This is a genomic window from Microbacterium sp. LWO12-1.2, from assembly GCF_040675875.1.
Lineage (GTDB): Bacteria > Actinomycetota > Actinomycetes > Actinomycetales > Microbacteriaceae > Microbacterium.
Map to the genome: position 1 here is coordinate 1744982 of NZ_JBEGII010000001.1, position 229310 is coordinate 1974291.

Sequence of the window (229310 nt, forward strand, 5' to 3'; positions counted from 1 at the left end):
GCGATTCGAAGCGCTGGTTCTGGCCGTGCTTGCCGGGGAGACGCTCGACGCCGTCGTTTCCATTCCGGATGGTCTCGGCCACCACACGGCGGGCTCCGGGTGCGGTCGGCTCACGCAGCGCGTCGGAGACCTCGCGCAGATCGGCGGCGAGGGAATCGAGGATCTCCACGACAGGGCCCGCGTTGGCGCCGAGGATCTGCACCCAGAGTTCGGGAGCGGATGCGGCGATGCGGGTGGTGTCACGCACGCCCTGCCCTGACAGGCGCAGCGCGCCCTCCTCGGCCTCGGCGAGTCGACCGGCCAGCAGGCTGGCTACGACCTGCGGCACGTGCGAGGTGAGCGCGACCGAGCGGTCGTGCTCCTCCGGGGTCATCTCGAGCGGCATCGCACCGACGTCGAGGGCGAGTGCTTCCACGAGAGCGAGATCGGATGCCGTGGTGTCGCCGTCGCGGCACACCACCCACGGGCGGCCGATGAACAGGTCGGCGCGGGCCGAGATCGCTCCCCCGCGCTCACGACCGGCGAGCGGGTGCGAACCGATGTACCGGGCGAGGTCGACGCCGCGTGACTGCAGCTCGCGGAACGGCTCCAGCTTCACGCTCGCGACGTCGGTGACGACAGCCTCGGGGAATCGGGCGAGCTCGGCTTCGATCACGTCGGCGGTCACGTCGGGCGGAACGGCCACAACGACCAACGACGGACGATCGTCATCTGCTGCGGCACGCCCGGCGCCGTAGTCGATCGCGAGACGCAGCTGCGCAGGCGAGGCATCCGTGAGCACGACGTCCACACCCTTGGCACGCAGCGCATGGCCGATGCTGGCACCGAGCAGACCCGCGCCGACGACGCGGACGGTGCCGGAGAGTCGCGGCGCGACAGACACCCCCTGCCGCCCGGTGGGCATGCTCGTATCAGTCACTCGTTCTCCTGCTCGCCTGGCGCCTCGGCGACACCGGAATCACGGCGCGACAAGGTGAGAAGCGCGCCGAGTTCGATTTTACTCAGTTCCCGGGTCTTTCCCGCCGGGAGCGTTCCCAGGTGCAGCGGACCGAACTGCCGACGGACCAGTTCCGAGACCGGATGACCGACGGCGGCGAGCATCCGACGCACGATGCGGTTGCGGCCGGAGTGCAGTGTCAGCTCCACCAGGCTGGAGTCACGGGAGGTGTCGAGGAGCCGCGCCTTGTCTGCCGCGATCTCGCCGTCCTCGAGCTCGATGCCCTTGGTCAGCTTCGCGATCGTCTGCGCGGTGACGATGCCTTCGACCTTCGCGATGTAGACCTTGGTGACTCCGAACGACGGGTGGGCGAGCACGTGCGCGAGCTCGCCGTCGTTGGTGAGGATGAGCAGTCCGCTCGTCTCCGCATCCAGGCGGCCCACGTTGTAGAGGCGCTCTTCGTAGTCCTCGGTGAAGCGGCGCAGGTCCGGACGGTCGTTCTCGTCGCGCATGCTGCTGACGACACCCGTCGGCTTGTTCAGCATCACGTACCTCTTGGAGACGTCGAGCTGGATCGCGGTGCCATCGACGTCGACCTTGTCGGTCTCGGGGTCGATGCGGCGTCCGAGTTCCGTCACGGTCTGCCCGTTGACACGGATGCGCCCTTCCACGATGTACTGCTCGACCACACGTCGCGAGGCGACACCGGCCGCAGCCAGCACCTTCTGGAGGCGGATGCCTTCGGGAGCGTCGGAGTTCTCGGGAGCGTCGGGGGTTTCGGAGTCGTTCATCGGGTGGGTCCCTTCATGGAAACCGGTCATCGGATGGTGCCCTCGTCGAAGCCGTCGGCGCCATCGTCGAGCAGAGGAGAGATCGGGGGGAGCTCGTCGAGCGAGTTGATGCCGAGGTGCTGCAGCAGCGCATCGGTCGTGCCGTAGTTGATCGCGCCGGTCTCGGAGTCGGCGAAGAGCTCGGTGATGAGGCCGCGGGCGAGGAGCGTGCGCACGACCGAGTCCACATTCACGGCGCGGATGGACGCGACCTGGCTGCGGGTGACCGGCTGCTTGTACGCGATGACCGCAAGGGTCTCGAGCGCCGCCTGGGACAGCCGAGCAGGAGCCTGACCGCCGACGAACTCGGCCACCAGGTCGTCGTGGTCGTCGCGGACGTACAGCCGCCACCCGCCGCCGACCTCGCGCAGCTCGAACCCGCGTCGCGGACCGTGCCCGCGCCCGTCGTAGTCCTCGACGAGCGTCTCGATCGTCTGCCGAACGGCAGGCACGGGAGAACCGACGGCCGCGGCCAGGGCGACCAGTCCGATGGGCTCGTCGATGATCAGCAGGATCGCCTCGATGCGCTCGGCGAGCGGGGTCTCGCGGACGGTGTCTTCGTTCACGCCCTCTGCGGTCACGGAGCCGCCGTCTGCGGTCACTGAGCCTGTCGAAGTGTCATCGGTCATAGTCGGCTCCCAGGCTCGCCAGTGTCTCGTCCGACCAGGTGTCGGCGGCCCAGCGGAGCGTCAGCTCGCCGAGCGGTTCCAGTTGTTCGAAGGACAGCGCCGCATGACGGTACAGCTCCAGCACCGAGATGAAGCGGGCGACGACGATCCCCGGCTCGCTCACGCCGGCGACGAGCTCGCGGAAGCTCACGGATTCGGCGCTGCGCAGCAGCGTGACCACGATCGCCGCCTGTTCACGGATGCTGACCAGCGGCGCGTGCAGATGGTCGAGGCCGACGTGCGGAAGCTCCTTGGGGGCGAACGCGAGCAGCGCGAGGGCGGCGAAGTCCTCGACGCTCAGCGACCACACCAGCTCCGGAGTCTTGCGACGGTGCTTCTCGTCGAGCCGCACGGCGCGCACGTGTCGGCGATCCTCGCGCTGCAGGCACCGGGCGAACCACGCCGACACCTCCTTGAACGCACGGTACTGCAGCAGTCGGGCGAACAGCAGATCGCGTGCTTCGAGCAGTGCGACGGCTTCGGCATCCACCAGCTCGCCCTGCGGCAGGAGACCGGCGACCTTCATGTCGAGCAGCGTCGCGGCGACCACCAGGAACTCGGACGCCTGGTCCAGCTCCTCGTCGTCGTCGAGCTCCTTGAGGTACGCGATGAACTCGTTCGTGACGGCGCTGAGCGACACCTCGGTGATGTCCATCTCGTGCTTGGAGATGAGGTTCAGCAGCAGATCGAAAGGGCCGTCGAAGTTCGACAGGGACACGCGGAATCCATCGACGGGCGGCTCCGGCGTCTCTTCGACAGGAGCGACGGGTGCGACGGCCGTGTCGGCCTCAGGGGTGATCTCGTCAGGCGACGGCGCCACGGGCGACCAGCTCCCGCGCCAGCCGCAGGTAAGCCTGGGCGGCGGCGTGCTCCGGTGCGAACTCGGTGATGGGCACGCCCGATACCGAGGCGTCCGGGAACTTCACCGTGCGGCCGATCACGGTCTCGAGCACGTCGTCGCCGAATGCCTCGACCACGCGCTCGAGCACCTCGCGCGAGTGCAGCGTGCGCGGGTCGTACATGGTCGCCAGCAGGCCGTCCATCGTGATGGAGGGGTTGAGACGGTCACGCACCTTGTCGATCGTCTCGATCAGCAGCGCGACGCCGCGCAGCGCGAAGAACTCGCACTCGAGGGGAATGATCACGCCGTGCGCCGCGGTGAGCGCGTTCACCGTGAGGATGCCGAGCGAGGGCTGGCAGTCGATCAGGATGACGTCGTACTCCCCCGCGACCTGGCGGAGCACCCGGGCGAGGATCGTCTCGCGGGCGACCTCGTTCACGAGGTGCACCTCGGCAGCGGAGAGGTCGATGTTCGCGGGCATGACGTCGAGACCCTCGACGCCGGAGTGCACGATCGCGTCATGCGCGTCACGCTTGGTGTCGAGCAAGAGATCGTAGATCGTCGGCACGTCGTGCGTGGGGATGCCCAGGCCAGCAGACAGCGCGCCCTGCGGGTCGAAGTCCACCGCGAGGACCTTGCGCCCGTACTCTGCGAGGGCCGCGGCGAGGTTGATGGAGGTCGTCGTCTTGCCGACGCCGCCCTTCTGGTTGCACAGGGCGATGATGCGCGCCGGGCCGTGTGACTTCAGCGGCGGGGGCGTCGCGAACCCGTGATAGGGACGACCGGTCGGTCCGAGGGGTGTCTCGTCGGCCTTCTGTGCCTTCACCCTGGACTTTGCCGCTTTCTCAGCCACCGATTCTCCTGCTCCTTCGTGCTTGATCGATTGTAGCGGCCGCCTCTGCTCGAGTCTTTCCGGCGCGCGGCAGGTCACCGCCTCCCGGGCGCGGCGTGCCGGGTTCAGCGGGCGCGGGGATGCGAGGTGGCGTAGATGTCGCGCAGCGTGTCGACCGACACGTGCGTGTAGATCTGCGTGGTCGCGACGGAGGCGTGCCCGAGGAGCTCCTGCACCACGCGCACGTCGGCACCGCCCTGCAGGAGGTGCGTCGCGAAGGAGTGCCGGAGCGTGTGCGGCGACACCTCCGCCGTGATCTGCGCGCGCTCGGCGGCGGCGCGGATGATGAGCCACGCGCTCTGCCGCGAGAGAGGCGCCCCGCGCGCCCCCAGGAACAGGCGCGCCGACGAGTGACCGGCTGCCGCGAGCTGTGGACGCACCCTGGTCAGGTAGGCATCGACGGCCTTACGGGCGAAAGAGCCGATCGGCACGATGCGCTCCTTCGAGCCCTTTCCGCGCAGTCGGAGCACGTCTCCGTGGGCGAGGTCGTCGACGTCGAGTCCCACCGCCTCGGATACTCGTGCACCCGTCGCGTACAGCAGTTCGAGCAGTGCCCGGTCGCGGATGCCGAGCGGCTCCTCGGGGGACGGTGCGGACAGGAGACGTTCGACCTGGTCGATGGTCAGCGCCTTCGGCAGTCGCCGCGGCGCCTTGGGCGGACGCAGACGACCGCTCGGGTCGTCATCCTCGATGCCCTCACGCGCCAGGAAGCGATGCCACCCCCGCACGGAGGACTGCAGGCGAGCCAGGCTCGACGCCGCAGGTCGCGGTTCTGCACCGGCGCGCTCCGCGATGAAGCGTCCGACGATCGCCGGCGTCACCTCGGCGGTGTCCGCCACGCCTTCCGCGCCCAGCCACTCCACGTACGCGCCGAGGTCACGGCGATAGGCCGAGACGGTGTGTACGCTCAGCCCTCGCTCGATCGTGACATGCCGCAGGTACGAGTCGAGGGCGCGTTCGAGCTGCATCCTCAGCTCCGGTCGCGCAGCCTCAGCGACGTCGCGAGCACTCCGAGAGACAGGATGCCGTTGCGCATCCGGCCGGCGAGCACCGCGTCGACGGCGGCATCCAGCGGCACCCATTCCACACGGATGTCGGCTTCCTCGTCCTCGCGGGCGTGGGCGGCGGGCGCCGCGCTGACACCGGTGGCGAGGAAGACGTGGATCAGCTCGTCGTTGCCCCCCGGCGTCGTCCAGGACGACACCAGAGGCTCCCAGTGCGCGGCGACCAGATCGGCCTCCTCTGCGAGCTCTCGTCGGGCGGCCGCCAGCGGCTCCTCCCCCGCGATGTCGAGCAGCCCTGCGGGCAGCTCCCAGTCGCGGTGACGGATCGGATGCCGGTACTGCTGGATGAGCAGCACGCGTTCCTGCTCATCGAGCGCGACGATCGCGACGGCACCGGTGTGCGCGACGTACTGGCGACGGATCTCGCCATCCCCGTAGCGCACGCGGTCGTCGCGCACGTCCCACACCGCGCCCTGGAAGACCAGGTCGGAACTCAGGACCTCGGGCGCGAACGGCTCGTCGCGCAGCTCGTCGAACGGCGAGGACTCAGGCATCGGCGCTGACGTCGAACAGCTCGCTCGCGCGGTGCCGCTCGATCGCCGCACCGACGAGTCCACGGAACAGCGGGTGCGGATCGGTCGGACGCGAACGCAGCTCGGGGTGCGCCTGGGTAGCGATGTAGTACGGGTGCACGTCGCGCGGCAGCTCGACGTACTCGACCAGGTCGAGCTCGGGGTTCAGCCCCGAGAACACCAGGCCGGCCTCGGAGAGACGGTCGCGGTAGGTGTTGTTGACCTCGTAGCGGTGACGGTGACGCTCGGATGCCTCGGCGGAGCCATACAGCTCGCGGGCCAACGATCCCTCGGCGAGAGCCGCCTGGTAGAGGCCGAGGCGCATGGTGCCGCCCAGGTCGCCTCCGTCGAGGATCTCGACCTGCTCCGCCATAGTGGCGATGACGGGCTCAGCCGTCTCGGGGTCGAACTCCGTCGACGACGCTCCGGCGATGCCGGCCACATCGCGGGCGTACTCGATCACCATGCACTGCAGGCCCAGGCAGAGTCCGAGCGTCGGGATGCCCTGCTCGCGCGCGAACTTCAGCGCGCCGAGCTTGCCCTCGATGCCGCGGATGCCGAATCCGCCGGGCACGCAGATGCCGTCGAGCTCGGAGAGCTGCTCCTGCGCTCCTTCGGGTGTCTCGCACAGGTCGGACGGGATCCAGCGGATGTTGACCTTGGTCTCCTGCGCGAAACCACCGGCCTTGAGCGCCTCGGTCACCGACAGGTAGGCGTCGGGCAGGTCGATGTACTTGCCGACCAGGCCGATCGTCACCTCGTGCTTGGGGTTGTGGACCGCGTGCAGCACCTTGCTCCATCGCGTCCAGTCGACCTCGGCCGCGGCCTTCTGGTCGAGCCCCAGGCGGCGGACGATGTACGAGTCGAGGCCCTGATCGTTGAGCGTCGAGGGGATGTCGTAGATGCTCGGCAGGTCGACCGTGTTGATGACGCCCTCGACGTCGACGTCGCACATGAGCGCGATCTTGTTGCGGTTGCTCTCGCTCACAGGGCGGTCGCTGCGCAGCACCAGGGCATCCGGCTGGATGCCGACCTGGCGGAGAGCGGCGACCGAGTGCTGGGTCGGCTTGGTCTTCTGCTCGCCGGAGGCGCCCATGAACGGCACGAGTGACACGTGCACGAAGAACACGCTGTCGCGGCCGAGCTCGTGGCGCAGCTGACGGGCGGATTCGAGGAACGGCTGCGACTCGATGTCGCCGACGGTGCCGCCGACCTCGGTGATGATGACGTCGGGGCGCGGCTCCTCGGAGGCCTGCAGCCGCATGCGGCGCTTGATCTCGTCGGTGATGTGCGGGATGACCTGCACGGTGTCGCCGAGGTACTCGCCACGGCGCTCGCGCGCGATGACCTGCGAGTAGATCTGGCCCGTCGTGACATTCGCGGCCTCGGACAGGTTGATGTCGAGGAATCGCTCGTAGTGACCGATGTCGAGGTCGGTCTCGGCCCCGTCATCCGTGACGAAGACCTCGCCGTGCTGGAACGGGTTCATCGTGCCGGGATCGACGTTCAGGTACGGATCGAGCTTCTGCATCACGACGCGCAGGCCGCGGGCAGTGAGAAGGTTGCCCAGGCTGGCCGCAGTCAGTCCCTTGCCCAAAGACGAGACGACACCACCGGTGACGAAGATGTGCTTCGTCGTGAAATCGCGTTGCGTGGTGTCGTTCTTGGGTCCCGCTGCAGAAGAGTTCATCACGGGCTTCAATCCTAACAGTTCGCGGAGGCGCCGAGACTGAGAAGTTCTCGGGCGTGGGTGAGGGCGGCATCCGAATCGGTCAATCCGGACAGCAGGCGGGCCATCTCCGCCTCGCGCTCGGAGCCCGCCAGACGGCGGACGCTCGAGGCGGTGACCGCTCCATCGTTGGCTTTCACGACGGAGAGATGGTTCGTGGCGAATGCGGCGACCTGGGCGAGATGCGTGACCGCGATGACTTGGGACTTCTCGGCAAGCCGGGCGAGTCGCCGTCCGACCTCGATTGCCGCAGCGCCGCCGATGCCGGCGTCGACTTCGTCGAACACGAAAGTCGGAACGGGGTCGGTTCCGGCGATGACGACCTCGATCGCCAGCATCACCCGAGAGAGCTCTCCCCCGGATGCGCCCTTCGCGACGGACCGCGGTTCGGCGCCAGGATGCGGCGCGAGCAGGATCGAGACGTCGTCCCGTCCATGCGCGCTCTCGGCGCCTTCGGCGACGGCGACCTCGAGACGCGCGTCGGGCATCGCGAGGGCGTGCAGTTCCTCGCTCACCTCGGCGCCCAGTTTCGCGGCTGCCGAGGTGCGAGCGTCGGTCAGGATCTGTGCGTGGCGGTCGAGCTCGGTGCGCACGGCGTCGCGCTCCGCGATCAGGCGATCGACACGGTCATCGTCATCGTCGAGTTCCGCGAGGCGAGCGGAGCCCGACTCCCACAGCGCGATCGCTTCATCGAGCGACCCGTGCGCACGGATCAGCACGCTCAGTGCGGCCCGTCGTTCCTCGACCGTGGCGAGCTCGTGCGGACCGCTCTCGTCGAGGTCGGCGAGGTAGGCAGAGAGCTGCCCCGCCGCATCGGCGATACGGTAGCCGATGTCGGCCAGCACGGCGGCGACCTCGGTGAGTGTTGCATCGGAGGAGCGCTCCAGCACACGCCGCGCCTCGGCGATCGCACCGGTCGCATCCGGTTCGCCCTCTTCGTTCGAGAGTGCATCGTGCGCCTGGGAGGCGGCGAGACGGAGCTCCTCAGCGTTCGCGAGTCGTTCCGCACGAACCGCGAGCTCCTCGTCCTCCCCGGCTTCGGGTGCCGTCGCCTCGATCAGGGCGAGCGCTTCTCGAAGCCGCGAGGCTTCTTCGGCCCGGCGGTCTCGATTCCCGGTGATCTCGGCGATCTCGGAATCGAGTTCCTTCCAGCGCGCAAAGGACTCCGAGTAGCTGGCGAGAGCCGAAGCGATGGGGGCCCCTCCGAACCGGTCGAGCGCGTCACGCTGCGCGACCGCCGAGCGCAGACGGAGTTGCTCCGACTGACCGTGCACCACGACGAGCTCCTCAGCAAGAGCGGACAGCACGCCCGCGGGTGCCGCACGCCCACCGACGCTGGCTCTGCTTCTTCCTTCTGCGCTCAGTGTGCGCGAGACGTAGAGCTCCGCGTTCCCGGAGCCTGCCGGCTCGAGCTCTCCCCCGGCATCAGTCACGATGTCGGCGACGTCGCCGGTCTCGGGAACGATCCAGACACCGGCGACCGATGCCTGTGTGGCACCAGCGCGCACGGCGCCTGAGTCCGCACGTTGCCCGAGCAGCAGACCGAGGCCGGTGACGACCATCGTCTTGCCCGCGCCGGTCTCTCCGGTGATGGCGGTGAACCCCGGACCGAGGGGAAGCACGGCGTCGGCGATCACACCGAGGCCCTGCAGCCGCATCTCCTCGATCATGGCTGCTTCCCCGGTTCCTGCCCTCGCCAGCCCTCGACAGGCAGCTGGAACTTACGCACGAGACGGTCGGTGAAGGCGGTGGGGTGCAGGCGTGCCAGTCGCACCGGGCGTGATGACCGGCGGGCGACGACGCGCGCGCCGGGAGGGAGATCGTGTGAGCGCCGACCGTCGCACCAGAGGATGCCGGACCCGTCGGTGCGCTCGAGCATCTCGATCGCGACAGAGGCCTCGGGGCTGACGACCAGTGGCTTCGCGAACAGTGCGTGCGCCGACAGCGGCACCACGGCGATCGCTTCGACGCTGGGCCAGATCACCGGCCCGCCGGCGGAGAAGTTGTAGGCGGTGGAGCCCGTCGGCGTCGAGATGACCATGCCGTCGCATCCGAAGCTCGACAACGGACGACCGTCGATCTCCAGGACGATCTCGATCATGCGTTCGCGGCTGGCCTTCTCGACCGTGGCCTCGTTCAACGCCCAGGTCTCGTATACGACCGCGCCATCGGCATCCTTGACGCGCACAGAGAGCGCGAGCCGCTCTTCGACCTCGTAGTCGCGCGCGATGACGCGGCGCACCGCGTCATCCATGTCGTCGCGATCGATCTCGGCGAGGAAGCCGACATGACCCATGTTGATGCCGAGCACCGGGGCTCCGGTGTCGCGCACCAGCTCCGCCGCGCGCAGGATGGTGCCGTCGCCGCCCAGGACGATCGCGAGCTCCAGGTCGGCGGGATCCACGGTCGCGCCCAACACGTCGACATCGGCGAACGCCGCATCGACCGCGGCGAGCTCGGTGCGATCATCGGCGGCCAGAACGGGACGCGCACCGGCTCCGCGCAGCGCATCGACGACGCGACGGGCGGCTTCGACGGTATCGACACGGCCGGCGTGCGCGACGACCAGGATGTTCCGCTCGTTCATCGTCCTCCTGCCAACGCGTTGATGCGATCCAACCATTCTGTCGGATTGCTGCCGCGGCCCGGCGCGAGATGCACCAGATACTCGGCGTTGCCATGCGTGCCCAGGATCGGGGAGGGGAGGATGCCGAGCATGCCCAATCCCGCGTCCCAGGCGCTCCAGACGGTGCGGGCGACGGCGTCGGCGCGGGTGGCAGGGTCGGTGACCAATCCCCCGCGTACGGCGGTGCGGCCCACCTCGAACTGCGGCTTGACCAGGAGCACGATGTCGACCTCCGCGTCGGCGGCAGACGCCACAGCGCCGATGGCAGGAAGAACGTGCTCCAAGGAGATGAACGAGAGGTCGCCGACGATGAGGTCGGGAGCGAGGGGTTCGCCGGTGACGCCCGTCAGGTTCTCGGGAGTCATGTACCGGACGTTGTAGCCCTCGACGGAGACGACGCCAGGGTCGGCGGCGATGACCTCAGCCAGCTGGCCGTGACCGACATCGACGGCGAGCACACGGCGGGCGCCGCGCTCGCGGAGAACCTGTGTGAAGCCACCGGTCGATGCGCCCATGTCGAGTGCCAGGCGGTCCGCGGCGGAGATGCCGAACCCGTCGAGCGCGGCGATCAGCTTGTGCGCCGCACGGCCGACATAGTGATCGGCACCCGCGACGGTGATCTCCGCGTCGTCGGACACGGCTGTGGAGGCCTTCACGACCTGCCGGCCGTTCACGCTGACGAGGCCTTCGGCGATGAGAGTGGCGGCGTGGGTACGTGAGCGGGCGATGCCTCGCGCGGCGAGGGCGGCGTCGAGTCGCGTCATCGGTGCGCCGGAGTCTCGCGCTGATCGAGCTTGGCGCCGCTGTCGAGGCGACGGGACAGCTCATCGTGCAGCGCGGAGTACGCATCGGCACGCGCGGGCAGCGGTTGTCCTTCGATCAGACGCAGACGACTCCACAGGCCGTCGGTCGGCGCACTCGTCTCTTCACTCACGCTTCTACTGTACGCGGAGCCTCGGACAGGCGACGGCGCCACGTCGAACCGGGCTCAGGGCGCAGATGGGGGCGCCGTTCAGGGGCGATGGAACGGATCGTCGTAAAGACGCTCCGGCACACGCAGGACGAACACAGGAGTTCCCGATGCCCAGATCGCGGCGGCGCCGGCACGGAGCAGATCGATCTGCGAGCCGGACTCCGAGATGATCTCGACATCGGCTCCAGTGACGCGCACAGCGGCCCCGTTCACCGAGAAGATGCCGTCCTTCTCCACTGCCTCCGGGTAGGGACGGTGAAGGTCGCGCAGGTCGGCGAGGATGTAGGTGGGACGCGACCCCTCGGGCGCGGCCAGCACGTGCTTCGGACGATCGATCCCCGTCAGCACGAGCGCGGACTCGATGCCCACACGGCACGCCCCCATGATGTCGGTGTCGAGGCGGTCACCGATGAACAGCGCTTTGGTCGCACCGAATCGAGCGAGCGCCTCTTCGAAGATCGGCGCCTCCGGCTTTCCGGCGACGGTGGCCAAGCGGCCGATGGCCGTGTGCACAGCGGACACGAGCGTGCCGTTACCGGGCGCCACTCCCCGCTCGCGCGGAATGGTCCAGTCGGTGTTCGTGGCGATCCACGGGATGCCGCCTTCGTCTTCCGGCAGCTTCAGGGCAAACGCGGCCTCGGCCAGATCGGTCCAGGCCACTTCAGGCGCGAACCCCTGTACGACCGCACTCGGCGCATCCTCCGCGCTGCGGGTGACCGTGTAGCCGGCCTTCTCGACCTCGTCGACCAGACCATCCCCGCCCACCACGAGAATCGTCGCCGGTGCGGGAAGGATGCCGGTCAACAGCCGCATGGCCGCCTGTGGGCTGGTCACCACGTCAGACGCGGTCACCTCGAGCCCCAGGCTGCTCAGGTGCTCGGCGACAGACGCGTCAGTGCGCGCCGCGTTGTTGGTGATGTAACCGAGACGGGCAGACTTTCCCGCCTCGTTGAGGCTGTCGACCGCGAAGGGCAGAGCTCCCGGGCCGGCATAGACCACCCCGTCCAGGTCCGCGAGGACCGTGTCCACCCCGGCGAGCGGCGTGGACGGCGTGGAAGAGGCGGGCCGAGCCCGGGAGAACAGCCCCATTACGCGTCCCGCTCCGTGGCCTCGGTCTCGGTCGCGGAGTCGAGGGCATCAGCAGCGGATGCATCTGCGTCGTCGTCGGTCTCGCCCAGGAGCTCGCGCACCTCGTCCTCGACCGTAGGCTCTGCGTCTGCCTCCGCCACTGCGTCTGCGTCTGCGTCTGCGTCTGCGTCTGCGTCTGCGTCTGCATCGTCCGAAATCACGTCCTCGTCGTCGGACGGTTCGGATGCAGCGGCGGAACCGCCTTCTGCAGGCTCGTCGTCGAGGTACTCGTCTTCGATCAGACCGTCTTCGACGATGAGCTCCTCATCACCGGCTTCGTCGACACCGAGCGCCTCGGCAGCGACCTCGGCGCGATGAGCCCAGAAGGCAGCCTCGTCGTCGCGTCCGAGGTCTTCGAGAACCGCGGCGCGCGCCGCGAAGAGCGCAGGGCTCCACTCGAAGGCCCGGTCCGGATCGAGCTCGGGGATCTCGAGCTCGCCGAGCGCGAGCTCCAGGTCGCCCTGGTCGAGGCGGGCCCCGGACATGGCGATCGCGAGAGAAACACGGACCGGAGTGGGCAGCGCGGAGCGATCGACAGCACGACCGGTCTCGAGCGCGCGATCCGGGCGTCCGATACCGCGTTCGCTGTCGACCATGAGGGCGATCTGGTCGTCCTTGCCGGAGATGCGACGGTAGGTGCGCAGCTCGCGCAATGCGAGAGCGAAGTCCTCATTCGCGTAGGCCGTGATGCCGAGGGTCTCGCGCACGATGGCGATACGGCCGGCACGACGCGACGCGGCCAACGCGTGCTCGTGAGCGAGCGCGGGCTCCTCGTCGATCAGACGCGATGCCATGGCGAGGTGCTGCGCCACGACTTCGGCGTTCTCCTTGCTCAGCGTCTTGAGCTCGTTGCGAGCGGACGTGTGCAGATCGCGGGCAGTGACATCGTCGGGGATAAGAGGGTCATTCGAGCGCGGACGCTCGTTGGTGGCCTGCACCGGACGCTCGCGGCCCGCTCCCCCGCGCTGCGGGAAGGAACGCGCGCGGTCGCGGTCACCGCCCTCACGACGAGGAGCGGAGTCGCGGTTGTAGCTGCCGCCCTCACGGCGGGGTGCGGAATCGCGGTTGTACCCGCCACCCTCACGCCGGGGCGCGGAGTCGCGGTTGTAGCTGCCACCCTCACGGCGCGGTGCCGAGTCGCGGTTGTACCCGCCGGAGCGGTTGTCGTCGCGGCGGGGAGCGGAGTCGCGGTTGTAGCTGCCGCCCTCACGACGAGGAGCGGAGTCGCGGTTGTACCCGCCGGAGCGGTTGTCGTCACGGCGGGGTGCGGAGTCGCGGTTGTAGCTGCCGCCCTCACGACGGGGAGCGGAGTCACGGTTGTAGCCACCGCCCTCACGACGGGGCGCGGAGTCACGGTTGTAGCCACCGCCCTCACGACGGGGCGCGGAGTCACGGTTGTAGGTCCCGCCCTCACGGCGCGGTGCGGAGTCGCGGTTGTACCCGCCAGAGCGGTTATCGTCACGGCGCGGGGCGGAGTCGCGGTTGTAGCTGCCACCCTCACGACGGGGAGCGGAGTCACGGTTGTACCCGCCGGAGCGGTTGTCGTCGCGACGCGGCGCGGAGTCGCGGTTATAACCGCCACCCTCACGACGAGGTGCAGCGTCACGGTTGTACCCGCCGGAGCGGTTATCGTCACGGCGCGGCGCGGAGTCGCGGTTGTAGCTGCCACCCTCACGGCGCGGCGCGGAATCGCGGTTGTACCCGCCACCCTCACGGCGCGGCGCGGAATCGCGGTTGTACCCGGCGCCACCCTCACGACGAGGTGCAGCGTCACGGTTGTACCCGCCAGAGCGATTGTCGTCGCGCCGGGGCGCGGAGTCGCGGTTGTAGCTGCCACCCTCACGACGCGGTGCCGAGTCGCGGTTGTACCCGCCGGAGCGATTGTCGTCCCGACGCGGCGCGGAGTCGCGGCTGTAGCCACCGCCCTCACGGCGCGGGGCCGAATCGCGGTTGTAACCGCCACCCTCACGACGCGGGGCCGAGTCACGGCTGTACCCGCCGGAGCGATTGTCATCCCGACGCGGCGCAGAATCGCGGTTGTAACCGCCACCCTCACGACGAGGAGCGCCGTCACGGTTCGATGCGGGACGACCACCGGAAGGGCGCTGATTGCGCGATCCACTGTCGTCGTTGCGACGCGGACGGCGCTCTTCCTCTTCCGGCATGATGCTCCCTGTTGTATTTCGTGTAAACGCAAAATGGCCACCCATCGATGGGTGGCCATTTGCTTAAAAGAAGTCCGGCGGTGTCCTACTCTCCCACAGGGTCCCCCCTGCAGTACCATCGGCGCTGTGAGGCTTAGCTTCCGGGTTCGGAATGTAACCGGGCGTTTCCCTCACGCTATGGCCGCCGAAACACTATTGATGTTTCAATCAAACACATAACAAAGTCATTGTTGTTATGCGGTTCTCGACCGTACATCGAGAACCACTCAGTGGACGCGTAGCACCAACAAACGGTGTGTTATCAAGTCATCGGCTTATTAGTACCAGTCAGCTGCATGCATTGCTGCACTTCCACATCTGGCCTATCAACCCAGTAGTCTGGCTGGGAGCCTCTCACCCGAAGGTATGGAAATCTCATCTTGAGGCCGGCTTCCCGCTTAGATGCTTTCAGCGGTTATCCATCCCGAACGTAGCTAATCAGCGGTGCTCCTGGCGGAACAACTGACACACCAGAGGTTCGTCCAACCCGGTCCTCTCGTACTAGGGTCAGATCCTCTCAAATTTCCTACGCGCGCAGCGGATAGGGACCGAACTGTCTCACGACGTTCTAAACCCAGCTCGCGTACCGCTTTAATGGGCGAACAGCCCAACCCTTGGGACCTACTCCAGCCCCAGGATGCGACGAGCCGACATCGAGGTGCCAAACCATGCCGTCGATATGGACTCTTGGGCAAGATCAGCCTGTTATCCCCGAGGTACCTTTTATCCGTTGAGCGACAGCGCTTCCACAAGCCACTGCCGGATCACTAGTCCCGACTTTCGTCCCTGCTCGACCTGTCAGTCTCACAGTCAAGCTCCCTTGTGCACTTACACTCGACACCTGATTGCCAACCAGGTTGAGGGAACCTTTGGGCGCCTCCGTTACTTTTTGGGAGGCAACCGCCCCAGTTAAACTACCCACCAGGCACTGTCCCTGAACCGGATTACGGTTCGAAGTTAGATATCCAGAGTGACCAGAGTGGTATTTCAACAATGACTCCACACGAACTGGCGTCCATGCTTCAAAGTCTCCCACCTATCCTACACAAGCCACACCGAACACCAATACCAAGCTGTAGTAAAGGTCACGGGGTCTTTCCGTCCTGCTGCGCGTAACGAGCATCTTTACTCGTAATGCAATTTCGCCGAGTTCGCGGTTGAGACAGTTGGGAAGTCGTTACGCCATTCGTGCAGGTCGGAACTTACCCGACAAGGAATTTCGCTACCTTAGGATGGTTATAGTTACCACCGCCGTTTACTGGGGCTTAAATTCTCAGCTTCGCCTTGCGGCTAACCGGTCCTCTTAACCTTCCAGCACCGGGCAGGCGTCAGTCCGTATACATCGTCTTGCGACTTGGCACGGACCTGTGTTTTTAGTAAACAGTCGCTACCCACTAGTCTCTGCGGCCTCCAAACGCTTTCGGGAGTAAATCCCTATACGCCGAAGGCCCCCCTTCTCCCGAAGTTACGGGGGCATTTTGCCGAGTTCCTTAACCACGATTCTCTCGATCTCCTTGGTATTCTCTACCTGACCACCTGAGTCGGTTTGGGGTACGGGCGGCTAGAACCTCGCGTCGATGCTTTTCTTGGCAGCATAGGATCACCCACTTTTTATCCGCATCGTGTCTCAGCCTATGTGAGAGACGGATTTGCCTATCTCTCGGCCTACGCACTTGCACCAGGACAACCATCGCCTGGCTTGGGCTACCTTCCTGCGTCACACCTGTTAATACGCTAACCGCACCAGAATGGGGTCGTGCGCTAGGCCCAGAGCGTCACCCCGAAGGGATCAGTCACTGGGATTCAGACACTTAGCACTACTGGATTAGCTTGGGCGGTTCTTCGCCGGTACGGGAATATCAACCCGTTGTCCATCGACTACGCCTGTCGGCCTCGCCTTAGGTCCCGACTTACCCAGGGAAGATTAGCTTGACCCTGGAACCCTTGGTCTTTCGGAGGACGTGTTTCTCACACGTCATTCGCTACTCATGCCTGCATTCTCACTCGTGTAGCCTCCACGGCTGGTTTACACCGCCGCTTCGCTGGCCACACGACGCTCTCCTACCCATCAATACGGCTGGACCACGAAGGCCTACCAAAAATATCAATGCCACAACTTCGGTGGCGTGCTTGAGCCCCGTTACATTGTCGGCGCGGAATCACTTGACCAGTGAGCTATTACGCACTCTTTCAAGGGTGGCTGCTTCTAAGCCAACCTCCTGGTTGTCAAAGCAACTCCACATCCTTTCCCACTTAGCACGCGCTTTGGGACCTTAGTTGGTGGTCTGGGTTGTTTCCCTCTCGACTATGAAGCTTATCCCCACAGTCTCACTGCTGCGCTCTCACTTACCGGCATTCGGAGTTTGGCTGACGTCAGTAACCTTGTAGGGCCCATCGGCCATCCAGTAGCTCTACCTCCGGCAAGAAACACGCAACGCTGCACCTAAATGCATTTCGGAGAGAACCAGCTATCACGAAGTTTGATTGGCCTTTCACCCCTATCCACAGCTCATCCCCTCAGTTTTCAACCTAAGTGGGTTCGGTCCTCCACGACGTCTTACCGTCGCTTCAACCTGGCCATGGATAGATCACTTCGCTTCGGGTCTAGGACATGCGACTGAATCGCCCTATTCAGACTCGCTTTCGCTACGGCTACCCCACACGGGTTAACCTCGCCACATATCGCTAACTCGCAGGCTCATTCTTCAAAAGGCACGCTGTCACCCCTACTAAGGAGGCTCCAACGGTTTGTAAGCAAACGGTTTCAGGTACTATTTCACTCCCCTCCCGGGGTACTTTTCACCTTTCCCTCACGGTACTTGTCCGCTATCGGTCATCTGGGAGTATTTAGGCTTATCAGGTGGTCCTGACAGATTCACACGGGATTTCACGGGCCCCGTGCTACTTGGGATACTCTTCGCGCCAAGAGAGGCATTTCGACTACGGGGTTGGCACCCTCTATGACCGGCCTTTCAAGACCGTTCGTCTATACCTTCTTGTAACGCCGCCATCTCGGCAGAGATGACTGAAAAGTCCCACAACCCCCAACGTGCAACGCCTGCCGGCTATCACACACGCTAGGTTTAGCCTGTTCCGGTTTCGCTCGCCACTACTAACGGAATCGCGGTTGCTTTCTCTTCCTGTGGGTACTGAGATGTTTCACTTCCCCACGTTCCCTCTACCCGCCCTATATATTCAGGCGGGAGTCACTAGGTCGGCACGCCGCCCAGCGGGGTTTCCCCATTCGGACACCCTCGGATCAAAACTTGCTTATCAGTTCCCCGAGGCTTATCGCAGATTGCTACGTCCTTCTTCGGCTCCAGATGCCAAGGCATCCACCGTTTGCTCTTAAAGACTTGAAATCACATGAGTTTGAATCAGAATCGACACCAGACCCCGAAAGGTCCGGCATGAAATTGACTAATGATCTTTAAGATCATCTTGTGCAACAACCCGAAGGCTGTTGCAAGATGCTCGCGTCCACTGTGTAGTTCTCAAAGTACGGGCGGTACCCCAACCAGCACCCAGACAAAAGCCCAGAAACCAGAAGAGGTCCAGAGGTACAGACTCGAATCCCGAAAGATCCGCATCCGGTCCCTCAGGACCCAACAGCGTGCAGACACCGACCCCCTCACCCAGAACCTTCCAACCGCAAGCGGCGTACTAGTTCCGAGATCAGATCTCGATGCCATGTCAAATGTTCCACCCATGAGCTCCCAGCGAAGAACGTATGCCTTCGATCTGGGTTCTGGACTCCGAAGAGTCAGATGCTCCTTAGAAAGGAGGTGATCCAGCCGCACCTTCCGGTACGGCTACCTTGTTACGACTTAGTCCTAATTACCGATCCCACCTTCGACGGCTCCCTCCACAAGGGTTAGGCCACCGGCTTCAGGTGTTACCGACTTTCATGACTTGACGGGCGGTGTGTACAAGACCCGGGAACGTATTCACCGCAGCGTTGCTGATCTGCGATTACTAGCGACTCCGACTTCATGAGGTCGAGTTGCAGACCTCAATCCGAACTGGGACCGGCTTTTTGGGATTCGCTCCACCTCGCGGTATTGCAGCCCTTTGTACCGGCCATTGTAGCATGCGTGAAGCCCAAGACATAAGGGGCATGATGATTTGACGTCATCCCCACCTTCCTCCGAGTTGACCCCGGCAGTATCCCATGAGTTCCCACCATTACGTGCTGGCAACATAGAACGAGGGTTGCGCTCGTTGCGGGACTTAACCCAACATCTCACGACACGAGCTGACGACAACCATGCACCACCTGTTTACGAGTGTCCAAAGAGTTGACCATTTCTGGCCCGTTCTCGTATATGTCAAGCCTTGGTAAGGTTCTTCGCGTTGCATCGAATTAATCCGCATGCTCCGCCGCTTGTGCGGGTCCCCGTCAATTCCTTTGAGTTTTAGCCTTGCGGCCGTACTCCCCAGGCGGGGAACTTAATGCGTTAGCTGCGTCACGGAATCCGTGGAATGGACCCCACAACTAGTTCCCAACGTTTACGGGGTGGACTACCAGGGTATCTAAGCCTGTTTGCTCCCCACCCTTTCGCTCCTCAGCGTCAGTTACGGCCCAGAGATCTGCCTTCGCCATCGGTGTTCCTCCTGATATCTGCGCATTCCACCGCTACACCAGGAATTCCAATCTCCCCTACCGCACTCTAGTCTGCCCGTACCCACTGCAGGCCGGAGGTTGAGCCTCCGGATTTCACAGCAGACGCGACAAACCGCCTACGAGCTCTTTACGCCCAATAATTCCGGATAACGCTTGCGCCCTACGTATTACCGCGGCTGCTGGCACGTAGTTAGCCGGCGCTTTTTCTGCAGGTACCGTCACTTTCGCTTCTTCCCTGCTAAAAGAGGTTTACAACCCGAAGGCCGTCATCCCTCACGCGGCGTTGCTGCATCAGGCTTGCGCCCATTGTGCAATATTCCCCACTGCTGCCTCCCGTAGGAGTCTGGGCCGTGTCTCAGTCCCAGTGTGGCCGGTCACCCTCTCAGGCCGGCTACCCGTCGACGCCTTGGTGAGCCATTACCTCACCAACAAGCTGATAGGCCGCGAGCCCATCCCCAACCGAAATTCTTTCCAGACGCAGACCATGCGGTCACGTCACATATCCAGTATTAGACGCCGTTTCCAGCGCTTATCCCAGAGTCAGGGGCAGGTTGCTCACGTGTTACTCACCCGTTCGCCACTGATCCCACAGAGCAAGCTCCGTGTTCACCGTTCGACTTGCATGTGTTAAGCACGCCGCCAGCGTTCATCCTGAGCCAGGATCAAACTCTCCGTAAAAAAGAAATGCATACCCCACCGGGAAAACGGTGACGCAGCGAGTTTGATGCTGACCAAAGAGACAAATTCATTGCTGACTTCATCCATTGCCAACCCCCCGGAAGGGATTGGTCTTTGATCCAAAGGAATTCTCACCCAGCCGAAGCTAGACGAGGATAATTTGGCATTTGACAAGTGCACGCTGTTGAGTTCTCAAGGATCGGATGCTCCCACGACCCAGTCATCACAACCAGGCCCGAAGGGCAACTTCTCTATCTTACCCACCCGGCCCCGCAAGTCAAATCGACGCGCCGTCCGGATCTTCAGATCCGATGCGCAGTCAGAACGACCGCAGAAGGGGTGGACCTCCCATTCTAGACGCAAGCGTCAAACCTCTCAAGAGAGGATCTGAATCGGGAGTGGCTCTGCCACTTGAGGGGGGTGAGGCTCTCGGCCTCTCCGCTTCCCTGTGGGGCGAACAAGTAATAAGTTACGCGGATCCCGGGGTTCTGGCAAATCGGGGCACACCCCCCGGGCGTGTCGAGGCGGCTGTCAGGACGGTTTCCCCGGATCAGCGTCGATTTTCCGTCAGATCGCCGCCAGGAGTACGATCGCGCCATGCTCAAGCTCCCCGACCAGCTCCTTGATCCTCGGGACGCTTCGTGTCTCGCCGAGGTCCGCTACGGGCGTGCGCTCTGCGCCGCGAGTCTCCGCGCGATGAGCGGCCGATGAACGCGGGGCGCCGCCTTCTCTCCCGTATCTGGAGAGACCTGGGCGCAGAACCAGGACTGATCGATCACGCGCTTCCCTCCGGCGTCCCCGTACCGCTTCCGTCCCGACTCGCGACCGGTGATCTCGCGTGGGCGAGTGTGGCGGCAGCGGCCTGTGCAACAGGCGGCGATGCCATGGCGCTGGACCCCCATCGCATCGCGGCCGCGTTCCGGAGCGATCGCGTGCTCACGATCGACGGCGCCACTCCCCCGGTGTGGTCTCCCTTCTCCGGCTTCTGGCGCACGCGCGACGGGTGGGTGCGCACACACGGCAACTACCCGCATCACGCCACCCGGCTCCGCTTGGCCCTGCGCCTCGCAGAGACAGCCGGCGCGGATCAGGTCCGCGATGCCCTCGCAGATCGCACCTCGATGGATGCCGCCACCGCGATCACGGCGGCAGGTGGGCTCGCCGTCCCCGTCCGTGTTGAGGATCCCGCCGCCGATGCGGCCCTCCGCTCCCATCCGCTCCTCGACGTCCGAAGGCTCGAGAATCCGAAGGCTTCCTCGCACCGCACACCCATCTCGACGGATCGCCCTCTCGAGGGCATCCGCGTGTTGGATCTCACCCGCGTGATCGCCGGCCCCGTGTGCACGCGCACCCTGGCGCTGCTGGGCGCCGATGTGCTGCGCATCGACCCGCCTCATCTGGCGGAACCGGAGTGGCAGCATCTCGACACGGGGCATGGCAAGCGCACGGCGCTCCTGGATGCACGCTCCACCCAGATGCACGAGTTGCTCGCCGCCGCGGATGTCGCGGTGCTCGGGTACCGGCCGGAGGCGCTCGACCGACTCGGCCTCGCACCGGGCGATCTGACCGAGAGGTACCCCGGGCTGCTGGTCGCGCGACTGAGCGCGTGGGGCGCCGAGCATCCACTGCGCGCGGGCTTCGACAGCCTGGTGCAGGCGGAGTCGGGGATCGCGTGGATCGAATCACCCGATGGCGACCGTCCTGGCGCACTGCCTGCTCAAGCGCTGGACCACAGCGCCGGCTATCTTCTGGCCGCCGCCCTGATCTCGCTGCTCCGACGCCGCGCCGAGGAGGGCGGGTCGTGGCAGGTGCAGACCTCACTTCGACGTGTGGCCGCCGAGTTGCTCGGGATGCCTCGCCGATCGGAGCCCGCGGAGGAGATCGCACTCGACCCTGAACTCCACACCACCCGCTTCGAGGTGGCCGGGCATGCGTTGATCACAGCTGCTCCGGCGATCCCCGGCTTCGAGTTCGCCGCCCCGCGTCCGTGGGGCGAGGATCAACCGCGCTGGTGAGGGCGCGATGACAGCGAGAGGATCACGCACATCACGAGCGTGATCGCTCCCCACAGTGCACACGCGGGTGGGAGCACCCGATACGCGAGGTGCTGCAGGGTGAACGCGTCGGTCAGCGGGCCGTATACCGCGAGTCCGATGAGCCACGCCGCGACGAGGATCACCGGAAGCGACACCCACCACACGACCCGGACCACGTTCGGCACGCGTTGCGCGGCGTCGGGACGCACGACGCTGCGCCGCAATCGGAGCACCGCCCAGAGACCGATACCCGCGAGGCCCAGGACACTGGATCCGTACTGCAGCCACTTGTACCCGAGCAGCGGTCCCCACATCTCGTCGAGCGCCGGGAATATCTCCACCCCCCAGCGTCCCTCATGCGTGAAGAGATCCCACAGGATGTGCGACAGCACTCCGAGGATCAGCGAGACCACCAGCAGCACCGGATACACACGCCGCTGCCCGACGCCGACCGCGCGCCCTGCCGCCACCACGCCGGAGTCGCTCCACTCCGCAGGCAGCCGCCGGGCGAGCCAGAACGGCGTGAGCTCGGGAACCGCGGGACGCAGCACGACACGCCAGAGCAGGAAGAGCACGAACGTCAGCAGCGCCGTCCACACGACGTTGCCCGGGGTGTGGGTGAACGTGTAGTTCAGGCCCACACCCCGGACGAACAGCGGCAGGTCCGGTGTCATCGCTCCGATCGCGATCGCCGCCGGCACCAGAGGCGTACGGATGAAAGGCAACGCGACGATCGCATGACTCGGAGTGAACGGCATCCGCTCTCCTCAGGGGTCGTCGCGCCTCAGCGCACGGGAACAGCTAGGCGGAAAATGCGGCTCAGGCGAGGAAGACGCCGGCGAGGGTCTTCTTGCCGCGCCGCAGCACCGAGACACCACCCGGAAGAGTCCCCTGCACGGTCGCCGCCTCGTCTTCCACGCGCACGCCGTCGAGGGAGACGCCGCCCTGGGCGATCGCGCGACGCGCCTCCGAGAGGCTCGAGACGAGAGTGGTCGCGACGAGCGCCTCGACCACGGGTGTCCCCGTAGCGACCGTGGCGTTCGGCAGCTCCTCCAGCGCCGTTCGCAGCGTCGCGGCGTCGAGCGCGGTCAGGTCTCCCTGCCCGAACAGCGCTTCGGATGCCGCGATCACGGCGGCCGTCGCGTCGACACCGTGCACCGTGACGCACACCTCGAGCGCGAGACGCTTCTGCGCCGCGCGCCGGAACGGTTCGGACTCGACCAGCGCCGCGTACTCCTCGATCTCGGCACGACTGAGGAACGTGAAGACCTTGAGGCGGTCGATCACGTCGGCATCCGTCGTGCTGAGCCAGAACTGGTACATGCGGTACGGGCTGCACATCTCGGCGTCGAGCCAGATCGCGTTGCCCTCGCTCTTGCCGAACTTCGTGCCGTCGCTGTTCGTGATCAGCGGTGTGCCGATCGCGTGCGCCGAAACACCCTCGGCACGACGGATGAGGTCGGTACCGCTGGTCAGGTTGCCCCACTGATCGGAGCCACCGGTCTGGAGCACGCAGTCGTACTGACGGTACAGCTCGAGGAAGTCCATACCCTGCAGGATCTGGTAGCTGAACTCGGTGTAGCTGATGCCTTCGTCGGAGTTCAGTCGCGCAGCGACCGCATCCTTCTTCAGCATCGTGCCCACGCGGTAGTGCTTGCCGATCTCCCGCAGGAAGTCGATCGCCGACATCGGCGCGGTCCAGTCGAGGTTGTTCACGATGCGCGCCGCGTTGTCACCGTCGAAGCTCAGGTAGCGCTCGACCTGCGCGCGCAGTCGACCGACCCACTCCTCGACGGTCTCGCGCGTGTTCAGCGTGCGCTCCGCGGTCGGACGCGGATCGCCGATGAGACCGGTCGAGCCGCCGACGAGCCCGAGGGGCTTGTGTCCTGCGAGCTGGATACGACGGAGCGTCAGCAGCTGGACCAGGTTGCCCAGGTGCAGGCTCGGCGCCGTCGGATCGAACCCGCAGTAATACGTGATGGGGTCTCCCGCGAGCAGGGCGCGCAGCGCCTCCTGGTCGGTGGACACGTGGACGAGCCCGCGCCACAGCAGTTCGTCCCACACGTTCTCGAACGTGGGGTCGATCGCCGGTGCAGCGGTCGTCAATGGGGTTTCAGACACGCGCTCCAGGCTATCAGCGCGCGGCGGCTCAGCTGTGCGCCGACCACCAGACGAGGAAGGCCGCACCGAGTGCGATCACCCAGCTCACGAGGCTGCCGACGAGGAAGTACTCGGCACGTGCGCCCGTCTCACCGTCGCGGGAGATCTCCGGGAACCGGACGATGCCCTTGGCCGCCAGCATCGCCGCGAGGATCGGGTAGGCGGCCGCGAGCGTGAGGATCAGCACGAGCATCCGCTCGAGCGGCCCGATCAGGCGTCCGCCCTTGAACCCGGCACGCGGATCGGGAGCATTCACCGTCGGCTCCGCGATGTGCTGGACCAGGGTCGGCGTATCGGCCGCCTCCTCGACGGGCGCTGCTGCCGGGTCGGTCACGGGAGCAGTCGCTGCTGCGGGGTCGGTCACGGGAGCAGTCGCTACTGCGGCCGCTTCGCGCGCCGAGTCGATCGGCCGCCAGGTGTGCTCTCCGTCGAGGGCGGCACGTACCACGAGATTCGCGGATTCGAGGAGGAAGGCGGCGAGCCCCAGCACCAGCATCGCCAGATCGAACGAGACCTCCCCGAACGGGGAGCGCAGGTGCCAGATCTGCCCGATCAGACCGGCATCTGCTCGCTCGCCTGTCCAGATGACCGCGCCGACGACGATGAGGGCCAGCAGGACAGCCGGCCAGAATCCCGCCGGTGATGGACGGTCGTCCGGCATGCACCAGACCCAGACCGCGCCGGCGATCAGCGCCGCGATCATCGGAAGCAGCGCATCGCTCACGCTGCCGAGAAGCAGGAGCACGACGGTGGTCGCCAGGTAGCCGATCCAGCGGCGCGGCGCGAACTGCCGAACCAAGTCGGCCGCCCCGATCGCCAGCAGGATGAATCCGGCGATGATCATGACGTCTCCCCCCGCAGCGCGGCCAGTCCCTCGATCAATGCTGCGGAGCCGGCACTGCGCAAGGACTTCGAGACGCTCGGCTGCGTGATGCCCTCCTGCTCGGCGAGTTCGCGCTGGGAGGCACCGGTCAGCCGCCCGTAGGTGAGTCGCCGCTCGCGCTCGTTCATCGAGCCGACCAGCTCATCGCGCACGAGGAGATAGGCGTTGGATGCTCCGATCGTGCTGCTCATGACCTCATCCTGCCCGGGGGCTCCGACAATCCATGAGCGGGTGCGCGGGACGGCGCGAGGTTCCCGCGCGTGCACGGTCTCGATCGCCTCGCGTGCCGCCCACCACCCCGGCCCGTCGGTCAGCGCCCCGTGCGCGGAATCGACTGCGCGGATGGCGCCGACGCCGATCCCGAACCGGAAGGCGATGCCGTCCGGGAGCGCCAGCTGGATCATGAGGAGTCCTGTCATGGCATCCTCGAGGTTCGAGTACACGCCCTGCTGCTCATCCCCCACCGTCGGGGTCAGCGGTTGCGAAGCCAGAGGAGTCTCGCGCTCGACGCGGCTGATCGTGTCATCCAGCACCCGCTGCGCGGCGGCGCGATCGTCGAGCTTGCGGGAACCCACGATGTCGGCGATCACGGCGATGACCATGACATAACCGTATCACGACTACTTCTGGATTAATGCCTCATTTGGCTATAGTCTGTGATCATGCCTGAATCGCACATCATCCCCTGGTCCGAGGGAGCGTGGACCCACGCCCCACAGCACACCATCGAAACCACGGACGCGCATCTCGACGTCACCGCCGTCGAAGGCAGCGACGCCTGGCGGCACACGGCCTACGGTTTCGTGCACGACACCGAACACGCCCTGCTCGCCCCGCTCGCGGTCGGCGAGGCGGTCGACGTCTCGTTCCGCGCCCCCTGGGACGGTCAGTTCGACCAGGCCGGCGTCTTCATCCGCATCGATGACGAGCACTGGGTCAAGACAGGAGTCGAGTTCGCCGACGGTCATCTCGGTCTCGGCGCAGTGGTCACCGACATCCGCTCGGACTGGTCGGTCGGATACGTCGATGACTGGCTCGAGAGCGAGATCACGGTGCGCGTCAGCCGGTGGGCCGATGCCCTGATCATCCGCGCGAAGGCAGATGACGGCCCCTGGCGACTGGTACGCGTGGCACCGTTCTCCGGCGAGGCAGCCGCAGCGGCCGGACCGTTCCTGGCAGCGCCCATGCGCGGCGATCTCACCGTGCGCTTCACCCGGTGGGAGCGCTCGGCCGCTGACGCCGACCTGCACTGAGCACGGCCGGTTGCCCGACGGATCACGGGGAAGATGACAGATCACGGAGGGTGTCCCGACATTCGCTCCGCGATCCGTCGGGACCTCCGTGATCCGTCGGCACCACCCGTCCTCCACACCGCGGCTTAAGAAGGACCTGTCCCCCGGTCGCGGGTTCAGCCCGCCGCTCATCGTCACCTCGCAGGCAGAGTGGAGCGTATGCTCTCCGCCCACGACACCATCCGCGACCTCGGCGGGATCGCCCGCGGGACGCACCTCCAGACGCTCGGCTTCACCCGGCAGCACCTCGCCGACCAGGTGCAGCACGGCACGATCGAGCGTGTGCGACCTGGCGTCTTCGCGATCGCCCCGCTCTCCGAGGATGTCCGTGCGGCGGTCGCCCACGGCGGCGCCCTCAGCTGCATGAGCGTGCTGCGTTCGTACGGGATCTGGGTACTCCCCGATGAGACCGGGCCGCACGTCTGGCTCGGCCCGCATCAACACCCCCTCGCGCACCCGCACTGTCGCTGCATATCGCACTACTACGGAGGAACGCCGGCGCCGGGGTCGGCGAGCATCGAGCGTGCGCTGCTGCATCTGCGACGGTGTGCCGGCGATGAGGCCTTCTTCGCCGCCTATGAGTCCGCATGGCGCATGGGAAAGCTCTCTCGTGCCGCACGCGTTCGGATTCGCGCAGCGCTGCCGCAGATCGCCCGGTGGCTGATCGATCTCGCTCGCCCCGACGCGGACAGCGGTCTCGAATCGCTCCTCCGGCTGCGACTGCACCTGCTCGGCATCCGACTCGATTGTCAGGTGAAGATCGACGGCGTCGGCAGAGTCGACTTCGTCATCGCCCACAGGATCATCCTCGAAGCCGACGGTGAGGAGAACCACGGATCATCGGACAAACGCCATCGCGACCGGATGCGGGATGCCGTCGCGTCCCGCCTCGGCTACGAGACTCTCCGGTTCGACTACGCGCAGATCGTCCATGACTGGCCCACCGTGCAGGCGGCCATCCTCGGTGCGATGCGACGCGTCAAGGGAACTCCCGCACCGGAATGACGGATTCGCACAGTGGCGTGACGGACCCCACCGTCGCATGGCGGATCTCCACAGCGGCATGACGGATCACGGAGAGGATGACGGATCTCGGAGGGTTTCGCGGAGATCCTTCCTCGGATCGTCATTTCCTCCGTGATCCGTCAGCCGTGAAACACCACGTCCCAGCCGTGAACCACCACGTCCCCGCCGGGCTACGAACCGCCCCGGCTACAGTCCGAGGGCGTGCGCCGCAGCCTGGGCCCGAGCCACGAGTTCGGCGCGCTGCTCGGCGACACGCACCGGAGCGGTTCCGCCGGCACCGGTGCGGGAGGCGACGGATCCCTCGATCGTCAGCACCTCGCGCACCGCGGGGACCAGATGCGGTGACACCGAGAGCAGCAGCTCGTCGGAGGCATCCTCCAGTCCGATCCCGTGCTCCTCGCAGGCCCGCACGAGCGCGCCGGAGATCTCGTGCGCGTCGCGGAACGGCACCCGCTGCTTCACGAGCCACTCAGCGACATCCGTCGCGAGCGAGAAACCCTGCGGGGCGAGCTCGGCCATGCGCGCGGTGTCGAAGCGCAGCGTCGCGATCATGCCGGCGAATGCGGGCAGCACGACCTCGAGCGTCTGCACCGAGTCGAAGACCGGCTCCTTGTCCTCCTGCAGGTCGCGGTTGTACGCGAGCGGGAGTCCCTTGAGCGTGGCCAGCAGACCGGACAGGTTCCCGATCAGTCGACCGGACTTGCCGCGCGCGAGCTCGGCGATGTCGGGGTTCTTCTTCTGCGGCATGATGCTCGACCCGGTCGAGTAGCCGTCGTCGAGGGTCACGAACCCGAACTCGCGCGTGTTCCAGAGGATGATCTCCTCCGACAAGCGCGACAGGTCGATGCCGGTCATCGCCGTGATGAACGCGAACTCCGCGACCACATCGCGCGCCGAGGTGCCGTCTAGCGAGTTCTCGGCCGGACGGTCGAGGCCCAGCTCCGTCGCCACGAGCGCAGGATCGAGGCCCAGCGTCGAACCGGCCAGCGCTCCCCCGCCGTACGGCGAGACGCCGGCGCGACGGCGCCAGTCGACGAGGCGCTCGAGCTCACGCACCAGCGGCCAACCGTGCGCCTGCAGGTGGTGGGCGAGCAGCACCGGCTGCGCATGCTGCAGGTGCGTGCGTCCGGGGAGGATCGCGGCGGGGTGCGCTTCGGCCTGGGCCACGAGCGCGTCGATCACCCGCAGGATGTCGCGGGCGATCACCCGCGCGTGGTCGATCAGATACATGCGCACGAGCGTGGCGATCTGGTCGTTGCGACTGCGGCCGGCACGCAGGCGGCCGCCCAGCTCCGGTCCCAGCTCCACGATCAGCGCCTGCTCCAGCGCGCCGTGGACGTCTTCATCGGTCGGCGCAGGCAGCAGGGTGCCGTCGGCGACCTTGCGGGCGACGGCGTCCAGTCCCTCGTGCATGCGCTGCGCCTCGTCGGGCTCCAGGTAGCCGGCGGCGGCCAGTGCCGTCGCGTGGGCGTGGGAGCCGGCGATGTCGTAGGGGGCGAGGATCCAGTCGAAGTGGGTGGAGCGGCTGAGCTCCACCAGCTCCGGGGAGGGGCCGGTCGCGAACCGGGCACCCCAGAGCGCGCCCTCGTTGGTTCCTTCGTGCGTGGCGTCGGCCATCAGTCGTCCTTCTTGCCGAGCAGCCAGACCAGCAGCGCTTTCTGGGCGTGCAGGCGGTTCTCCGCCTCGTCCCAGACCACGCTCTGCGGGCCGTCGATCACGCTGGAATCCACCTCGTACCCGCGGTCGGCGGGGAGGCAGTGGATGAAGATCGCTTCGGAGTCGGCCAAAGCCATGGTCTCCGGGGTGACCTTGTAGGAGCCGAGGTCGCGGATCCGTGCGAGCTTCTCCTCCTCCTTGCCCATCGACACCCAGGTGTCGGTGACGATGACGTCGGCGCCGGCCGCCGCCTCGACCGGGTCGGTGTAGAGCGTGATCGAACCGCCGGTCTCGGCGGCGCGGCGGTCGGCGTCCTCGATCACGTCGGCGCGCGGTGCGTAGTCGGCCGGTGAGGCGATACGCACGTGCATACCGGCGGTGACACCGGCGAGCGCGTACGAGTGCGCCATGTTGCTCTGACCATCGCCGAGGAACGTGAGGGTCAGCCCCTTCAGCTCGCCCTTGTGCTCGCGGATCGTCAGCAGATCAGCGAGCAGCTGGCATGGGTGGAAGTCATCGGAGAGGGCGTTGATGACCGGCACCCGGGTGCCGCGGGCCATCTCCTCGAGCCCGGACTGCGCATACGTGCGCCACACGATCGCCGCGACCTGACGCTCGAGCACACGCGCGGTGTCGGAGGGGGTCTCCTTGCCGCCGAGCTGGCTGTTGGCCGTCGAGATGATCAGCGGCGAACCGCCCAGATCGGCGATGCCGACTGCGAACGAGACGCGAGTGCGGGTGGAGGACTTGTCGAAGATGACCGCGACGGTCTGGGGGCCGGCGAGGCTCTTGTCCGCCCACCGGTCCTTCTTCAGCTCCAGCGCGAGCTCGATGATCTCCGCCTGCTCGGCGGGAGTCAGGTCGTCATCGCGCAGCAGGTGACGGGTCATGCGGAAACCTTTCCGGGGAGGGATGCCTGGACGTCGGCGAGCACGGCCGTGAACAGCTCACGGAACTCGCTCAGCTCGGCGTCGCCGATGGTGAGAGCCGGTGCGATGCGCACGGTCTCGGGGTTCGCAGCGTTCACGATCAGACCGCGCTCCTGCGCCGCGGCGACCACGGCACCGGCGACCGGCTCCGACAGTGCCACGCCGATCAGCAGCCCGCGACCGCGCACCGCGGTGATCAGCGGAGAATCGATGCCGAGGATGATGTCGCGCAGCTCGATCCCGCGCTTCGCGGCGTTCTCGACCAGACCCGCATCCTCGATCTCGGCGAGGACCGCATCGGCGACCGCCGTCGCCAGCGGGTTGCCGCCGAAGGTCGAACCGTGGGATCCCGGCGTGAACAGCGCACTCGCCGACCCGTAGGTCACGAGCGCACCGATCGGGAAGCCGCCGCCGATGCCCTTGGCGAGGGTGATCGCGTCGGGGGTGATGCCCTCGTGGCTGAAGCCGAACCAGGCACCGGTGCGACCGGCTCCGGTCTGGATCTCATCCACGATCAGCAGTGCGCCGTGCTTCAGCGTCAGCGACCGGGCGGCCGCGAGGTACCCCTCCGGAAGCTCGACGACGCCGGCCTCCCCCTGGATGGGCTCGACGATCACGGCAGCCACGCGGCCGTCCATCGCGACTTCGAGCGCCTCGACCGTCGCCGGGATGTGCTCGACGCCACCGGGCATCGGCTCGAACGGCGCGCGCATCGACTCCTTCGCCGTGAGCGCGAGCGATCCCATGGTGCGGCCGTGGAAGCCGTTCTCCAGTGCGATGATGCGGGGGCGTTCAGTGCCGCCATGCAGACGGGCCAGCTTGAACGCGGCCTCGTTGGCCTCGGCGCCGGAGTTGGAGAAGAACACCCGGCCGTCGATGCCGGCACCGGCGAGCCGCTTCAGCCGTGCGGCGAGCGCGAGCTGCGAAGGAGTCGCGAAGTAGTTCGAGACGTGCGCGAGCGTGGCCGCCTGCCGAGACACCGCTTCCACGAACACCGGGTGCGCGTGGCCGAGCGAGGTCACCGCGATGCCGGCGAGGAAGTCGAGGTGGCGTCGCCCTTCCGAGTCCCAGAGGTAGGAGCCCTCACCGCGCGTGAGCAGCGCGAGGCGCGGCCCCGCGTTGAGCACCAGATCGCGGTCTGCGTCGTCCTGCCAGATGGTCATCCTGCCACCACTTCCGTTCCGATTCCTTTGTTGGTGAAGAGTTCCACGAGCACCGAGTGCGGCACCCGTCCGTCGATGATGGCCGCGGCATCCACGCCGCTCTCGACGGCCTCGAGGCACGCGCGCATCTTCGGGATCATGCCCGACTCGAGGCTCGGCAGCATCTCGATGAGAGCTGTGGAGGTGAGGTGCGACACGAGCGAGTCGCGGTTGGGCCAGTCCGCGTACAGGCCGGGCACATCCGTGAGGATCACGAGCTTGCGGGCGTTCAGCGCCACTGCCAGAGCGGATGCCGCGGCATCCGCGTTCACGTTCAACGAGTGCCCAGGGTGGTCGAGATCCGGCGCGATGCTGGAGACGACGGGGATGCGGCCGGCCGCCAGATGGTCGAGGACCGGGGTGGGGTCCACCTCCACCACGTCGCCGACGCGGCCGAGGTCGACCTCTTCCCCGTCGATCATGACGCCACGGCGACGCCCGCCGAACAGACCGGCGTCCTCACCGCTGAGCCCGGTGGCGATGGGGCCGTGGGAGTTGATCTTGGTGACGAGCTGCGGGTTGACCTGACCGGTGAGCACCATGCGCACCACGCTGATCGCCTCGGTGTTGGTGACCCGGTAGCCGCCCTTGAACTCGCTGGGGATGTCGAGGCGCTGCAGCATGTCGGAGATCTGCGGGCCGCCGCCGTGCACGACCACCGGCTGCACACCGACGTACCGGAGGTAGGCGATGTCCTGCGCGAATGCGTCCTGCAGCTCTTCCGAGACCATGGCGTTGCCGCCGTACTTGACCACCACGATCTGATCGCGGAACTTCTTCAGCCACGGCAGCGACTCGATGAGGGTCGTGGCCTTCTGCGCGGCGACCTCGGCAGGAGTGTCCTGGATGTCCGTCATGAGGCGTACGCGCTGTTCTCGTGCACGTAGTCGTGCGTGAGGTCGTTCGTGAGGATCGTCGCGGTGGCCTCACCGATGCGCAGGTCGATCAGCAGATGCGTGGCGCGCGGGGTGAGGTCGACCTCTTCGCGCGGACGGTCAGGACCGCCGGCGGTGCAGACGCGCACGCCGTTCATCCAGACGTCGACGTCGTAGGGGTCGAACTGCGCTCCGGTGGTGCCGATGGCCGCGAGCACGCGTCCCCAGTTCGGGTCGTTGCCGAAGATCGCGGCCTTGAACAGGTTGTTCCGTGCGACCGAACGACCGACCTCCACGGCATCCTTCTCGGAGACCGCATGACGGACCTCGATCGTGATGTCGTGGCTCGCACCCTCCGCATCGCCCTGCAGCTTGACTGCGAGCTCCTGCGAGAGCTCGACCAGCGCCGCCGTGAACTCCTCGATGTCGGGTTTCACACCACTCGCACCGTTCGCGAGCAGGGTGACCTGGTCGTTGGTCGACATGCAGCCGTCGGAGTCGAGACGGTCGAACGTGCGACCCGTCGCGGCACGCAGGGCGGAGTCCGCTTCGAGCGCCTCGAGGTCGGCGTCGGTCGTGATCACGACGAGCATGGTCGCGAGCCCAGGGGCGAGCATGCCCGCGCCCTTCGCCATGCCCCCGATGCTCCAGCCGTCGCGACTGACGACCGCGGTCTTGGCCACGGTGTCGGTGGTCATGATCGCCTGTGCCGCGAGGTCTCCCCCGTCGGCGCTGAGTGCGGCGATCGCCTGCGCCGTGCCGTCGAGCACCTTGGCGCGGAAGACGTCGTCGCCGGTGCCGATCAGTCCGGTCGAGCACACCAGCACGTCACCCGCGCTGACGCCCAGGAGCTCTGCGGCCTTCTCGGCGGTCTGGTGCGTGGTCTGGAAGCCGAAGCTCCCGGTGAAGCAGTTCGCCCCGCCGGAGTTGAGCACCACGGCCTCGACGACCCGGTCGGCGATCACCTGCTGCGACCAGATGATCGGGTTCGCCTTGGCGCGGTTGCTCGTGAACACCGCGGCGCCGATCTTGCGCGGGCCGCGGTTGACGACGACGGCGACGTCGGGTTTACCTGTCGACTTGAGTCCTGCGACGACTCCGGCCGCTTCGAACCCGGCCGGTGCGGTGACGCTCACAGCGACACCTCGATGATGAGTGCCTCGATGGTCATGGTGCGACTCCGTTGATTGAGAGGGCGCGGTCCTCGGGAAGCCCGAGCGCGATGTTCATGGATTGGATGGCGGCGCCGGCGGTGCCCTTGACGAGGTTGTCGACAGCCGTGACGACCGTGACGCGGTTCGCGGCCCGGTCGATCGCGAGACCGATCAACGCCGTGTTGGCGCCGAGCACATCGGCCGTGCGCGGGAAGCTGCCTTCGGGGAGCAGGTGCACGAAGGGCTCGCCGTCGTATGCGCTCTCCCAGGCCTCGCGGATCTCGGCGTCGGTGACGCCCGCGACGATCGGCGCGGTGGAGGTGGCGAGGATGCCGCGCGACATCGGCACGAGCACCGGGGTGAAGGAGATGCGGATGCCGTCAGGGGCTGCCCCAGTGGATGCGGCGAGCGCCTGCCGGATCTCAGGGATGTGCCGGTGCGTACCGCCGACCGCGTAGGGGTTGGCGGTGCCGAGGATCTCGCTGGCGAGCAGGTTCGACTTCAGACTCTTGCCTGCGCCCGATGGGCCCACCGCGAGCACCGAGACGATGTCGCCCGGATCGATCACCCCGGCCGCGACGCCGGGCACCAGGCTCAGGCTGACCGTGGACGCATTGCACCCGGGGGCCGCGATCCTGGTCGCGCCACGAAGAGCTTCGCGCTGCTTCGTCCCGCCGACGAGCAGCTCGGGCACACCGTAGGACCACGGCTCATGGAAGGCTCCGCCGTAGAACGCGTCCCAGGCGTCCTGCGAGGTCAGCCGGTGGTCGGCACCCGCATCGATCACGAGCGGGGTGTCGCCGAGCGCGTCGGTGTACTGGCCAGACTGCCCGTGCGGCAGGGCCAGGAACACGATGTCGTGCCCGGCCAGGATCTCTGGGGTGGTGTCCTGCAGCGTCAGGCCCGCGAGCGAGCGCAGGTGCGGCTGATGCTGGATCAGCGGCTGCCCCGCGTTCGAATGTGCGGTGACGGTGCGGATCTCGATGTCGGGATGACCGGCGAGGAGGCGCAGAATCTCGCCGCCTGCGTAGCCGGATGCGCCGGAGACGGCGACGGAATACGTCATGCTTCTACCTTAACGGTCGGGCCCCTTCGACAAGGGCTCAGGAGAGTGGCCGAGGCGGCGACACCGGCACTCGACCGCCGGCTGGCAGGAGCGCAGGGGTCGCCTAAAGTCGGCGGTCGCCCCGGCGTCGGCGCACCACAACGACACTCGGAACGAGCGTCAGAGAAGCGGATACGGCCGAAGGCATGCCGCGACGATAGCGCGCCTCCGACAGCATCCGCAAATCTGGCACGTCATGTGGCGTCGCGTAGCCTGCCAGGCGCGGCGAAGAATTCCCGCTCATGTGCGCTGGACAGCGCGAAGGCGCGCCGCATGCGGGCGCGCGTCTCGACGTCCGCCTGCGCCGCAGCCTCGGTGACGTACGCGACCGCCTGGGCCGTCGCCTCCGCGAAAGCCGGGTCGGCGTAGGTCGCGAGCCAGGAGGCGTACGGATGGTCAGAATCCTGCGGACGGCTGCCGAACGCCCCGGCGTGCAGCCGCTCCCCGAGGTCGGTGTAGAGCCAGAAGCAGGGCAGGATCGCGGCGATCAGCTCGGGGTACCGACCGTCGAACGCCGTGGCGCGCAGATGGTCGAGGTACGCCACCGTGTCGTGCGCCGGCTCCGCCGCGAACGTGGCCGCGGTGACTCCCTGCGCCGGAGTGAGCCAGGAGGCGTGCAGCTCGAGCTCCCCGACGATCGAGCCATAGGCGGACTGCGCCCAGAACGCCTGCTCCGCAGAGGTGGGGGCACGCCGCGCGGCCTCCGCCAGCACGCGGGCGTACTCGCGCAGGTAGAGCGCATCCTGCGCGAGGTAGAAGACGAACGGCTCCCGCTGCAGCGTGCCGTCGGCGAGCGCGCGGATGAACGGCAGGGCGTCGATCTCGGCCCTGATATCCGCGATGCCGTCCCACCACTCGGCGGCCACGTCCGCAGCCGTCGGGCGGGTGCTCAGACCCCCGCGGGTCCAGAGTCCCGCGAAATGGTGGATGGGGCCATGCCCGCCACCCACGTCGAGTGCGCTGCTCTCGCGGAGCGACTCCCGCAGCCAGGCGCGCGCGTGCGAGACCGCAGCGACGGGATCCTGCCCCCGGGCGAGCAGCGTCGCGATCGCGGACGACAGGGAGCATCCGGTTCCGTGGGTGTTCGCGGTGTCGATGCGCGTACCCGTGAAGTGCTGCCGGCCCCCTGTCGCTGCGTCGATGAGGGCATCCGGCGCCTCCGCACCCTCGAGATGGCCACCCTTCACGAGCACTGCCGCTCCGATCTGCGCCGAGAGTGCTTCAGCTGCGGCGAGCGCATCGGACCAGCCGGTGATCTCCCGTCCCACCAGCACCGCGAGCTCCGCGAGGTTCGGCGTCACGACATCCGCGCGCTCGAGCAGTTCCCGGAGCGCCGATTCCGCTGCGGTGTCGAGGAGCCGGTCTCCGCTGGTGGCGACCATGACGGGGTCGACCACCACGATCGATGGACGGACGGCGTCGAGCCAAGCGATCACGGTGCGGACGGCCTCGGCATCCGCGAGCATCCCGATCTTGACCGCGTCGATGACGATGTCATCCGACAGCGCGTCGAGCTGCTGCCGCAGGAAGTCGGACGGCGGGACGTGGATCGCCCGCACGCCGCGGGTGTTCTGCACGGTCAACGCGGCGATCGCGGCCATGCCGTATCCCCCGTTGGCCGCGATCGACTTGAGATCCGCCTGGATGCCCGCCCCTCCGGAGGGGTCGCTGCCGGCGATCGTGAGCACGCGCGGCACCGAGACCGCCTGCCAGCGCCCACGGAACTCCTTCGCCGCCGCAGCCGGATCCTCGGCAGCGCAGAGCGCCGATACCACCGCGATCCCGACAGCGCCTGCGGCACGCAACGGCTCGATGTCATCGATCCCGACCCCGCCGATCGCCACGCACGGCAGCGGGCTCTCGGCCGCGAACTGCCGGAATCCCTCGATACCGAGGGCCGGCGGGTGGTCCGCCTTGGTGAGCGTCGGGCGGATGACACCGACCCCGAGGTAGTCGACCGTGCCCGGCGGAAGCGCGCGGACTGCGTCGAGGTGCTCCGGCGCATTCGCGGTGAGTCCGATCAGGGCATCGGGCCCGAGCTCCTGGCGCGCCCGCAGCACTGAGGCGTCACCCTGGCCGAGGTGGACACCGTCGACCCTGGCTCCGCGACGCCGCGCCTCGAGCGCCGCGTCCAGGCGGTCGTTGACGACGAGCAGCGCGCGACCGTCGATCGCTGCCGACAGGTCGAGCAGCTGCTCCACGACCTCACCGTCCGACGCGTGCTTCTCGCGGAGCTGCACGAGGCGCACTCCGCCGTCGACCGCGTGGCGGACGGTCTCGATCACGCCGCGTTCGCCGCACAGGGCCGCGTCGGTGACCAGGTAGAGCGACAGGTCGGCGCTCATCGGGCGCTCTCCTCGACGCGGGCAGCGACCAGGAGGTCATCCGGCTGCACGCCGGCGAGGGCATCGAGCAGGGCGACGGCGAAGCTGCCGGGCCCTGAGGAAACCACGGCGGCGCGCTCTGCGGCGATCGTATAGACGAGCGTGGCAGCCGCAATCGCGCTGAGCGCGGAGATGTCGGTCCCACGCGCGGCACCGAGGAATGCCGCCATCACGGCACCGAGAGCGCAGCCGCCGCCTGTGACGAGAGTGAGCAGCGGGTCGCCGTTCGCGATGCGGATCACGCGCTCCCCGTCGGTGAGCAGGTCGACCGGACCGGAGACCGCGACCACGCTGCCGTACCGGTGGGCCAGGGAGGTAGCCGCGTCGGCGGCCTCGTCCGTGCTGTCGGTGGCGTCCACACCGCGGCCGCCTCCGCTGAGTCCGGCGAGCGCGAGGATCTCCGAGGCATTGCCACGAACTGCCGTGGGGCGCAGCGCCACGAGTTCCTGCGCCAATGCTGTGCGCACCGGGAGCGCGCCGATGGCGACCGGGTCGAGCACCCAGGGCGTCCCGGCGGTCGAGGCTCCCTCTGCGGCCTCCAGGCTCGCGGCCTGCTGTTCCGGCGTGGGAGTGCCGAGGTTGATCAGCACCCCGGAGGCGATGCCGGCGAACATGCCGCTCTCCCCCGCGATGTCTACCATCGCGGGGGCAGCGCCCGTGGCGAGGAGCACATTCGCGGTGAAGCCGGTGACGACCGCGTTGGTGATGCAGTGCGTCAGGGGCGGAGTGGCTCGCAGTCTCGCGAGCAGCACCACCGCCTCGGACACCACGGTGGATTCGGACGATGGACGCAGACGATCGCTCAATGCGACATCCCTTCGCTAGTACGAACTAGATCAGGTTCGACGGGTCTGTTCTCAGCCGCGGTTGCGGCACCCCGTGTCACTGATCGCAGTCTAGCGAAGCGAGGTGCCGCTCAGAGGAGCTCGGCCAGCAGCGCGCGTTCGTCTTCTCGCGCGAGGCCCGCGCGCCGCTCGCGGTCGACGCCGCGCGCGATCTCATCGGCGACGACGCGGGCGATCGTGTCGTCGATCGCCCGCAGCGCTCCGCCTGTTCGATGGAACGCCGCGTTGGAGCGCGTCATGAACCCGGTCATGTCGGCGGGCAGCCACAGCGGCAGCGACCTCTCTCCCGACCAGTACGCGACGCCATGGTCTGCGAGCCAGTCTTCGTCGGCGATGACGGTCTCACCGCGGTGGCCGACAGCATCCTGGATCCGCAGGAGCACATCCTGCAGCGGATGCCGATCGCCGATCGCGTTCACCGCACCGCTGACGCCTGCTGCCGATGCCGTGATCACGTAGGCGGCGAGGTCGTCGACGTCGATCACCTGCGTCACACGGCCCTCCAGCGGCGGGAGCAGCACCGAGTCGCCCCTGGCGCGGGCGAACGCCGCTGCCCAGTAGCCGAACCGATCGCTGGGGTCGCCGTCGCCGACGATCAACCCGGGGCGCACGATCAGCGCCCGGTCGCCCAGCGCGCGCACCTGCTGCTCGGCGGCGACCTTCTCTGCCGCATAGTCGTATTCGTCGCCCGGCCTGGCCGCCTCATGCACCGGCGCGGACTCGTCGGCGCACACGGTCGCATCGTCGGCGTAGACCGACATCGACGAGATGTAAGACCATCGCTGCGCATGTGCCCCGAGCGCGGCCACGGCGGCTGCCACATGATCGGCCCGCGAGGAGATGTCGACCACGTGATCCCAGCCGCGGGCAAGCCCGTCGTAGGCGTCGGGCTGATCACGGTCGCCGCGTACGAGCGTCACGCCCGCCGGAGCAGGCCGCGCGCCGCGGGCGAGGCACGTCACCGCCGCTCCGTCATCCGCCCATCGGCGGGCGATCCGCCCGGAGAGCCAGCCGGTTCCGCCCAGGATCAGCACTTCCGTCATGACCCCATGTCACCAGCATCCGGAGCCACAGGGAAGAACTTCCGCTCAGAGCAGAGGCGTCGTCAGCGGGCGGAGAGGTCGTCGAGGCCTGCCAGCTGCGGGATCGTCCAGGTCGGATCCGGCCGCCAGTCGCGCCACTCGGCGTCGAACGGCCAGTCCCCCTCGCGGAACGACACGATGGCCGCATCCGCATGGCGCTCGATCTGCGCGGCCTGTTCTGCGCTGAGGCGCCCCTGTTCGATCGCGGCGATGACCTCGTCCTCGTCCTTCAGATGGATGCCGCCGGCCGCGTCGATCTCCACATCGAGGATATGGTCGGACGTGTACGTGTCGTGATCGGTACGCAGGTGCGCGTTCTCGAGGTTCACATACCACCCGGCGAACTCCCACTCCGGACCGGTCACGTCGCTCCAGAACAGCCACACCGACCACGCGGCGCCCGCAGGGGCGATCCGCAGGATGCCGTTGCCCCACCACTCCTCGACGATGCGCGTGCGCGGTTCGATCCAGCGGCGATCGAGCGGCACGCTGCGTACCCGCTGACCGTCCGGCGCGCCCTGACCCTCCTGGAGGGTGCCCGCAGCCAGCCACGCGACGAGGCCGCGTTCGTCGTCGCGCACCACCCGCGTCGGAGTGATCGTCGACGGCTCCCCCGGCTGCCAGCCCGGCTTGCGGTAGTGCCAGTCGATCTGCGCGCCGGGGGCGAGGAACGGTCCCTCGCCCAACGGGCGCACGCCCTCGGGCACGGCCGCCGGGGTGCTCTGCGGAAGGATGCTCATCCCGTCACGCTACCCCGGACAGACCGCGCCGTCGGTGTGAAACCCTGTCTGCGTGGGTGCTGCTCAGTCCCGCAGTGCCGCGCCGAAACGCTCTGCCGCGACAGCGACACCGGCGAGCTTCGCCTCGGTGGCCTCCGCTGCCGTCAGCGTGCGGTCGTCGGCACGGAAGCGCAGGGCGAACGTCAGGCTCTTGGAGCCGTCGGGAACGCCCTCGCCGCGGTAGTCGTCGACCAGACGCACGGACTCGAGCAGGGCACCGGCACCTTCTGCCAGTGCCGCGCGCACGTCACCGGCAGCCACATCGGCAGGAAGCGTCAGAGACACGTCCTGCGTGGCCGCGGTGAACGTCGACAGCGACTCGGCGACGACCCGCCGTCCTGCCAGCGACAGGATGAGGTCGAGGTCGAGCTCGAGCACGACAGCCCGTCCGGGAAGATCCGCGTCATCCGAGACCACGGGGTGCAGCTCACCGACGTAGCCGACCTCGGCACCGTCGACCTGCAGCGTGCCCGTGCGTCCGGGGTGCAGAGCGGCCCGCTGAGACTGCACGACGTCGATCTCGACACCGGCGGCGCTCGCGATGACCCGTGCGGCATCGAGCGCCTCGGACAGGCCCGCGGGCTCGGCCGGACGACCGGGCTGACGCGACACGATGTTGCCGGTGAGCAGCAGCGCGAGGTGGCGGTGCTGCGGCGGGATCGAGGCGTTCAGTGCGGCAAGCGTCTCGTCAGAGGGGCGCACGCCCAGCGGCGGGACCTCGTCGGTGCCGTAGGTCACGCCGGGCTCCGGGAGGAACACCGCGCCGGTTTCGAAGATCGCCAGATCGGTGAGCCCGCGCGCGATGTTGCGATGCGCGGTCTGCAGCAGACCGGGCACCAGCGAGCGACGCAGGAACGGCGCCTGACCGTCGAGCGGGTTCGCCAGACGGATGCTGGGCAGGTGCTCACCGGATGCGGAGCCGTGCAGGTCGTTCTGCGCCTCGGTCGTGAACGGGAACGCCGGGGTCTCGACGAAGCCGGCGGCAGCGAGCGCGTCGGCGACGCGACGGCGGCCCTGCTGCAGCGGCGTGAGGCCACGGCCGGACGGCGGCGTCGGCAGCACCGAGGGGATGCGGTCGAGTCCGTGGATGCGCGCGACCTCTTCGGCCAGCGTCCACTTGTCGGTCAGATCCGGGCGCCAGGTGGGCGGGATGACCGTCCACCCAAGGGTCCTTGAGCCTCCGTCCTGGGTCCCTGAGCCTCCGTCCTGGGTCCCTGAGCCTCCGTCCTGGGTCCCTGAGCCTCCGTCCTGGGTCCCTGAGCTTGTCGAAGGGTCGGCAACCGCCACCTCGGCGCCGATCGTGGTCAGCGCGCCGGTGATCTCGTCGTCGGTGTAGTCGACGCCGATGAGCCCCTGCACGAAGCCGGCAGGCAGCTCGATCTCGGCGACGAAGACCTCGGCGAACAGCGCGCCTCCCTCTTCCGTGAGCGTGCCGCCGGCCAGATCGACCATGAGGTCGGCGGCACGTCGCGCGGCCACGAACGGGATCAACGGGTCGACACCGCGCTCGAAGCGCTTGGACGCCTCACTGGGCAGCTTGTGCCGACGGGCCGTGCGCGCGATCGTGATGGGGTCGAAGGTCGCGGCCTCGATCAGCACGTTCTTCGTGGTCTCGCTCATCTCGGTCGTGCCGCCGCCCATGACGCCGGCCAGACCGATCGGACCGGAGCCGTCGGTGATGAGCAGGTCCTCGACGTGGAGCGCGCGGTCCTGGCCGTCGAGCGTGGTCATCTTCTCGCCCGGCGTCGCACGGCGCACCGTGATGCCGCCGTCGAGCTTGTCGAGGTCGTAGCCGTGCAGGGGCTGCCCCAGCTCGAGCATGACGTAGTTCGTGATGTCGATCAGCACGCCCAGCGAGCGCATGCCCGCCAGCGTCAACCGGGCGATCATCCACGGCGGGGTCGGACGCGAAGGGTCGACGCCGCGCACCACGCGAGTGACGAACTCGCTCGCACCGACACGGCCGCGCACCGGCGCGACGTCGTCGACGACGGTCGTGTGTCCGCTGCCCGGCTGCAGCTCCGCGAAGTCTCGGTCGGCGGGGTCGCGGAACGTCGCTCCGGTCGCGTGCGAGTACTCGCGGGCGACACCGCGCAACGAGAACGCGTAGCCGCGGTCGGGCGTGACGTTGATCTCGACAGCGACGTCGTCGAGCCCCAGCAGCGCGATCGCATCGGTGCCGACGGGTGCGTCGATGCCGAGGTCGGAGAGCACGACGATGCCGTTGTGCTCATCCCCCAGGCCGAGCTCCCGCGCCGACGCGATCATGCCGTCGGACACGTGGCCGTAGGTCTTGCGCGCGGCGATCGGGAACGGCCCTGGGAGCACAGCGCCGGGCAGGGTGACGATGACCTTGTCGCCGGCGACGAAGTTGTGCGCGCCGCAGACGATGCCACGGATACCGCCGTGTTCCTCGCCCACGTCGACCTGGCACCAGTTGATGGTCTTGCCGTTGGACTGCGGCTCGCCCTCCAGCGAGACGACCTGCCCGACGACGACGGGACCGGAGATCTCGAAGCGGTGCACGTCCTCCTCTTCGAAGCCGACCGTCACCAACGCCGCGAGGACATCCTCCGGCGCGGCATCCGCTGCCACATCGACGTACTCACGCAACCACGAAAGCGGGACGCGCATCACACCACCATCCCGTACTGCTCGCTGAAACGGACATCGCCCTCGGCCATGTCGCGCATGTCCTGCACATCGCTGCGGAACATGAGTCCCCGCTCGATGCCCATTCCGAACGCGAAGCCGCTGTACACCTCGGGGTCGATCCCTGCCGCGCGCAGCACGTTCGGGTTGACCATGCCGCAGCCGCCCCACTCGATCCAGCGCGCGCCGCCCTTGAAGGTCGGGTGCCACAGGTCGAGCTCGGCGGAGGGCTCGGTGAAGGGGAAGTAGTTGGTGCGGAAACGCGTCTTGGCCTCGGCGCCGAAGAGCTGCTTCGCGAAGTGATCCAGGGTGCCCTTGAGGTGCGCCATCGTGATGCCCTTGTCGATCACGAGGCCCTCGAACTGGGTGAAGACAGGGAGGTGCGTGGCGTCGAACTCATCGGTCCGGTAGACGCGGCCGGGGCACAGCACGTAGATCGGCACCTCACGGTCGAGCATCGAGCGCACCTGCACGGGGCTCGTGTGCGTGCGCATCACGAGGTGACGCGAGGTCGGGTCGACGTAGAACGTGTCCTGCTCCTGGCGCGCAGGGTGATCCACGTCGAAGTTGAGCGCGTCGAAGTTGAACCACTCGTGCTCGAGCTCCGGTCCCTCCGCGATCTCCCAGCCCATGCCGACGAAGATGTCGCACACCTGGTCCTGCAGGAGCGTGAGCGGATGCCGGGCGCCGACACGAGTGCGCGATGGCACGGCCGTGATGTCGATGCGCTCGGCCTCGAGGCGCGCGGTGACCTCGGCCGCCGCGAGTTCGGCTTCCTTCGCCGCCAGCGCCTGCGTGACCTGACCGCGGCCCTGGCCGACGAGCTTGCCGAACGCGGCCTTGTTCTCCGGCGCGACCTGACGCATCGACGCGTTCAGGACCGCGAGAGGCGATCCTTCGGCGACGTGCGCGGCACGGACGGCTTTGAGCTCGGCGGTGTCGGCGGCAGCACCGATCGCGGCGAGCGCTGCGGCGACGGCCGCTTCGACGGCTTCTGGGGTGATCTCGGGAGACTCAGACACGAGATAGGAGTCTACCGGCGCGGGGCGACGGGGTCAGACGGCGCCCGGCCCGTTGCCCATGTCGAACTTCCCCGCTCCGCGCTGCATCGCGATGACTTCGGTCAGTGTCGACTCGTCGTCCGCCGCGGGGTTTCCTCCGCCGACGATCGCCGAGACCTTCGGCGAGCGCCGCGTGCGGATCTCGACCCAGCGCGCGATGCCCGAGAGGATCAGGCACATGATGATGTAGATGCCGCCGATGACGAACGCGGACTGCAGGATCGGACGCCCCTGCTGCGAGGTCAGCTGCTTGGCGTAGTACAGCAGCTCGGGGTACGTGATGATGAACCCGAGAGCGGTGTCCTTCATCGTGACGACCAGCTGGGCGACGATGACAGGGAGCATGGCCCTGATGGCCTGCGGGAGCAGGATCAGACGCATCACGCCGCTCTTGCGGAGTCCGATCGCGTAGCCGGCTTCCTTCTGTCCACGCGGGAGGGATTCGATGCCGGCGCGCAGCACCTCGGCGAGCACCGAGCCGTTGTAGGCCATGAGCGCGATGACGACGGCCCAGTACGGGTCCATCTTCACCCCCACCACGGGGAGGCCGTAGTAGAGCAGCATCATGAAGACCAGCACCGGCACCGCGCGGAACAGCTCGGTGATCGCGGTCACGGGGATGCGCACCCACGCGTGCTCCGAGAGCCGACCGATCGCGAGCGTGAATCCGAGGATGATGCTGAGCACGGCGGCCAGCGCGAAGGCGGCCAACGTGTTGCCCAGCGCCTTGAGGATGCCCATCCACACGTTCGAGAAGGTGAAGACGTACCACTTCTCCGAGGAGAACTGCCCGGTCTCGAACATCCGCAGGATCACGAAGCCGACGATGGCGAGCACGACGGCGATCGTGACGATGGCGAGGATGCGGTTGCGGGCGATCGCCCGGGGGCCGGGGACGTCGTACAGTACGGAGCTCATCGCGCGATCCTCCATCGGTTCTCGAGATGGCGTTGCAGCCAGCTCATCAGCAGGACCAGCACCACGAACACCACGGCGACCCAGAGCAGGACCTCCATGGGGTTCCCAGGGCGGTCGGCGGAGTCGTTGATCGTGGAGCGGAGGGCCGCGAGTTCGGCGATCGAGAAGCCGGCCGCAACGGTGGTGTTCTTGAGGAGCGCGATGAACACGCTCATCATCGGGGGCACCACCGAGCGGAAAGCCTGGGGCAGGATGACCAGCGTCATCACCTGCCCGAACGGCAGCCCGATGGCGCGGGCGGCTTCGGCCTGACCCACCGGGACGGTGTTGATGCCGGCGCGCAGCACCTCGGCGACGTAGGTGGCCGTGTAGATGCCGATCGCGAGGATGCCGAGCACGGTGTTCGACAGGTCCGGCAGCCCGAGCTGCGGATAGCCGAACACGAAGAAGAAGAAGACGAGGGTCAGTGGAGTGTTGCGCACGATGTTGACGTACAGCGTGCCCACGCCCCGGGCGATCGGGATCGGAGAGACGCGCATGGCGCCGACGATCATGCCGAGCACCAACGCGATGATGCCGCCGATGAAGAAGACGAGCAGCGTGTTGCCGATCGCCTTGCCCCACAGGTCGAGGTTGCCGAAGATGACGTCCACGCCACCCTCCCTTCTTCAGGCTGGGTGGGGCGGCCTCTGTGGAGGCCGCCCCGTGTCAGATCAGTACGCGTCGACCGCGGGCTGCTCGACCTCGATGCCGGAGGAACCGAGGTTCTTGTCGAAGATGGCCTGCCAGATGTCGCCGCCGTCGGTGAACAGCTCGTTGATGTGCGCGCGCAGCACGTCATCGCCCTTGGCGAGTCCGACACCGTAGTTCTCCTCGGTGAACAGTCCACCGGTGACCTTGACGTCGTCCGGGTACTGGGCCGCGTAGCCGATGAGGATCGCCTGGTCGGTGGTGACCGCGTCGACCTTGCCGTCGATCAGGTCCTGGACGCAGGCGGAGTACAGGTCGTACTCCTGCGTCTTGATGTCGGGGAAGTTCGCCTTGATGTTCTGGATCGGCGTGGAGCCGGTCGCCGAGCAGACGGTCTTGCCGTTGAAGTCCTCGAGCGCCTCGGCATCGTCCGCGTCCGCCGCGACCAGGAGTCCCTGACCGGTGACGAAGTAGGGACCGGCGAAGTCGATGAGTTCCTTGCGCTTGTCGTTGATCGAGTAGGTGCCGACGTAGTAGTCGATGTCGCCGTTCACGATGGCCTGCTCGCGGTTCGCCGAGGCGATCGGCTTGAACTCGATCTTGTCCTCGTCGTAGCCGAGCGATGCGGCGATCCAGCGGGCGATGTCGACATCGAAACCGGTGCGCTCCCCCGAGGTCACATCGAGGTAGCCGAGACCGGGCTGGTCCTCCTTCACGCCGACGACGACCTTGTCGCGCTCCTTGATGGCGTCGAACGTGGGGCTGCCTTCGAGCTGCACGTCCGTGGCGACCTCGAACCAGGTGCTCTCCTCGCCGCCTTCCTCACCGCCGGTGCCTGCTCCGGGGCTGGACGGCGTGCCGCTGTTGCAGGCCGTGAGTGCCAGCAGCGCCGTGGCTGCGATGCCGATGCCTGCCAGTGTCCGTGTGCGTCGCATGTGCGTCTCCTTCGTGTGCTGTGTGTGCAGGGTCTGGGGTGCGATCAGTGCGTGAGGAGCTTCGAGAGGAAGTCCTTGGCGCGATCGCTCTTCGGGTTCGTGAAGAACTCCTCCGGAGTGGCCTCTTCCACGATCCGGCCGTCTGCCATGAAGACGACCCGGTCGGCGGCCTTGCGGGCGAAGCCCATCTCGTGGGTGACGACGATCATCGTCATGCCGTCGTGCGCGAGGTCGACCATCACGTCGAGGACCTCGTTGATCATCTCGGGGTCGAGCGCGCTGGTCGGCTCGTCGAACAGCATCACCTTGGGCTGCATCGCCAGCGCGCGGGCGATCGCCACACGCTGCTGCTGACCGCCGGAGAGCTGGGCCGGGAGCTTGGAAGCCTGCTTGGCGATGCCCACACGTTCGAGGAGCACCATGGCCTCCTTCTCGGCATCCGCCTTCTTCATGCCACGGACCTTGATCGGACCGAGCGTCACGTTCTCGAGGATCGTGAGGTGCGCGAAGAGGTTGAACGACTGGAACACCATGCCGACATCGGCACGGAGGTTCGCGAGCCCTTTGCCTTCGGCGGGGAGCTCCTTGCCGTCGATGCGGATCGAGCCGCTGGTGATCGTCTCGAGCCGATTGATCGTGCGGCAGAGCGTCGACTTGCCGGAACCGGACGGGCCGATCACGACCACGACCTCACCGGAGTTCACCGTGAGATCGATGTCGGTCAGTGCCTGGAAATCGCCATAGTGCTTCTGGACGTTCTCTACCACGACGAGGGCCGTACCTGAGGTCATCATTTCTCCAAACTAGCCACGCGGTGGTGCTCGCTCCACACAAACGGGGCGAGATTTACACGTTCGTAATGCCGAGGACGCCGGTGATCGACGTGCGGGCACAGGTGTCCCGCGGACCGTCCCTCACGGGCCGCGGGACCCCCGCAGCTGGTGCGATCGTCCCCCTGGCGTCGCAGTCCAGCGTGCGCCCGAACGGGCGCGAACACGTCGGATCCGAGGGAGGGAGAACGCCTCTGCCTTGATGTGCGGCACGAACTCAGTGGCATCGGGATTCTCCGTCGAATCGAGGTGATCGACATCAGAGTGACAGAGCCCGAGTGCTCTGTGAGAGTTCTTGAGTATTTCTTGAGGAGCGGGTGCGCGCTCTCAGCGCCGGGTCTCGCGGTAGTACTCCACCGCGCCGGGGTGAAGATCGACAGGGGCCGTGAAGATCGCCTGTCGGCGGTTCAGCAGCGCGGCGGCTGGCACCTCCACCGCAATGCGCGAACGGGCGTCGAACAGCGTCCTCAGCACATCGCGCACCACCGCGTCCGGCGTGGACTCCGCCGTGACGAGGTAGTTCGGCACGGCCATCGTGGGCGCCGGTGCCGTGAGCCCGTAGGTGCCGGCCGGGAAGTCCGCCGTGCGATAGACATCGGAGTAGCGGTCGTTGACCGCGTTGACCCACTCCTGCTCGACCGGGAGCAATCGCACCGGCAGATCGGATGCGAGGTCCTGGATACCGGGGGTCGGCAGACCGCCCACCCAGAAGAAACCGTCGATGTCCGACTCCTCCATCGCGCGGATCGACTCCTGCAGGTCCAGCTGCGGGTTCCGCACCGACGCCACGTCGACCCCGGCTGCGTCGAGCACGCGACGGGCGATCACGTTCACCCCCGAGCTCTCCGCCCCCAGCGACACGGTCTTTCCCGCGAGATCCGGGATGCCCTCGACATCCGAATCCGCACGCACCACGATGTGCACGTACTCGTCATACAGCCGCGCCACCGTCCGCACCGGAAGCGGATCGTGGAACGCTCCGACGCCGGCGACCGCATCCGCCGCCGCGTCGCCCTGCGCGAAGCCGAGCAGCGCTTCACCGCTGCCCACCTGCAGCAGGTTCTCGACGGAGCCGTCGGTCTCCTCGACTGCCGCGCGGACGCCGAGCGCGTCCGAGAGCTCGGCGGCGAGGTGGCTCCCGTAATCGAAGTAGACGCCGGTCGAGCCCCCGCCGGCGATCACGGCGGTGTCATCTCCCCATTCGCTCGCCCGCGGCGTGCACGCGCTCAGGGCCGCGACCAGCACCGCAGCCGTGATGACTGCCAGGACCCGCCTCCCTGCGGCGCTCATGCGATCACCCCTTCCGGCACTCGCAGCGCGACCATCAACCCGCCGCCTTCGGGCGATGAGACCGACAGCTCCGCACCGATCGACGAGAGGAGGTCGGTGGCGATCGCGAGCCCCAACCCCGAGCCCGGTGTATCGCCGCTGTCGGCGCTGCGCCAGAATCGGTCGGTCGCGGAACCGACCTGGTCCTCGGGAAGTCCGGGACCGTGGTCGCGCACGGTGATCACGGCCGTGTCGGCCTCACGGTGCGCGCCGACCTCGATCGTGCCCTCATCCGGCGAGAACTTGACGGCGTTGTCGATCACCGCGTCCAGGGCACTCTCCACGATCGTGCGATCCGTCACGCTCACGACCGCGTTCTCGCCGACGGCGCGGAACGCGATGCCGCGCTGAGCGGCGACCTCGCGCCACGCGTCGGCGCGCCGGGCTGCCACGACCGCCAGATCGACGGCGGAGAACATCGAGTCCGCCTGCCCTCGACGTGCGAGCCCGAGCAGCGTCTCGAGGATGCGGGCCATCCGCCGCCCCTCTTCTCGGGTCTCCTCCACATCACCCTGCCACTCGGGACCGAGCCCGGTCGAGAGGTGTTCGACGCGCAGCAGCAGGGCGTTGAGAGGGTTCCGCAGTTCATGGGAGGCGTTCAGCGCGAACTCCTGTTGCCGCGCCAGCACACGTTCGATCTCTTCGGCCATGCCGTTGAAGACACGGGTCATCCGTCGCAGCTCCGGAGGGCCGGTGTCCTCCGAGACCCGCGCGTGCATCTCGCCGCGCTCGATCGCGATCATCGCCTCATCCAGACGGCGCACCGGCGAGAGCACCCAGCGCGCCAGCTGGAACACGAGCAGCACGCCCAAGACGATCGACACGACCGCGATCGCCCCGAGCACCAGCATCTGCTGCAGGATGGCGGCACGTGGCGCCTCGACGTCGGCCGTGATCATGACAGCACCGATCACATCGCCGTCGTCGAACACCGGTTCCACCATGCCCGTGTCGGGGATCACCCAGGGGAACGCCGGTTCCGGTGCCTCCGCCCTTCGCCCCGAGAGCGCCAGGCGCACGCGCTCGGCCTCATCATCGGCCAGGACCTCGAGGCCGGGATCGCTCATCGCCCACGCAGCGCCCGTGAGGTCGAACACGACCACCTCGATCCCGTACACGTCCTGGAAGCGTCGGGCCTCCCCCTCGATCACGGTCGCACTCCCCGAGCTGAGCGCCTGCCGTGCGCTGGTCACGAAGTAGCCGAGGTCGCCCAGCTGCTCGGTGTAGAGCGCCTGCTGGATGCTGCGCGCCGCGCTGAGCCCTGTAGCCCCGCCGAGCGAGAGCAGGATGGCGATCAACGGCACGAGGAAGACGATGACGAGTCGGGTGCGCATCGCTCAGGCGCCCGCCAGCCGGTATCCGACTCCCCGTACGGTCTCGATCAGCGTGCGTTCTCCGGTCTTGCGACGGATCGCGCCGACATGCACCTCGAGCGAGTGCCCGAAGCCGCGCCAGTCGGTGTTCCACACCTCGCGGATGAGCCGTTCCTTGGGCACGGCGACACCGGGATAGCGTGCCAGCACCGCGACGATGTCGAACTCCTTGCGGGTGAGCTCGACCGGCACCTCGTCGATGAGGAGCTGCCGGGCGACGAAGTCGATCTGCACCTCCCCGTCGTGCACCACGATCCGCGCATCGGAGTCCGGTCGCACCGCACGTGAGCGCCGCGTGACCGCTTCGATGCGGGCCAGCAGCTCATGCACGTCGTAGGGTTTCACGACGAAGTCGTCGGCGCCGGCGCGGAGGCCCTTGATGCGCTCGGTGACCTGGCTCCTCGCCGTGACGACCACGATCGGCACGTCGGAGCGACCGCGGATCCGCCGGCACAGATCGATGCCGTCGACATCGGGCAGGCCCAGATCCAGCAGCACCACCTCGGTGTCGGCATCGAGGAGATCCAGGGCCTGAGCGCCGTCCGCAGCGCGAACGGTCGCATAGCCGGAGCGTGCGAGGAAGGCATCGAGAGCAGCGGCGACGCGTTCGTCGTCCTCCACGATCAGAATCCTCATCGATCCTGTCTCTCGTCGCGCAGCTCAGCCCGCAGCAGCGCGCTGGGCGAAAGCACTCTCATACAGGCAGACGCTGGCGGCGGTCGCCAGGTTCAGGGATTCCGCGCGACCGAAGATCGGCAGCTTCAGCACGCGGTCCGCGAGCTCCAAGGCCGTGTCCTCCAAGCCTCGGGCCTCGTTGCCGAACAGCCAGGCGGTGGGCTCCGCCAGCACACCGTCGGCACGCGCCGCGAGCAGGTCATCGCCCTTGACATCGGCCGCGAGGATGTTGAGCCCTGCCGCGTGGGCACGGTCGACGACATCAGCCAGATCAGCGGCGACGGAGACCGGCAAGTGGAACAGCGAGCCTGTCGTCGCGCGCACCACCTTGGGGTTGTAAGGGTCGACGGTGCGACCGGTCAGCACGACGGCGTCCGCCCCTGCCGCATCGGCCGCGCGGATGATCGTTCCGAGGTTGCCCGGATCACGCACCTCCTCGCAGATCGCGACGAGTCGAGGGCGTGCGGCGAACACGTCGCGCACGGATGTCGGCATCTGTCGGACGACCGCGATCAGCCCCTGCGGGGTGACCGTGTCTGCCATCGCGTTCAGGACGTACTCGGTGACGTACTCGACGTCGATGTCGGCATCCGCAGCGTTTGCACGGATGTCCGCATGCTTCTCCCAACCTGTCGGCGTCGCGAACAGCTCGACGATCGACTCAGGGCGGTAGGTGAGCGCTTCGCGCACGGCCTGCGGACCTTCGAGAAGGAACAGACCTGTCTCGGTACGCGCGCTGCGCTTGGTCAGCTTCGCGACAGCACGGACTCGGGGGGACCGGGGGTTCTCCAGCACGTGTCACAGTCTAAGAGGCGCGAGGCGCCCGAAACGCCAATCCGCGCTCGACGCGGCACGGGGACGACGAAGGGCGCCCTCCCGAAGGAGAGCGCCCTGAGCAGCGTCTGATGCTTACGCAGCCGACTTCGGCGCGTTGACGTCGGAAGGCAGAGCCTTCTTGGCCGTCTCGACCAACGTCGCGAACGTGGCTGCATCGTTGACCGCGAGGTCGGCGAGCATGCGACGGTCGACCGTGACACCCGCGAGGCCGAGGCCCTGGATGAAGCGGTTGTAGGTCATGCCGTTCAGGCGAGCCGCAGCGTTGATGCGCTGGATCCACAGACGGCGGAAGTCGCCCTTGCGCTTGCGACGGTCACGGTACGAGTAGACCAGCGAGTGGATGACCTGCTCTTTGGCCTTGCGGTAGAGGCGCGAACGCTGACCGCGGTAACCCTTGGCGCGCTCGAGGATGACCCGGCGCTTCTTGTGGGCGTTTACTGCCCGCTTGACTCTTGCCATTTTCCTATGTTCCTATTCGTGCGTCGGGCGCGTCAGCGGCCGAGAAGCTTCTTGGCGACCTTGGTGTCAGCCTTCGACAGCACCTGGTCCTGGTTCAGACGACGGGTGCGACGGCTCGACTTGTGCTCGAGGTTGTGGCGCATCCCGGCCTGCTGCTTCTTCAGCTTGCCGCTGCCGGTGATCTTGAAGCGCTTCTTAGCACCCGAGTGGGTCTTCTGCTTCGGCATCTTCTCTTCCTTCGTCATGCGCCTTCTCAGGCGACGTTGTCAACCCGCGGTGCGGGAGTCTGGGGGCGGGAGTTACTCCGCGGGAGCCTCAGCCGGAACATCCGACTCGCTCTTGGCGTCACGGGCAGCCTGCTTGTTCGCAGCGCGCTGTGCGTCACGCACGGCGTTCTGCTCCTGCTTGGCCTCGGACTTGCTCTTCAGCGGAGCCACGACCATGACCATGTTGCGGCCGTCGATGGTCGGGTTCGACTCGACGGTTCCGAACTCGGCGACGTCCTCGGCGAACTTGCGCAGCAGACGAACACCCTGCTCTGGACGCGACTGCTCACGACCGCGGAACAGGATCATGGCCTTGACCTTGTCGCCGGCCTTGAGGAAGCCCTCGGCGCGCTTGAGCTTGGTCGTGTAGTCGTGCGCCTCGATCTTCAGACGGAAACGGACCTCTTTGAGGATCGTGTTCGCCTGGTTGCGACGCGCTTCCTTTTCCTTCTGGGCGGCCTCGTACTTGAACTTGCCGTAATCCATGATCTTGACCACGGGCGGCTTCGAGTTGGGGGCGACCTCTACGAGGTCGAGGTCGGCTTCCTGCGCAAGGCGCAGCGCCGCCTCGATGCGGACGACGCCGATCTGCTCACCCGCGGGGCCGACGAGGCGGACCTCGGGGACGCGGATGCGCTCATTGGTGCGGGGATCGCTGATGCGGAACTCCTTAGACGATGTGTTTCGGCCACCGTGACGCTGTCTGCATCACGGGCGAAATCGGAATCGTCCCCACCCACCGGCATTCAGACGCCGGCTCTGCACCCTGCCTGCCGGTTCCCTCGTACGAGCGGAGCCGGTGGAGTACAAGACCCGGTAGCCTTGAACGGCAAGCGCGGGTGGGAAGTGAATCCTCTTTCGGTCCAGAGCATAACGCTCCGGAGCCCGGCAAAGTCTAACAGAAAGCAAGGCGAAGTGACGACTCAGGGCCACGAGGCAGACCGCGAGCGGGAAGAGCGCTGGGCACGGCAGGAGGAAGCAGCGGCATCCGCCACCCGTGACATCGCCGATGTTCCGGCCGTCGAGGTGATCACCACCGCCGCCGTGCACCTCATGAGTGCCGCAGCCGTGAAGCTCGGCCTCGCCGACGAACCCGATGCGGCGGCGCAGCTCGACCTCGATGAGGCGCGCAAGCTCATCAACGCGCTTGCCGGCCTCATCACCGCCGGTGCTCCGGAGATCAGCGACATGCACGCGCGGTCGCTGCGCGATGGCCTGCGGTCCCTGCAGCTCGCTTTCCGCGAAGCCTCTGTCATCCCCGACCCGATCGGCAAGGGTCCGGGCGAGAAGTGGACCGGGCCGGTCAACTAGGTACGTCGGGTTGCGCGGGCCGGGACGCCGCTTCCCTCGCAGAACGGGGACCCTCCCGCTTCGCGGGCCCCTCCCGATGCTCGCTCCCGCGACGTCCCGACCCGCTCCGCGGTCGCCCTCGTTGAGGCCGGTGGGAGCAGCAGAGGGCTTCTATGCGCTGCGGCGGAGCTTGACGGTGAGCGAATCGGCCAGGACGGCGATACGGTCATCGGCGGCCCAGCGCTGCGCCAGGCGGGACAGCACGGCGTCGAGCACCTCGCGCTCCAAGCCGTCGACCAGTTCCAGGATCACGACGAGCTCGGGGCCGCGGAGGCGGGCATCCGGATCCCCCGAGGCGACCGCCACATCGATCACGGCGAGCTCGTGCGCGACGCTCTCCTGGAGCGCGGTGTACACCTCGGCGGAGAGGAAGCTCGGCTCCCAGGTATGCCCCTGGGCGATCGCCCAGACCGCAGGTCGCCGGAAGACGAACTCGGTGTCGGATGTCGGATCGAGCACGATGAGGTCGGTGTCCTCCGCGGACGCCGCCAGGGCAGCCCGAAGCGCCTCGACCGGGATCGGTCGTGCCGCGGGATCCCACTTCTGCATCGCCTCGACGGAGGAGAACACCGGCTGCACGCGACGCCCGTCCGGGGCTGCGACGGTCACGATCGACAGTTCCTGCGTCTTGTCGACAGCCAGACCGCTCGGCGCGATGCCCTCCTCGCCCTTCTCGGCGATCAGCGGGATCAGCACCCGTGCGGAACGGAAGGCATCGACGACCTCGACCTGACTGCCCTCGCCTGCACGGAAGCGCAGGAGGGCGGCGAGCAGTGCGGGGTCGGCGGAGCCGTCATCCTCCGCATGCGGGTTCGACTCGAAGCTGCGCCCCTCCCAGGGGACGCCCGCGGAGTCCCCGCGGTTCGCGGCAGCGTGCCCGTGGTCACCGTGACCGCAGGCGTCGTCAGTCCCCTGCGACATCCAGCGCCTCGGCCAGCGTGAACGCACCGGCGTAGAGAGCCTTGCCGACGATCGCGCCCTCGATGCCGAGCGGCACGAGCTCGCGCAGCGCCGCGATGTCGTCCAGATTCGAGATTCCCCCGGAAGCCACGACCGGCTTCGGGGTGCGCGATGCGACCTCGCGCAGCAGTTCGAGGTTCGGTCCGCGCAGCGTGCCGTCCTTGGTGACATCGGTGACGACGTAACGGCTGCATCCGGCGTCCTCGAGGCGGTCGAGGACCTCCCAGAGGTCACCACCCTCCTTGGTCCAGCCGCGTGCTGCCAGAGTCGTGCCTCGCACGTCGAGACCCACGGCGATCGCCTCGCCGTAGCGTCCGATCACGTCGGCGGCCCACTCGGGGTTCTCGAGAGCCGCGGTTCCGAGGTTGATGCGGGTCGCGCCGCTCTCGAGCGCCGCTTCGAGGGTCGCATCGTCGCGGATGCCACCGGACAGCTCGATGTTGACACCGCGGTACTGCTTGATGACCTTGCGCAGGATGGGGGCGTTGCTGCCGCGACCGAACGCAGCGTCGAGGTCGACGAGATGGATCCACTTCGCCCCCTGCGACACCCACTCCCCTGCGGCATCCAGCGGGTCGCCGTAGTTGGTCTCGGTGCCGGCCTCGCCCTGCGTGAGGCGAACGGCCTTTCCACCGGCGACGTCGACGGCCGGGAGAAGCGTGAGTGAGGGAGACTGCGCGAAGTCGTTCATGGGTTCCTAAGGTGAGGATTCAGATCAGCGGTCCGAGCACACCCGTCACGGACGCACGAGAACCGAGAGTATCGCGACCCTGGTCACCCTCCAAATGCAGGGGAAACGTGACGGAAACGCACGGGATAGGCTGAGTCATCATGTCCGGACCCCACGAAGAAGCCACACCGGGTACCGGCGCGCGTCGACGCGACGATCAGCCCCCGCTCGTCGAGTCTGTCCCGCTCTTCTCGACCGACGCCCCCGCGGTTCCTCCGCGGCCGGCGACGGCACCCACGCCACCGGCTCAGCCGCCGTACCGCCGTACCCGTGCAGAGGCCCGCGAAGACCGCGCCCCGCAGCCATCCGCACCTCCGCGCCCGCTGCCGCCGGCGCCGGTGACGCCGCCCACGGGGACGTCACCGGCATCCCAGGTCGCCGTGCCGGCCACGGCCCCCACCGACACCGTCCCCCGCCGCCCGCTCGCGCCCGGCCCCGCGGGTGCATCGACCTCACCGACGGCCGTGCCCCGGATGCCCGCGGCCCCGACGCCGGGGCTTCAGGCACCCACGCCAGGGATTCAGACACCGACGCCGCCTGTCGTCCCGGCCTCATCCAGATCCGCGCCACCCGCACCTGCACCCTCGGTGCCGGCGTCCTCGGCGCCTGGGCCTGTGCCGTCGACCCCGGCACACATCGAGGCGGAATCACGTCGTGAGCAGCGGGTGCGCGAACGGGACTCGTTCCTGCAGACCGAGCGCCCCGAGGAGCCGGCCCGTGAGGGCGCCCGCGGCGCGCTCAACCGCCTCGGCCTGCGCATCCGTCCTTCGGCGGACGAGCAGTCGGCTCGTGACGACGAGCTCGCGGTGAGTCAGCACTGGCCAGGACCGCGCACGATAGCGGTCGTGAACGGCAAAGGGGGCGCCGGGAAGACCCCGACGACCATCCTGCTCTCCGCCGTGTTCGCCCGCTACGGCGGCGCCGGAGTGCTCGCGTGGGACAACAACCAGACGCGTGGCACGCTGGGCTGGCGCACCGACACGGGAGCGCACGATCGCACGCTCCTCGAGCTGCTCCCGGAGTCTCAGCGACTGCTGGGCACCGGAGCGCAGTCCGCTGATCTTGCGCATTTCATGCACCATCAGCCCCGCGAGAAGTACGACGTGCTGCGCTCGAAGCCGATCAGGCTCGCTCACGAGAACCGGCTGAGTCCGACGGACGTCGACGCGATCCACTCCGTCGCGGCGAAGTTCTACCGACTGATCGTGATCGATTCCGGCAACGACGAGTCGGACCCGATGTGGTTGCGGATGATCGACCATGCAGACCAGCTCGTGATCGCGACCACGACGCGCGCGGATCACGCCGAAGCCGGAGCCCTGCTCATCGAGGCACTCGAGGAACGAGACGAGAGGTCCGCGCGGCTGGCGCGTCAGTCCGTCGCCGTGGTCTCCCAGGCCGATCCGAAAGCGACGGCTGCCGAGCTCGATCACGTCACCAACGGCTACCGCTCCCTGTCACGGGAGGTCGTGAGCATCCCGTTCGATCACGAGATGGTCGACGGCCCGCTTCGCTACGGCGCATTGCACAAGCGCACCCAGCGGGCGTGGCTGTCTGCAGCAGCAGCCGTCGCCCGCGGTTTCTGAGCCGTCGAACTCCTCAGGCTCAGCGGAGGCTGCCGACCCAGTTCCGCAGGAGCTGGATGCCGGCCTCCCCCGACTTCTCCGGGTGGAACTGCGTGGCCGAGAGCGGCCCGTTCTCCACGGCGGCGAGGAACGGATCGCCGTACGTGGTCCACGTCAGCACCGGCTGCGGGAACGGCGGGATGACGTCGAGCTCCCAGGACTGCGCGCCGTAGGAGTGCACGAAGTAGAAGCGCTCCTCCTCGATGCCCTTGAAAAGCACGCTGTTCTCGCCAGGGCTGACCGTGTTCCACCCCATGTGCGGGAGCACGGGCGCGTTGAGCTCGGTCACGGCGCCCGGCCATTCACCGAGGCCCTCCGAGTCGACGCCGCGCTCGACGCCGTGCGCGAAGAGCACCTGCATGCCGACGCAGATCCCGAGCACCGGGCGTCCGCCGGCGAGACGACGGTCGATGATCTCGTCGCCCCCGTGCGCGTGCAACGCATCCCGCACCGCCGCGAACGCTCCCACGCCGGGCACGACAAGGCCGTCGGCCTCGAGCGCCTCTGTGCGGTTGCGCGTCAGCACCGCGTCGGCCCCGGCGGCGGCGAGGGCCTTGACGGCGGAATGCACGTTCCCCGACTCGTAGTCGAAGACCGCGACCTTCGGGGCGCGCGTCACAGCGCGCCCTTGGTCGACGGAATGCCCTCGACGAGGGGGTCGAGCGCCTTGGCCTGACGGAATGCGCGCGCGAACGCCTTGTACTCCGCCTCGGCGATGTGATGCGGGTCCCGGCCTCCGAGCACGCGCACGTGCACGGTGAGACCGGCATTGAAGGCGATGGCCTCGAACGAGTGGCGCACGAGCGATCCGGTGAAGTGACCGCCGATGAGGTGGTGCTCGAACCCGACCGGCTCCCCCTCGTGCACCAGATAGGGACGGCCGGAGATGTCGACGACGGCCTGCGCGAGCGCCTCGTCGAGCGGCACCAGGGCGTCGCCGTAGCGGGAGATGCCGGACTTGTCTCCCAGCGCCTCGAGGATCGCCTGCCCGAGCACGATCGACACGTCCTCCACCGTGTGGTGGGCGTCGATGTGGGTGTCGCCGGACGCCCGCACTGTGAGGTCGGTCAGCGAGTGCTTCGCGAAGGCGGTGAGCATGTGGTCGAAGAACGGCACCGAGGTGTCGATGCGGCTCGCGCCGGTTCCATCGAGGTTCAGGTCGAGTTCGACGGTGGACTCCGACGTGCCGCGCACGCGGCTCGCGGTGCGCGGGGTCAGGGCGAGGCTGCTCATGATGCCGAGTCTATCGAGGCGAGCGCTTCGAGGAACGCCGTGGTCTCCGCCTCGGTGCCCGCCGTGACGCGCAGGTGGCCGGGGATGCCGACGTCGCGGATCAGTACGCCCTGGTCGTAGAGCTTCTGCCATGTCGCCTTCGGGTCGGCCACTCCGCCGAACAGCACGAAGTTGCTCCAGGATTCGTGCGGCGTGTAGCCGAGTGCCTCGAGGGTCGCGGTGATCCGGTCACGCTGCTCGACGATCTCGTCGACCATGCCGAGCATGACATCGGCGTTGCGCAGCGCGGCGACCGCAGCCGCCTGGGTCAGTGCGCTCAGGTGATACGGCAACCGGACGAGCCGGAGCGCATCGATGAAGCCGGGGTCTGCCGCGAGATAGCCGACCCGCGCACCGGCGAAGGCGAACGCCTTGCTCATCGTGCGCGAGACCGCCAGGCGCGGACGCCCCGCGAGCAGCGACAGCGCCGAAGGAGCGTCGCGCGGGGCAAACTCCTGGTACGCCTCATCGACCACCACGACGCCGCGCGCAACCTCGTACACCGCTTCGATGACATCGAGGCCGAGGGGCGTACCGGTCGGGTTGTTCGGCGAGCAGAGCAGCACGACGTCGGGATCGACGGCCCGCACCTGGGCGGCGGCCTCGTCCGGCGTGATGGTGTAGTCGGGTTGGCGAGTGCCGCCGACCCAGCGCGCTCCTGTGCCCTGCGCGATCAGCGGATACATCGAGTACGTGGGCGCGAACCCGAAGGCGGTGCGCCCCGGACCGCCGAAGGCCTGCAGGATGTGCTGCAGCACCTCGTTCGATCCGTTGCCCGCCCAGATGCCGTCCGCCTCGAGACCGTGCCCGAGGTAGTCAGCGAAACCCTCACGGAGGGTCGTGAACTCACGGTCGGGGTAGCGATTCACGTCACGGATGGCGACAGCGATCTCATCGAGGATGTCGCTGGCCACCTCGTCGGGAATCGGATGGGTGTTCTCGTTCACGTTGAGGGCGATCGGCAGCGGCGCCTGCGGGGCACCGTACGGGGTCAGCCCGCGGAGGTCGTCGCGAAGCGGCAGGTCATCGAGGGAAGCGGTCACCCTACCCATGCTAGAACGCTCGGCGGGACGCCGAGAGCGTTCTGGCAGAGGGGCAGTGACGCTCGAGTGCGTCAGCTCGTGTACTGCGCGGGAATCGACAGCGACTGGCCGATCTGCAGCTCGCCGGTCTGCAGGAGGTTCAGGCGGGTGATCTCGCCGATGACCTCGCGCGGGTCGGCGGTCGGCGCGATCTCGCTGGCGATCGACCACAGCGTATCGCCGGGGAGAACCGTGACCGTCTCGAAGCTGACCGTTCCAGTGCTCTCGTTCGATGCGAGGGCGCTACCGCCGCTGATCGCGGCGAAGGCGATACCCGCAGCGAGTGGCAGGGCAGCGAGAGCGAGCAGCACGCGGCGACCGCGAACCGTCAGCCGAAGACGCGTCGCCGGACGAGCCGGGATGACTGCTGCGGTGCTGAAGGTGATGGTGCTCATGGTGTGCTCCTCTGCGTCGCCCCGTTACCGGGAGGATCAGCCACCTGCCGCACGGGCCGGTGGAAGTTGGCGTAGCGTTCGCATTCTGCACTCGGCCGGGAGGGCTGAATGCGAAGCTACGTTCCGAAGATATCTTCGAGTTCGAACATCTGTCAAGCTTTCTTCGAAACCGCAGCCGCCAATCCGCCGACACGCTCGAACAGATCTTCCAGATCCGCATGATTCTCGGATACGGTTTCGATAGGAACACCCCACCACGGGCCTCCGACATTCGAAGAGCGGCGTCGGAAACGCGTACCGAAGGAGCATGATGAGCGAGAACTCAGCCCCCGAGCCAGAGGCACCGCGCACGCGCCGTCGGAAGAGCCTGAGCCCCAAGCAGATGGCGATCCTCGAGGTCATCCAGGCCTCTATCGCCCAGCAGGGCTATCCGCCGAGCATGCGCGAGATCGGCGACGCGGTCGGACTCAAGTCGCTCTCCAGCGTGACGCACCAGCTCGGGCAGCTGGAGTTGAGCGGCTACCTCCGCCGCGACCCCGGCAAGACCAGGGCGATGGAGGTGCTGATCGATCTTCCCGGTTCCAGCACCGAGAACCCGGCTGATGTGGCGACGCCGGTCGGTGACGCCGCGCTCGTGCCGCTCGTGGGTCGCATCGCCGCCGGTGTGCCGATCACCGCGGAGCAGCAGGTCGAGGAGATCTTCCCCCTCCCCCGTCAGCTCGTGGGAAAGGGCGACCTCTTCATGCTCAAGGTGTCTGGTGAGTCGATGATCGACGCCGCGATCTGCGATGGCGACTGGGTCGTCATCCGCTCGCAGAACAGCGCAGAGAACGGTGAGATCGTCGCAGCGATGCTCGACGACGAGGCGACGGTCAAGACTTTCCGCCGACGTGACGGTCACACCTGGCTGCTGCCCCGCAACTCGGCGTTCGAACCGATCCTCGGTGATGAGGCCACGGTGCTGGGTAAGGTCGTCGCCGTGCTCCGCGCCGTCTGATCGCCTGGCGCGCATCGGCAGTGCAGCGCGCATAGGCTCGAGGCATGACTTCGCCCCACGGGTCCTGGCCCTCCCCCTTCTCGGCGGCATCGGTCGCCGTCTCGTCACCCCGCTTCGACGGAGCACGGTTCGTGGGAGAAGAGATCTGGTGGGGCGAGTCCGTGCCGACCGAGGGCGGTCGAGTGACCGTGCGGTCATCGACGGGACGAGAGGTCCTGCAGGGCCCCTGGAGCGCGCGTTCGCGAGTGCATGAGTACGGCGGAGGGGCGTGGACGGCTGATCCCGACGGCATCCTGTACTTCGTCGACGCCAGGGATCAGCGCGTCTACCGTCGCTCCGGCGACGGCGACATCACGCCGCTGACGCCCGAAGGCCCCGCGCACGGCGGTCTGCGGTGGCAGCATGGCCACCTGCTCGCAGTACGCGAGGATCTGACCTCCTCGCCCCATAGACGAGCGATCGTGGGCATCCCCCGGGACGGTTCCGCATCCGACGATGCGACCGCGATCCAGGTGTTCGCCGAAGGTCCCTCCTTCTTCGCGCATCCGGCCCTCTCCCCCGACGGCTCGCGGATCGCCTGGGTCGAGTGGAGCGGCGAGCGGATGCCGTGGGATGCCGCCGCGCTCCGGATCGCGACCGTGGACGGCCGCGAGGCAGCGTCACTCCCCGCTCAGGCGGCATTGCAACCCGAGTGGATCGCCGACGACGCGCTGCTCTACGCCGATGACCCCTCCGGGCGCTGGCTCCTGCATCGCATCCAGCTGGACGGGATTACCGCACGCGGCCCCGCCGAGATCATCGCCCCCGCGGATGCCGATACCGGCTATGGACTGTGGGTGCTGGGCAACCGGTGGTTCCTGCCGCTCGCCGACGGGCGGATCGTCGCGGTGCGCACGAACGGACGCGACCGCATCGTCGTGATCGATGCCGATGGCGATGTCCGTGAGCTGGACGTGCCCTGCGACGGGCATGTGAGTGTGGACGATGTCAGCGGCAGCCGCGTGCTGCTCTCCGGCAACGGCTCGCGCGTGAGCCCTGGCGTGTGGTGCGTGGACCTGGACTCCGGCGAGGTGACGGCGGTGCGTGGTGGCGAGAGCGTGGATCCCGCGTGGATGCCCGCCGCGCAACTGATCGACATCGAAGGCGCGCACGGTCCGGTGCATGCATACGCCTACGCGCCGGCGAACCCGGACGTCTCCGCCCCCGCCGACGAGCTGCCGCCCTATGTCGTGCTCGTGCACGGCGGACCGACCGCGCACGTGACCGGAGCCGCATCCGCCGCTGTCGCGTTCTACACGAGCCGCGGCATCGGTGTGCTCGACGTGAACTACGGCGGTTCGACCGGGTACGGCCGCGCCTACCGTGAGCGGCTGCGCGGTCAGTGGGGCGTGGTCGACGTCGACGACGTGATCGCCGCCGCACGAGGACTCGCCGACGTCGGGCTGGCCGATCCCGCGCGGATCGCGATCCGCGGCGGCTCCGCCGGGGGCTGGACAGTTCTCTCCGCCCTCGTGCGCGGTGGCGCGTTCGGGGCAGGCATCAGTCGCTACGGCGTCTCCGACCTACGGATGCTCGCGGAGGACTCGCACGACTTCGAAGCGCACTACATCGAGAGCCTGGTCGGTCCGCTGCCCGAGGCGGAACAGCTGTACATCGACCGCTCCCCGCTCTCCTCCGCGGCACGCATCGAGGTGCCCGTGCTCCTGCTGCAGGGAGAGGACGACCGCGTCGTTCCGCCCTCGCAGTCCGCGGCGATCCGTGACGCATTGGCCGCGCGCGAGATCGACCACGAGTACGTTCTCTACCCCGGAGAGGGGCACGGCTTCCGCCGGGCAGAGACCGTCGTCGACGCCCTGGAGAGGGAGCTGACGTTCCTCGGTCGCGTCTTCGGATTCCGTCCCCAGCTCTGATCCCGGGGTCGGCGGACTATTCTCCGACGCGATTGCGGAGCCGCATGGCCCGATCGGCCTCGCGGGTGTCCTGGCGCTCGCGCAGGGTCTGACGCTTGTCGTACTCGCGCTTTCCCTTCGCCAGAGCGATCTCGACCTTGGCCCGACCGTCGGAGAAGTAGAGCTTGAGCGGGATCAGCGTGTATCCACCCGCCGAGACGGCGTGCGCCAGCTTCGCGATCTCCTCACGGTGCAGCAGCAGCTTGCGCACGCGCTTGGCGGTGTGGTTCGTCCAATGCCCCTGGGAGTACTCCGGGATGTGCACCGAGTCGAGGAAGACCTCGTTGCCCTTGATGAACGCGTACCCGTCGCTGAGGTTGGCACGCCCCTGGCGCAACGACTTCACTTCGGTGCCCGTGAGCACCATCCCCGCCTCGTACGACTTCTCGATGTTGTAGTCGTGACGTGCGCGACGATTGGTCGCGATGACCTTCTCCCCGCGTTCCCTGGGCATGATGCTCTCCTGTGTGTCGATGAGCTCAGCGACATGGAACGGCTGAGCAGCCTTTCAGTCTATACCGAGCCTGGCGCCTGCACCCGACCGGGGCCGGGTCAGGTACGCAGCCAGCGTCTGATCGCGAACCCGGCTGACAGGGCGGCCAGCACGACGCCGATGCCGATCAGCACGGGCACCACGAGTGTGGCTTCCTGCAACGTGATCCAGGTCGTGATGAACGGCACCCGCCCGCGGAGATATCCGTTGACGCCGAAGTGCACACCGGCGACGACGGCCGCACTCGCGAGCGCGGATCCTAGGAAGGCCGCGAACACGCCTTCGAGCACGAAGGGGGTCTGGATGAACCTGTTCGAGGCGCCGACCAGACGCATGATGCCGATTTCCTTGCGTCTCGCATAGGCGGACAGCCGGATCGTGGTCGCGATCAGCAGCGTCGCCGCGATCAGCATCAGCACCGCGATACCCACCGCGATGTAGGTCGCGACCGTGAGCGCGGAGAAGAGGGGTTCCAGATACTGGAGTTGGTCCTTGACCTGCTCCACGCCCGCCTGGCCGCTGAAGGCTTCGGCGAGCACCGGAGACTGCCCCGGATCCTTCATCGTCACGAAGAACACCTCGAAGGCCTGGTCCGGCGTGAGCACGCTGGCCTGGTCGGCACCGAGCTGCTCGACCAGCTTGGCGTAGGTGTCCTCCTTGGTGTCGAAGGTCATCGAGCTGATGAGCGGTGAGAGCGCGTCGCCTTCGAGCTGCGCCCTGACGGCTTCCACCTGCTCGTCGCTGGCGGCCCCGTCGACGCAGGTGTCGGACTCCGAGACCGCGGAGCACATGTAGACCGCCACCTGGGCACGCTCGGCCCAGTAGCCGCGCATGACGCCGATCTGGCTCTGCATCAGGATCGCCGCGCCCACGAAGGTGAGCGAGACGAAGGTCACCAGCACGACGGAGATGACCATCGAGATGTTGCGGCGGAGGCCGCCGAGGGCTTCAGCCAGGATCAGACCGATTCTCATGAGGTCGGCCCCACTTCTTCATCGTCGCCGTCGGAGAGTCCCAGACGGTCGGCGACGCCGAGTTCGGCGACATCGACCTGCGGCAGGACGATGGGATGCGTGCGCGGACCGACCGTGGCCGGAGGCTCGACGGGCGTCGGGCTCTGCGCCGCGACCTGCTCCGGCGGCACCACGGCTTCTGCGGGCATGGTCTCGGCGACAGGGGCGGGAGCCGCGGCGGGGGTGGGAGCCGCGGCGGGCTCCGGAGCCGGAGCGGCGGCTGCGGCCTTGCGCTGCTCACTCAGCTCCTCGGCGAGCGCGGCGCGGACCATGGAGAGGTCGGCCGTCTGACGCTGCACCTCCTGCACCGCAGTGAGTGCGGCGACCGCAGCGGCACCGCGCACCTCGGCCGGAACGAGTCGCGGGATGTTCGAGGTGTCGCCGTATCCGCCGTGCACCTCGTCGCGCACCATCTCGCCGTCGCTGAGCTCGATGACTCGACGCTGCATCTGGTCGACGAAAGCGGCCTCGTGCGTCGCCATCAGCACGGTCGTGCCACCCGCGTTGATCCGGGCGAGCAGCTGCATGATGTCGACCGAGGTCGCGGGGTCCAGGTTGCCCGTCGGCTCATCGGCGAGGAGCACCTGCGGGCGGTTGACGAGCGCACGGGCGATGGCGACGCGCTGCTGCTCGCCACCGGAGAGCTCGTGGGGCATCCGCTTCTGCTTGCCGTCGAGCCCGACCAGCGCGAGCGCCTCCGGGACGGCCTGCTGGATGAAGCCGCGCGAAGAACCCGTCACCTGCAGGGTGAAAGCGACGTTCTGGTACACGGTCTTCGACGGGAGCAGCCGGAAGTCCTGGAACACCGAGCCGATGTGGCGCCGGAAGTAGGGCACCTTGCGGTTGGCGAGCGAGCGCAGGTCTCTGCCGAGCACCGCGACCCTCCCCGAGGTGGGGACGTCCTCGCGCAGGATGAGCCGCAGGCAGGACGATTTGCCGGAACCTGAGGCTCCGACCAGGAAGACGAACTCCCCGCGCTGCACCTCGAAGTCGACTCCGGACAGAGCGGGCTTCGACGTCCCGCGGTAGCGTTTCGTGACGTTCTCGAACCGAATCATGGCGCTACGAGCCTAAGCGTGCCTCTTCGGCTGGCCGCGAGCGACACCCCGCGCGCTGCGTCCGTCTCCGCATCCGATGGGTATTGCTCCCCATAGGAAACCCCCTGCCATGTCACAGCCCCCTGTTAACATGAGGGTGCCGGTGACGCAGTCGCGCCCGGCCCATTGCTTCTAGGGGGAATCATGACGACACCTGCAGGTTGGTACGACGACGGATCGGGACGTCAGCGTTGGTGGGACGGCCAGCAGTGGACCGAGCACTTCGCTCCGGAGGCCGCGGCTCCAGTCGAAGCTGAGGCCGCAGCGGCGGAAGTCCCGGCTGCCGAGGACGCTCCGGCGTACGAGACACCGGCTTACGAGGAGCCGTCGATCGACGACACCGTGATCCGCCCGACCGAAGAGACCGTCATCACGCCGGAGGCGCAGGACTCGTCCGTGCCGCCGACGACTCCGGCCGAGTCGTCCGACCCGAGCGCGTTCGCCGGACAGCAAGCGACCGCGTCGACGACGCCGCTCGACGACGCCAGCGCGGCCTACGCCGCCCCCGCAGCGCCGGCATACCCGGCTGCCGCGCCGGGCCAGCCCGCCGCGGGCTATCCGGGATCCGCACCGGTGTACCCGGGTGCCTACTCCGCCGCGCCGACCGGCTACCCGGCCGCCGCCCCCTACGCGCAGGCCGCCCCCGAAGGGCCGAAGAAGGTCTCGGTCCTGGGACTGGTCGGGCTCGGACTGGGCGTGCTGGGCACGATCCTGGTCTTCATCCCCGTCATCGGGTTCATCGGGTTCATCCTGCTCGCCGCCGGCTTCATCGTCTCGCTCATCTCGCTCTTCCTGAAGGGCAAGAAGTGGCCGGGCATCACGGGTCTGATCCTCGCCGTGGTCGGCACGATCATCGGCATCGTGATGTCGTTCGTGTACCTCTTCGCCCTCGCGCAGGGTGTGAGCAGCGAGATCGACAACCTCCCCACCTCTTCGCCCTCTATCGAGGCGACCGAGCCCAGCGAAACCGATGGCGGCACGACCGGCACCGGTCGGCCGACCGCTGAGGAGGTCGCCGTCGGGATCGCGGCCATCGTCGCATCGACCGGAGCCGAGGGGTATACCGACGAGCACATCGCCTGCTTCGCGGACGAGTTCGTCGCTTCGGACCTCGACGACGAGACGCTGCGCCTGATCGCCTCCGCAGAATCTGCGACGTTCACCGACCCTGACGTGATCCTTGCGTTCACCGATACCTTCACGGATGCGCTGCCGGTGTGCCTCGTCCCCTGACACGCGCATGACGATGAGGAAGGCCCCGGGAGCGCACTGTTCCCGGGGCCTTCCTCATCGTGTCGGTGGACATCGCGCCCGACCCGCCGCTACCGTCATCCTGAACGACGAATTCTGTAAACTCGCCCCCGCCGCGATTGATTCCTCGTCACGCAGATCACGACCGAGGACAGACGACGGAGACGCTCGATGACAACACCTGCCGGATGGTACGACGACGGCTCTGGCAACCGGCGTTGGTGGGACGGAATCCAGTGGACAGCGCATGTCGTGGCGACGCCGCAACCGGCCGCTGAACTCCCGTCCGCTGCCTCTGTCCCGGCCCCGGTATCGACCTCCGACGCCGACACGGCGATCGCGCCGTTCGCACCGCCGTTCGTGCTTCCCGCGTCGAACGCGTACCCCGGCGGGCTCCCCGACGCCGCCCAGCCCGCCTCCATGGCGCAGGCTGTGGCGCCCCCATCGTCCACACCGTCGCTGCCGCCGCGAAGGATGTCCGTTCTCGGACTCATCGGGCTGATCCTCGCCACCGCCGGCGCCGTGCTCGCCTGCGTTCCCGCACTGGCCCTCATCGGATGGGTCGTCCTCGGACTCGCCCTCACGGTCAGCCTCGTCTCGCTGTTCTTCCGTCAGGCGAAGTGGCCGGGGATCGCGGGCATCTCCGTGACCGTGATCGGTGCGGTCCTCGCTGTCGCCGTCTCACTCGTGTCACTGGGGCTCACCCCGTCACCGCAGGCCGGCGATGTCCCGAGCGCTCCGTCGTCGCCGGATTCCGATTCCTCCGCCCGGGGCGACGAGGGCGATCAGGGCGAGGACCCCGCCGATATCGAGGGCGCCCAGATGGTCTCCTTCGATGAGCTCGCAGTGGGTGACTGCATCCCCCTGTTCGACTACGACGAGGACGAGATCTCCGAGCTGCCCGTCGTCCCGTGCGACCAGCCCCATACCGATGAGGTCTACTTCATCTACCAGGCCGAGGACGGGGAGTTTCCCGGTGATGACGCACTCCTCGACAGCGCCTGGAACGGTTGCGTCGCGGAGTTCGAGGCGTTCGTCGGAGTTCCCTACGAAGAGTCCGTGCTCGACATCTACAGCTACCAGCCGACCAAGACGTCCTGGATGCGGTGGAGCGACCGCACCGTCCATTGCATCGTCTTCAGCTATGACGAGGTGACGGGCACCCTCGAAGACTCCGCCTACTGAGCCGACGAGTTGAAGAAGGCCCCGGACGGATCCGGGGCCTTCTTCCTGTCTCGATGCTCAGTCGTCGCTGGGACGCTTGCGCCAGCGGATGCCGGCCGAGATGAAGTCGTCGAGGTCTCCGTCGAACACGGCTGCTGGGTTGCCCGATTCCTGGCCGGTGCGGAGGTCCTTCACCAACTGCTGCCCGTAGAGGAAGTACGAGCGCATCTGGTCGCCCCAGCTCGCGGTGATGTTTCCCGCAAGCTCCTTCTTCTTCGCCGCTTCCTGCTCCTTCTGGAGCAGCAGGAGGCGGGTCTGCAGCACGCGCATCGCGGCCGCACGGTTCTGGATCTGCGACTTCTCGTTCTGCATCGACACCACGATGCCGGTCGGAAGGTGGGTGAGGCGCACGGCGGAGTCGGTCGTGTTGACCGACTGCCCACCAGGACCGGAGGAGCGGAAGACGTCCACACGGATGTCGTTCTCCGGGATGTCGACCTCGGTGGCCTCTTCCATGAGCGGGATGACCTCGACCGCGGCGAACGACGTCTGACGCTTGTCGGCAGACCCGAACGGGCTGATGCGCGCGAGACGGTGCGTGCCGGCCTCGACGGAGATCGTGCCGAACGCGTAGGGCGCATCGATCTCGAAGGTGGCGGACTTGATGCCCGCGCCCTCGGCGTACGAGGTGTCCATGACCTTGACGGGGTACTTGTGACGCTCAGCCCAGCGCAGGTACATGCGCATGAGCATCTCGGCGAAGTCGGTGGCGTCGTCGCCGCCGGCACCCGAGCGGATCGTGATGATCGCAGAGCGGTCGTCGTACTCGCCGTCGAGCAGCGTCTGCACCTCGAGCTGGTTGATCAGGTCGGTGAGGGCGGCGAGTTCGACCCGCGCCTCCTGGGCGGAGTCCTCGTCACCCATCTCGTTCGCCAGGCCGACGAGCACCTCGAGGTCGTCGAGTCGCTGGGCGATGCCGGTGATGCGGGCGAGCTCGGACTGCCGGTGGCTGAGGGCGCTGGTCACCTTCTGAGCATTCTCGGTGTCGTCCCAGAGGTCGGGCGCGCCGGCCTCCTCACTGAGCCGAGCGATTTCGTCGCGAAGACGGGAGACATCGACGACCTCGCTGATGTCGCCGAAGGTGTGCCTGAGCGCCTGGATGTCGGCGGAGAGATCGAGTTCGAGCATGATAAACGAGCCTATCCTGATGCCGGCTTCCGCGCCGCCGGTTCGCGAACAGCCGTTCACCGGACGGAGAGTTCGAGGCGAAGATGCTCCTCCCCCGTGTCGATCACGATGCTCAGCTCCTCCACCGCCCGCGCACCCGACGAGATCACCACCGAGCCTTCCTCGACACCGGCGAGCACTGCGGCCACTTCCCTGGCCGTACGATCGCTGATCCGCGGCGCATCCGGCACGTGGTTCGCGAGTATCGCGACCCGCACTCCTCGCCTGCGCGCCACGGCGGCGGCATCGGCGATGGCGGGATGGTGCAGGCGCGGTGAGCGGATGCGATCCCTGATCGTGCCCTCCCGCGCGGTCAGCTCGGTGAGGAAGTCATCATCGATCCCTTCGGCATCCCGCAGCCGCTCCAACACAGCCTCCACCTCTCGCGTGATCGCACCGAGCTCCGCACGGTACTGTTCCGCGGCCGCGCGCGCGGCGGCTCCTCTACGGGCGCTCTCGGCCGCCTCGGAACGATGCGCTCGTTCGCGCGCGACCATGTGGCGCAACGTCAGCCGCCAGATCACTCCGACGATGCCCGACATGATCGGAATGCTCACCATGGCGCCGATGCCCGCTGCTGACTGGCCGGTGAGGGCTCCCCATCCGACGACGAGCGCGAGCTGAGCGACGACACCGATCCCACCGATCACCGTGTTGCCGCGTCCGATCTGCAGTGCGACGAGGTAGGAGGCGAAGTCGATGACCCACGTCGCATCCGCCTGGCTGGTGACCGTCAACATCAGTGCCGTCGTGGTCAGCGTCGCCGCCGGCACCGCCCAGGCCCGCAGCCCGCGCAGCGGCTCGTCGCTGCGATACGTCAGCACGATCGCGCCCAGCACGGCGACGAGCAGCGCGGCGAGGTACGCCGGAGCCGGTGGCGCGAACCGCCCCTCGATCACGCCCTGCGCGATGCCGCAGCACCACACCGCGATCATCGCCCAGCGCGCGCCCCTCGTGGCGAGGCCGGCCGCACCCGTACCGCTCGATGTCACCGTGTCCATGTCAGCGACACCTCCGTACCCGCGCCTGGAGCGGACACGATCCGCACACTGCCCCCGACTTCCTCGATGCGGCGGATGATGCTGTCGCGCACCCCGAGACGCTCGGCGGGAACCGTCGCCAGGTCGAAGCCGGCACCGTCGTCGCGCACGACCACGCTGATGCGGTCGTGGGAGAACAACGCATCGACGACCACACGTTCCGCACCGGAGTGACGTCGCGCATTGCGGATCGCCTCGGATGCGGCTGCCGAGACCTCCTGCACGACGTCGGCCGGCAGGGAGCCTCCGCGATCATCGATGCGCAGTTCCACCGAAGAGAAACGCGCCGCGCGCAGGCGGATCTCCTCCGCCGCCTCCGCGGCAGCGATGACAGCCCCCGGGTCGGCGTCACCATCCGAGTCGACCGAGTCTCTGAGCACCAGGAGCGCATGCGCCGCCTCGTCCTGCAGTTCGCGAGGCGCGGCACCCCGGAACAGGGCCGCAGCGGCGAGCACCGAGAGCACCTCGTCGTGCACGAGACGCTGCAGTTCTGCGTTGCGTTCCGTCTCGGCTTCCTGACGCGCCTGGCGCTCCGCCGCGAGGCGCGCGTCCTCCTCCAGGCGACGCAGCTGCGTCATACGTCCACGGATGCCGATGAAGATCACCACGAACCCGATGTTGCTGACGTGGATCGGGGTCGCCGCAGCGATCACCTCGGGCACGGCGCCGGTGAAGATCCACGCGGAGAGAGCGACCGTCACCCCGGAGAAGACGGTGAGCGCGACGGCGACGAGCGGCCGGAAGAGCAACACGAGCAGGGTCACCGAACCGGGCTCGATCATCCACACCCAGGGCACGACGCCCTCCTCCGGGCCCGTGTAGGCGAGGAAAGACAGCAACTGCAGAGAGAACACGCACGTCGGGATCAGTACCCAGAGCACCCGGAGCACCCTCATCGGCAGCACTCGACCGCCGACCGCGATCACGACGAACAATCCGATGCACATCCACGAGGCGACCTGCCACCAGGGTTCGAACAACCCCGCCTGCACGAACGAGAGCGGCGCGGCCTGCGCGAATGCTCCGACCATCGACCCCAGCGCGATCAGCCACCCGACCTGTCTGTCGGTGCGCGGGTCCGCGACCCGCTGCTCTGAAAGCCGAGTCCCCATCGGCAGCCTCCTGTAATCCCCCCGCTCAGTGTCGTGCATCCGCCCGCCCGCAACCAATATGCAATCCGCGCGTGGGACTTCTCTCCGCGTGCACGACCGGGTACGCGGCACGGATGCGGCTGACGTGCGGAGTAGCCTCGGACTGTGAGCGGCGCATCGACGATCCTGAGACAGTTCGGGCCGATGGTGTATCTGCCGACCGTGCTCTTCTCCCTCGGCGAGGGCGCCGTGATCCCGCTGATCCCCGTGATCGCCGCACGGATGGGCGCGGATGTCGCCTTCGCCGCGCTTGTGGCATCCGCACTCGTGGTCGGGCAGCTGTGCGGCAATCTGCCCGCCGGCTGGGCCGTCGCCCGCATCGGCGAGCGCTTCACGATGGTGATCGCGGGACTGGTGTCGATGGTCGCCGCGGCCGGCATGATCTTCGCGCCGTCGATCGGTGTGCTCGCAGCGTCCGTCTTCTTGCTCGGGTTCTGCGCTGCGGCTTTCGGGCTCGCCCGCCACGCGTTCATGACCACTCGGGTGCCGGTGGCGTTCCGGGCCAGAGCGCTGTCGCTGCTCGGCGGCAGCTTCCGCCTCGGCATCTTCATCGGCCCGTTCGTGGCCGCAGGGCTCCTGCAGCTCTTCGACGCGGAGTCGGCGGCGATCTGGTTCTTCGTGGGCTGCCTCGTGCTGATGGTGCTGCTGGTGCTGTTCGGGCCTGATCCGGAGAAGGACATCCCGCCGATCACCCGCCCGTCCGCGCGGTCGTTCGTGGAGGACTCCGGGGAGCCGGTGAGCGGTTCGATCCCGACGGTCGAACGCGTGGGCATCTTCCGCACGATGTGGCGGCAGCGTGCCGTTCTCGGCAGGCTCGGACTCGCGGCGGCGTCGCTCTCGGCCGTGCGGTCGGCCCGTCAGGTCGTGCTTCCACTGTGGGGTCTGTCGCTCGGACTCGACGCATCCACGATCGCCCTGGTGGTCGGCGTCTCCGGCGCGATCGACTTCGCCCTGTTCTACGCGAGCGGGCAGGTGATGGACCGCTTCGGACGTCTCTGGGCGGCGATGCCGGCGATGGTGCTGATGGCCGCCGCCTTCCTCGCCCTCTCGTTCACACACGACGGAGATGCCGCTGTGCTCTGGTACGGCATGTTCGCGGCGATGCTCGGCGTGGGCAACGGACTCTCCAGCGGCATCCTGCTCACGCTCGGCGCCGATGTCGCTCCCAAGCGCAACCCCGCACCGTTCCTGGGATCGTGGCGCACGCTGACGGACGCCGGCGGCGCGATCGCCCCGCTGCTGATCTCGGGCATCACCGCGGTCGCCTCGCTGCCGATCGCCGCCGCCGCGATGGGTGTCGTCGGGCTGCTCGGAGCCGCGGGGTTCCTGCGGTGGATCCCGCGGTTCGTCCCGCGGCCGAAGCCCGGCACCGACGCGGGCTGAGCGCGCGCCACTACGACGACGACGTTGCGATGACATCGCCCGGCTGGGAGAGTGGCTGTTCAAGGAGGCCGACCATGGAGCCACACCAGCAGGAGTTCAGTCAGATGCCCGGCATCAATGACAATCCGCTCGGCGCCTCCTTCCGCCAACTCTCGGAAGAGGACACGAAGCCGCGCGCGATGCTCTGGTCGTCGATCAGCGTGGGGCTTCTCGTCGTCGCGGTCGGCGTCTACTTCCTCGGGGATTGGCTCGGCTGGTTCTGAGCGGAGCGCGTGCCCCGGAGCGCCATACTGGTGCTGTGAGTATCGATCCACAAGGACGTTTCGGACCACTCGGCAAGTACGGAGCTTACGGTCGGGTCGGCTCCGCGATCAATCTGGTCTTCAGCATCGGGCTCTTCATCGCCGGCACCATCATGATGATCACACGCGGCTTCCCGAGTGGGATGCCTGTGTGGTTCGCGGTTGCCTGGTGGGGCATCGGCGCGTTCATCATCTGGCGCTGCGCACGCGTCTTCCGATCAGTTCGCCGTCGAGAACGTGAGAACGCGGAGGACCTCCGATTGGCGGAGATGGTGGCCGGCGAGACGCACACCTCATCCCCCAATCAGCGACCGGGCAAGCCCTTGCGATCGTGGCGTGAGGAGACTTGGGAACGAGAGCACAACGCACGAGCCGTGCTCAAGTTCTCTGAAGCAACGGACGCTGTGCGGAAGCTGATCGCGGGCGAGAGCCTCACGACGGAAGACATCGTGTCTCTCGGACGACTGAACTCTTTCTGCGTCGCCCAGTGGTACGAACCTCTCGTGGAGCTGATGAGAGAACCGTTCATCGATCCGGATGTCGCCGATTTCTTCGGCCCACTGGTGAAGACGACGTAGTCTATGTGATTCCTCTCCCGCTCTGACGCCCGTCACCGCAGCGCCGTGCGACTCGTCGCGGTGGACTCCAACGGCACCCCGTCGGGGACGAAGGGCGCGAACAGCGGCGGATGCCACGGCACGGCCATCGTCACCCGGGCGGAGACGCCGTCCGGGGTGTCTGCGGCGACGAGACTCGCATCGCCTGGCAACACGGCGATCAGCGCCACGGCCTGCTCTCGCACCCCGGCGTCGGTCAGCTCGGCCCGCACGCTCTCCCCCTCGACCACCAGGGTGAAGCCGTCGGCTCCGGCGAGCGCGGCCGCATCGGCGAGGGCATCCAGTCTCTTCTGCGCGATGTAGAGGTCGGTGGCGCAGACGCACACGAACAGGAGCGAAAGGGCGAGTAGCACGTACCCGAGCGTGAGCAGGAGCACGCTGCCCTCCTCTCCCCCGAGCTCACCCTTCCCGGCTCGAAAACTCGTCACTGCGCACCCCACAGCCGCGACACCTTCTGCACCGCCGATGCTTCCACCGGGATCGACAGGGCACGGTCCAATCCGAACGCGGCGGGGATGAACGGGAGCCGCACGCGGGCACTGATCATCACGGTGACCGTGGCGCCCGACGATGGGCAGTCCACGCCGGCCGGCACACACGCCACCGAGACCTGGAGAGCATCCGGGTCGAGTCCGTACTCCTCCGCTACCCCTTCCAGCACCGCATCCCCACGCGCGGCCGCAGCCTCAGCATCCGACGCCAGTGCGATCACCCGCGCGGTGTGGCGTGCGGCAGCCTCCGCCCCGAGCGACTGCTCCTGGATCACACCGAGCACGATCACCAGATAGACCAGCGGCACGAGCAGGATCACTCCCACCGTGATGAACTCCAGCGCGGCGGAACCGTCGTCATTCGTCGCCCAGGCTCTCTTCCGGTGCATGTGCTTCGACCTCCAATCCATAGGGAATGCCGAGCAGCCCGATCACCGGCAGGGTCGTGCGCACGCGCACATCGATCGTGGCTTGGCCCTGCGCATCTGAGCGCTGAACGCTGATCTCCTCCGCATACTCCGCTCCGACAGCGCGCCTGATCGCGATCCGGGTCCGCTCCGCTCCCTCCGCAAGAGTCGTATCGGCGAGCGCCGCGTAGTACGCGCCCTCGACGGCGGAGTCATGCACGACGTTGCGCACATAGACCGCGAGCGCAAGCTGCAGCACCGCAAGCGTGAGCACGGTGAGCAGTGTCCCGACGAGGAGGAACTCCACAGGACTCGACCCCCGGTCGTCCGAGAACGCGCGACGCACACACACCTCAGAGCCCGGACACTCGTTGGATCGCCTGCTCGAACAGCGCCGACAGCGCCGGCCCGGCCACCGCCCAGATCAGCACCACGAGCCCCGCAGTCATCAGAGTCACCAACACCCACCCGGGTACATCGCCACGCTCGTCGTCGACGAGGTCACGCAGCCGGGTCATCACATCCGTCCTCCAGCGTCGAAGGGTCGTCATGGTCTTCCTTTCTCGGGGCGGTCAGCTGATGCCGAGCCGCAAGATGAACAGGCCGGGGTAGATGGCGAACAGGACGGACAACGGCAAGATCAGGAACACGAGCGGGAGCAGCATCAGGATCTCCTTACGACCTGCCTGCTCGATGAGTGTCCGCTTCGCGTCCTCCCGCGCGTCTCCGGCCTGGGCATGCAGCACCCCGGCCAGCGGCGCTCCGCGCTCGAGAGCAGCGATCACCTGATCAACGGCTCGCGTCAATCCCGGAAGCTGCAGCCGCGCAGCCATCGCAGCGAGCGCCTCGGCGAGCGGCGAGCCGGTGTTCACGGCGAGCACCACCTGGCGCAGTTCGCCGGTCAGCTCCCCAGATCCGACTGTCGTCACCCGTCGCAACGAGTCGAGGAAACCCTCGCCCGCGGAGAGGCAGAGCGAGAGGAATTCCAGCATCGTCGGCAGCTCTTCTGTGAGCCGCGCACGACGCGATGCGACGCGTGCGGAGAGCTGCATGTCGTAGCCGACACCCGCGAGTGCACCGGCGAGCAGTGGCATCACCGCGACCGGAGCAGTCATCCGGTCGATGAGCACCAGGCCGATCAGCACGATCGCTCCCACCCCGATACCCGCCAGCATCCATCCGAGTTGGCGACCACGGAATGCAGAGGCCTCCATACGAGAGCCGGCCTGAGCGAGCCGCTGGCGAAGAGCTTCACCGCCGCCCACCAGACGCTCGAATGCTCCTTGCGTTCGTTGCCAGGGCGTCCTGCCGCCGGCCGGCAGCACGCCGGAGGTGGGGAGGATGCCGCGCGGCAGGTCCTCGTCCGCGACGACGTCACGGACATACGGAGCGATACGCACGGCGAGCGAAGGTGCCCGCCAACGCGGCAGCGCCGAGAGAAGAGCCAGCACTCCGGCACCGAAAGCCCCGCCGAGCAGCACCGCGTTCGCAATCGTCGTGATCCCGTTCATCCGAACCACCGCCGTGGCTCGGCCAGCCGGCCGATGCGGATCATGATGCGGAAGGCGACCACCGAGACGACGGCTCCGATGCAGATCACGAGCACTCCTTCCGGCGTGCCGTACGCAGATGCACCCTCAGGGCGCATCACGAGCAGCCCCAGGATGACCCACGGTGCCACCGCTCCCAGCACGGCGGCTCCACGGATCCACGACTGTCGCGCTTCCACTTCACCGCGCAGTGCCGCATCGGCGCGCACCGACGCGGACAGCGCCCGCAGCACGTTCGTGAGTTCCGTCCCTCCGACCTGACGCGCCATCCGCAAGGTCTCGACGATGCGGTCGCCGATCGGATCCGCGAGAGCGACCTTCAGTCGATCGAGGCTCGCCTCGAAGCGCCCCGTGGCCTGCAGGTCGTGGGCGAACACCGCGAAGGCCGGTCGCAGCATCACAGGTGCCGAGCTGCCGAGCCCTGCCACGGCGTCGGGTAATGACAGCCCCACCCGGATGGAGGCGACGAGCAGATCGCAGACATCGGGCCACAGCTGTCGCCGGAGCCGCCGCAGGCGAACGCGACGAGCACGCAGGAACAGCACCGGCGCCAGGGCACCCGCGACACCCGCGAGCAGAGCGAGTACCGGCATCGCTGTCAGCAACCACGCCACGGACGCGGCGACCATGGCCGCAGCCACGATCGCGCTCACCACGGTGCGCTGGCCGAGCGCCCCCAGTCCCGCCTCTTCCTGCAGGCGCATGAGCCGACCACGCCGCACGGTCGGCTCCTTCTTCTCCCTCGGCGGCCACATCCACGGCGAGATACTCAACAGCACGCCGGCGGCGAGAACTGCGCCGAGCAGCAGCGTCACGACACGACCTCGGAACGCCGTCGCGCAGCGAGAGGCGTCTCGGCAGCTCTCCCGAACCGAGCGGCCGAGTAGACCGACCGGGTGAGGATGCGACCGTCTCTGACCTCGCCGGTAGGCGCGATCACCTCCTGCACACGGCGATGGCCGACCGCGTCACGCTCGCAATGCACCACGAGCCCGACCGCCGCGGCGAGCGCAGGGGCGACGAATGCGCGGTCGATGTTGCGTCCGGCCAACAGCGGCAGGATCGCCAGCTTCTCGAGCGCTTCGGTCGCAGAGTTCGCGTGCACGGTCCCCGCACCAGGCACGCCCGTGTTCAGCGCGAGGACAAGATCGAGGGCTTCCGCATCGCGCACCTCTCCCACCACCAAGCGGTCGGGACGCATGCGCAGAGCTTCCTTCACCAAGCGGCGCAGGGTGATCTCGCCTTTGCCTTCCAGGCTCGCCTGCCTCCCCTGCAACGCGACCACATCCGGGCCGGTGACGGCGAGCTCGAAGGTCTCCTCGACGGTGATGATGCGCTGCCGTTCTGCACATGAATCCAGGAGCGCACCGAGCAGCGTGGTCTTGCCGGCATGTGTCGCGCCGGACACGATCACGCTCACCCGGTCGCGCATCGCCGTACGCAGCAGCGTCGCCAACGTCTCCGGCATCGCTCCCTGCGCCGTGAGCGCCTCCAGAGAGCGGTACTTCGGCAGGAACTTCCTGATGTTCACCGCCCAGGACCCCCGCACCACGTCGGCGATCGCCACGTGCAGGCGCGACCCGTCCGGGAGCGAGGCGTCGACGAACGGCTGACTGATGTCGACGCGGCGCCCGGTGGACTGCAGCATCCGCTCCACGAGGTCGCGCATCGTCGCCTCCGTCAGACGCAGATCGATCCGTTCGGCGACCCCACCGCGAGCGACATGCACGTGCGTGGGACCGTTCAGCCAGATCTCCTCGATCTCCGGATCGTCGAGCAACGGCTGCAGCACACCGAAACCGCTCACGGCTGCCAGCACATCGCGTACGCACGCGGCTTCGTCGTCGATCAGCTGCTCGCCGCGGGAGAGCGCCACATCGTTGTGTCGTCGCACTTCCGACACGGCGACACGGCGCAGTGCCTCGGGGTCGATGGACGGGTCGCTGCTCTCCGCACGCAACCGCAGTCGCACGCGCTCAGCGACGACGGCAGAGAGGTGATTCACCCGTGCATCCTCGCAAGAATCCCGCACCCGGCTCCGAAGTTATCCACAGCGCGGCAGATGACGCGCAACTGCGGGCTGATCCCCAGAATCTCGTTTCCTGCGATCAGTAGACTGATTCCACCGCGCGGGAGTGGTGAAATTGGCAGACACGCAGGATTTAGGTTCCTGTGCCCTAGGGCGTGTGGGTTCAAGTCCCACCTTCCGCACTGATCGATCGCACCGTTCGCGCTCGGCCTCTTGACCGCCGCACACATCTCTACGACGGGAAACCCATGCATCACGCCGCTCTCATCCCCTGGCTCGACCCCGCGATGATCATCGGCAGCGCCGGGCCTTGGGCACTGCTCGTGGTGTGCTTCATCGTGTTCGCCGAGACGGGCCTGCTGGTCGGGTTCCTGCTGCCGGGTGACACGCTGCTCGTGATCGCCGGTCTGCTGTCGCACCCGATCGCCGGTTCGGAGCACGGCGTCTTCGGCATCAACGTGTGGTTCGTCGCCCTGCTGATCGGCCTCTCGGCGTTCATCGGTGGCGAGGTCGGCTACGTGATCGGCCACAAGGGCGGCCCTGCGGTCTTCGAGCGCAAGGAATCCGGGGTGTTCAGCAAGAAGAACGTCGAGCGCACGAACGCGTTCTTCGAGCGCTTCGGCGGCATCACGGTCATCCTGGCCCGCTTCGTGCCGATCGTGCGCACTTTCGCCCCCGTCGCCGCGGGTGTCGGTCACATGCCGTGGCGCCGGTACACGCTCTACAACCTGATCGGTGCGATCCTCTGGGGCTTCGGTCTGACGATGTTCGGCTACGCCATCGGGTTCATCCCCCCGGTCGCCCACTTCGTCGAGAGCTACATCGACCTGATCCTGCTCGCCGCGGTCGGCGGCACCGCACTGGTCACCCTCTGGCACTACCTGTCGGAGCGGCACAAGGCCAAGAAGGCCGCTGCCGCCGGTGAGGATGTCGTCACCGACGCCGCCGAGGCAGAAGAGCTCGTGCTCGACACCGAGGTGTTCGACCGCGCGCCCGACCTCGACGGCGACGGCAAGCACTGATCGTCACCCGGCTCTCGCCCACGCGAGGGCCGGGGATCAGCCGGCGTTCTGTGCCCGCTGCTCCTTCGACTTCGCCACGCTCGCGCGCAGTGCTTCCATGAGGTCGATGACCTCGCCGCTCTGGGCGTTCGATTCCTTCTCACCGAAGGTCTCGGAGACATCGAAGGTGTCACCCGCCTCGATCTTGGCGTCGATGAGCGTGCGCAGCTCCTTCTGATACTCGTCGACGAACTCCTCGGCATCGAAGTCCGCCGAGTAGCTCTCCACGAGGGATGCCGACAGCTCCAATTCCTTCTTCGAGATGCGGACGTCCTCATCCAATGCCGGGAACTCCGCCTCGCGCACCTCGTCGGCCCACAGCAGCGTCTGCAGCACCAGCACCTTGCCGCGCACACGCAGCGCGGCCAGGCGGGTCTTCTGCCGCAGCGTGAACCGCACGATCGCGGTGCGGTCGGTCTGTTCGAGCGTCTTGCGCAGCAGCACGTAGGCCTTGGGCGACTTCGAGTCGGGCTCGAGGTAGTACGGCTTGTCGAGCGTGAGCAGATCGACCTGGTCCGACGGGACGAACTCGACCACGTCGATCTCCCGACTCTTCTCCGCCGGCAGTGCGGCGAGATCGTCCTTGGTGAGCACGACGGTCTGACCTTCGTCGACATAGGCCTTGTCGATGTCGGCGAAAGCCACGGTCTCCCCGCACACCTCGCAGGTGCGTTGATAGCGGATGCGCCCGCCATCCTTCTCGTGCACCTGATGCAGCGACACATCGTGGTCCTCGGTGGCGGAATACACCTTCACCGGCACATTGACGAGCCCGAATGTCAGCGCGCCCTTCCAGATCGTCCTCATGTGACCAGTAGACACCAGCCGCGCCTACGGCGGCTAGCCCCGCCGACGCTCCGCGCCGCTAGCCTGGCGTCATGGCGACCGACGGGCAGATCGTGCAGATCGGCGGCCGCCGCCTGCGCGTCACCAACCTCGACAAGATCGTCTATCCCGAGACCGGTACGACCAAGGGCGAGATCATCGCCTACTACTCCACGATCGCCCCACAGCTCCTGCCCCTGCTCGCCGGACGCCCTGTCACACGCAAGCGCTGGGTGGAGGGTGTGGGCACCACGGATGCTCCGGCCGACGCGTTCTTCACGAAGCAGCTCGAACGCGGTGCTCCGGAGTGGATCCCCCGCCAGGAGATCCAGCACTCCGACGGCGCCAAGGAGTATCCGCTCGTGCAGGACGTGCCGACGCTGGTGTGGCTGGCTCAGGTCGCCGCGATCGAGCTGCACGTGCCGCAATGGAGATTCACCGCCGACGGGCTGCCAGGCACGCCCGACCGGCTCGTGCTCGACCTCGACCCGGGACCCGGCGTCGATCTGGCACAGTGCGCCGCTGTCGCCCGCATCGCCCGCGGCATCCTCACCGGGATGGGACTCGACCCGCTCCCGGTGACGAGCGGGTCCAAGGGCATCCACCTCTACGCCGCGCTGCCCGGCGAGCAGACCAGCGACGAGATCTCCGCCGTCGTGAAGGAGCTCGCCCGACTCATCGAGAGCGAGCATCCCGATCTCGCGACCGCCACGATGGCGAAGGCGGTGCGCGGCGGCCGGGTGTTCCTGGACTGGAGCCAGAACAACGGCAAGAAGACGACGATCTCGCCCTACTCCCTGCGGGGCCGCGCGCAGCCCTGGGTCGCCGCTCCCCGCACCTGGGAGGAGCTCGAGGATCCCGATCTCGCGCAGCTCGACCTCGACGCCGTGCTCGCGCGCGCCGAGGCCGGCATCGATCCGCTGGCCGGCCTGCGCGGCGAGGCCCCCGCCTCCGCGCCGCCCGTCGCGCCCCGTCATCCGCACCGCTACCCGCGCGCCTCAGCAGCAACGGCATCCGATGCACAGAAACCCACGCTGGCGCCGATGCTCGCAGAGAACGGCACCCCGGCACTCGCCCGCAGCCTCAGCACCCCGTCCTGGGTGGAGGTGAAGTGGGACGGCATCCGCGCTGTCGGCACCTGGTCGAACGGCCGGATGCTGCTGCATGCCCGTAGCGGCATCGACATCACGGCACGCTATCCCGAACTCACCGCCGACGGCGCGCCGTTCCTTCCCGCGTCGGATGCGGTCGTCGACGGCGAGATCGTGGCCTTCGACCCCCAGGGACGGCCGAGCTTCTCACTCCTGCAGAACCGGATGCACCTGACGCGTCCGCGGGAGATCGAGCGGGAGGTCGTGCGCACGCCGATCGTCTACCTGCTCTTCGATCTGCTCCGTCTCGACGGCCATGATCTCACCGACATGCCGCTCCGACAGCGGCGCACTCTGCTCCACGACCTGGCCGAAGGGCTCGACGCCCCCGTGCAGATCCCGCCGGTGTTCGACGACGTCGACGCCGCCCTCGCCGCGAGTCGGGAGTTCGGCCTGGAAGGCGTGGTCGCCAAGGACCCGTCGTCGCGCTACCGGCCAGGGCAGCGCTCCCCGTCGTGGCTCAAGCTCAAGCACACCCTCATGCAGGAGGCGGTGATCGTCGGCATCCGCCCCGGCAAGGGTGACCGCGAGAGCACACTCGGCTCCCTCCTCCTCGCCGTCCCCGATGTGGCAGGAGGGGCGCTGCGCTACGTGGGGCGGGTGGGCACCGGCTTCACCGAACGCTCGCTGCGCGACCTGTTGGCTCGTCTGGAGCCGCTGCGGGTCGATGCCGCTCCGCTGGAGGGAGTCCCGGCGCTCGACGCCTCGGATGCGCTCTGGGTGCGGCCGGAACTGGTGGGCGAGGTCGAGTTCGCGAACTGGACACCCGACGGCGTGCTGCGGCACGCGCGATGGCGAGGACTCCGGCCCGACAAGTCGCCCGCCGAGGTGGTGCGCGAGTCCTGAGCGTGGTCAGGCGTGATGTGGTTCGCAGTCCGACTGCTCGGCCGGCTCGATCTGGAAGGTGGAGTGCTCCACGTCGAAGTGCTCGGCCAGGCAGGACTGCAGGTCGGAGAGCAGTATCGCCGATCGCCCGTCCGCCAGATACGCCGGATCGACGCTGACGTGCGCGCTGAACACGGGCGCGCCGCGCGTGAGCTGCCACACATGCACGTCGTGCACACCCGTCACGCCCTCATAGTCCAGCAGGTGCTGACGGATGTCGCTCACCGCCGTCCCCTTCGGCGCAGACTCCGAGAGCACCGAGAACACCTCGCGCAGCAGCGAGATCGCCCGCGGGATGATCATCACCGCGATGAACATCGAGGCGATGGCATCCGCCGGCATCCATCCCGTCGCGACGATCACGATGGCCGCGACGATCACGGCCGCCGAACCGATCAGATCCCCCATGACCTCCAGGTACGCGCCGCGCACGTTGATGCTGTCGCGCTGCGCACGGCTCAGCAGCCACATCGAGACGCCGTTCGCGAGGAGTCCGATCACGGCGACCGCGAGCATCAGGGGACCGGCGACCTCCACATCACTCGGGTTCAGCAGCCGACCGACGGCTTCGACCCCGACCCAGCCGGCGAGGAGGATCAGGATCACGGCGTTGATCAACGCCCCGAACACCTCGGCGCGCTGGTATCCGAAGGTGCGGCGGTCGTCGGCCGGACGCGCCGCGACGGCCGCAGCGATGAGGGCGATCACGAGAGCGGACGCGTCGGTGAACATGTGCGCGGCATCGGCCAACAGCGCCAGCGAGCCGGTCAGGATCGCTCCGACCACCTGCACGACCATGATCGTCGCGGTCAGGCAGAGTGAGATCGTGAGCAGGCGGCGATGGCCTGCCGAACGGATGCCGCCGGCAGCGGGAGCGTGATCGTGCATGTCTTCAGGCTAGACCGGGAATCCCTGTCCGCAGGGCGATTCCGCCTAGTCGGGAAGGGTAACGAGAACCACTCTCAGCAGCAGCGGAAACTGCCCGGTGATTCGGCCCGAAGTTGACCTCAGTTGGTAGAGCGGACAGGGTGGGCGGATGAGCAACTTCAGCGATGACCTCAAGAGTTGGGCCGCCCGCCATGCTTCCGCGTCAGCGGACGAGCAGGTGTTGCACGCCTACGCGGCGGAGAATCCTGCACCGGAAGGCCAGGAGTGGTTCATCGCGGGACAGACCACGAAAGGCGACGAACCGACCTATCAGTTCGACCTCCGTCCTGTCACGGGCGCGAGTAGCTGAGCACCACGCACCCGTTGTCGAAGGAGCGGACGTCCTCCAGCGTGAACAGCGTCGGCGTGAAGCCGTGGCGGGTCATAGGGATGCCGGAACCGGCGATGACCGGATACTTCTTCACGATCAGACGATCGACCTCGTCGAGCAGCACACCGGCGAGCCCTGCGCCGCCGGCGAGATAGATCCCGAGGCCGTCCTCCGCCTTGAGCTTCCGCACGCGCCCGATCGGATCCGTGCGGACGATCTCCACGTTCGGCTCACCGGGATCGGCGAGAGTCGCGCTGCACACGAGCGTGCGCAGCTGCGCATACGGATCCGTGATGCCGTACCGCAGCGCCGGCTCGTAGGTGCGTCGCCCCATGATCACGGTGTCGAATCTCGTGACCGGAGCGTCCGCTCGTCCGCGCGCCGCCCGGACGTGCGCGGGCTGGATGTCGGCGAGCTCGGTGCCGAGCGTCTCTTCGAACGCCGGCGTGAGGGGGAAGAAGTCGACCTCGTCGTCGGGGCCGGCGATGAAGCCGTCGAGGGTGACGCCGATGTAGTAGGTGAGTTCGCGCATGCCACACACGATAACCACTACGCATGAAGTACGTCAAGCGTAGTGGTTATCGTGCGATAGTCAGAGCTTCTCGAGAAGTGGCACGAGCTGTGTGAACGCACGGGCACGATGCGACTGCGACTGCTTCTCCTCGGCGGTGAAGTCGCCGACCGTGCGTTCGGCTCCTTCGTCCTGGCCGTCCGGGATGAAGATGGGGTCGTACCCGAACCCGCCGCCTCCGGACGGCGCGTGCGCGAGGCGCCCCGGCCAGTTGCCGACGACCACGTGCTCCCGGCCGTCGGGCGTGACCAGAGCGATCGTCGAGTTGAAGTGCGCCGTGCGATGCGGGTCGGCGATGTCGTGCAGCTGGTCGAGCAGCAGTGCGAGATTCGCCGCCGCGTCCTTGCGCTGCCCCGCCCAGTATGCCGAGAAGACCCCGGGCGAACCGCCGAGCACATCGACGCAGATCCCGGAGTCGTCGGCCAGCGCCGCCAGGCCCGTGTGCGCCGATGCGGCCCGCGCCTTCAGGAGGGCGTTGTCCGCGAAGGTCACGCCGTCCTCGACCGGCTCCGGACCGTCGTAGGCGACGATCTCCAGATCAGGACGCGTCTGCGCCACGATCTGCTGGAACTCCGCGACCTTGTGCGGATTGTGGGTCGCCAGGACGACCTTCATCACTCGCCTGCCAGCGCCGCCGTCTGCAGGTCCTTCAGCGTCGCGCAGCCGGCGACACCGAGGTCGAGCAGGGCATCCAGCTCGCGCTTGTCGAACGGCGCTCCCTCGGCCGTCCCCTGCACCTCGACGAACAGGCCGCGGCCCGTCACGACGATGTTCATGTCGGTCTCCGCGCGCACGTCCTCGACGTATGCGAGATCGAGCATGGGCTCGCCGTCGATGATGCCCACCGAGACCGCAGCGACCGAGTCGAGCAGCGGAGTGGAGTTCTTGCCGATGAACTTCTTCGCACGACCCCACTCGATGGCGTCGGCGAGCGCGACGTACGCTCCGGTGATCGCCGCCGTGCGCGTGCCGCCGTCGGCCTGCAGCACGTCGCAGTCGATGACGATGGTGTTCTCGCCCAGGGCCTTGGTGTCGACGACGGCGCGCAGGGCACGGCCGATCAGGCGCGAGATCTCGTGCGTGCGACCGCCGATGCGGCCTTTGACGCTCTCGCGGTCGTTGCGGCTGTTCGTCGCGCGCGGGAGCATGGCGTACTCGGCGGTCACCCATCCCTTGCCCTTGCCCGTCAGCCAGCGCGGAACGCCGTTGGTGAAGGATGCCGTGCACAGCACCTTCGTGCCGCCGAAGCTGATCAGAGCCGAACCCTCGGCCTGCGCGCTCCATCCGCGCTCGATGGTGATCTCGCGGAGCTGATCGGTGGAACGGCCGTCGGCGCGGACGATATCGGTCATGTGCTTCTTTCGGGTAGGGGGATCCGGCCGCGTCAATACGGCTCGGAGAGGGATTCGGGAAGGGTGATGACGCCGGTCTGAACGAGTTGCACGTCGCGGACCTCGCGGCCCATCAGGCGGTTGGCGAGTGCGGTGAACTCTGTGGCGGAGTCGCCCGTCGCCTCGTACACGTAGGTCGCTGTCGCGTCGGGCGGGGCGAGGAGATCGCCGCGGACCAGTTGGCGGTACACGTCACCTGCGGTCTCGTCATCGCTGGAGACGAGAGTCACGCCCTCCCCCATCACGTAGCTGATCGCGCCGCGCAGGAACGGATAGTGCGTGCAACCGAGCACGAGAGTGTCGACCCCGGCATCACGCAGCGGAGCCAGATACTCCTCGGCGACCGCCAGAACTTCGGGCGTGCCGGTGATCCCGGCCTCGACGAACTCGACGAAGCGCGGGCAGGCAGCAGTGAAGACCTGGAGCCGCTCGTTCACCTCGAGCATGTCCTGGTACGCGCGCGATCCGATGGTGCCGATCGTGCCGATCACGCCCACTCGTCCGTTGCGGGTCGTCGAGACGGCGCGACGCACAGCCGGTCCGATGACCTCCACCACGGGGATGTCGTAGCGCTCCCTGGCATCGCGCAGCATCGCGGACGACGCCGTGTTGCAGGCGATCACGAGCATCTTCACACCCTGATCGACCAGGGTGTCGAGCACCTCGAGCGAGTAGCGACGCACATCGGCGATCGGCTTCGGCCCGTATGGAGAATGAGCGGTGTCGCCGATGTAGACGAACGATTCGCGGGGCAGCTGGGCGCGGATGGCACGTGCCACCGTGAGCCCGCCGACACCGGAGTCGAAGATCCCGATCGGCGCGTCGTTCATGACTCCCCAGCCTACCTGCGTCGAAGCCGCCGCGCGCGTCACCGCGCTCACTAAGCTGAGCGCATGACCTCGTCGACGGCGCTGCTCACCGACCGCTATGAGCTCACGATGCTCGCTGCCTCGCTCCGCGACGGGACGGCTTTCCGCCCCAGCGTGTTCGAGCTGTTCTCACGACGCCTGTCCGGGGGTCGCCGATTCGGCGTCGTCGCAGGCACCGGGCGCCTGCTCAGCCTCGTGCGGGACTTCCGCTTCGGTGACGATGAGCTCCGCTTCCTCCGCGACAACCAGATCGTGGATGCACCCGCGGTGAAGTACCTCGAGGACTATCGGTTCACCGGGTCGATCCGCGGCTACCGGGAGGGCGAGCTGTACTTCCCCGGCTCCCCCATCCTCACCGTCGAGGGCACGTTCGCAGACGCGGTGGTCCTGGAGACGCTGGCGCTGAGCGTACTCAACCATGACTCCGCCGTCGCCACCGCCGCATCGCGCATGAGCATCGCGGCGGGTGAGCGTCCGCTCGCGGAGATGGGTTCACGTCGCGCGGCCGAGCACTCGGCCGTGGCGGCCGCCCGCGCCGCTTACATCGCCGGCTTCAGCGCGACCAGCAATCTCGAGGCCGGACGACGCTGGGGCATCCCGACGATGGGCACGGCAGCGCACTCCTGGACCCTGCTGCACGACACGGAGGAGCAGGCGTTCCGCGCGCAGGTCGACAGCCTCGGCGCCGGTACGACGCTGCTGGTCGACACCTACGACATCCGGACCGGAGTCGAGACCGCGATCCGCGTGGCGGGGACCGAGCTCGGCGGCGTGCGCATCGACTCGGGCGACCTGCCGATCGTGGCGGCCGAGGTGCGCGCCCAACTCGACGAGCTCGGCGCGACCGGCACGCGCATCACCGTGACCAGCGATCTCGACGAGTACGCCATCGCCGCTCTCGCCGCCTCCCCCGTGGACTCCTACGGCGTCGGCACCTCCGTGGTGACCGGTTCCGGCTATCCGACGGCGAGCATGGTCTACAAGCTCGTCGCACGCCAGGACTCCGACGGCTCCTGGGTCGGCGTCGCGAAAGCATCGGCGGACAAGGCATCGCACGGCGGACGCAAGGCGGCCTTCCGCACGATGGAGGATGGTGTGGCGGTAGGCGAGACCGTGGTCGTCGCCGACGGATTCGAGGAGCTCGAGTCGCCGGCCGGTCGCAGCGAAGGTCGCGCGCTGCAGGTCACGTTCGCCGAGGGTGGAGAGATCGACGCGACCCACGAAGGCCCAGAGGGCACTTCGGCAGCGCGCGCTCATCATCTACGGGTGCGCGAGGAACTTCCGGTCAGGGCGCTCGCGCTCAGCAAGTCGGATCCCGCGATCCCTACGATCTACGTCGACGTCGCCTGACGGCGCATCGACGCGAGGTGCCGATGGCACGTGACGGGCGAACCCGTCAGCGGACCATGGACTCGTAGATCTCCTTGCACGTCGGGCAGATCGGGAACTTCTCAGGGTCGCGCCCCGGAGTCCACTTCTTCCCGCAGAGTGCGCGCACCGGCTTGCCGGTGATCGCGGACTCGAGGATCTTGTCCTTCTTCACATAATGCGAGAAGCGCTCATGGTCGCCCGGTTCGAGGTTCTCCTCGCGGAGGAGCTCTTCCAGTTCGCGATCAAGCGTTGCCACGCCGCCCTGATCGGGGCTGTCCAGCGGAGTACTCATCCCGTGAGTCTAGCCGCGTCAGGCTCGGCGTGGGCGGCCGGTCATGCGGTCTCGACGAACTCCATGAGTCGCTCACCGCTGCGCTCGAAGATGCGACCGCCGACCGTCGCCCCGACGGCGAGCACGACGATGCCGCTCGCGATGCCGACCCAGAAGGTCGCCGGCGCGTAGACCACGTCATCGGCGATCGTCGCGACGAACAACCAGATCGTCGGCGCGCTGCACACGATCGCTCCGATGAACGCCGCAGCCGGGCCGTACGCACCGCGCGACGTCGGTCGCTGCGGCTGCTGGAACGGACTGTCGCCCGGACGCGACACCGCATAGGGTGCCACGACCGAGACGATGCTCGAGATGCCGAGCGCGGAGAACAGCAGGCTCGCCGCGAGCCCGATCAAGGGCAGGATCAGCCGCAGGTCTCCGATGAAGACCAATGAGAGCGGAATGGCGACGGCGAGTACCGGCACCGCCACGAGAACGACGGGCACGAGACGACCGAGGCGGTCGGGGATGCCGCGCACACCGCTGGCGACGTGCGTCCACAAGGCGGTCGAGTCGTAGGCGACGTCGTTGTGCGGGAGCCAGCCGAAGAAGAGCGCCATCACCGGAACGGGGAGCAGTGCTGCGATCTCCAGCGGGACGCCTGCCACCAGGAGCGGGAACACCGTCAGCACACCCGCGACAGGAACGACGATGATGTTCATGATGTAGCGACGGTCGCGCAGCCAGTAGACGAGGCTGCGCGCGGCGATCGCGCCGAAGGCGTTGGACGGCAGCAGACCGAACCATCCGAGACCGCTGCGCTCGCGGGCGGCTGCCGGCCGCTCGGTGGTCGTGAGCAGACGCCGGACCAACCACGCCCAGAGACCCCACAGCGCCGCAACCGTGACCACCGCGACGATTCCGCCGATCCATGCCACGGTGGTGTCGCCGGCCGCGATCGCGAAGAGGAAGCCGGGAGACGCTCCGAACGGGGTGAATCCGAAGACCGCGGTGAGTGTCTCGAGAGATGCGGGAACAAGTCCGTCCCAGCGCATCGAGGCGAAGAAGACCGCGACCGGGAACGCGATGATGATCAGTGCCAGCGCGAACAGGGCCGTGAGCTCACGAGAACGTCGCTCAGGCAGGAGCAGGGCGTTGATCGCCATGCCGATGCGTGCGGTCAGCACGGTGCTCAGCAGCCCCACGATCGTCATGAGCACGGCGAGCGGCCAGGGCGCGCCGAGTGTGATGGCGACGGCGCAGACGCTCGCGTACACCGCGAGCAGCGCCAGGCTCGGCACGCTCACGAAGGCGGCGACCGTGAGCACCCACGGCATCCGGCGCTCGTCGACGCCGAAGACCGCGAACCGGCGCGGATCGAGCTGGTCCACGGCCCCCACCAGGATCGGCCCCACGAGGAAACCGATGATGATCGCGACGCCGCCGAGCACGGTGACCGTGCGGGCGACGGGAACAGGTGCCCCTGCGAGAGTGTGCACGGCGATGCAGACCGCGACGGTCACGGCGATGAGAACAGCCAGAGTGACGAGCGTTCGTCCTCGACGATCCCCGCGCAGCGATCCGATCAGGAGCGCGAGTCTCAGTCGGAGAACATGTGCAACCACTCGAGACCCTCCACTTCTCCGATACCGCCCGAGAGCTCGACGAATCGGGCCTCGAGAGTCTGGCCGGCCCGCACCTCGTCGATGGTCCCCTCTGCGAGGACCTCACCCCCGACGATGATCGCGACCCGCGAGCACACGCGCTCGACCAGGTCCATGCCGTGGCTGGACAGGATCACCGTGCCCCCATGGGCGACGTAGGCGCGAAGGATGTCGAGGATCACCGCGGATGACACCGGGTCGACCGACTCGAAGGGCTCATCGAGCACGAGGACACGGGGCGAGTGGATCATCGCTCCCGCGAGCATGAGCTTCTTGGTCATTCCCGCCGAGTAGTCCGAGACGACGCGGCTGAGCGCCTCCTGCAGGTCGAACGCCCGCGCCAGGTCAGCGGTACGCTTCTCGATCACACTCGGAGCGAGGCCGCGCAGCAAGCCGTAGTAGTAGAGCAGCTGCCGCCCGGTGAGACGATCGAAGGTGCGCAGGCGATCGGGAAGCACACCCATCACGCGCTTCGCGGCGAGCGGCTGCGAAGCCTGATCGATGCCGCAGATCGCCACCGTTCCCTCGTCCGCGCGCAGGAGACCCGCGACGATCGACAGCGTCGTGGTCTTTCCTGCACCGTTCGGGCCGACGATTCCATAGAAAGAACCGGCCGGAACAGTCAGATCGATCCCGTCGACCGCACGGTTGTCACCGAAGTGCTTCACGAGACCGCGGATGCTGATCGCGGCGGTGCCGGAGACGTCATGCACCTCGGAGACGACGCGCTCGGTGGCGCTCGCTCCGGTGTCGGTCATCTCGCGCGGCGCGTCCGCGGGGAGATCGACGGTCGGCTCATCGGCCACGTCATCCTGGACGCTCGTCCCGGATGCGGGCGCCTCAGCTCCCGAGGCGGCGTCGGCCGTCGTGTCCTCAGCCTCGATCGCGGGCTCGACAGCGGGTGCAGGTGCGGGTGCGCTCACCGTCTCGACGGGGGCGTCCAGCACCTCCACGGGCGCGACCACCGTCTCCGCGTCATCCGCAGCCTTGGCCGCCGCGGCCTTGGACGCAGCGCTCTTCGCTGCAGCGGTTCTCGCAGCCGCCGTCTTCGCCGAAGCGGTGCGTGCAGCCGCAGTGCGGGCCGTCGACTTCGTCTCCGCAGCCTTCGCTGCCGCCGCTTTTGCGGCCGCGGTCTTCGCTGCGGTGGATTTCGCAGCAGTGGTCTTCGCAGCGGTGGATTTCGCAGCAGTGGTCTTCGCAGCGGTGGTCTTCGCAGCCACTGTCCTCGCCGTCGTCGACTTCGCCGCGGCAGGGCGGGACGTCGAGCTCTGACCCCCTGCGGTCTTCGCACGCGGAGACGCGGGGGTGGTCGCTCCCGAGCGTGCCGCGGTGTTCCTCGCAGCCGCAGTACGCGCCGTCGCCGCCGTCTTCTTCACAGGTGCTGTCGTCGTCTCAGACCGCCCGGCATCAGCGTGCGTCGACGTCACGGGCTCGATCACGACCTCTGCGCTCGCGGCGGCCTTCTCGGCCGCCGATTTCGCATTCGTGCGAGCGGTGGGCGCAGTGGACGGCTTCTTCGCGGCTGCCGGCTTCTTCGTGGCGGTCGTCCGCGCCGCGGATTTTCCCGCTGCGGGAGCGCGCTTCACTGGCGGCTTCTTCGCAGCAGCAGCTCCCGTCCGGGCGGTCGTTCGCTTCGCAGTCGCCTTCGCGGGCGGGGTCTCGGGGTCGTCCACCTGGTCGGTGCGGTCGTCAGGGGAGGAAGTCACTGTTCTACGGTATCAATGAGCTGTCGCGAGCCTGTGGTTCCGCGCAACATTTCGCGGAATCGGAGAAGACTGCTCCCGAAATCAGCGTCAGCGTGCGAGTCTGTGTGTTGAGTGTGTACTCGGTCACGAAATGGCAACGGGGGCCTTCTGCCCCGTGGGTTCCCAGACTGAATCGCTAGCATGATTCTCGGCACGAAGAAGTGTCCGATCGGTGAATCGATCCTTAACACACCTTCTTTTAGGAGCACTCGTGACTCTTCAGACCGTCATCCTCGCAGCCGGCATGGGCTCGCGCCTCGGCCGCGCGCTGCCGAAGCCGCTCACCGAGCTGAGCGACGGGCGCACGATCATGCGCCAGCAGCACGACAACATCACCGCCGCCTTCGGCTCCGATGCACGCATCACCACGGTCGTCGGCTACCGCGCCGAGACCATCATCGACGCCTTCCCTACCGCGAACTACGTGCACAACGAGCGCTACGACGAGACCAACACGTCGAAGAGCCTGCTGCGCGCCCTCGGCGCGACCGGCAAGGGCGGAGTGCTCTGGATGAACGGCGACGTGGTCTTCGACCCGATGATCCTCGGCCGCGCGGTCTCGTTCATCGAGCGCGACCAGTCGTTCGTCACTGTCAACACCTCCAAGGTGAGCGATGAAGAGGTGAAGTACACGGTCACGGCCGAGGGCTTCATCAACGAGCTCTCGAAGACCGTCAAGGGCGGGCTCGGCGAAGCCGTGGGCATCAACTACATCTCGGCGGCGCACAAGAAGGCGTTCATGCGTCAGCTGCAGCGCGTCGAGGACCAGGACTACTTCGAGCGCGGTCTCGAGCTCGCGATCGCCGAAGACGGTCTGCTGCTCGAGCCGATGGACGTCTCCGACCTGTACGCGGTCGAGGTCGACTTCGCGGAAGACCTGGAGCGCGCGAACCTCTTCGTCTGAGCCGCGTGATTTCGGGAGCCGCACCCTTTCGAGGGTGCGGCTCCCTGCGTTTTCGCGGTCTGACTTCATAGGATCAGGGCATGGGCCCCAAGGTGCACAAGATCCACTCCCTCCCGGATGACTCTCCGTGGGACAAGGGGGTGCCACCCACGGGTTCTCCCGAGCATCCGATGATGGTGCGCGGCCTCGACCGGGTGCTGTCGATCCAACGCCCGCTCGTGCTCGCACACATCCGCAGCATCCGGTTGCGCAACCCGCAGGCCAGCCCCGCGGAGATCGTTCGCATCCTGGAACGTCGCTACCTCGCAGCTGTGACCACGGGAGGCGCGGCCGTCGGCGCGACCGCCGTCGTCCCCGGCATCGGCACGGGCATCACACTGGCGCTCTCCGGCGTCGAGACCGTGGGCTTCGTGGAATCCACCGCGCTCTTCGCACAGTCCGTCGCCGAGGTGCACGGCATCGCGATCGCGAACCCCGATCGCGCACGCGCGCTCGTGATGACGCTGATGCTCGGCAAGGAGGGCGTCGACCTCGTCGGCCAGCTCGCCGGTCAGGTCGCCGGTCGCGGCGGCAGCCGCTCCACCTACTGGGGCGAGCTCGTCACCAAGTCGCTCCCCCGCGCGGCGGTCGGACCGCTCGTCGACCAGCTCAAGAGCATGTTCGTCAAGCAGTTCGCCACGCGTGGCGGTGCGTCGTTCCTCGGCAAGGCCCTCCCGTTCGGAGTGGGGGCGGCGATCGGTGGTGCGGGCAACCACATCCTCGGACGTCGAGTCCTCACCACCTCGCATCGCGCCTTCGGCGCGGCGCCCATCGATCTGCCGCTCGAGCTGGAACCCGTGCCCGGCGCCGAGAAGGTCGAGATGCGCATGCTGCGCGGCGCACGCTTCGCCGGAAGCGCCGTGGCCGGTGCGGCGGGCACCGCGGCCCGAGGGATCGGGTGGGCCGGTCACAAGGTCGGCGAGCTGGCTACCCGACGCGGCAGAGACGCCGACATCGGACTCGCGGAGCGCCGCGACGACCTGAATGGCGATCACGAGCTCCCCGCCGGCATCGGAACCGACACCTCCATCGACGACTCCCGCTGATTCGCCCCGTGCGGGTCGCCAAAGGATCAGGCGACCCGTTGTGCCGAGCATCCAACAGACGGCGCCGATGCGGCGCTAGGGTGGAATCCGTGACGGACAAGCCCGACCTCTTTACCACCGCCGGCAAGATCGCGGATCTGCGCGCTCGCTATACCGAGGCCGTCGTCGACGCCGAGGAGAAGGCGAAGGCGAAGCAGCACGCCAAGGGCAAGATGACCGCCCGAGAGCGCATCGAACTCCTCGTCGACCCCGGCAGTTTCGTCGAGTTCGACGAGTACGTGCGCCACCGCACCACCGCGTTCGGCATGGATCGCTCCCGCCCCTACGGCGACTCGGTCGTCACCGGTGTCGGCACGATCCACGGACGCACGGTCGCCGTGTACTCGCAGGACTTCTCCACCTTCGGCGGCTCGCTCGGCGAGGTCGCCGGCGAGAAGATCATCAAGGTCATGGAGTTCGCCCTCGACGGCGGCATGCCCTGCATCGGCATCCTGGACTCGGGCGGAGCCCGCATCCAGGAGGGCGTCGTCGCGCTCGGCAAGTATGGCGAGATCTTCCGCCTGAACACCCGCGCATCCGGAGTGATCCCCCAGATCTCGATCATCATGGGCCCGGCAGCGGGAGGAGCGGTGTACTCCCCCGCGCTCACCGACTTCGTCATCATGGTCGACAAGACCAGTCAGATGTTCGTGACCGGCCCTGACGTCATCAAGACGGTCACCGGTGAGGACGTCGGCATGGAGGAGCTCGGCGGCGCGTACACGCACAACACGCGCTCCGGTGTCGCCCATTACCTCGCTGAGGATGAAGACGACGCGATCGACTACGCGCGCACCCTCCTCGGCTTCCTGCCGGACAACAACATGGCGGAGCTGCCCTCCTACGAGAGCGCCTTCGAGTTCGAGACGACGGATGCCGATCGCACGCTCAACACGATCATTCCCGACTCGGCGAACCAGCCCTACGACATCCACACCGTCATCGAGCACGTCGTCGACGACGGCGACTTCCTCGAGGTGCAGCCGCTGTTCGCTCCGAACATCGTGATCGGCTTCGGGCGCGTCGAGGGCCGCTCGGTGGGCATCATCGCCAACCAGCCCTCGCAGATGGCGGGAACCCTGAACATCGAGGCCGGCGAGAAGGCCAGCCGGTTCGTGCGATTCTGCGACGCCTTCTCAATTCCGATCGTCACGCTCGTCGACGTCCCCGGCTACCTGCCTGGCACGGATCAGGAGTGGACCGGCGTCATCCGCCGCGGCGCCAAGCTGCTGTACGCGTATGCCGAAGCCACCGTGCCGCTCGTGACGGTCATCCTGCGCAAGGCCTACGGCGGCGCGTACATCGTGATGGGCTCGAAGCAGCTCGGCGCCGATGTCAACCTCGCCTGGCCCACCGCCGAGATCGCCGTGATGGGCGGCCAGGGCGCGGTCAACATCCTCTACCGCGGTGAGATCAAGAAGGCCGAGGAGGCCGGCGAAGACGTCGCCGCCGTCCGCACCCGCCTGGCGAACGAGTACACGTACAACGTGGCCTCTCCGTTCCTCGCCGCCGAGCGCGGTGAGCTGGACGGGATCATCGAGCCCGCCAACACGCGCGTCTCGATCGCCAAGGCGCTGCGCGCACTCCGAGGCAAGCGCTCCTCGCTGCCCCCGAAGAAGCACGGGAACATCCCACTGTGAGCGCCCCTCTCGACGAGCAGCCCCCGGCGCTCCAGATCACGCGCGGAACCGCCACCGAGGAGGAGCTCGCGGCCCTCATCGCGGTCGTCACCGATGCGTACTCGCACGAGTCGGAGGATGCGGTGGCAGAAGAGCCGCACGTCTCGGCTTGGACGCGCACGCAGCGGTCGCTCCGCACGCCGCTGCGACGTGACATCCCCTGGGGGCGCTTCTCCGGCTGAGGACTGGCGTCAGAGCCGCGGCGCGGTGAAGCGCAGGGTCACCAGCTGGAAGGCACGCAGATCCAGCCGGGTCTCGCCCACCGTGGTGTGGTCCAATGCCGTGGCCGAGACCTCTCGCTCGATCAGATCGGTCTCGATGACCGTATCGAACGAGAACGACGGCGTCACGGTGGCCGAGGCCTTCCCGCCGTGCGCTTCGTAGAGCCGCACGATCACGTCGCCACTGCGGTCTTCCGCGAGCTTCACCGCCTCGATCACGACGGCGTCCGACGACACCTCGATCAATGGAGCGATCGGTCCCGCTCCCGTGATCTCGCGCAACGGCAGGTTGAGGCGATAGCCGTCCTGTACGGCATCGGCGATCGAGGCGCCGGGGCGCACGCTCACACGGAACGTGTGCTCGCCCTGGTCGGCCTCGGGGTCCGGATACAGCGGCGCCCGCAGCAACGAGAGCCGCACCGTCGTCGCGGTGCCTCCTCCGGAACGCGGCGTGCGCGTGATGTCGTGCCCGTAGGTCGAGTCGTTCGCGATCGATACCCCGAACCCCGGCTCCCCCACATGCACCCACCGATGCGCCACGGTCTCGAATCGCGCCATGTCCCACGAAGTGTTGGCGTGGGTCGGGCGATGCACGTGGCCGAACTGGATCTCGGACGTCGCCCGTTCCGTGTGCACGTCGAGCGGGAATGCCAGCTTGAGGAGCTTCTGGCGCTCGTGCCAGTCGACGGTCGTCTCGATGTCGAGCGCATTGCCCTCGGCCGTCAGCGTCAGAGCCTGCGTGATCCGCGAACCCCCCAGCTCGCGGACCACGCAGACGATCGCCGCCGACGCGTGCGGGACGATGTCGATCGAGACCACGTCCGTCACGTCGATGACGTGACGTCGATAATGCTCGTCGATGTCCCAGGCATCCCACCGCGTCGGCGTATCGCGATGCAGCTGCAAGAGGTTCCCCCGCTCTCCCGCCGCGATCGCCTGCCTCCCGGTCGCGCGGACGACGAGTGCCGTCACCAGGCCTGCGTTGTCGATCGAGACCGTGAGGTGCTCGTTCTCCAACACGAAGCCGTCCGTCGTCCGCGTGACCTCCGCAGAGACCCCAGTCCTCTGCACGGTGGCGATCCCCATCGCCACCGCTCCCTCCCTTGCGTAGGGTCCCGCGTTGGCGACGAGCTCGGAGTCTCCCGGACCCGCCACGGCCGCCAAGGACCCTGCGATGATGCGCTCCGTCGAGGCGAGCACCTCGGCGTAGCGACGTTCTGCCTCCCGGTGCACCCAGCCGATCGAGCTGCCGGGGAGGATGTCGTGGAACTGCTGCAGCAGCACGGTCTCCCACGCCGCCTGCAGCTCCTCGTAGGGGTACGGCGCCCCGCGGAGCGCTGCCGCCGTCGCCCAGAGCTCAGCCTCCCTGAGCGCATGCTCGCTGCGGCGGTTGCCGCGCTTGGTGCGCGCCTGAGAGGTATAGGTACCGCGATGGAACTCGAGGTACATCTCACCCGTCCACACCGGCGGATCGCTGTACTCGGCCTCCGCAGCCTCGAAGAAACCACGGGGCGACGACAGCGTGACCGTCGGCGAGCCCTCCAGCGAGCGCAGGCGGGATGCCGCCGCCAGCATCTCCCTGTTGGGTCCGCCCCCGCCGTCGCCGTAGCCGAAGGGGACCAGCGAGGTGTTCGCCGCGCCCTTCTCGGCGTACTGGCGCTCCGCCCTGGCCAGTTCTGCGGAGGTGAGCTGCGCGTTGTAGGTGTCGACCGGCGGGAAATGCGTGAAGATCCGCGTACCGTCCATCCCTTCCCATTGGAAGGTGTGGTGGGGCATGACGTTCGTCTCATTCCACGACATCTTCTGCGTCAGCATCCATCGGGATCCTGCTGCTCTGGCGATCTGCGGAAGCGCCGCCGAGTATCCGAACGAGTCAGGCAGCCACACATCGAGAGGTTCGACGCCGAACTCCTCGAGGAAGAAGAGCTTGCCCCGCAGGAACTGTCGAGCGAGCGCCTCACCACCGGGCATGTTGGTGTCGGACTCCACCCACATCCCCCCGGCCGGGTGGAAGCGCCCGGCGGCGACCGCGGCGCGGATCCGGTCGAAGAGCTCGGGCTGGAACCGCTTCATCCAGGCGTACTGCTGCGCCGACGAGGCGGCGAAGGAGAACTCGGCGTCCTCCTGCTGCAGCGAGAGCACGTTGGAGAAGGTGCGGGCGACCTTGCGCTGGGTCTCGCGGACCGGCCACAGCCACGCGGAATCGATGTGGGCATGCCCCACGGCGTGCACCGCATGGGCGGATCCGGATGCCGGTCGCGCCAGCACGTCGGCCAGAACGTCCCGTGCGTCCTGCGCTGTACCCGCGATGTCATCGGGATCGGCGACATCGACCATGCGCTCGAGCGCACGGAGGATCTCGGCATGGCGGGGGGACGAGGGCGACAACTCCCCCAGCAGTCCTCGCAGCACGGCGACATCCTGGACGAGCTCCCAGACCGTCAGGTCCCGCACCACGGCGTCAGCGCGTCGGAAGACGTAGAGCGGCTCTTCGCCTGCGGTGTCCCACTCGCCCAGCGGCGTCGGGCGGAAGTCGCGGAAGCCCTCTGCCACATCGGGGTTGGCTGCGGCCTCGAGGTAGAGCTCGATCGGATCGCCCGGCGCCCCGTCCAACGGCACATGGGCGTTGCGCGGCTCGACGGCCTTCACGATGCTTCCGTCTGGCCGGTACACGGTGCCCTCGGACTGGAACCCCGGCTCCGCAGCGCCGAACCCCAGGTCGAAGACGAGTTCGGCGCGCTGGCCGGGCTCGGCCTCCGGCACGGTCCCGCGGACGCGCACCCACATCGTGCTCCATGCCCGTCCCCAGCGGGTGCCCACGGCGAAGGGAGCGAACTCCTGTGCCACCGCGTCACTGAACGGCACCGGTTCCCCGGGCACGACCCAGGCCGCGAGCTCCAGCGCGATCGAACGGGGGTACACCGCCGGCAGCAGTCGCTCATGTTCGAAGCGGCGAATGCGCGCCTGTACGAGTTCGGAGTTGTCGTGCATCACACGCTTCCGGTCGGCGAGAGGGGATGAGAAATAATACATCGATTGGACTTATCGATGTCAAGACTTTTCTCGACCGCGTCCGCCCTCCGGCCGAAGTGTCACCGCGCGATCAGGTCTCCAAGAGCAGGTCGGATGTGCGCGGCGACAGCACAGAGTCCAGGACCACGCACGCGGCTCCCACTGCCCCGACATCGTCGCCCACCACGCTGCCGTCGACCGGCAGCGTGTGCACGGCGCGCGTCGCACTCAGCCGCTCCAGCTTCGCCGGGATCTCCTGCAGATACACGGGCGCCAACCGGGACCAGAAGGGCCCGCCCAGCACGACCCTGTCGACATCGAGCATGTTGGTCAGCGCCGCGACGAGCACCGTCATGTGCGCCGCAGCCTGCCGCAGCACCCGTTGCGCTGCCACGTCGCCCGAGGCCGCGCGATCGCACAGCAGGGTGAACCGCGTGTCGACGGCCTCGGCGTCATTGACCTCCCGATCATCCGGGAAGACGCCGGCGGCCTCGGCCTGCTCCACGATCGCCTGCGGGGTGCAGACCACCTCCACGCAGCCCCGGTAGCCGCACGTGCACGCCGGGCCGTCGGGGTCGACGATGATGTGGCCGACCTCGCCGAGGTTCCGCGAACTCCCTCGGACGACTTCACCGTCGCGGGCCAGAGCTGCGCCGATCCCTGTACCGAGGTAGATCAGCACGAACGAGTCGTCCGGAGGGGCGTGTCCTGTCCACAGCTCGCCCACTGCGGCAGCCGTCGTGTCCTTCTCGAGCGTGACCTCGAACCCCGTGGCCTCGGCGAGCACCGCCCGCAGCGGCACGCGGTGCCACCCCGGCAGCTTGGGGGGATCGATCACCGTGCCCTTCTCGGCGTCGAGGGGGCCAGGAGCCGCGACACCGACGCCCGCGATCAGATTCCGATCGACCCCTGACGCATCGATGAGGGAACCGATCGTCGCCGCCATGGCATCGACGATCTGACGCGGGTCAGCCGCAGGAGTCCGCGTCGTGACGCGCCGCACCACGGCACCGGTGAGATCGAGCAGCACGAAGGTCATCACGGCGGGATCGAGGTGGACACCGACCGAGTAGCGGCTCTCCGCGATCATGCGCAACGTGACGCGGGGCTTTCCCGGGCCGTTGATGGTTCGTCCGGCCTCGGCGATGAGACCGTCGCCGAGGAGACGACGAGTGATGTTCGTGACCGTCTGCGCCGACAGCCGCGTGGCCTCGACGAGCTCGGTTCTGCTCAGTCCGGTGCCGGACTGACGTATGGCTTCCAGGATCACCGACTGATTGAAGTCGCCCATCCGTGGAAGGTTGGTCCCGCGACGCATTCCCATCGTCCAATCCTCCCTCATCAGGGCCCGAAACGTGTCCCCCAAAATACCTACAGACAACCTTTGATCGACCGAGGAGACTAATGGGGACGCTTCGCGTTCGGCTGTTCTCTCTATCCCAGGGTAGATAGACGTAGAACGGCCACCAGCGGTCGGTTTTCGGGTAACTGACCGCATGGCGAGGGGTGGGCGGCTTCGCCGCCCCTCGCCCACTCTGCATCCTCGACTCCGACCTCCTCCCCCGGCCGGAGCCGAGGTGGGCGCGCCGTCAGTCGGCCGCGACCTCGCGCGAGATCTCGTGCCACAGGTCGACCGCGTCATCATCGCGCGATGATCCGGAGCTTGCGCGCCCGACCACCGTCACCGCGACCCGCGGATCGTTCGACGAGCGGATGATCAGCCTTCCCGCCTGTGCCTTGCGCAGCACCACGGCGAGCTCGTCCCTGATCTCAGCACGACGATCCTCCTCGACGCCGTCGAGGCCTCCCTCGTCGAAGACCGTCACGATCACGCCGCGTCGCCGCGCATCCTCGATCGCATCACGCACCGCATCGTTGAGCAGATCCGCGCCGCGCAGTTCATCGCGCAACCGCCCTTCGGCGAGACGCGCCTCCAAGCGCTCGTCGACCGTCAGGCTGCCGCGGGAGGCCACGACACGGCTCAGCACCGGCCCGGCGACGGCCAGGGCGAACTGTGTGCGCAGCCGCCTCTCGCGCTGGCGCACCAGTTGGGTCGCGTGCCACGCGGAGACCGCTTGCTGGATCTCCGCCAGCCGCGCGGTGTCGCGGATCGCCTTGTCCCAGAACAGCACGAGCAGCTGAGCGACCACGACCCACATGATCGAGCCGACCAACCCCAGGTTCAGCGCCACGCCGAATCCCAGATACCCCGCGGATGTGGCCACGAGGACGGCGACCGTCAGCCATCCGATCAGGAAGCGGCGCCGCACGACGCAGACGATGCCGAACAGACCGAGTGCGCCGATGTACCAGGTCGCGAACGGCGCTGTGCGGGCCCCCTCGTCCAGCGAGAGTGTGACCAGAGGCGGGATGAAGAGGCACGCCAGCAGGGACAGCAACGCCGCCCACAGCGGCATCCGCACCGACACCGCAGAGTCCCAGAGGATCGCGATGAGGACCACGGCCAGGTAGATGGCGATCGCTGACACCATCAGCAGCGGGGCCGTCGGCTGCACCGTCCACCAGATGGAGCGCGCGACGAAGTAGAGGGCGAACCCCACGGCGAGTGAGGTCGCGACGCTGCGCACGGTGCGGTTCATGAGCGCTCCCAGCCGAGCGTGACCGTGGTTCCCTGCGCGCCGGAGACGATGTCGGCTGTACCTGCGACACCCGCCATACGCGCGAAGATCGACGCGCTGATGCCCAGACGATCCGGACCGATCGTGTCGATGTCGAACCCTGGACCTGTGTCGGAGATCGCCACGATGATCCCCTCGTCACCCCGACCCGTTGCGACGATGTGGAGCCCGCGACCCTGCGCGTGCGCCACCGCGTTCCCGATCGCCTGTCGTGCCGCCAGCACGAGGGCGCGCGCCACCCGTCCGGGGATCAGGCCGATGCCACCGCGCTCCTCCACGATCGCGTCGGCGCCGAGCTCCGAGAGCGCACGGCGCAGCTCGATCACGATCTGCGAGATGCCGACGGGCTCGTCGCTGCCCTCCTGCGCCACCGCAGCCTCGGTGTTGGCCAGCCGGGTCAGCGCCTCGCGTGCCATCGCGACCGCGAGCTCACGGGCGCGTTCGCTCTCTGCCCGCTCCGCGGCGATGAGCGCGGCCAGGACGCTGTCGTGCATCAGCGCGGACATCGCCACGCGCTCCTCCTCCGCCGCGGCGGCCGCGGCAGCAGAGGCATAGGAAGCGACGGCACGCCCGCGCGCATCGTCGACGCCGGCCGCGACGGATCGGAACATCCATCCGAGCGCGACGATGACGACGCCGAGGATCAGCGTGAACGAGACGTCGAAGGCGGTCGTGATCCAGAAGTCGCGGGAGAAACTTCCCTGCACCAGCCGCACATACCCGTAGATGAACGGCAGCCCGGCCGCCCACGTGATCTGGAGGCGGATCGGGAAGGCGAGCATGGCCGCGACGACGCAGACGTTGACCAGGAAGAAGATCCAGGGCTGGTCGCCGGCTCCGCCCGGTGGGACGACGATCGGCCAGGCGACGAGTGCGAGCACGTAGGAGACCGCGAAGGACCCCGCCGCGATGGCGACCCACCGCCCGAGAATGCAGGCCACGAGCATCGCGGCCAGGGGGATGAAGACGACGAGGAGCACGATGATCTGCGGCACATCGCCGCGAGAGAACGATCCGACCGCTGCGACGAACGCCTGCGCGCCGAGAGTCGCAGATCCGATCGCGACCACCGTCGCGAGGATGCGCTCCATCCGCTTGCCGGTGAAGCGCTCGAACTCGGTCTCCGCGGTGCCAGGAGAAGGAATCTTGCTCCAGGCTTCGCGGATGTCGAGAGCGTCAGTGGCCACTCGGATCTCCGTCGGTCTCGACGATCCCGTCCTCCATCGCGCGACGCAGCAGGTCGACCTTGGTCGGGGCGGGGCGCCCCACATCGACGTACTTCACGCGGATGCGGGTGATGTTCTCCTTGGCAGTGGAGTAGGCGACACCGAGCCGCTCGGCCACCGCCTTGAGCGGGAGCCCGGTGGCGTACAGGCGCAGAACCTCGCGCTCACGGGTCGACAGCTGAGCGTCGCCGAAGTCACGGTCGCCGTCGACGGCGCTCGCCCACTCGACGTTGTTCAACGCTTCTCCCTGCGCCACCGTGCGGATCGCATCGAGCACGTCGTCGAGTGCCGACGACTTGCTGACCACCCCGGCAGCGCCGGCGGAAAGGGCTTCTCTGACGGCAGCAGGACGGTCTGCGACGCTGTGGATCACGACGCTCGCGCCGTCGGCGACCAGTGAGGTGACGTTCTCGGTCACAGTGGTGCCATCGCCGAGCGTGAGGTCGAGCACCACGACCTCCGCAGGTGCCGCACCCGAACTCTTGCGCCAGTCCAGATAGGAGCTGACGGAGCTTCCGGAGAAGACGACGGTCTGCGAGTCGCGCGCGAACGCGGCCTCAAGGCCGAGACGAACGGACTCGTGATCATCGATGAGGGCGACCGTACTCATCCACCCAGCCTAGTGAGTCGACAGAGCCGGGCGAGGATCCCGGTCGCCGCGCGTCACCGGGTGAGCAGGGCGACGACCTCGAAGTGGTGCGAATGCGGGAACAGGTCGAAGGAGCGCAGCGTCGTCACCTTCCATCCCAGACCGCGGAAGGTGCCAAGGTCGCGCGCGAGGGCGACGGGATCGCAGGCGACGTAGGCGATGGCCTCGGGCTCGAGTGCATGCACGCCCTCGACGACCGCGCGCCCCGCACCGGCACGAGGCGGATCGAGGACCACGGCCCCTGCTCCCGTACGGCCGGCGGCGCTCTGCAGGAAACGGTCGACGCGAGCGGTCACCGCGGTGGCCTGCAGCGGCGCGAGGTTCGCCGCCGCGTGCTGGGTCGCGCGTTTGCTGGACTCGACAGTGACGACATCCGTGGCCCCGAGATCTGCCAGGGTCGCCGCGAACAGGCCGACGCCGCCGTAGAGGTCGTAGTGGGTGCGATCCGGATCGACATGTCCGTCGAGCACGCCGTAGACCGCGCCGTCGAGGACGGAGGCCGCGCGCGGGTGGACCTGCCAGAACCCGTTCACATCCACCTGGAACCGTCGGTCGCCGACCTGCTCGTACACGACCTCGGGCTCGGGGCGGCGCCCTCCGCGGTGCACCGGGCGTGCACCGTCCTCATGGCGGATGACACGCACCTCGCCGTCGGCGGGCTCCACGAGATCGATCCGTCCCGCAGCTCCGCCCCTCAGCGCGAGAGCCGCTTCCGCCACTGCGGGACGGGCGAGCGGGTGCGAACGGACGGGGATGACGCGATGACTCCGGGCAGCGAAGGGGCCGACGCGTCCGGCATCGTCCACGTGCAGCGTGACGCGCGTGCGCCACCCCATCCCGTCACCGGATTCGACGGCTTCGACCTCTGGGGCCTCCAGACCGCCCCCCGCGAAGCGGTCGAACGCCTCCGAGAGCACCTGGCGCTTGAGGGTGCGCTGATGCGCGAGATCGATGTGTCCCAGGTCGGCACCTCCCGGACGCTCGGCGGGATCGCGCGAGATGTCCGCCTCTGGCCAGATGTGCGCACGGCGATGCGGCGAGGCATCGAGGATCTCGATCGCCTCCGCCCGCCAGAAGCTGCGACTGTCCGCCGCGTCGTCCTTCGGGTCGATCAGCCGAGCGCGGACGCGCTCGCCCGGGATGGCGTCGGAGACGAACACGACGCGTCCCTCATGGCGGGCGACGAAGGTCCCACCGTGCGCGATCCCGGTGATGTCGAGTTCGAGCACGTCGGCAGAGGAAGAAGTCATTCTTCGAGGATACGGTGGTGCACATGCGCGTCTGCCTCGCCTCCACCTCTCCCGCCCGCCTGATGCTGCTGCGACAGGCGGGGATCGAGCCCCTGACCACATCGCCGGACGTGGATGAGGACGCGGTCGCGGCGGCCGCTGCCGAGTCAGCGGGCGCCGAGCTGCCCCCGGCAGAGCTGGTGCTGCTGCTCGCGCGGGCCAAGGCGGCCGATGTGGCGCGCCGCATCGCCGCGGAGGACCCGGCGTTCGACGGCATCGTCATCGGTGGCGACTCGATGTTCGCGCTGAACGGGCGCGTATACGGCAAGCCGCACACCGCGGCGGAGGCCACGCGCCGCTGGCAGGAGATGCGGGGGGCGACAGGGATCCTGCACTCCGGCCACTCGGTCTTCCGGATCACTCCGGGCGCGGCTCCCGTCGAGGCGACGGCGACCGCCGAGGCCGCCGTGACCTTCGCCGACGACATCAGCGACGCGGAGATCGCAGCCTACGTCGCGTCGGGCGAACCCCTCTATGTCGCGGGAGCGTTCACGGTCGACAGTCTCGGCGGTGCGTTCATCACGCGTGTCGACGGCGATCCATCCACCGTGGTCGGCATGTCGTTGTCCACGATCCGCCGCCTGGCCGCAGAGCTCGGCGTGACATGGACCGCGCTCTGGAACATCCCGCAGGCCGACTGACTCGTAGACTCTGCGCGACGTTTCGACGTCTTTCTTGTGGAGAGTCGTCAATTGGTTCGGTGGCCTTCTCGCTAGGCTGGCAATCATGCCTGCTATCGCCAAGGTGCTCATCGCCAACCGCGGCGAGATCGCCGTACGCATCATCCGTGCCGCTCGTGACTCCGGAATCGCTTCCGTCGCCGTCTACGCCGACCAAGACCGCGACGCGCTGCACACGCGGCTCGCCGACGAGGCATACGCCCTCGGAGGGGCCACCAGCGCCGAGACCTACCTCCAGATCGACAAGATCCTCTCCGTCGCCCGCCGCGCCGGAGCCGACGCCGTGCACCCCGGCTACGGATTCCTCGCCGAGAACGCCGAGTTCGCTCGCGCGATCATCGGCGCAGGGATGACGTGGATCGGGCCGTCGCCCGAGGCCATCGAGGCGCTGGGCGACAAGGTGACCGCGCGTCATGTTGCCGAGAAGGTCGGCGCGCCCCTCGCCCCCGGCACCCCCGGACCTGTGTCGGGCGCCGATGAGGTCGTGGCATTCGCCGAGGAGTTCGGTCTCCCGATCGCGATCAAGGCCGCCTACGGCGGCGGCGGTCGTGGTCTCAAGGTGGCGCGGGAGCTCGATGAGGTCGCCGAGCTCTTCGAGTCCGCCACCCGTGAAGCCGTCACGGCGTTCGGTCGCGGCGAGTGCTTCGTGGAGAAGTACCTCGACAAGCCGCGTCACGTCGAGACGCAGTGCCTCGCGGATGCCGCCGGCAACGTCGTCGTGATCTCGACGCGAGACTGCTCGCTGCAGCGCCGTCACCAGAAGCTCGTGGAGGAGGCGCCGGCGCCGTTCCTCACGGACGAGCAGAACAGCCTGCTCTACTCGGCGTCCAAGGCCATCCTCAAGGAGGTCGGCTACGTGGGCGCCGGCACCTGCGAGTTCCTGATCGGCGCCGACGGCACCGTCTCCTTCCTCGAGGTGAACACGCGCCTCCAGGTCGAGCACCCGGTCTCCGAAGAAGTCACCGGCATCGACCTGGTCCGTGAGCAGTTCCGCATCGCGGCGGGCGGCACGATCGACTACACCGACCCGGAGCCCCAGGGCCACTCGATCGAGTTCCGCATCAACGGCGAGGACCCCGGCCGCGGATTCCTCCCCCAGCCCGGACCGGTGAACGTCTTCAAGACCTTCGGCGGCCCCGGCATCCGTCTCGACTCCGGCGTCACCGCCGGCGACGCGGTCTCCGGCGCGTTCGACTCGCTGCTGGCCAAGATCATCGTCACGGGCAAGAACCGCGAGGAGGCGCTGGAGCGGTCACGTCGGGCACTCGACGAGTTCGAGGTGGCCGGGCTTCCCACTGTCCTCCCCTTCCACCGCAAGGTCGTCCGCGACCCCGCATTCACGGCGGAGGACGGCAACTTCGGCATCTTCACCCGCTGGATCGAGACCGAGTTCGACAATGACATCCCCGCGTGGGACGGTGAGCTCGAGCCCACCTCCGTCGCGGACGGACGCCACACGGTCGTCGTCGAGGTCGCCGGCAAGCGACTCGAGGTCAGTCTTCCCGACCGCGTGGCCGTTGCCGCCGGCACGGCAGGGCGCCCGGCTGTCGTGCCGCCCTCGCGTCGCAGCCATGCGACAACCGCGAATGCCGGCGCATCGGGCGATGCCGTGAAGTCGCCGATGCAGGCCACCGTCGTCAAGATCGCTGTCGAGGACGGGCAACAGGTCGTCAAGGGCGATCTGGTCGTGGTCCTCGAGGCGATGAAGATGGAGCAGCCCCTGCAGGCCCACAAGGACGGCGTCGTCGGCAACATCAACGCGGAAGCCGGCGGCACGGTATCCGCAGGGCATCAGCTGCTCACGATCAGCTGACCCTTCGACAGGCTCAGGGACCCAGACGGCTCAGGGACCCAGACGGCCCAGGGACCCAGACGGCTCAGGCTCAGGGACTCAGACGACAGAAAAGGCGCCCCACCTCGGTGGGGCGCCTTTCTCATCGTCGGTGTACCTCAGGAGATGTACCCCAGGTGCATCGCGCGGCTGGCATCGGTGATGCTGCTCGACAGCGACGGGTAGGCGGCGAAGACGCGCGAGACCTGGTCGACCGTGAGTCGTCGCTCGACCGCGACCGCGATCGGGTAGATCAGCTCGGAGGCCTTCGGGGCGACGATCACGCCGCCGATCACTGTGCCCGATCCCTTGCGCGCGATGATCTTGACGAAGCCGTCCTTGATCCCCATCATCTTCGCGCGCGGGTTGGCCGCCAGCGGCAGCTTGTAGACGAGCCCGTCGGCGACGCCGTCCTCGACGTCCTTCTCGGAGTAGCCGACCGTGGCGATCTCGGGGGCGGTGAAGATGTTCGAGGTGATCTTGATCAGCTCGAGCGGGATCACGATGTCGCCGAGTGCGTGGAACACCGCCGTGCGTCCCTGCATGGATGCGACCGATGCCAGGGGGAAGAAGTTCGTGCAGTCGCCGACCGCGTAGACGTTGGGAACCGAGGTGCGCGCCACCTTGTTCACGCGGACGTGACCCGACTCATCGAGCTCGACGCCGGCATCCTCGAGACCGATGCCCGCGGTGTTGGGGATCGAGCCGACCGCCATCAGACAGTGGCTGCCCTCGACCGTGCGGCCATCCGACAGCGTCACGACGACTCCGTCCTTGTCGGCCTTCACTTCGTCGGCGCGGGACTTCGACAGCACCTGCATGCCTCCGCGCTTGAACACCTTCTCGAGGACGCTCGCCGCATCCTTGTCCTCGCCGGGGAGCACCTGCTCGCGGCTGGAGATCAGCGTCACCTTCGCGCCGAGGTTCATGTACGCCGAGGCGAACTCGGCACCCGTGACGCCGGAGCCGACCACGATCAGATGCTCGGGGAGCGCCTTCATGTCGTACAGCTGCGTCCAGGTGAGGATGCGCTTGCCGTCGGGCTTGGCCGAATCGAGCTCGCGGGGTGAGGCGCCGACGGCCACGATGATCGTGTCGGCCTCGATGCGGTCAAAGTCGGTGCCGCCCTGGCCGGTGGACACCACGATCGCCGTCGGTCCCTCGAGACGGCCGTGGCCGGAGAGGATCCGCACGCCCGCTTCGAGCAGCGTCGCACGCATGTCCTCGGACTGCTGACCGGCGAGCGCGACCAGGCGCTTGTTCACCGCAGCGAGGTTGATCGCGATCTCAGGCTTGAGCGGCTTGCCGTTCTCACCCTTGGCGTAGAAGTTGACGCCGAGGTCGCTCGCCTCGGAGATCGCGACGGCGGCGTCCGCCGTGGCGATCAGACTCTTGGACGGCACCACGTCGGTGAGGACGGCGGATCCACCGACACCGACACGCTCGACCAGGGTCACCTCGGCTCCGAGCTGAGCGGCCGCCAGGGCCGCCTCGTAACCGCCGGGACCGCCGCCGAGGACGGCGACGCGCTGAGTGCGCTCGAAAGTGGTGGAAGACATGGAAACCATTCTCGCGCAATCCTGGCACCGGAGCCTGCCACTTCCTAGAGTGGATCCATGCCCGAGACATACAGCAACCCCCTCGATGACCCGTCTGCCAACCCGTTCGAGGTCGCAGCCACCGCTGCCGCCGACATCGCCCGGCTGACCGGCGTCGAGAAGCACGACATCGCCCTCACGCTCGGAAGCGGCTGGGGCAAGGCCGCCGACATCATCGGCGAGACCGTGGCGACGATCCCGGCGACCGAGGTCACCGGCTTCTCGAAGCCGGCACTCGAAGGGCACGTGGGAACCCTCCGCAGCATCCGCACGCCCGACGGCAAGAACGTGCTCGTCATCGGCGCGCGCACCCACTACTACGAGGACCACGGTGTGCGCCGCGTCGTGCACAGCGTCCGCACCGCCGCCGCGACCGGGGCGAAGATCATGGTGCTCACCAACGGCGCCGGCGGCATCCGCGAGACCTGGACGCCCGGTCAGCCGGTGCTGATCAGCGACCACATCAACCTCACGGCCGACTCCCCGCTCGAGGGCGCCACCTTCATCGACCTGACCGACCTGTACTCCTCGCGTCTGCGTGATGTCGCCCGCAGCGTCGACCCCTCTCTCGACGAGGGCGTGTACACGCAGTTCCGGGGCCCGCACTACGAGACCCCGGCAGAGGTGCAGATGGCGAAGATCATCGGTGGCCACATCGTCGGCATGTCGACCGCGCTCGAGGCCATCGCCGCCCGCGAAGCCGGTATGGAGGTGCTGGGCTTCTCGCTCATCACGAACCTCGCCGCCGGCATCCAGAAGACGCCACTGAGCCATGCAGAGGTGATCGAAGCCGGACGTGAAGCCGAACCGGTGATCTCCGCCCTGCTGGCCCGAGTGGTCGAGGCGCTGTGAGCGAGGAGAGGCTCGCGCAGGCGCGAGCGTGGCTGCGGCAGGACCCCGACCACGAGACCCGTGACGAGCTCGCGGGGCTCATCACGCGCGCCGCAGGCGGCGACGAAGCGGCGAGTGCCGAACTCGATGACCGTTTCGGAGCACGTCTCGCTTTCGGAACCGCCGGTCTGCGCGGAGAGCTCGGCGCCGGCAGCAACCGGATGAACCGGGTCCTGGTCGCGCAGGCCGCCGCAGGCTTCGCCGCGTACCTCCGCGAGCGCGCTCACGGCGCCACCCCGACGGTCGTGATCGGATACGACGGCCGGCGCAACTCGCGTGTCTTCGCGACAGACTCCGCCGAGATCTTCGCAGGTGCCGGCCTGCGAGCGATCCTGCTCCCCCGACTGCTGCCGACTCCGGTCCTGGCGTTCGCAGTTCGGCGCCTCGGCGCTGACGCGGGCGTGATGGTGACCGCCAGCCACAACCCGCCGAACGACAACGGCTACAAGGTCTACCTCGGCGGCGACGATCAGGGTTCGCAGATCGTCGCTCCGGCCGATGCCGAGATCGCCGCGCAGATCCAGCGGGTCGCCGACACCGTGCGGGTCCCCGCTCTCCCCCGGTCCACCGACTACGAGATCGCGCCGGAAGGCGTCATCGACGCGTATGTCGCCGCGACAGCGGCCGTCGCTCCTGCTCCAGCGGGCGCGGATGGCCTGCGCTGGGTCTACACGGCCATGCACGGCGTCGGATGGGAGACGCTGTCGCGCATCCTGAAGACGGCGGGTTATCCCCAGCCGGCGGTCGTGGATCAGCAGCTTCGGCCGGACGCCCGGTTCCGCACCGTCTCGTTCCCGAACCCCGAGGAGCCGGGAGCGATGGACCTCGCGTTCACGCGAGCGCGACGCGCGAAGGCCGACTTCATCCTGGCCAACGACCCGGATGCGGATCGTCTCGCGGTCGCGATCCCCGACGAGTCCGCCGCAGACGGCTGGCGTCGACTGACCGGCAACGAGGTGGGACTGCTGCTCGGTGCCCGTGCCGCACGAGCCGCGGAGGGCACCCCCGGGGCCTCGCTCGCCTGTTCCCTGGTCTCCTCTCCCGGTCTCAGCGCAGTCGCCGCGCACCACGGACTGGACTTCCACGAGACCCTCACGGGCTTCAAGTGGATCTCCCGCGCCCCGGGCATCGTCTTCGGCTTCGAGGAGGCCCTGGGCTACCTGGTGAACCCCGAGACCGTGCGTGACAAGGACGGCATCTCCGCGGCGGTCGCGATCCTCGGCCTCGCCGCCGAGGCCCGCGACCGCGGCCTCGGACTGGCCGACCTGCTCGCCGAGCTCGGTGACACCTACGGCCACTTCGCGAGCGGGCAGGTCTCGGTGCGCGTCGAGGATCTCTCGATCATCGGCACCGTGATGCTGTCGCTGCGATCGCTGCCACCCACGCACATCGGCACCCACGCGATCGCTGCGGCGGAGGACCTGCTGCAGGCGGCACCCGGTCAGCCGTCAGGCGACGTGCTGCGCTACCGCCTGTCCGACGGATCGCGCGTGATCGTGCGCCCGAGCGGTACCGAGCCGAAACTGAAGGTGTACATCGATGCGAAGGCGGACTCCGCCGAGAACGCCATCGAGGTCGTGGCCGCACTCGAGGCCGGCGTCCGCGTCCTCCTCGAAGAGCGCTCCTGACGCCTAGCCGTGGTCCGCTGGCACTCGCCGGCGGACCACGGCTAGCATCGGAGCATGTTGAGCCGTCATGTCACCATCACCGCGCACAACGGCGTGCATGCGCGACCGGTCGCCGAGCTGGTGCGCGTCGTACAGGCGCACGGTGACGCGGTGACCCTGCGCACCGCTGACGGCGTGGTCGTCGACCTGAGCAGCGTGCTGGCGGTGATGGACCTGGCGCTGGCGCCGGGCGATGCCGTCACGCTCGAGACGCGGGAGTCCTCGGATGCCGCGGCCGTGCTCGACACGTTGAGCGAAGTCCTCGCACCACGACACTGACGGCGATCAGCCGTCGATCACCGCGACGAGCTCGTCGAGGAAGGTCTCGAAGCTCGCGGCCCTGCGCACGATCCGCTGCACGCTCTCGCGCTCGCTGAAGACCTCCACGAGCTGCTCGAACACGGTCTGGAACGCGGCGCGATCACTCTCGCTGAACGCGGCGAGCGCGACGACCTGCACGCGGCCGTCGCCCCAGGCGGCCGAGCCGTCGGCGACACCGATCGCGATGGCGGTCCTGGTCGCCGTCATCTGCAGCGCATGGGGGACGGCGAGCGAGTCGGTGAACGCGGTCGATGACATCTGCTCGCGCGCGATCGTGTTCTCGATGTAGTCCTCGCCGATCAAGCCGGTGCGGACCAGGAGACCGCCCAGGCGCCGGATGATCGCCTCCTCCCCCTCATCGGGAAGCGGCGATACATAGGCGTCGGCGTGGAAGTAGCGTGCCAGCTCTCCGCGCAGGCGCGTCAGGCGGCGTCCCCGGCGCACCCGGCCGGCCGCCGACTGGATGCGGTCGACGTCGGAGTCGGTCAGGAAGGGCTGGATGCGCACGAAACGGTCGCCGGATGCCCCCGGCTCGATCGTGCTGAGCACGAGGTCGGTGTCGAAGGATGTCCAGTCGGGGTCGACGTTGGTGATCACGCTGGTCACCTCGATCGCCGATCCGAGCGAGCGGTCGACACTGGAGCGCAGCAGTTCGTGGAGCTCGTAGTATCCGGGGCAGACGATGGTCGCGGTGAGGATCGATTCGGCTTTGCGGCTCCGCTCGAGACGCCCACCGACGTGCATCGCGATGTACGCGATCTCGTCGTCATGGATGGGTGCGCCCAGGCGGTCGTGCAAGCCGCTGGCGATGGAGACGGCGACCTCGAAGATCATCGGGTAGGAGGTCTTGAGCGACCGGGTGAGCGGGTTCCTGGTGAGTGCGCTCTCTTCGGCCCGACGCAACAGGTTCTGCACGTGCAGCGCGAGCCGGAGCTGGAAGGTCTCGTCGACGAGGTCGACCTGGTAGTCGTCGGCCGCGCGCTGCACCTCGGCGCGGACGGCGGCCTCGACCTCCGGGTCCACGCCGCTGCGGGCGACGTCGCCTGCTGCGTCTTCTCCCGGAGCGACGATGCGGGTCAGCACCAGGGAGGCGAGATGATCGCTGTCCCCCTCGCCGAGTGCCACGGCGAAATGCTCGCCGGCCAGACGCGCGATCACGGCGCCGACCTGAGGGATCTCGGCACGAGCGCCCGACGGCGCGGACTCCAACGCGTGTCCCGCAGCCACCCGCTCGGCGGCGATGGCGATGTGCAGCAGCACATCCGAGATGGCGAGCTCGTTCACGTAGTAACCGAGCTCACCGAGCTCCCGCACCAGTGCCGACTTGAACGGCGCGACGGCGTGCGCGGCGACGGCATTGCCCGCGAGCGCGCGTCGGAACGTCTCCGGGTGGAAAGATGCCGCGTCCATCTCGTCGTGCGCGAGCCTGCTGAGCAGTCGTCGTTGCGCCGTCTCGTTGCCCCGGAGTCGCACGATCTCCCTGTCCCGTTCGAGCGTGAGGTCGGTGCCGTCGATGAGCGCGCGCACACGGGCGAGGTCCGCTTCCAGCGTCGCCTCGCTCACGTGCAGTTGATCGGCTGTCTCGAAGACGTCGATGCCGGCGGGGGTGTCGAGCAGGGTGCGCACGAGACCGTGCAGGCGATCGCGGGGCGCCGACTCGCCGGTCTGACGTATGCGGAGCGCGGCTCGCGCACCGGAGCCCGCGCGATACCCGGCCGAACCGGACTCGACAGCGTCCCCGTCGGGTGTCCGCGCGTTCAAGGCGGCGACGTAGGAGCGCACGCTGCGCGGGGTGACTCCGAGCAGATCGGCGAGGCTGCCCGCCGTCGCCCATGATCCTTGGCGGAGGAGGGTCGAGAGCAGCTGGTCCTGGCGCTGACGCGACATGATCCCTCCGACTCCTCCACGTGCTGACTGCACTGTCCTGACGTGTCTCCATGATGTCAGTTCGCCGAGGGGCATGCGCGGAAACCGAGGTTCCGCAGGGGCGGAAAGGAACGTGGTGGTGACGCACCTCGTCCTTTCACAGACTGTTCTCAGGAAGGTGGCATCGATGAGGATCCTCGTAGTGTGCGGCGCCGGCGCGTCCAGCACGTTCGTCGCTCAGCGACTCCGTCGCGCGGCCGCTGAAGTCGGTCTCGACTGGGACGCCTCCGCAGGCATGGAGAGCTCTGTCATCGACGGCGCGCACGACCTCGTGCTCGTCGGTCCGCACCTCGCCGACCGGCTCGCGGCCATCCGGAGCGCGGTGCACAGCCCGGTCGCGCTCCTTCCACCCGATGTCTTCGCGGACCGCACAGGCGAGCGCACACTCGCCATCGCGCGCGGTCTTCTCCCCGATGTCAGCAGCACCCCGAAAGGAACATCATGACCACCTCTCGCACCGTTCGCATCGGCTCATCGCACGGGCTGCACGCCCGCCCGGCGAAGCTGTTCGCGCAGGCGGCGAAGGATGCCGGCGTGCCCGTCACGATCGCCAAGGATTCCGGCAAACCCGTCAATGCGGCCAGCATCCTGGGCGTCATCGCCCTCGCGATCGAGTACGGCGACTACGTCACCCTCACCGTCGACGGCGACGGCGCCGAAGCCGAGAACGTGATCGACACCCTCACCGAGCTGCTCACGACCGACCACGACCAGGACGCCGCCGGATGAGCACTCTCCGTGGAGTCGGAATCGGTCTCGGCGTCGCCCAGGGCACCGTCATCAGGATGACCGAGGCGCTGCCGGCGCCCGATCAGACACCGAGCACCCGCGGGGCCGACGCAGAGCGGGTCCGGGTGCGGGATGCCGTGGCCGTGGTCGCCAGGGAGCTGAACGAACGTGGTGCCGCCGCCGGCGGATCCGCCCAGGACGTGCTCGAGGCGCAGGCGATGATCGCCGAAGACCCGACCCTCCAGGACGAGGTCGACACCCGCCTCGACGCCGGCGCCACGGCCGAGTGGGCCGTGCACGACGCCTTCGCCGGTTTCCGCGCCACGCTGGAGGCGGTCGGCGGCTACCTCGGCGAGCGTGCCGCCGACCTCGACGACATCGCCCAGCGCGTGCTCGCGCACCTGCGCGGAGTGGACGCCCCCGGCATCCCGAACCCCGGGCATCCGTTCGTCCTCGTCGCCAGGGACCTGGCTCCCGCCGACACCGCGCTGCTCGACCTCGAGCAGGTGCTCGCGCTGATCACGACAGACGGCGGCCCGACATCGCACACGGCGATCCTCGCCAGAGAGAAGGGCATCGTCGCGATCGTCGGTGCGGTCGAGGCCACGGCGCTGGCCAACGGTCAGACGGTCATCGTCGATGCCGCGGCCGGGCTCGTCACCGCTGATCCCTCCCCGGAGGAGTTGGATCGCGCCGCGCAGCGCGCCGCCGAGCGGCGCTCTGCGGATGCGGCACCCCTGACCCCCGGCGCCCTCGCCGACGGCACGCCGATCGCGCTGCTGGCGAATCTGGGGAAACCTGCAGACGCGTCCGACGCCGTCGAACGCGGGGCCGAGGGCGTCGGGCTTTTCCGCACCGAGTTCCTGTTCCTCTCCGCCACGCAGGCCCCGACGATCGCGCAGCAGCGCGAGTCGTACCGCGAACTGCTGGCGGCGTTCCCCGGCAAGAAGGTCGTCGTACGGATGCTCGATGCCGGCGCCGACAAGCCGCTGGCGTTCCTCAACGACGCGCACGAGGAGAACCCCGCGCTGGGGCTCCGCGGGCTGCGAGCACTGCGCGCCAGCGAGGATATCCTCCGGGAGCAGCTCACGGCGCTCGCGGAGGCGGACGCGCTGACCGAGGCCGACCTCTGGGTCATGGCTCCGATGGTCACGACGGTCGAGGAGACCGCCTACTTCACCGCTCTCGCCCGCGAGTACGGGCTGAAGACCGCGGGCGTCATGGTCGAGGTCCCGGCGAGCGCCCTGCTCGCCGACCGGGTGCTCGCGCACGCCGACTTCGCCTCGATCGGCACGAACGACCTGACGCAGTACACGATGGCAGCCGACCGGCTGCTCGGCTCGGTCGCCGGGTTCCAGGATCCGTGGCACCCTGCGGTGCTGCGCCTGGTGCGTGAGGTCGGCGATGCCGGCGCACGCCTCGGCAAGCCGATCGGGATCTGCGGCGAGGCCGCCGCGGACCCGCTGCTGGCTGTCGTGCTCGTCGGCCTGGGCGCGACGAGCCTGTCGATGGCGCCGTCCGCTCTGGCTGACGTGCGCCACACCCTCTCCGAACGCACCCTCGACGAGGCCCGCACGCTCGCCGAGATCGCACTGGCGGCGGATGACGCCGCCGGTGCACGCAACGCGGTGGCGCAAGCCACTGCGTCCTTCCCCTCACATCAGAAAGAGACGACATCATGACGACGACGTCACCAGCCGCCCGGAAGCCGGGCGGGGTCCGAACGGGAGTGCAGCGGTTCGGCACGTTCCTGTCCGGCATGATCATGCCCAACATCGCGGCATTCATCGCGTGGGGCTTCATCACCATGCTGTTCATCCCGAAGGGGTTCTTCGGCGCGGAGACCCCGTTCACGGGCTGGCACTGGGCCGGTGTCGCCGAGATCATCGGCGGTGGCGGCGACTCGGCCATCATCGGCTGGCAGGGCGCCATGACGACGGTGGCGGAGACCGCTGACGGCAACATCCTCGCCTACGTCGGCCTGGTCGGTCCGATGGTCACCTACCTGCTGCCGCTGCTGATCGCCAACACGGCCGGCCGCATGGTCTACGGAGAGCGCGGCGGTGTCGTGGCGACGATCGCCACGGTCGGTGTGATCGTCGGCACGAACATCCCGATGTTCCTCGGCGCGATGATCATGGGGCCGCTGGCCGCCTGGATCACGAAGCAGATGGACAAGCTGTGGGAGGGCAAGATCCGTCCCGGCTTCGAGATGCTGGTGAACAACTTCTCCGCCGGAATCCTGGGCATGCTCCTCGCCATCGCGGGCTTCTTCGCCTTCGGTCCTGTCATGCTCGGAATCAGCGCGGTGCTGGGTTCGGCCGTGGACTGGCTGGTGTCGCTGCAGCTGCTCCCCGTCGTGTCGATCATCGTCGAACCCGCGAAGGTCCTGTTCCTGAACAACGCCATCAACCACGGCGTGTTCACCCCGCTCGGCATCGAGCAGGCCACCGAGACCGGCAAGTCGATCCTGTTCCTCATCGAAGCGAACCCCGGCCCGGGCCTCGGCCTGCTCCTCGCGTTCACGTTCTTCGGCGTCGGAGCGGCGAAGGCATCCGCTCCGGGCGCGGCGATCATCCAGTTCCTGGGTGGTATCCACGAGATCTACTTCCCGTACGCGCTGAGCAAGCCGACCACGATCCTCGCGCTGATCGCGGGTGGCGCTGCCGGTGTGACGACGAACATGGTCCTCGGTGGCGGTCTGGCATTCCCCGCCGCACCGGGAAGCATCATCGCCGTGACCGCGGCCGCGATCGGCCCTGGCGTCGGCAACCTGCTGACCGTCTACCTGTCGGTCGTCATCGCCGCCGTCGTGACGTTCCTCATCACGGGCGTCATCCTGCGGGCCTCGCGCAAGCGTGACCTCGAAGCCGAGGGCGATGCCTTCGGCGCAGCGATCGCGCAGACCGAGGCGAACAAGGGCAAGTCCTCGGCAGCCATGGACGCGCTGCGCACCTCCTCCGGCGCCGCCGCGACGGGTGCTGCGGGAAGCGTGGTCACCGACCGTCGCATCACGAACATCGTGTTCGCCTGCGACGCCGGCATGGGCTCCTCCGCCATGGGCGCGAGCGTGCTGAGGAACAAGTTCAAGAAGGCCGAGATCGACGGGGTCACGGTCATCAACCAGGCGATCGCGAACCTCGACGGCACCGCCGACCTCGTGATCACACAGCAGCAGCTGACGGATCGGGCGAAGGCGCAGTCGCCCAACTCGATCCACGTGTCGGTCGACAACTTCATGAACTCTCCGAAGTACGAAGAGGTCGTCGAGATGGTGCGCACTCAGCGCGACTCCGACGCGTGACAGACCAGGCGGGGCGGGTGCCACGGCATCCGCCCCGCCTCATCATTCCCAGAAAGGCAACACACCATGAGCGTTCTCACCCTCGGCCAGGTCCGCATCCACGCGGGCAGCGCCACCCAGGATCAGGCCCTGCAGGAGGCCACAGACATCCTGATCTCGGCCGGGGCGGTCACCCCCGCCTACGTCGACGCGATGCGCCAGCGCGAGGAGACCGTGTCGACCTACATGGGCAACGGCCTGGCCATCCCCCACGGCACGAACGAGACCAAGGACGCGATCCTCGCCTCCGCTCTCTCGGTCGTCCGCTACGACGGCGGCGTGGACTGGGCGGGCGAGCCCGCGACCTTCGTTATCGGCATCGCCGGACGCGGAGACGAGCACCTCGAGATCCTCTCGCAGATCGCGATCCTGTTCTCGGATGACGACGATGTCGCGACGCTCAACGCCGCGCAGACGCCGGAAGAGCTGTTCGCCCTGCTGTCGGCGGTGAACGACTGATGAAGGCGGTCCACTTCGGCGCCGGCAACATCGGGCGCGGCTTCGTCGGCCTGCTGCTGCACGAGGGCGGCTACGAGGTCGTCTTCTCCGACGTCGCCGACGCTCTGGTGGATGCCATCAACGAGGCCGACTCCTACACCGTGCACGAAGCGGGTCCCGGTGGCGTCGACCACGTGGTGACTGGCTTCCGCGCGGTCAACAGCCGCACCGATCCCGAGTCCGTGGCCACGGAGATCGCGACGGCCGATGTCGTGACGACCGCGGTCGGACCGACCGTGCTGCGGTTCGTCGCACCTGCCATCGTCGCCGGACTCGCCCGACGCCCCGCCGGCGCGGCCCCGCTGCAGGTCATGGCATGCGAGAACGCGATCGGCGCGACTGATCTGCTGCGCGCCGAGATCGAGGCCGCGGCGGGCGTCGACGCCGAGGAGCTCCTGGCACGAGCGGTGTTCGCGAACACCGCGGTCGATCGGATCGTGCCGGCACAGGTGCCCGGCGCCGGGGTCGACGTCACAGTCGAGCCGTACTTCGAGTGGGCGATCGAGTCCGGCGTGTTCGGCGGCGCGCTGCCGAACATCCCCGGCGCGCACTTCGTCGAGAACCTGGCCCCCTACATCGAGCGCAAACTCTTCACCGTGAACACCGGACATGCGGCGGCGGCGTACTTCGGCGCGCAGCGCGGGATCGAGCGGATCTCGGACGCCCTCGCCGACGATACGATCGCCGGGCACGTCACTGCAGCACTGGAGGAGACCTCCGCCGTGCTGGTCGCGGCACACGGCCTCGACCCCGCGGAGCTGGCCGAGTATCGTGCCACGATCCTGGAGCGTTTCCGCAACCCGGCGCTCGTCGACACGGTACAGCGCGTCGGGCGCCAGCCATTGCGCAAGATCTCCCGCCACGAGCGCTTCGTCGGCCCTGCCGCGATGGCGGCGGAGCACGGTCTCTCCGCGCGCGCGCTGGTGGCGGCGATCGCTGCAGCTCTCGCGTTCGACGATGTCGAGGACGAGCAGTCGGTGGAACTGCAGGAACTGCTGCGCACGGACGACGCCGTGACCTTCACCACCCGCACGACCGGGCTCGACCCCGAGCATCCGCTCTTCCCATCGATCCGCGACGCCGTGCAGGCACGTCAGGAGCACATCGGCGTCGGCTGATCTCCGGACTCCGCAGCGCCCCCGCCCACCCGATACGATCGGTGGGCGGGGGCGCTTCTGTCGAGGCGCTGGCGATATTTCGAGCACAGCGACGTGCGGGAGCAGCATGAACACATACGCCGTCATCGGCGCGGGCCCTTCGGGTCTCGCCGCGGCCAGGGCCCTTCAGAAGCGCGGTATCGGTGTGGAGGGCTACGAGGCTTCGCACGACGTCGGCGGGCTCTGGGACATCTCGAACCCGCGCAGCACGATGTACGAGTCCGCGCATCTGATCTCCTCGCGCACGACGACCGAGTTCACGGACTTCCCGATGCGCTCCACGGTCGACTATCCCGGGCATCGGGTGCTGCACGAGTACTTCCGCGACTACGCCGAGCACTTCGCGCTGCGGCCGCTCTTCCGGTTCGACACCCGCGTGAGCCGGCTCGAGCCGCGGGACGGGGGCTGGGATCTCACGGCAGTCGGCCCCGACGGCGAGCAGACGCGCTGGTACGCCGGCGTCGTGCTCGCGAACGGCACGCTCGCCGAGCCGAACATCCCGTCGTTCCCCGGCACCTTCACCGGCGACCTCCTGCACACCAGCGCCTACAAGTCTCCTTCCCAGCTGACCGGCAAGCGCGTGCTGCTGATCGGCGCAGGCAACTCCGGCTGCGACATCGCCGTCGATGCCGTGCACCATGCCGCCTCGATCGACATGAGTGTGCGCCGCGGCTACTACTTCGTGCCCCGCTATCTGTTCGGCAAGCCCAGCGACACCCTGAACCAGGGCAAGCCCCTGCCCGCCCGTGTCAAGCAGGCTCTGGACAGCCGCGTCCTCCGCGCCTTCACCGGCGATCCGGTGCGGTTCGGCTTCCCGAAGCCCGACTATCGGATCTACGAATCCCACCCGATCGTGAACACCTTGATCCTCAACCACCTGGGCCAGGGCGATCTGCGCATCCGCGCCGACGTCGAGCGGTTCGAGGGTGACACGGTGCACTTCCGCGACGGCACCTCAGACGACTACGACCTGGTGCTGCTCGCCACCGGATACACCCTCGACTACCCGTTCGTCGACCGGGCTCACCTGCAGTGGAGGGGGGCCGCGCCCCGCCTGTTCCTGAACATGTTCCCCGCCTCCTTCAACGGCCTCTATGTGATGGGCATGATCGAAGCATCGGGAATCGGATGGCAGGGCCGCTACGAGCAGGCGGACCTGCTGGCCTCCTACCTGAACGCCGTCGAGCGGGACCCGGCGTCCGCCCAGCGCTTCCGCACGCGCGTGACCGGTGCCCCCTGGCCGGACCTCAGCGGCGGCTACCACTACCTCGGGCTCGATCGCATGGCCTACTACGTGAACAAGGATGCCTACCGCGGCGCGGTCAGACGTGAGAAGCAGGAGCTGGAGGCGGGCGGATGAACGTCGACGACGTCGTGCTCAGCTTCACGCCGGGCACGCTCACGATCCTGAACGTGGTGCTGGGCCTGATCATGTTCGGCATCGCGCTGGACACCTCGCCGTCGGACTTCAAGGTCGTCGCGAAGCATCCGAAGCCGTTCGTGATCGCGATCCTCGCGCAGCTGCTGCTTCTTCCGATCGCCACCTTCCTGCTCACCCTGGTGCTGCCCGTCTCCGCCTCGATGGCCCTCGGCATGATCCTCGTGGCCTGCTGCCCGCCGGGCAACATCTCGCAGGTGCTCACACACCGTTCCGGCGGCAACGTCGCGCTGTCCGTCTCGCTGACCGCTGTGGGCAACCTGGTCTACATCGTCGCGATGCCCCTGAGCATCACGTTCTGGGGCTCGCTGCATCCGACGGCGCGCGAGCTGCTGCGCGAAGTCGCGCTGGATCCATGGAAGATGCTGCTGGAGATCCTGCTCATCGTCGGACTCCCGTTCGCGCTCGGCCTGGTGATCCGTGCGAAGCTGCCCGCGCTCACGCGCCGCGTGCAGCCGTTCGTGAAGTGGTTCAGCCTGATCGCACTGCTCGCCTTCATCCTCGCGGCGCTGATCGGCAACTGGGCCGTGTTCATCCAGGTGCTCGGCATCATCGTGCTCGTCGTGACCGTGCACGATGCCGTCGCGCTCGCGCTCGGCTACGGCACGGCGGTGGTCGGCGGCCTGGGCACGCGCGAACGCAAGGCCATGACGTTCGAGGTCGGCATCCGCAACGCCGGTCTCGGTCTCGGTCTCGTGTTCCTGTTCTTCGACGGTCTCGGTGGCATGGCGATCGTCGCCGGCTGGTGGGGCATCTGGGACATCGTGGCCGGCCTCATCCTCGCCGGGCTCTGGGCGCGGCACACCCGCAGGCGCACCGGATCCGCATCCGGTGACGCCACCGGACGCACCACGATGGAGACCGTGCCGTGACCAGGGTGCTGATCACCGGCGGTGGCGGCTTCCTCGGCACACACGTCGCCGCCGCCCTGACTGCTCGCGGCGACGTCGAGCTGATCGTCTCGGCCGACCTGCGCAGCGGGCAGCCGCGCCTGGGAGTCATCGATGCCCTTCTCGACGTGACCGATCCGGACGCACTCGCTCCCCTGCTGCGCACCCACCGCATCGACACGGTCGTGCACCTCGCGGCGATCGTCAACCCGGGGCACGATGTCGATCTGGAGTACCGGGTGGACGTCACCGGCACCGCCCACGTGCTCGCGGCGTGCATCGAGACCGGGGTGCGCAGGATCGTGGTCTCCAGCTCGGGAGCCGCCTACGGCTACCACCGGGACAACCCGGAGTGGATCGACGAGGATCAGCCGTTGCGTGGCAACGATGCCTTCCCCTACTCCCGGCACAAGCGGCTCGTCGAGGAGATGCTGGCCGAGTACCGCGAGTCGCATCCGGCCCTGGAGCAGGTGATCTTCCGCATCGGCACGATCCTCGGCCCCACCGTCCAGAACCAGATCACCGCGCTGTGGGACGGCAGGCGCATTCTGCGCATCAGCGGTTCCGACTCCCCGTTCGTGTTCGTCTGGGTCGACGACGTGGCCGCGGCGATGGCTCGTGCCGCGGCAGACGGCCCGGCGGGGATCTTCAACATCGCAGGCGACGGGCGGATGACCGTCACCGAGATCGCCCGCAGACTCGGCAAATCGACGCTCACGATCCCTGCCGGTGTGCTGGCCGCGGCACTCCGGATCGGTCGGGCGCTCCGACTGACCGTCCACGGCCCCGAGAAGGTCCCGTTCCTGCGCTACCGACCGGTGCTTGCGAACAGTCGGTTGAAGGCGCGGTTCGGCTACACGCCGGCGTTGACCAGCCGGCAAGCGTTCGAGGCGTACCTGGCCGCGCACCCCCACGTCGCAGAACACCGCACCGCGTAACCTGGGGGCATGCAGAAGAAGCGCCGCCGCCGAGTACTCCGCTGGATTCTCGGGAGCATCGCGGCCGTGCTGGTGCTCGGCATCGGCGGCATCCTCGTGTGTAGCCAGGTCGGCGTGATGGCCGCGGAGTCGGAACCGCTCGCCACCGTGCGAGAGAACCCCGACATCACCGTCACCGATGCCCCCGAGGGCATCGTGCTCGCTCCCGCCGACGGCGACTCCGAGATCGGTGTCGTGTTCATCCCCGGCGCGAAGGTCGACCCGTGGGCATACGCAGCGATCCTGCAGGGCCTCGCCGAAGACGGGATGACCGTGGTGATCACACGCCCCTGGCTGAACCTCGCGTTCTTCGACCTGCGTGGCCTCGATTCGTTCACCTCCACCGCACCCGACATCGACACCTGGGCCGTCGGAGGACATTCCCTCGGCGGCGTGCGCGCATGCCAGCTCGCCGGCGATGCCGACGCCCTCCTTCTGTTCGGCTCGTACTGTGCCACGGATGTCTCCGACACGGATCTCCCCGTGCTCAGCATCGCCGGGTCCGAAGACGGACTGTCGACACCGGAGAAGATCGCCGCCGCCCGCCCGCTGCTCCCCGCTGATGCCGAGCTCGTCGAGATCCCCGGCGCCTCGCACGCCTCATTCGGTGACTACGGGCCGCAGGCCGGCGACGGCACACCCACGATCTCCGACGAGGAGATGCATCAGACCGTGACCGCGCTGGTCGGCGCCTTCGCCCAGGAGTCCCTCGTCGGTCGCTGACGCGTCTCAGCCTGGAACTCTCCGTCAGCGCCGAACCGCCCGTCTGCCGAGAACCGCCCCTCAGCCGAGATGCGGATCGAGCAGCGGGTGCAGGTGGCGGCTGCGGAGCACGGCCGATGCGGCCCATGCACCGGCCGCGAGCGATTCCGGGACCGGATGCCCCGCCAGCCGCGCATCGAGCACGCCGGCGAAGAACGCGTCTCCCGCGCCGTTGGCGTCGACGACCTCCACGGGGACGGCGGCGACCCGATGCTCGACCCCGTGCGCGTCCACCGCGACCGCGCCCTCCGCTCCGAGGGTGCAGACCGCGAGAGACGCCCCCGCGGCGATGCAGCCGTGCAGGAAGGCGAGCGGATCATCGAGCCGGTCGGCGTTGCAGAAGACGACGTCCGCCGCGGCGAGGAAGGGACGGTGGAACTCCGCCGTCCCGTCGTAGTCGTGCACGTCCACCCAGATCGAGCGCCCCGTCGCAGTCGCGAGGGGCAGGAGTCGTTGCGGCTCGGCAGCCAGGTCCAACACGATCACCTCGGACGCCTTCATCGCCGCTTGGAGCGCCGCGTCGTCCCGGTCCGACTGCGCCGCCGGTGACGAGAGATAGAGCGAGACACGGGCACCCCGCCGGGTCATCAGGTTGAGGTGACGCTCGGTCTCCGCGCTGCGGGCCCAGTGCACAGGGACATCGGCCGTCTCCAGCGCCGCGCGCACCTGCCTGCCCGCGTCGTCATCGCCCGCTGCGGCGTAGAGAAGTAGCGTCCGTCCGAGCCCGCGAAGACTCAGCGCCTTGCCCGCACTCGTCCCGCCGAGCGTCTCCCACGACTCCTCCGCGAACTGCATGTGGGGCACGGGGTCGGGAAGCCGATCGAGGAGCACGATCTGGTTCCACGATGCGGGGCCAGCGATGAACACGGAGGCGTCGGACATGAACACCATCCTGCCGCGTCCGGTGGCCTCAGCCGATGCGGGAGATCAGCGCGTCCAGGCCCATGCCGTAGTCGATGCGCACGACAGGGAGCGCGAGCTTGTCCGTGCCGATCCCGACGTACCCCGGCTCGATCGTGCGCGCCATCTCGAAGCCGGCCAGCGCGACCCCCTGCTTGGCGGTGTCGTTGTAGTGCCCGAACGGATACGCGATGACCTCACGCACACCGAGTGCGTCTCCGGAGAGATTCAGGTCCTCGGCGATCTGCTCGGCCGTCCAGTTGACCATCCGCCCCTTCCCGTTGTCACCCGCCTGGTGCATGTCGTGCGTGTGGGAGCGACGCAGCACGTAGATGGACGGCGGCGGATCCTGACGGTAGGCGGTGATCATGAAGGATGTCGCCAGCAGCTGGTGCTTCTCGACGACAGGGGCGGCCAGGTCGAACCACGTCTGGTCCGCATCATCGTCGGTGATGATCACCGAACGGGCGGGCAGGAAGAGGCGGCCGTCGATGAACGCACTGAGCTCGTCCCAGGTCGGCAGATAGAAGCCGGTCGTGGCGATGTGCGCCATCTGCGCCTCGAAGTCGCCGATGTACGCGTAGTTGCCGCGCAGCCAGCCCTTCTCTCCATCCGGGTTCGCGGTGAACTGGTGGTACATCAGGATCGGGACCTTCGTCCCCTCTGCGAGATTCTCCTCGGGAGTCTTCCACGCACCGAAGAGCTCGATCTGCTGATCCGTGCACACGACCGGATCAGCGCCGTTCACCCGAGAAGCAGGGTCGGCAGCGGCCGCGCTCTCCGCGGTCGGGTACCACCCGGCGAACACCAGCCCGTCCTGGGCAGGGATCGGGAGCGCCTGGTAGAGCGCGTTCTGCCACTGCAGCATCGGCTCCTCGACGATGCCATCGCCGGAGAACGACGCCGCGCACGCCAGAGGGTCGTCGGCGTCGACGATCAGCTGCTGCGCCGGCGTCAGCACCCGCTCGATCGGCTGGGCGACGTTCTTGGGCGTCGGATCAGCCGGCGCCCTGTTCATCCAGGCGAACCCCGCTGCCCCCGCGCCGAGCAGCACGACGGCCGCGCTGATGCCGATCACGACGCCCGTGCGCCGCCTTCTCCCCCGAGGCATCGTGCCGTCAGTCCGCGAAGCCCTCGGCGATCATCTCGACGAGCTCTTCCCGCTCCTCGACCGGGAGGAACGCAGCCGATGCCGCATTGAACTGGAACGCCTCGAGGTCGTCGAGGTCGTACTCGAAGGTCTCGACCAGCAGCGCCAGCTCACGCGTCAGGGAGGTGCCGCTCATGGTGCGATTGTCGACGTTCACCGTGACCGAGAAACCGAGCTGGTAGAGCAGATCGAAGGGGTGGTCGGCCAGGGTCTTTCCCCAGGCCGCGACCGCGCCGGTCTGCAGATTCGACGACGGCGAGAGCTCGAGCGGGATCTCCCGATCGCGCACCCATCGAGCGAGGTCGCCGAACTGCACCTGCACCTCGTCGCCCTCTTCCGTGACGACCTGCAGGTCCTCGGCGATCCGCACGCCGTGCCCCAGGCGCAGCGCCCGCCCATCGATGAGCGCGGAGCGGATCGACGCGAGGCCGGCCGCCTCGCCGGCATGGACGGTGACGGGGAAGAAGTTCTCGGCGAGATAGTCGAAGGCGGCCCGGTGGTTCGAGGGCGGGAATCCGTCTTCGGGTCCCGCGATGTCGAAGCCCACGACGCCACGACCACGGAAGGCGACGGCCAGCTCGGCGATCTCCCGCGCGCGGTCGGTCTGCCGCATGGCGGTGATCAGCTGGCCGACGCGGATGCTGTGGCCGTCGCGATCGGCAGCTTCTTCGCCTTCCTCAATGCCCTGCTGCACTGCCGCGACCGTCTGCTCCAGCGTCAGGCCGCGCGTGAGGTGCTGCTCCGGGGCCCAACGGACCTCGCCGTAGATCACGCCGTCGGCGGCCAGGTCCTGCACGAACTCGCGGGCGACACGGGTCAGGCCGGCCGCCGTCTGCATCACACCGATCGTCACGTCGAAGGTCTTGAGATAGTCGGCCAGGGAGCCCGAGTCGCTCTGGCTGGTGAACCAGCGTCCGAGCGAGGCAGCATCCTTCGCGGGAACCGCCAGCCCCTCCGCATCCGCGAGCTCGAGGATCGTCGCCGGTCGCAGGGCTCCGTCGAGGTGGTCGTGCAGCGACACCTTCGGCAGGCTTCGCAGGGACACGCCCTGGATCGTGACGTCGCCGTTCGGATCGATCGACATGGTGGTCCTCTCAGAAGTGGTGCAGGATCGGCAGCCTCAGCCTAGGCCGTGATGCGCTCACGCACGATGGGACCGGCCGCTGGCGCCTCGGAACCGATCTGCCATGCCCCTTCGAGAGCCTCGAGCGCACGAGGGAAGCGCGCCTCGTCGGCGGCCGACAGCGTGAACAGCGGCTGGCCGGCGACCACACGGTCTCCCGGCTTGGCGTGCAGGTCGATGCCAGCCTCGAAGATCACCGGATCCTCAGCGCGTGCCCGGCCGGCGCCGAGACGCCAGGCAGCGACACCGAACGGGAGGGCGTCGAGGCGCGATACCACCCCGTCGGAGGGCGCGGTGACGACGTGGGTCTCCCTGGCCGTCGGCAGCGCCGCATCGGGATCGCCGTCCTGCGCACGGATCATGGCCTTCCAGCCGTCCATGGCGCGACCGTCATCGAGCGCGGCCTCCACATCGGCATCCGGCTGTCCTGCGAGGGTGAGCATCTCCCTGGCGAGGGCGATCGTGAGTTCGCGGACATCGGCGGGGCCGCCGCCGGCGAGGATCTCGACCGACTCGCGCACCTCGTTCGCGTTGCCGATCGCGCGTCCCAGGGGCACGTTCATGTCGGTCAGCAGCGCCGTCGTGGCGACGCCGGAGTCCGTGCCGAGGGCGACCATGGTGCGGGCGAGCTCGCGCGCACGGTCGATGTCCTGCATGAAGGCGCCGGAGCCGAACTTCACGTCGAGCACCAGAGCGTCGGTGCCTTCGGCGATCTTCTTCGACATGATGCTGGACGCGATCAGCGGGATCGCCTCCACGGTGCCGGTGACGTCGCGCAGCGCGTACAGCTTCTTGTCTGCGGGAGCGAGGCCCGAGCCCGCAGCGCAGATGACCGCGCCGACATCGCCCTGCATCTGCGCGAACATCTCCTCGTTGCTCAGGGCGGCGCGCCAGCCGGGAATCGACTCGAGCTTGTCGAGCGTGCCGCCGGTGTGGCCCAGGCCGCGGCCGCTGAGCTGCGGCACCGCGACGCCGAACACCGCGACGAGCGGGGCCAGTGGCAGCGTGATCTTGTCGCCGACGCCGCCGGTGGAGTGCTTGTCGACGGTCTTCTTGCCGAGGGACGCGAAGCTCATCCGCTCTCCCGACGCGATCATCGCGTCGGTGAGCACGCGGATCTCATCGCGCTCCATCCCGCGCTGGAAGATCGCCATCGCGAACGAGGCCATCTGCGCATCCGAGACGTATCCCCGCGTGTAAGCGTCGACCATCCACCGCAGAGCAGGTTCGGCGACGACGCCGCCATCGCGCTTGGAGCGGATGACGTCCACCGCGTCGTAGGGTTCAACGGTCATCGTGCATCCTCCAGGTCGCGCGGCCCGAACGCATCGGGAAGCACCTCGTCGATCGTGCGGATACCGGAGACGGTCTCCAGCAGCATTCCGGGCATCGCGTGCTCGAAGAGCAGCTGACGGCACCGGCCGCACGGCATGATCGTCTGTCCGTCGTTGTTGACGCACACGAACGCGACGAGCTGCCCGCCTCCCGACATGTGCAGGTCCCCCACGAGGGCGCACTCGGCGCACAGCGTGACACCGTACGAGGCGTTCTCGACGTTGCATCCGGCCACGATGCGGCCGTCACCGACGAGGGCTGCGGCTCCGACCTTGTAGCGCGAGTACGGCGCGTACGCCTTGGCCATCGCCTCGGTCGCGACCTGGCGGAGCTCGTCCCAGTCGATATCAGTCATTGCGATCGTTCTCTCTTCTCGACAGGCCTAGGACTTGATGTACGGCTTGCCGTCTGCGGCAGGTGCTTTGATCTGTCCGGCGAATCCGGCGACGGCGAGAAGGGTGACCAGGTACGGCAACATGAGCATGAACTCGCCGGGGATCGGCGTCTTCAGGATCGAGAGCAGGTTCTGGAGGTTCGTCGCGAACCCGAAGAGCAGCGCGGCGAGCGTCGCGCGAATCGGGTCCCACCGACCGAAGATCACCGCGGCGAGGGCGATGAAACCGAGGCCGGCGGTCATGTCCTTGCCGAACTGCGGCACGGAGACGAGCGTGAAGTACGCCCCGCCCATCCCGGCGATCGCACCGGCGAGCAGCACGTTCCAGAACCGGGTCGGGTTCACCTTGATGCCCACGGTGTCTGCCGCCTGCGGGTGCTCACCCACGGCGCGCAGCCGCAGGCCCCAGCGGGTGCGGTACAGGCCCCACGCGACGACGGCGACAGTGATGAACATCAGATAGCCGATGAACGTCTGGTTGAAGAGCACCGGTCCGATGATCGGGATGTCGCTCAACAGCGGGATCTCGACGCGCGGGAAGCGCACGGGCGTGTTCAGCGTCGCCTCGTTCGGCGCGAGCAGCGCGCCGTAGAGGAATCCGGTGAGACCGGTGACCAGCACGTTGAGCACCACACCGACGATGACCTGCTCTACGAGGTACTTGATCGCGAACGCGGCGAGCACGCTCGCCACCAGGACGCCGCCGATCATCGCGCCGACCAGACCGACGAACGGGTTGCCGGTGATGCTGGAGAGCAGCGCGGCGGAGAAGGCGCCGAGGAGCAGCTGGCCCTCGATCGCGACGTTCACGACACCGGCACGCTCGCCGATGACACCGCCGAGCGCACCGAACACCAGCGGCACCGACAGCGACACCGCGCCGAACAGCAGGCTCGTGACGGGAACGAGGCCCCCGGCGGCCGCCCACACGAGGAACGCGAAGACGGCGAGGGCGCCGTAGGCCACGACCAACCAGAGCGACGGCTTGCGGTAGGTCCAGGCGCGGAGGAATGCTCCGACCGTGAGCACCACCAGGATTCCGAACACGACCCAGAAGGTCGACGCGGTCGGCAGCGCGACGTCGGGAAGCGCGAGCGCGGACGACTGGTCAGACAGACGGAAGGTGCTGATGCCGTCACGCGGCACGAGCAGGAACAGCAAGGCGAGGAGCACGGTGGCACCCGCCAGGACGATCGGCGCCTTGAGGTGCCGCTGCTTCACGGTCGCGAGCTGCACCGTGCCGTCAGCGGCCTGGGTCTGCACGAGGGACATCATGCCGCCACCGCCTTCTTCGCGGCCTTGGCTCTGAGCCTTGCAGCCTTCTCGATATCGGTCTTCGGGAGGAAGAACACCGTCCGCAGCAACGGCGGCGCCGCGATGAACAGCACCACGAGGGACTGCACCACGAGCACGATGTCGACCGGGATGTCCTGCGCCTGCATCGAGAACGAACCGGCCTTGAGAGCGCCGAACAGGATGCCGGCGGCGAACGTGCCCCACGCGCGGCTGCGCCCGAGGAGCGCGACAGTGATCGCGTCGAAGCCGATGCCGGCATCGATCGTCTCGGTGACACCGGTCGTGACGGCGCCCTGGAGCTGGTTCATGCCGGCGAGACCCGCGAGGCCTCCGGCGAACAGCATCGCGTACACGTAGATGCGCTGCACGCTGATCCCGGCTGCCCGCGCGGCGTGCGGGTTCTCGCCCACCGCGCGCATGCGCATTCCGAGCGCTGAACGCTCGATGAGCCACCAGACGAACAGAGTCGCGACGATGACGACGACGAAACCGAAGTCGAGCAGCGGGAACTGCGGTCCCAGCAGCGTCGGGAACTGCGCGCTCTCCGGGGTGGCCGAACCGAGGGCCTGATTCGTGCCCGGCTTCTGCAGCAGGCCGGGGGTGCGGATCATCCACAGCAGCAGGTAGTACGCGATGTAGTTGAGCATGATCGTGAGGATCACCTCGTGCGCACCGGTGCGCGCCTTGATGAGTCCGGCGATCGCACCCCAGAGCGCACCGCCCGCGATGCCGGCGATCAGCGTCACCGGGATGTGCAGCCAGATCGGCAGGTCGAGCGAGAACGTCAGCAGCGCCGCGACCGCGACACCGATGAGCATCTGTCCACGTGCACCGATGTTGAACAGGCCGACGCGGAACGCCAGCGCGACACCGAGACCGGCTGCGATCAGCGGCGCGGCGAACCCGAGCGTGTTGGTCAGCGGGCGGATCTGCGCCGCGAAGTCCGCGCCACGGGCGTTGAAGATCGCACCGCGGAACAGTGCCTCATAGCCGTTGTACACCGCGTTCCATGCCGCGACGAACGTGTCTCCCGGCTGCGCGAAGAAGTAGCCGGATGCGGCCTGCACGTCCTCGTTCGTCAGTGCGATGAGGATGCCGCCCACGATCAGTGCCAGCACGATCGCGAGGACGGTCGTCACCGCGTTGCCACGGAGGATCTCCTTGAGGACCACGTTGCCGCGCGGAGGCGGCGGCACATCGGACGAGTCACGGGGAACCGTGCCGGTGCTCGTGGACAGCTGCTCCGGCGGCAGCCCCTTGGTCACGTCTCCCGCGCCGGGTGTCGCTCCGCTCACGCGGCCACCTCCCCTTCGGCCGCTCCGGCCATCATGAGTCCGAGTGTCTCTCTGGGTGTGTCGCCGGGCACGACGCCGACGATCGCGCCGCGGTACATGACAGCGATCCGATCTGCGAGAGCCGCGACCTCGTCGAGCTCGGTGGACACGACGATCACCGGGATGCCGGAATCGCGCGTCTCGATGATGCGCTTGTGGATGAACTCGATCGAGCCGACATCCACACCACGGGTCGGCTGCGCGGCCACCAGCAGTCGCAGATCACGGCTCATCTCGCGCGCGATCACGACCTTCTGCTGGTTGCCGCCCGAGAGCGTCCCTGCGGGCGTGTGCGGTCCCTGGGTACGGATGTCGTACTCGCGGATGCGCTCACGCGCGAACTCCTCGAGCGCGGAGCGGCGCAGCGTGCCGGCGCGGCTGAAAGCGGGGTCATCCGAACGGTCCAGGATGAGGTTCTCGGCCACGGAGAATCCCGCCACCAGTCCGTCCTCTGTGCGGTCCTCCGGCACGAAGCCGACTCCGGCGTCGAGGATCGCCCGCACGCTCTTGCCGACGAGTTCATTGCCGTCGAGCACGATCGATCCCTCGACACGGGCGGCGAGACCGACGATGGCCTCGACGAGCTCCGTCTGTCCGTTGCCCTGCACACCGGCGATGGCGAGGACCTCGCCGGGGCGAACGGCGAAATCGATACCGTCGACGACGATCGCTCCGGTGGGGGTGAGGACGCGCAGGCCCTTCACCTCGAGGCCGCCCTCGCCGATGCGCGGGGCTTCCTTGTGCACGGTGAGTTCGACGGCCCTGCCGACCATGAGCGATGCAAGCTCGGCGTTGGTGGCGGTCGGCGATGCTTCGCCCACGACACGTCCGAGCCGGATGATGGTGATCTTGTCGGCGACTTCGCGCACCTCGCGCAGCTTGTGCGTGATGAACACGATCGCGGTGCCTTCGTCGCGCAGCTGGCGCATGATGGCCATCAGCTCGTCGGTCTCCTGCGGCGTGAGCACGGCTGTGGGCTCGTCGAACACGAGCACCTTCGCGTCGCGCGAGAGGGCTTTGATGATCTCGACGCGCTGCTGGACCCCGACGGGGAGATCCCCGACGAGAGCATCCGGATCGATGTCGAAGCCGAACCGGGCCGCGACCGACCGCACGTGCTCTCGCGCCTTCGCGATGTCGAGCGTGCCGAGGGCCTTGGTCTGCTCATGTCCGAGCATGACGTTCTCGGCCACGGTGAACACCGGGACGAGCATGAAGTGTTGGTGGACCATACCGATCCCTGCAGCCATCGCGTCACCGGGACCGCGGAAATGCTGCACCTCGTCATCGAGGAGGATCTCACCCTCATCCGCCTGATACAGGCCGTAGAGGACGTTCATCAGCGTGGACTTGCCCGCGCCGTTCTCGCCGAGGAGCGCGTGGATCTCCCCCGGCTCGACCACCAGATCGATGTGGTCGTTGGCCACGAGGCTACCGAATCGCTTGGTGATGCCGCGAAGTTCGAGCTTCATATCTGCACCTTATCCAGAAGAGTCATCCAGGAGAATCATCGCCCGTCCACGGCACGGGGCGAGTGGCAGAATTGCTCACCACTCGCCCCGCGCTTGGACCTGCGTCAGATCACGGCGAGTTCTTCGACTCCACCGTGATGTCGCCGGCGATGATCTGCTTCTGCAGCTCGGCGATCTCGTCGAGCAGCCCATCGGGGAGCTGCGATTCGAAGCCGCCGAAGCCGGAGAGCTTCACGCCCTCGTTCTCGAGCGTGCCGATGTACGGCGCCGGGTCGAACTCGCCCGCGGCGGCGGAGATGGTCGCGTCGTGGACAGCCACGTCGATCGCCTTCATGATCGAGACCAGCGTGACGTCGGCCACGCTCGGGTCTGCCACGGCGAGGTCGCTGTCGACACCGAGCATCAGGGTGTCCTTGCCGCTGTCGGCGATCGCCGCAGCCGCGCTCTGGTACACCGGTCCACCGACCGGGAGGATCACGTCGACGCCCTGGTCGAGCACGCCCTGCGCGGTCTGCTTGGCGGTGTCGTTCGCGTCGAAGCCACCCGTGAAGGAGCCCTTCTGCGTCGCTGCGTCCCAACCGAAGACCTCGACCGATGCCGACTTGTCCTCGTTGTACTTCTCGACACCGAGCTGGTAGCCGTCCATGAACACGGCGACCGACGGGATCTGCATTCCGCCGAAGGTGCCGACCTTGTTCACACCGCTCTGCGCGGACCACGCCGCGGCGGCGTAGCCACCGAGGTAGGCAGCCTGAGCCGTGTCGAAGACGAGGGGCTTGACGTTCGGGGCGTCGACGTTGCCGTCGAAGTCGTTGTCGGCCCAGTCATCGATGATCGCGTAGTCGATCTCGGGGTTAGCCAGTGCCGACTCGACGGTCGCGGCGGACAGCTTGAATCCGACCGAGACGATGAGCGAGCAGCCCTCGGAGACCGCGGTCTCGAGGTTCGGCGCGTAGTCGTTGTCGTTCGCCGACTCGAACTCGAGGGGCTTGATGTCCAGCTCCTTCGCGGCGCTGTCCATACCTTCCTTGGCCGACTGGTTGAACGACTTGTCGTTCCAGCCGCCGGCGTCGGAGACGAGGCAGGGAAGGAAGTCGGAGTCGACAGGCTTCTCGGAGCCCTCGGGCTCAGCGGTCGGCGCCTGGCCACAGCCGGCGAGTGCGAAGACGACGCCCGCGGCGATTGTCGCGCCGAGCAGCTTCTTGGTGGTGGAGATGGTCAACTCATGCCTCCCTCAACGAAACCGCGGCCATCGCGGATCGATCAAAGTTACCTACTGTTTCAGCGTTTGCGCACACCGGCGACCCGTGTGCGAACGAATGGTTACCAAGCTGAAATCAACCCAGCCGATGAGCGCGAGGCCGTGCTCATCAGAGCACGTCTCCCTGGCCGGTCAGCTTGAGGGACTCCACGACACCCTTCACGCGCTGCGCGTGCTGAACCGTCGTGACCAGAAGCGCGTCGGGGGTGTCCACCACCACGATGTCCTGCACACCGACCAGGCTGATCACGCGCGTGGTCTGGCTCACCAGGATTCCGCTGGCGGCATCCGACAGCACACGGGCGTTCGGACCGAGCACGGCGAGGTCGTTCTTGCGTCCATGCGTGATGAGTTTGGTGAGCGAGGCGAAATCGCCGACGTCATCCCAGTCGAAGTGGCCGGGGATGACCGCCAGGCGCCCCCGCTCCGCTGCCGGCTCCGCAACGGCGTAGTCGATCGCGATCTTCTTCAGCTTCGGCCAGATCCGGTCGACGGCCGGCCCTCTGAGCTCGCGGTCGTCCCAGGCCTCGGCGAGTTCCGACAGCCCCGCGTGCAACTCGGGCTCGTTGGCAGCCAGCTCTTCGAGGAGGACGCTCGCCTTCGCGATGAACATGCCGGCGTTCCACAGGTAGCTGCGGTCCGCGACGTACTCCTTCGCGGTCTCAAGATCGGGCTTCTCCACGAAACGCTCGACCAGGGCCGCTTCGGGAGCGCCCGCCACGACCAACTCCCCTGCCTTGCGGATGTACCCGAAGCCCACGGACGGCTCGGTGGGCGGAATACCGATCGTGCAGATGTAGCCCTCGCGCGCGACCTGCACGGCCTGCTGCACGGCCCACTCGAACACCTGTGTGCCGCGGATGACGTGATCGGCGCTGAACGAGCCGATGATCACGTCGGGATCGCGGCGATGCAGGATCGCCGCGGCGAGCCCGATCGCGGCGGCCGACTCGCGCGGCTCCGACTCCAGGAAGACGTTCATGTCGTCGATGCCGGGCAGCTCTGCCTCGACGGCGGCGCGGTGCGCGCGACCGGTGACGACGGCGATGCGATCGGGACCTGTCAGCGGCTCCAGACGATCCCAGGTGTCCCGGAGCAGGGAGTGCCCCGAGCCGGTGAGGTCATGCAGGAACTTCGGGGCGTCCGCACGAGAGAGCGGCCAGAGCCTGCTTCCGATGCCGCCCGCGGGGATCACAGCGTAGAAGTCCTCTATATGTTGCGTCACCTCGCCAGCGTAGCCCGCGACGTTTCACCCCGCTGTCGCGCGCGTGCGGGAGCGGCACTTAGGCTCCCCTTCGTCGCTCCCCGTGTTCTGACAGGAATAGGATGGAAGACGATCGGGCATGCCTGACTTTCGACAGGATCACTCTTGGACGAGCGCAGCGCACGCGACCGACGCTCATCGATCCAGGGAGGACGACCGTGTCCACAAGCGCTCGCTTGACACCGTCGATTTCGGAAACCACGTCCAAGACCCCCCGCGGCACCCTTTACCGGGGACGCGAAGGCATGTGGTCGTGGGTGCTTCATCGCATCACCGGAGTCGCCATCTTCTTCTTCCTGTTGGTGCATGTGCTCGACACAGCGCTGATCAGGGTCTCGCCCGAGGCGTACAACGCCGTCATCGGCACGTACAAGAACCCGATCATGGCGCTCGGCGAGGTCGTGCTCGTCGCCGGCATCGTGTTCCACGCCATGAACGGCCTGCGCATCATCGCGGTCGACTTCTGGTCGAAGGGCGCCAAGTACCAGCGCCAGCTGTTCTGGGGCGTGCTCGCGGTGTGGGTCGTCATCATGGCCGGCTTCGTGCCCCGCCACCTCATGCTCGCGTTCGCCGGATTCGGAGGGGGTCACTGATGACCGCGCAGACCGTCGCCGCTCCCATCCGCCGTCAGCGTGGATTCAACCTCGAGAAGTGGGGGTGGATCTTCATGCGCGCCTCGGGTGTCGTGCTCGTCGTGCTGATCTTCGGCCACCTCTTCATCAACCTGATGGTCGGCGAGGGCATCCACGCCCTCGACTTCGCCTTCATCGCCGGCAAGTTCGCCACGCCATTCTGGCAGTGGTGGGACGTGCTGATGCTCTGGCTCGCACTGATCCACGGCGCCAACGGCATGCGCACCATCGTGAACGACTACGTCACGAACGAGAAGGCGCGCAAGGCGCTGGTCTGGGCACTCGGCCTCGCCGCCGGTCTCCTGATCCTGCTCGGCACCCTCGTGGTGTTCACGTTCGACCCGTGCCTGGGCGTGACGGAGGATAGCGTCCTCTGGACCGAATGCGCCGCACTGGTCGGGAACTGAGAAGAAGGCTAAAGAAGAAGTGACTACCCAGACGCAGGATTCCGTCGTCCGTGACGGCGTGCACTACCACCAGTTCGACATCGTGATCGTGGGTGCCGGCGGCGCCGGCATGCGCGCCGCGATCGAGGCCGGTCCCGGCGCGAAGACCGCCGTGATCTCCAAGCTGTACCCCACGCGTTCCCACACCGGAGCGGCGCAGGGCGGCATGGCGGCGGCACTCGCGAACGTCGAGGAGGACTCCTGGGAGTGGCACACCTTCGACACGGTCAAGGGTGGCGACTACCTCGTCGACCAGGATGCGGCGGAGATCCTCGCGAAGGAGGCCATCGACGCGGTCATCGACCTCGAGAACATGGGCCTCCCCTTCAACCGCACTCCCGAGGGCAAGATCGACCAGCGTCGCTTCGGCGGCCACACGGCAGAGCATGGCAAGACCCCCGTCCGCCGCGCGTGCTACGCCGCCGACCGCACCGGTCACATGATCCTGCAGACGCTGTTCCAGAACTGCGTCAAGCTCGGTATCAACTTCTTCAACGAGTTCTACGTGCTCGACCTGCTGACCGTGAAGGATGCGGATGGCAAGACCCAGGTCTCCGGTGTCGTCGCCTACGACCTGTCCACCGGCGAACTGCACGTCTTCCAGGCCAAGGCCGTGATCTTCGCGACCGGCGGCTTCGGCAAGATCTTCAAGACCACCTCCAACGCACACACCCTCACGGGTGACGGCGTCGGCATCGTCTGGCGCAAGGGACTCCCCCTCGAGGACCTGGAGTTCTTCCAGTTCCACCCGACAGGGCTGGCCGGCCTCGGCATCCTCCTCACCGAAGGTGCACGAGGTGAGGGCGCGATCCTGCGCAACGCCTCGGGCGAGCGCTTCATGGAGCGCTACGCCCCCACGATCAAGGACCTCGCTCCGCGTGACATCGTCGCGCGCTGCATGGTGCAGGAGGTCCTCGACGGTCGCGGCGCAGGCCCCCACAAGGACTACGTGCTGCTCGACTGCACACACCTGGGCGCCGAGGTCCTCGAGACCAAGCTCCCCGACATCACCGAGTTCGCCCGCACGTATCTGGGCGTCGACCCGGTCGTCGAGCCGGTGCCCGTGATGCCGACCGCGCACTACGCCATGGGCGGCATCCCGACCAACAACGACGGCGAGGTCCTCGCGGACAACACCACTGTCGTCCCCGGCCTCTACGCCGCCGGCGAGTGCGCGTGCGTCTCGGTGCACGGCGCGAACCGCCTCGGCACCAACTCGCTCCTCGACATCAACGTGTTCGGCAAGCGCGCCGGTCGCAACGCGGTGAAGTACGTCCAGACGGCCGACTTCGTTCCGCTCCCCGAGAACCCGGCCGCCTTCGTGTCCGACATGCTCGAGGGCCTGCGCAACAACCAGGGCACCGAGCGCATCGCCGTGCTGCGCAAGACGCTGCAGGACGAGATGGACAAGGGCGCGCAGGTGTTCCGCACGCACGACTCCCTCCAGCACGTGCTCGGCGTCATCGCCGAACTGCGCGAGCGCTACAAGAACGTGCACGTCGACGACAAGGGTCAGCGGTTCAACACCGACCTGCTCGAGGCTGTCGAGCTGGGCTTCCTCCTCGACATCGCCGAGGTCGTCGTCTACGCCGCGCAGAACCGCGAGGAGAGCCGTGGCGGCCACATGCGCGACGACTTCCCGAAGCGCAACGACGAGAAGTACATGCAGCACACCATGGCGTACCTGACCGGCGACGCGCACTCGTCCGACCCTGGCGATCACATCAAGCTCGACTGGAAGCCGGTCGTGTTCACGAAGAACGAGCAGGGCGAGTTCAACTACCCGCCGATGGAGAGGAAGTACTGAGCATGTCCACCGCCATCGCAGAAGCACCTGCCGACACGACGCAAGAGGCTGCGATCCAGTCCTTCATCGTGACCTTCAACATCCGCCGGTTCGACCCCGAGGTCGACGCCGAGCCGCACTGGGTCGACTACGACGTGGAGCTGTACTCCACCGACCGCGTGCTCGACGCGCTGCACAAGATCAAGTGGGAGGTCGACGGATCGCTGACCTTCCGCCGCTCCTGCGCACACGGCATCTGCGGCTCGGATGCGATGCGCATCAACGGCCGCAACCGCCTCGCGTGCAAGACGCTGATCAAGGACCTGGACATCTCCAAGCCGATCTACGTCGAAGCCATCAAGGGCCTCCCCCTCGAGAAGGACCTCGTCGTCGACATGGAGCCGTTCTTCGCCTCCTACCGCGAGGTCCAGCCGTTCCTCGTCGCGAACTCCGTGCCGGAGAAGGGCAAGGAGCGCGTCCAGACGATCGCCGACCGCGAGATCTTCGACGACACCACCAAGTGCATCCTGTGCGCCGCGTGCACCTCGTCCTGCCCCGTGTTCTGGACCGACGGACAGTACTTCGGTCCGGCCGCGATCGTGAACGCTCACCGCTTCATCTTCGACTCGCGCGACGACAACGCCGCCGTGCGCCTCGACATCCTCAACGACAAGGAAGGCGTCTGGCGCTGCCGCACGACCTTCAACTGCTCCGAGGCATGCCCGCGCGGCATCGAGGTCACCAAGGCCATCGCCGAGGTCAAGCAGGCGGTCCTGCGCGGCCGTCGCTGAGCGCTTCCCGCTGTCCGACACGCCTCCGCCCTTGGATAGGGTGGAGGCGTGTCTGATTCCGGTGGCGCCGCGCCCGAAGCCGGTCGCCTCGATGTGGCCGTCGAGCGCGCCACCGCGCTGACCCAGAGGACGCTCGGCCTGTTCCCCGTGCGGGTCTGGCGGCACTTCCTGCAGCACAACGGCTTCCTGTTGGCCGCCGGCGTCAGCTATCAGGCGCTGTTCGCGATCTTCGCCGCGATCTACCTCGCCTTCGCGATCGCAGGCCTGTGGCTCGGTGGCAGCGAAGCGGCCGTCAACGGCCTGATCGAGATGATCAACAACTACATCCCCAATCTGATCGTCCCCGAGGGCGGACTCGTCACCCCTGATCAGGTGCGGAAGATCGCCGCGGGCACGACGAGCCTCCTGAGCATCACCGGCTCGATCGCCCTCGGCACCGTGATATGGACCGCGATCGGCTGGGTGACCTTCTCGCGGCGCGCGACCAGGGACATCTTCGGTCTTCCACCCGACCGGCGCAGCTACCTGCTCCTGAAGGCCCGCGACCTGTTGGCGGCGCTGATCTTCGGCGTCTCGCTGATCGTCGGTTCGCTGCTCAGCTCTGCGAGCGCTGCGGTGCTGAGTTGGGTGCTGTCTCAGCTGGGGTGGGATTCCGGGTCCGACGGCCTGAACACCAGCATCCGCATCGGCACCGTCCTGGTCTCGTTCGCATTGTTGTCCTGCGCCCTCGCTGCGATGGTGCGTTTCCTCACCGGCACCTCGCTGCGCTGGCGGATCATCTGGCCCGGCGCGCTCCTCGGCGGCGGCGCGATGACGGTCCTCCAGTTCGGTGCGGGTTTCCTGCTGAGCTACACGCCGTCCAACCCGCTGCTCGCCACGTTCGCGATCTTCATCGGTCTGCTCCTGTGGTTCCGCATCAACGGCGTCGTGATGCTCGTCGCCTCCTCCTGGATCGCCGTCGCCGCGAAGGACCGCGACGTCCCGCTGCTCCATCAGACCGAGGCGGAGCGTCGCATGGCGGAGTATCAGGCGCTCCTGACCGCGGCGCGCATCCGGGTACGAGAGGCCCATGCCGCCCGCGACGCTGCGCCGTGGCATCGCGCGTGGGCAGCGGGACGAGCCGTGCGCGCGGCCGAGGCCGAGCTCGCCGATCTGGAGGCGACGCCGCCACCACCCGCCGATTCCGGCACTCCCCTCGCTCAGCGCCTGCTGTCTGAACTGAACCGCCCGTCTCGGGATGCCGGCTCCGCACGTGATGCCAGCGGCGATCGGGATGTCGGAGGCGCTCGTTAGGCTTGTCCTCATGCCTCATCTGCGTATCGCCTCGGTCAATGTCAACGGAATCCGGGCGGCAGCCCGCAACGGGATGAGCGGGTGGCTCGATGCCGCCGACGTCGACATCCTGACGATGCAGGAGGTCCGCGGACAGGACGAGCACCTCGAGGCGGCCCTCCCCGGCTGGACCTTCGTGCATGACGAGGCCACGGCCAAGGGCCGCGCCGGCGTCGCAATCGCGAGCCGCGTACCGGCCATCGCCTCTCGCACCGACTTCGGCGACCCCGACTTCGACTCGAAGGGGCGGTGGATCGAGGCCGACTTCCTGATCGGCGACCGGCCTCTCACCGTCGTCAGCGCCTACGTGCACTCCGGTGAGGCCGACACCCCGAAGCAGGACGAGAAGTGGAAGTTCCTCGACGCATTCGGGCCGCGCCTCGCCGAGCTCGGCGCCGACGATGCGCTCGCGCTCGTCACGGGCGACCTGAACGTGGGGCACCGCGAGCTCGACATCAAGAACTGGCGCGGAAACCGCAAGAAGGCCGGCTTCCTGCCGCGTGAGCGGGCGTACTTCGACCGCTTCCTCGGCCCCGCCGGCACCGAGGTCACCGGCGTCGACGGCACCGTGGGCACGGGGCTGGGATGGGTCGACATCGGACGTCGCTTCCACGGAGAGGTCGACGGTCCGTACACCTGGTGGTCCATGCGCGGTCAGGCGTTCGACAACGACGCCGGATGGCGGATCGACTACCACCTGGCCACGCCGGCTCTCGCGGAGCGCGCCACCGCATACCACGTCGCGCGCGCAGCAGCCTATGACCAGCGCTGGAGCGATCACGCTCCCGTGGTCGTCGACTACACCTACTGAGGCGTCGAGCGACCAGGAGCACGGCCGGGGCCGTCCTCCTGGTCGAGGTACCGATACCACCCGCGGTACTCGAGGACCGTGCCGAGCACAGGGTTCGTCGCGCGCATCCTGATCGTGCGACGACTGCGACTCTCATCCCACCCGTCCTCGAGGTCGACATCGACACCGAAGATCCCGCCGAGCGGGATACGCCGTCCGGCGACACGCAGCGCGACGCGGCGTGTGCGCATGCGCAGGGCGCCGTCGTCCGTGACGCTGCAATGCTCGAGCATCTCCACGCGGCCCCGGGCACCCAACACGTTGTGCACGATGCCGGGACGGGAGGTCGTGGTCAGTCGGTCCGCGATGTACTGCGTCGATCCGGGAAATCGGAACTCCCGTATCGACTCGAGCGACGCGTGGCCCGACGCGGTCACCCCGCAGCTCACGGTGAGCGTGAAGGGCACATCGCGTCCGAAACGGGTGACCAGCATCCTCGGTCCCACGAACGGCCGACCGAGCGCGGACAGCCGTCCGAAACGGCTGCCGGCGACCTCGAAGACCCCTTCGGCGCGGTCGTCCTCCGGCGCAGCAGCGCGCATCTGCGCCAGGATCTGCGGATGCAGCCGCTCGGCATCCGCACCCAGAGCCCGAAGGAACGCCTCTCCCCTGGCCGTCACTCGCGTGCCTCCTCGCGATACGGCTTGACGGTCGCCGGCGCTGCTCCATCGGTCGGGAACTCGCACTCGAAGGCGCCGTGATATCCGAACAGGAAGCCGAGCAGGTCGTTGCGCACTTCGAGGTCGATCACGAAGCATCCTCGCTCGTCATCGAATCGCTCGATCAGGTGCGCCCGCCCGCTGAACAGCATCGGGAAGCGGAACGCGATCGGGCCCTCGTAGAAGCGCTGCGCTCCGGAGGTCAGCCGCAGACCGCCGTCGTCGGTCACTGCGAGCTCCAGGTCGACCGCGAGGTGCTGATGCGTGCCGAGATAGTCGACGATCCTTCCCCGAGCCTCGCTGTAGATCATCGTCGCGTCGAAGCGGCGCCGGCGGCCTGGGCGCACCGTCATGGTGCGCACGAACGTCACGGTCTCGCGGCCGAGACTGTCGATGTACGCATGGTTGTCGATCTGGAACGGGATGTCGGTGCCGCGTTCGGGGAACATGATGTTGCGCATCGTCCCGATCGCGAGGAACGGCAGCGTCCACCACGGACCGCGTCGCACCTCCGACATGACCCCGCGCCCCACGCAGCTGTACCCCGCGGCCACGCCGACACCGAAGCGACGCTGAAGCTGCGGGTGCAGGCGCGTGAAATCGGCCCCGAGGGCGCGCGCGAACACGCCGTCTTCTGTTGTCATGAACTGATCACCTCGAGAGAATCCGGAGCGTCCTGCATGATCGTGCGCGCCCCACGGTGCGGCGGGCGCGAGAGGCAGCGACGTGCCCGTGGCCCTCCCCGGCGGAGCGCGCGCCATCCGCTGACCCGTTCCGGAGCAATGTCGTCCTCCGCCCAGATCCTGAGGCGATCGAAGCTGCGCGCGGTGAGCCACCACACGAAGCGCCTGGTCACCAGCCGGTCGATGATCCCGCCGAGCCGACCCCACCCCGGCTCGTAGTCGTACCCGGTGATGAAGCGAACGCCCGCATCGGTCGGGATGTAGCGCCAGTATCCGCGGCCGGCCTGCAACGGCGACACCCGATCGTCCGAGTCGAAGACCAGCGCCGAGGTGCGCTCGCCCCGAGGGCTCTCGCGCGTGCCGAGCGAGACCCCGGTTCCGCGGATCGTGTGCACGAGCAGATCGAGTTCGTACTCGAACTCCTGAGCGCCGTCCGGCCGTAGCCGCACGGGCCGGATGTCGGTGAAACGCGCGTCCCAGCGCACGTGCGATGCGGGGTCCTGCGTGAGGCTCCACACCGTCTCGAGCGGTGCGCTGATGAGGATCTCCACATACAGCGCACGATCCCGGCGAGCGGGTGCGGGGCCTTCGTGGCGGGACGGAGCCGACATCCCGTCAGCCTAGACGAAGCCGGTCGCCGGCCCCGTGAGGAGCGGCCGCGCGGATGACCATAGGATTGACCTCGTGACCAAGCCTCGCCTCTACTCCGGAATGCAGCCCTCAGCCGATTCTCTCCAGATCGGCAACTACATCGGCGCGCTCCTGCAGTGGCGAGACCTCCAGAGCTCGTACGACGCGTACTTCTCCGTGGTCGACCTGCACGCCCTCACCGTCGCTCAGGACCCGGCCGTGCTCCGCGAGAAGACGCGTCGGACCGCCGCGCAGTACATCGCCGCGGGGATCGAGCCGTCGCTGTCGACCCTCTACGTGCAGTCGCACGTGCGGGCGCACGCCGAACTCGCGTGGATCCTCAGCACGATCACGGGATTCGGTGAAGCCGGTCGCATGACCCAGTTCAAGGACAAGTCCTCGCGCTACGGCCAGGACGGCACCAGCGTGGGGCTCTTCACCTACCCGGTGTTGATGGCGGCCGACATCCTGCTCTACCAGACCGATGTGGTGCCGGTCGGCGACGACCAGAAGCAGCACGTCGAGCTCACCCGCACCCTCGCCGAGCGATTCAACTCGCGCTTCGGTGAGACGTTCACGGTGCCGATGCCGGTGATCCAGAAGGAGACCGCCCGGATCTACGACCTGCAGAACCCGACGTCGAAGATGTCGAAGTCCGCAGAGAGCGACGCCGGCGTGATCTGGATGCTCGACGACCCTGCGAAGTCCGCGAAGAAGATCATGCGGGCCGTGACCGACAACGAGGGCTCCGTGCGCTTCGACCGGGAGAACAAGCCGGGCGTCTCCAATCTGCTCACGATCTACGCGGCCCTCAGCGGCCAGCAGGTCTCCTCGATCGAGAACGAGTACACAGGCCGCGGCTACGGGGACTTCAAGAAGGGTCTCGCCGAGATCGTCGTGAACGAGTTCGAGCCGGTGCGTGCGCGCGCGCTGGAGCTGCTGGACGACCCTGCAGAGCTCGATCGCATCCTGGCGGAGAACGCCGGGAAGGCGGATGCCGTCGCCGACGCGACGCTGTTCGATGTCTACGACCGGGTCGGCCTGCTCCGTCGCGTCTAGAGCAGCGCCCCTAGGATGGGGTCGTGACCGATCCGCAGCTGCCCCCACCGTCCGGCGCCGTTCCTCCCGTTCCTCCTGCGCCCTCCGGTGCGATTCCGCCGCCCCCGATCGCGCCGCCGTACCCGACGCCTCCGAGTGGCCCCGCGTATGCGACGCCTCCCGCTGCGGTCGCGCCGACGGCGTACTCGGCTCCTCCTGGGGCCTACCAGGTGCCGGTCGGCGGCTACGCGCAACCGGCCGGAGGCTACGTCGTACCGGACACCGCTCCGCGCAAGTCAGGGCTGCTCGGCGTTCTCTCGCTGCTCTTCTCGCTGGTCGCGGCCGTGGTCACGCCCATCGTCGTCGGTGTCGCCTCATACGAGATCGGTCGTCGGATCCCCGAGGCCGCCACGCGCGTCGACGACTTCGATTCCCTGGCGTGGCTCTCTCCCGCGCGCGATCAAGTGCTCTGGGCTGAACTGTCGTTCTGGACCGGGACGATCCTCGGCATCGTGGCGATCGTCATCGGCATCCTCGCCATCGTCCGCAAGCAGGGTCGCGGACAGGGCATTGCGGCTCTGATCATCTCCGCGGTCGGCCCGGTGATCTTCTTCCTGGTGGTGCTGGTGGCGCTCACGCTCGGTGGCGCGGCGGGAGCGGCCGGACTCTACAGCTGATCCACACGCACCACGTGGCGCGCTCAGCGCGGCGCGTGGTGCTTCTGCTGTGCGGCGACCAGTCCCTCGGCGACGAGGAGCTCCACCGCATCCGCGGCATCGTCGACCAGGATAGGCAGGTTCGCACGCTCGTCCTTGCCGAACGGCGAGAGCACCCAGTCGGCGGGATCCTGGCGTCCGACCGGGCGGCCGATGCCGACGCGCACTCGCGGGAAGTCCGGGGTGGCGATGGCACGGGCGACGTCGCGCACGCCATTGTGACCGCCGTGGCCTCCCCCGATCTTGAGCTTGACCGTGTCGAACGGGATGTCGAGTTCGTCGTGCACGACGACGATCTGCTCCGGCGGCACGGAGTAGAAGCGCGCGAGTGCGGCGACCGGGGTGCCCGACACGTTCATGAAGGTGTTGGGCTTGGCCAGCACGAGCTTGTCGGCGCCGGGCCGCAACCAGGTCTCGACGACCCGCGCGCCTCCCTTGTGCTCACGAAAGCTCTCGCCACGGCGCGCGGCGAGCTCGTCCACGACCATCTGGCCGATGTTGTGACGCGTCGCCTCATAGCGGGGCCCTGGGTTGCCGAGCCCGACCACGAGCCAGGTCGATGTCATGTTGTCCTCGTCCTCTCGCTCCGGGCCAGCTGTGCGACCCGGTCAGGATACGACAGAGGGGACGCGATCGGATCGCGTCCCCTCTGCGGTGAAACTGTCGGAGATCACTCCGCGGCGGCCTCCTCGGCTGCCTCTTCGCCTGCGGCGGCTTCGCCCTCTTCGCCGAGGTCCTGCTCGGCAGGGATCGAGATCGCGACGACGAGCACGTCGGCGTCGGTCAGCAGCGACGAGCCCTTGGGCAGAACGACGTCGGCAGCGGTGATGTGCGCGCCGTCTTCGAGACCCTCGACCGAGACCTCGATGTTCTGCGGGATGTGGGTCGCCTCAGCCTCGATCGAGATCGTGTTGGCGTCCTGGTTGACGGTCGTGCCGGCAGCCGGCTCGCCCACGACGATGATCGGCACGTCGATGGCGACCTTCTCGCCCTTCTTCACGACGAGCAGGTCGATGTGCTCGATGATCTGGTGCACGGGGTCCTTCTGGACGTCCTTGACCAGTGCGAGCTGCGGGGTGCCCTCGATGTCGAGCTCGAGCAGCGCGTTGGCGCGGCGCAGGAGCAGCGAGACCTGGTGACCAGGCAGTGCGACGTGCACGGGCTCGGTGCCGTGGCCGTAGATGACTGCGGGGATCTTGCCGGCAGCGCGCAGGCGACGGGCGAAGCCCTTGCCGAAGCTCTCGCGGAGCTCGGCGTGGACCTTGGTGTCTTCAGACATGAGGTTCTCCTTCGGGACACGCAGCGAAGACGCCGCGTGGTGGTCTGTGGATAGTGATCTCGAACGCAGACGCGTGAGGAAAGCCACCGGGCTCGCTTCGCCGCGTCGATAACGGATGACAGTGCACGCACTGAAGCATCCCTCGCCGAGGTACAGGCTCAATGGTACCGGATGACCCGATAGGCTGAGAACACCGTTCCCTTCTGCAGATCACGGAGACCTCATGCTCGACGGCGCCTTCCTCTCGCACGTACTCCTCTGGGTCATCGGAGCCATGACGGTGTGCGCCGCGGTGACGTCGTTCATCGCGCTCTTCTCGCTCGGCCGCTCGGGCTACCGCAAGGACTGAATCCGCCGAGGCATCACGCCCGGCCGCGCATCACGCGGTGCGTGCCTCCGTGGCCTCGCTGATGATCGAGGTCGCTTCTTCGACGTCCGCCGACTCGTCGACGCTGATGCCGAGCTCGTCGGCCTGCAGCGGCTCCCACGTCTGCAGCTGCGACTCGACCAGCGACGCCGGCATGAAGTGGTCGCCTCTCGAACGGACCCGGGCCTCGAGGGCCGCACGACTGACCGAGAGCTCGGCGAAGAACGCATCCGGCGCCTGCGCACGGATCGCGTCACGATAGCTGCGCCGGAGCGCTGAGCAGGCGATCACGATGTGGTCGGCATCGCTGAGCGCTGTGCCGACGACGGCGAGCCACGGCATCCGATCCGCGTCGTCGAGCGGGATCCCGGCTGCCATCTTCTCGACGTTGGTGAGCGGATGCAGGTCGTCGGCATCGATGAATCGTGCACCGATGCGCTCGGCGAGCGAGCGCCCGACCGTGGACTTTCCCGAGCCGCTCGGGCCCATCACGACGATCCGCACTGTCACTCCTCCATTACTCGACGGTTCACACCAGCGGCGTGACCAGCTCCATTCTCGCAACCCGCACGGTGACCGTCTGACCGTGACTCACCGGAGTCTGCGCACGAGGGGCTCCCGTCATGACGACGTCGCCGGGGCCGAGCGGCGACCAGGAGGCGACATAGGCCAGGCATTCACGGATCGACATCGGCAGCTCACGACTGCCCGTCGCGCACACCAATACATCGTCGACCAGCAGCTCCAGCTCGACGTCGTCGATGCCGGCATCCGTGTCGATCCACGGCCCGAGGGGCGTGTACCCGTCGCCCGACTTCGATTCGAAGTTGCGCGGATCCCACTCCCCTCGATCGGGACTGGAGAGGTCGTTGACGGCTGTGACGCCGAGCACGAACTCGTGCGCATTCTCGGCGGTGAGTCCGATCGTGGGCCGTGCGATCACGACGGCGATCTCCCCCTCTGCGACCGGGGTCCCTGCGTCTCGACGGACCACCACCTCGGCGCCGGTGCCGACGACCGTGCGCGGGCTCTTCAGCCAGGCCTGGACCGGCGAGCGATGCCCCGGACCGTTCTGCGCGATGCCCACGACCACGACGGGCTCGACTGGGGCGATGATCGCACCGGAGACGGCATCCCCCGCGTCGGACGGTGTGCGCCCCTCGACAGCAGCCAGGAACGGATCCTCGATGGGGACGAAACCCGAGTCTCCGAGTCTGGCGAAACGCGGGCCGGCAGACGTCGCCACTCGCACGATGCGCATCAGATCACCGCCGTCGTGACCGGAGGCAGCAGCGCGGCGCTCATCGACCGACCGACGTGATCGACACGGTAGTGGCGAACACGTCGTCTCCGCCCTCGCCGCGAGAGACCTTGATCGCGTCGTCGATGCGGGTGAGGTCGCGGCGCAGGGTCTCGGGAGCGAGGAACGTGGACGCGGTGGTGATCAGCGCGAGCACCGCCATGTAGATCGCCAGCAGCACCCAGTTGCCGCCGGTGACGGCGATCAGGTACGCGCCGAGCACTCCGGCGAGGCCACCGGCGAGCACCGCGGAGATCTCGCGGGCCATCGCGACGCCGAGGTAGCGGTGACGGTTGCCGAACAGTTCGGGGAGCATGGCGCACTGCGGTCCGAGCATGCTGTTCACCGCGACGCCGATGCCGATCGCGATCACGCCGATGGCGATCGCGTGGTTGCCGAGCGACAGCAGCCACCACGCGGGGAACGTGTAGATCAGCATGAACACCGCACCGAAGCGGTACACAGTGCGACGGCCGAACCGATCGGACAGGTGGCCGCTGAGCGGCACCGAGAAGATGCCGATGAGCGAGCCGAGAGTGACGCCCCAGGTGAGCAGGCTCTTGTCGGCGGTGTCGCCGGCGACGGCCACGAAGAACGCGAGGCCCAGCGTGTTGAACATGTAGGAGCCTCCGTTCTCGGCCATCCGCAGGCCGATGCCGACGATGACTCCGGGCAGGCCGTGCGTGAAGATGTCACGGACGGGCCGTTCGGCGATCTGCTCGTGCTTCTCGAGCTCCACGAAGGTCGGCGTCTCACGCAGGCGCATGCGGATGAAGAGGGCGAGGAGGATCAGCACGAACGACGCCAGGAACGGCACTCGCCAGCCCCAGCTCAGCAGCTGGTCCTCGGGGAGCAGCGTGATCAGGCTGAACACCACGGCTGCGAGCAGGGTCCCGGCCTGGATGCCGATGAACGGCAGCGAGGAGAAGAAGCCGCGGCGCTTGACCGGTGCGTACTCGGCCATCAGCACGGTCGCGCCCGCCTGCTCGGCACCGGCTCCGAAGCCCTGCAGGAGTCGCATGAGCACCAGCAGGACCGGCGCCCAGAGCCCGATCGCCTCGTAGGTGGGCAGCAGGCCGATGGCGGTCGACGCCCCTCCCATCAGGAGGATGGTGGCGACCAGCACCCACTTGCGTCCGAGCTTGTCGCCGAGGACCCCGAAGAACAGGCCACCGAACGGGCGCGCAAGGAAGCCGACGCCGAACGTCGCGAACGCCGCGACGGTCGCCATGGCCGGGTCGCCCTGCGGGAAGAACAGGACGTTGAAGATCAGGGCCGTCGACAGCCCGTACAGGGCGAAGTCGAAGTATTCGAGCGCGCTGCCGATGCTCGAGGCGAGTGTCGCCCTGCGCAGATTCGCCGCGTACTCCGGGTCGTCCTGCACTGCTCCGGCGGGTGTGCTGGTCTCGGTCACTGCCATCTCCTTCGATCGGCTTCGCCAACGGCGTGAGGATGACGATATCAGCCCGTTGGATGCAGTTCAACCCTTTGGACGAATGTAGGGAACACGAAGATCGTGGATGCACGCCGGAGCGCTCAGACGCAGCCGCGGCTCAGCGTCGGGCCGCGGCGCTGAACGGGTTCGTGAGGACGGCGGCCGCCTCGCGCAGAGCGCCGCCGACACGCTCGATGCGCTCGTAGTCCGCCTCACCTGCCCTGATCGCCACACCGAGGGCGAGTGGCGGATCGGACGGCGCCCAAGCGCTCAACGGCACGGCCACGCCGACGACACCGCGCAGCGACTCCTCTGCATCGATGGACCAGCCGCGGCGACGCGCCGCCTCGAGCACCTCCAGCAGGGCACTCATGGTGGTCGTGCTGCGCTCGGTGAGTGCGGGGAAGACCGCATCCTCACCCAGCAGCGCCGTGACCTCGGCATCCGTCATCGCCGACAGCAGCGCGCGCCCTGTCGCCGACAACGGAGCCGGCAGGCGCGAGCCGAGCGGGGTGCCGAGCCGCAGCGACTGCGAGCCCTCATGACGGGCGAGGTACAGGGCGTCCGAGCCGTCGAGCATGGCGACCTGGACCAGCTCGGTGTGCAACACCGGGGACGCTTCGCAGACGCTGTAGAACTCGCGCACCTGATTGAACTGCGCGGCGAAGGCACCACCCAGTTCCGCCGTGCGGAGCCCGAGTCGATAGCCCTGCGGCGTCCGCTCGACCATGCCGCCACCCTCGAGGGCGAGACAGAGGTTCGCGGTCGACGATTTCGCCAGCCCGAGATCACCTGCGAGCTCGGTGAGCGTGCGGGGGCCTCCCGCTTCGGCGAGGAGTCCGAGCAGACGGATGCTGCGCGTCACCGCCGGTGCGGGGTCGCGTCCCTCACGACTGTCGTCATCCATGCGCCGGCCTTTCTCGTGGTCAGTAGAACTCGACCGTATCGACGACAGCGCGCAGCGGCTCGCCATCCAGCAGGCGCGCCGCGTTCTCGGCGAAGCGGCGTGCGATCCGCTCCTCCTCCTTCGAGTTGAGCGCTGCCGTGTGCGGGCTGACCAGAACGCGCGGGTGCGCCCACAGCGGCGACGACCCGTCGAGCGGCTCCTGCTCGAAGACATCCAGTGCCGCGAACGAGATCCGCTCGTCGTCGAGTGCCGCCAACAGCGCCTCCTCATCGATGACGGTGCCGCGTCCGACGCTGGCGATGATCGCGCCGGGCTTCACTGCGGCGAGGACCTCCGCGTCGATCAGATGGTGCGTCTGCGCAGTGCCCGGAAGCGTGACGACGATCGCATCGACGTTCGCGACAGCGTCGACGAGCTGGTCGAGCGGCACGAGCCGTTCGACGTGATCGACCGGCTCGCCGGAGCGCGTCGTACCCCAGACCCTCGCGCCGAGCGCGGCGAAACGGCGAGCGCACTCCGCCCCGATCCCGCCGAGACCCACGACCAGCACGGTCATCTCGTCGACCTGACGCATCTCCCAGCGATCCGGCCACGTGCGGGTGGACTGATCAGCCAGGAGGCGAGGCAGCCCCTTGGCCCCGGCGATCACGCCGAACACCGCGAACTCCGCCAGTGGGCCGCCATGCACGCCCGCGCTCGTGGTGAAGACGACACGATCGAGCGCCCCGCGGTCGAGGCCGGCAGCCTTCACAGTGCCGCCACCGCCGGCGGCCGTCGTCATCACCCAGCGCAGACCCGGGTTCGCCTCGACAGTGCGCGCCAGCGCTGATGCCGTGACATCGGGGATGCCGAAGAGCGCATCCGCCGAATCGACCAGCGCGTCGAACGCCTCCTGCTGCTCGGGGGTGCGAACGAACTCGGGGTCGCCCGACCAGTCGGCCGGGCCCCGCATCGGGGGCAGCAACGCGTGATCGCGGACGAGCTCGATCCGCGGCTCGAGCTCCTCGATCAGTCGGCAGAGCTCCTCGCGCAGCGGCACTGCCACGACGACGCGCAAGCGGCTATCAGTTCCGGCCATGATGATCCCTTCCTCGGGAAGTCGATGGGTGCCACTCTAACGCAGATCCATCTGGCTGAACCCTGTTCCCCAGGTTGGATCTTTGCTACCGTGACATCATGAATGCCTCAACCGCCGACGTCGGCGTCATCGGTCTCGGCGTCATGGGTCGCCCCATGGCCGATCACCTCCTGGCCGCTCGCGGTCACCTCGTGATCCACGCGCGCCGCCCCCAACCGGAACTCCTTGCAGCAGGAGCGACCTGGGCGGAGACACCGCGTGAGCTCGCCTCCAGCGTAGACGTCCTGCTGGTCATGCTCCCGGATCTCCCCCAGCTCGAGGAGGTGCTCGACGGGGCGGAGGGCCTGCTCGCGGGCTCCGGCGACCTGCTGATCCTGATCGGCTCCACGTCCTCCGCACCTGCCGTGCGGGAACTGGCCGAACGCCTGCACGCGCAGACAGAGGGTCGCGTCCGCGTCGTGGACTGCCCGGTGTCCGGCGGGGAGGATGGCGCGGCCTCCGGAACACTGTCGATCATGCTCGGCGGTACCGACGACGACGCCGCGATCGCCGCCGAGGTGCTCGCACCGTGCGGCTCTCCCGTGCACCTCGGCCCGCTGGGCGCCGGCGAGGTCGCCAAGGCGTGCAACCAGCTCGTGGTGTCGGCGACGATCCTGGCACTCGGCGAGGCCACCGTGCTCGCCGAGCGTTCCGGACTCGACCTCGACGCGCTCTGGTCGCTGCTCGGCGGCGGATACGCCGGCTCCCGCCTGCTCGAATCACGCAGGGAGAAGCTCGTCTCGGGCGACGACTCCCCGAGCGGGATCGCGCAGTACATGGTCAAGGACCTCGGGTTCGCCGCGGACATCGCTGACGCCACCGGCACCGCGGCGATCCTGCTGCCGACCCTCCGCGCGGCCTTCGACGAGATCGTCGCGGACGGCCTGGGCGACCGCGACATCAGCGTCACGCGCCGCTTCATCGCGAACCGTGACACAGCGGCACCCTGAGCCCGCACACAGCGATACCCTGAAACCACCACCTTCTTCACGATCGAGGAGCCATCTGTGCCCGAAGCATCAGCGAACATCGGAGTCGTCGGACTCGCCGTCATGGGGTCGAACCTCGCCCGCAACCTCGCCAGCCGCGAGGGGAACACGGTGGCGATCTTCAACCGCAGCTACGAGAAGACGCAGACGCTTCTCGATGCGCACCCTGAAGCGGGGTTCATCCCGGCCCAGACGTACCAGGAGTTCGCCGACAGCCTGCAGAAGCCGCGCACCGCGATCATCATGGTCAAGGCCGGCGGACCGACGGATGCCGTGATCGACTCGCTCGTCGAGGTCTTCGAGCCGGGCGACATCATCGTCGACGGCGGCAACGCCTACTTCCCCGACACCATCCGTCGCGAGAAGGCCGTGCGCGAGACCGGCATCAACTTCGTCGGCGCCGGCATCTCCGGCGGCGAGGAGGGCGCGCTGCTCGGACCGTCGATCATGCCCGGCGGTTCCGACGAGTCGTGGATCACGCTCGGCCCGATCCTGAAGTCGATCGCCGCGATCGCCGAGGGTGAGCCGTGCGTCACGCACGTCGGCCATGACGGCGCCGGCCACTTCGTGAAGATGGTCCACAACGGCATCGAGTACGCCGACATGCAGCTCATCGCCGAGGCGTACGATCTGATCCGTCGCGGCACCGGCAAGACCCCCGCCGAGATCGCGGAGATCTTCGCCGAGTGGAACCGTGGCGAGCTGGAGTCGTACCTGATCGAGATCACCGCCGAGGTGCTCCGCCAGATCGACGCATCCACCGGCGAGCCGCTCGTCGATGTGATCCTCGACCAAGCCGGTGCCAAGGGGACGGGCGCCTGGACCGTGCAGACCGCGCTCTCGCTCGGTGTACCCGTCTCCGGCATCGCCGAGGCGACCTTCGCCCGCTCGCTGTCGTCCCACCCCGAGCAGCGCGCCGTGTCGCGCGACCTGCCCGGCCCCGAGGAGGAGTTCTCGGTCGAGGACACCGAGGCGTTCATCGAAGACGTCCGCCTCGCGCTCTACGCCTCGAAGATCGTCGCCTACTCGCAGGGCTTCGACGAGATCCGCGCCGGTGCCGCCGAGTACAACTGGAACATCGACCTCGGCGCGATCTCGAAGATCTGGCGCGGCGGCTGCATCATCCGCGCCCAGTTCCTCAACCGCATCGCCGATGCCTACGCCGAGACCCCGGACCTGCCCGTGCTGCTCACCGCGCCGTACTTCACCGAGGCCATCACCCGCGCCCAGGCGCCGTGGCGCCGCGTCGTGATCGCGGCGGCCGAGGCCGGCATCCCCGCCCCCGCGTTCTCGTCCTCGCTGTCGTACTACGACGGCATCCGCGCCGACCGGCTGCCCGCCGCGCTCGTGCAGGGACAGCGCGACTTCTTCGGTGCACACACCTACAAGCGCATCGACAAGCCGGGCACTTTCCACACCCAGTGGTCCGGCGACCGCACCGAGATCGAAGCAGAAGACACCCACTGACGCCGTCACGGACAGCACGAAGGGGGCCCGGCTGATGCCGGGCCCCCTTTTCGTCCGATGCGCTCATCATCACCGAGTGATGTCCTGCACCGTCCCCTTCGAGAGGCGGAGGCGCCGCGTGGCCCGGCGAGCGACCGCCGAGTCGTGCGTGACCACGATCATGGTGATGCCCTCCGCGCACAGCGACTGGAGCAGCGCGAGGATCTCGTCGCGCATGCTCTCGTCGAGGTTCCCCGTCGGTTCATCGGCGAGCAGCACGCGCGGACGCTTCACGATCGCCCGTGCGATCGCCACACGCTGCTGCTGACCGCCCGAGAGCTCGGTGGGCAGGTGGTCACCGCGGTCATCGAGTCCGACGTGCGCGAGCGCCTCGGACACACGCCGCGAGCGTTCCGCCTTGGCGAGCTTCATCGGCTCCAACGCCATGTTCACGTTCTCCGCCGCAGTGAGCGTGGGGATCAGGTTGAACCCCTGGAACACGAAGCCGATCTCCTCGGCCCGGATGCGTCCGAGCTCCTGCGCCGACGCGGTCGCGAGCTCCTTGCCGTTCAGCAGGAGCGAGCCCGTCGACGGTGAATCGAGGGCACCGAGCAACTGCAGCAGTGTCGACTTCCCTCCCCCGGTCGGACCCTGGATCGTCACGAACTCCCCGGGCATGATCTCCAGATCCACGCCGGTCAGGGCTTTCACGGTGCGCCCCTTCTGCGCGTAGGTGCGCGTCACGCCCTTCGCGCGGTACAGCGGCCGGTTCTGTTCTGTCATCGGCGCCGTGGGCGCCAGGTCTGCGATGGTCATGTCTGTCTCCTTGGAATCGAATGTCTGAGGTGTCGAGAGTCGTCCGCGGCGCTCAGGCCACCGACCGGAGCGCCTCGGCCGGGCTGAGTCGCGCCGCACGCCACCCGCCGAACGCACCGGCGATCAGTCCGCCGAGCACGGCGAGCCCGACGGCCGCGACCAGCACCCACGGGGTGAACGGTGCCTGCAGAACGATGTCCGCGGCCTGCTGCGTGGCCTGGAACATCGGGCCCCCTGCCCCTCCGCCGGTGGGACCACCGCCCATTCCTCCCGGGCCGGCCTGCCCCGTACTCGCGGTGGACGCCGCCACGGTCGGGCGGATGATGTTGATCGCCACGATGCCCGCGATGCCGAGCACCAGTCCGACGGCGCCGCCGATCAGGCCCTGCACCATCGATTCGCCGGCCACCTGACGCACGACGCGGCCGTTCGACCAGCCGATCGCCTTGAGCGTTCCGAACTCCCGAGTTCGTCGTCCGACGCCGGAGAGCGTGAGCAGCACCGACAGGAGCACGGCGACCGCGAGAACGATGATCGAGAGCCAGGTACCGAGGTTCGTGATGAGCGAGGTGGCACTGGAGAGCGACCCGGAGACGGTGGATGCGAGTTCCGCCTGGGACGTGACGGACGCATCCGGGAGCTCATCGGCGAGCGCTGCCTGAACGGAATCGATCGAGGCGGCCGAGTCCGCCTGCACGTAGACCGTGGAGATGACGTCGTCGACACCGGCGAGCTGCTGCGCCGTGTCGAGAGGGAGATAGACGTTCGCCGCGGTGTCGGCGGCATCCGACGTCGATGTGAGGATGCCGACGACCTCGACATCGGAGCCGGCGACATCGATGGTGCCGCCGACCGCGATCTCGTTGGTCGTGGCGTAGGTGCTGTCGACGAGAGCGACGAGAGCGCCGCTGTCATCGCCGTCGAATGCGCGGCCGTCGCTGACCTCGACGGACGCGAGCGGGCCGACGGCCGTCGCCGCGGGGTCGATGCCGAGCACCGAGAAGGAGTCGACGTCGAAGGCGCCTCCGCCGGCACCGTCCGCTCCGCCGGCGGGCGGCGCCTGGCCTTCTGCCGGCATGCTGCCCTCCGCGCCATCTTGGGGGCCGAAGCCACCGCTGGGAAGCTCACCGGAGAACGTGGAGTTCGTGAGGCTCAACGCACCGCTCGCCGCTGCCACCCCGTCGGTCGAGGCGACGGTGTCGAGCACGGAGGCGTCGAGTGTGCCCCGCGTGAAGTCGGTGCTGAGCCTCGACTGGTTCAGCGTCGTGGTGTCGCCATCGGTCTCTCCGGAGTCCGCGTCGAACTCGAATCGCGGGCCTCCTCCCTCACCCGGTTCGGTGGCGGCGCCGGTGACGGTGAGGTCGGTGCCGACGCCGTACACGGATTCCAGTGCCTGCGCCTGGGCATCTCGCACACCGGCGGTGAGCGCGTTCACGATGATCACGAGGGCGATCGCGATCGCCAATCCGATCTCGACGATCATGGTCTGCTTCTTGCGGCCGGCGAGTTCGCGCCGCAGATATGTTCCGTACATCTCTCTCCTTCTGCCGCGGGCATCGCGGGGCGAGATCGACGTTAAGGAGCACTGCTATGCGGATTCGAGGGGCGCCTGATGAGGAGACTATGGACCGAGGAGGTGCCGCTCAGTCGGCGCGCACCGCGTCGATGAAGGAGTGCGCTCGTGCGGCCAGCGCGACGAGATCTCCCCCCGGTGATGTCGCATCGCCGACGAGCGGACCGCCCACGCCGATACCGAAGGCTCCGGCCGCGAGGTACTCACCGACAGTCGCGGCCGTCACTCCCCCGACCGGGATGATCCGCGCATCGGGGAAGGGATCGCGCACGGCGCGGATGAACCCGGGCCCGAGGGTCGCCGCCGGGAAGAGCTTGACTGCGGCGCTGCCGAGGTCGAGTCCGCGCTGGATCTCGGTGGGCGTGTAGACCCCTGGCAGGATGCCGATGCGCTGCGCCACGGCGTAGGCGACGGAGTCGTTGAGCGTGGGCGTCACCAGGAACTGCGCGCCCGCGGACACGGCCCGATCGACGTCGCGCTCGTCGAGCACCGTACCCGCGCCGATCAGCGCGTCGGAGGGGGCGTCGTGCACCAGCTGAGCGATCGCCTCCTCGGCGTCACGGAGGGTGAGGGTGATCTCGAGCGTGAGGATGCCGGCATCCAGAAGCGTGCGTGCGGCGGCCACCGTCGCATCGACATCCGTGCCGCGCAGGATGGCGACGATCCTGCTCGACTGCACTCGGCGCTGGAGCTGTGCGTTGTCGACCGTGCTCATCGCGTCACCTCGCCGACCGTCGCAGGCCGGGCCGCAACCGCGGGGGGAGGCGAACCGGCCCAGGGCAGGGCCGGAGATCCGCCGACCTCGACCTCCACACCGAGCAGAGCCCCGTCCGCGTCCGTGGGCTGCGCGAGCCCGACGCTCGCCGTCGTGATGACCAGCAGACGGTCGACGAGGGCGACCGCCGTCGGCCGGGTCGCCGGGAGCGCGATGGTCTCGACGAGGGTGCCTTCCGGGGAGTATCGGCGCACCTCCGCAGCATCCCAGACGGCCACCCAGAGCATCCCCTCGTGGTCGATCGTCATACCGTCGGGGTTGCCACCGTCGACGCGGCACACCGTGCGGCGGTTCGAGAGCGTTCCGTCGGGTGCGACGTCGAAGGCCTCGATGCTCCGGTGCGGCAGCGTGTCGATGTAGTACAGGGTGGATCCGCTGCGATCGAAGGAGAGGCCGTTGGAGACGGTCACGCCGCTCAGCCGCTCGGTCGGCCCTCCTCGGGAGTCGAAGCTCCACAGCGAGCAGTGCGGATCCCGAGGCATCGCCTGACTGCCCACCCAGAAGCGACCGAACGGGTCAGCGCCACCGTCGTTCATGTAGTCGCCGGCCCGCGCCACATCGGTCGCGAGCGGTGAGACGACGCCGTCGTCGCTCACATGCACGAGACCCTGATCGACAGCGACCGCCCATCCCGCGCCCGCCGCGGCGAGCGGCACCGGAGCCCCGATCTGCGCACCGACGAGCACGGACGTCTCGGGGATGACTCTCCCCTGTTCGATACGCCCGCGGTGGAACGCGCCCGACGCCATGTCGATCCATGCCAGGGTGCCGTCGCGTCCGTCCCAGCGTGGCGATTCCGCCTGGACGTAACGCGCGTCGGAGAGGATCTCGACCGTGCGTGAGAGCGAGGAACGCGACATCGTTGACAGCTTTCAGTGGTAGCGGATAACCGTTATGTGGCAGACTATCTCACAATATGCATAACACTTGCGAAAAGTGCGAACCGACAATGCGGAAGCAGGGAAAGTAGCCCATGGCTCTGAAACTCCACGGCCTGATGCCGATTCTGGCAACCCCGTTCGACAGTACGGGTGCCCTCGATCGCGCGGGACTTCGCCGACTGGTGGAGTTCGAGCTCGCCTCCGGCGTGGACGGCGTGGCCGTCTTCGGGATGGCGAGCGAGGGTTTCGCCCTCACCACCGAGGAGCGCAGGACGATCCTCGACGACGTGGTACAGGTGGTCGATGGCCGCGTTCCCGTCATCGCCGGCGTCAACGGCACCTCGACGGCCACATCGATCGAGCAGGCGCAGCTCGCGCAGGACGGCGGCGCGGACGCGCTCATGGTCCTCCCCCCGTTCATGGTGAAGCCACCGGCCGCTTCACTCATCGACTTCTACGGCGACGTCGCCGATGCCACCTCGCTGTCGGTGATGGTCCAGGACGCTCCCGGCGTCACGGGCGTCGCCATGACACCCGCGCTCATCGCCGAGCTCGCCCTCCTCGACGGCGTCGACTCGGTCAAGGTCGAGTCCCCACCCACGGCCCCGAAGGTCGGCGCCGTGGTCGACGCGATCACCGACCCCGCCTTCGCCGTGCTCGGGGGCCAGAACGCGCAGTTCTGCCTGGAGGAGTACGCACGGGGCGCCGTGGGCACCATGCCCGCCTGCGAGTTCCCCGATCTACTCGCACCCGTGCTCGCGGACTTCGTCGCGGGGCGCGTCGACGAGGCGCGCGCCGCGTTCCGTCGTATGCTCCCTCTCGTGCTGATCGGACTGCAGGGCGGCATCGCATGGGCGGTGCACAAGGAGATCCTGGTCGCGCGCGGCATCATCGAGCACGCCACCGTCCGCTACCCCGCGGCCCGCCTCGACGCCGGCAGCCGTGCCGCCGTGCATGTGGTCCTCGAGGAACTCGCCCTCCCGCCGCTCCCGATCGCGGTGCGCGTGTGACCGGCCGCGGCGTTCTGCTCATCGGCGGCAGCTCCGACATCGGCATCGCGATCGCGCGCGCCTTCGTCGACGCCGGCGACTCCGTCATCGGCGTCGGGATCGAGGAGTGCACCGACCCGGTCTTCACGCAGTACATCACCGCCGACTGCAGCCTGCCCGAGACCGCAGAGCGCACCGTGGCGGACGCGCGGCAGTCGCTCGGCGGCATCGACGTGGTCGTCCTCGCGGCGGGTCGCATGCCGATCGCTCGGGCCGACGCGACCAGCGACGACGAGTGGCGCGGTGCCCTCGGCGCCACGCTGGACTCGGCATTCTTCGTCGCACGTGCGGCATTGCCCCACCTCGCCGCCGGATCCTCGATCGTCGCAGTCACCTCGGTCAACGCCACGCTCGCCGCCCCGGCCCTCGCCGCCTACGCGGCTGCGAAGGCGGGCGTGGAAGGCCTCGTGCGGCAGCTCGCGCTCGACTACGGGCCCCGCGGCATCCGCGTGAACGCGGTGCAGCCTGGCAGCATCTCAGCGACCGACACGGGCGAGACCGAAGGCTACCCCCTCGGCAGGATCGGACGTCCCGAAGAGGTCGCCGCGGTCGTGGCATTCCTCGCCTCGGATGCCGCCTCGTTCGTCACCGGCACCTCGCTCGCAGTGGACGGCGGCCTGTCGATCTCCTCGCCCGCCGCATGGCTCAAGCCGGTGCTGCGCGAGCGCTGGCTCTGACCGCATCCCCGTGCACACGAAGAAGGCCGCGTCCTGAGGACGCGGCCTTCTTCGTTGCTCCGGCGACTCAGGTGTTCGAGTCGAGCAGTCCCTGCACTTCCTTCTTCAGCGCGTTGAGCCCCGTCTGCACATCGACCTGACCGGCGAGGATCGTGGCGACACCGCCACCGATCGCGGCGTCGATCTGCGCCGTGACAGCCACACGGTCCCACGCGGCTCCCCTGGCGTGCTCCGACACCTCGGTGCGGAAGGCCTGCTGGAACTTGTCCGCTGCCAGTGCGGGGATCTGATCGGCCACGCTCTTGGCCGCCGGCGCCACGGCCGAGTTCTCGTAGAGAGCCGTCGCGGCCTCGACGTTGGTCGCCGCGTAGAGGATGAAGTCGCGACTCGTGAGCTCCCCCTCGCCGGCACTCGCGAACAGTCCACTGCCCCAGGCCCGGTTGAACGAGTCCTTGCCACCCGAGGTGGGCCGCGAGATCGCACCGATGTTGTCGATGATGTTCTGCGCTGCACCGTTCGTCTTCACGAAGGTCGATGCGAGAGGCGCATCGTCGTAGATCGCCGCCCGCCCGCTCGCGAACAGGATGCGGGCGTCGCTGCGGGCGACGTTCGTCTGCGTCAGCCCGGCGTCCTGCAGCGACTTGTACCAGGTGATGGCCTTGACGCTCTCCGCGTCGCCGATGGTGCAGGTGAAGTCATCCGTGACGACGTCGCTGCCGAAGCCCCACATCCAGTGCACGGCGTCCTTGAGGTCGGGGTTCTTGGTGACCGCGGCGTACGGGATCAACGAGGAGTCCTGCTTCTTGATCTTCTCGAGCGCCGTGGCGAACTTCTCCACGCTCATGCCCGAGGTGATGCCGACGCTCTGGGCGATCTCACCGTTCGTGATCATGCCGATACCCGCCGCCGTCAGCGGGAGCACCAGCAGCTTGCCGTCCATCGTGTACGAGTCGAGAACACCCTGCGGGATGCCCAGACCCTTCGCGAGGTCGGTGAGGTCGGCCAGGACGTTCATGGGCGTGAGCACCTGCCATCCGCCGGACTGTCCGACCCCGAGGAGCTTGCCCGAGCGCCCGGTGAGGGCGAGCTGGGTGGCGGCCTGATCGTAGGGGTAGATCACCGGGGCGACCTTCACCCCTGCTTCCTTCGAGAATCCGTCGAGGATTCCCTGCCAGGCCGACTTCAGCGCCTCCTCGCCGAGCGAGTTGCCGTAGAAGTTGATGGTCTTGGCCGTGGTCGCGGCGTTCGCACCGGCGCCGGTGCCGACGCCGGTCGCGGTCGGCGTGGCACAGCCGGTGAGGGCGAGCAGGCCGAACGCGGCCAGTGCGCTGCCGCCGCCGAGGAAGGCCCGGCGACTCAGCTGCGAGTTCGAGAGGTTCATGGAGACTGCTCCTTCGTGATGTGGGGTACGTGCATTCGAGCGGCGCATCGCTACCCCTTGACGGCTCCGGCGGCGAGACCGGAGACGAAGTAGCGCTGCAGGAGGATGAAGATGATGACCAGCGGCAGGGACGTGATCAGCGAGGCCGCCATCAGCGCCGGCCAGTCGGCTGTGCCTTCGCGGATGAACGCCTGGGTGAGGCCGGCCGGAAGCGTCTGCTTGTCGGGCCCGGCCAGCGTCAGCGCAAAGAGCAGATCGCTCCAGCCGCGCATGAAGGCGAACATCCCCGCGGTGATAAGACCGGGAACTACGAGGGGGAAGACGATGCGGAACATGGTTCCGGTGCGCGAGAGGCCGTCGACCTTCGCCGCCTCGAGGATGTCATCGGGAAGGGCGTCGATGATGCCCTTCAGCAGGAACACCGCGAGCGGCAGTGTGAACGTCGTGAACGAGATGATCAGCGCCGTGTAGGTGTACAGCAGGCCCGCAGAGCTCAGCATCAGGTACAGGGAGATGAGCAGCAGCGCGCCGGGGATCAGCTGGCCGATCAGGAACATGAACATGATCGCGTTGCGTCCGCGGTAGCGGAACTTCGACAGCGAGTACGCCATCAGCCCGCCGACCAGGACCGCGAGGACGGCCGTGCCGGTGGAGACGATGACGCTGTTCAGGAGGTTCTTCAGCAGCAGGTCGTTCTGGAAGAACCCGACGAAGTTCTCGATGGTCGGGTCGACAGGGAAGAACGGGCGGTCCAGGGCGAAGACGTCCTCCTTCTTGGTGAAGGCGGTGGCGGTCAGCCAGTAGATGGGGAGCAGACCGAACAGCGCGAGCAGCAGGAGCAGGATTCGGCCGGGGATGGACAGATGGGGGCGGATGATCGACTCGCCGATGTCGCGACTACGGCGCATCACTTCTCCAGTCGTCGGTTGAGGAGCAGGTAACCGCTCGAGATGATCGCGAGCAGGACGAGCCACAGGGCACCCATCGCGGAGGCCTTGCCGAGCTCGTAGCTGCCGAACGCGAGGTGGTAGAGGCTGACCGCGAGAGTGGTGGTCGAGTTACCGGGCCCTCCTCCGGTCATGACGAAGATCGTGTCGAAGTTGCCGAAGTTGTAGATGAACTCGAGCACCGCCACGAGCGTGACCGGGCCGGCGATATGCGGCAGGGAGATGTAGCGGAAGCGCTGGACCCTGGTCGCCCCGTCGATGGTCGCCGCTTCGATCTGCTCGCTGGGGAGCGTTTGGAGCACCGCGAGCGCCACGACCATGATCCAGGGGAACGAGTGCCACGTCTTGGCGATGACGACGGCCGCCATGGCACCGACGGGCTGCCCCAGCATGCTGACCTCGGGGAGCCCGAAGGTCGAGAGCACGTGGTTGACGACGCCGTAGCTGTCGTTGAAGATCCACGCCCACAGGAACGAGACGACGACGCCGGGCAGCAACCAGGGCAGCATCAGCGCGCCGCGCAGGATGTTGCGGCCGCGCATCCGTGCATTCAGCAGGAGGGCGAGAGCGACGCCGAGCACGAGCGGGAAGACCGTGGAGAGCGAGGCGAAGATGAGGGTGGTGCCGAGGCGCGCGAAGAACTCGTCCCAGATCGCCACGTAGTTGTCGAGGCCGACGAAGGTGCGCTCGGGGCGCAGGAGCGATTGGTCGTAGAGGCTCGTTCCGATGCTCGACACGAGGGGGAAGATCGCGATCACGAGGAACAAGAGGACCGCGGGGAGTGCGATCATGAATCCGAAGGTGCGATCCTTCGCACCCAGCGTGGAGCGGCGCCCGGAGCGTTGCTCGACCTGCTCGCGACTCGCAGGCCGCTCGAGGGTGGCTTGTGGCATTGCATTCACTTTCCGAGTAAGGGAAGACCCCGCACGGGGCCCTGCACGTCGTCGTCGCAGTCGTCGGCGGTGACGTGCGCTTAGTCAACCACAATGCGGATGCGAAATCCACAAAATGCATAAGACACCCACATTTGTGTTGCTCGGCATCATTTCTCTCATTAGGATGACTGGCAGCGGCGACGAGCCGCAGCGTCGCACGAGCGGCGGCAGAGTGGAGGAGCAGACACGATGGCATCGGAATCCGTGGGCGGCACCCAGACGGTCGAACGGGCGATGTCCTTGCTCGCCTGCTTCACCGAGGAATCGGGCGAACTCCGGGTCTCGGAGCTGTGCACCCTGACCGGCCTCGGCCAGTCCACGGTCTCCCGCATGATGTCGGCACTCGACCGCATGAAGTTCGTGGTGCAGGACGGTCGCACCGGCCTCTACCGCCTCGGCCCCGCCGCCGTCTCGTTGGGCACGATCGCCATCAACGGGTCGCCGATCTTCCGTGCCTCCCGTCAGATCGCCCAGAACCTCGCGCGCAAGATCGAGATCGGCGTCAATGTCGCCGAACTCAGCGGGTTCACCTTCACCTACCTCTGCAACTTCGAGGGCGCCCTGGCGCCGAAGTCCTTCGCGATGGCCGGCCGCACCGGCCCTCTGCACGCCACGGGCCTCGGCAAGGCGCTGCTGTCCGGCATGCCCAGCGCCACGGTCGACGAGTACTTCGCACAGACGCCCCAGCGGTTCACCCCGCATACGATCGTCGACCGCGACGCCATGGAGGTCGCGCTGGAGGAGACCCGCAGCCGCGGCTACGCGACCGAGATCGAAGAACTCGCCTTCGGCCGCGCCTGCATCGCGGCGCCGATCCACAACCGCGCCGGCGAGATCGTCGCGGGCCTGTCGGCGAGCGGCCCGCTCTCGGTGCTCGACCTGCACGCCCCCCACCAGGAGCTCGCCCTGCAGCTGATCGAGGCGGCAGACGAGATCTCCGTCGCCCTCGGCTACAGCCCCTCCCGCACCGCGAACTCGTTCGCGGCCCTCTGAGCCCCCTGCCGCGGCGCACGCGGCAGCTCGACCACACTGCGGCGGCACCGGCCGTCGGCAGCTCGCCCCGCTCTGCCTTTGGAGACCCTTGTGAGAATCGCGCGCGTACAGACCTTCCCGCTCTACCTCTCGAAGGAGGACGCCGACAACTCCTACGCCGGCGACACCGCCGTCGAGCACCGCGGCTACGTCATCCGACCGCCATGGCGCAGCCTGTACTCCCCCGGCTACGAGACGCTGCTGGTGAAGATCGAGACCGACGACGGCCTCGTCGGCTGGGGTGAGGCCCTCGCCCCCGTCGCCCCGGTGGTCGCCGCCGCCATCGTCGACAACCTGCTCACCCCGCTGATCCTCGGCGAGGACCCCCGCTCCGTGCGCACCCTCTGGCACCGGATGTCGGAGTCGATGCGCGAGCGCGGACACCTCACCGGTCACCAGGCCGATGCCATGGCCGCTGTCGACATCGCGCTGTGGGACCTGTGGGGCCACGCGACCGGGCTCTCGGTCTCCGAACTGGCGGGTGGGCGCTTCACCGAGGTCCTGCCCACCTACGTCTCCGGCATCCGCGGTGTCGACGATGCCGAGCGCGCCGACAAGGCGGCGGAGCTGGTCGAGGCCGGCGTGCGCCGCATCAAACTGCACCTCGGCGTGGACATCCGCACCGACCTCGCGACGTACGATGCGATCCGCGCGGTGCACCCCGACCTGGACCTCGCTCTCGATGCGCATTGGACGTACCGTCTGGGCGAGGCGAAGACCCTCGGCCGGGAGCTCGATGACCGTCACGCGTGGTTCTTCGAGGCGCCGCTCGCACCGGAAGATGTCGAGGGCCACCGCGACCTCGCCGCCTCGCTCTCCACGCCCGTCGCGATCGGCGAGGCGATGCGGAGCCGCTTCGAGTTCACCGACTGGCTCACGCGTCGCGCCGTCGGCCTCACACAGCCCGACATCGGACGCACGGGCATCACGGAAGGACTCGCGATCGCCGCCGTGTCCGATGCCTTCCACGTGCCCGTTGCCCCGCATCACTCGGCGGCCTTCGGCATCGCGATGGCAGCAGGTGTGCATGTCGCGGCGAGCGCCACCTCGCTCCTCGCCTTCGAGTACCAGCCCTTCACGCTGCCGGTCGCCAACCGTCTGCTCACCACCCCGCTCGAGGTGCAGCCCGACGGCGGCTTCCTCGTGCCGACCGGCCCTGGCTTGGGCGTGACGGTCGACGAGACCGCCATCCAGGAGTACGTGCGGCACTGAGTCTCTCCCCTCGCCTCTCGATCACGAACGGGTGGGTGGGTCCGGATCCGATCCGGCCACACCCACCCGTTCTGTCGTCCGCCCCGATGAGCGGGTCAGTCGCCGACGCGCACGAACTGCGCGGCACTCACCCGATGGATGCTGGTGTTGCGCACCTCGAGCCGCACGCTGCCGACCGCGTCGGCGTCGTAACGATAGGTCCCGAGCGACCGCCAGGCGGCGGCGCCCTCCGTCTGGTTCACGATCACCTCGGAGTCTCCGTCCTTGTGCGTGACGATGTACGCGGCCGAGGTCGTCGTCGTGGCATTCGTCGGATACCAGACCGAGACGCGATACAACCCCGCCTGTGGGAGGTCGGCGTTCCAGGTCACGGTGCTGCCGACGGAGTCGTTGTCGCTGTACCGCGTACGTGTGCCGTTCCAGCCCGACAGCCCGCTGGGATACCAGTTCCCCGCCTCGAGATAGCCCGGCCAGGGCGACTGCGTGTGGGTGATCACGCCCTCGTCGGCGATGCGGACCAGCACGCCTCGGCGCAGCGTCTGGTCCAGTCTCGCTTCGAAGCGCGTCGACGAACCGGGCGCGACACCGGAACCGGCCGTCACCGTCCAGGTGTGGGTCAGATCGGATCTCGGCGGCACGGTGATGGTCGCGCTCTGCGGTCCGACACTCCACCCTGTGGTGCCGTAGAGGGCGAGCGTGCCCTGCAGCGGAGTGACACCGGTGTTGATGACGACAGCGGTCAGCTTCGCGGTGGCACCGGGGCCACTGACGATCGCGGTATCGGTCGACAGCGACACCAGCCGGCGCCGGTCGATCACCTCGATCGTCGCCGCTCTGAGCGCGACGGCGGACTCCCCGGGAATCGCGAGCGAACCCTTCACCTCGACCTCGCCGAGCGTCGCGTTCGCGGCGATCACGACCGCCGCTTCCACTCTGCTCGACTCCCCTGCAGCAACGGAGACGGCCGGCACGGAACCCTCCAGCTGCCATCCGCTGGGCAGGGTGAGGGTCACCGTCCCCGCGATCGTCTCGTCCGTGGCGTTGCGCACCTCGATCGCCAAGGGCACACGGTCGCCCGCCGTGCCCGTCGCCTGGGCCACCACGTCGCCCACGACCGCGCTGTTCTGTCCGCTGATCCGCGGGGGCACCCGCAGCGTGACCTCCGAGGTCGCCGTCCCCCCGGCGGTGATGGTGTACCGGAACGTCTTGGTCAGGTCATCCACCGGGATCGTCCACTCGTAGGGATAGCCCTTCGCCGGTGCCTGCTGCACGGCCTGGTCGCCGATCCGGTAGCTGAGCGTGGCCGTCTCCTCCGTGTCGATCTGCACGTAGGCGTCGTAGCCGTCCCCGCCGGGACGCACCAGCAGCATTCCCCGCGCGAGGCCGTAGTCGGTCGCCGGGTCGGTGTCGACCTCGTGGAACGTGTCCCGCCCATGATCGACGATGTCATCCGATGGCAGCGCCGGCTTCTGCACCTCGACGTCGCGCACGACCAACGCGAGCAGCCCGCGCGCCGGCACACTGACAGTGATCCGGCCGTTGTGCGCGGCCTGCGTGGAGCGGCTGCCATCGGCGGCGACCACCTCGACGGCCGGCGCCGCGGTGCGGGGCAGCCCGGTCAGGTCGCTGGAGAGATCCACCACCACCTGCTGCGCGCTCCCGGCGGAGTTTGTGAGGCTGATGTAGAGCGAGTCGTTCCCTGTTCCGGCCAGCCAGTTGATCAGAGGGTTGTCGAGGGCGATCAGTCCGGCCGGGAAGTACGGCCACACGCCGTCCTCGCCGAAGAACGTGCCTGGGGCGTGGCCGTAGGCGAAGAACTTGAAGTACGCGAAGTCCGCTTCGAACACGTGGGGGAAGTCGATACTGCCCGCGCTCCGGTAGAAGCTCTCGCTGATCAGGTAGTCCATCGCGAGACCGAGCTGAGCGGGAGCGTGGTGGAAGTAGTACCCGGTGATCCCGACCGGCCCGCTCGTGGCGAAGCCCGGCTTCATGTGCGCGACCTGGAACTGACGCCCGTAGTACCCGGGGTACGTCGTGAAGCGCCCGATCACCATGTTGTGCGCGACATCGGCGATCAGCGCGTCGCCGGTGTGATGCGCCAGGCGCAACAGCGCCCCCGCCCAGCACGGATTGAACACGTATCCGCCGCCGGGGTTCGCGAGCGTGCTGAGCCCGAGCTTGAAGGAGGACAGCGCCTCGAAGGTGAGTCCGGACGGCGACACGTACCAGGCCGGCACGGTCTCGGTGGGGACGCTCGTGGTGGGATAGCTGGGCAGCGAGCTGCGAGACTCCCAGTCGTACTGTTGCGTGATCACGGGACCGGAGGGCACCGTGACGTTCTGATCCGGCACCGGCCTGACCGTGGTCTGCGTGAGGAAGCGCTGCACCTCGCGATACGCGCCCTCGAGGAACTCGTCCTCGCCGGTGACCTCGAACAGTTCCAGCAGGTCGACCCAGTACTTCGAGAAGCTGTACGCGAATCCGCCGGGGGGCTGCCCGTTGCTGCGGTACGGGGTCAGTATCTGTTCCTGCACATAGCGCGAGCCGATGAGCTTCGCCTCGGCGAGGTAGGCGGGGTCACCCGTGGCACGATACGTCGCCAGGGCGTTCGCGAACGGGGCCCTGCTCTGCCCGACCGTCCCCGCCTTGGTCGCCTGCACGGCGAGACGCTGGATGCCGGCGTTCCGGCCATGCGTGAGCTGATACAGGGCCGTCAGGTTCACCGCATCCGTGGGTATCCGTCCGATGCGGTACTGCGTGGTGTCGTTGTAGACGGGACTCCCGATCACGGGCGAGTGCCCGATACCCTTCCGCGACAGTTGGTACTCGATGAGCGGACGGGCGCGGCGGTCGTACAGCGTGCTGTCCGCCGTGCCGGTGAGGTAGTGCGCTGAGAGCACCACCCCGCTCGCCGCGGCACGCACCGCATCCTCGTTCTCGACGTCGACGAATCCCTTGGCCCGATTCCACCACCCGGAATACGAGGGGATGTAGTCGACGGAATCGTCACCGTCCGGCTCGACGGCGATGAGTTCGGTCATGGCATGCACGGCGTCGGTCAGCGAGCGGTCGTAGACGTTGTGACGATAGGCCGTCAGCCCGTACTCCCCGCGGCACAGCTGCGAGTACGTGCCGTAGAGCGTGTCTGCGCGGGCCGCCAGCCCGAAGGCGAAGCCGCGCTGCTGTCCGACCGTCATCGCGGTGCGCAGACCCGGTTGCGGGGCGTACATGCAGGGCACGATGTCGAGGCTGTCGCTACGCAGGCTCATCCCGTAGGGCTGCCGATCCGCCATCAGCTGACGCTCGTGCACGAACTCCGCGACCTCGGCCGGCAGATACACGCCGGAGGTGACGGGGACGTTGCCCACGGCGTACTGCGTCAGCGCCATCGGAGCGAAGAGTTCCCACGCGCCGAGCGGCGCCGAGCCATCGAGCACGGAGAGCGCATGCTGGTACGAACCGCACAGGACCTCGTCGAGGTCGTCGAGCGCCTTGGAGTCCTGGCTCTGATAACCGACGATGTAGTCGCCCGCCGTCTTGGCGGTGAGCACGTAGTGCGCTTCCGGATTCGCGCCTTCCAGTCGCCACCGGACCACGAGGTCGATGTCGTCCGTGCTCGTTCGCAACTCGATCGCCTGCGTGCCGAGCACCTGATGCGAGGTGAAGCCCAGCCAGCTCGGCTGCAGGGGCCCGTAGAGCTCCGGCGCGCTGCCGGCGGGGAGCGTGCCCTCGAAGACGATCCACTGCTCGTCGAAGCGGTGAGCAGGATCGGTCAGCAGCAACCATCCGCCGTCGTGGGCGACCTCGAGATCGCGGACGATGGTCTCCCCGCCGTCCCACTGCGCCCGGTAGAAGGTCATCCGATGGTTCTGCCCCACGAGCTGCGCGATCTGTGACAGCGCCAGGTTGGGTTTGGCGAGTCGGCGCAGAGCGTCGGGATACGCCCCCGGGGTCGTGGTGGTCGCCGACGCGGGCGCCGCGGCGCCGAGCGGCGCCCCCACCACGGGAGGGAGGACACCGGCGATCACGAGCATCCGCAACACCGACCGACGGCTCCACAGCAACGAACCGTCATCAGGCTCCGCATTCATCTTTGAATCCATGATGCACATAATGCAATCTATATGCGAGCATGTCAATGGATCGACGACCACCGCGCGCGCCCGGCGGTAGCGTCGTCAGGCAGGCACCCCGCAGCGAAGGACGTCGCACGATGACTCACGATCGACCCGAGGAGATGACCGAGTACTCTCTCGGCGCCCTGATGACGGCACCCCCCGCACCGGAGGGCCCCGCGGACTTCGACGCCTTCTGGCACGCCACCTTCAGCGAGTTCGGCACCGGAGCCGTCTCGTGGCGCCACACCCGCGACCTCACAGCCACCGACACGCATCGCGTCAGTGAGATCCGCTTCGACTCATCGGCCGCGGAGCACGCGGTCGCCTACCTCCTCGTCCCGCACTCACCCTCATCGGCGCGACGGGGACTCGTCGTCGGACATGGCTACGGAGGACGCAGCGCCCCCGACCTCGACCGCGTCCCTGCCGACACCGCGGCCATCTTCCCCTGCGCTCCCGGCACGCACGCAGGGACGCACAGCCGGTTCCCGTCATCTCCCGACGAGCACGTCCTCGCCGGCATCACACACCGCGACACCTACTCGCACCGGTTCGCGGCCGCGGACATCTGGCGAGCCGCCACGGTTCTCCTCGAGATCGCCCCCTCGGTCACCGACGCCCTCGATTTCAGCGGCGGGAGCTTCGGCGGAGGGATCGGCGCGATGGCCCTCCCCTGGGATACCCGGTTCCGCCGCGCCGTGCTCGACGTGCCGAGCTTCGGCAACCACTCGATCCGACTCACCCGGCACTGCACCGGAAGCGGCGAGGCCGTGCGGCAGCATCTTCGCGCTCACCCGGACGCCCGCGCCGTCGTGGACTACTTCGACGCAGCGACCGCCGCCCGGCGCGTGCACATTCCCGCGCTGGTCATCGCCGCCGTCCTCGACCCCGCGGTCGACCCGCGCGGACAGTTCTCGGTCTATCACGCGCTCTCCGGGCCGCGACGACTCAGCGTGCGCGCCGCCGGGCACCTCGATGGGCCCACCGGGGTCCTGTCGGATCAACTGGCACTGCAGCACGGTATCGACTTCCTCGCGCTACCGGACGAACGCCTCGCCTGACCCTCACCCGCGACGTTCGGTCGTCTCGCGCGACCGGACTCACAGACAAGACATAGCGTTCTCCATAGAAATCACATAGGAGATTCCGCAGAATGGTCACATGAGCAACGACCTCCCCGAACTGCGCCGCCCCGACGGTTCCCCCCTGCGCATCCTCGCGGTCGACGACGAGCAGATGCTCACCGACCTTCTCGCGATGGCACTGCGGATGGAAGGGTGGGAGGTGCGCACGGCATCCTCCGGCCTCGAAGCGCTCCAGGTCGCGCGGGAGTTCGAACCCGACGCACTGGTGCTCGACATCATGATGCCGGACCTCGACGGCATGGCCGTGCTCAAGCGGCTCCGCGAGTCCGGCAACCTCGTGCCCGTGCTGTTCCTGACGGCGAAGGATGCCGTCGGCGAACGCGTCGCTGGCCTGACAGCGGGCGGTGACGACTACGTCACCAAGCCCTTCAGTCTGGAAGAGGTGATCGCGCGACTCCGCGCCATCATCCGTCGTACCGGACACGCCACCGCCGATGACGGTCAGTCGATCCTCCGCGTCGCCGACCTCACCCTCAACGAAGACAGCCACGAGGTCATGCGCGACGGCACCGAGATCGACCTCACGGCGACCGAGTTCGAACTGCTCCGCTACCTGATGCGCAACGAGCGCCGCGTGCTGTCGAAGGCGCAGATCCTCGACCGCGTGTGGAGCTACGACTTCGGCGGCAAGTCATCCGTCGTCGAGCTCTACATCTCGTACCTGCGCAAGAAGATCGACGCGGGACGCACCCCGCTGCTGCACACCGTTCGCGGCGTCGGCTACATGATCAAGGCGCCTCAGTGAGCACGACGGGGATGATGCGACGGCCGATGAGCCTGCAGACACGGCTCATGACCGCCGTGATCGGGTTCGTCTCGCTCATCCTCGTCATCGTCGCCGTCATCACCAGCGCGACGCTGAGCCGGACGCTCGAGGACCAGCTGGATCAGAAGCTGATCGCCAATGCCCGCGCGCTCACCTCATGGGTGGAGCGGGTATCGCCGACCCAGGCAACAGTGGACAACGTTCTCCGCGGCGAGGTGCCCCAGTCACCGGGCCTCCTCTTCGTGGTCTTCAGCCAGGTGACCGGTGCAAGCGGAGTGATCGTCTCCAGCGCCGAGGACGAGCTCAGCGGAACCATGACGGCCCTGAGCACTGTGCAGCTCACGCAGATCGCCGCTGCGCTCGGCACCGACCACGTCGCAAATGTCACGATCGATGACGTCGGCTCCTACCGCGTGGCCATCACCTCGACTCAGAGCGGAATCGCCGTCGTCACCGGACTACCCCGTGCCGACATCCAGAACCAGCTCGCGACCCTCCTCACGGTGATCGCACTGGCGACGCTCGGCGGCCTCATCCTGCTTGCCCTCACCACGGCGGTCACCATCCGTGTCAGCCTCCGGCCGCTGCGTGCAGTCGCTGCGACGGCGATGCGTGTCGCGAATCAACCGCTCGACCGCGGCGAGGTGACCATCACGGAGCGCATCCCGGCATCCGAGGCCGATCCCCGCACCGAGACCGGGCTCGTCGGCGCCTCGCTGAACACGCTTCTCGATCACGTGAACACCTCGCTCGCAGCACGCCAGAAGAACGAGGAGCGGATGCGGCGCTTCGTCGCCGACGCCAGCCATGAGCTGCGCACGCCACTGGCCTCCATCCGCGGATACTCCGAGCTCTCGCTCCGCGCGCTGAGCAAGCAGTCGCCGGAGGAGGCGATCGAAGGCACCACCTCGTCGCTCGAGCGCATCCAGGCGCAGTCGCTGCGGATGACCCGCCTCGTCGAGGATCTGCTGCTGCTCGCACGCCTCGACGAAGGACGAGAGCTCGTCTACGGCACCGTCGACCTGGCCCAGCTCGCCCTCGAGGGCCTCTCCGACGCCCGCCCCACGGCGATCGATCACGAGTGGAGCATCGAGGTCCCCGAAGAGCCTGTCGTGATCGTCGGCGACGCCGGGCGCATGCACCAGGTCGTCGCGAATCTGCTGGCCAACGCGCGGACGCACACGCCCGCCGGCACCGTGATCACCCTCAGCGTCTCCCAGGAGGACGACGAGGCGGTGCTGCGCGTGCACGACAACGGACCGGGCATCGACCCCGGTGTGCGCGATGAGCTGTTCGCACGCTTCGCCCGCGCCGACACCTCCCGCGCCAGGCAGACGGGGGGCACCGGACTCGGGCTCGCCATCGCGAAGGCGATCGTGGAGGGCCACGGCGGTCACATCACCGTCGCCAGCGAGCCCGGCGACACGACCTTCACGGTGCGGATCCCGCTGAACCCCGCCCGCAGTGCGGCGACCGGCTCCGCTTCCTGACCTGGCGTTCGCGCGGTGGTCGCTGCCGCGACCGCGACTGCGACCGCGACGTGCAGGATCATCGGCGACATGCAGGAGGATGTCCCAGGAGTTCCTCCTGCACGTCGCGAATCGTCCTGCAGGTCGGTACCGGCCGACGGTCAAACCGCCTCGACGCGGACGCGCACGCGTCCGAGCGCGGCGAGGATCGCCGACTCGACGAGGGGCCACTCGTGAATGACCAGGGCGTAGTCGAACCGGAGGGTCTCCAGCCCCTGTACGGACGCCCAGGCGTCCCGACGCAGATCCTTGTGCCGGAGTGACGGACCATCGTGGTTCTCGACCCCGTCGACCTCGAGAAGCAGCAGACCGTCGATGACGAAGTCGACCCGCCCGACATCACCGATGCTCTTCTGGCAGGCGACCAGGATACCGATGCGGTGAAGACGCAGACGGACGATGGACTCCAGGCCGCTGTCCGCATCGTTCCGGGCGAAATCCACGAGCCATCGCGCATACGTCGGCAGCCGACGGCGGATGCGCGCCCGGGCCGATGCACTGATCCTGCGCTGCCGCAGCCCCGATTCCAGTGCCGCGAAGAACGCCTCCTCACCCCGGCACTGATGCACATGGATGAGCACCTCTTCGAGCGGAGCCAGGCCGAGCACCGTGCGTCCGGTTGCGAAGTGACTCACACATCCGCAGTCCCGGTGATGCACGCGCCCGTGCGCCCCCATCCAGACGTGCGGGGCGAGGTCGGTCTCAAGCGACCAGATCCCGTGCAGACGCAGCGCCCGTGAGCAGGTCAGCGCGCCGCCATGCTCGGTTGCCGTCACGACATCCGCATCCGCCCCTCGCACAGCGAAGACGCCCTGCCGGACTCGGAGGATGCTGCCGTCGCGAACGGCGCTTTCGAGCACACGCCGGTCGATTCCGAACTGGTGGAGAAGGGTCCCTCGCGCCACCCCGCCGTGGTGTGTGAGGACGTGGTCGAGTGTCAGCATCCGTCGATCATGGCGCTCGTGCGCCACCGACGATGTCTCGGGTGCGAGGAAATGTGGACATCGCGCGACCAGCCGGTTCGGTGCAGGACGGGTCCGCCCGCTCAGGCTACCAGCGGCGTGCGGGAGATCTCGCCGGATGCAGGAGGATCCGTGGGGAGTTCGTCCTGCAGGTCGCCAAACCTCCTGCAGTCGGCGAGGCGGCAGGTCGCCAAATCTCCTGCAGTCGGCGAGGCGGCAGGTCGGCGGCGAGGCTGCGGCGGCGCGTCAGTAGCCGGCGAAGGCGTCGGTCGTGAGACTGTGGGCCTTCTGCAGTGCCGGCGCCAGGTCGGCGATCAGCCGCGGTGGACCCGAGATGAAGGCGTGGCGTGCGGCGAGGTCGCCGACGGTGCGCTCGAGTCCTTCTGCATCCAGACGAGCACCCTGCGCCCAGGTCCAGTGCGCGGGCAGATCGGCGGGTTCGTCCTTCGTGAACACGACCGTGCGCACACCGGTCGCGGCGAGCTCGTCGCGGAATGCCAGCTCCGCCGCCTCGGCCGCGACATACACCAGCACCACGTCGCGCCTCTGCCCCGTCGCCTGCAGCTGCCGCAGCTGCGAGACGAACGGCGTGACACCGATCCCGGCCGCGAGCATGAGCACCGGTGTCTCACCGCGCGGCAGGATGAAGTCGCCCCAGGTTCCCGTGACGGCGAGCACGGCACCGGGCTCCGCCTCCGCGAGCGCCCGCTTGTAGCTGGACGGATGCTTCTGATCGCCGTTCTTGTAGGCGATTCGCAGCGTGGGCAGGTCGGCCGGCGCAGACACGATGCTGAACTCGCGACGGGTGCCGCGGGCATCGGGCCGGTGGTGCGGCACATCCAGTTCGAGGTACTGACCGGGCAGGAAGGCCAGCTTGCCCTTCGCGCGGAAGGTCAGCTCCTGTGCCGTGGGGGTGATGAACGCACGTCGTTCGAGAACCAGTCGCACCGAGCCACGCAGTGCGAACGCGAACGCGAGCAGGTTGCCGATCAGCAGCGCGCGCTCCTGGCCGAGCGTGAACAGTCCGGCGACGGAGATCGGCCATCCCGCGAGTAGACCGACGAGCACGGCGACGGAGAACTGCTGCCACCGGCGGGGCGGCAGCGTCAGCGGCTCGGAGAGCATGAAGGCACCGAGGAAAAGGAACGGCGACTGGAGCAGCGCGAACTGCAACGCGGTCGAGAAGTCGAAGGCGAGGTCGAACTGCTGCGCCTGCACGACCTGTCGCACGAGCGAGGTCACGAGTGCCACGACGAGGAAGAGCAGCACCACGCGCACCTTCTCGGTGCGCCACAGCACAGCGAGCCCGAGGAGCGCCACCGGGAGCGCGAGCGACGGCGTGCCGACCCACCACGACGCCGACGTCCCCAACCACTCGAAGGCGCCGAACGAGCCCACGATCGATACGACGGCCGCACCGAACGCCGCCGGGTTCAGGATGTGCCGGCCGCGCCAGGCGATCAGATATTTCGACAGGCTCGCGAGCGCTCCCGCGACGGCGAGCCCCAGCAGCGTGGTCGGTTCGAGACCGGGGCGGAGGACGAACAGCAGGATCAGTGCCGTGACGAGAGACGACTCGATCCGCCAGGGAAGGCGGAGGATGCGCTGCACCACGGCGTCCACCACGGAGATGACCACGGCGAGCACCACGAAGGACGCGAGCATCTCGAGGGGCGTGGGCGAGACGATCACCCCCACCAGTGAGAGCAGGAAGGCGATCACCGCCAGAGCCACCAGGGCGAACAGCACCAGTCGGTACATCGACAGGGCACCCAGCAGAGCGAGAACGCGCTGTCGGGCTGCGGTGAATGAGGTGATCACGGGGTCCACTCTTCCCTAGTTCTGTGGTGCAGGGGCATCCGTGACGCCCGCGAGGAACAGTTCGGCGTCGCATCCGGGTGAGCGCTCCACGCGGCCGTCGGTGCTCATGCGCACCCACTCCACACCCCACGCCGCAGCGAGCTCCGGACCGCCGTCGAAGAACAGCGCGGTGGCGACGGCATCCGCTCTCATCGCGTCGGGCGCGAGCGCCCAGGTCGCCGCCCAGGTGCGCACGGGGAGGCCGGTTCGCGCGTCGAGCACGTGGTGCAGTCCGTCACCCCAGGCGCGTCGATTGATCGCCGAGGCGCACAGCGCCCCGTCAGCGAGGGTCACGACGCCGATCGCCTTGGTCGAATCGTAGGGATGCTCCAGCGCGACGCGGGTCTGCGCACCGCGCGCTCGCATGTCGCCACCGGCATCGACGACCAGAGCGCCGGGGACGGATGCGAGCGCCGCCACGACGAGATCGACCAGGCGTCCCTTCCCGAGCGCGCCCACATCGAGGAGCGCCGGAGCGGGGGCCTGGACGATGCGGTCGGTCCAGCTGATCCGCTCCTCCCACACCTCGGGTGCCGGTCGGGGCGCTCCGGCCACCAGCGAGTACTCCGCGTCGTACCCGAGCGCGTCGAGGCTCCGGGCGACCAGCGGGTTGACCGCGCCGCCGGTCGCACGCGACAGTTCGCGGTAGGCGTCGAGCATGGCACCGGCATCCGCCGAAGCGAGCGCGCCGCCGTCCGCTCCGAGCCGGGTCACATCGGAGTCGCTACGGAAACGAGACCACTCGCGGTCGAACCGCTCGATCTCGGCGGACACCGCCGCCCGCGATTCCGCCGTCAGCTCCGCGGTCGTCTCGATCTCCCAGCGGGTGCCGATCGCGTCGAACTGCCAGATCGCCATGAGGGGGCGCCGATCACCGGGTCAGGCTGCTGCCTGCTCCTTGATGGACTCCACGGCGTCGTTGAAGCCGCCGCTGGTGAGCGAGGATCCGGCGACGCGGCTGACATTCAGCTCGTCGATCGACTTGCCCTCGACCTCGGCGGCGATGCCGTCGATGAAGGCGCCCTGGTACTGCTCGGTCTCGCGCGCCTGCGGGTCGCCCGTGACCTCGACGTCTGTCACGACGCCGTCGGCGAGCGTGAGCGTCACCGAGATCTTCTCGACGGTCTCGGGCGTCTGGTACGAGCCGTCTGCGGTGTACGTGCCGTCGGCGTACGTGCCGGAGGCGCTGTCGGAGCCGGTGCTGGAGCTGGAGCTGGAGGGCGCCGAGCTGCTCTCACCGGAGTTCGAGGTGTCGTCTGCAGCGGGGGTGCCGGAGCAGCCTGCCAAGACGAAGAGCCCTGCGATTCCGACGAGGGCGGAACCCTTGCGGACAGAGGTCGGTACGGTCGTGCGGATCATGAGGGTCCTCCCGGCTCGATGAGAGACAACTGTATGCCTGTGAATCGACCGTAGGGAGTCGGCCTATGCGCGGGCTGTGGGAGGACTATGCGGGTGCTAGGCGTCGCCGCCGAACATGCTCGTCACCGAGCCGTCCTCGAAGACCTCGTGGATCGCGCGCGCCAGCAGTGGCGCGATCGGGAGGATCGTGAGGCCGTCCCAGCGACGTGACTCGGTCAGCGGGATCGTGTCGGTGATGACGACCTCGTCGATGGACGAGTCCTGCAGACGCTCGGATGCCGGGTCGCTGAAGATCGCGTGCGTCGCCGCGACGATGACCCGGTGGGCCCCTGCTGCCTTGAGCGCCTGCGCGGCCTTGACGATCGTTCCACCGGTGTCGATCATGTCGTCGACGAGCAGGCAGGTGCGTCCTTCGACCGTTCCCACGATCTCGTGCACCGAGACCTGGTTCGCGACCTTCGGGTCACGGCGCTTGTGGATGATGGCCAGAGGCGCACCGAGGCTGTCCGACCAGGTGTCGGCCACGCGGACGCGGCCCATGTCCGGCGAGACGACGGTGAGGATCTCGCGGTCAGCGGGGCTCAGCGTGCGCTTGAAGTAGTCCAGCAGCACGGGCTTGGCGAACAGGTGGTCGACGGGGCCGTCGAAGAAGCCCTGGATCTGCGCGGCATGCAGGTCCACGCTCATGACGCGGTCGGCGCCGGCGGTCTTCAGCAGGTCGGCGACGAGGCGGGCGCTGATCGGCTCACGACCGCGACCCTTCTTGTCCTGGCGCGAATACGGATAGTAGGGCGCGACGACGGTGATGCGCTTGGCCGATGCGCGCTTGGCGGCATCGATCATGATCAGCGTCTCCATGAGCCACTCGTTGACAGGCTCGCCGAAGGTCTGGATCAGGAACAGATCGCAGCCGCGGATCGAGACCTCGAAGCGCGCGTAGATCTCGCCCGACGCGAAAGTGCGGTGCTCGGTCGGAGCGATCTCGGTGCCGAGCGACGCGGCGACATCGGCGAGAAGCTGCGGATGCGAGCGCCCTCCGGCGACCACCAGCCGCTTCTTGGTCTTGGCGACCAGTCCCGGCGCGATGCCGTTGTCGCGATCCAGTTCGACCGTCTTCTTCTTGCGCGCCATGTTCGCCTATTCCGCCGATCGTTCTCGGGCCGCGGCGTCCGCCGCACCCGTGCCTGCCCTGTTCTTCTCGACCCAGCCGTCGATGTTGCGCTGAGGCGCGACGGTCATGGCCAGAGCTCCGGCGGGGACGTCCTTGCGGACGACGGCACCGGCGCCGGTCTTCGCGCCAGCTCCCAGCCTAACGGGCGCGACGAGCACCGTGTGCGAGCCGGTGTGAACCTCGTCCTCGATCACCGTGCGGTGCTTGTTCACGTCGTCGTAGTTGGCCGTGATCGTGCTCGCCCCGAGGTTGACCCCGCGTCCGATCGTCGCGTCTCCGACGTACGAGAGGTGCGGAACCTTGCTGCCCTCACCGATCTCGGCGTTCTTGGTCTCGACGTAGGCGCCGATCTTGCCCTTCGCGCCCAGCACCGTGCCGGCACGCAGATACGAGAACGGTCCGACGGTGGCACCGGCACCGATCACCGAGAGCGTGGCGTCCGTGCGACGCACGCTCGCGTCCTCGCCCACCTCGCACGCGACGAGAGTGGTGTCCGGTCCGATGATCGCCCCGGCGCCGACGATCGTGGCGCGCAGGACGTGGGTGTTCGGGAGGATGGTGACGTCGGGGGCGAGCGTCACATCATCGTCGATCCACGTGGTCGCCGGATCGATGACGGTCACGCCCTCGCGCTGCCACTTGCGCACGATGCGGTCGTTGAGCACCCGGCCGGCCTCGGCGAGTTGGACGCGGTCGTTGATCCCGAAGGTCGACGCGGTGTCGATCGCGATCTCGGCGGCGACGCGGTGCTCGGCACCGCGGAGCAGCTCGATCACGGTCGTCAGGTACATCTCCCCCTGCGCGTTGTCCTGCCCGACCTGAGCGAGGTAGGTGCGCAGCTCGGGCGCCCGGAACACGTAGACGCCCGCATTGATCTCGGTGACCGCGGCCTCTTCAGGCGTGGCATCCTTCTGCTCGACGATGCGCTGCACGGTGCCGTCGGCATCGCGGATCACGCGGCCGTAGCCGCTCGGGTCATCGAGTCGGGCGCTCAGCAGGGTGGCGGCGGCCGCGGCGGCCCGGTGGCCGGCGACAAGGGCCTGGAGCGTGCTCGCCTCGAGCAGCGGAACGTCGCCCGAGAGCACGAGCACGTCGCCGTCGAAGTCCGCAGGGAGCGCGTCGATCGCGACCTGCACCGCGCGACCGGTGCCGGGCACGTCATCCTGATCGATGAAGATCGCGTCCGGGTAATCCTCGCTCAGCGCGGCGACGACCTGGTCGCGCTCATGACGCACCACGACCTCGATGTGGTCGGCCTGCAGCACGGCGGCCGTCGTGAGGACGTGCCCGACCAGCGGACGTCCGCCGATCGCATGGAGCACCTTCGGCAGGCGCGACTTCATGCGAGTGCCTTGGCCCGCTGCGAGGATGATGATGGCGAGATTGTTCTCTGTCATGCTCCGCCGCCAGGACTCGAACCTAGACCTAACAGCTCCAAAGGCTGTCGTGCTGCCATTACACCACGGCGGACCGTGCCGCCCGCGAGGGACGCCACGGGTCAATTCTGCCACGCCCGCGCTCCCCGGCCCGGCGCACCCGCGAAACCGGTGCCGTGGTCGTCATCCGCGCGAAACACGACCCCGCGAAGATGTCTCCGTGAACATCACCATCGAACGCATCGAGACCGCCACACCGGAGCTCACGGCGTTCCTGCGCGCCCACCATCAGGACATGCAAGGCACAGCGCCTCCCGAGAGCCAGCACGCACTGCCGCTCGCCGGTCTGCTGGTGCCGGGCGTACGACTCTTCGCCGCGATCGACGACGGGCGACTGCTCGCGACCGGCGCTCTCGCAACGATCGACGAGGAACACGAGGAACTGAAGTCGATGCGCACGGACCCCGCGCAGCGAGGGCGGGGACTGGCGACGGCGATGCTGTCCTTCCTGCAGGCGGACGCGGTCTCCCGCGGCATCCGCCGGATCTCGCTGGAGACGGGCAGCCAGGACTTCTTCCTCCCGGCCCGCGCACTGTACGCGCGCGCCGGATTCGTGGAGTGCGCGCCGTTCAGCAGCTACCTTCCCGATCCGCACAGCACCTTCATGACGCTCTCGCTGGTGGCAGGCGGCGGCGAGCCGCAGGGTGAGCGCACGCGATAATGGACGGATGAGCGCAACGGACGAGGTCGATCGGATCGTCGGCGCGTGGAACACGCAACGGCCCGACCTCGACTTCTCCCCTCTCGAGGTACTGTCCCGCATGGACCGCCTGTCGAGACACCTGGACCGCGCCCGACGGGATGTGTTCCGTCGCAGCGATCTCGAGCCGTGGGAATGGGACGTGCTGTCGGCACTGCGCCGCGCCGGCGCGCCCTTCCAGCTCTCCCCCAAGCAGCTGCTGCAGCAGACCCTGGTCTCCAGCGGCACCATGACCAACCGGATCGACCGTCTCGTCGGTCGTCGCTTCGTGCGCCGCGAGGCCGATCCTGACGACGGGCGCAGCGTGCTGGTGATCCTGACCGACGACGGGCGCATCCGCGTGGATGCCGCGATCACCCGCCTGGTCGATGTCGAGGCCGATCTGCTGCAGGCCCTGTCACGCGCGGACCGCGATCGACTCGCCGGGCTGCTGCGCAAGCTCAGCCTGAGCTTCGACGCGTGAACGGCGACTGCTGATGGCCATGCTCTCCCCGCTGCCGATGCGCGACGGCGTGGGGGCCACCCGCCTGCACCTGCCGATGAGCGGGGTGTGGCCGACGGTCGCCGACTACATGATCGAGCGCTTCTTCCATCTCGAGCCCGAGCAGGTGTACGAACGATTCGACCTCGGGGAGATCGTCGCCCGCGACGGCCGCCCGCTCGCGAGGGACACCCCGCTGGGCGTCGAGGAGTTCATCTGGTACTACCGCAAGCCCCCGGTCGAGACGGAGATCCCGTTCGCGGTCGAGGTGCTGCATCAGGACGCCGATCTGCTGGTGGTCGACAAGCCGCACTTCCTGCCGACCACGCCAGGTGGCAAGTATCTGCAGAACTCGGCGCTCGTACGCCTGCGCAACCTGCTCGACATCCCGGACCTGGCGCCCATCCACCGGCTCGACCGCGCCACCGCCGGGTTGTTGATGTTCTCGACACGACCGCAGAGCCGTGGTCCCTACCAGCTGATGCTCCAGAACCGTCAGGTGGAGAAGGTCTACGAAGCGGTGTCGGCGGTGCCGGAGGGGTGGGATCCCGCCGCCCCCACGCTGCGCGGGCAGTCGTTCCCGCTCGTGTACCGGAACCACATCCGCAAGGATCGCGGCGAGTTGCTCGTGCAGGTCGATGACGTGCGCGAGCCGAACGCCGAGACGCTGATCGAACTGATCGGCAGCGACGACCGGGTCGTGCACACACTGCTGCGTCCGCACACCGGCAAGATGCACCAGCTGCGCGTGCACCTGGCCGCGCTCGGCATCGGGATCCTGAACGACCCGTTCTACCCGAGGCTGCGCGGGGAACTCCCCGACGACCACGCCCGACCTTTGCAGCTCCTCGCGCGGGAACTGCGATTCATCGACCCGATCAGCGGCGAGGAGCGCGTGTTCACCACCGCGCGCTCCCTGCAGGACGCTCCCGTCAGCGGCGCATGACCTTGCGGGCGAGGCGCGTGCCGAGCAACTGCATGAAGTGCACGAAGACCACGATCAGGATGATCGCCGCCCACATCACGACCGGTTCGAACTTGCGGAAGCCGTAGATCTGGGCGAAGGCGCCGAGACCGCCACCACCCACGAGACCGGCCATGGCCGTCATGTCGATCAGCGCCACGACGATGAAGGTGTAGCCGAGGATGAGCGGTCCGAGCGATTCGGGGATCGCCACCGTGAACAGGATGCGCCAGGGCCCTGCACCCATGGCGCGCGCGGCCTCGATGACCCCCGGTGAGACCGACACGAGGTGCTGCTCGACGATGCGTCCGATCGCGAACGCAGCGGCGAGTCCGATGATGAACGCGCCGGCCGTCGTGCCGATGCCGACGCCGATCACGGCCCGCGCCAGCGGCTGGGCGACGGCCATGAAGATCACGAACGGGATCGGCCGGAAGAAGTTGACGACGAGGTTCGCGATCGCCGAGATGACGACGTTCTGCGCCAGACCGCCGGGGCGGGTCACGTAGAGGATCACGCCGATCACGAGACCGAGGATGCCACCGAGCACGAGGGCGAACGAGGTCATGTACAGGGTCTCGAGTGCTGCCGCCCAGAATTCGGGCCAGAGTTCGATCAGACGATCCATCAGCGGGCCTCCTCTCGCGCGATCTCGGTCACTTGGACGCGCTCGCCGATGGCCGCGAGGGTGCGGTCGATCGCGGCGCTCTCTCCCCGGATCGCGAGCGTGAGATGTCCGAACGCACGTCCGCGGATGTCGTTGATGCCGCCGTAGACCAGCTCGAAGTCGAGCCCGGCAGAGGCGAGGTCTAGGAAGACCTGCGCCTGCGACGAGTCGCCGTCGCGGAACGAGAACGTGACGAGGCGGCCCTGGTGCCGCTCGCGCAGCACCGAGAGCTCCGCCGGCGAGGGGACGCCCTTGACCACGGTACCCACGAACCGCTGCGACGCGGGATTCTGCGGCGCGGAGAACACGTCGAAGACGTCGCCCTGCTCGATCACGCGGCCGCCCTCCATCACGGCGACCTTGGTCGCGATGGTCTGGATCACGTCCATCTCGTGGGTGATCACGACGATCGTGATGCCCTGCTCCTCGTTGACGCGCTTGAGCAGGTCGAGCACCTCGTGCGTGGTCTGCGGGTCCAGCGCGCTGGTCGCCTCGTCGGCGAGGAGGATCGCGGGCCCTGTCGCCAGCGCACGGGCGATGCCGACGCGCTGCTTCTGCCCTCCGGAGAGCTGTTCCGGGTACGCCTTGGCCTTGTCGGAGAGGCCGACGAAGGACAGCAGTTCGGTGACGCGCGCCTCGATGTCGGGCTTCTTCCACCCCGCGAGCGTGAGCGGATACGCGATGTTCGCGCGCACGTTGCGCGAGGAGAAGAGGTTGAACTGCTGGAAGATCATGCCGATGCCGCCGCGGACCTTGCGCAGCTCGCTCTCACGGAGTGCGGTGATGTCGACGCCGTCGACCAGGATCGTGCCGCTCGTCGCCGGTTCGAGCGCATTGATCAGCCGCACGAGCGTCGACTTGCCTGCACCGGAGTAGCCGATGATGCCGAAGACATCGCCCTTCTCGATCGACAGGGTCACGTCGTCGACGGCGACGACCTCACCGTCACCCGGCGTGCGGGACGGGTAGGCCTTCGACACGTTCGTCAGGCTCACGATCGGCATGTGCTGCTCCGGTCTGGATCGGGGGGAAAGACGAATCGGGTGACGCACGACGCGCCACCCGATTCTCGCATCTGGCGGGACTGCTCCCGCCCTGCTCACTTCTGCGCTTCGGTGTCCTTCTGGACCTTCTTCAGCGACGCGACGAGGTCCTCGACCGGCGTCTGCAGCGACACCGCGGTGTCTCCCGACGACGCGAGCAGACCGGCCTGGACGGCCTCGTTGGTCTGGAAGATCTCGACGAGCTTCAGGTAGGTGGGGTTGTCCGCATCATCGGCGCGAGCCGCGAAGATGTTGACGTACGGCAGGGCGTTCGGGTCCTCCGGGTCGTCCTGCGCGATCGCGTCCTCGTACGAGAGACCGGCGTCCTCGACGAAGTCGTTGTTGATGATCGCCGCGGCCACATCCGGCAGCGACGTCGGGATCAGCGCCGCCTCGAGCGCGGTGACCTTGACCTTCGACTTGGCGGTGTCGACATCGGCGAGATCGGAGAAGATCGATCCGCCGCTCTTGAGCTCGATCAGGCCGGCCGACTGCAGCACGAGGAGTCCACGTGCCTGGTTCGACGCATCGTCGGGAACCGCGACCGTCTCGCCCTCCGGGATGCTGTCGACGTCGTCGTACTTGCTGGAGTACAGACCGAGCGGGTAGATCGCGGTCGAACCGATCGGCGTGAGGTCGGCACCCGAGTTCACGTTGTAGTCCGCGAGGTACACGATGTGCTGGAACTGGTTGAGGTCGATCTCGCCCTCGGTCAGCGCCGGGTTGGGCTGCTCGTAGGAGCCGAAGTCGACGAGTTCGACCGTGATGCCCTCTTCCGCTGCAGCGTCGACGAACGGCGCCCACTGCTCGTCGCCCTTGCCGACGACGCCGATCTTGACGACCTCGGGTGTGGTCGATTCTCCGCTGCCGGAGCCGGCCTCGGACGATGCCGTGGCGCAGCCGGCGAGGGCGACGAAGAGCGGGACCGCGGCGAGCGCGGCGATGATGGACGTGGTACGACGGGACATAGTGATGCGGGTTCCTCTCTCAGGGACTCGAATACGTTAGGCAGGCCCGGACGCAGGCGCGGAATCGGACCGTCACACAGCGTCACAGCCCGGAATACCGGTAACCGGATGCGCTCAGTCGAACTCTTCGATCCCTTGCAGACGCACCTGCTCCAGGTCGAGCCGCGCAGAGATCCTGCGCACCACGAGATCGTCCACGGTGCCGGAGCGGCGCAGCCCGAGCAGCACCTCGCGCTTGCGGTCGAGCATGGCGAGCTTCAGGCGGGTGTGCTCCTCGTGACGGATCAGCGGCGACCGCTGCATCACGTCGACATCGGCGGAGGTGGCGATCATCTGGAGCGTGTTCCCCTCGCCGCCCTCCGTCGTGGACGGCAGAGTCGCACCGCTTCCCACGTTCTCCTCGATGCCGGTGCCGGTGCCGGTGCCGAGAGGGTCCGGCTCGTCGAGCATCTCGTCGAGCGCATCCGCCTCGGCGTCGACGATCGCCTGTTCCCGCGCGAGAGCCCTCGCGTTCGCGAATTCGAGCATCATGTAACCCTCGGTGCGCACCCGATCGCGCACCTCCTGGCCGACGCCGTGCTCGGCAGCGAGGTCGTCGAGTGCCGCGAGCGCTGCTCCCGAGATGGCGCGCTCTGCCAGTTCGTACTCCTCGTCATCGGCATGGTCGACGGGGATGCGCGCCCAGCGCACGAGGGCGGGCAGGAGCGGGCCCTGCACGAGCAGGCTGAGCAGGATGACACCGGCAGTGACGAACACGATCTCGTCGCGGCCAGCGGCATCCGGCCCTTCGGCGACCGTCGCGGGCACCGACAGGGCGATCGCGAGCGATACCGCGCCGCGCATCCCGGCGACGGTGGAGACGAGACGGGCGCGGGAACGCACCCCACGCGGCGGCTGGGGCGCAGAGGAGCGCTGGAACGGCACGCTGAGCAACTGGAACAGATAGCGCACGACCAGCAGCGTCACCCACACCGCCAACGTCACCAGCACCAGGCGTCCGATCGCGGCGGCGGAGATCTCGTGCACGACGTACTGCACCTCGAGACCGATCAGCACGAACAGGGCGCCGTTGAGCAGGAAGACACCGAACGGCCAGGCCGCATCCGTCTGCCGACGCGACGAGGCGGTGGTGACGCGCGGCGAGACATAGGCCACGATGAGCCCTGCGACGACGACCGCGAGCACGCCGGACGCGTGCACGATCTCGGCGAGCAGGAAAGCGGTGAACGGGATCAGCAGGAGGGTCACGTTGATCACCATGGTCGAGGAGACACGGCTGAGAAGCAGGTACCCGAGCGCGGCGATCGCGGCGCCGGCCGCGATGCCGCCGACGTACGAGACCAGCACGGTCCAGGTGACAGACCACGGTGTGACCTGACCGCCCACGGCCAACGACACCGCGATCGCGTACAGCACCAGGGCGGTGCCGTCGTTGGTGAGGCTCTCCGCCTTCAGCTTCATAAACATGCGCCGAGGCAGCAGCCGTCCGAGGGCGGCCACGGCTGTCGCATCCGGCGGGGCGACCGCAGCGCCCAGGATGAGGGCGATCTCCCAGGGCATCCCGAACAGCACGCCGATACCCGCCACGGCGAACGCCGATGCGACGACCAGCAGGGTGCTCATCGGCAGGATGTAGCGGAAGTCACGACGGATCGCGCGCAGCGACGTGGTCAGGCTCTCCCAGAACAGCATCACCGGGAGGAACAGCAGCAGCACCGTCTCCGGCGGCAGCTGCACCTCGCGGAGCGCGGGGACGAAGCCAAGCGCGAGTCCGAAGATGACCAGCACCAGAGGCAGCGCGAGCCGGATGCGGGGCGCCAGCAGCGCCCCCGCGAGAATCGTGAGCCCGAGCAGGACTGTGACCTCGAGACCTTCCATCTGTACCTCCCGGATGCCGCAGGATCATGCCGTGCGACACCGGATGGCGTCAGGCCCCGCCCAGAGCACAGCGCATCGCACTGCCACCGTATTCCCAGGAGGGGAGGAACAACAGACCCCCTCACGGGGGGAATGGGCTCAGCCGAGCTCTTCGGTCAGCTCGAACCAGCGCACCTCGAGCTCGCCGATCTCGTCCTGCTGTGCGCTGATCGCCTTCATCCGCTCGCCCAGGCCTTCGAAGTCCGCCTGGTCGTGCTCGGCAAGAGCATGCTTGGCCTTGTCGATCTGCTGCGTGAGCTTCTCGATGCGGCGCTCCAGTGACGAGATCTCCTTCTGCGCCGAGCGCAGCGCTGCCCCGTCGAGACCTGCGGTCTTGGCCGTGTTCACCGCGGTCTGCGACTTCGCCGGCGCGGCATCCTGCAGCTGTCGCAGTCGCAGGTACTCGTCGACGCCGCCGGGAAGGTGGCGCAGCCGACCGTCGAGGATCGCGTACTGCTGATCCGTGACGCGCTCGAGGAAGTAGCGGTCGTGGCTGACCACGAGCAGTGTGCCCGACCAGGAGTCGAGGAGATCCTCGATCGCGGAGAGCATGTCGGTGTCGAGGTCGTTGGTGGGCTCATCGAGGATCAGCACGTTCGGCTGGTCGAGCAGCACCAGTAGCAGCTGCAGCCGACGCTGCTGCCCACCGGACAGGTCCTTGACCGGAGTGGAGAGCTGGGCGGAGTCGAAGCCGAGCCGTTCGAGGAGCTGACCGGGCGTGAGCTCCTGCGCCTTGGATCCCGTGCCCATGGTGTACGAGGTACGCAGTCGCGAGATCACGACGCGCACGGGCTCGCGCCGCACATCCTCGAGCTCGTCGAGACGCTGGGTGAGGGTCTTGACCTTCACGGTCGTCCCCCGCTTGACGCGGCCGACCGTGGGTTCGACGGTGCCGGAGATCAGACCGAGGAGGGTGGACTTGCCGGCGCCGTTGACGCCGAGGATACCGGTGCGCTCGCCCGGGGCGATGCGCCACTCGATGTCGCGGAGAACGACTTTGTCCTGGGTCCCCGAGCCTGTCGAAGGGTCGGCCGCGGGGTAGGTCACTCCGACGTCGAGCAGGTCGACGACGTCCTTGCCGAGACGGGAGACCGCGAGGGACTGCAACGACACCTTGTCGCGGATCTCGGGGACATCGGCGATGAGTTCGTTGGCCGCGTCGATGCGGAACTTGGGCTTGGCGGTACGCGCGGGTGCGCCGCGACGGAGCCAGGCGAGCTCCTTCTTGGCGAGGTTCTGCCGCTTCGCCTCGGTGGCGGAAGCCATGCGATCGCGCTCGACGCGCTGCAGGATATATGCCGCATATCCGCCCTCGAAGGGCTCGACGATGCGGTCGTGCACTTCCCAGGTCTCGGTGCAGATCTCGTCGAGGAACCAGCGATCGTGGGTCACGACCATGAGCGCACCCGAGTTCGGCGACCAGCGCTTCTTCAGGTGCCCGGCGAGCCACGTGATGGCTTCGACATCGAGGTGGTTGGTCGGCTCGTCGAGCGCGATCACGTCCCAGTCCCCGGTGAGCAGCTTGGCCAGTGAGACCCGACGGCGCTGTCCACCGCTGAGCGAGCCGATCTCGGCATCCCACGGCAGATCACGGAGCAGGCCGTCGATCACGTCACGGACGCGCGGATCCCCCGCCCACTCGTATTCCGGGGTGTCACCGACGACCGCCGCACTGATCGTGAGGTCGTCACTGAGGGTGTCGGCCTGGGACAGCACCCCGATCGTGGTGCCGCCGCGCACGGTCACGCGTCCGGAGTTGGGCTCCTTGAGGCCGGCGAGCATCCCGAGCAGGCTCGACTTGCCGTCGCCGTTGCGCCCGACGATGCCGATCCGGTCCCCCTCCTCGATCCCGAGGGTCACGGAGTCGAAGACGACCCTGGTCGGATATTCGAGATGAAGGGACTCTGCCCCGAGAAGATGTGCCATGTCACTCCCCAGGGTAGTCGCGTCGGACTGGGCATTCGTTGCAGGAGCCCGGACCGATGCCCAGGGCTCCCGCATACGTCGGCAACGTCGTCAGGTGCGGCGCGCGCGAGCCTTCACCACCAGCCCGACACCCGCACCGAGCAGCAGCAGCGCTCCGGCGACGAGCACCACGTCGATCTCGGCGCCCGTGTCCGGCAAGTGCGCGGACGCCGCCGCCCCTTCCCCTGCGGACCGGGCGACGATGGTGGTGGTGTCCCAGCCGAGGAGCGCACCATCGCCCCCATAGACGGCGATCCGGTGCGCGCCGAGCGTGGCGTCCTCCGAGATCATGACAGTGACGGTGCCTTCGGCCGAGACGGTGCGCTCTCCGAGTGCGACCGGGGTGGAGAACAGATACACGTACACTCGCTGTCCGACATACTCGCTCCCGACCGTGACGACAGCAGTCTCCCCCCGCACGAGGGAGTCGGGAACGGTCACGGTTCCGCGAGCTTCTTCTGTCAGGTCATCGTCGGACGGGCCTCCTTGTCCAGGCTCCTCCCCCGTCGATGCGACGGTGAGGGTCGCGGCATCCGTGATCGCTTCGCCGGCGGCGTTCCGGAACACCGCTCGGTATTGCGTGCCGGTCGCCGACACTCGCGCGCCGGTCACGACATAGGCCGTGCCCGTCGCATCCGGGATCGCAACCCAGTCCGCGGAGCTCGAAAGCCGGGATTGCCACTGCACGGTGGGAGCGGGAACGCCCGTCGCAGCCGCGGCGAAGCTCGCATCCCCTCCCTCATCCACCTGCACATCGGCCGGGTGCGATCCGACCTGCGGCGCCGCCATCGCCGGCACCGAAGGCAGCTCTGTGCCAGGGACCGTCGTGCCGGGCGCGGCGTAGATGAACCGCAGCCCGCGACTGAAGGATGCTCCGATCACCGACAGATGCGTCTCGTCCTCGAACACGTGCCCGCCGAGCTCCAGCCCTGCGTAGCCGCGATCCGCCAGCGTCGTCGCGAAGCTCGTCATGTCACTCGTCATCGGAAAACCGGTGGTGGTCTCCTCCAGCGATCCGACCGAGAGGAACACGCGCGCGTCGAGTGCGTCGTGCTCGGCAGCGTACTCGTTCTCGGCATCGAGGATCGTGTGCTCATCCCACCAGAGCGACGGACTCGCGATCACGAAACGCTGGAACAGTCCCTCGTTGTGCAGCAGCGTGTAGGTCGCGAAAAGACCGCCGAAGGAGTGGCCCATGAGCGCACGATCGCCCGCATCGACGTGGAAGTCCCCTTCGATCCGCGGCACCAGTTCGTCTCGGAGGAACGAGAGGAACTCCGGTGCCCCGCCGGAGGGAGTCGCCACGCCGATGTCGGTCGGAGTCAGATCGAGGGTGCGAGGAACGCCAGAGGCCGCGAAACCCTGACCGGGGTTGTCATACCCGATGCCGACCACGACCGTGCCGGGGGCATTCAGCCGTGCCGTCTCGACCGCGATTCCGAACTCGGCGTTGGCGTCGGTGACATAGAGCACACGGTACGCCGACCCGCTCTCGCTGTAGCCGGCGGGGAGCGCCACCGAGATCTTGTAGGTGCGGTCATCCTCCGAGGTCATCATCCACGTCTTCACGTCGCGGATGAACGGGTCAGGCTCATCCGCGACGACGGCAGTGCGAGCGGATGCAGAGACCGGTGCAGGCGCCGCAGTGGCCTCCTGCCCGCTCGCGTGGGCGCCGGCCCAACCGGCCGTGATCAGCGTCGTGGCTGCGGCGAGAGAGACGAGGGCCCTGACGCCGCGCCCTCCCCGAAAGTCATACGGCATGAGACATCCCTCTCGTCGGTCGATCAGTGATCCTCACGGTAGGACGGGCGGCGGGGCCATCCCATGTGCGCTCACCCCATCAGCGAAGGGCCGCGATGTGCGGATAGCCTGCGCCGGCTCACGGTGACGGGAGCGGTCGTCGTCGAGACCATCTTCGATTGTCGGTGGTCGGTGGTGAACTGTCCTCATGACCGACCTGCTCGATGCGAACGACTCTCAGATGGCGATGCTCGCCGATCTGGTCGCCGGGCTGCAGGCTGCGGAAGAGACCATCAGCGGAATGCTGGCCGCGCGAGACGGCATGCTCGCGATGGCGTCTCGCCTGGCGATCGACATCGCCAGGCAGGCGAACCATCCCGACTACGGCGATATGGCGACGCGCGCAGTCGCCGCCGAGATCGGTGCCGCACAACGCGTGAGCGATCGCACGATCGAACGTCGGATGGCAGCTGCGTCTCGTCTTGTGACCGATCTGCCGGACGTGTGGGCGGCGCAGGGTGCCGGGCGCATCACTGCGGCGCATACGCGGGTCATCGTCGAGGCGAGCGCGCATCTCGATGATCCCCGCGATCGGGCGGCGTACGCGGATGCGGTCCTCGTGATCGCAGAGGCTGAGTCGCCGAACCGTCTGCGTCGCCATGCGCGCAGGATCGCTGAGCAGTACCAGCCACGGTCGCTGACTGCGCGCCATCGCGACGCGCGCGACAACCGACGCGTCTGGGTGAACGACCTCGATGACGGGATGTCCGAGCTGGGCGTGCACGGGCCGTCGACGCTGATCCACGGCATGTACGACCGCCTATCGCAGATCGCGCACCGCGTACACGAAGGCAATGCCCGTGCCGCGAAGGAGCGGAAGTCGACGCCTCGTGACACTCGGACGGACGAGCGGACGGTCGAGCCCGCCGACGAACGGACGGTTGACCAGCTTCGGGCAGATCTGCTCGCAGATCTCGTGCTCACGGGCGCGCCGACGGGGCATGATTCGGAGGACGCGCTGTGGGACTCCATCCATGCGCGCGTGGAGGTGACCGTGCCGGTCATGACGTTGATCGACGCGCGCGGAGCGCACACCGACCTGCCGCCGGCCGAGCTCGACGGTCGCTGCCCGATCGATACCGGCACCGCGCGCAGACTCGCCGGGGAGGCGATCGGGTGGGAACGGGTTCTGACCCATCCGATCAGCGGAGCGTTGCTCGCCGTCGACCGATATCGACCGGGCGATCAACTGAAACGACATCTTCGGGCGAGGGATCAGCGCTGCCGATTCCCGGCGTGCGGTCTTGCGGCCCGCACATGCGATATCGACCACAACCATGCGGCGGCCGAGGGCGGGCCGACCTGCGAAGACAATCTCGCGCACTTCTGCCGCCGACATCACATGATGAAGCATCACTCCCGCTGGCAGGTGGAGCAGAAGGTCGGCGGAGTCCTCGAGTGGAGAAGCCCGACGGGCGAGGCGTACGTCGACCGGCCGCCAGCACAGAACACGGTGCGGTTCACACCAGCCGAGTTCGAGACCACCGAGTTCGAGACCACCGAATCGGCGCTCGTGCCGTTCTGAGAACCTCCGGGGAGGCGGTCTCCCGCTGCTCCCGCCCGACCTAAACTCGACGGGTGTCATGGAATCGCCGGGTGTTCTCGCTCTCACTGGACAATCGCAAGGCGAAGCTGGTGCAGTCCAGAAGGCGACCCGGTCGCTACGAGCTCAGCGTCGATGGAATTCCGCAGTCCGTCGTCTCGATGACCGAGCCCACCGACCTTGAGTATGCCTACACCCGGCACATCGCCCGCGCGATGGATGCCGCTGCGGAGCCCGGTGCGCCGCTGTTCACCGTGCATCTGGGAGCCGGAGCACTCACGCTGGCACGCTACGTCGAGGCCACGCGACCCGGATCACCTCAACTCGTGGTCGAGTTCGAGCCCACGCTCTACGCCGCTGTGATCGCCGCACTGCCGCTGCCTCCCGGTTCTGATCTGCGCGTCATCTTCGGCGATGCGCGAGCGGTCGCAGACGCGGATCTTCCGGACGAGAAGCCGATGCCGTCATCCCCCTCCCGCGAGTGGGTGGACGCGCGCTTCACCGTCGTCGATCTGTGGGATGCCGCCGTCATCCGGCATCGTGTGGCCAGCCAGGAGTTCTACCGCCGGATCGCCGCGCGCTCCGCAGCAACGGGAGTCGTCGCGGTGAACCTGCTCGATGGGCATCCGTTCGAGTACTCACGACGACAGGCGGCGACCCTGAGCTCCGTGTTCGAGCACGTCGCCATCGTCTTCGACGCCGAACCGGAAGATGATGAAGGGCCGCTCGGCAACGTCGTCATCTTCGCGAGCGATGAGCCGCTGGACATCGTGACGACGCCCGATCTCCTCGGCACACCACGACCTCACTACCTCCACGACGGCCCCCTGAACTCGTGGATCGCTGACGCGCGCATCATGACCGACGCCGACGGAACCGACTCCCCCGACCCCGACGACCCGATCTGGAACTAGCGCCCGCTCGGCGTCCTCCCCCGCACGCGAACGAGCCGCCCGGGACCCGAGGGTCCGGACGGCTCGTCCTCCGCGAAGCACAGGCCTCGCGGGTCATTCACTGCTTACTGGAACGACTTCACGATCTCGAGGAGGCTGGGCACGTTGGCGTATGCCTCGAGTGCGTTCTCCTTCGTGACGATGATCGGGTCGAGCAGGTATGCCGGCACGACCTTGACGCCGTTGTCGTACGACTCGGTGTCGTTGACGTCGACCTCTTCGCCCTTCTGGAGCTGGCCGACCATCTTGATGGACTGCTCGACGAGGAGCGTGGTGTCCTTGTTGATCGTGGAGTACTGGATGCCCTCCATGATCGACTTGACCGACTCGACCTCGGAGTCCTGACCGGTGACGACCGGGACGTCCTTGCCCGCACCCTGCACCGACGTGATGATGGCGCGAGCGAGGGTGTCGTTCGGGGACAGGACGCCGTCGAGCGTCTCCGAGCTGTACGTCGACGTCAGCAGGGAGTCCATGCGACGCTGAGCGTTCTCCGCCTTCCAGCCCTCGGTCGCCGTCTGGGCGATCTCGGTCTGGCCGGAGACGACCTTCAGGGTGCCGTCGTCGATCTTCGGCTGGAGGATGCTCATCGCGCCGTCGAAGAACACGGCGGAGTTCGCGTCATCCGGGGAACCGGAGAACAGCTCGATGTTGTACGGAGCGTCGTGACCTGCACGCTCGGCGAGACCGTCGAGCAGAGCCTGGCCCTGGAGCTCACCGACACGGAAGTTGTCGAACGCGACGTAGTAGTCGACAGCGTCGGTGTTCTCGATCAGACGGTCGTACGCGATGACGGTGACGCCGGCGTCGCGGGCTGCCTCGACCTGCGTCGCGAGCTGCTTGCCGTCCTTCGCGCCGATGATGATGACCTTCGCACCACCGGTGACCATGGCCTGGATCTGGTTCTGCTGCTCGGCGACCGTGTTGCTGGCCGGTGCGTACTGCACGTCTGCCTTGAAGCCGGCCTTCTCGAGACCGTCCGTGAACAGCTGACCGGCGAGGACCCAGTTCTCCGAGGTCTTGTCCGGGAGTGCGACACCGATCGTGGCGTCAGCGGCGAAGCCCTTGGTGGTCTCCTCCCCCGACCCGGAGCCGGTGTCACCGCCGCGCTCCGAGGAGCAGCCGGTGAGGGCGAATGCGCCCGCGACGACAAGCGCTGTCGCCGACAGAAGAATCTTCTTCATGTGATCTCTTTCTCTGGTGTGTGAAGGTCTCGTCGCGCGTGCGGCACGCAGCTCGACCCCTACTTTCCGCGCGTCTCGTCGACGGCGGGGGCTTCGTACTTCTGACCCGTGGGGTAGTTCGCCTTCGGGTCGAAGGTGGCGAGCGCCGGATCCTCCTTGCGGCCGAAGCGGCGCGTGAGGAATCCGATGATCGACGGGCGACCCTGCTGCTTGTTCCAGACGTCGACGCCGACCGCGAACAGGAGCACGAGGCCCTTGATCATCGAGACCACGTCGGCTCCGGCGCCCAGCAGCGCGAGTCCGTTGTTGAGGAACGCCATCACGAGACCACCGATGATCGATCCGATGACGGTACCGATACCACCCGAGACGGCGGCACCACCGATGAAGACCGAGGCGATCGCGTCGAGTTCCCAGCCGTTGCCGTCCTGCGGACCGGAGGCCGTGGCGCGGGCCACGTAGATCATCCCGGCGAGCGAGGCCAGCACCGACATGTTCATCATGACGAAGAAGTCGACCCAGCGGTCCTTCACGCCCGACAGGCGTGCGGCCTGGCGGTTGCCACCGACGGCGTAGATGTGGCGGCCGAACACCGTGTTGTTGGTGATGAACGTGTAGAGGATCACCAGCAGCAGCAGGATCACACCCGAGATCGGGAAGCTCGTGCCCTCACGCCCGGTGGCGAACAGCCAGCCGGCGACCAGGATGACGACCGAGATCAGCACGACCTTGGTGATGCTCACCCAGCGGGGCGCCATGTCGGAGCCCATCTTGGCCTGCGCGCGGCGGGTGCGGATCTCCGAGATGACGATCCAGAGCACACCGACCAGGGCGAGGACCATGGTGAGCACGTTGAACGGAACGGGGATGAACGACAGCTCCGGCAGGTAGCCGGCGCCGATGACCTTGAACCCCTGCGGGACCGGGATCGACTGCGAGTCGCCGACCCACTGGTTCGCGCCGCGGAAGAAGAGCATGCCCGCCAGCGTCACGATGAACGCCGGCACCCCGACATAGGCGACCCAGAATCCCTGCCAGGCGCCGACCAGCACGCCCACGCCGAGACCGAGGAGGATGGCCAGCGGCCAAGGCAGATTCCAGTCCGCCATCGCCTTGGCGACGATGATGCCGGTGAACGCCGCGACCGACCCGACCGACAGGTCGATGTGCCCCATGATGATGACCATCACCATTCCGATCGCGAGGATCAGGATGTAGGAGTACTGGTTGACGACGTTGATCAGGTTGCCCGAGGAGAGCGTGAGTCCCTGACCTTTGAAGATCCAGGTCAGCACCTGGAAGACGACCAGGATGACGACGAGGCTGCCGAGGATGCCGAACTGGCGGAGCGTCGACTGTCCGCCGCCGAACATCTTGGTGATGTCCTTGAAGTGGAAGCCGCGCTTCGCGGTCGTGAGATCGGTGGTCATGCGGATGCTTTCTGGGTCGCGGAGGTCATGCTGCGCATGAGGGCCTCGGGTGTCGCCTGTTCGGCCGGGATGCAGTCGGTGACCCGACCTTCGAAGACGGTGTAGATGCGGTCGGAGATGCCGAGGAGTTCGGGCAGCTCGCTGGAGATGACGATGACGCCCTTGCCCTGCGACGCGAGCTCGTTGATGATCGCGTAGATCTCGTACTTCGCTCCGACGTCGATGCCACGCGTGGGCTCATCGAGGATGAGCAGGTCGGGATCGGTGAACATCCACTTGGCCAGCACGACCTTCTGCTGGTTACCACCCGACAGCTTGCCGACGCCCTCCTCCACGGAGGGGGTCTTGATGCGCAGCGCCTTGCGGTACTGCTCGGCGATCGCGTACTCGGCACGAGGGTCGACGACACCGCGACGCGCGATCTTCGAGAGCTTCGCGGAGACGGTCGCACGCTTGATGGTGTCGAGGAGGTTGAGGCCGAGCACCTTGCGGTCCTCGCTCACGTACGCCAGGCCGTGCTTGATCGCCGCGGCGACATCCGGCAGCGCGATCTCCTGGCCGTCCTTGGTCATGGTCCCCGACAGGTAGGTGCCGTAGGAGCGGCCGAAGATGCTCATGGCGAACTCGGTGCGGCCCGCGCCCATGAGACCGGCGATGCCGACGACCTCGCCACGGCGCACATTGAGGTTCGAGCCCTTCACGACCATCCGCTCGGAGACGGTCGGGTGCTGCACCCACCAGTCCTTGACCTCGAAGAACACCTCGCCGATCTCGGGAGTGCGATCCGGGTAGCGGCTCTCAAGCGACCGTCCGACCATGCCCCGGATGATGCGGTCCTCGTTGATCTCGCCGCGCGAGATGTCGAGCGTCTCGACCGTGCGGCCGTCGCGGATGATCGTGATCTCGTCGGCGATCTGCTCGATCTCGTTCAGCTTGTGGCTGATCATGATCGACGCGATCCCCTTGGCCTTGAGGCCGAGGATCAGATCCAGCAGGTGCTGCGAGTCGTTCTCGTTGAGCGCGGCGGTCGGCTCGTCGAGGATCAGGAGCTTGACGTCCTTGTTCAGCGCCTTGGCGATCTCGATCAGCTGCTGCTTGCCGACGCCGAGCGTCTTGATCTGGGCATCGGGATCCTCGTTCAGCCCGACGCGGGCCAGCAGCTCGATCGCGCGCTGCTTCTGCGCCTGCCAGTCGATGCGGCCGAAGTGGCGGATCTCGTTGCCGAGGAAGATGTTCTCGGTGACCGAGAGCTCCGGGATCAGCGCGAGCTCCTGGTGGATGATCGCGATGCCGGCCTGCTCGCTGGCCGCGATGTCGCGGAACCGCTGCTCCTCGCCGTACAACAGGATCTCGCCGTCGTAGCTCCCGTACGGGTACACGCCGGACAGGACCTTCATCAGGGTGGACTTGCCCGCGCCGTTCTCGCCGCAGATGGCATGGATCTCGCCGGCGCGCACGGTGATCGACACCTCGGAGAGGGCCTTCACTCCCGGGAATTCCTTGGTGATGCTGCGCATCTCCAGGATCGGGCCTGACACGGTCGGCAACGTTGCTGTGGTGCTCACGGATCTTCCTCGCGACGTGCGGTCACCTTCGATGTGACCGTTCACATTTGTAACATCGTGCAATGGGGACGGGACGCTGTCAAGTCCGGACGGCGATTTCGTGTCGTTACCGTGACCCTGACGACTCGCGCAGGCGCAGCGTCGTCTGCAGGGGGCCGAACGCCGGCACCTGCTCACCGCGGATCTGCGCGAGCAGGATCTTGACGGCCCTGCGCCCCAACTCGGGGAAGTCCTGGTGCACGGTCGTCAGGGTGGGCGCGACATGAGCGGCCACTGGCACGTCGTCGAACCCGACGACGCTGACATCCTCGGGCACGCGGATGCCCGTGTCGCGGAACCCGTGCAACAGCCCGATCGCCATCAGGTCGTTGGCCGCGAACACCGCGGTGAAGTCTCGCCTTCGGGAGAGCTCCTGGCCGGCGAAGTACCCGAAGTCCGCGGACCAGTCGCCGCGGATCGGCGGGAACGTGGGCAGGTCGGCCTCGCGCAGCGCATCGAGATACCCGCGCATCCTCGACTCCGCCTCGATCCAGTCCTGCGGTCCGGCCAGGTGCAGGATGTCGCTGTGCCCGAGTCCGATCAGGTGCTCGGTCGCCGCTCGCGCTCCCGCCACCTGATCGGCGGAGAGGCTGACCCCGTCCGACCCCGACGCGGTCTGCAGGCTGACGAAGGGCAGCGACACGGCCATCCCCCGCAGCACATGGAAGACACGCACCTGCGGCGCCAGCACGACGATCCCATCGACCTGTTCCCTGGTCAGCTGGCGGACCGCGTTGCCGATCGCCTCCGGTGTGGTCGCGGCGAGGTTGAGCGTCGAGACCGAATAGCCCTCCTCGCGCGCCGCGTCCTCGATGCTCGCGATGGACGATGTGGGACCGAACTCGCCGATCGTCGCCGAGAGGATCCCCAGCATGTTCGACTTGCTGGTCACCAGCGCTCTGGCCGCGAGATTCGGGCGATAGTCCAGCACCTCGATCGCGTCGAGGACCTTGGCCTTGGTCTCCGGGCGGATGCTGGCATGATCGTTCAGCACGCGCGAGACGGTCTGATGAGACACACCCGCGAGCCGTGCGACGTCGCGGATGCTCGGCATCCGGGCACGCTCAGAGGCGCTGGACATCGCAGCCTCCTTGCATGTGCACGGTCACATCGTTACTTCATTATGTACGCAGGCGCCGCACACCGCACGCCGAGGCCGCGAAAGGGAGGAAACGCTCCCGACTAGCACATCGAAAAGAGAAACCCGGCGTGACCCGGCTGTTGTCGCTAGAATGACATTACCCAGCGGGCTTCCACAGCCCCGCACCCGATGAACGCTCGCCTGAGGAGGGACTCAACTTCGTCCTGGCCGGCCGTCGAGCGTATGGCGACAGGACAAAGCCATGAGCTCCCCCAGAAGAGCGTCTATGACCCTCACCGCCGGAATGATCCTCTGCGCAGGCATTCTCGCGGCCACCCTCACCACCACCGACCCCGAGTGGTGGGAACTGTACTTCAGTCGTCTCGGCATGACCGACGATCTTTCGGCGACCCTCTTCAACGGCGGCCTGATCGCCGCAGGTGTGGTCATCACCGCATCGGCGGCGATGATGCGGATCTGGCTCATCAGCACGCCGCTGATCGCCGAGCCCAAGCACCGTCACGCCGCTCGCGTCGTGCCGTTCTTCGTGGCGACGCTCGGCATCAGCCTTGGCGCGATCGGCGTGTTCCCGCTGTCGGTCGACAAGGCAGCCCACGACAACGCGTCGATGTTCATGCTCGCGTCGTTCGCCTGCCTGCTGATCGTCCACCGCATCTTCCTTCGCCAGCTCTCTCCCCGACTCACGCGCCTCGCCGCCATCTCCGGCGTGACGATGGTCGGGAGCATGGCGGCGATGACGCTCGGCTGGATCAACCTCACCCTGTTCGAAGCGATCGGATTCACCGTGATCCTGACGTGGGTGCACCTGCTCGAAGTCCAACTCCGGAGCCTCGCGCCCGCCATCGCCTGGAAACCTTCAGCAAACTCACAGCGATTTTCTTTGTCCCCCATTTGGGGGACAAGCAATGTGGCGCTATTGTCGATTCAGTAGCTGGGGCTACCAGGCGGAGCATCTGGGGTGCGAAGCCGAACGCAGTGAGGCAGAGCAGCCACGTCCCTTGTGGCGAGCACCCTCTCGAGTACCGGTTGGGGAACCGGATGACTCGAGAGGGGCTGCCCGCTCCGACTCCCTAAGACCGTCAGACGATGATGCGAGCGCCCGGCACCGGGCCGTGCACATGCAGCGCTTCCTGCCCTGAGCGCCGCAACGCCGTCTGCACATCCTGTGCGGTCTCGGGGTCGGCGCACAGGAGCGCGATCGTGGGACCGGAGCCCGAGACGATGCCCTGCAGCGCGCCGGCACGGATGCCGATGTCGATCGTCTGCGCCAGATCGGGGCGCTCGGAGAATGCTGCCGCCTGCAGATCGTTGTACAGCGTGTCCGCCAGCTGTGCAGGGTCACCGGAGCGCAGGGCCTGGAGCACCGGGATCGGCACATCGAGCGACATCGGCGGATCGTCGGCGAGAGCGCCCTCCTCCTCGCGCAGCGTATCGAGCCGCCCGTAGACCACCGGCGTCGAGAGGCCGTGCTCGCTGGTCACGAGCACCCAGTCGAACCGACCGCGCGCCAGAGCGGGGTTGAGTTGATCGCCCCGTCCCGTGCCGACGGCGGTGCCGCCGTGCAGCGCGAACGGCACGTCCGCACCGAGTCGAGACGCGAGTTCATGCATGCGCGCGGCAGACAGGCCGGTGCCCCACAGCGCATCGCACGCGACGAGCGCAGCGGCGGCGTCGGCCGATCCACCGCCCATGCCCCCCGCGACCGGGACGCGCTTGCGGATCTCCAATGAGACCCCGCCCCGATATTCGGTCGCCGCGGCGAGGAGCTTCGCGGCCCGCATCGCCAAGTTGCGGTCGTCCAACGGCACGTCATCGACGTCATCGACGCCCGAGACCGTGAGCGAGAAGTCATCCGCGTGGCGGGCGATCACGTCCTCGTAGAGCGACACCGCCTGGAAGACCGTCGCGAGTGCGTGATAGCCGTCGTCATGGCGGCCGCCGACCCCGAGGTAGACGTTGATCTTCCCCGGCGCGCGCACATGCACGGACTCGGTCGACGCGGAAAGGCTCATGATCGGATACCCGTCACAGCTCCGAGGACTTCGCCCACAGGTTGACATCGATGGCGCCGGAGAGCTCGTCGATACGCGCGAGCTCCTCGCTCGTGAACGCGGGCCCGTTCACCGCCGCGATGTTCTCATCCAGTTGCGAGGGACGCGAGGCGCCGATCAACGCCGAGGCGACGACCGGGTTGCGCAGCGTCCACTGCAGCGCGAGCTGGGCCAGGGACTGACCGCGCTCGCGAGCGACGTCGTTGAGCGACCGCAGCGTCTGCACGGCTGCATCGGTCAGAGGTCCGTCTGGCAGCGATCCGCGCTGCTGCGCGCGGTCGGCGGTACCGTCACCGAGATACTTGTCGGTCAGCAGCCCCTGAGCCAGCGGAGTGAAGGCGATCGCTCCCAGACCGTGCGCCTGCAGGGTGTCGGTCAACCCGTCCTCGACCCAGCGGTTGAGGATCGAGTACGCGGGCTGGTGGATGACGAGAGGCGTGCCGAGCTCCGTGGCGACCGCGACCGCCTCCTCGGTGCGCTCGGCGCTGTACGAGGAGATGCCGACGTAGAGGGCTTTGCCCTGGCGGACCAGGGTGTCGAGCGCTGCCACGGTCTCGGCGATCGGTGTGACGGGGTCGACGCGGTGCGAGTAGAAGATGTCGACGTAGTCGAGTCCCATGCGGGTCAGCGACTGCTCGGCGCTCGCGAGGATGTACTTGCGGCTCGCGAAGTCGCCGTAGGGGCCGGGCCACATGTCCCACCCGGCCTTGGACGAGATGATGAGCTCGTCCCGGTAGGGGCGCAGATCTTCGGCGAAGATGCGCCCGAAGTTCTTCTCCGCCGAACCGTAGGGCGGTCCGTAGTTGTTCGCCAGGTCGAAGTGGGTGATCCCGCGGTCGAAAGCATGGCGCAGCAGCGCACGCTGGTTGTCGAGCGGGATGTTGTCACCGAAGTTCCACCAGAGCCCGAGCGAGATGGGCGGCAGGTACAGACCCGACGACCCGACCTGGCGGTAGGCGAACTGCTGGTAGCGGCTCTCGTCCGCAGCGTACGGACGGTGGAGCTCTGGGACATCGGGGCTGAAGCGCGAAGACTCGGTCACCGTGCCAGATTAGTCGGTGATGCCGACCTCATCGATGGATGCGGCGTTCTGGGCGATGCGCTGATAGTCCTCGACAGTGAGGTCTTCGCCGCGCGCCGTGGGGGCGACGCCCGCCGCGATCAGCACCTCCGATGCCGCTGCCGAGCTGCCGAAGATGCCCGACAGAGCCTGACGGAGCATCTTCCGACGCTGGTTGAACGCGGCATCGACGATCCGGAAGGTGCGGCGACGCTCGTCCTCGCTCCCCCGTTCGCCCTCTGAGCGGTCGAATCCGACCAGCAGGCTGTCGACGTTCGGCACCGGCCAGAAGACCTGACGCGACACGGTGCCCGAGAGCTTCCACTCCCCGTACCAGGCCGCCTTCACGCTCGGCGAGCCGTAGATCTTCGATCCGGGCTTCGCGGCGAGCCGCTCGGCGACCTCGGCCTGCACCATCACCACGCCGCGCTGCAGATAGTCGAAGTTCTCGAGGAAGTGCAGCAGCACCGGGACCGAGACGTTGTACGGGAGGTTCGCGACCAGCACGGTCGGCTCTCCGGGCAGCTCCGTGATGCGCAGCGCGTCGGCATCGACCACCGTGAGCATCTCGGGGGCGACACCGTGCTCGACGGCGGTCTGCGCGAGGCGTGCGGCCAGGCGGTGATCGATCTCGACGGCGGTGACCGCCGCGCCGGCTTCCAGGATCGCGAGCGTGAGCGATCCGAGCCCCGGTCCGACCTCGACGACGCGCTCCCCCGGCTGCACGCGGGCGGCATGCACGATCTTGCGCACGGTGTTCGCGTCGACCACGAAGTTCTGGCCCAGCTTCTTCGTGGGGGTGACGTCGAGCTCGGCGGCGAGGCGGCGGATCTCGGTGGCGCCGAGCAGGGTGACGGTCATCCCCCCATTCTCGCCTATCCGCGGGAGCCTCCCCGCGCACGCCTTCTGCGGCTTCCACGTCACGAAATGCACCGTCACGCGTCGTGGTAGGTGAGCAGAGCGATAGATCCGGACGTCCCTGCGACCCCGTTCCCGAAAGGACACGCCGTGCACCCCGAGAAGACGACGCGAGACGCGGCCATCGATCGCCCTCGGGGGCTGGTGCGACCCACCACCGTCCGAAGCGCCGCGTGGGCGCTTCCCGTGATCGCCGCCGCCCTCGCACCTCCGCAAAGCGGTCATCTCGGCACCCGCGGCGTGCTGACGCAGGAACCCTGAGCGCGCGGCGGCCGGAGGCTCTCCGGTGACGGTGGCCGCCTCTACTGTGGACGGATGCCTTCCATCGGAGAACTCCTCGCGCCTCGCCGCATGGGGAGGGACTTCCGCTGGCTGCTGGCCTCGTCATGGACGAGCAACGTCGGCGACGGCGTCGCGCTGGCCGCCGCCCCGCTGCTGATCGCATCGATGACCTCTTCTCCGCTGCTGGTGGCCTCCGGAGCGATCCTGCAGTTCCTGCCGTGGCTCGTGTTCGGTCTGCACGCCGGCGCCATCGCCGACCGGTTCGACCGGCGGCGTCTGGTGATGCTCGCGAATGCGGCGCGCGCGGTGGTGCTGCTCGCGCTGTGCGTGTTCCTCGTCACCGGCACGGCGAACATCGGGATCGTGCTCGCCGTGGCGTTCCTGTACGGCACCGCCGAGGTGTTCGTCGACACAGCGGGGAGCACGCTGCTGCCGATGCTCGTGGAACCCGCCGACCTCGGCATCGGCAATGCCCGCCTGCAGGCCGGGTACCTCGTCGCGAACCAATTCGCCGGCCCTCCGCTGGGCGCATTCCTGTTCGCCGCCGGCACCGCCTGGCCCTTCCTGCTCGAGGTCGTGTGCGTGAGCCTGGCCGTGTTGCTGATCTCCCGCATGGCGAGAACGCCGGTGCCGGAGCGGCCTTCGCCCGGCACGGAGACCCAGGCGGTCACGCACCCGAAGGTGCATACCGACATCGCCGAGGGGCTGCGCTGGCTGTGGCGCAACCCGCCGGTGCGCATGCTGGTGCTCATCATCCTGCTCTTCAACGTGACGTGGGCAGCCCCCTGGGGCGTGCTCGTGCTGTATGCGACCGAGCATCTGCACACGGGCGCGGTCGGCTACGGCGCGCTCACCACTGCCTCCGCCGTGGGCGGACTGCTGGCCACGCTGAGCTTCGGCTGGTTGGAGAGACACGTCTCCTTCGCGACCCTCATGCGGGTGGTGCTGTCGCTGGAGGTGCTGATGCACCTGGCCTTCGCTCTCACGACCGTGGGGTGGGTGGCGCTCGTGATCATGTTCGCCTTCGGCGCCTATGCCTTCGTCTGGGGCACGATCTCGACCACGGTCCGCCAGCGACTGGTACCGCCGGCGCTGCAGGGGCGCGTCGCATCGGTGAACATGGTCGGGGTGTTCGCCGGCATGGTGATCGGTCAGGCTCTGGGCGGCGTGATCGCCGAGGTATGGGGTCTCACCGGTCCGTGGTGGTTCGCCTTCGTCGGCGCGGCGCTCACACTGCTGTTCGTCTGGAAGCCGATCTCGCAGATCGTCAGCGCGGCACCGGTCAGCGAACCGATGCGAGTCGACACGATGCCAGACGAGACGAGGCCCGCTGAAGATCAGTCGTCGAAGGAGCCGTAGACCCGCAGGGTGTTCGCGGCGAGCTGCGCAGAGAGCTCGTCGACCTCGATCCCCAGCTCGGCAGCCATGAATCGCACCGTGATCGGCACGAGATAGGGCGCGTTCGGCCGCCCCCGCAGCGGAACAGGGGTGAGGAACGGCGCGTCGGTCTCGACCAGGATGCGATCGAGCGGCGTGACCTGCAGGGCATCGCGCAGGTTCTGCGCGTTCTTGAAGGTCACGTTGCCCGCGAACGAGAGGTGGTATCCGGCCTCCGCGCAGACCCTCGCCATGTCGTCATCTCCGGAGAAGCAGTGGAACACGGTCCGCTCCGGCGCGCCGACACGCGTCAGGGTCTCCAAGACCGCCTCGTGCGCATCGCGGTCGTGGATCTGCATCGCGATGCCGTGCTTCTTCGCCAACGCGATGTGCGCCTCGAACGATTCGAACTGCGGCGCACGCCGGTCCGGCTCCGTGCGGAAGAAGTCGAGCCCGGTCTCGCCGATCGCCCTGGTGCGCGGATGCGCGGCGAGCTCATCGATCACGGCGATGGCCTCGTCGAGTCGCCCGGCCTCGGCATACGTCGGCGCGTCGTTCGGATGGATCGCCACCGCGGCGAGCACGCGGGAGTCGGATGCTGCCGCCTCCACTGCCCACCGCGACGACTCGATGTCTCCGGACGCCTGGATGACGCCCGCGATGCCCACCGCGGCGGCACGGTCGAGCTGCTCGGTCAGCGACAGCGGCTCGTCTCCGTCGAGGATCTCCAGGTGCGCATGGTTGTCGTAGACCGGTACGCGCAGCGGCTCAGGAGCCACCGGGTAGCGCAGATCCTTGCGCCCGTCGCCAGAGCGCTCACGCACGTAGGTGTCGGACATGGCTCAGGAGGAGGACTCCACCCGCGGGAACAGCGGAGCGATCCCGTTGACGCTGGTACCAGGACGCAGACCGCCCCAGGCTCCGGCCTCGCGGATCGGCTGGTCCATCAGGCGTCCGAGGCTCGCGGCGGCGCCGAGGGCGTGCCACAGCTTCTCGGTGGCCTCCGGCATCACCGGCGACAGCAGTACGGCGAGCGCGCGCAGTCCCTCCGCGCACGTGTAGAGCACGGTACCGAGGCGCGCGCGTTTGTCCTCGTCGCGGGCGAGAGCCCACGGCTCGTTCTCGGTGATGTAGCCGTTGAGCGCGTCGACGATCTTCCAGATCGCGGCGATGGCCTCATCGATGCGGAACTGCTCGATGGCGGCATCCGCGTTCGCCGCCGCATCCGCGACGATCTTCTGGATCGCGAGGTCCTGCTCGGTGTACTCGGACGCCGGGGGCACGATCCCCTCGAAGTACTTCTCGATCATCGCGGTGGTGCGGGAGGCGAGGTTGCCGAAGCCGTTGGCGAGCTCCGCCTGGTAGCGCGCCGACAGGTCCTCCCAGGAGAAGGAACCGTCCTGCCCGAAGGCGATCGCGGAGAGGAAGTAGAAGCGGTACGCGTCGGAGCCGAAGACGTCGGTGATCTCGGTGGGCGCGATACCGGTGAGCTTGGACTTCGACATCTTCTCGCCACCGACCAGCAGCCAGCCGTGCGCGAAGACGCCCTTGGGCACATCGAGGCCTGCGGCCATCAGCAGTGCCGGCCAGATGACGGCGTGGAAGCGCAGGATGTCCTTGCCCACCACGTGGTAGGCGGGCCACCGGCGCGCGAAGGTCTCTTCGTCGGAGCCGTAGCCGACCGCCGTGGCGTAGTTGAGGAGCGCGTCGACCCACACGTAGATGACGTGCGACTCGTCCCACGGCAGCGGGATGCCCCAGTCGAAGGTGGAGCGAGAGATGGAGAGATCCTTGAGCCCCTGGCTCACGAACGAGACGACCTCGTTGCGCGCCGAATCGGGGCGCACGAAGTCCGGCTGGGTCTTGTAGAGCTCGAGCAGGCGGTCCTGGAACTCGCTGAGCTTGAAGAAGTAGTTCTTCTCCTGCAGCAGCTCGAGGGGCTTGGAGTGGATCGCGCACACCTTGAGTCCCTCGAAGGGTCCCGTGCCGTCGACGATCTCGGACTCGGGCTTGAACTCCTCGCAACCCACACAATAGAGCGCCTCGTACTCGCCCGCGTAGATGTAGCCGCGGTCGTAGAGCCGCTGGAAGAACGTCTGCACGTTCGTCTCGTGGCGCTCCTGCGTGGTGCGGATGAAGTCGTCGTTGGCGACGTCGAGCGTCTCCAGCTGCGGGAACCAGCTCTCGGTGACGAGCTTGTCGACCCATTCCTGAGGCGTGACGCCGTTCGCCGCCGCGGCCCGCAGCATCTTCTGGCCATGCTCGTCGGTACCCGTGAGCATCCAGGTGTCATCGCCCGCCTGGCGGTGCCACCGTGCGAGGGTGTCGACCGCCACGGTCGTGTACCCGTGGCCGATGTGCGGCACATCGGAGGGGTAGTAGATGGGCGTGGTGATGTAGAACGATTCGCCTGCGGGCATGGGGACAATTCTAGGTGGGACGGAGAGTCCGGTTACGCCGCCCGGACGGGGGTCGGTGGGCCGCCAGCTCAGTTCGCTCGGTCTGCGTCAGAATCTCCTCGGCCGCCGCGTGCCCGATGACGCCGGCGAGGGTGATGCCGGGATGGGCCACTGCCACGTACAGGCCGGGCACCCCGGCAGAGCCGACTCCGGGCTTTCCATCCGCCATCATCGGTCGCCATCCGATCTCCGCACTCACCAAGGTCGCGTCATCGGCGCCCGTGAACGACTCGGTGAACACGCGGAGCGCCTCCTCGCCGACCTCCCACAGATCTTCACTCGAGATCTGCTGGTCGTAGTCGAGAGGCATGAGGACCGTGCCGTCGACATCCTGGCGGGCTTCGAACAGATCGTTGGCCACGATGCCGCGGACGAGACCGGAAGACGTGCGGAGGCGCACCATGATGGCGGGGCTCGAGAGCATCGACAGGTCGACTCCGGCGGTCGCGCAGAGGGCCGTCGAACCGACGCCGGCTGCGACGACCACGGTGGAGGCCGCCAGATCCTCCCCGCCGAGCTGGACCCCCTCGACCACACCGTCACGGGAGGTCACCAGTCGCGTCACGGGAGTGCCGAACCGCACCGACGCCCCGTGTGCGCGTGCGGCACCGATCAGACTCTCGGTCGCGCGAACGGGATCGACCCATCCATCATCTGGGCGGAACTCTGCGGCGGTCGGCGGCTCGACCAGGCGCGGTTCGAGCGTGGCCGCGTCAGCGTCTCGGGGCGCGAGACTGCCGAATTCGTCACCCCAGACAAGTGCGCCTGACCAGTGCACCTCGAGCCCTGGAACCTCGCGCGCGAGCCGCTCCCAATGACGGAGCCCGAGTGCTCGCAACTCGCCTGCGGGGCTGGAATCACCCGGCGAACGCCCGATCCAGCCGAAAGAGTGCCTCGTCGCACCGGAGCCAGGCAGACCAGCATCGACCAGGGTGACATCCGCGCCGCGAACGGCAAGATGATAGGCGACGGATGCGCCGACGATTCCGGCGCCGATCACGATCACCGGGTACGTCGACATACGCCTCATCCTAAGCGCGAGGTCTGTCGCGGCACCGGTCGAGGCGGGTGCGCTCAGGCCACGGTGACGTCGACGCGGTGCCACCCCTGTGCGCCGTCTGGCACGACATCCGCCGGCTCCGACGTCTGCGTCTCACCGTCCGAGCTGAGCGCACGGCACTCGATGGTGTGCGCGCCGCTCTCGGCCACCCAGTCCAGTCGCCACTGCACCCAGGTGTCGTCCGAGATGGCGGTGGCCAGCTCCGCGCGGCGCCAGGGGCCCTCGTCGATCCGCACCTCGACGCCGTCGACACCCACGTGCTGCTGCCACGCCATGCCGGCGATCACCGCGGCGCCGGCGTCGATCCGCTGCCCCCGGCGCGGCACGTCGATGCGCGACTGCAGCTTGACCGGGCCGCGCTCCGACCATCCACGGTCCGTCCAGTACGCCGAAGCGCGGTCGAAGCGTGTGACCTCCAGCTGTGTCACCCACTTCGTCGCCGACACGTAGCCGTAGAGACCGGGCACCACCATGCGCACCGGGAACCCGTGCTCGATCGGCAGCGGATCGCCGTTCATGCCGATCGCGAGCAGGGCGTCGCGGGCGTCGGTCAGCGCTTCGAGCGGGGTGGATGCCGTGAAACCGTCCGAGGAGGTCGACAGCACCATGTCGGCGTCCGGGTCGACGCCCGCCCGGGCCAGCAGCTCGCGCACCGGGTACCCCAGCCATCGGGCGTTGCCGATCAGCGACCCGCCCACCTCGTTCGACACGCAGGCGAGCGTGACGTAGGACTCCTGCATCGGCAGCGCCACCAGCTCGTCCCACGAGATCTCGATCTCGCGCTCGACCATCCCGTGGATGCGCAGCGACCAGTCGGCCGGGTCGATCCGCGGCACGATCAGCGCGGTGTCGATGCGGTAGAACTCCGCGTTGGGAGTGACGACGGGGGCGAGCCCCGGCACGCCGAGGTCGGCTCCTGCCGCCACCGCCGGTGCGGGACTGGCAGGCGCCGGAAGCCGCAGCAGCGTGCGAACAGACTCGATCGAGCGGGTCGCACCGCGTGCGGCATTGCCGATGATGAGCGCCGCGACGCCGGTGGCAGCGACGCCGACGCTCCAGAGCAGGAACCTGCGCCGCTCCTCGCCGTCGAGGCGGAGCCCCGGTACCGGATGCAGCCTGCGCATGAGCAGTCGCAGTGCGACGACCGCGACGACCGCCGCGACGAGGCCCGGTAGCCAGGCGAACGGTCCCGCCCCCGGCCGGAGCATCGCGGTCACCAGCGCCAGCACGCCGAGGCCGCCGAGGATCACCGAGCCGACGCCGGATCGCCAGGACTCGAGGATGCCGGCGGTCGCCGCGACGGCGACCAGCACCACCGCGATCCCCGTGAGGAGGGCCGCCTTGTCGCCCGTGCCGAACAACGCGATAGCCGTGTCCTTGGCCCAGCTCGGTGCGAGGTCGATCAGCCCGCTCCCGATCACGGCGAACGGGCTGGCGCTCGGTTCGACCACGGCGGCGACGAGTTCTGCCAGTCCGACCGCGACGGCGGCCGCGCTCAACCCGGCGGCCGCCGACCGGAGCCGGTCACCGCGCGTCGTGCGGATCGCATGCGTCATCATCCGAGGGTAACCCCGGCGCGCGGTCCTGGACCGCGTTCGCGCCCGTCCCATCGCAGCTGCCCGCTCGGGCCTGCGCGCTTCGCTCGGCCTTATGCGCTTCCCTCGGCCGAATCGCGGAGATTCGGCCGAGGGAAGCGCATATCCCCGCGGGAAGTGCGAGCGGAGCAGCCGAGTCAGAGGCCGTTGCGCCGCGCGACCTCACCGAGCCAGGCGAGTGACGGCTTCGGCGAGCGCGCGAACGTCTCGCGATCGAAGCCGATCAGGCCGAACGTGGGGGCGAATCCGCTCGCCCACTCGTAATTGTCCAGGGCGCTCCAGTGCTGGTACGCGCGCACCTCGATGCCGTCCGAGATCGCGCGGTGCAGTCCCTCCAGCGCTCCCTGCGTATAGGCGATGCGGCGGGTGTCGTCGGCGGTGGCGATGCCGTTCTCGGTGACCAGCACCGGCACCCCTCCGCTGCGCTCCCAGGCGCTGCGGACGCCGAGCTCGAGAGCCTCCGGATAGAACTCCCATCCGGTGAGGGTCGTCTCCACGTCGGGGCTGACCGGAAGAGGACCCTCGGGCCCGATGAAGGTGCGCGTGTATGCCTGCACGCCGACGAAGTCGTCGCCGGCCGACTGCTCCAGGTACCAGTGGTCGCGAGGGTCGCCGTATTTCGCGAGCATCTCGTCGGCACCGGGCTCGCCCGTGGAGTGGAACGCCTGCGTGGCGATGGTCCATCCGGCCTGTGCGCCGGAGACGCTGTGCACGATCTCCGAGGCCCGGTGATGGGCGTCCAGCAACGTGTCGGCGACGGCGAGGTCCGGATTCGGAAGGCCGAAGGCGACGAGGTTCGCCGCATCCTCTCCCCCGGCGAGCATGGCCGCGATGTTCGGCTCGTTGATGGTGCACACGTAGCGCACGCCGTCGAGGATCGGCAGAACCGTCTCGACGTAGCGCGCGAACAGGTCCACTGCGTCATCCGCCCGCCAGAATCCGTCCTTCTGGAACCACTGCGGCACCGTGAAGTGCATGAGGGTGACTGTGGGGTCCAGGCCGTTCTCGCGCGCGGTGTCGATCATGCGGCGGTAGTGGTCGAGCATGGCGCGCGAGACGAACCCGCGCTCGGGCTCGATGCGCGCCCATTCCACCGAGAACCGGTAGGAGTTGAGTCCCGCGTCCGCGAGCAGACGCATGTCCTCCGGGTAGCGGTGGAAGTGATCGGCGGCGTCACCGGATGGCTCCACCATGGGCGAGCCGGGCGCATGCTCCATCGCCCACCAGTTGCTGGTGGTGTTGTTCCCCTCCACCTGGTGGGCTGCGGTCGCGGCGCCCCAGAGGAAGCCTTCAGGGAATGAGAGCACGGAGGCTCCTTTCTATCGGTGGGATGTGAGATCAGCGTGCGGCGCGTGCCGGGTTCGGCACCGCGTCGAGCAACTCGACCGTGTATGGATCCTGCGGATGCTGCAGGACCTCGGAGGTCTCACCGCGCTCGACCACTCGCCCGCTGTTGAGCACGAGGATGTTCTCGGTCACGAGCCGAGCGCTGAGCAGATCGTGCGTGATGTAGAGCATGCTGATCCCCCAGCGCTCGCGCAGATCCTCGAGCAGGGCGAGCACTCCGGCGCGCAGCGACACGTCGAGCATCGACACCGGCTCGTCGGCGATGAGCACCTGCGGATCGCTCGCGAGGGCCCTGGCGATCACGACCCGCTGACGCTGCCCGCCAGACAGCTGATGCGGGAGCTTCGCCGCGAACTGCTCGACCGGGGTGAGCCCCACGGTCTCGAGCAGCTCCAGGACGCGGGCCCTGGCCTCCTGCCCGCGCAGCGGGGTGTAGTTGCGCACCGGTCGGGAGAGCGCGTACTCGACGGTGTGCAGCGGGTTCAGCGCCGCATACGGATCCTGGAACACCATCTGCACGTCCTTGCGCAGATCGCGCAGACCGCCGCGCCGCAACGTGGCCACATCGACGTCGCCGAACTTCACGGTGCCGGCGGTGGGCTTCTCGACACCGGTGATCAGCTTCGCGATGGTCGATTTGCCCGAGCCGGATGCGCCGACCAGCGCGAGCGCCTCGCCGGGCTCCAGGCGGAACGACACGTCGTCGACCGCGACCACGGCCTCCTGGCCGCGGCGCGGCGCCGGGTAGCGCTTCGACACACCCTCCACGACGATCGCGGCGTCCGCGCGGCGCAGGTCGCGCTGCGAGACGGTCGGCAGCGTCTCGGTGAGGTCCGTGCGCACCCGCCCTTCGCGTCGGCGGGTGCCGAGGTCGACGAATCCGGGGATCGAGATGGTCTCCGCGCGCGGGTCCGCGTAGTGGCTGAGCAGCATCCGCGTGTACTCGTCCTGCGGATCGCGCAGGATGTCCGCGCTGCGGGCGTCCTCCACGATGCGTCCCTCGTGCATGACCATCACCCGGTCGGTCGCCTCCAGCACGATGCCGAGGTCGTGGCTGATGAGGATCGCGGTGAACTGCTCGGCCTTCTGCAGGTCGCGGATCGTATCCATGACCGCGTGCTGCACGAGCACGTCGAGCGCGGTGGTCGGTTCGTCGAACACCATGAGCTGCGGTTCGAGCGACAGCGCGAGCGCGATCGATGCGCGCTGCCGCATGCCGCCGGAGAGCTCGCCGGGGTACCGCGAGAGCACCTCGGGATCGAGGCCGACCTTGCCGATCAGTTCGCGGGCTCGCGCATCGCGGGCGTCACGGGGCACATGGCCGTGCGCGGCGAAGATGTCCCGGAAGTGCGCGCCGACCGTGCGCACCGGGTTGAGGGCGTTCATGCCGGACTGCAGCACCATCGCGAAACCGCCCTGACGCTGGCGACGCAGTTCCTCGGCATCCAGCTCGCGGATGTCGCGTCCGCCGAACAGGATGCGCCCGCCACTGATCCGCGCCGGGGGCTTCTGCAGCCGTGTGAGTGCGAAGCCGAGCGTGGACTTGCCCGATCCGGACTCGCCGACCAGGCCGACGAACTCTCCGCGGCGGAGCGTGAAGGACACGTCCTCCACCGCGGTCACGGGAACGGCGCCGGGTGAGGCGTACTCGACCGACAGGGAATCGACCTCCAGCAGCACGTCATCCGCAGTCATGGCACTCATCGGCCCTTCCCCTCTCGCAGGCGCGGATTGGAGATCCCATCCACGCCGAAGTTGATCAGTGTCAGGCTCAAGGCCAGCAGTGCGATGCACAGACCGGGGGCGAACAGCAGCAGCCACTGCCCGGTGAGCAGGGAGTTGGAGTTCTGCGCCCAGTAGAGCATGGTGCCCCAGCTGACGATGCTGGAGTCGCCGAGGCCGAGGAACTCGAGCCCCGCCTCGGCCAGGATCGCCGCCGTCGCAGCGCCGAACAGCGTGCCGGCGATGATCGAGGTCATGTTCGGCAGGATCTCGCGGAACACGATGCGCGCTGCGCTGTCCCCGGAGAACTGTGCCGATGCGACGAAGTCGTTGCCACGGAGCGACTGCGTCTGGCTGCGCAGCACGCGCGCGCCCCACGCCCATCCGGTCACGACGATCACCGCGATGATCATCAGGATGCCGCCGTTCTGCAGGTACGCCGCGATCACGATCATGAGCGGCAGACCGGGGATCACCAGGAAGAGGTTGACCACGAAGCCGACCACCTCGCCGGCGAAGCCGCGCATGTAGCCCCAGCTGAGTCCGATGAGCACCGCGACGATCGTGGAGAGGATGCCGGCGGCGAAACCGACCAGCAGGCTGATCTGCGCCCCGTAGATGAGCTGGCTCAGCACGTCCTCCCCCGCGGCCGTGGTTCCCAACCAGTGGGCGGCCGAGGCGTCGGCGTTGCGCTCGAAGCCGTTGTCCTTCGCCCCGTATGGAGCGATCACCGGGGCGAACACCGCCACGAGCACGAAGAAGCCCAGCAGGCACAGCCCGAGTCGGGCCTTGCCGTTGCCCCACAGGGTTCCGATCATGCGCCCGAAGGCGCGCCACGGGCTCGGGGAGGCGATGCGGTCGGCAGGAAGCTTGACGTTCATGGTGGAAGTCATCGGCGGGTCCTTGGGTCCAGTACGCCGTACAGGATGTCGACGAGGAAGTTGGCGATGAGCACGCTCACGGTGATCATCAGGAAGAGCGCCTGCATGAGCGGGTAGTCCTGCCCGATCACGGCGTTGAACAGCAGGTATCCGATGCCGGGATAGCCGAACACCTGCTCCACGAGGATCGATCCGCCCACCACACCGCCGAGCGTGAGCCCGAAGCCGGTGAGGTTGGGGAGGATCGCGTTCCGCGCGGCGTAGCGCAGGGCGATCGTGCGGCCGCGCAGACCGTTCGCCTCGGCGAAGGTCACGTAGTCCTGTCCGAGGGTGTTGATCATCGCGTTGCGCATGCCGATGATCCAGCCGCCCAACGAGGTGAGCAGGATCGTCAGCGCCGGGAGCACCGCGTGTATCGCCAGGTCGGAGATGAACTCCCACGTGAAGCCGGGTGTCGTCGTGGCCGAGTAGGCCCCGGTCGTGGGGAACCAATGCAGCACGTAGCCCAGGAAGAACAGCAGCAGCAGTGCGGTCCAGAAGTACGGGAAGGTGCTGAGGAAGGAACCGGTCAGCGTGGGCAGGCTGTCGAGCCAGGTCCCTCGCCGCCAGGCGGCTGCCACGCCGATCAGTGTGCCGATCACGAAGGCGAGGATCGTGACGATCCCGACCAGACCGATCGTGTACGGCAGCGCGGTGGAGACCATGCTCGCGACCGACTGCGGGTAGAAGGTGTACGAGACCCCGAAGTCCAACCGAGCGACCTGCCCGAGGTAGGTGACGTACTGATCCCAGATCGAGCCGGTCGGCACGCCGAGCTGCGCCTCGATCGCCGCGCGCGTGGCGTCGGAGACCGGACCGTTCTGCGAGAGCTTCGCGATCGCGGCATCCGCCGGAGAGCCGGGCATGAGCCGCGGGAGGAAGAAGTTCAAGGTGATCGCTGCCCACAGGGTGAGCACGAACAGGCCGAACTTCTGGAGGAGGTACTTCACTTGTCGTCTCCGTTCACTCGCGTGAGCTTCGTGAAGATCATCAGCGGCGCCGAGTCGTAGTTCTGCGGGATCATGTACGGATCGTCCGCGGTGGGCCACCCGGTGAACTTGGCGTCGTTGAACAGACCCCAGATCCCGCCGTAGTACAGCCCGATGACCGGGAGTTCGTCGTAGACGATGCCCTGCAGCTCCTTCACGATCTCGGCCTGACGGGCGGTGTCGACGGTCTCGCGGTACTCGGCCAGCAGCGCGTCGACCTTCTCCGACCTGTAGCGCTCGAAGTTGTTGGCGGTGGGCTCTCCCGACGGCACGTAGAACTCGCTGGAGAGGAGGTTGTTGTACGCCTGGTACACGTCACCGTTGCCCATGCCGCCGATGGCCATCTCAAAGTCGCCGTTGCTGATCGCGCTCTGGTAGCCCGCGGGCTGCGGGAGCTTGAGCGTGACCTTCACTCCGACCTCGGCGAGTTGGCTGCGGACGGTCTGCGCGGCCCTGGTCCAGTCGGTGAAGCCGTTGGCGGTGGTGAGCGCGAACTCGAGCTGCTCGCCGTCGGCGTCCACGAGGCGGTCGCCGTCGAGCGTGTAGCCCGCTTCGGCGAAGGCCGCGAGTGCGGCATCCTCGTCCTGAGTGATCATGCCCTGGTCGGGGATACTTGGGTCGAGATACTGCTCCTGGTTGGGGAGGATGAGGCCGGTCTGACCGGCCGGCTTCATGTACCCCTCGGAGGCGGTCTCGGCGATCTCCTCGCGGTCGAGGGAAAGCGCGATGCCGCGGCGCACGTTCACGTCGTCGAAGGGTGCGACCTCGAGGTTCGGCATCAGGGCGATCACGCCGCCCGGCGGGAACCACCAGGCGTTGTGCTCGCTCGCCGCTCCCCAGGTCCCCTCGACGTCGGAGATGAACGCATAGGCCCAGTCGTAGCCGCGGCTGACGGTGTCGAGCTGCGAGTTGGTGGCCGGCAGGATGATGTGCTCGATCTCGATCGAGTCCGCCTGCCAGTAGTCGGGGTTCTTATCCATCGAGTACTGCTGGTCGTTGTAGTTGCCCAGCACGAAGGGTCCGGTGCCGACGGGGTTCTCGTTGCGGTAGGTGCTCGGATCCTTCACATCGGCCCAGAGGTGCTCCGGCACGATCATGGTCAGTCCGAGGATCGACAGCGACGGGGCGTCTTCGCTCTGCAGGTGCAGGATGACGTCGTTCCCGTCGGTCTCGACGCTCTCCAGGTGCTGCCACGCGCCCTTGATGTCGAGCGAGGGGTTGTCCTTGAGCAGCTGGAACGTGAACGCCACGTCATCGGGGGTGAGGTCTTCGCCGTCGCTCCACTGCACGTCGTCGCGGATCGTCATCACGATCGTCCGGGCGTCCGGCTGGGACCACTCGGTCGCCAGCCACGGGTTGAGCGTGCCGTCGAGCGGGTTGACCAGGATCAGCGGTTCGTAGATCCACCGCGAGGCCGTGCGCGTGTTCGTCAGGTACGGGTTGAAGTTCTTCGTGAAGAACGGATTGCCCTTGTCGGCGTTGATGAGCATCGTGTCGGCGCCGATCGAGGGATCGGGCTGCGATGTGATCTGGATGCTGCATCCGCTGAGCACGACGGCCGCGGCCGCCAGACCTACGATCGCGGCTCTGCGCCAACGCCGGAGCGTGTGCTTCTTCGACACCCTGCCACCTCATGTCGTCTCTGTCATGAAGGACGTCACGTGGTCGGAACGCCCTGCGGACCCTGCCGCATGAGCGAGTGTAAGCGCATACATTTCTGCACTGCAACCCCTTGACAATGCACCGGACGGCGCGATTCCCTTGCCCTCACTGGCCTGGGAACGGTGCCATACGACCTCTAATCCGGTCTCCGCGAACTCTCTCTGAGGAGGATCTGCAGCGGCAGATGCACCACGAGCGGCTCGGCATCCGGACGCTCGAGCCGACGGGCGAGCACCTGCACGGCCGCGCGCCCGAGATCGATCATCGGCTGGCGGATCGTGGTCAACGGCGGCTGCGAGAGGGTGGCAGCCTCGATGCCGTCGAAGCCCGTCACCACCACGTCCTCCGGAACCCGCAGACCCGCTGCGCGGAACACCTCGAGCGCGCCGAGAGCCATCTGGTCGTTCGCCGCGACGAGTGCGGACGGTGTGGCCTGGGCGAGGATCTGCTCCGCCGCGCGGCGACCCGAGGCGCGGGTGAAGTCCCCCCTGGCCACGATCACATCGTCGAGCGATCGTCCGGCCTCCGCCACCGCTGCGGCGAACCCATCCCAGCGCTGCGCGCCGTCGGGAGAGTCCTCGGGACCGGCCAGGAAGGCGAGCGCGCCGTCTCGGGCCTGGGCGAGGACGTGGCGGGTCAGCTCGGCCATCGCCTCGGCGTTGCTGACCGTCACGTGGTCGTAGTGGTCGCCGCGGGGCGGGCCGGAGAGCACCACGACGGGGATGCGACGCGAGAGCCCGGCGAGCTCCTCCTCGGGCACGCTCTGCGCCAACACCATCAGTCCGTCGACCTTGCCGGCCATGCCGCGCACCGTCGCGCGGGAGGGATCGTCTCGTCCGACGCCGATCATCAGCACGAAGCCCTGCTTCCAGGCCTCCAGCTCCGCGCCGCGCAGCACCTCGTCGAGGAACAGCAGGGTGTGATGCTCCTCCCCCGGTTCGGCGGCATCATGCACGACCGTGAACGGTTGAGCTGCGGCAGCCCCAGGGCTCAGCACGTCGAGCGAGGGAGCCTCCTCTGCGGCGTCGAAGCCCGGGAAGTACAGGCCGAGCACGCCCGTCCGCCGCTCTGCGAGCCCGCGCGCACTGCCGCTGGGTACGTAGCCCAGCGCCGTGACGGCATCGAGGACCCGCTCCCGCGTGGCCGGACGCACGGCATCCGGCGAGCGCAGCACGCGCGACACGGTCGCGATGGACACACCCGCATGGTCGGCGACGTCGTACACCGTGGCTGTCTTCGGCATGCTTGCGCCCTCCCTCCCGTGTCGCCCCAGGCTACCCGTGGACTCAGCTAGTGGCGCGCCGGCAACAAGTCGGCGAGCTCACTCGCGGCGATCAAGAAAGAATTGCGTCGTCTCCAACCCGTGAACGTCTCAATCAGACCGACTCGCGTCGATACCACACTTGCGAACGCCCATCACGGCGCATCCAACCCGCGGGGGAGGGAAGCGCAGCAGTGCGTCCATATCCGGCGACTACCGTCACTGAGCGAGCGGAGCTCTTTCCACACAGCTCAGCGATCGCGGTGGCTGGCGACCACCCCCCGATCTCCTCATCTCGGATAGAAATCTTCAGATGTGTCAAGTCTCGAAGCCCCAAAATCCACTCCAGCGTGCTCGGAAGAATTTCTGAGCTAATTTCAAGCGACACAACAGATTCCCCACCAGAAATCGAAAGCGCCTGCCCAAACGTCGCTAGCGATACACGCTCGATCGCGGACGGAAGTACCAGCTTCCGCAATTCACCAAAGTACATGTGAAGATCACGGAGCGAGTCCGATGATGAAATACCCTCAATATCTCGAAGCGCGGGAGCATATGTGATCGCCAAGTCCTTCACTTTAAGAGATCCACTAACGCTCCTGAGCTCCTTGGCGGAGAAGAAGCGGACCACATCACTCGCGCCGTCACCAAGATGAAATTCAGAGAGCATGGCGCCAGAGATATCGAGATAGGACAACTTAACACTTCTGTGAAGCGCTGATATGTCCGCCAAATTTGCGCATCCAGATGTTGACAAAAAGCGAAGCGACCGGAATCGCTCCACACCATCGAGAGTCAGAAGAGATGAATTTCGAACTGAAATTGATCTCATCCCATCGTGGAATGGCAAAGAGTTGAAAGAAGCAATATCTTCTAGACCGGATACGTCCACGCCGTAGACTATTTCGGGCAATTTTGGCACGTCTTCAAGACGCTTAAAACGGCGCGGGAAGGCAGCGTACACACGAGTGGCGTTTGCCAGGACCGGGATCAACGAAATTTGGTCGGGGTCACTAAGTGTAATGTAACCATGCTCAAGAGGCGAGTGGGCGAGAATACGCCGAGCATACTCATCCGTATCGAATGCAGACCAGGCGCGAATAAGCTGGCGAGTGACAGTCACGCGCCGATCTGTTCGATAGTTTTCTAGCGAACGCAGAGCATTTTGGCCTCCGACCAGGCTCAAAGCCCGCACGCTGGCCGCAGCAGTCGAGGCCCGTTCATTCGAATATTTCCCAAGAAGAGGAGCAGCCAATTCACCCGCCGAGGCAACCGAATTCGCTTCAGTCATATTCTTCGGCGGAAGCACCTCACGCAACGCGACTTGAAGTTCATCACGAAGCTCACGCGGAAGTTGCGAGGACGTTTCCATGCACGCAATCGCCAGCAAGAAGAATCTATGTCGTTCATCAGGGGACTCTTCTCCTCTATATAGCAGGCCGCGTATCAACTGTTCGCGTTGTTCCGAATTCGAGTGGCCCGCCGCAAGTATTACGACTTCACGCCAATGATCGTCATGAGCTTGCAGCACAAGCTTATTGATGGAGTTTTCATCCACAAAGGCAGAGGCCGCCAAGTACTCGAGGAATGTCCGATGAACGAAATCAACCCTCCCTGCGATTGGTTCGCGCAACACGCCGCTTCGCTCCAACATAAAGTTCGATACCTCATGAGCGCCACTCTTGACACGATGCAATCGACCAACAGCTCGCTCGATGGCTTCATCAAACTCTTCTCGGGTGGCGTCTGCCGCACCGTTCTCGTGCATCCAAGCGGCAAAATAGCGCAATAGAATCTGGCGCTCAGTGAAATCAATCTCCACTTGAGACGGCTGCACTCTTCGATCGCTGTCTCTCTTGTGAATTAGCATTTCGAGTGCGGTCCGATACACGTCCATCCTGTTATTTGGAAGCGAGGACGCATTCTGAAGATGAAGGGCACAGATGAGCGCACATAGAAGAGGTGACGTGCTCAGCGCTCTGATAGGCGGCCGGTCCCGCACAATACCGAGGAGAGATCGCTCCGCATCGATAATATCCTGCTGTCGGTCAGGGTCGGTTACTTGACGCGCAGCTTCGTGCCAGTGGCTGATAAATGCCCTTATGTCCCCCGACTCCATTGGTAGCAGTTCAGCTTGACGAAAAGACTCTTCGTTGTTCCATTCTTTGGTAACTGCGGTGGTACGGGATGTAACCAAATATTTGTTTGATGGAAATTCGCGGATCAGTTCCAACACCCAGCTCCTCGTGTCCTCCCGCTCGACTTGGGGTATCTCATCCAAACCGTCGATCAGAACAGTGGCGTTGCCGGAGGCAAGAACGCGATGTGCCCATCCTGATGGCATCGCCTCTGCCAAGTTCGGGGCGACCTGCTCAACGAACTTCCCCGGCGTCGGCAAGGCGACACCAACGAAGCGCCGAAGCGGCACTATGAATGGAACGCGATTCTGCCAGTCTTGCGGAGCTGCTGTGCTTGTCTGGCCCGATACGGACGAGAGCGCAATCCACTGGATCAGCGTCGTCTTGCCGCTGCCGGCGCCCCCCGTAAGCAGCAGACGGTCTGTATCTGCGAGCAGCGTCTCGACCCGGAGCATATCTGTCGACTCGGCGCTGGGCCGCATCGACTTTGACTTATTATTTTGCGCTTTCGGCGTTGGCCTCGACGATGCTTCTCCGGGAAGGTCGGGGTCACCAGCACCGCGCTGATAGGGAGAAGCCGTCCGTCCTTCATCGACAGCCATCGAGATGTACGCGACCGACAACGGATAGGGGCGTCGAACTTCGTCGGCTGATGCCCCAAAGAGCTGTAGCTGTCCAGCGAATTCTCTAACGGAGTTTCGGTACTTATTCTCGAATCGCTGATCCTCCGAACCCGCACCCCACTCCCGCGGAACGGTCGACGCCGGCATCCCCTCGAGAATCTCCTGAGCCATTTCCGCAAGCCTAGAATGCCGACCCAGAATCTCCTGAGCTTCGTGAGTCGCGAATCCCGGCAATTGAACTGCGATGCTCGTGATGTAGCTCGCGCACTCCGAGATCAAGGTGTCGTAAACCCCTGCTCCGGCCTCGCTCAGCGCTGCGCCACGCAGGACTTCGGCCTCGTCCGTGCGAATAAACTTGGCAAGCCGTGCTGAATCGAGATCGACGCTGAGCATGTGACGCAGATCGAGTAACCCCGCCTTTTCTAGGATTTCCTGCGCCGCAAGCGCGGCCGCCTCAAGTTCATTCGCCTCGATACCTGCAACCTCGGCAGATAGGAAGGGACCTAACCGATCCGCGATCTGATCAGCCATTCGATCAGCTTGGCGACGAAGTTCACGCTTTGCAAGTTGTCCCTGAACACTGTTGCCAAGAATTCCGACAAGGTCGCTACCCAATGATTCCACTTCGGATCCACGAGTCCAAATTCGAAGGGTGAACTTAGCGGCCGCGATTCCCAGCGCTACACAGACAGCTTCCACTCGGTCTCTATCCAATCATCCGCAATTCAGCTGACACAACTTCCCGGAGGCGCCCATAGAGCTAAACGCTTCGCACTATTTCTAGCACCCCGAGTTACTGCGACTCTATAGGCGAGCGATCTCTAGCGCCGCCATGCGTCCAAGCTCGACAGGTCGCACTTGAGGCGTGGGCGGACGCCAGCGTTCGGCTTCACTCCTTTTGAGCGAGGACGCTCCTACCGGGGGCTCGCGGTCACTTCCCGCGGGCGGCGAGCGCGGCTTGGTAGAGGTCGCGCGAGGAGAGCCCGGAGAGTGCGGCGACCTCGGAGGCCGCCTCCTTCAGGCGGATGCCGTCGGCCACGAGCTTCTGCACCTGCGCGAGGGCATCCTCCGGGGAGGCGTCACGGTGCGGGGCACCCTCGACGACCACCACGATCTCGCCCTTCACGCCGTCCTTCGCCCAGGCGACGAGCTCGGATGCCGTGCCCCGGCGCACCTCCTCGTAGAACTTCGTCAGCTCTCGGCACACCGCGATCCGGCGCTCGTCGCCGAAGGCACCACCCATGTCGGCGAGCGAGGAGGCGAGACGGGCCGGTGACTCGAAGAACACCATGGTGCGCGGCTCGGAGGCCAGGGCACGAAGGGTCGAGCGACGCTCCCCCGGTTTGCGCGGAAGGAAGCCCTCGAATGTGAACCGATCCGTCGGGAGTCCTGAGATCGCGAGAGCCATCAGCACCGCGCTCGGGCCGGGGATCGCGGTCACGGTCACACCCTGCGCGACCGCCTCGGCGACCAGGCCGTAGCCGGGATCGCTGACCGTCGGCATGCCGGCGTCGCTCATCACCACCACGTCGGTCTCGACCGCGAGCGCCGCGAGCTCTGCCGCCTTCTGCTTCTCGTTGTGGTCGTGCAGCGCGATCAGCCGCGGCCGGTTGGCGATCTGCAGCGCCTGCAGGAGGCGTCCGGTGGTGCGGGTGTCTTCGGCGACCACGACCTCCGCGTTCTCGAGGACCTCGATCAGGCGACGTGAGGCGTCGCCGAGGTTTCCGATCGGGGTGGCAGCGAGGATGATCACCCGCTCAGCATAGGCGCGTTGTCTAGGCTGGACCGGTGACCGCGCCTGTGCCCCTGCTGCCTGCTCCCGAGGAGCGGCTGACACGATACGGGCAGCTGCGTGACCGCATCCTGCTCGATCCGGACTGGCGCCGCTCTGTGCGCTGGCTCGCCCCCCTGGTCGTCACCGCGATCGCCGCCGTCCTGCGTCTGATCAACATCGGCCACCCGCACCAGCTCGCGTTCGACGAGACCTACTACGTCAAGGACGCCTGGTCGCTGTGGACCCTCGGCTACGAGGGAACCTGGGGCGAGGGGGCGAACGACGCCTTCGTGACCCTGCAGCAGCTGCCGCTCTCGGAGCAGGGCTCGTTCATCGCGCATCCGCCACTGGGCAAGTGGCTGATCGCCCTGGGCATGGCGATCGGCGGGCCGGACAACAGCGCCGGCTGGCGCCTGGCGACCGCGCTGCTCGGCACGGCCTCCGTACTGCTCGTGTACCTGATCGCGCGGACGCTGAGCGGATCGATCGTGGTCGCCACGGTCGCCGGCACCCTGATCGCCCTCGACGGCCTGAGCATCGTGCTGAGTCGGATCGCCCTGCTCGACGGCATCCTGACGTTCTTCGTGCTGCTGGGCGTGCTGTTCGTCCTGCTCGACCGGCGACGGACGATCCCGCTTCTGGAGCGCAGGGCCCCCGAGGCCCCCGACCCGTTCTGGGGCCCGATCCTGTGGCGTCGTCCGTGGCTGATCGCCGCAGGACTCGCGCTCGGGGCGGCCTGCGCCGTGAAGTGGTCGGGCTTGTACGTGCTCGCCGCCTTCGGTCTCTACGTCGTGGTGACGGATGCCCTCGCCCGCCGCCGCGCCGGAGTGATCCTCTGGCCCACGGATGCCGCGTTCCGCCAGGGTCCGGTGTCGTTCCTGCTGCTCGTGTTCCCCGCGCTCGCGGTGTATCTGATCAGCTGGACCGGGTGGTTCGTGACCGCGGGAGGCTACGACCGACAGAGCGACGCGAACCCGCTCGTCGCACTGTGGAAGTACCACCAGTCGATGCTCGGGTTCCACGTCGGGCTGAACCGCGGGCACCCCTACGCGAGCCCCGCATGGGAGTGGCCGTTCTTGCTGCGCCCGACCGCGGTGTGGGTCGGCACGGATCCGGCGCTCTGCGGCGTCGACCACTGCATGGCGGTGATCTCCGCGGTGCCGAACCCGCTCATCTGGTATGCCGGCGTCGCCGCGGCCGTGTTCCTGCTGTTCCTCCTGGTGCGCGGCTGGGTGCGCCGTCAGCCGGTCGGACCGGAGATCAGCGTGCCTCTGGTGGGCCTCGCCGCCACGTACATCCCCTGGTTGCTGTTCCCCGAGCGCACGATCTTCCAGTTCTACACCGTGGTCATGGTGCCGTTCCTGGTGATCGCACTCGCGATGACGCTGCGGATCATCGCCGGGCGCCGAGAGGATGCGCTGCACCGGCGCCAGTCCGGCGAGCGCACCGTGCTCATCTTCCTCGTGTTCGTCGTGCTGGTCTCGGCGTTCTTCTACCCGCTGTGGGCCGGCATCAGCGTGCCCTACGACTTCTGGCGCCTGCACAACTGGCTGCCCGGCTGGGTCTGAGCCGCATCCTGAGCCGCGTCAGCGCGTGACGGGCTCGTCTCCGGCGACGTGCTCGACCAGAGGCAGCACCCGTCCGGAGAGATGCGTGCGCATCGCGATCGACGACGCCGTCCTTGCCACGCCCGGAACGAGGGCCACCCGGTCGAGCACCTCCTGCAGCTGCGTGGCGTCGCGGGCTACCAGCCGCAGCTGCATATCGCTGGCACCGGTGACCGTGTGCATGTCGACGATCTCCGGCACCGCGTCGGCGAGCGCGGTCGCGACATCGTCATGCCCGACCTTCTGATCGATCTCGACCAGGCAGAACGCGACGACACCGTATCCGAAGCCGCTCGGATCGATGCGTGGCACGATCGCCTCGATCACTCCCCCCTCGTGCAGGCGGGCGAGGCGGCTCGTGGCCGTGCCGCGGGCGATCCCCAGCCGCCGGGCGCACTCCAGCAGCGGCAGCTGGGGCGACTCGGTGAGCAGGCGGATGAGCTCGGCGTCGAGGCGATCGATACGCATGCCCCTACTCCTTGGCCACTCCGGCGCGCGCCATGCCCCGGGTGAGGCGGGCGACGACCAGCAGCGCCGCCGTGAGACCGAGCGTCAGCAGCAGTTGGATGCGGGCGGCCTGATCGATCATCGCCAGCGCGATGACGCCGGCGAGCAGCGCCAGGCACACCCACGACAGCCAGGGGAAGCCCCACATGCGCATCGGCATGTCGACACCGTCGCGGTCGGCACGTCGGCGCAGGATGATCTGCGCGAGCGCCGTCGCCGTCCAGATCACCAGCAACGTGGATCCGACCACGTTCAGCAGCGCGGGCAGCACCACATCGGGGAACGCCCAGTTCAGCCCCACCGTCACGAACCCGAATGCCACCGACGAGAGCACGGCCACGAACGGCACGCCCTTGATGCTCGTGCGGGTGATGTTCTGCGGGGCCAGACCCCGCTCGCCGAGCGAGAACGCCATGCGCGAGGCACCGTAGATGTTCGCGTTCATGGCCGACAGCAGCGCGACCACGACGATGAGCGACATGACGAGGTCGACGCCCGGTACATGCAGCGTGGCGAGCACGGCCGAGAACGGTCCGTCGAGCACGGCGGGCGAGTTCCAGGGCAGCACCGCGACGATCACGAAGATCGAACCGATGTAGAAGATCAGGATGCGCACGAGCACCTCGCGCACGATACGGCGGATGTTGCGCGCCGGGTCGTCGGACTCGGCGGCGGCGATCGCGACGACCTCGGTGCCTCCGAAGGCGAAGACCACGATGAGCAGCGCGGCGGCGATGCCGGTCATACCGTTCGGGGCGAATCCGCCGTTGTCGAAGAGGTTGCTGATGCCGGTCGCGGGCACTCCGGGGATCAGACCCACGATCGCGCACACGCCCACCACGAGGAACGCGATGATCGCGGCGACCTTGATGGCGGCGAACCAGAACTCGAAACGGCCGTAGTTGCTCACACCGAACAGGTTGACCGCGGTGAGGGCGACCACGAAGATCAGCACCCACACCCACGCGGGGATGCCTGGCACCCAGCCGGCGACGATGCCCGCTGCCCCCGTGGCCTCGGCCGCGATCACCACGACCAGCTGGATCCAGTACAGCCAGCCGACCGCGCTGCCCGCGCTGCGCCCCATCGCCTTCTGCGCGTAGGAGCTGAACGCACCGGAGCTCGGCCGCGCTGCCACCATCTCGGCCAGCATCGCCATCACCAGGATCACGATGCCCCCGGCGACCAGGTACGAGATCAGCACGGCGGGGCCGGCGAGACCGATCGCCTGTCCCGAACCGACGAACAATCCGGCGCCGATGGCACCGCCCAGGCCCATCATCGAGATCTGCCGGCGCGTGAGCCCCGGGTGCAGTCCCTTGGTCGTCGTCGTGGTGACGGGCACTTCGGTCATACGGTCGCCTCCTTGCGAGCGGAAAGGTCGGAGTTCGAGACGGATGCCGCCAGGGCGGCCTCCACCCGGTCGATGTCCTCGGCGGATCCGGAGGAGATGCGCACGCCTTCGCCCGCGAACGCTCGCGTGATGACGCCGCCCTCGCGCAGGAGCGTCTCGAGCTCCTCGGTGCGCTCCCCCGCGGGCACCCAGACGAAGTTCGCCTGCGAAGCGACCGCGGGCCAACCGGCAGCGAGGAGGAGTGCGTGCAGCCGGTCGCGCTCACGGACGACCTCGTCGATGCGGAGGGAGAGCTCGTCCTCGGCATCCAATGACGCGCTCGCCGCGATCTGGGCGAGGTCGGTCACACCGAACGGGACGGCGACCTTGCGCTGGTTCTCGGCGATCTCCGCCGGCGCGATGGCATAGCCGATGCGCAGGCCCGCCAGGCCGTAGGCCTTGGAGAACGTGTGCAGCACGGCCACGTGCGGGTGGCGGCGGAAGAGTTCGATCCCCGCACCGCTGGTCTCGGCATCGAAGTACGTGGTGCGATCGAAGTGCACATAGGCCTCGTCGATCACGACCAGCACGTCGTGCGGGACCGCCGCCACGAAGCTCTCCAGCTCGTCGGCGCCGACCACGGTGCCGGTCGGGTTGTTGGGGTTGCAGACGAAGATCAGCCGCGTGCGCGGTGTGATCGCGGCGAGCATGGCGTCGAGGTCGTGCACGTACTCCGGCGTCAGCGGCACGGCCACAGGAGTGGCGCCGGCGATCCGCACGAGCGACGGATAGGCCTCGAAGGACCGCCAGGCGAACATGACCTCGTCGCCGTCTCCGGCGACCGCATGGATCAGCTGGGCGGCGAGCTCCACGGATCCGGCGCCGACCGTGACCAGGCTCGGGTCGACGTCGTACCGCTCTGCGAGGCGGGCGCGCAGGGCCGCGGCACTCATGTCGGGGTACCGGTGGATCGATCCGAGTCGGTCGTGCACGGCATCGATCACCGAGGGAAGCGGCGGATGCGGGGACTCGTTCGACGAGAGCTTGGAGGCACCGGCGGGGGCCGAACGGCCCTGCCGGTAGGCGGGCACGGCATCGAGTCCGGCGCGGGTGGGGAGGGGCATCGGCAGAGCATCCTTGCTGTGATCCGGTGGCGGCGCAGGCGGCGCCTCTGTCGCGCAACAGTAGACCGGATGCGACGGCTGAGCAATCGGTGCAGCGAAAGGTGCGCATCGCGCGCAGTCGGAGGCGGTCAGCGTGCTCGCCGCTGTGCAGACTGTTCAGTCCACACGCGCCGTCGTCTCGGAGGTAGGCGATCACCGCGGCGTAGGCGTATCCGCACGAAATCGACCTACGCTGCAGCCTCCTCCTACCTCCGCACCGCTCTCAAGGGGTGGCAGCTACGATCGAGCGATGCCAGCCCCGTCCGGATTCGACTTCGTGATGCACGGTGACGACGTCGTCATCCGACACCACGGCGTGACCGCCATCGTGCTGCGGGGCGCGCGCGCACGCGACTTCCTCACCCAGGTCGAGAGCGGGGACGCACAGCTGCTGATGGCGCGCCTGACCGGGAACTACCGCCGAGGCAACGAGCGCACCGCGCGGCGGCATCCGCGCAATACGGGTTGAGTCGGAATCGGATCAGCGCTCCACCGAGAGGGAGCGCGGATCGTCGACCGGCAGACGACACACGAACGCGCGGCAGTCGTAGGCCAGCCCGTCTCCGCCCGCCTGTACCTCTCCCTTCCCCTCGAACAGCTCGAAACCGGCATCGGCGAAGGAACGCGCCTGCGCGGGGGTCACGGCAGCGACGATGTCGGCGTCGGCCCGGAGCGCCGCCGTGGCCAGCACACCGGTCGGGTTCTCGGTCACCACCACGAGCTGTCGAGGCGGATCGACCAGGCCAGCGGCCACACGCAGCAGGCTGCCATGGGCGAACGGCTGCTCCACTGCGCGCGCGGCATGGTCGCGGACCGCGCTGAGGGCCGCCTCGCGGTACCGCTCGCCCGCTCCGAGTCGCCACGCGGTCAGTGCTGCGGCCGCGGTCGCCGCAACACCGGACGGCAGATCACCGTCCGTCTGGTCGGGCGAAGCGGCGATGCCGTGCTCTGCGAGCACCGGATCGATGCGACTGCCGACGAGAACCTGATCCAGAACTTCTCGGGCGACCGATGCCCACGATGCTTCACCCGACGCGAGGGCAAGCGCGAACAGGCCGTCGGCGAGCAGCGCCAGATCCGCGTCCGTCGCGACGGCACCCGAAGCGACGCCGTCGAGCGAGGCCCGCACGAGCTCGCCGTCAGCGCCACGATTCACCCGTAGCACGGTCTCGGCAGCCTGCGCGGCCGCCGCGACCCACGACGGCTCGGCCAGGCGTGCTCCGGCACGGGCGAGCGCACCGATCGCCAGACCGTTCCAGCCGGTGATGAGCTTGCCGTCGACGGAGGGCGGTTCCAGACCCGTCCGCTCCGACACCGGACGCTGGTAGAAGCCGCCCTCGTCGCGGCGTCCGTCGATCCAGGACTCCGAGTCCTGCGCGGCGCCGAATCCGCCACCCGGTCGCCGCAACGACGCGAGCAGGAAGGCCGCGATCCCCCTAGCCGTTTCTTCATCACCGGCGTCGAGCGCGACCTCGAGCAGCTGGGCGTTGTCGGCCAGCATCCGCTCGTAGTGCGGCACGGTCCAGTCCCGCTGGGTGGCATAGCGGAAGAACCCACCGTCCGCATCGCGGAGGTCGGAGACGGCCATCGCGGCGAGCGCCCGCTGCGCCGAGCGGGCCGCGTCCGGCGCCTCCCGCACGACCAGCGGACTCTGTAGGAACCGCAGCGTCGTCGCGACCGGGAACTTCGGGGCACCGCCGTAGCCGCCGAACTGCTGATCCTCGCGCGCGGCGATCGCCTCGGCGGCCGACGCCAGGGCCGCCGCAGCGGGCAGGTCCGTCGGCGTCGACTCCGCGGCCCGCAGGAGGGCGTCGGACACGGCATCCGCCGACTCCTCGGCCTGTGTGCGTCGCTGCGTCCATGCCTCGCCGACCGCCGCCAGCACCTCACGGAACGAGGGCAGCGGCGGCCGCGCGTCCGGAGGCCAGTAGGTGCCGGCGAAGAAGGTGCGCCCTCGAGGGGTGGCGAACACGGTGAGGGGCCACCCGAGGTTCTGCGTGAAAGCGGAGGCCGCCGCCATGTAGGCGCCGTCGACGTCGGGGTGCTCCTCGCGGTCGACCTTCACCGCGACGAAGCCACCGTTCATGACGGCCGCGATCTCCGGGTCCGCGAACGACTCCCGCGCCATCACATGGCACCAGTGGCAGGTCGAGTAGCCGATCGAGATCAGCAGGGGCACATCACGGCGTTGTGCCTCGGCGAACGCCTCCGGGCCCCAGGGGTACCAGTCGACGGGGTTGTCGGCGTGCGCCCGCAGGTACGGGCTGAGCGTGTCGGCGAGCCTGTTGGTCATCCCCTCACGCTACGCCGCCGGGGTGGCGACGGGGCCGTCAGCCGACCAGCAGTTCGACCGGACGCGACGCCGCGTAGCCGACCAGCGGCAGCGCCCGCTCGGCGGCGAGGTCGATGCGCGCGCGCAGCACGTCGGAGACGATCTCGTAGCGATCGAAGTCGGTGTCGCTCGCGTACACGCCCAGCGGCAGCGTCAGCGCCTGGAAGAAAGCGAAGAGAGGACGCAGCTGGTGCTCGATGATGAGCGCGTGGCGTTCACCTCCCCCGGTGGCAGCCAGCAGCACGGGCTTGCCGACCAGGTCGTACTGGCCGACGAAGTCGAAGAGGTGCTTGAACAGCCCCGTGAATGAGGCCCGGTAGACGGGGCTTCCGACGATCAGCAGGTCGGCGGCCTCGATGGCCTGGAGCTTCTCCTCGACCTCGGGCGGCAGCTGGTCGCGCCGCAGCGCTCCGGACAGCCGGGGCCCGATGTCGGTCAGCTCGATGATCTCCACGTCGACCTCGGCACGCTCGGCCACCGCCTCGGCGATGGCGCGGACGAGGGCGGTGGTCTTGCTCGGCTCGTGCAGGGATCCCGACACGGCCACGACGCGGTAGCGAGCTGTCATGTGTCCGACGGTACCCACGACGACGCCCCGTGTCGCGGGGAGCGACACGGGGCGTCATGTGCGATCTGAGACGTCAGTTCACGTCGTCGGGGTGCGCGCCGACACGACCGGAGCCGTCGAGCGGGTCGAGCGCGTCGATCGCCGCGATCTCGGCATCCGTGAGGGCGAACCCGAAGACGTCGAGGTTCTCGCGCAGGCGCTCGGCCCGCACCGACTTCGGGAACACGATGATCCCCTTCTGCAGGTGCCAGCGCAGCACGGCCTGCGCGGGCGTGACGCCGTGCGCCGCTGCCGCCTCGGCGACGGCAGGGGTGCCGAACAGGTCGTACTTGCCCTGGCCGAGCGGGCCCCAGGCTTCGATGCGGATCCCGTGCTCGTCGGCCCAGGCGACGACCTCGCGCTGCTGGTATGCCGGGTGGAGCTCGATCTGGTTGACCGCGGGGACGACTCCGGTCTCGGCCACGACGCGCTCGAGGTGCGGCACCAGGAAGTTCGAGACGCCGACGCTGCGGGTCAGCCCGGCCTCGCGCAGCTCGACGATCTTCGCGAAGGCGTGCACGTAGTCGTCCTTGGCCGGGGTCGGCCAGTGCACGAGGTACAGGTCGACCGTGTCGAGGCCGAGCTTCTCGAGGCTCTCACCGATGGCCGCACGCGGCTCCTCGTCGTGGTGACGGTCGTTCCAGAGCTTGGTGGTGATGAACAGTTCGTCGCGGGCGATGCCGGATGCCGCGATCGCCGCGCCCACGCCCTCCTCGTTGCCGTAGATGGCGGCGGTGTCGATGTGCCGGTAGCCGATCTCGAGTGCCTCGCTCACGGCACGCTCGGTCTCGGCCGGCGGCACCTTGAAGACGCCGTAGCCGAGCTGCGGGATGGAGTTGCCGTCGTTCAGTTCGAGTGCAGGAATGGTCATGCCTCCACCCTACGACCTGTGATGACAGGTGCGATCGGACGGTGACGAAACATCTCCTCGGATGACGTCAACGCAGCGGCACGGCGGCCATCTTGGCCGCGCTCCACCCCACCAGGCGCTCGAGCGGTCCCCGGCCGACGAACATCGACCACAGGGTCGTGGCCACGAGCAGTCCGATCGCCATGACCGCCCAGAAGACGTTGCTCGTGAAGTACCCGCCCGGTCCCGCGAGCAGCGCGATCACGAGCACATGACCGCTGTATGCCGACAGCGGCATGGACCCGAGTGCGCCCAGAGGGAGCAGCGGCCAGCGCAGCGGACGGCTGAGCAGGATGCACAGCGCGATCACGGCGAGGGCGAATCCGCCGGAGCCGAGGATCTCTGCGGTACCTCCGCTGTGCGGTTCGACGGAGAGGAACGCGCGGAGAGCGGATCCCAGGGGATCGGCTTCGGCGAGCGACTGCGGGTAGGTCTCCCAGCCGTTAGGCAGGATCTCCTCCGCAGAGGAACTCTCCGGGAGGATGCTCATGTCGCTCGCCCCAGAGGAGCCGGAGCTCCACGAGAAGCCGGCGCTCGAGCCTGCGGCTCCTGTCGCAGGGCCCAGCGCACCGAGGCCGTAGCCCGCCGCCGCGAGCAGCACCCCGACACCGAGTGCCACGGCGGCTGTGCGCACCCGGTCGACACGCAGACGCCCGAGCGCCATGCCACCCAGCACGAACGCCATCCACACGGTGATCGGGTAGGTCCCGTACAGCACGAAGCCGATCCCGGCCCCGTAGGGGTTCAGCGTCACGGCGCCGAGGAAGGCGAGCAGAGCCGGGCCCACGAGCGCCAGCACCCCGGAGGCGACCAAGAGCTGCCACACCCGCCAGCGCAGGAACGGGATGACGGCCACGTACAGCAGCCCGTAGAGCGTCAGGATCACGGCGATCGGAGTGTTCAGCATCTCGAGCACCAGCCCGATCACGAAGATCACGGCTCCCCTACCGATCAGATTCAGCCGGATGCTCGGGATGCGCTCGCGGTCGGGCAGGCTGCTGCGCCCTGTCATCAGCGCGATCGAGACGCCGGCGAGCACCGCGAACAGGATCGAGGAGCGTCCGTGCACCAGGTCGGTCCAGGTGGAGGGATCGAGCCACTGGAACGGCTCTGTCTCTCCGATGTGCGCACCGGCCATACCGAGGATCGCGAGGCCACGGGCGATGTCGAGACCGAGGATGCGGGGCGGCCGTCCGAACTCTCGGATCCACTGAGCAGGGCGAAGTGCGATGGTCACTCGATGATCGTAGGGGCGAATCGCGGCATACGATGGAGGGCTATGTCCACACCCGTGATCTCGTACCCCCCGGAGCTGCCCGTCAGCGCCGCCCGGCAGGAGATCGCCGACGCCATCCGCGACAACCAGGTCGTGATCGTCGCGGGTGCCACAGGCTCGGGCAAGACGACCCAGCTGCCCAAGATCGCGCTCGAACTCGGCCGCACGCGCATCGCGCACACGCAACCGCGACGCCTGGCCGCCCGCACCATCGCGGAGCGCGTCGCCGAGGAGCTGCAGGTCGAGCTCGGCACGCTCGTCGGCTACAAGGTGCGCTTCACCGACAAGGTCTCCGATGCCACGCGCATCGCGCTGATGACCGACGGCATCCTGCTCAACGAGATCCACCGCGACCGACTGCTCACCCGCTACGACACGATCATCATCGACGAGGCCCACGAGCGCTCGCTCAACGTCGACTTCCTGATCGGCTATCTGGTGCGGATCCTTCCGGAGCGCCCCGACCTCAAGGTGATCATCACCTCGGCCACGATCGACCCGCAGAGTTTCGCGAAGCACTTCGCCCCTTCGACAGGCTCAGGGACCCAGGCGACAGGCTCAGGGACCCAGGCGACAGGCTCAGAGAACCAGGGCGATCCGGCACCGATCATCGAGGTCTCCGGCCGTACGTACCCGGTGGAGATCCGCTACCGGCCCCTGATCGACGACTCGGAAGAGACGGATTCCCCTTCATGGGTCCCTGAGCCTGTCGAAGGGCCGGAGGACGAGGTCTCCGCGATCGTCGCCGCACTTCGCGAGCTCGACCGAGAAGCTCCGGGCGACGTGCTGGTGTTCCTCCCCGGTGAAGCCGAGATCCGTGACGCTGCGGATGCGGTGCGGGGCGCCTACGCCCACGACCGCTCCCCCACCGAGGTGCTGCCGCTGTTCGGTCGTCTGTCGGCCGCCGAGCAGCACCGGGTCTTCGAGCGCAGCCGCGTCGCCGGAGTGCGGCGCCGCGTGATCCTGGCCACCAACGTCGCCGAGACGAGCCTCACGGTGCCCGGCATCCGCTATGTGATCGACACCGGGACCGCCCGCATCTCCCGCTACAGCAACCGCTCGAAGGTGCAGCGCCTGCCGATCGAGGCGATCTCGCAGGCCTCGGCGAATCAGCGCTCCGGACGCGCCGGCCGCACCAGCGACGGCATCGCGATCCGGCTGTACTCCGAAGAGGACTTCGACCGCCGCCCGGAATACACCGAGCCCGAGATCCTGCGCACCTCGCTGGCT

At 67.9% G+C, this 229310-nt stretch carries 209 protein-coding genes, 2 tRNA genes, 3 rRNA genes and 1 riboswitch (2 of these 215 running past the window's edge); of the genes, 67 read left to right on the top strand and 147 right to left on the bottom strand.

All coding sequences use genetic code 11. From position 1 onward, the window contains the following. The 17 genes from MRBLWO12_RS08365 to MRBLWO12_RS08445 form a co-directional block, all read right to left on the bottom strand. A protein-coding gene (locus tag MRBLWO12_RS08365) for a prephenate dehydrogenase (protein WP_363558561.1) crosses the window boundary here: on the bottom strand, positions 1 to 904 show its 5' portion. The gene continues 215 nt to the left of window position 1, outside the view; the window shows 904 of its 1119 coding nt (coding positions 1–904); its start codon is at positions 902 to 904; its stop codon lies off the left edge, out of view. An 11-nt stretch (positions 905 to 915) separates the two neighbouring features. Further along, positions 916 to 1728 (bottom strand): pseudouridine synthase, encoded by an 813-nt coding sequence (locus MRBLWO12_RS08370; RefSeq protein ID WP_363554472.1) that lies wholly within the window; start codon positions 1726 to 1728, stop codon positions 916 to 918. A gap of 26 nt (positions 1729 to 1754) precedes the next feature. Further along, positions 1755 to 2396 (bottom strand): SMC-Scp complex subunit ScpB, encoded by a 642-nt coding sequence (scpB, locus tag MRBLWO12_RS08375; protein ID WP_363554474.1) that lies wholly within the window; start codon positions 2394 to 2396, stop codon positions 1755 to 1757. Then, positions 2386 to 3255: a segregation and condensation protein A gene (locus MRBLWO12_RS08380; RefSeq protein ID WP_363554476.1), complete on the bottom strand. Its 870-nt coding sequence runs from the start codon at positions 3253 to 3255 to the stop codon at positions 2386 to 2388. Before MRBLWO12_RS08380 ends, scpB begins: the two co-directional genes overlap by 11 nt. Continuing rightward, on the bottom strand, positions 3239 to 4129 hold the full coding sequence (locus MRBLWO12_RS08385; protein WP_363554478.1) for a ParA family protein: 891 nt from the start codon (positions 4127 to 4129) through the stop codon (positions 3239 to 3241). Before MRBLWO12_RS08385 ends, MRBLWO12_RS08380 begins: the two co-directional genes overlap by 17 nt. 104 nt (positions 4130 to 4233) lie before the next feature. Further along, a complete protein-coding gene (xerD, locus tag MRBLWO12_RS08390) occupies positions 4234 to 5136 on the bottom strand; it encodes a site-specific tyrosine recombinase XerD (RefSeq protein ID WP_363554480.1) in 903 nt (300 codons plus the stop codon). 2 nt (positions 5137 to 5138) lie between these two features. Then, positions 5139 to 5726: an NUDIX hydrolase gene (locus MRBLWO12_RS08395; protein WP_363554482.1), complete on the bottom strand. Its 588-nt coding sequence runs from the start codon at positions 5724 to 5726 to the stop codon at positions 5139 to 5141. Next, a complete protein-coding gene (locus tag MRBLWO12_RS08400; RefSeq protein ID WP_363554484.1) occupies positions 5719 to 7434 on the bottom strand; it encodes a CTP synthase in 1716 nt (571 codons plus the stop codon). The genes MRBLWO12_RS08395 and MRBLWO12_RS08400 overlap by 8 nt, the downstream gene beginning before the upstream one ends. A gap of 14 nt (positions 7435 to 7448) precedes the next feature. Beyond that, positions 7449 to 9143 carry a DNA repair protein RecN gene (recN, locus tag MRBLWO12_RS08405; RefSeq protein WP_363554486.1) on the bottom strand — a complete coding sequence of 565 codons (1695 nt, stop codon included), beginning with the start codon at positions 9141 to 9143 and terminating at the stop codon, positions 7449 to 7451. Next, on the bottom strand, positions 9140 to 10060 hold the full coding sequence (locus tag MRBLWO12_RS08410) for an NAD kinase (RefSeq protein WP_363554488.1): 921 nt from the start codon (positions 10058 to 10060) through the stop codon (positions 9140 to 9142). The genes recN and MRBLWO12_RS08410 overlap by 4 nt, the downstream gene beginning before the upstream one ends. Beyond that, on the bottom strand, positions 10057 to 10863 hold the full coding sequence (locus tag MRBLWO12_RS08415) for a TlyA family RNA methyltransferase (protein ID WP_363554490.1): 807 nt from the start codon (positions 10861 to 10863) through the stop codon (positions 10057 to 10059). The genes MRBLWO12_RS08410 and MRBLWO12_RS08415 overlap by 4 nt, the downstream gene beginning before the upstream one ends. Next, positions 10860 to 11033, bottom strand: coding sequence for a hypothetical protein (locus MRBLWO12_RS08420; protein WP_363554491.1), 174 nt, complete (start codon positions 11031 to 11033; stop codon positions 10860 to 10862). Before MRBLWO12_RS08420 ends, MRBLWO12_RS08415 begins: the two co-directional genes overlap by 4 nt. 78 nt (positions 11034 to 11111) lie before the next feature. Further along, positions 11112 to 12161, bottom strand: coding sequence for an HAD-IIA family hydrolase (locus tag MRBLWO12_RS08425; RefSeq protein ID WP_363554493.1), 1050 nt, complete (start codon positions 12159 to 12161; stop codon positions 11112 to 11114). Further along, a complete protein-coding gene (locus MRBLWO12_RS08430) occupies positions 12161 to 14365 on the bottom strand; it encodes a primosomal protein (RefSeq protein WP_363554495.1) in 2205 nt (734 codons plus the stop codon). The genes MRBLWO12_RS08425 and MRBLWO12_RS08430 overlap by 1 nt, the downstream gene beginning before the upstream one ends. A gap of 72 nt (positions 14366 to 14437) precedes the next feature. Continuing rightward, positions 14438 to 14554: ribosomal RNA gene (rrf, locus tag MRBLWO12_RS08435) — 5S ribosomal RNA — on the bottom strand. A gap of 108 nt (positions 14555 to 14662) precedes the next feature. Next, a 23S ribosomal RNA gene (locus MRBLWO12_RS08440) occupies positions 14663 to 17766 on the bottom strand. 416 nt (positions 17767 to 18182) lie between these two features. Beyond that, positions 18183 to 19706: ribosomal RNA gene (locus MRBLWO12_RS08445) — 16S ribosomal RNA — on the bottom strand. The 16S, 23S and 5S rRNA genes sit together here, the layout of an rRNA operon. A gap of 707 nt (positions 19707 to 20413) precedes the next feature. Here MRBLWO12_RS08445 and MRBLWO12_RS08450 point away from each other — a divergent pair. Then, positions 20414 to 21721, top strand: coding sequence for a CoA transferase (locus tag MRBLWO12_RS08450; protein WP_363554497.1), 1308 nt, complete (start codon positions 20414 to 20416; stop codon positions 21719 to 21721). Here MRBLWO12_RS08450 and MRBLWO12_RS08455 read toward each other — a convergent pair. The 4 genes from MRBLWO12_RS08455 to MRBLWO12_RS08470 all read right to left on the bottom strand — a co-directional run bounded on the left by MRBLWO12_RS08455 (position 21706) and on the right by MRBLWO12_RS08470 (position 25387). After that, positions 21706 to 22500 (bottom strand): DUF4184 family protein, encoded by a 795-nt coding sequence (locus tag MRBLWO12_RS08455; protein WP_363554499.1) that lies wholly within the window; start codon positions 22498 to 22500, stop codon positions 21706 to 21708. The genes MRBLWO12_RS08450 and MRBLWO12_RS08455 overlap by 16 nt on opposite strands. Before the next feature lie 61 nt (positions 22501 to 22561). Next, a complete protein-coding gene (tyrS, locus tag MRBLWO12_RS08460; RefSeq protein WP_363554501.1) occupies positions 22562 to 23863 on the bottom strand; it encodes a tyrosine--tRNA ligase in 1302 nt (433 codons plus the stop codon). Positions 23864 to 23891: 28 nt separating this feature from the next. Further along, positions 23892 to 24746 (bottom strand): hypothetical protein, encoded by an 855-nt coding sequence (locus MRBLWO12_RS08465; protein WP_363554503.1) that lies wholly within the window; start codon positions 24744 to 24746, stop codon positions 23892 to 23894. Beyond that, on the bottom strand, positions 24743 to 25387 hold the full coding sequence (locus MRBLWO12_RS08470; protein ID WP_363554505.1) for a SatD family protein: 645 nt from the start codon (positions 25385 to 25387) through the stop codon (positions 24743 to 24745). The genes MRBLWO12_RS08465 and MRBLWO12_RS08470 overlap by 4 nt, the downstream gene beginning before the upstream one ends. 60 nt (positions 25388 to 25447) lie before the next feature. On the opposite strand from MRBLWO12_RS08470, the gene MRBLWO12_RS08475 reads away from it, so the two are divergent. Together MRBLWO12_RS08475 and MRBLWO12_RS08480 are read left to right on the top strand one after the other, a co-directional pair. Next, on the top strand, positions 25448 to 26038 hold the full coding sequence (locus MRBLWO12_RS08475) for a DUF1349 domain-containing protein (protein WP_363554507.1): 591 nt from the start codon (positions 25448 to 25450) through the stop codon (positions 26036 to 26038). A 198-nt stretch (positions 26039 to 26236) separates the two neighbouring features. Then, positions 26237 to 27082, top strand: coding sequence for an endonuclease domain-containing protein (locus tag MRBLWO12_RS08480; protein WP_363554509.1), 846 nt, complete (start codon positions 26237 to 26239; stop codon positions 27080 to 27082). A gap of 207 nt (positions 27083 to 27289) precedes the next feature. Here the strand turns inward: MRBLWO12_RS08480 and argH are convergent, their stop codons facing one another. The 23 genes from argH to infC all read right to left on the bottom strand — a co-directional run bounded on the left by argH (position 27290) and on the right by infC (position 51799). Next, complete coding sequence (argH, locus tag MRBLWO12_RS08485) at positions 27290 to 28720, bottom strand: argininosuccinate lyase (RefSeq protein WP_363554511.1); 1431 nt, start codon at positions 28718 to 28720, stop codon at positions 27290 to 27292. Beyond that, entirely contained in the window at positions 28720 to 29649 is a 930-nt protein-coding gene (gene argF / locus MRBLWO12_RS08490; protein WP_363554513.1) for an ornithine carbamoyltransferase, read from the bottom strand. The genes argH and argF overlap by 1 nt, the downstream gene beginning before the upstream one ends. Continuing rightward, complete coding sequence (locus MRBLWO12_RS08495; protein ID WP_363554515.1) at positions 29646 to 30851, bottom strand: acetylornithine transaminase; 1206 nt, start codon at positions 30849 to 30851, stop codon at positions 29646 to 29648. The genes argF and MRBLWO12_RS08495 overlap by 4 nt, the downstream gene beginning before the upstream one ends. Continuing rightward, positions 30848 to 31747, bottom strand: a complete 900-nt coding sequence (argB, locus tag MRBLWO12_RS08500; protein WP_363554517.1) for an acetylglutamate kinase — start codon at positions 31745 to 31747, stop codon at positions 30848 to 30850. The genes MRBLWO12_RS08495 and argB overlap by 4 nt, the downstream gene beginning before the upstream one ends. Then, a complete protein-coding gene (gene argJ, locus MRBLWO12_RS08505) occupies positions 31744 to 32901 on the bottom strand; it encodes a bifunctional glutamate N-acetyltransferase/amino-acid acetyltransferase ArgJ (protein ID WP_363554519.1) in 1158 nt (385 codons plus the stop codon). Before argJ ends, argB begins: the two co-directional genes overlap by 4 nt. Before the next feature lie 31 nt (positions 32902 to 32932). Then, entirely contained in the window at positions 32933 to 33985 is a 1053-nt protein-coding gene (gene argC / locus MRBLWO12_RS08510) for an N-acetyl-gamma-glutamyl-phosphate reductase (protein ID WP_363554521.1), read from the bottom strand. Positions 33986 to 34218: 233 nt separating this feature from the next. Further along, positions 34219 to 36369, bottom strand: coding sequence for a bifunctional hydroxymethylpyrimidine kinase/phosphomethylpyrimidine kinase (locus tag MRBLWO12_RS08515; RefSeq protein WP_363554523.1), 2151 nt, complete (start codon positions 36367 to 36369; stop codon positions 34219 to 34221). Further along, positions 36366 to 37214 (bottom strand): hydroxyethylthiazole kinase, encoded by an 849-nt coding sequence (gene thiM, locus MRBLWO12_RS08520; protein ID WP_363554525.1) that lies wholly within the window; start codon positions 37212 to 37214, stop codon positions 36366 to 36368. Before thiM ends, MRBLWO12_RS08515 begins: the two co-directional genes overlap by 4 nt. Continuing rightward, positions 37205 to 37298: riboswitch (TPP riboswitch) on the bottom strand. It overlaps the preceding gene by 10 nt. 26 nt (positions 37299 to 37324) lie before the next feature. Continuing rightward, positions 37325 to 38296: an NAD-dependent epimerase/dehydratase family protein gene (locus MRBLWO12_RS08525; RefSeq protein ID WP_363554527.1), complete on the bottom strand. Its 972-nt coding sequence runs from the start codon at positions 38294 to 38296 to the stop codon at positions 37325 to 37327. Between the two features lie 62 nt (positions 38297 to 38358). Continuing rightward, positions 38359 to 39075, bottom strand: a complete 717-nt coding sequence (locus tag MRBLWO12_RS08530; protein WP_363554529.1) for a DUF402 domain-containing protein — start codon at positions 39073 to 39075, stop codon at positions 38359 to 38361. A 63-nt stretch (positions 39076 to 39138) separates the two neighbouring features. Beyond that, entirely contained in the window at positions 39139 to 41748 is a 2610-nt protein-coding gene (locus tag MRBLWO12_RS08535; RefSeq protein ID WP_363554531.1) for a phenylalanine--tRNA ligase subunit beta, read from the bottom strand. Then, positions 41748 to 42788 carry a phenylalanine--tRNA ligase subunit alpha gene (gene pheS, locus MRBLWO12_RS08540; protein WP_141871369.1) on the bottom strand — a complete coding sequence of 347 codons (1041 nt, stop codon included), beginning with the start codon at positions 42786 to 42788 and terminating at the stop codon, positions 41748 to 41750. The genes MRBLWO12_RS08535 and pheS overlap by 1 nt, the downstream gene beginning before the upstream one ends. Positions 42789 to 42821: 33 nt before the next feature. Further along, positions 42822 to 43745: an amino acid ABC transporter permease gene (locus MRBLWO12_RS08545; protein WP_363554533.1), complete on the bottom strand. Its 924-nt coding sequence runs from the start codon at positions 43743 to 43745 to the stop codon at positions 42822 to 42824. Continuing rightward, positions 43742 to 44398, bottom strand: coding sequence for an amino acid ABC transporter permease (locus tag MRBLWO12_RS08550; RefSeq protein WP_363554535.1), 657 nt, complete (start codon positions 44396 to 44398; stop codon positions 43742 to 43744). The genes MRBLWO12_RS08545 and MRBLWO12_RS08550 overlap by 4 nt, the downstream gene beginning before the upstream one ends. A 60-nt stretch (positions 44399 to 44458) precedes the next feature. Beyond that, positions 44459 to 45370 carry a glutamate ABC transporter substrate-binding protein gene (locus tag MRBLWO12_RS08555; RefSeq protein WP_363554537.1) on the bottom strand — a complete coding sequence of 304 codons (912 nt, stop codon included), beginning with the start codon at positions 45368 to 45370 and terminating at the stop codon, positions 44459 to 44461. Positions 45371 to 45414: 44 nt separating this feature from the next. Beyond that, positions 45415 to 46164: an amino acid ABC transporter ATP-binding protein gene (locus tag MRBLWO12_RS08560; RefSeq protein WP_414685461.1), complete on the bottom strand. Its 750-nt coding sequence runs from the start codon at positions 46162 to 46164 to the stop codon at positions 45415 to 45417. A 363-nt stretch (positions 46165 to 46527) separates the two neighbouring features. Continuing rightward, a complete protein-coding gene (locus MRBLWO12_RS08565) occupies positions 46528 to 47490 on the bottom strand; it encodes a TAXI family TRAP transporter solute-binding subunit (protein WP_363554539.1) in 963 nt (320 codons plus the stop codon). Further along, complete coding sequence (locus MRBLWO12_RS08570; protein WP_363554541.1) at positions 47487 to 48863, bottom strand: sensor histidine kinase; 1377 nt, start codon at positions 48861 to 48863, stop codon at positions 47487 to 47489. The genes MRBLWO12_RS08565 and MRBLWO12_RS08570 overlap by 4 nt, the downstream gene beginning before the upstream one ends. Before the next feature lie 3 nt (positions 48864 to 48866). Beyond that, positions 48867 to 49538: a response regulator transcription factor gene (locus tag MRBLWO12_RS08575; RefSeq protein ID WP_363554543.1), complete on the bottom strand. Its 672-nt coding sequence runs from the start codon at positions 49536 to 49538 to the stop codon at positions 48867 to 48869. Between the two features lie 24 nt (positions 49539 to 49562). Beyond that, positions 49563 to 50372, bottom strand: coding sequence for a TrmH family RNA methyltransferase (locus MRBLWO12_RS08580; protein ID WP_363554545.1), 810 nt, complete (start codon positions 50370 to 50372; stop codon positions 49563 to 49565). Positions 50373 to 50486: 114 nt separating this feature from the next. After that, the gene (rplT, locus tag MRBLWO12_RS08585) at positions 50487 to 50873 is read right to left on the bottom strand and encodes a 50S ribosomal protein L20 (RefSeq protein ID WP_141871361.1); all 387 of its coding nucleotides are present in this window, start codon (positions 50871 to 50873) and stop codon (positions 50487 to 50489) included. A gap of 32 nt (positions 50874 to 50905) precedes the next feature. Next, complete coding sequence (gene rpmI / locus MRBLWO12_RS08590) at positions 50906 to 51100, bottom strand: 50S ribosomal protein L35 (protein WP_017828564.1); 195 nt, start codon at positions 51098 to 51100, stop codon at positions 50906 to 50908. Positions 51101 to 51172: 72 nt separating this feature from the next. Next, positions 51173 to 51799 carry a translation initiation factor IF-3 gene (infC, locus tag MRBLWO12_RS08595; protein ID WP_363558565.1) on the bottom strand — a complete coding sequence of 209 codons (627 nt, stop codon included), beginning with the start codon at positions 51797 to 51799 and terminating at the stop codon, positions 51173 to 51175. Positions 51800 to 52054: 255 nt separating this feature from the next. On the opposite strand from infC, the gene MRBLWO12_RS08600 reads away from it, so the two are divergent. Further along, entirely contained in the window at positions 52055 to 52450 is a 396-nt protein-coding gene (locus tag MRBLWO12_RS08600; RefSeq protein WP_247630687.1) for a DUF1844 domain-containing protein, read from the top strand. A gap of 150 nt (positions 52451 to 52600) precedes the next feature. Here MRBLWO12_RS08600 and MRBLWO12_RS08605 read toward each other — a convergent pair whose 3' ends face one another. Continuing rightward, positions 52601 to 53410 (bottom strand): SseB family protein, encoded by an 810-nt coding sequence (locus MRBLWO12_RS08605; RefSeq protein WP_363554547.1) that lies wholly within the window; start codon positions 53408 to 53410, stop codon positions 52601 to 52603. Further along, a complete protein-coding gene (gene priA, locus MRBLWO12_RS08610) occupies positions 53394 to 54140 on the bottom strand; it encodes a bifunctional 1-(5-phosphoribosyl)-5-((5-phosphoribosylamino)methylideneamino)imidazole-4-carboxamide isomerase/phosphoribosylanthranilate isomerase PriA (protein ID WP_363554549.1) in 747 nt (248 codons plus the stop codon). Before priA ends, MRBLWO12_RS08605 begins: the two co-directional genes overlap by 17 nt. Before the next feature lie 653 nt (positions 54141 to 54793). Between priA and MRBLWO12_RS08615 the strand changes: the two genes are divergently transcribed. After that, positions 54794 to 55765, top strand: a complete 972-nt coding sequence (locus tag MRBLWO12_RS08615; RefSeq protein WP_363554550.1) for a MinD/ParA family ATP-binding protein — start codon at positions 54794 to 54796, stop codon at positions 55763 to 55765. Positions 55766 to 55784: 19 nt separating this feature from the next. Here MRBLWO12_RS08615 and hisH read toward each other — a convergent pair whose 3' ends face one another. From hisH to MRBLWO12_RS08635, 4 genes are all read right to left on the bottom strand, one after another. After that, positions 55785 to 56423 carry an imidazole glycerol phosphate synthase subunit HisH gene (gene hisH / locus MRBLWO12_RS08620; RefSeq protein ID WP_363554552.1) on the bottom strand — a complete coding sequence of 213 codons (639 nt, stop codon included), beginning with the start codon at positions 56421 to 56423 and terminating at the stop codon, positions 55785 to 55787. Next, positions 56420 to 57037 (bottom strand): imidazoleglycerol-phosphate dehydratase HisB, encoded by a 618-nt coding sequence (gene hisB / locus MRBLWO12_RS08625; RefSeq protein ID WP_363554554.1) that lies wholly within the window; start codon positions 57035 to 57037, stop codon positions 56420 to 56422. Before hisB ends, hisH begins: the two co-directional genes overlap by 4 nt. Then, positions 57034 to 58128, bottom strand: coding sequence for a histidinol-phosphate transaminase (locus tag MRBLWO12_RS08630; protein ID WP_363554556.1), 1095 nt, complete (start codon positions 58126 to 58128; stop codon positions 57034 to 57036). Before MRBLWO12_RS08630 ends, hisB begins: the two co-directional genes overlap by 4 nt. Positions 58129 to 58190: 62 nt before the next feature. Continuing rightward, positions 58191 to 58553: a LysM peptidoglycan-binding domain-containing protein gene (locus tag MRBLWO12_RS08635; protein ID WP_363554558.1), complete on the bottom strand. Its 363-nt coding sequence runs from the start codon at positions 58551 to 58553 to the stop codon at positions 58191 to 58193. Between the two features lie 310 nt (positions 58554 to 58863). Between MRBLWO12_RS08635 and lexA the strand changes: the two genes are divergently transcribed. Together lexA and MRBLWO12_RS08645 are read left to right on the top strand one after the other, a co-directional pair. Beyond that, on the top strand, positions 58864 to 59550 hold the full coding sequence (lexA, locus tag MRBLWO12_RS08640; RefSeq protein ID WP_141871351.1) for a transcriptional repressor LexA: 687 nt from the start codon (positions 58864 to 58866) through the stop codon (positions 59548 to 59550). A gap of 44 nt (positions 59551 to 59594) precedes the next feature. Continuing rightward, entirely contained in the window at positions 59595 to 61460 is a 1866-nt protein-coding gene (locus MRBLWO12_RS08645; RefSeq protein WP_363554560.1) for a S9 family peptidase, read from the top strand. Between the two features lie 16 nt (positions 61461 to 61476). Here the strand turns inward: MRBLWO12_RS08645 and smpB are convergent, their stop codons facing one another. The 3 genes from smpB to ftsE form a co-directional block, all read right to left on the bottom strand. Continuing rightward, the gene (gene smpB, locus MRBLWO12_RS08650) at positions 61477 to 61953 is read right to left on the bottom strand and encodes an SsrA-binding protein SmpB (RefSeq protein WP_141871349.1); all 477 of its coding nucleotides are present in this window, start codon (positions 61951 to 61953) and stop codon (positions 61477 to 61479) included. A 98-nt stretch (positions 61954 to 62051) separates the two neighbouring features. Next, positions 62052 to 62966: a permease-like cell division protein FtsX gene (gene ftsX / locus MRBLWO12_RS08655; protein ID WP_363554562.1), complete on the bottom strand. Its 915-nt coding sequence runs from the start codon at positions 62964 to 62966 to the stop codon at positions 62052 to 62054. Further along, entirely contained in the window at positions 62963 to 64063 is a 1101-nt protein-coding gene (ftsE, locus tag MRBLWO12_RS08660) for a cell division ATP-binding protein FtsE (protein WP_363554564.1), read from the bottom strand. Before ftsE ends, ftsX begins: the two co-directional genes overlap by 4 nt. On the opposite strand from ftsE, the gene MRBLWO12_RS19595 reads away from it, so the two are divergent. The 3 genes from MRBLWO12_RS19595 (at position 63983) to MRBLWO12_RS08670 (ending at position 66538) form a co-directional block, all read left to right on the top strand. Beyond that, complete coding sequence (locus tag MRBLWO12_RS19595) at positions 63983 to 64159, top strand: hypothetical protein (protein ID WP_414685512.1); 177 nt, start codon at positions 63983 to 63985, stop codon at positions 64157 to 64159. The genes ftsE and MRBLWO12_RS19595 overlap by 81 nt on opposite strands. Positions 64160 to 64246: 87 nt before the next feature. After that, positions 64247 to 65335, top strand: coding sequence for a DUF2510 domain-containing protein (locus tag MRBLWO12_RS08665; RefSeq protein ID WP_363554566.1), 1089 nt, complete (start codon positions 64247 to 64249; stop codon positions 65333 to 65335). 189 nt (positions 65336 to 65524) lie between these two features. Continuing rightward, on the top strand, positions 65525 to 66538 hold the full coding sequence (locus MRBLWO12_RS08670; protein WP_363554568.1) for a DUF2510 domain-containing protein: 1014 nt from the start codon (positions 65525 to 65527) through the stop codon (positions 66536 to 66538). Between the two features lie 57 nt (positions 66539 to 66595). Here the strand turns inward: MRBLWO12_RS08670 and prfB are convergent, their stop codons facing one another. The 3 genes from prfB to MRBLWO12_RS08685 are packed head-to-tail and all read right to left on the bottom strand — an operon-like array spanning position 66596 to position 69896. Beyond that, positions 66596 to 67705, bottom strand: a complete 1110-nt coding sequence (gene prfB / locus MRBLWO12_RS08675) for a peptide chain release factor 2 (protein WP_363554570.1) — start codon at positions 67703 to 67705, stop codon at positions 66596 to 66598. Positions 67706 to 67761: 56 nt separating this feature from the next. Next, entirely contained in the window at positions 67762 to 68745 is a 984-nt protein-coding gene (locus MRBLWO12_RS08680) for a hypothetical protein (RefSeq protein WP_363554572.1), read from the bottom strand. After that, a complete protein-coding gene (locus MRBLWO12_RS08685; protein WP_363554574.1) occupies positions 68733 to 69896 on the bottom strand; it encodes a sensor histidine kinase in 1164 nt (387 codons plus the stop codon). Before MRBLWO12_RS08685 ends, MRBLWO12_RS08680 begins: the two co-directional genes overlap by 13 nt. A gap of 183 nt (positions 69897 to 70079) precedes the next feature. On the opposite strand from MRBLWO12_RS08685, the gene MRBLWO12_RS08690 reads away from it, so the two are divergent. The 3 genes from MRBLWO12_RS08690 to MRBLWO12_RS08700 all read left to right on the top strand — a co-directional run bounded on the left by MRBLWO12_RS08690 (position 70080) and on the right by MRBLWO12_RS08700 (position 72198). Then, the gene (locus MRBLWO12_RS08690; RefSeq protein ID WP_363558567.1) at positions 70080 to 71318 is read left to right on the top strand and encodes an MFS transporter; all 1239 of its coding nucleotides are present in this window, start codon (positions 70080 to 70082) and stop codon (positions 71316 to 71318) included. A gap of 74 nt (positions 71319 to 71392) precedes the next feature. Continuing rightward, the gene (locus tag MRBLWO12_RS08695) at positions 71393 to 71581 is read left to right on the top strand and encodes a hypothetical protein (RefSeq protein WP_141871340.1); all 189 of its coding nucleotides are present in this window, start codon (positions 71393 to 71395) and stop codon (positions 71579 to 71581) included. 35 nt (positions 71582 to 71616) lie between these two features. Further along, positions 71617 to 72198 (top strand): hypothetical protein, encoded by a 582-nt coding sequence (locus MRBLWO12_RS08700; RefSeq protein ID WP_363554576.1) that lies wholly within the window; start codon positions 71617 to 71619, stop codon positions 72196 to 72198. 32 nt (positions 72199 to 72230) lie between these two features. Here the strand turns inward: MRBLWO12_RS08700 and MRBLWO12_RS08705 are convergent, their stop codons facing one another. From MRBLWO12_RS08705 to MRBLWO12_RS08735, 7 genes are read right to left on the bottom strand one after another with little or no spacing between them, the layout of a single operon-like run. Further along, the gene (locus tag MRBLWO12_RS08705; RefSeq protein WP_363554578.1) at positions 72231 to 72614 is read right to left on the bottom strand and encodes a hypothetical protein; all 384 of its coding nucleotides are present in this window, start codon (positions 72612 to 72614) and stop codon (positions 72231 to 72233) included. Positions 72615 to 72661: 47 nt separating this feature from the next. Beyond that, positions 72662 to 73117 (bottom strand): TadE family protein, encoded by a 456-nt coding sequence (locus MRBLWO12_RS08710; RefSeq protein WP_363554580.1) that lies wholly within the window; start codon positions 73115 to 73117, stop codon positions 72662 to 72664. Further along, positions 73086 to 73442 carry a TadE/TadG family type IV pilus assembly protein gene (locus tag MRBLWO12_RS08715; RefSeq protein WP_363554582.1) on the bottom strand — a complete coding sequence of 119 codons (357 nt, stop codon included), beginning with the start codon at positions 73440 to 73442 and terminating at the stop codon, positions 73086 to 73088. The genes MRBLWO12_RS08710 and MRBLWO12_RS08715 overlap by 32 nt, the downstream gene beginning before the upstream one ends. A 46-nt stretch (positions 73443 to 73488) precedes the next feature. Further along, the gene (locus tag MRBLWO12_RS08720) at positions 73489 to 73686 is read right to left on the bottom strand and encodes a hypothetical protein (RefSeq protein ID WP_363554584.1); all 198 of its coding nucleotides are present in this window, start codon (positions 73684 to 73686) and stop codon (positions 73489 to 73491) included. Positions 73687 to 73707: 21 nt separating this feature from the next. Next, complete coding sequence (locus MRBLWO12_RS08725) at positions 73708 to 74646, bottom strand: type II secretion system F family protein (RefSeq protein ID WP_363554586.1); 939 nt, start codon at positions 74644 to 74646, stop codon at positions 73708 to 73710. Next, positions 74643 to 75500 (bottom strand): type II secretion system F family protein, encoded by an 858-nt coding sequence (locus MRBLWO12_RS08730; protein WP_363554588.1) that lies wholly within the window; start codon positions 75498 to 75500, stop codon positions 74643 to 74645. Before MRBLWO12_RS08730 ends, MRBLWO12_RS08725 begins: the two co-directional genes overlap by 4 nt. Further along, complete coding sequence (locus MRBLWO12_RS08735) at positions 75497 to 76690, bottom strand: CpaF family protein (protein ID WP_363554590.1); 1194 nt, start codon at positions 76688 to 76690, stop codon at positions 75497 to 75499. Before MRBLWO12_RS08735 ends, MRBLWO12_RS08730 begins: the two co-directional genes overlap by 4 nt. A gap of 124 nt (positions 76691 to 76814) precedes the next feature. Here MRBLWO12_RS08735 and MRBLWO12_RS08740 point away from each other — a divergent pair. Together MRBLWO12_RS08740 and MRBLWO12_RS08745 are read left to right on the top strand one after the other, a co-directional pair. Further along, positions 76815 to 76896: transfer RNA gene (locus MRBLWO12_RS08740), tRNA-Leu, on the top strand. A gap of 66 nt (positions 76897 to 76962) precedes the next feature. Continuing rightward, complete coding sequence (locus MRBLWO12_RS08745; protein ID WP_363554592.1) at positions 76963 to 77736, top strand: DedA family protein; 774 nt, start codon at positions 76963 to 76965, stop codon at positions 77734 to 77736. A gap of 36 nt (positions 77737 to 77772) precedes the next feature. Here MRBLWO12_RS08745 and MRBLWO12_RS08750 read toward each other — a convergent pair whose 3' ends face one another. Further along, positions 77773 to 78582: a Ku protein gene (locus MRBLWO12_RS08750; RefSeq protein ID WP_363554594.1), complete on the bottom strand. Its 810-nt coding sequence runs from the start codon at positions 78580 to 78582 to the stop codon at positions 77773 to 77775. Positions 78583 to 78653: 71 nt separating this feature from the next. Between MRBLWO12_RS08750 and ligD the strand changes: the two genes are divergently transcribed. Next, positions 78654 to 80597 carry a non-homologous end-joining DNA ligase gene (gene ligD, locus MRBLWO12_RS08755; RefSeq protein WP_363554596.1) on the top strand — a complete coding sequence of 648 codons (1944 nt, stop codon included), beginning with the start codon at positions 78654 to 78656 and terminating at the stop codon, positions 80595 to 80597. Positions 80598 to 80603: 6 nt separating this feature from the next. Here the strand turns inward: ligD and MRBLWO12_RS08760 are convergent, their stop codons facing one another. Then, on the bottom strand, positions 80604 to 81524 hold the full coding sequence (locus MRBLWO12_RS08760; RefSeq protein WP_363554598.1) for a cation diffusion facilitator family transporter: 921 nt from the start codon (positions 81522 to 81524) through the stop codon (positions 80604 to 80606). A 148-nt stretch (positions 81525 to 81672) separates the two neighbouring features. On the opposite strand from MRBLWO12_RS08760, the gene MRBLWO12_RS08765 reads away from it, so the two are divergent. Further along, positions 81673 to 81873: a hypothetical protein gene (locus tag MRBLWO12_RS08765; protein WP_363554600.1), complete on the top strand. Its 201-nt coding sequence runs from the start codon at positions 81673 to 81675 to the stop codon at positions 81871 to 81873. Here the strand turns inward: MRBLWO12_RS08765 and MRBLWO12_RS08770 are convergent. Genes MRBLWO12_RS08770 through murI form a run of 4 tightly spaced genes read right to left on the bottom strand, consistent with a single transcriptional unit; the run spans position 81854 to position 84686 of the window. Beyond that, complete coding sequence (locus MRBLWO12_RS08770; protein ID WP_363554602.1) at positions 81854 to 82426, bottom strand: dihydrofolate reductase family protein; 573 nt, start codon at positions 82424 to 82426, stop codon at positions 81854 to 81856. The two genes, MRBLWO12_RS08765 and MRBLWO12_RS08770, sit on opposite strands and share 20 nt — an antisense overlap. A 60-nt stretch (positions 82427 to 82486) precedes the next feature. After that, positions 82487 to 83080, bottom strand: a complete 594-nt coding sequence (gene rdgB / locus MRBLWO12_RS08775; RefSeq protein ID WP_363554604.1) for an RdgB/HAM1 family non-canonical purine NTP pyrophosphatase — start codon at positions 83078 to 83080, stop codon at positions 82487 to 82489. Continuing rightward, complete coding sequence (rph, locus tag MRBLWO12_RS08780) at positions 83080 to 83817, bottom strand: ribonuclease PH (RefSeq protein WP_363554606.1); 738 nt, start codon at positions 83815 to 83817, stop codon at positions 83080 to 83082. The genes rdgB and rph overlap by 1 nt, the downstream gene beginning before the upstream one ends. 32 nt (positions 83818 to 83849) lie before the next feature. Beyond that, positions 83850 to 84686, bottom strand: a complete 837-nt coding sequence (gene murI / locus MRBLWO12_RS08785) for a glutamate racemase (RefSeq protein WP_141871324.1) — start codon at positions 84684 to 84686, stop codon at positions 83850 to 83852. 63 nt (positions 84687 to 84749) lie between these two features. Between murI and MRBLWO12_RS08790 the strand changes: the two genes are divergently transcribed. Continuing rightward, a complete protein-coding gene (locus MRBLWO12_RS08790) occupies positions 84750 to 86075 on the top strand; it encodes a nicotinate phosphoribosyltransferase (RefSeq protein WP_363554608.1) in 1326 nt (441 codons plus the stop codon). Positions 86076 to 86121: 46 nt separating this feature from the next. Here the strand turns inward: MRBLWO12_RS08790 and MRBLWO12_RS08795 are convergent, their stop codons facing one another. Genes MRBLWO12_RS08795 through MRBLWO12_RS08805 form a run of 3 tightly spaced genes read right to left on the bottom strand, consistent with a single transcriptional unit; the run spans position 86122 to position 88999 of the window. Continuing rightward, positions 86122 to 86388 carry a DUF3039 domain-containing protein gene (locus MRBLWO12_RS08795; protein WP_045253497.1) on the bottom strand — a complete coding sequence of 89 codons (267 nt, stop codon included), beginning with the start codon at positions 86386 to 86388 and terminating at the stop codon, positions 86122 to 86124. A gap of 41 nt (positions 86389 to 86429) precedes the next feature. Beyond that, on the bottom strand, positions 86430 to 87995 hold the full coding sequence (locus tag MRBLWO12_RS08800; protein ID WP_363554610.1) for a hypothetical protein: 1566 nt from the start codon (positions 87993 to 87995) through the stop codon (positions 86430 to 86432). Next, entirely contained in the window at positions 87971 to 88999 is a 1029-nt protein-coding gene (locus MRBLWO12_RS08805) for an ABC transporter ATP-binding protein (protein WP_363554612.1), read from the bottom strand. Before MRBLWO12_RS08805 ends, MRBLWO12_RS08800 begins: the two co-directional genes overlap by 25 nt. Before the next feature lie 37 nt (positions 89000 to 89036). Here MRBLWO12_RS08805 and MRBLWO12_RS08810 point away from each other — a divergent pair, with 37 nt between their 5' ends. The 6 genes from MRBLWO12_RS08810 (at position 89037) to MRBLWO12_RS08835 (ending at position 93668) form a co-directional block, all read left to right on the top strand. Further along, positions 89037 to 89306, top strand: coding sequence for a hypothetical protein (locus MRBLWO12_RS08810; RefSeq protein WP_363554614.1), 270 nt, complete (start codon positions 89037 to 89039; stop codon positions 89304 to 89306). Positions 89307 to 89339: 33 nt separating this feature from the next. Then, positions 89340 to 89759 carry a hypothetical protein gene (locus tag MRBLWO12_RS08815; protein WP_363554616.1) on the top strand — a complete coding sequence of 140 codons (420 nt, stop codon included), beginning with the start codon at positions 89340 to 89342 and terminating at the stop codon, positions 89757 to 89759. A gap of 231 nt (positions 89760 to 89990) precedes the next feature. Then, positions 89991 to 90683 carry an NTP transferase domain-containing protein gene (locus MRBLWO12_RS08820; RefSeq protein ID WP_363554618.1) on the top strand — a complete coding sequence of 231 codons (693 nt, stop codon included), beginning with the start codon at positions 89991 to 89993 and terminating at the stop codon, positions 90681 to 90683. A gap of 80 nt (positions 90684 to 90763) precedes the next feature. Next, on the top strand, positions 90764 to 91768 hold the full coding sequence (locus MRBLWO12_RS08825) for a hypothetical protein (RefSeq protein WP_363554620.1): 1005 nt from the start codon (positions 90764 to 90766) through the stop codon (positions 91766 to 91768). Positions 91769 to 91857: 89 nt separating this feature from the next. Next, the gene (locus tag MRBLWO12_RS08830) at positions 91858 to 93447 is read left to right on the top strand and encodes an acyl-CoA carboxylase subunit beta (protein ID WP_414685463.1); all 1590 of its coding nucleotides are present in this window, start codon (positions 91858 to 91860) and stop codon (positions 93445 to 93447) included. Further along, the gene (locus MRBLWO12_RS08835; protein ID WP_363554624.1) at positions 93444 to 93668 is read left to right on the top strand and encodes an acyl-CoA carboxylase subunit epsilon; all 225 of its coding nucleotides are present in this window, start codon (positions 93444 to 93446) and stop codon (positions 93666 to 93668) included. The genes MRBLWO12_RS08830 and MRBLWO12_RS08835 overlap by 4 nt, the downstream gene beginning before the upstream one ends. A gap of 9 nt (positions 93669 to 93677) precedes the next feature. Here the strand turns inward: MRBLWO12_RS08835 and MRBLWO12_RS08840 are convergent, their stop codons facing one another. The 6 genes from MRBLWO12_RS08840 to MRBLWO12_RS08865 all read right to left on the bottom strand — a co-directional run bounded on the left by MRBLWO12_RS08840 (position 93678) and on the right by MRBLWO12_RS08865 (position 102483). Continuing rightward, complete coding sequence (locus tag MRBLWO12_RS08840) at positions 93678 to 96698, bottom strand: alpha-mannosidase (protein ID WP_363554626.1); 3021 nt, start codon at positions 96696 to 96698, stop codon at positions 93678 to 93680. A gap of 112 nt (positions 96699 to 96810) precedes the next feature. Further along, positions 96811 to 98010 carry an ROK family transcriptional regulator gene (locus tag MRBLWO12_RS08845; RefSeq protein WP_363558569.1) on the bottom strand — a complete coding sequence of 400 codons (1200 nt, stop codon included), beginning with the start codon at positions 98008 to 98010 and terminating at the stop codon, positions 96811 to 96813. A 298-nt stretch (positions 98011 to 98308) separates the two neighbouring features. Then, positions 98309 to 99319 carry a hypothetical protein gene (locus MRBLWO12_RS08850; RefSeq protein ID WP_363554628.1) on the bottom strand — a complete coding sequence of 337 codons (1011 nt, stop codon included), beginning with the start codon at positions 99317 to 99319 and terminating at the stop codon, positions 98309 to 98311. After that, on the bottom strand, positions 99316 to 100545 hold the full coding sequence (locus MRBLWO12_RS08855; RefSeq protein ID WP_363554630.1) for an ATP-binding protein: 1230 nt from the start codon (positions 100543 to 100545) through the stop codon (positions 99316 to 99318). Before MRBLWO12_RS08855 ends, MRBLWO12_RS08850 begins: the two co-directional genes overlap by 4 nt. Beyond that, positions 100535 to 101194 carry a response regulator transcription factor gene (locus MRBLWO12_RS08860; protein ID WP_141871315.1) on the bottom strand — a complete coding sequence of 220 codons (660 nt, stop codon included), beginning with the start codon at positions 101192 to 101194 and terminating at the stop codon, positions 100535 to 100537. Before MRBLWO12_RS08860 ends, MRBLWO12_RS08855 begins: the two co-directional genes overlap by 11 nt. Before the next feature lie 53 nt (positions 101195 to 101247). Continuing rightward, positions 101248 to 102483, bottom strand: a complete 1236-nt coding sequence (locus MRBLWO12_RS08865) for a class I SAM-dependent RNA methyltransferase (RefSeq protein ID WP_363554632.1) — start codon at positions 102481 to 102483, stop codon at positions 101248 to 101250. Positions 102484 to 102506: 23 nt separating this feature from the next. Here MRBLWO12_RS08865 and MRBLWO12_RS08870 point away from each other — a divergent pair, with 23 nt between their 5' ends. Together MRBLWO12_RS08870 and MRBLWO12_RS08875 are read left to right on the top strand one after the other, a co-directional pair. Further along, positions 102507 to 103163 (top strand): Maf family protein, encoded by a 657-nt coding sequence (locus tag MRBLWO12_RS08870; RefSeq protein ID WP_363558571.1) that lies wholly within the window; start codon positions 102507 to 102509, stop codon positions 103161 to 103163. 85 nt (positions 103164 to 103248) lie between these two features. Continuing rightward, positions 103249 to 105015, top strand: a complete 1767-nt coding sequence (locus MRBLWO12_RS08875; RefSeq protein WP_363554634.1) for an acetyl/propionyl/methylcrotonyl-CoA carboxylase subunit alpha — start codon at positions 103249 to 103251, stop codon at positions 105013 to 105015. Between the two features lie 137 nt (positions 105016 to 105152). Here MRBLWO12_RS08875 and MRBLWO12_RS08880 read toward each other — a convergent pair whose 3' ends face one another. Then, on the bottom strand, positions 105153 to 106601 hold the full coding sequence (locus MRBLWO12_RS08880; protein ID WP_363554636.1) for an NAD(P)H-quinone dehydrogenase: 1449 nt from the start codon (positions 106599 to 106601) through the stop codon (positions 105153 to 105155). 48 nt (positions 106602 to 106649) lie between these two features. On the opposite strand from MRBLWO12_RS08880, the gene MRBLWO12_RS08885 reads away from it, so the two are divergent. Genes MRBLWO12_RS08885 through MRBLWO12_RS08895 form a run of 3 tightly spaced genes read left to right on the top strand, consistent with a single transcriptional unit; the run spans position 106650 to position 109468 of the window. After that, positions 106650 to 107483, top strand: a complete 834-nt coding sequence (locus MRBLWO12_RS08885; protein WP_363554638.1) for a purine-nucleoside phosphorylase — start codon at positions 106650 to 106652, stop codon at positions 107481 to 107483. Beyond that, positions 107480 to 109150, top strand: a complete 1671-nt coding sequence (locus tag MRBLWO12_RS08890; RefSeq protein ID WP_363554640.1) for a phospho-sugar mutase — start codon at positions 107480 to 107482, stop codon at positions 109148 to 109150. Before MRBLWO12_RS08885 ends, MRBLWO12_RS08890 begins: the two co-directional genes overlap by 4 nt. Positions 109151 to 109204: 54 nt before the next feature. Further along, positions 109205 to 109468 (top strand): HPr family phosphocarrier protein, encoded by a 264-nt coding sequence (locus MRBLWO12_RS08895; RefSeq protein ID WP_363554642.1) that lies wholly within the window; start codon positions 109205 to 109207, stop codon positions 109466 to 109468. A gap of 6 nt (positions 109469 to 109474) precedes the next feature. On the opposite strand, the gene MRBLWO12_RS08900 is transcribed toward MRBLWO12_RS08895, so the two are convergent. Next, a complete protein-coding gene (locus tag MRBLWO12_RS08900) occupies positions 109475 to 111397 on the bottom strand; it encodes a BglG family transcription antiterminator (protein ID WP_363554644.1) in 1923 nt (640 codons plus the stop codon). 166 nt (positions 111398 to 111563) lie between these two features. Between MRBLWO12_RS08900 and MRBLWO12_RS08905 the strand changes: the two genes are divergently transcribed. From MRBLWO12_RS08905 to MRBLWO12_RS08950, 10 genes are all read left to right on the top strand, one after another. After that, positions 111564 to 111881 (top strand): PTS sugar transporter subunit IIB, encoded by a 318-nt coding sequence (locus tag MRBLWO12_RS08905; protein ID WP_363554646.1) that lies wholly within the window; start codon positions 111564 to 111566, stop codon positions 111879 to 111881. After that, a complete protein-coding gene (locus MRBLWO12_RS08910; RefSeq protein ID WP_363554648.1) occupies positions 111878 to 112165 on the top strand; it encodes an HPr family phosphocarrier protein in 288 nt (95 codons plus the stop codon). The genes MRBLWO12_RS08905 and MRBLWO12_RS08910 overlap by 4 nt, the downstream gene beginning before the upstream one ends. After that, on the top strand, positions 112162 to 113847 hold the full coding sequence (ptsP, locus tag MRBLWO12_RS08915; RefSeq protein ID WP_363554650.1) for a phosphoenolpyruvate--protein phosphotransferase: 1686 nt from the start codon (positions 112162 to 112164) through the stop codon (positions 113845 to 113847). Before MRBLWO12_RS08910 ends, ptsP begins: the two co-directional genes overlap by 4 nt. Then, complete coding sequence (locus MRBLWO12_RS08920; RefSeq protein WP_363554652.1) at positions 113844 to 115469, top strand: PTS mannitol transporter subunit IICB; 1626 nt, start codon at positions 113844 to 113846, stop codon at positions 115467 to 115469. Before ptsP ends, MRBLWO12_RS08920 begins: the two co-directional genes overlap by 4 nt. A 66-nt stretch (positions 115470 to 115535) precedes the next feature. Then, positions 115536 to 115967 carry a PTS sugar transporter subunit IIA gene (locus MRBLWO12_RS08925; protein WP_363554654.1) on the top strand — a complete coding sequence of 144 codons (432 nt, stop codon included), beginning with the start codon at positions 115536 to 115538 and terminating at the stop codon, positions 115965 to 115967. Then, positions 115967 to 117124, top strand: coding sequence for a mannitol-1-phosphate 5-dehydrogenase (locus tag MRBLWO12_RS08930; RefSeq protein ID WP_363554656.1), 1158 nt, complete (start codon positions 115967 to 115969; stop codon positions 117122 to 117124). Before MRBLWO12_RS08925 ends, MRBLWO12_RS08930 begins: the two co-directional genes overlap by 1 nt. Positions 117125 to 117230: 106 nt before the next feature. After that, the gene (locus MRBLWO12_RS08935) at positions 117231 to 118523 is read left to right on the top strand and encodes a flavin-containing monooxygenase (protein ID WP_363554658.1); all 1293 of its coding nucleotides are present in this window, start codon (positions 117231 to 117233) and stop codon (positions 118521 to 118523) included. After that, a complete protein-coding gene (locus MRBLWO12_RS08940) occupies positions 118520 to 119473 on the top strand; it encodes a bile acid:sodium symporter family protein (RefSeq protein WP_363554660.1) in 954 nt (317 codons plus the stop codon). Before MRBLWO12_RS08935 ends, MRBLWO12_RS08940 begins: the two co-directional genes overlap by 4 nt. Then, the gene (locus tag MRBLWO12_RS08945) at positions 119470 to 120429 is read left to right on the top strand and encodes an SDR family oxidoreductase (RefSeq protein ID WP_363554662.1); all 960 of its coding nucleotides are present in this window, start codon (positions 119470 to 119472) and stop codon (positions 120427 to 120429) included. Before MRBLWO12_RS08940 ends, MRBLWO12_RS08945 begins: the two co-directional genes overlap by 4 nt. A 9-nt stretch (positions 120430 to 120438) precedes the next feature. Beyond that, entirely contained in the window at positions 120439 to 121191 is a 753-nt protein-coding gene (locus MRBLWO12_RS08950; protein ID WP_363554664.1) for an alpha/beta hydrolase, read from the top strand. Positions 121192 to 121251: 60 nt separating this feature from the next. Here the strand turns inward: MRBLWO12_RS08950 and MRBLWO12_RS08955 are convergent, their stop codons facing one another. The 10 genes from MRBLWO12_RS08955 to MRBLWO12_RS09000 form a co-directional block, all read right to left on the bottom strand. Continuing rightward, positions 121252 to 122112, bottom strand: coding sequence for a carbohydrate kinase family protein (locus MRBLWO12_RS08955; RefSeq protein ID WP_363554666.1), 861 nt, complete (start codon positions 122110 to 122112; stop codon positions 121252 to 121254). A 28-nt stretch (positions 122113 to 122140) separates the two neighbouring features. After that, a complete protein-coding gene (locus tag MRBLWO12_RS08960; protein ID WP_363554668.1) occupies positions 122141 to 123208 on the bottom strand; it encodes a polysaccharide deacetylase family protein in 1068 nt (355 codons plus the stop codon). A gap of 40 nt (positions 123209 to 123248) precedes the next feature. Beyond that, complete coding sequence (locus MRBLWO12_RS08965; protein WP_363554670.1) at positions 123249 to 124364, bottom strand: adenosine deaminase; 1116 nt, start codon at positions 124362 to 124364, stop codon at positions 123249 to 123251. A gap of 41 nt (positions 124365 to 124405) precedes the next feature. Continuing rightward, positions 124406 to 125698, bottom strand: a complete 1293-nt coding sequence (locus MRBLWO12_RS08970) for a thymidine phosphorylase (RefSeq protein WP_363554672.1) — start codon at positions 125696 to 125698, stop codon at positions 124406 to 124408. After that, positions 125695 to 126093 carry a cytidine deaminase gene (locus MRBLWO12_RS08975; RefSeq protein ID WP_050722786.1) on the bottom strand — a complete coding sequence of 133 codons (399 nt, stop codon included), beginning with the start codon at positions 126091 to 126093 and terminating at the stop codon, positions 125695 to 125697. The genes MRBLWO12_RS08970 and MRBLWO12_RS08975 overlap by 4 nt, the downstream gene beginning before the upstream one ends. Positions 126094 to 126120: 27 nt before the next feature. Next, positions 126121 to 127404 (bottom strand): ABC transporter permease, encoded by a 1284-nt coding sequence (locus MRBLWO12_RS08980; RefSeq protein ID WP_414685513.1) that lies wholly within the window; start codon positions 127402 to 127404, stop codon positions 126121 to 126123. Beyond that, positions 127404 to 128723, bottom strand: coding sequence for an ABC transporter permease (locus tag MRBLWO12_RS08985; RefSeq protein ID WP_363554676.1), 1320 nt, complete (start codon positions 128721 to 128723; stop codon positions 127404 to 127406). The genes MRBLWO12_RS08980 and MRBLWO12_RS08985 overlap by 1 nt, the downstream gene beginning before the upstream one ends. Further along, entirely contained in the window at positions 128720 to 130234 is a 1515-nt protein-coding gene (locus MRBLWO12_RS08990; RefSeq protein ID WP_363554678.1) for an ABC transporter ATP-binding protein, read from the bottom strand. The genes MRBLWO12_RS08985 and MRBLWO12_RS08990 overlap by 4 nt, the downstream gene beginning before the upstream one ends. 109 nt (positions 130235 to 130343) lie before the next feature. Then, positions 130344 to 131456: a BMP family lipoprotein gene (locus MRBLWO12_RS08995; protein ID WP_363554680.1), complete on the bottom strand. Its 1113-nt coding sequence runs from the start codon at positions 131454 to 131456 to the stop codon at positions 130344 to 130346. A 148-nt stretch (positions 131457 to 131604) separates the two neighbouring features. Continuing rightward, positions 131605 to 132720 (bottom strand): mannose-1-phosphate guanylyltransferase, encoded by a 1116-nt coding sequence (locus tag MRBLWO12_RS09000; protein WP_363554682.1) that lies wholly within the window; start codon positions 132718 to 132720, stop codon positions 131605 to 131607. A 197-nt stretch (positions 132721 to 132917) separates the two neighbouring features. On the opposite strand from MRBLWO12_RS09000, the gene sdhC reads away from it, so the two are divergent. Genes sdhC through MRBLWO12_RS09030 form a run of 6 tightly spaced genes read left to right on the top strand, consistent with a single transcriptional unit; the run spans position 132918 to position 138557 of the window. Further along, positions 132918 to 133352, top strand: a complete 435-nt coding sequence (gene sdhC, locus MRBLWO12_RS09005; RefSeq protein ID WP_116636409.1) for a succinate dehydrogenase, cytochrome b556 subunit — start codon at positions 132918 to 132920, stop codon at positions 133350 to 133352. Continuing rightward, entirely contained in the window at positions 133352 to 133798 is a 447-nt protein-coding gene (locus tag MRBLWO12_RS09010) for a succinate dehydrogenase hydrophobic membrane anchor subunit (RefSeq protein ID WP_363554684.1), read from the top strand. Before sdhC ends, MRBLWO12_RS09010 begins: the two co-directional genes overlap by 1 nt. 19 nt (positions 133799 to 133817) lie before the next feature. Beyond that, the gene (gene sdhA / locus MRBLWO12_RS09015) at positions 133818 to 135644 is read left to right on the top strand and encodes a succinate dehydrogenase flavoprotein subunit (RefSeq protein ID WP_363554686.1); all 1827 of its coding nucleotides are present in this window, start codon (positions 133818 to 133820) and stop codon (positions 135642 to 135644) included. Between the two features lie 2 nt (positions 135645 to 135646). Next, positions 135647 to 136414: a succinate dehydrogenase iron-sulfur subunit gene (locus MRBLWO12_RS09020; protein WP_141871286.1), complete on the top strand. Its 768-nt coding sequence runs from the start codon at positions 135647 to 135649 to the stop codon at positions 136412 to 136414. A gap of 48 nt (positions 136415 to 136462) precedes the next feature. Beyond that, on the top strand, positions 136463 to 137707 hold the full coding sequence (locus tag MRBLWO12_RS09025; RefSeq protein WP_363554688.1) for a YhjD/YihY/BrkB family envelope integrity protein: 1245 nt from the start codon (positions 136463 to 136465) through the stop codon (positions 137705 to 137707). A 10-nt stretch (positions 137708 to 137717) separates the two neighbouring features. Then, entirely contained in the window at positions 137718 to 138557 is an 840-nt protein-coding gene (locus MRBLWO12_RS09030; RefSeq protein ID WP_363554690.1) for an exodeoxyribonuclease III, read from the top strand. Here MRBLWO12_RS09030 and MRBLWO12_RS09035 read toward each other — a convergent pair. Genes MRBLWO12_RS09035 through MRBLWO12_RS09045 form a run of 3 tightly spaced genes read right to left on the bottom strand, consistent with a single transcriptional unit; the run spans position 138551 to position 140549 of the window. After that, positions 138551 to 139216, bottom strand: a complete 666-nt coding sequence (locus MRBLWO12_RS09035) for a DUF4166 domain-containing protein (protein ID WP_363554692.1) — start codon at positions 139214 to 139216, stop codon at positions 138551 to 138553. The genes MRBLWO12_RS09030 and MRBLWO12_RS09035 overlap by 7 nt on opposite strands. Next, positions 139213 to 139899, bottom strand: coding sequence for a DUF4166 domain-containing protein (locus MRBLWO12_RS09040; protein ID WP_363554694.1), 687 nt, complete (start codon positions 139897 to 139899; stop codon positions 139213 to 139215). The genes MRBLWO12_RS09035 and MRBLWO12_RS09040 overlap by 4 nt, the downstream gene beginning before the upstream one ends. Beyond that, entirely contained in the window at positions 139896 to 140549 is a 654-nt protein-coding gene (locus MRBLWO12_RS09045; protein WP_363554696.1) for an SRPBCC family protein, read from the bottom strand. Before MRBLWO12_RS09045 ends, MRBLWO12_RS09040 begins: the two co-directional genes overlap by 4 nt. A 73-nt stretch (positions 140550 to 140622) precedes the next feature. Here MRBLWO12_RS09045 and trpS point away from each other — a divergent pair, with 73 nt between their 5' ends. Together trpS and MRBLWO12_RS09055 are read left to right on the top strand one after the other, a co-directional pair. Continuing rightward, on the top strand, positions 140623 to 141627 hold the full coding sequence (gene trpS / locus MRBLWO12_RS09050) for a tryptophan--tRNA ligase (protein ID WP_363554697.1): 1005 nt from the start codon (positions 140623 to 140625) through the stop codon (positions 141625 to 141627). A 23-nt stretch (positions 141628 to 141650) separates the two neighbouring features. Next, on the top strand, positions 141651 to 142283 hold the full coding sequence (locus MRBLWO12_RS09055) for a hypothetical protein (protein ID WP_363554699.1): 633 nt from the start codon (positions 141651 to 141653) through the stop codon (positions 142281 to 142283). 23 nt (positions 142284 to 142306) lie between these two features. Here the strand turns inward: MRBLWO12_RS09055 and pth are convergent, their stop codons facing one another. Further along, on the bottom strand, positions 142307 to 142888 hold the full coding sequence (gene pth, locus MRBLWO12_RS09060) for an aminoacyl-tRNA hydrolase (RefSeq protein ID WP_363554701.1): 582 nt from the start codon (positions 142886 to 142888) through the stop codon (positions 142307 to 142309). 104 nt (positions 142889 to 142992) lie between these two features. Further along, positions 142993 to 143601: a 50S ribosomal protein L25/general stress protein Ctc gene (locus MRBLWO12_RS09065; protein WP_363554703.1), complete on the bottom strand. Its 609-nt coding sequence runs from the start codon at positions 143599 to 143601 to the stop codon at positions 142993 to 142995. Between the two features lie 223 nt (positions 143602 to 143824). Between MRBLWO12_RS09065 and MRBLWO12_RS09070 the strand changes: the two genes are divergently transcribed. Further along, positions 143825 to 143950: a hypothetical protein gene (locus tag MRBLWO12_RS09070; RefSeq protein ID WP_267901898.1), complete on the top strand. Its 126-nt coding sequence runs from the start codon at positions 143825 to 143827 to the stop codon at positions 143948 to 143950. 30 nt (positions 143951 to 143980) lie between these two features. On the opposite strand, the gene MRBLWO12_RS09075 is transcribed toward MRBLWO12_RS09070, so the two are convergent. From MRBLWO12_RS09075 to MRBLWO12_RS09095, 5 genes are all read right to left on the bottom strand, one after another. Then, positions 143981 to 144472 carry a gluconokinase gene (locus MRBLWO12_RS09075; protein ID WP_363554706.1) on the bottom strand — a complete coding sequence of 164 codons (492 nt, stop codon included), beginning with the start codon at positions 144470 to 144472 and terminating at the stop codon, positions 143981 to 143983. 25 nt (positions 144473 to 144497) lie between these two features. Next, positions 144498 to 145229 (bottom strand): fumarylacetoacetate hydrolase family protein, encoded by a 732-nt coding sequence (locus tag MRBLWO12_RS09080; RefSeq protein WP_363554708.1) that lies wholly within the window; start codon positions 145227 to 145229, stop codon positions 144498 to 144500. A gap of 40 nt (positions 145230 to 145269) precedes the next feature. Further along, positions 145270 to 146688 (bottom strand): MFS transporter, encoded by a 1419-nt coding sequence (locus tag MRBLWO12_RS09085; RefSeq protein WP_363554710.1) that lies wholly within the window; start codon positions 146686 to 146688, stop codon positions 145270 to 145272. Positions 146689 to 146821: 133 nt separating this feature from the next. After that, the gene (locus MRBLWO12_RS09090; protein WP_363554712.1) at positions 146822 to 147610 is read right to left on the bottom strand and encodes an IclR family transcriptional regulator; all 789 of its coding nucleotides are present in this window, start codon (positions 147608 to 147610) and stop codon (positions 146822 to 146824) included. A 19-nt stretch (positions 147611 to 147629) separates the two neighbouring features. Beyond that, positions 147630 to 148688, bottom strand: coding sequence for a D-2-hydroxyacid dehydrogenase (locus MRBLWO12_RS09095; protein WP_363554714.1), 1059 nt, complete (start codon positions 148686 to 148688; stop codon positions 147630 to 147632). Positions 148689 to 148786: 98 nt separating this feature from the next. Here MRBLWO12_RS09095 and MRBLWO12_RS09100 point away from each other — a divergent pair, with 98 nt between their 5' ends. Beyond that, entirely contained in the window at positions 148787 to 149677 is an 891-nt protein-coding gene (locus tag MRBLWO12_RS09100; RefSeq protein ID WP_363554716.1) for an NAD(P)-dependent oxidoreductase, read from the top strand. Positions 149678 to 149734: 57 nt separating this feature from the next. Then, complete coding sequence (gene gndA, locus MRBLWO12_RS09105; RefSeq protein WP_363554718.1) at positions 149735 to 151183, top strand: NADP-dependent phosphogluconate dehydrogenase; 1449 nt, start codon at positions 149735 to 149737, stop codon at positions 151181 to 151183. Positions 151184 to 151252: 69 nt separating this feature from the next. On the opposite strand, the gene MRBLWO12_RS09110 is transcribed toward gndA, so the two are convergent. The 4 genes from MRBLWO12_RS09110 to MRBLWO12_RS09125 form a co-directional block, all read right to left on the bottom strand. After that, positions 151253 to 151978: an ABC transporter ATP-binding protein gene (locus tag MRBLWO12_RS09110; RefSeq protein ID WP_363554720.1), complete on the bottom strand. Its 726-nt coding sequence runs from the start codon at positions 151976 to 151978 to the stop codon at positions 151253 to 151255. Positions 151979 to 152030: 52 nt separating this feature from the next. Beyond that, a complete protein-coding gene (locus tag MRBLWO12_RS09115) occupies positions 152031 to 153512 on the bottom strand; it encodes an ABC transporter permease (RefSeq protein ID WP_363554722.1) in 1482 nt (493 codons plus the stop codon). Positions 153513 to 153621: 109 nt separating this feature from the next. Then, the gene (locus tag MRBLWO12_RS09120; protein ID WP_363554724.1) at positions 153622 to 154266 is read right to left on the bottom strand and encodes a bifunctional 4-hydroxy-2-oxoglutarate aldolase/2-dehydro-3-deoxy-phosphogluconate aldolase; all 645 of its coding nucleotides are present in this window, start codon (positions 154264 to 154266) and stop codon (positions 153622 to 153624) included. After that, entirely contained in the window at positions 154263 to 155186 is a 924-nt protein-coding gene (locus MRBLWO12_RS09125; protein WP_363554726.1) for an SMP-30/gluconolactonase/LRE family protein, read from the bottom strand. The genes MRBLWO12_RS09120 and MRBLWO12_RS09125 overlap by 4 nt, the downstream gene beginning before the upstream one ends. Before the next feature lie 113 nt (positions 155187 to 155299). Here MRBLWO12_RS09125 and MRBLWO12_RS09130 point away from each other — a divergent pair, with 113 nt between their 5' ends. Both MRBLWO12_RS09130 and MRBLWO12_RS09135 read left to right on the top strand, forming a co-directional pair. Continuing rightward, positions 155300 to 156217, top strand: a complete 918-nt coding sequence (locus MRBLWO12_RS09130; RefSeq protein WP_363554728.1) for a dihydrodipicolinate synthase family protein — start codon at positions 155300 to 155302, stop codon at positions 156215 to 156217. Further along, positions 156214 to 156933 carry an SDR family NAD(P)-dependent oxidoreductase gene (locus MRBLWO12_RS09135; RefSeq protein WP_363554730.1) on the top strand — a complete coding sequence of 240 codons (720 nt, stop codon included), beginning with the start codon at positions 156214 to 156216 and terminating at the stop codon, positions 156931 to 156933. Before MRBLWO12_RS09130 ends, MRBLWO12_RS09135 begins: the two co-directional genes overlap by 4 nt. A 67-nt stretch (positions 156934 to 157000) precedes the next feature. Here MRBLWO12_RS09135 and MRBLWO12_RS09140 read toward each other — a convergent pair whose 3' ends face one another. The 3 genes from MRBLWO12_RS09140 to MRBLWO12_RS09150 are packed head-to-tail and all read right to left on the bottom strand — an operon-like array spanning position 157001 to position 160154. Further along, positions 157001 to 158314, bottom strand: a complete 1314-nt coding sequence (locus MRBLWO12_RS09140; RefSeq protein WP_363554732.1) for an ABC transporter substrate-binding protein — start codon at positions 158312 to 158314, stop codon at positions 157001 to 157003. 50 nt (positions 158315 to 158364) lie between these two features. After that, a complete protein-coding gene (locus MRBLWO12_RS09145; RefSeq protein WP_363558573.1) occupies positions 158365 to 159222 on the bottom strand; it encodes a carbohydrate ABC transporter permease in 858 nt (285 codons plus the stop codon). Continuing rightward, the gene (locus tag MRBLWO12_RS09150; RefSeq protein ID WP_363554734.1) at positions 159222 to 160154 is read right to left on the bottom strand and encodes a carbohydrate ABC transporter permease; all 933 of its coding nucleotides are present in this window, start codon (positions 160152 to 160154) and stop codon (positions 159222 to 159224) included. Before MRBLWO12_RS09150 ends, MRBLWO12_RS09145 begins: the two co-directional genes overlap by 1 nt. Before the next feature lie 231 nt (positions 160155 to 160385). Here MRBLWO12_RS09150 and MRBLWO12_RS09155 point away from each other — a divergent pair, with 231 nt between their 5' ends. Further along, the gene (locus MRBLWO12_RS09155; RefSeq protein WP_363554736.1) at positions 160386 to 161189 is read left to right on the top strand and encodes an IclR family transcriptional regulator; all 804 of its coding nucleotides are present in this window, start codon (positions 160386 to 160388) and stop codon (positions 161187 to 161189) included. A 90-nt stretch (positions 161190 to 161279) separates the two neighbouring features. After that, entirely contained in the window at positions 161280 to 162440 is a 1161-nt protein-coding gene (locus tag MRBLWO12_RS09160) for a mandelate racemase/muconate lactonizing enzyme family protein (protein WP_363554738.1), read from the top strand. Between the two features lie 95 nt (positions 162441 to 162535). Here the strand turns inward: MRBLWO12_RS09160 and MRBLWO12_RS09165 are convergent, their stop codons facing one another. Further along, positions 162536 to 166543, bottom strand: a complete 4008-nt coding sequence (locus MRBLWO12_RS09165; RefSeq protein WP_363554740.1) for an NEW3 domain-containing protein — start codon at positions 166541 to 166543, stop codon at positions 162536 to 162538. Positions 166544 to 166653: 110 nt separating this feature from the next. Here MRBLWO12_RS09165 and MRBLWO12_RS09170 point away from each other — a divergent pair, with 110 nt between their 5' ends. From MRBLWO12_RS09170 to MRBLWO12_RS09180, 3 genes are all read left to right on the top strand, one after another. Continuing rightward, positions 166654 to 167619: an acetylxylan esterase gene (locus tag MRBLWO12_RS09170; protein WP_363554742.1), complete on the top strand. Its 966-nt coding sequence runs from the start codon at positions 166654 to 166656 to the stop codon at positions 167617 to 167619. A 100-nt stretch (positions 167620 to 167719) separates the two neighbouring features. Further along, positions 167720 to 168448: a response regulator transcription factor gene (locus tag MRBLWO12_RS09175; protein ID WP_363554744.1), complete on the top strand. Its 729-nt coding sequence runs from the start codon at positions 167720 to 167722 to the stop codon at positions 168446 to 168448. 47 nt (positions 168449 to 168495) lie between these two features. Beyond that, entirely contained in the window at positions 168496 to 169959 is a 1464-nt protein-coding gene (locus tag MRBLWO12_RS09180; protein WP_363554746.1) for a sensor histidine kinase, read from the top strand. 140 nt (positions 169960 to 170099) lie between these two features. Here the strand turns inward: MRBLWO12_RS09180 and MRBLWO12_RS09185 are convergent, their stop codons facing one another. The 7 genes from MRBLWO12_RS09185 to MRBLWO12_RS09215 all read right to left on the bottom strand — a co-directional run bounded on the left by MRBLWO12_RS09185 (position 170100) and on the right by MRBLWO12_RS09215 (position 176820). After that, positions 170100 to 170942 carry an endonuclease domain-containing protein gene (locus MRBLWO12_RS09185; protein WP_363554748.1) on the bottom strand — a complete coding sequence of 281 codons (843 nt, stop codon included), beginning with the start codon at positions 170940 to 170942 and terminating at the stop codon, positions 170100 to 170102. A 264-nt stretch (positions 170943 to 171206) separates the two neighbouring features. Continuing rightward, on the bottom strand, positions 171207 to 172781 hold the full coding sequence (locus MRBLWO12_RS09190; RefSeq protein WP_363554750.1) for an FAD-dependent oxidoreductase: 1575 nt from the start codon (positions 172779 to 172781) through the stop codon (positions 171207 to 171209). 15 nt (positions 172782 to 172796) lie between these two features. Further along, on the bottom strand, positions 172797 to 173678 hold the full coding sequence (locus MRBLWO12_RS09195) for an FAD:protein FMN transferase (RefSeq protein ID WP_363554752.1): 882 nt from the start codon (positions 173676 to 173678) through the stop codon (positions 172797 to 172799). A gap of 21 nt (positions 173679 to 173699) precedes the next feature. After that, positions 173700 to 174179, bottom strand: coding sequence for an FMN-binding protein (locus tag MRBLWO12_RS09200; RefSeq protein ID WP_363554754.1), 480 nt, complete (start codon positions 174177 to 174179; stop codon positions 173700 to 173702). A gap of 96 nt (positions 174180 to 174275) precedes the next feature. Next, entirely contained in the window at positions 174276 to 175310 is a 1035-nt protein-coding gene (locus MRBLWO12_RS09205; RefSeq protein WP_141871258.1) for a ribose-phosphate diphosphokinase, read from the bottom strand. Between the two features lie 6 nt (positions 175311 to 175316). Continuing rightward, a complete protein-coding gene (gene glmU, locus MRBLWO12_RS09210) occupies positions 175317 to 176747 on the bottom strand; it encodes a bifunctional UDP-N-acetylglucosamine diphosphorylase/glucosamine-1-phosphate N-acetyltransferase GlmU (RefSeq protein ID WP_363554755.1) in 1431 nt (476 codons plus the stop codon). 1 nt (position 176748) lies between these two features. After that, positions 176749 to 176820, bottom strand: a tRNA-Gln gene (locus MRBLWO12_RS09215). Between the two features lie 126 nt (positions 176821 to 176946). On the opposite strand from MRBLWO12_RS09215, the gene MRBLWO12_RS09220 reads away from it, so the two are divergent. From MRBLWO12_RS09220 to MRBLWO12_RS09230, 3 genes are read left to right on the top strand one after another with little or no spacing between them, the layout of a single operon-like run. Continuing rightward, positions 176947 to 177447, top strand: a complete 501-nt coding sequence (locus MRBLWO12_RS09220) for a GNAT family N-acetyltransferase (RefSeq protein ID WP_363554757.1) — start codon at positions 176947 to 176949, stop codon at positions 177445 to 177447. 7 nt (positions 177448 to 177454) lie between these two features. After that, on the top strand, positions 177455 to 177949 hold the full coding sequence (locus tag MRBLWO12_RS09225) for a MarR family winged helix-turn-helix transcriptional regulator (protein WP_363554759.1): 495 nt from the start codon (positions 177455 to 177457) through the stop codon (positions 177947 to 177949). Between the two features lie 19 nt (positions 177950 to 177968). After that, positions 177969 to 178913, top strand: a complete 945-nt coding sequence (locus tag MRBLWO12_RS09230; RefSeq protein ID WP_363558575.1) for a pseudouridine synthase — start codon at positions 177969 to 177971, stop codon at positions 178911 to 178913. On the opposite strand, the gene MRBLWO12_RS09235 is transcribed toward MRBLWO12_RS09230, so the two are convergent. The 6 genes from MRBLWO12_RS09235 to MRBLWO12_RS09260 all read right to left on the bottom strand — a co-directional run bounded on the left by MRBLWO12_RS09235 (position 178900) and on the right by MRBLWO12_RS09260 (position 187252). Then, the gene (locus MRBLWO12_RS09235) at positions 178900 to 179559 is read right to left on the bottom strand and encodes a methionine ABC transporter permease (RefSeq protein WP_363554761.1); all 660 of its coding nucleotides are present in this window, start codon (positions 179557 to 179559) and stop codon (positions 178900 to 178902) included. The two genes, MRBLWO12_RS09230 and MRBLWO12_RS09235, sit on opposite strands and share 14 nt — an antisense overlap. Then, a complete protein-coding gene (locus MRBLWO12_RS09240; protein ID WP_363554763.1) occupies positions 179559 to 180602 on the bottom strand; it encodes a methionine ABC transporter ATP-binding protein in 1044 nt (347 codons plus the stop codon). The genes MRBLWO12_RS09235 and MRBLWO12_RS09240 overlap by 1 nt, the downstream gene beginning before the upstream one ends. A gap of 95 nt (positions 180603 to 180697) precedes the next feature. After that, positions 180698 to 181609 carry a MetQ/NlpA family ABC transporter substrate-binding protein gene (locus MRBLWO12_RS09245; protein ID WP_363554765.1) on the bottom strand — a complete coding sequence of 304 codons (912 nt, stop codon included), beginning with the start codon at positions 181607 to 181609 and terminating at the stop codon, positions 180698 to 180700. Positions 181610 to 181723: 114 nt separating this feature from the next. Continuing rightward, entirely contained in the window at positions 181724 to 183487 is a 1764-nt protein-coding gene (locus MRBLWO12_RS09250) for a Na+/H+ antiporter (RefSeq protein WP_363554767.1), read from the bottom strand. A gap of 138 nt (positions 183488 to 183625) precedes the next feature. Then, positions 183626 to 185452, bottom strand: coding sequence for an ABC-F family ATP-binding cassette domain-containing protein (locus MRBLWO12_RS09255; RefSeq protein ID WP_363554769.1), 1827 nt, complete (start codon positions 185450 to 185452; stop codon positions 183626 to 183628). A gap of 90 nt (positions 185453 to 185542) precedes the next feature. Continuing rightward, the gene (locus tag MRBLWO12_RS09260; protein ID WP_363554771.1) at positions 185543 to 187252 is read right to left on the bottom strand and encodes an alpha/beta hydrolase-fold protein; all 1710 of its coding nucleotides are present in this window, start codon (positions 187250 to 187252) and stop codon (positions 185543 to 185545) included. 187 nt (positions 187253 to 187439) lie between these two features. On the opposite strand from MRBLWO12_RS09260, the gene MRBLWO12_RS09265 reads away from it, so the two are divergent. Both MRBLWO12_RS09265 and MRBLWO12_RS09270 read left to right on the top strand, forming a co-directional pair. Next, positions 187440 to 188816: an HNH endonuclease signature motif containing protein gene (locus tag MRBLWO12_RS09265; protein ID WP_363554773.1), complete on the top strand. Its 1377-nt coding sequence runs from the start codon at positions 187440 to 187442 to the stop codon at positions 188814 to 188816. Between the two features lie 53 nt (positions 188817 to 188869). Next, positions 188870 to 189748: a spermidine synthase gene (locus MRBLWO12_RS09270; RefSeq protein ID WP_363554774.1), complete on the top strand. Its 879-nt coding sequence runs from the start codon at positions 188870 to 188872 to the stop codon at positions 189746 to 189748. 104 nt (positions 189749 to 189852) lie between these two features. On the opposite strand, the gene MRBLWO12_RS09275 is transcribed toward MRBLWO12_RS09270, so the two are convergent. From MRBLWO12_RS09275 to MRBLWO12_RS09290, 4 genes are all read right to left on the bottom strand, one after another. Beyond that, positions 189853 to 190971 (bottom strand): sugar-binding protein, encoded by a 1119-nt coding sequence (locus MRBLWO12_RS09275; RefSeq protein ID WP_363554776.1) that lies wholly within the window; start codon positions 190969 to 190971, stop codon positions 189853 to 189855. Between the two features lie 59 nt (positions 190972 to 191030). Further along, positions 191031 to 192401, bottom strand: coding sequence for a multiple monosaccharide ABC transporter permease (gene mmsB, locus MRBLWO12_RS09280; RefSeq protein WP_363554778.1), 1371 nt, complete (start codon positions 192399 to 192401; stop codon positions 191031 to 191033). Beyond that, the gene (mmsA, locus tag MRBLWO12_RS09285; RefSeq protein WP_363558577.1) at positions 192398 to 193918 is read right to left on the bottom strand and encodes a multiple monosaccharide ABC transporter ATP-binding protein; all 1521 of its coding nucleotides are present in this window, start codon (positions 193916 to 193918) and stop codon (positions 192398 to 192400) included. Before mmsA ends, mmsB begins: the two co-directional genes overlap by 4 nt. A 154-nt stretch (positions 193919 to 194072) precedes the next feature. Then, positions 194073 to 195086 carry a LacI family DNA-binding transcriptional regulator gene (locus tag MRBLWO12_RS09290; RefSeq protein WP_363554780.1) on the bottom strand — a complete coding sequence of 338 codons (1014 nt, stop codon included), beginning with the start codon at positions 195084 to 195086 and terminating at the stop codon, positions 194073 to 194075. Between the two features lie 286 nt (positions 195087 to 195372). Between MRBLWO12_RS09290 and MRBLWO12_RS09295 the strand changes: the two genes are divergently transcribed. Next, a complete protein-coding gene (locus MRBLWO12_RS09295; RefSeq protein WP_363554782.1) occupies positions 195373 to 196038 on the top strand; it encodes a DUF998 domain-containing protein in 666 nt (221 codons plus the stop codon). A gap of 148 nt (positions 196039 to 196186) precedes the next feature. Here the strand turns inward: MRBLWO12_RS09295 and MRBLWO12_RS09300 are convergent, their stop codons facing one another. From MRBLWO12_RS09300 to rsmA, 3 genes are read right to left on the bottom strand one after another with little or no spacing between them, the layout of a single operon-like run. Next, positions 196187 to 197119, bottom strand: a complete 933-nt coding sequence (locus MRBLWO12_RS09300; protein WP_363554784.1) for a 4-(cytidine 5'-diphospho)-2-C-methyl-D-erythritol kinase — start codon at positions 197117 to 197119, stop codon at positions 196187 to 196189. A 13-nt stretch (positions 197120 to 197132) separates the two neighbouring features. Next, a complete protein-coding gene (gene mgrA, locus MRBLWO12_RS09305; protein ID WP_363554786.1) occupies positions 197133 to 198200 on the bottom strand; it encodes an L-glyceraldehyde 3-phosphate reductase in 1068 nt (355 codons plus the stop codon). A 9-nt stretch (positions 198201 to 198209) separates the two neighbouring features. Then, the gene (gene rsmA / locus MRBLWO12_RS09310) at positions 198210 to 199079 is read right to left on the bottom strand and encodes a 16S rRNA (adenine(1518)-N(6)/adenine(1519)-N(6))-dimethyltransferase RsmA (RefSeq protein WP_363554788.1); all 870 of its coding nucleotides are present in this window, start codon (positions 199077 to 199079) and stop codon (positions 198210 to 198212) included. Positions 199080 to 199451: 372 nt separating this feature from the next. Between rsmA and MRBLWO12_RS09315 the strand changes: the two genes are divergently transcribed. Further along, entirely contained in the window at positions 199452 to 200777 is a 1326-nt protein-coding gene (locus MRBLWO12_RS09315) for an MFS transporter (RefSeq protein WP_363554790.1), read from the top strand. Here the strand turns inward: MRBLWO12_RS09315 and MRBLWO12_RS09320 are convergent. The 12 genes from MRBLWO12_RS09320 to rsmI form a co-directional block, all read right to left on the bottom strand. Then, complete coding sequence (locus MRBLWO12_RS09320) at positions 200756 to 201634, bottom strand: TatD family hydrolase (RefSeq protein ID WP_363554792.1); 879 nt, start codon at positions 201632 to 201634, stop codon at positions 200756 to 200758. The genes MRBLWO12_RS09315 and MRBLWO12_RS09320 overlap by 22 nt on opposite strands. 3 nt (positions 201635 to 201637) lie before the next feature. After that, positions 201638 to 203215 (bottom strand): methionine--tRNA ligase, encoded by a 1578-nt coding sequence (metG, locus tag MRBLWO12_RS09325; RefSeq protein ID WP_363554794.1) that lies wholly within the window; start codon positions 203213 to 203215, stop codon positions 201638 to 201640. A 10-nt stretch (positions 203216 to 203225) separates the two neighbouring features. Next, positions 203226 to 204275 carry an NAD(P)/FAD-dependent oxidoreductase gene (locus MRBLWO12_RS09330; protein WP_363554796.1) on the bottom strand — a complete coding sequence of 350 codons (1050 nt, stop codon included), beginning with the start codon at positions 204273 to 204275 and terminating at the stop codon, positions 203226 to 203228. A 53-nt stretch (positions 204276 to 204328) separates the two neighbouring features. Beyond that, a complete protein-coding gene (locus tag MRBLWO12_RS09335) occupies positions 204329 to 205873 on the bottom strand; it encodes a molybdopterin-dependent oxidoreductase (RefSeq protein WP_414685465.1) in 1545 nt (514 codons plus the stop codon). Positions 205874 to 206046: 173 nt separating this feature from the next. Further along, complete coding sequence (locus MRBLWO12_RS09340) at positions 206047 to 207216, bottom strand: glycoside hydrolase family 1 protein (protein WP_363554800.1); 1170 nt, start codon at positions 207214 to 207216, stop codon at positions 206047 to 206049. Positions 207217 to 207247: 31 nt separating this feature from the next. Beyond that, entirely contained in the window at positions 207248 to 208951 is a 1704-nt protein-coding gene (locus MRBLWO12_RS09345) for an ABC transporter ATP-binding protein (protein WP_414685514.1), read from the bottom strand. A gap of 5 nt (positions 208952 to 208956) precedes the next feature. Continuing rightward, on the bottom strand, positions 208957 to 209871 hold the full coding sequence (locus MRBLWO12_RS09350; protein ID WP_363554804.1) for an ABC transporter permease: 915 nt from the start codon (positions 209869 to 209871) through the stop codon (positions 208957 to 208959). Further along, positions 209868 to 210848: an ABC transporter permease gene (locus tag MRBLWO12_RS09355; RefSeq protein ID WP_363554806.1), complete on the bottom strand. Its 981-nt coding sequence runs from the start codon at positions 210846 to 210848 to the stop codon at positions 209868 to 209870. The genes MRBLWO12_RS09350 and MRBLWO12_RS09355 overlap by 4 nt, the downstream gene beginning before the upstream one ends. Next, positions 210845 to 212509: an ABC transporter substrate-binding protein gene (locus tag MRBLWO12_RS09360; RefSeq protein WP_363554808.1), complete on the bottom strand. Its 1665-nt coding sequence runs from the start codon at positions 212507 to 212509 to the stop codon at positions 210845 to 210847. The genes MRBLWO12_RS09355 and MRBLWO12_RS09360 overlap by 4 nt, the downstream gene beginning before the upstream one ends. A 176-nt stretch (positions 212510 to 212685) precedes the next feature. Next, entirely contained in the window at positions 212686 to 213792 is a 1107-nt protein-coding gene (locus MRBLWO12_RS09365) for a LacI family DNA-binding transcriptional regulator (protein WP_363554810.1), read from the bottom strand. Positions 213793 to 213925: 133 nt separating this feature from the next. Next, complete coding sequence (locus MRBLWO12_RS09370; protein WP_414685466.1) at positions 213926 to 217270, bottom strand: NACHT domain-containing protein; 3345 nt, start codon at positions 217268 to 217270, stop codon at positions 213926 to 213928. 232 nt (positions 217271 to 217502) lie between these two features. Continuing rightward, the gene (rsmI, locus tag MRBLWO12_RS09375; protein WP_363554814.1) at positions 217503 to 218324 is read right to left on the bottom strand and encodes a 16S rRNA (cytidine(1402)-2'-O)-methyltransferase; all 822 of its coding nucleotides are present in this window, start codon (positions 218322 to 218324) and stop codon (positions 217503 to 217505) included. A 35-nt stretch (positions 218325 to 218359) separates the two neighbouring features. Here rsmI and MRBLWO12_RS09380 point away from each other — a divergent pair, with 35 nt between their 5' ends. Further along, positions 218360 to 219913 carry a dolichyl-phosphate-mannose--protein mannosyltransferase gene (locus MRBLWO12_RS09380; protein ID WP_363554816.1) on the top strand — a complete coding sequence of 518 codons (1554 nt, stop codon included), beginning with the start codon at positions 218360 to 218362 and terminating at the stop codon, positions 219911 to 219913. An 18-nt stretch (positions 219914 to 219931) separates the two neighbouring features. Here MRBLWO12_RS09380 and MRBLWO12_RS09385 read toward each other — a convergent pair whose 3' ends face one another. From MRBLWO12_RS09385 to hisC, 3 genes are read right to left on the bottom strand one after another with little or no spacing between them, the layout of a single operon-like run. Further along, on the bottom strand, positions 219932 to 220420 hold the full coding sequence (locus tag MRBLWO12_RS09385; protein ID WP_363554818.1) for an Lrp/AsnC family transcriptional regulator: 489 nt from the start codon (positions 220418 to 220420) through the stop codon (positions 219932 to 219934). A gap of 4 nt (positions 220421 to 220424) precedes the next feature. Continuing rightward, positions 220425 to 221813: an amino acid permease gene (locus MRBLWO12_RS09390; protein WP_363554820.1), complete on the bottom strand. Its 1389-nt coding sequence runs from the start codon at positions 221811 to 221813 to the stop codon at positions 220425 to 220427. After that, complete coding sequence (gene hisC / locus MRBLWO12_RS09395; protein WP_363554822.1) at positions 221810 to 222916, bottom strand: histidinol-phosphate transaminase; 1107 nt, start codon at positions 222914 to 222916, stop codon at positions 221810 to 221812. The genes MRBLWO12_RS09390 and hisC overlap by 4 nt, the downstream gene beginning before the upstream one ends. A gap of 289 nt (positions 222917 to 223205) precedes the next feature. Between hisC and MRBLWO12_RS09400 the strand changes: the two genes are divergently transcribed. Then, entirely contained in the window at positions 223206 to 223424 is a 219-nt protein-coding gene (locus MRBLWO12_RS09400) for a hypothetical protein (protein WP_363554824.1), read from the top strand. A gap of 12 nt (positions 223425 to 223436) precedes the next feature. On the opposite strand, the gene MRBLWO12_RS09405 is transcribed toward MRBLWO12_RS09400, so the two are convergent. The 4 genes from MRBLWO12_RS09405 to MRBLWO12_RS09420 form a co-directional block, all read right to left on the bottom strand. Next, entirely contained in the window at positions 223437 to 225248 is a 1812-nt protein-coding gene (locus MRBLWO12_RS09405; protein ID WP_363554826.1) for a thioredoxin domain-containing protein, read from the bottom strand. Between the two features lie 37 nt (positions 225249 to 225285). Continuing rightward, positions 225286 to 225855, bottom strand: a complete 570-nt coding sequence (msuE, locus tag MRBLWO12_RS09410; protein ID WP_363554828.1) for an FMN reductase — start codon at positions 225853 to 225855, stop codon at positions 225286 to 225288. 73 nt (positions 225856 to 225928) lie between these two features. After that, positions 225929 to 226765, bottom strand: coding sequence for an aldo/keto reductase (locus MRBLWO12_RS09415; RefSeq protein ID WP_363554830.1), 837 nt, complete (start codon positions 226763 to 226765; stop codon positions 225929 to 225931). A 67-nt stretch (positions 226766 to 226832) separates the two neighbouring features. Further along, positions 226833 to 228041 carry a heparan-alpha-glucosaminide N-acetyltransferase domain-containing protein gene (locus MRBLWO12_RS09420; protein WP_363554832.1) on the bottom strand — a complete coding sequence of 403 codons (1209 nt, stop codon included), beginning with the start codon at positions 228039 to 228041 and terminating at the stop codon, positions 226833 to 226835. 42 nt (positions 228042 to 228083) lie between these two features. On the opposite strand from MRBLWO12_RS09420, the gene hrpA reads away from it, so the two are divergent. Further along, positions 228084 to 229310: the 5' portion of an ATP-dependent RNA helicase HrpA gene (gene hrpA / locus MRBLWO12_RS09425; RefSeq protein WP_363554834.1), read on the top strand. It continues 2808 nt past the right edge of the window; 1227 of the gene's 4035 nt are visible here — the first part of the coding sequence; it begins with the start codon at positions 228084 to 228086; its stop codon lies beyond the right edge, outside the window.

Coding starts and splice junctions, on each gene's coding strand:
- MRBLWO12_RS09185 (WP_363554748.1), bottom strand. CDS start 170,942: ATGCTGACACTCGACCACGTCCTCACACACCACGGCGGGGTGGCGCGA.
- hisC (WP_363554822.1), bottom strand. CDS start 222,916: ATGCCCCTCCCCACCCGCGCCGGACTCGATGCCGTGCCCGCCTACCGG.
- MRBLWO12_RS08935 (WP_363554658.1), top strand. CDS start 117,231: ATGAACACATACGCCGTCATCGGCGCGGGCCCTTCGGGTCTCGCCGCG.
- MRBLWO12_RS09405 (WP_363554826.1), bottom strand. CDS start 225,248: ATGACCAACAGGCTCGCCGACACGCTCAGCCCGTACCTGCGGGCGCAC.
- MRBLWO12_RS08495 (WP_363554515.1), bottom strand. CDS start 30,851: ATGACCATCTGGCAGGACGACGCAGACCGCGATCTGGTGCTCAACGCG.
- MRBLWO12_RS08560 (WP_414685461.1), bottom strand. CDS start 46,164: ATGATGACCTCAGGTACGGCCCTCGTCGTGGTAGAGAACGTCCAGAAG.
- MRBLWO12_RS08370 (WP_363554472.1), bottom strand. CDS start 1,728: ATGAACGACTCCGAAACCCCCGACGCTCCCGAGAACTCCGACGCTCCC.
- MRBLWO12_RS09385 (WP_363554818.1), bottom strand. CDS start 220,420: ATGCGTATCGATCGCCTCGACGCCGAGCTCATCCGCCTGCTCACCGAG.
- MRBLWO12_RS09145 (WP_363558573.1), bottom strand. CDS start 159,222: ATGCGCCGTAGTCGCGACATCGGCGAGTCGATCATCCGCCCCCATCTG.
- MRBLWO12_RS09115 (WP_363554722.1), bottom strand. CDS start 153,512: ATGTACGGAACATATCTGCGGCGCGAACTCGCCGGCCGCAAGAAGCAG.
- smpB (WP_141871349.1), bottom strand. CDS start 61,953: ATGCCCAGGGAACGCGGGGAGAAGGTCATCGCGACCAATCGTCGCGCA.
- MRBLWO12_RS08865 (WP_363554632.1), bottom strand. CDS start 102,483: ATGACTTCTTCCTCTGCCGACGTGCTCGAACTCGACATCACCGGGATC.
- MRBLWO12_RS09150 (WP_363554734.1), bottom strand. CDS start 160,154: ATGCCACAAGCCACCCTCGAGCGGCCTGCGAGTCGCGAGCAGGTCGAG.
- MRBLWO12_RS08400 (WP_363554484.1), bottom strand. CDS start 7,434: ATGAACTCTTCTGCAGCGGGACCCAAGAACGACACCACGCAACGCGAT.
- MRBLWO12_RS08975 (WP_050722786.1), bottom strand. CDS start 126,093: ATGACTGATATCGACTGGGACGAGCTCCGCCAGGTCGCGACCGAGGCG.
- MRBLWO12_RS08570 (WP_363554541.1), bottom strand. CDS start 48,863: ATGCGCACCCGACTCGTCATCGTCTTCCTCGTGCCGTTGATCGCCATC.
- MRBLWO12_RS09255 (WP_363554769.1), bottom strand. CDS start 185,452: ATGGCACATCTTCTCGGGGCAGAGTCCCTTCATCTCGAATATCCGACC.
- prfB (WP_363554570.1), bottom strand. CDS start 67,705: ATGCTCGAACTCGATCTCTCCGCCGACATCCAGGCGCTCAGGCACACC.
- rph (WP_363554606.1), bottom strand. CDS start 83,817: ATGACCGATATCGTCCGCGCCGACGGCCGTTCCACCGATCAGCTCCGC.
- MRBLWO12_RS09230 (WP_363558575.1), top strand. CDS start 177,969: ATGCTCTCCCCGCTGCCGATGCGCGACGGCGTGGGGGCCACCCGCCTG.
- MRBLWO12_RS09300 (WP_363554784.1), bottom strand. CDS start 197,119: ATGAGCCTTTCCGCGTCGACCGAGTCCGTGCATGTGCGCGCGCCGGGG.
- ftsX (WP_363554562.1), bottom strand. CDS start 62,966: ATGAGAATCGGTCTGATCCTGGCTGAAGCCCTCGGCGGCCTCCGCCGC.
- MRBLWO12_RS08545 (WP_363554533.1), bottom strand. CDS start 43,745: ATGAGCTCCGTACTGTACGACGTCCCCGGCCCCCGGGCGATCGCCCGC.
- MRBLWO12_RS08515 (WP_363554523.1), bottom strand. CDS start 36,369: ATGAGCGCCGACCTGTCGCTCTACCTGGTCACCGACGCGGCCCTGTGC.
- MRBLWO12_RS08885 (WP_363554638.1), top strand. CDS start 106,650: ATGCCCGAGACATACAGCAACCCCCTCGATGACCCGTCTGCCAACCCG.
- MRBLWO12_RS08450 (WP_363554497.1), top strand. CDS start 20,414: ATGAACGCGGGGCGCCGCCTTCTCTCCCGTATCTGGAGAGACCTGGGC.
- MRBLWO12_RS09290 (WP_363554780.1), bottom strand. CDS start 195,086: ATGTCCAGCGCCTCTGAGCGTGCCCGGATGCCGAGCATCCGCGACGTC.
- MRBLWO12_RS08910 (WP_363554648.1), top strand. CDS start 111,878: ATGACCACCTCTCGCACCGTTCGCATCGGCTCATCGCACGGGCTGCAC.
- MRBLWO12_RS08880 (WP_363554636.1), bottom strand. CDS start 106,601: ATGGTTTCCATGTCTTCCACCACTTTCGAGCGCACTCAGCGCGTCGCC.
- MRBLWO12_RS08525 (WP_363554527.1), bottom strand. CDS start 38,296: ATGACGGAAGTGCTGATCCTGGGCGGAACCGGCTGGCTCTCCGGGCGG.
- MRBLWO12_RS08875 (WP_363554634.1), top strand. CDS start 103,249: ATGCCTGCTATCGCCAAGGTGCTCATCGCCAACCGCGGCGAGATCGCC.
- MRBLWO12_RS08895 (WP_363554642.1), top strand. CDS start 109,205: ATGTTGAGCCGTCATGTCACCATCACCGCGCACAACGGCGTGCATGCG.
- MRBLWO12_RS08665 (WP_363554566.1), top strand. CDS start 64,247: ATGACGACACCTGCAGGTTGGTACGACGACGGATCGGGACGTCAGCGT.
- MRBLWO12_RS08955 (WP_363554666.1), bottom strand. CDS start 122,112: ATGTCCGACGCCTCCGTGTTCATCGCTGGCCCCGCATCGTGGAACCAG.
- MRBLWO12_RS09250 (WP_363554767.1), bottom strand. CDS start 183,487: ATGGAAGGTCTCGAGGTCACAGTCCTGCTCGGGCTCACGATTCTCGCG.
- MRBLWO12_RS09200 (WP_363554754.1), bottom strand. CDS start 174,179: ATGATCCGCACGACCGTACCGACCTCTGTCCGCAAGGGTTCCGCCCTC.
- argH (WP_363554511.1), bottom strand. CDS start 28,720: ATGGCCGACGCCACGCACGAAGGAACCAACGAGGGCGCGCTCTGGGGT.
- MRBLWO12_RS09175 (WP_363554744.1), top strand. CDS start 167,720: ATGAGCAACGACCTCCCCGAACTGCGCCGCCCCGACGGTTCCCCCCTG.
- MRBLWO12_RS08425 (WP_363554493.1), bottom strand. CDS start 12,161: ATGGGGCTGTTCTCCCGGGCTCGGCCCGCCTCTTCCACGCCGTCCACG.
- MRBLWO12_RS08480 (WP_363554509.1), top strand. CDS start 26,237: ATGCTCTCCGCCCACGACACCATCCGCGACCTCGGCGGGATCGCCCGC.
- MRBLWO12_RS08720 (WP_363554584.1), bottom strand. CDS start 73,686: ATGACGACCCTTCGACGCTGGAGGACGGATGTGATGACCCGGCTGCGT.
- MRBLWO12_RS08825 (WP_363554620.1), top strand. CDS start 90,764: ATGGGCCCCAAGGTGCACAAGATCCACTCCCTCCCGGATGACTCTCCG.
- MRBLWO12_RS08470 (WP_363554505.1), bottom strand. CDS start 25,387: ATGGTCATCGCCGTGATCGCCGACATCGTGGGTTCCCGCAAGCTCGAC.
- MRBLWO12_RS08925 (WP_363554654.1), top strand. CDS start 115,536: ATGAGCGTTCTCACCCTCGGCCAGGTCCGCATCCACGCGGGCAGCGCC.
- MRBLWO12_RS09295 (WP_363554782.1), top strand. CDS start 195,373: ATGACCCTCACCGCCGGAATGATCCTCTGCGCAGGCATTCTCGCGGCC.
- MRBLWO12_RS09235 (WP_363554761.1), bottom strand. CDS start 179,559: ATGGATCGTCTGATCGAACTCTGGCCCGAATTCTGGGCGGCAGCACTC.
- scpB (WP_363554474.1), bottom strand. CDS start 2,396: ATGACCGATGACACTTCGACAGGCTCAGTGACCGCAGACGGCGGCTCC.
- MRBLWO12_RS09265 (WP_363554773.1), top strand. CDS start 187,440: ATGACCGACCTGCTCGATGCGAACGACTCTCAGATGGCGATGCTCGCC.
- MRBLWO12_RS08555 (WP_363554537.1), bottom strand. CDS start 45,370: ATGCGACGCACACGGACACTGGCAGGCATCGGCATCGCAGCCACGGCG.
- MRBLWO12_RS08905 (WP_363554646.1), top strand. CDS start 111,564: ATGAGGATCCTCGTAGTGTGCGGCGCCGGCGCGTCCAGCACGTTCGTC.
- MRBLWO12_RS09085 (WP_363554710.1), bottom strand. CDS start 146,688: ATGGCAGTGACCGAGACCAGCACACCCGCCGGAGCAGTGCAGGACGAC.
- MRBLWO12_RS09315 (WP_363554790.1), top strand. CDS start 199,452: ATGCCTTCCATCGGAGAACTCCTCGCGCCTCGCCGCATGGGGAGGGAC.
- MRBLWO12_RS09365 (WP_363554810.1), bottom strand. CDS start 213,792: ATGCCGAAGACAGCCACGGTGTACGACGTCGCCGACCATGCGGGTGTG.
- MRBLWO12_RS09275 (WP_363554776.1), bottom strand. CDS start 190,971: ATGAAGAAGATTCTTCTGTCGGCGACAGCGCTTGTCGTCGCGGGCGCA.
- MRBLWO12_RS09125 (WP_363554726.1), bottom strand. CDS start 155,186: ATGTCGCGTTCCTCGCTCTCACGCACGGTCGAGATCCTCTCCGACGCG.
- MRBLWO12_RS08970 (WP_363554672.1), bottom strand. CDS start 125,698: ATGACCGTTGAACCCTACGACGCGGTGGACGTCATCCGCTCCAAGCGC.
- ftsE (WP_363554564.1), bottom strand. CDS start 64,063: ATGATTCGGTTCGAGAACGTCACGAAACGCTACCGCGGGACGTCGAAG.
- MRBLWO12_RS08575 (WP_363554543.1), bottom strand. CDS start 49,538: ATGAGGATTCTGATCGTGGAGGACGACGAACGCGTCGCCGCTGCTCTC.
- MRBLWO12_RS09090 (WP_363554712.1), bottom strand. CDS start 147,610: ATGGATGACGACAGTCGTGAGGGACGCGACCCCGCACCGGCGGTGACG.
- MRBLWO12_RS08695 (WP_141871340.1), top strand. CDS start 71,393: ATGGAGCCACACCAGCAGGAGTTCAGTCAGATGCCCGGCATCAATGAC.
- glmU (WP_363554755.1), bottom strand. CDS start 176,747: ATGACAGAGAACAATCTCGCCATCATCATCCTCGCAGCGGGCCAAGGC.
- MRBLWO12_RS08725 (WP_363554586.1), bottom strand. CDS start 74,646: ATGAACGGGATCACGACGATTGCGAACGCGGTGCTGCTCGGCGGGGCT.
- MRBLWO12_RS09065 (WP_363554703.1), bottom strand. CDS start 143,601: ATGTCTGAAGACACCAAGGTCCACGCCGAGCTCCGCGAGAGCTTCGGC.
- metG (WP_363554794.1), bottom strand. CDS start 203,215: ATGCCCGCAGGCGAATCGTTCTACATCACCACGCCCATCTACTACCCC.
- MRBLWO12_RS08455 (WP_363554499.1), bottom strand. CDS start 22,500: ATGCCGTTCACTCCGAGTCATGCGATCGTCGCGTTGCCTTTCATCCGT.
- MRBLWO12_RS08415 (WP_363554490.1), bottom strand. CDS start 10,863: ATGACGCGACTCGACGCCGCCCTCGCCGCGCGAGGCATCGCCCGCTCA.
- MRBLWO12_RS09205 (WP_141871258.1), bottom strand. CDS start 175,310: ATGGCGCGCAAGAAGAAGACGGTCGAACTGGATCGCGACAACGGCATC.
- MRBLWO12_RS08840 (WP_363554626.1), bottom strand. CDS start 96,698: ATGCACGACAACTCCGAACTCGTACAGGCGCGCATTCGCCGCTTCGAA.
- MRBLWO12_RS09335 (WP_414685465.1), bottom strand. CDS start 205,873: ATGATGACGCATGCGATCCGCACGACGCGCGGTGACCGGCTCCGGTCG.
- MRBLWO12_RS09195 (WP_363554752.1), bottom strand. CDS start 173,678: ATGGCGATCTGGCAGTTCGACGCGATCGGCACCCGCTGGGAGATCGAG.
- MRBLWO12_RS09080 (WP_363554708.1), bottom strand. CDS start 145,229: ATGCGCATCGTGCGAGTGGCGACGTCTGCCGGCCCGCGTTTCGCCAGA.
- MRBLWO12_RS09330 (WP_363554796.1), bottom strand. CDS start 204,275: ATGTCGACGTACCCGGTGATCGTGATCGGCGCCGGAATCGTCGGCGCA.
- MRBLWO12_RS09350 (WP_363554804.1), bottom strand. CDS start 209,871: ATGACTTCCACCATGAACGTCAAGCTTCCTGCCGACCGCATCGCCTCC.
- MRBLWO12_RS08790 (WP_363554608.1), top strand. CDS start 84,750: ATGACCTCGTCGACGGCGCTGCTCACCGACCGCTATGAGCTCACGATG.
- MRBLWO12_RS08645 (WP_363554560.1), top strand. CDS start 59,595: ATGACTTCGCCCCACGGGTCCTGGCCCTCCCCCTTCTCGGCGGCATCG.
- MRBLWO12_RS08605 (WP_363554547.1), bottom strand. CDS start 53,410: ATGTCGCAGGGGACTGACGACGCCTGCGGTCACGGTGACCACGGGCAC.
- MRBLWO12_RS09020 (WP_141871286.1), top strand. CDS start 135,647: ATGTCCACCGCCATCGCAGAAGCACCTGCCGACACGACGCAAGAGGCT.
- MRBLWO12_RS08860 (WP_141871315.1), bottom strand. CDS start 101,194: ATGAGTACGGTCGCCCTCATCGATGATCACGAGTCCGTTCGTCTCGGC.
- MRBLWO12_RS09045 (WP_363554696.1), bottom strand. CDS start 140,549: ATGTCGGCTCCGTCCCGCCACGAAGGCCCCGCACCCGCTCGCCGGGAT.
- MRBLWO12_RS09245 (WP_363554765.1), bottom strand. CDS start 181,609: ATGTCCCGTCGTACCACGTCCATCATCGCCGCGCTCGCCGCGGTCCCG.
- MRBLWO12_RS08965 (WP_363554670.1), bottom strand. CDS start 124,364: ATGTCGATCGATCCGAACGGCGACGTCACGATCCAGGGCGTGTCCCTG.
- ptsP (WP_363554650.1), top strand. CDS start 112,162: ATGAGCACTCTCCGTGGAGTCGGAATCGGTCTCGGCGTCGCCCAGGGC.
- msuE (WP_363554828.1), bottom strand. CDS start 225,855: ATGACAGCTCGCTACCGCGTCGTGGCCGTGTCGGGATCCCTGCACGAG.
- MRBLWO12_RS08870 (WP_363558571.1), top strand. CDS start 102,507: ATGCGCGTCTGCCTCGCCTCCACCTCTCCCGCCCGCCTGATGCTGCTG.
- MRBLWO12_RS08630 (WP_363554556.1), bottom strand. CDS start 58,128: ATGGGTAGGGTGACCGCTTCCCTCGATGACCTGCCGCTTCGCGACGAC.
- MRBLWO12_RS09225 (WP_363554759.1), top strand. CDS start 177,455: ATGAGCGCAACGGACGAGGTCGATCGGATCGTCGGCGCGTGGAACACG.
- MRBLWO12_RS08410 (WP_363554488.1), bottom strand. CDS start 10,060: ATGAACGAGCGGAACATCCTGGTCGTCGCGCACGCCGGCCGTGTCGAT.
- MRBLWO12_RS09170 (WP_363554742.1), top strand. CDS start 166,654: ATGACTCACGATCGACCCGAGGAGATGACCGAGTACTCTCTCGGCGCC.
- MRBLWO12_RS08535 (WP_363554531.1), bottom strand. CDS start 41,748: ATGCGCGTCCCGCTTTCGTGGTTGCGTGAGTACGTCGATGTGGCAGCG.
- mmsB (WP_363554778.1), bottom strand. CDS start 192,401: ATGACCACCGATCTCACGACCGCGAAGCGCGGCTTCCACTTCAAGGAC.
- MRBLWO12_RS08990 (WP_363554678.1), bottom strand. CDS start 130,234: ATGAAGCTCGAACTTCGCGGCATCACCAAGCGATTCGGTAGCCTCGTG.
- MRBLWO12_RS08750 (WP_363554594.1), bottom strand. CDS start 78,582: ATGAGGACGATCTGGAAGGGCGCGCTGACATTCGGGCTCGTCAATGTG.
- argF (WP_363554513.1), bottom strand. CDS start 29,649: ATGACCCGTCACCTGCTGCGCGATGACGACCTGACTCCCGCCGAGCAG.
- MRBLWO12_RS08635 (WP_363554558.1), bottom strand. CDS start 58,553: ATGAGCACCATCACCTTCAGCACCGCAGCAGTCATCCCGGCTCGTCCG.
- recN (WP_363554486.1), bottom strand. CDS start 9,143: ATGATCGAGGAGATGCGGCTGCAGGGCCTCGGTGTGATCGCCGACGCC.
- MRBLWO12_RS08530 (WP_363554529.1), bottom strand. CDS start 39,075: ATGAGCATCCTTCCGCAGAGCACCCCGGCGGCCGTGCCCGAGGGCGTG.
- MRBLWO12_RS08930 (WP_363554656.1), top strand. CDS start 115,967: ATGAAGGCGGTCCACTTCGGCGCCGGCAACATCGGGCGCGGCTTCGTC.
- rpmI (WP_017828564.1), bottom strand. CDS start 51,100: ATGCCGAAGCAGAAGACCCACTCGGGTGCTAAGAAGCGCTTCAAGATC.
- MRBLWO12_RS09390 (WP_363554820.1), bottom strand. CDS start 221,813: ATGACCGAAGTGCCCGTCACCACGACGACGACCAAGGGACTGCACCCG.
- MRBLWO12_RS08900 (WP_363554644.1), bottom strand. CDS start 111,397: ATGTCGCGTCAGCGCCAGGACCAGCTGCTCTCGACCCTCCTCCGCCAA.
- MRBLWO12_RS09100 (WP_363554716.1), top strand. CDS start 148,787: ATGAATGCCTCAACCGCCGACGTCGGCGTCATCGGTCTCGGCGTCATG.
- MRBLWO12_RS09320 (WP_363554792.1), bottom strand. CDS start 201,634: ATGTCCGACACCTACGTGCGTGAGCGCTCTGGCGACGGGCGCAAGGAT.
- MRBLWO12_RS09155 (WP_363554736.1), top strand. CDS start 160,386: ATGGCATCGGAATCCGTGGGCGGCACCCAGACGGTCGAACGGGCGATG.
- MRBLWO12_RS09110 (WP_363554720.1), bottom strand. CDS start 151,978: ATGACCATCGCAGACCTGGCGCCCACGGCGCCGATGACAGAACAGAAC.
- MRBLWO12_RS08430 (WP_363554495.1), bottom strand. CDS start 14,365: ATGCCGGAAGAGGAAGAGCGCCGTCCGCGTCGCAACGACGACAGTGGA.
- MRBLWO12_RS08845 (WP_363558569.1), bottom strand. CDS start 98,010: ATGGGCGACTTCAATCAGTCGGTGATCCTGGAAGCCATACGTCAGTCC.
- MRBLWO12_RS08940 (WP_363554660.1), top strand. CDS start 118,520: ATGAACGTCGACGACGTCGTGCTCAGCTTCACGCCGGGCACGCTCACG.
- MRBLWO12_RS08475 (WP_363554507.1), top strand. CDS start 25,448: ATGCCTGAATCGCACATCATCCCCTGGTCCGAGGGAGCGTGGACCCAC.
- MRBLWO12_RS09030 (WP_363554690.1), top strand. CDS start 137,718: ATGCCTCATCTGCGTATCGCCTCGGTCAATGTCAACGGAATCCGGGCG.
- argC (WP_363554521.1), bottom strand. CDS start 33,985: ATGACGTATTCCGTCGCCGTCTCCGGCGCATCCGGCTACGCAGGCGGC.
- MRBLWO12_RS08760 (WP_363554598.1), bottom strand. CDS start 81,524: ATGCACGATCACGCTCCCGCTGCCGGCGGCATCCGTTCGGCAGGCCAT.
- MRBLWO12_RS09120 (WP_363554724.1), bottom strand. CDS start 154,266: ATGAGCACGGTCGACAACGCACAGCTCCAGCGCCGAGTGCAGTCGAGC.
- MRBLWO12_RS08680 (WP_363554572.1), bottom strand. CDS start 68,745: ATGGACACGGTGACATCGAGCGGTACGGGTGCGGCCGGCCTCGCCACG.
- MRBLWO12_RS08710 (WP_363554580.1), bottom strand. CDS start 73,117: ATGCACCGGAAGAGAGCCTGGGCGACGAATGACGACGGTTCCGCCGCG.
- MRBLWO12_RS09345 (WP_414685514.1), bottom strand. CDS start 208,951: ATGACTGCGGATGACGTGCTGCTGGAGGTCGATTCCCTGTCGGTCGAG.
- argB (WP_363554517.1), bottom strand. CDS start 31,747: ATGACGGACATCCAGGACACTCCTGCCGAGGTCGCCGCGCAGAAGGCC.
- MRBLWO12_RS09240 (WP_363554763.1), bottom strand. CDS start 180,602: ATGCCGATCGTGAGCCTGACGAACGTGTCGAAGGCCTACCCGTCCCGC.
- MRBLWO12_RS09140 (WP_363554732.1), bottom strand. CDS start 158,314: ATGAACCTCTCGAACTCGCAGCTGAGTCGCCGGGCCTTCCTCGGCGGC.
- MRBLWO12_RS08950 (WP_363554664.1), top strand. CDS start 120,439: ATGCAGAAGAAGCGCCGCCGCCGAGTACTCCGCTGGATTCTCGGGAGC.
- mmsA (WP_363558577.1), bottom strand. CDS start 193,918: ATGCGCAGCATCACCAAGGAATTCCCGGGAGTGAAGGCCCTCTCCGAG.
- MRBLWO12_RS08465 (WP_363554503.1), bottom strand. CDS start 24,746: ATGATCATCGCCGGATTCATCCTGCTGGCGATCGGGGCGGCCGACTTG.
- MRBLWO12_RS09415 (WP_363554830.1), bottom strand. CDS start 226,765: ATGACCATTCCTGCACTCGAACTGAACGACGGCAACTCCATCCCGCAG.
- MRBLWO12_RS08565 (WP_363554539.1), bottom strand. CDS start 47,490: ATGAGCGCCGCAGGGAGGCGGGTCCTGGCAGTCATCACGGCTGCGGTG.
- MRBLWO12_RS08980 (WP_414685513.1), bottom strand. CDS start 127,404: ATGTCCCTCGTGCAGACCCAGGCCGCTGACGGCACGGTGCAGCTCGCG.
- rsmA (WP_363554788.1), bottom strand. CDS start 199,079: ATGACCGTCACCCTGCTCGGCGCCACCGAGATCCGCCGCCTCGCCGCC.
- rdgB (WP_363554604.1), bottom strand. CDS start 83,080: ATGAAGGTCGTCCTGGCGACCCACAATCCGCACAAGGTCGCGGAGTTC.
- MRBLWO12_RS08770 (WP_363554602.1), bottom strand. CDS start 82,426: ATGCGCGAACTCACCTACTACATCGGCGTCACCCTCGACGGCTTCATC.
- xerD (WP_363554480.1), bottom strand. CDS start 5,136: ATGCAGCTCGAACGCGCCCTCGACTCGTACCTGCGGCATGTCACGATC.
- rplT (WP_141871361.1), bottom strand. CDS start 50,873: ATGGCAAGAGTCAAGCGGGCAGTAAACGCCCACAAGAAGCGCCGGGTC.
- MRBLWO12_RS08920 (WP_363554652.1), top strand. CDS start 113,844: ATGACGACGACGTCACCAGCCGCCCGGAAGCCGGGCGGGGTCCGAACG.
- MRBLWO12_RS09260 (WP_363554771.1), bottom strand. CDS start 187,252: ATGCCGTATGACTTTCGGGGAGGGCGCGGCGTCAGGGCCCTCGTCTCT.
- MRBLWO12_RS08670 (WP_363554568.1), top strand. CDS start 65,525: ATGACAACACCTGCCGGATGGTACGACGACGGCTCTGGCAACCGGCGT.
- MRBLWO12_RS09400 (WP_363554824.1), top strand. CDS start 223,206: ATGCCAGCCCCGTCCGGATTCGACTTCGTGATGCACGGTGACGACGTC.
- MRBLWO12_RS08395 (WP_363554482.1), bottom strand. CDS start 5,726: ATGCCTGAGTCCTCGCCGTTCGACGAGCTGCGCGACGAGCCGTTCGCG.
- ligD (WP_363554596.1), top strand. CDS start 78,654: ATGGCGACCGACGGGCAGATCGTGCAGATCGGCGGCCGCCGCCTGCGC.
- MRBLWO12_RS08690 (WP_363558567.1), top strand. CDS start 70,080: ATGGTGTATCTGCCGACCGTGCTCTTCTCCCTCGGCGAGGGCGCCGTG.
- murI (WP_141871324.1), bottom strand. CDS start 84,686: ATGAACGACGCGCCGATCGGGATCTTCGACTCCGGTGTCGGCGGGCTC.
- hisB (WP_363554554.1), bottom strand. CDS start 57,037: ATGAGCAGCCTCGCCCTGACCCCGCGCACCGCGAGCCGCGTGCGCGGC.
- MRBLWO12_RS08745 (WP_363554592.1), top strand. CDS start 76,963: ATGCATCACGCCGCTCTCATCCCCTGGCTCGACCCCGCGATGATCATC.
- MRBLWO12_RS09180 (WP_363554746.1), top strand. CDS start 168,496: ATGACCGCCGTGATCGGGTTCGTCTCGCTCATCCTCGTCATCGTCGCC.
- priA (WP_363554549.1), bottom strand. CDS start 54,140: ATGAACGACTTCGCGCAGTCTCCCTCACTCACGCTTCTCCCGGCCGTC.
- MRBLWO12_RS08765 (WP_363554600.1), top strand. CDS start 81,673: ATGAGCAACTTCAGCGATGACCTCAAGAGTTGGGCCGCCCGCCATGCT.
- MRBLWO12_RS08685 (WP_363554574.1), bottom strand. CDS start 69,896: ATGGGGACTCGGCTTTCAGAGCAGCGGGTCGCGGACCCGCGCACCGAC.
- lexA (WP_141871351.1), top strand. CDS start 58,864: ATGAGCGAGAACTCAGCCCCCGAGCCAGAGGCACCGCGCACGCGCCGT.
- MRBLWO12_RS09165 (WP_363554740.1), bottom strand. CDS start 166,543: ATGGATTCAAAGATGAATGCGGAGCCTGATGACGGTTCGTTGCTGTGG.
- MRBLWO12_RS09095 (WP_363554714.1), bottom strand. CDS start 148,688: ATGGCCGGAACTGATAGCCGCTTGCGCGTCGTCGTGGCAGTGCCGCTG.
- MRBLWO12_RS08850 (WP_363554628.1), bottom strand. CDS start 99,319: ATGAACCGCACCGTGCGCAGCGTCGCGACCTCACTCGCCGTGGGGTTC.
- MRBLWO12_RS09130 (WP_363554728.1), top strand. CDS start 155,300: ATGGCTCTGAAACTCCACGGCCTGATGCCGATTCTGGCAACCCCGTTC.
- pth (WP_363554701.1), bottom strand. CDS start 142,888: ATGACATCGACCTGGCTCGTGGTCGGGCTCGGCAACCCAGGGCCCCGC.
- MRBLWO12_RS09070 (WP_267901898.1), top strand. CDS start 143,825: ATGCTCGACGGCGCCTTCCTCTCGCACGTACTCCTCTGGGTCATCGGA.
- MRBLWO12_RS08795 (WP_045253497.1), bottom strand. CDS start 86,388: ATGAGTACTCCGCTGGACAGCCCCGATCAGGGCGGCGTGGCAACGCTT.
- MRBLWO12_RS09040 (WP_363554694.1), bottom strand. CDS start 139,899: ATGACAACAGAAGACGGCGTGTTCGCGCGCGCCCTCGGGGCCGATTTC.
- MRBLWO12_RS09010 (WP_363554684.1), top strand. CDS start 133,352: ATGACCGCGCAGACCGTCGCCGCTCCCATCCGCCGTCAGCGTGGATTC.